Annotated in this window: 205 protein-coding genes and 11 pseudogenes (2 of these 216 cut by a window edge); 112 read left to right on the top strand and 104 right to left on the bottom strand. The window is 74.3% G+C overall.

What is annotated here, in order from left to right; translation table 11 throughout:
* The 6 genes from Phou_RS54690 to Phou_RS51480 all read left to right on the top strand — a co-directional run.
* A protein-coding gene (locus Phou_RS54690; protein WP_173064008.1) for an alpha/beta hydrolase crosses the window boundary here: on the top strand, positions 1-617 show its 3' portion. 310 nt of this gene lie to the left of the window's left edge; only the last 617 of its 927 coding nucleotides appear in the window; its start codon lies beyond the left edge, outside the window; the stop codon is at positions 615-617.
* A 480-nt stretch (positions 618-1,097) separates the two neighbouring features.
* Positions 1,098-2,336 carry a hypothetical protein gene (locus Phou_RS34195; protein WP_173064005.1) on the top strand — a complete coding sequence of 413 codons (1,239 nt, stop codon included), beginning with the start codon at positions 1,098-1,100 and terminating at the stop codon, positions 2,334-2,336.
* A 249-nt stretch (positions 2,337-2,585) separates the two neighbouring features.
* Positions 2,586-3,857, top strand: coding sequence for an extracellular solute-binding protein (locus tag Phou_RS34190; protein ID WP_218579331.1), 1,272 nt, complete (start codon positions 2,586-2,588; stop codon positions 3,855-3,857).
* Complete coding sequence (locus Phou_RS34185; protein ID WP_246274038.1) at positions 3,854-4,813, top strand: carbohydrate ABC transporter permease; 960 nt, start codon at positions 3,854-3,856, stop codon at positions 4,811-4,813. Before Phou_RS34190 ends, Phou_RS34185 begins: the two co-directional genes overlap by 4 nt.
* Positions 4,814-4,815: 2 nt before the next feature.
* Complete coding sequence (locus Phou_RS34180; RefSeq protein ID WP_218579330.1) at positions 4,816-5,553, top strand: carbohydrate ABC transporter permease; 738 nt, start codon at positions 4,816-4,818, stop codon at positions 5,551-5,553.
* Complete coding sequence (locus Phou_RS51480; RefSeq protein WP_218579329.1) at positions 5,547-5,732, top strand: ABC transporter permease family protein; 186 nt, start codon at positions 5,547-5,549, stop codon at positions 5,730-5,732. The genes Phou_RS34180 and Phou_RS51480 overlap by 7 nt, the downstream gene beginning before the upstream one ends.
* A gap of 689 nt (positions 5,733-6,421) precedes the next feature.
* On the opposite strand, the gene Phou_RS34175 is transcribed toward Phou_RS51480, so the two are convergent.
* Positions 6,422-6,886: an MBL fold metallo-hydrolase gene (locus tag Phou_RS34175; protein WP_246274037.1), complete on the bottom strand. Its 465-nt coding sequence runs from the start codon at positions 6,884-6,886 to the stop codon at positions 6,422-6,424.
* A 59-nt stretch (positions 6,887-6,945) separates the two neighbouring features.
* Between Phou_RS34175 and Phou_RS34170 the strand changes: the two genes are divergently transcribed.
* Together Phou_RS34170 and Phou_RS34165 are read left to right on the top strand one after the other, a co-directional pair.
* Positions 6,946-7,677, top strand: coding sequence for a LysR family substrate-binding domain-containing protein (locus Phou_RS34170; RefSeq protein ID WP_246274036.1), 732 nt, complete (start codon positions 6,946-6,948; stop codon positions 7,675-7,677).
* Complete coding sequence (locus tag Phou_RS34165; RefSeq protein WP_173063999.1) at positions 7,674-8,288, top strand: class I SAM-dependent methyltransferase; 615 nt, start codon at positions 7,674-7,676, stop codon at positions 8,286-8,288. The genes Phou_RS34170 and Phou_RS34165 overlap by 4 nt, the downstream gene beginning before the upstream one ends.
* A 61-nt stretch (positions 8,289-8,349) precedes the next feature.
* Here Phou_RS34165 and Phou_RS34160 read toward each other — a convergent pair whose 3' ends face one another.
* Complete coding sequence (locus tag Phou_RS34160) at positions 8,350-8,841, bottom strand: GNAT family N-acetyltransferase (RefSeq protein ID WP_173063996.1); 492 nt, start codon at positions 8,839-8,841, stop codon at positions 8,350-8,352.
* 124 nt (positions 8,842-8,965) lie between these two features.
* Between Phou_RS34160 and Phou_RS34155 the strand changes: the two genes are divergently transcribed.
* Together Phou_RS34155 and Phou_RS34150 are read left to right on the top strand one after the other, a co-directional pair.
* The gene (locus Phou_RS34155) at positions 8,966-9,475 is read left to right on the top strand and encodes a hypothetical protein (protein ID WP_173063993.1); all 510 of its coding nucleotides are present in this window, start codon (positions 8,966-8,968) and stop codon (positions 9,473-9,475) included.
* 103 nt (positions 9,476-9,578) lie between these two features.
* Entirely contained in the window at positions 9,579-9,974 is a 396-nt protein-coding gene (locus Phou_RS34150; RefSeq protein WP_173063990.1) for a VOC family protein, read from the top strand.
* Between the two features lie 75 nt (positions 9,975-10,049).
* On the opposite strand, the gene Phou_RS34145 is transcribed toward Phou_RS34150, so the two are convergent.
* Genes Phou_RS34145 through Phou_RS34135 form a run of 3 tightly spaced genes read right to left on the bottom strand, consistent with a single transcriptional unit; the run spans position 10,050 to position 12,347 of the window.
* Positions 10,050-10,889 (bottom strand): alpha/beta fold hydrolase, encoded by an 840-nt coding sequence (locus Phou_RS34145; protein WP_173063987.1) that lies wholly within the window; start codon positions 10,887-10,889, stop codon positions 10,050-10,052.
* Between the two features lie 19 nt (positions 10,890-10,908).
* Entirely contained in the window at positions 10,909-11,553 is a 645-nt protein-coding gene (locus Phou_RS34140; RefSeq protein WP_173063983.1) for a FadR/GntR family transcriptional regulator, read from the bottom strand.
* Positions 11,554-11,564: 11 nt separating this feature from the next.
* Positions 11,565-12,347, bottom strand: a complete 783-nt coding sequence (locus Phou_RS34135) for a hypothetical protein (RefSeq protein ID WP_173063980.1) — start codon at positions 12,345-12,347, stop codon at positions 11,565-11,567.
* Between Phou_RS34135 and Phou_RS54685 the strand changes: the two genes are divergently transcribed.
* Entirely contained in the window at positions 12,325-12,843 is a 519-nt protein-coding gene (locus tag Phou_RS54685; RefSeq protein WP_173063977.1) for a TetR/AcrR family transcriptional regulator, read from the top strand. The two genes, Phou_RS34135 and Phou_RS54685, sit on opposite strands and share 23 nt — an antisense overlap.
* Here Phou_RS54685 and Phou_RS34125 read toward each other — a convergent pair.
* Positions 12,808-13,044: a hypothetical protein gene (locus Phou_RS34125; protein WP_173063974.1), complete on the bottom strand. Its 237-nt coding sequence runs from the start codon at positions 13,042-13,044 to the stop codon at positions 12,808-12,810. The two genes, Phou_RS54685 and Phou_RS34125, sit on opposite strands and share 36 nt — an antisense overlap.
* The gene (locus tag Phou_RS34120) at positions 13,023-14,195 is read right to left on the bottom strand and encodes a hypothetical protein (RefSeq protein WP_173063971.1); all 1,173 of its coding nucleotides are present in this window, start codon (positions 14,193-14,195) and stop codon (positions 13,023-13,025) included. Before Phou_RS34120 ends, Phou_RS34125 begins: the two co-directional genes overlap by 22 nt.
* Positions 14,196-14,409: 214 nt before the next feature.
* On the opposite strand from Phou_RS34120, the gene Phou_RS34115 reads away from it, so the two are divergent.
* Together Phou_RS34115 and Phou_RS34110 are read left to right on the top strand one after the other, a co-directional pair.
* Entirely contained in the window at positions 14,410-15,600 is a 1,191-nt protein-coding gene (locus tag Phou_RS34115; protein ID WP_173063968.1) for a sensor histidine kinase, read from the top strand.
* Positions 15,601-15,775: 175 nt separating this feature from the next.
* On the top strand, positions 15,776-16,426 hold the full coding sequence (locus Phou_RS34110) for a response regulator (RefSeq protein WP_173063965.1): 651 nt from the start codon (positions 15,776-15,778) through the stop codon (positions 16,424-16,426).
* Positions 16,427-16,529: 103 nt separating this feature from the next.
* Here Phou_RS34110 and rho read toward each other — a convergent pair.
* From rho to Phou_RS34085, 5 genes and pseudogenes are all read right to left on the bottom strand, one after another.
* Positions 16,530-17,693: pseudogene (gene rho, locus Phou_RS34105) on the bottom strand (transcription termination factor Rho); the annotation flags it as partial.
* Between the two features lie 377 nt (positions 17,694-18,070).
* Entirely contained in the window at positions 18,071-18,982 is a 912-nt protein-coding gene (locus Phou_RS34100) for an META domain-containing protein (RefSeq protein WP_173063959.1), read from the bottom strand.
* A gap of 13 nt (positions 18,983-18,995) precedes the next feature.
* A complete protein-coding gene (locus Phou_RS34095; RefSeq protein ID WP_173063956.1) occupies positions 18,996-19,907 on the bottom strand; it encodes a sulfotransferase family protein in 912 nt (303 codons plus the stop codon).
* Positions 19,908-19,911: 4 nt separating this feature from the next.
* Positions 19,912-20,793, bottom strand: a complete 882-nt coding sequence (locus tag Phou_RS34090; protein ID WP_173063953.1) for a sulfotransferase family protein — start codon at positions 20,791-20,793, stop codon at positions 19,912-19,914.
* Positions 20,790-22,031 carry a glycosyltransferase gene (locus Phou_RS34085; RefSeq protein ID WP_173063950.1) on the bottom strand — a complete coding sequence of 414 codons (1,242 nt, stop codon included), beginning with the start codon at positions 22,029-22,031 and terminating at the stop codon, positions 20,790-20,792. Before Phou_RS34085 ends, Phou_RS34090 begins: the two co-directional genes overlap by 4 nt.
* Positions 22,032-22,046: 15 nt before the next feature.
* On the opposite strand from Phou_RS34085, the gene Phou_RS34080 reads away from it, so the two are divergent.
* From Phou_RS34080 to Phou_RS34070, 3 genes are read left to right on the top strand one after another with little or no spacing between them, the layout of a single operon-like run.
* Positions 22,047-22,955 carry a sulfotransferase family protein gene (locus Phou_RS34080; RefSeq protein WP_173063947.1) on the top strand — a complete coding sequence of 303 codons (909 nt, stop codon included), beginning with the start codon at positions 22,047-22,049 and terminating at the stop codon, positions 22,953-22,955.
* The gene (locus tag Phou_RS34075) at positions 22,948-23,712 is read left to right on the top strand and encodes a sulfotransferase family protein (protein ID WP_173063944.1); all 765 of its coding nucleotides are present in this window, start codon (positions 22,948-22,950) and stop codon (positions 23,710-23,712) included. The genes Phou_RS34080 and Phou_RS34075 overlap by 8 nt, the downstream gene beginning before the upstream one ends.
* Complete coding sequence (locus tag Phou_RS34070; protein WP_173063941.1) at positions 23,709-25,142, top strand: hypothetical protein; 1,434 nt, start codon at positions 23,709-23,711, stop codon at positions 25,140-25,142. The genes Phou_RS34075 and Phou_RS34070 overlap by 4 nt, the downstream gene beginning before the upstream one ends.
* Before the next feature lie 170 nt (positions 25,143-25,312).
* Here the strand turns inward: Phou_RS34070 and Phou_RS34065 are convergent, their stop codons facing one another.
* Positions 25,313-26,215: a LysR family transcriptional regulator gene (locus tag Phou_RS34065; RefSeq protein WP_173063938.1), complete on the bottom strand. Its 903-nt coding sequence runs from the start codon at positions 26,213-26,215 to the stop codon at positions 25,313-25,315.
* Between the two features lie 108 nt (positions 26,216-26,323).
* Between Phou_RS34065 and rarD the strand changes: the two genes are divergently transcribed.
* Positions 26,324-27,277, top strand: coding sequence for an EamA family transporter RarD (gene rarD, locus Phou_RS34060; protein ID WP_173063935.1), 954 nt, complete (start codon positions 26,324-26,326; stop codon positions 27,275-27,277).
* A 70-nt stretch (positions 27,278-27,347) separates the two neighbouring features.
* Positions 27,348-27,968, top strand: a complete 621-nt coding sequence (locus Phou_RS34055) for a dihydrofolate reductase family protein (protein ID WP_173063932.1) — start codon at positions 27,348-27,350, stop codon at positions 27,966-27,968.
* Here Phou_RS34055 and Phou_RS34050 read toward each other — a convergent pair.
* From Phou_RS34050 to Phou_RS34030, 5 genes are read right to left on the bottom strand one after another with little or no spacing between them, the layout of a single operon-like run.
* The gene (locus tag Phou_RS34050) at positions 27,950-28,753 is read right to left on the bottom strand and encodes a sulfotransferase family protein (RefSeq protein ID WP_173063929.1); all 804 of its coding nucleotides are present in this window, start codon (positions 28,751-28,753) and stop codon (positions 27,950-27,952) included. The two genes, Phou_RS34055 and Phou_RS34050, sit on opposite strands and share 19 nt — an antisense overlap.
* Entirely contained in the window at positions 28,750-30,276 is a 1,527-nt protein-coding gene (locus tag Phou_RS34045) for a flippase (protein ID WP_173063926.1), read from the bottom strand. Before Phou_RS34045 ends, Phou_RS34050 begins: the two co-directional genes overlap by 4 nt.
* Entirely contained in the window at positions 30,273-31,253 is a 981-nt protein-coding gene (locus Phou_RS34040; protein ID WP_173063923.1) for a Wzz/FepE/Etk N-terminal domain-containing protein, read from the bottom strand. The genes Phou_RS34045 and Phou_RS34040 overlap by 4 nt, the downstream gene beginning before the upstream one ends.
* Before the next feature lies 1 nt (position 31,254).
* Positions 31,255-32,652: an O-antigen ligase family protein gene (locus tag Phou_RS34035; RefSeq protein WP_173063920.1), complete on the bottom strand. Its 1,398-nt coding sequence runs from the start codon at positions 32,650-32,652 to the stop codon at positions 31,255-31,257.
* 25 nt (positions 32,653-32,677) lie between these two features.
* A complete protein-coding gene (locus tag Phou_RS34030) occupies positions 32,678-33,904 on the bottom strand; it encodes a glycosyltransferase family 4 protein (RefSeq protein WP_173063917.1) in 1,227 nt (408 codons plus the stop codon).
* Between the two features lie 425 nt (positions 33,905-34,329).
* Between Phou_RS34030 and Phou_RS34025 the strand changes: the two genes are divergently transcribed.
* A complete protein-coding gene (locus Phou_RS34025) occupies positions 34,330-35,622 on the top strand; it encodes a hypothetical protein (protein WP_173063914.1) in 1,293 nt (430 codons plus the stop codon).
* Positions 35,623-35,800: 178 nt separating this feature from the next.
* On the opposite strand, the gene Phou_RS34020 is transcribed toward Phou_RS34025, so the two are convergent.
* On the bottom strand, positions 35,801-36,673 hold the full coding sequence (locus Phou_RS34020) for a YhjD/YihY/BrkB family envelope integrity protein (RefSeq protein WP_173063911.1): 873 nt from the start codon (positions 36,671-36,673) through the stop codon (positions 35,801-35,803).
* 37 nt (positions 36,674-36,710) lie between these two features.
* Here Phou_RS34020 and Phou_RS34015 point away from each other — a divergent pair.
* Positions 36,711-37,651: pseudogene (locus Phou_RS34015) on the top strand (DUF2332 family protein); the annotation flags it as partial.
* A 153-nt stretch (positions 37,652-37,804) separates the two neighbouring features.
* Positions 37,805-38,626, top strand: a complete 822-nt coding sequence (locus Phou_RS34010) for a YhjD/YihY/BrkB family envelope integrity protein (RefSeq protein WP_173063908.1) — start codon at positions 37,805-37,807, stop codon at positions 38,624-38,626.
* Here the strand turns inward: Phou_RS34010 and Phou_RS34005 are convergent.
* From Phou_RS34005 to Phou_RS33985, 5 genes and pseudogenes are all read right to left on the bottom strand, one after another.
* Complete coding sequence (locus tag Phou_RS34005) at positions 38,610-38,912, bottom strand: STAS domain-containing protein (RefSeq protein ID WP_173063905.1); 303 nt, start codon at positions 38,910-38,912, stop codon at positions 38,610-38,612. The two genes, Phou_RS34010 and Phou_RS34005, sit on opposite strands and share 17 nt — an antisense overlap.
* On the bottom strand, positions 38,912-39,310 hold the full coding sequence (locus tag Phou_RS34000) for an ATP-binding protein (RefSeq protein ID WP_173063902.1): 399 nt from the start codon (positions 39,308-39,310) through the stop codon (positions 38,912-38,914). Before Phou_RS34000 ends, Phou_RS34005 begins: the two co-directional genes overlap by 1 nt.
* A 41-nt stretch (positions 39,311-39,351) precedes the next feature.
* Positions 39,352-41,399, bottom strand: a pseudogene (locus Phou_RS54680) (MMPL family transporter).
* 14 nt (positions 41,400-41,413) lie between these two features.
* Entirely contained in the window at positions 41,414-42,058 is a 645-nt protein-coding gene (locus Phou_RS33990; protein WP_173063899.1) for a class F sortase, read from the bottom strand.
* Entirely contained in the window at positions 42,055-42,894 is an 840-nt protein-coding gene (locus tag Phou_RS33985) for a DUF4397 domain-containing protein (protein WP_173063896.1), read from the bottom strand. Before Phou_RS33985 ends, Phou_RS33990 begins: the two co-directional genes overlap by 4 nt.
* Positions 42,895-43,009: 115 nt before the next feature.
* On the opposite strand from Phou_RS33985, the gene Phou_RS33980 reads away from it, so the two are divergent.
* From Phou_RS33980 to Phou_RS33915, 14 genes are all read left to right on the top strand, one after another.
* Positions 43,010-43,591: a sigma-70 family RNA polymerase sigma factor gene (locus tag Phou_RS33980; RefSeq protein ID WP_246274035.1), complete on the top strand. Its 582-nt coding sequence runs from the start codon at positions 43,010-43,012 to the stop codon at positions 43,589-43,591.
* Complete coding sequence (locus Phou_RS33975) at positions 43,545-44,258, top strand: anti-sigma factor (protein ID WP_173063890.1); 714 nt, start codon at positions 43,545-43,547, stop codon at positions 44,256-44,258. The genes Phou_RS33980 and Phou_RS33975 overlap by 47 nt, the downstream gene beginning before the upstream one ends.
* On the top strand, positions 44,258-45,718 hold the full coding sequence (locus tag Phou_RS33970; protein WP_173063887.1) for an SDR family oxidoreductase: 1,461 nt from the start codon (positions 44,258-44,260) through the stop codon (positions 45,716-45,718). The genes Phou_RS33975 and Phou_RS33970 overlap by 1 nt, the downstream gene beginning before the upstream one ends.
* A 688-nt stretch (positions 45,719-46,406) precedes the next feature.
* The gene (locus Phou_RS33965; RefSeq protein ID WP_173063884.1) at positions 46,407-46,586 is read left to right on the top strand and encodes a hypothetical protein; all 180 of its coding nucleotides are present in this window, start codon (positions 46,407-46,409) and stop codon (positions 46,584-46,586) included.
* 126 nt (positions 46,587-46,712) lie between these two features.
* Positions 46,713-47,246 carry a SigE family RNA polymerase sigma factor gene (locus Phou_RS33960; RefSeq protein WP_173063881.1) on the top strand — a complete coding sequence of 178 codons (534 nt, stop codon included), beginning with the start codon at positions 46,713-46,715 and terminating at the stop codon, positions 47,244-47,246.
* A complete protein-coding gene (locus Phou_RS33955) occupies positions 47,243-48,463 on the top strand; it encodes a sialidase family protein (RefSeq protein WP_173063878.1) in 1,221 nt (406 codons plus the stop codon). The genes Phou_RS33960 and Phou_RS33955 overlap by 4 nt, the downstream gene beginning before the upstream one ends.
* 34 nt (positions 48,464-48,497) lie before the next feature.
* Positions 48,498-49,082, top strand: coding sequence for a hypothetical protein (locus tag Phou_RS33950; RefSeq protein WP_173063875.1), 585 nt, complete (start codon positions 48,498-48,500; stop codon positions 49,080-49,082).
* Positions 49,079-50,128 carry a peptidoglycan-binding protein gene (locus Phou_RS33945; protein ID WP_173063871.1) on the top strand — a complete coding sequence of 350 codons (1,050 nt, stop codon included), beginning with the start codon at positions 49,079-49,081 and terminating at the stop codon, positions 50,126-50,128. Before Phou_RS33950 ends, Phou_RS33945 begins: the two co-directional genes overlap by 4 nt.
* 5 nt (positions 50,129-50,133) lie before the next feature.
* The gene (locus tag Phou_RS33940) at positions 50,134-50,808 is read left to right on the top strand and encodes an ABC transporter ATP-binding protein (RefSeq protein WP_173064995.1); all 675 of its coding nucleotides are present in this window, start codon (positions 50,134-50,136) and stop codon (positions 50,806-50,808) included.
* Positions 50,805-51,989 (top strand): ABC transporter permease, encoded by a 1,185-nt coding sequence (locus Phou_RS33935; protein WP_218579328.1) that lies wholly within the window; start codon positions 50,805-50,807, stop codon positions 51,987-51,989. The genes Phou_RS33940 and Phou_RS33935 overlap by 4 nt, the downstream gene beginning before the upstream one ends.
* A 689-nt stretch (positions 51,990-52,678) precedes the next feature.
* On the top strand, positions 52,679-54,274 hold the full coding sequence (locus Phou_RS33930) for an RICIN domain-containing protein (protein WP_371872223.1): 1,596 nt from the start codon (positions 52,679-52,681) through the stop codon (positions 54,272-54,274).
* A complete protein-coding gene (locus Phou_RS33925; protein WP_173063867.1) occupies positions 54,268-56,163 on the top strand; it encodes an RICIN domain-containing protein in 1,896 nt (631 codons plus the stop codon). Before Phou_RS33930 ends, Phou_RS33925 begins: the two co-directional genes overlap by 7 nt.
* A gap of 198 nt (positions 56,164-56,361) precedes the next feature.
* A complete protein-coding gene (locus Phou_RS33920) occupies positions 56,362-57,267 on the top strand; it encodes an intradiol ring-cleavage dioxygenase (RefSeq protein WP_173063864.1) in 906 nt (301 codons plus the stop codon).
* 87 nt (positions 57,268-57,354) lie between these two features.
* Entirely contained in the window at positions 57,355-58,152 is a 798-nt protein-coding gene (locus Phou_RS33915; RefSeq protein ID WP_173063861.1) for an SAM-dependent methyltransferase, read from the top strand.
* Here Phou_RS33915 and Phou_RS33910 read toward each other — a convergent pair.
* The 3 genes from Phou_RS33910 to Phou_RS33900 form a co-directional block, all read right to left on the bottom strand.
* Entirely contained in the window at positions 58,139-58,801 is a 663-nt protein-coding gene (locus tag Phou_RS33910) for an HAD family hydrolase (RefSeq protein WP_173063858.1), read from the bottom strand. The genes Phou_RS33915 and Phou_RS33910 overlap by 14 nt on opposite strands.
* A 229-nt stretch (positions 58,802-59,030) precedes the next feature.
* The gene (locus tag Phou_RS33905) at positions 59,031-59,465 is read right to left on the bottom strand and encodes a hypothetical protein (protein WP_173063855.1); all 435 of its coding nucleotides are present in this window, start codon (positions 59,463-59,465) and stop codon (positions 59,031-59,033) included.
* Positions 59,466-60,053: 588 nt separating this feature from the next.
* On the bottom strand, positions 60,054-61,025 hold the full coding sequence (locus Phou_RS33900; RefSeq protein WP_173063852.1) for an ArsR/SmtB family transcription factor: 972 nt from the start codon (positions 61,023-61,025) through the stop codon (positions 60,054-60,056).
* Between the two features lie 60 nt (positions 61,026-61,085).
* Here Phou_RS33900 and Phou_RS33895 point away from each other — a divergent pair, with 60 nt between their 5' ends.
* Both Phou_RS33895 and Phou_RS33890 read left to right on the top strand, forming a co-directional pair.
* Positions 61,086-62,177 carry an MFS transporter gene (locus tag Phou_RS33895; protein WP_218579327.1) on the top strand — a complete coding sequence of 364 codons (1,092 nt, stop codon included), beginning with the start codon at positions 61,086-61,088 and terminating at the stop codon, positions 62,175-62,177.
* Between the two features lie 151 nt (positions 62,178-62,328).
* Positions 62,329-63,240 (top strand): XRE family transcriptional regulator, encoded by a 912-nt coding sequence (locus Phou_RS33890; protein WP_173063849.1) that lies wholly within the window; start codon positions 62,329-62,331, stop codon positions 63,238-63,240.
* Here the strand turns inward: Phou_RS33890 and Phou_RS33885 are convergent.
* The 3 genes from Phou_RS33885 to Phou_RS33875 form a co-directional block, all read right to left on the bottom strand.
* On the bottom strand, positions 63,237-64,337 hold the full coding sequence (locus Phou_RS33885) for a CU044_5270 family protein (protein ID WP_173063846.1): 1,101 nt from the start codon (positions 64,335-64,337) through the stop codon (positions 63,237-63,239). The two genes, Phou_RS33890 and Phou_RS33885, sit on opposite strands and share 4 nt — an antisense overlap.
* The gene (locus tag Phou_RS33880; RefSeq protein WP_173063843.1) at positions 64,334-64,870 is read right to left on the bottom strand and encodes an RNA polymerase sigma factor; all 537 of its coding nucleotides are present in this window, start codon (positions 64,868-64,870) and stop codon (positions 64,334-64,336) included. The genes Phou_RS33885 and Phou_RS33880 overlap by 4 nt, the downstream gene beginning before the upstream one ends.
* A gap of 65 nt (positions 64,871-64,935) precedes the next feature.
* On the bottom strand, positions 64,936-65,895 hold the full coding sequence (locus tag Phou_RS33875) for a sulfotransferase family protein (RefSeq protein WP_173063840.1): 960 nt from the start codon (positions 65,893-65,895) through the stop codon (positions 64,936-64,938).
* 41 nt (positions 65,896-65,936) lie between these two features.
* Between Phou_RS33875 and Phou_RS33870 the strand changes: the two genes are divergently transcribed.
* From Phou_RS33870 to Phou_RS33855, 4 genes are all read left to right on the top strand, one after another.
* A complete protein-coding gene (locus tag Phou_RS33870) occupies positions 65,937-67,094 on the top strand; it encodes a glycosyltransferase family 4 protein (protein ID WP_173063836.1) in 1,158 nt (385 codons plus the stop codon).
* Positions 67,087-68,379 (top strand): glycosyltransferase family 9 protein, encoded by a 1,293-nt coding sequence (locus Phou_RS33865; protein ID WP_173063833.1) that lies wholly within the window; start codon positions 67,087-67,089, stop codon positions 68,377-68,379. The genes Phou_RS33870 and Phou_RS33865 overlap by 8 nt, the downstream gene beginning before the upstream one ends.
* 229 nt (positions 68,380-68,608) lie before the next feature.
* Positions 68,609-69,532, top strand: coding sequence for a glycosyltransferase family 9 protein (locus tag Phou_RS33860; protein WP_308784694.1), 924 nt, complete (start codon positions 68,609-68,611; stop codon positions 69,530-69,532).
* A gap of 10 nt (positions 69,533-69,542) precedes the next feature.
* Positions 69,543-69,947: a DUF2267 domain-containing protein gene (locus tag Phou_RS33855; protein ID WP_173063830.1), complete on the top strand. Its 405-nt coding sequence runs from the start codon at positions 69,543-69,545 to the stop codon at positions 69,945-69,947.
* A gap of 7 nt (positions 69,948-69,954) precedes the next feature.
* Here the strand turns inward: Phou_RS33855 and Phou_RS33850 are convergent.
* Together Phou_RS33850 and rfaE2 are read right to left on the bottom strand one after the other, a co-directional pair.
* Positions 69,955-70,763: pseudogene (locus Phou_RS33850) on the bottom strand (glycosyltransferase family 2 protein).
* Positions 70,760-72,349 carry a D-glycero-beta-D-manno-heptose 1-phosphate adenylyltransferase gene (gene rfaE2 / locus Phou_RS33845; protein WP_281365110.1) on the bottom strand — a complete coding sequence of 530 codons (1,590 nt, stop codon included), beginning with the start codon at positions 72,347-72,349 and terminating at the stop codon, positions 70,760-70,762. Before rfaE2 ends, Phou_RS33850 begins: the two are co-directional and overlap by 4 nt.
* Positions 72,350-72,410: 61 nt before the next feature.
* Between rfaE2 and Phou_RS33840 the strand changes: the two genes are divergently transcribed.
* Complete coding sequence (locus tag Phou_RS33840; protein WP_173063826.1) at positions 72,411-73,535, top strand: glycosyltransferase family 9 protein; 1,125 nt, start codon at positions 72,411-72,413, stop codon at positions 73,533-73,535.
* Positions 73,536-73,755: 220 nt separating this feature from the next.
* Here Phou_RS33840 and Phou_RS33835 read toward each other — a convergent pair whose 3' ends face one another.
* The gene (locus tag Phou_RS33835) at positions 73,756-74,772 is read right to left on the bottom strand and encodes an NADPH:quinone reductase (RefSeq protein ID WP_173063823.1); all 1,017 of its coding nucleotides are present in this window, start codon (positions 74,770-74,772) and stop codon (positions 73,756-73,758) included.
* A 70-nt stretch (positions 74,773-74,842) separates the two neighbouring features.
* Between Phou_RS33835 and Phou_RS33830 the strand changes: the two genes are divergently transcribed.
* Positions 74,843-76,051 carry a low temperature requirement protein A gene (locus tag Phou_RS33830; protein WP_173063820.1) on the top strand — a complete coding sequence of 403 codons (1,209 nt, stop codon included), beginning with the start codon at positions 74,843-74,845 and terminating at the stop codon, positions 76,049-76,051.
* Positions 76,052-76,326: 275 nt separating this feature from the next.
* Here the strand turns inward: Phou_RS33830 and Phou_RS33825 are convergent, their stop codons facing one another.
* Positions 76,327-77,367: a TRM11 family SAM-dependent methyltransferase gene (locus tag Phou_RS33825; RefSeq protein WP_173063817.1), complete on the bottom strand. Its 1,041-nt coding sequence runs from the start codon at positions 77,365-77,367 to the stop codon at positions 76,327-76,329.
* 35 nt (positions 77,368-77,402) lie between these two features.
* Between Phou_RS33825 and Phou_RS33820 the strand changes: the two genes are divergently transcribed.
* Positions 77,403-78,230 carry an SAM-dependent methyltransferase gene (locus Phou_RS33820; protein ID WP_173063814.1) on the top strand — a complete coding sequence of 276 codons (828 nt, stop codon included), beginning with the start codon at positions 77,403-77,405 and terminating at the stop codon, positions 78,228-78,230.
* A 56-nt stretch (positions 78,231-78,286) separates the two neighbouring features.
* On the opposite strand, the gene Phou_RS33815 is transcribed toward Phou_RS33820, so the two are convergent.
* A complete protein-coding gene (locus Phou_RS33815) occupies positions 78,287-78,463 on the bottom strand; it encodes a DUF4236 domain-containing protein (RefSeq protein ID WP_173063811.1) in 177 nt (58 codons plus the stop codon).
* A gap of 114 nt (positions 78,464-78,577) precedes the next feature.
* Here Phou_RS33815 and Phou_RS33810 point away from each other — a divergent pair, with 114 nt between their 5' ends.
* Together Phou_RS33810 and Phou_RS33805 are read left to right on the top strand one after the other, a co-directional pair.
* Positions 78,578-78,901 carry a PadR family transcriptional regulator gene (locus Phou_RS33810; RefSeq protein WP_173064987.1) on the top strand — a complete coding sequence of 108 codons (324 nt, stop codon included), beginning with the start codon at positions 78,578-78,580 and terminating at the stop codon, positions 78,899-78,901.
* Between the two features lie 26 nt (positions 78,902-78,927).
* Positions 78,928-80,007 (top strand): hypothetical protein, encoded by a 1,080-nt coding sequence (locus Phou_RS33805; RefSeq protein ID WP_173063808.1) that lies wholly within the window; start codon positions 78,928-78,930, stop codon positions 80,005-80,007.
* A gap of 98 nt (positions 80,008-80,105) precedes the next feature.
* Here Phou_RS33805 and Phou_RS33800 read toward each other — a convergent pair whose 3' ends face one another.
* Positions 80,106-80,522 carry a nitroreductase/quinone reductase family protein gene (locus Phou_RS33800; protein WP_173063805.1) on the bottom strand — a complete coding sequence of 139 codons (417 nt, stop codon included), beginning with the start codon at positions 80,520-80,522 and terminating at the stop codon, positions 80,106-80,108.
* A gap of 78 nt (positions 80,523-80,600) precedes the next feature.
* Here Phou_RS33800 and Phou_RS33795 point away from each other — a divergent pair, with 78 nt between their 5' ends.
* Together Phou_RS33795 and Phou_RS33790 are read left to right on the top strand one after the other, a co-directional pair.
* Positions 80,601-81,353, top strand: coding sequence for a glycoside hydrolase family 16 protein (locus Phou_RS33795; protein WP_173063802.1), 753 nt, complete (start codon positions 80,601-80,603; stop codon positions 81,351-81,353).
* A gap of 91 nt (positions 81,354-81,444) precedes the next feature.
* Positions 81,445-84,021, top strand: a complete 2,577-nt coding sequence (locus tag Phou_RS33790) for an ATP-dependent Clp protease ATP-binding subunit (protein WP_173063799.1) — start codon at positions 81,445-81,447, stop codon at positions 84,019-84,021.
* Between the two features lie 137 nt (positions 84,022-84,158).
* Here the strand turns inward: Phou_RS33790 and Phou_RS33785 are convergent, their stop codons facing one another.
* From Phou_RS33785 to Phou_RS33775, 3 genes are all read right to left on the bottom strand, one after another.
* Complete coding sequence (locus Phou_RS33785) at positions 84,159-84,470, bottom strand: hypothetical protein (RefSeq protein ID WP_173063796.1); 312 nt, start codon at positions 84,468-84,470, stop codon at positions 84,159-84,161.
* Between the two features lie 28 nt (positions 84,471-84,498).
* Positions 84,499-86,172 carry a sodium:solute symporter family protein gene (locus tag Phou_RS33780; protein ID WP_246274034.1) on the bottom strand — a complete coding sequence of 558 codons (1,674 nt, stop codon included), beginning with the start codon at positions 86,170-86,172 and terminating at the stop codon, positions 84,499-84,501.
* 392 nt (positions 86,173-86,564) lie between these two features.
* Positions 86,565-87,569: a LacI family DNA-binding transcriptional regulator gene (locus Phou_RS33775; protein WP_173063789.1), complete on the bottom strand. Its 1,005-nt coding sequence runs from the start codon at positions 87,567-87,569 to the stop codon at positions 86,565-86,567.
* Positions 87,570-87,643: 74 nt separating this feature from the next.
* Between Phou_RS33775 and hisD the strand changes: the two genes are divergently transcribed.
* Positions 87,644-88,960, top strand: coding sequence for a histidinol dehydrogenase (gene hisD / locus Phou_RS33770; protein WP_173063786.1), 1,317 nt, complete (start codon positions 87,644-87,646; stop codon positions 88,958-88,960).
* Positions 88,961-89,020: 60 nt separating this feature from the next.
* Here hisD and Phou_RS33765 read toward each other — a convergent pair whose 3' ends face one another.
* On the bottom strand, positions 89,021-89,953 hold the full coding sequence (locus tag Phou_RS33765; protein WP_173063783.1) for an AraC family transcriptional regulator: 933 nt from the start codon (positions 89,951-89,953) through the stop codon (positions 89,021-89,023).
* Between the two features lie 101 nt (positions 89,954-90,054).
* On the opposite strand from Phou_RS33765, the gene Phou_RS33760 reads away from it, so the two are divergent.
* On the top strand, positions 90,055-90,933 hold the full coding sequence (locus tag Phou_RS33760) for an NADP-dependent oxidoreductase (RefSeq protein WP_173064984.1): 879 nt from the start codon (positions 90,055-90,057) through the stop codon (positions 90,931-90,933).
* 13 nt (positions 90,934-90,946) lie between these two features.
* On the opposite strand, the gene Phou_RS33755 is transcribed toward Phou_RS33760, so the two are convergent.
* Both Phou_RS33755 and Phou_RS33750 read right to left on the bottom strand, forming a co-directional pair.
* Positions 90,947-92,080 (bottom strand): cellulose binding domain-containing protein, encoded by a 1,134-nt coding sequence (locus Phou_RS33755; RefSeq protein WP_173063780.1) that lies wholly within the window; start codon positions 92,078-92,080, stop codon positions 90,947-90,949.
* A 140-nt stretch (positions 92,081-92,220) separates the two neighbouring features.
* Positions 92,221-93,128, bottom strand: a pseudogene (locus Phou_RS33750) (SDR family oxidoreductase).
* Positions 93,129-93,256: 128 nt separating this feature from the next.
* On the opposite strand from Phou_RS33750, the gene Phou_RS33745 reads away from it, so the two are divergent.
* A complete protein-coding gene (locus Phou_RS33745) occupies positions 93,257-94,222 on the top strand; it encodes an ArsR/SmtB family transcription factor (protein WP_246274033.1) in 966 nt (321 codons plus the stop codon).
* 992 nt (positions 94,223-95,214) lie between these two features.
* Here the strand turns inward: Phou_RS33745 and Phou_RS33740 are convergent.
* The 6 genes from Phou_RS33740 to Phou_RS33715 all read right to left on the bottom strand — a co-directional run bounded on the left by Phou_RS33740 (position 95,215) and on the right by Phou_RS33715 (position 99,390).
* The gene (locus tag Phou_RS33740; RefSeq protein WP_178134988.1) at positions 95,215-95,850 is read right to left on the bottom strand and encodes a hypothetical protein; all 636 of its coding nucleotides are present in this window, start codon (positions 95,848-95,850) and stop codon (positions 95,215-95,217) included.
* Between the two features lie 7 nt (positions 95,851-95,857).
* Positions 95,858-97,630 (bottom strand): glycoside hydrolase domain-containing protein, encoded by a 1,773-nt coding sequence (locus Phou_RS33735; RefSeq protein WP_246274032.1) that lies wholly within the window; start codon positions 97,628-97,630, stop codon positions 95,858-95,860.
* Entirely contained in the window at positions 97,627-98,037 is a 411-nt protein-coding gene (locus Phou_RS33730) for a peptidoglycan recognition protein family protein (RefSeq protein ID WP_173063774.1), read from the bottom strand. Before Phou_RS33730 ends, Phou_RS33735 begins: the two co-directional genes overlap by 4 nt.
* 163 nt (positions 98,038-98,200) lie before the next feature.
* Complete coding sequence (locus Phou_RS33725) at positions 98,201-98,512, bottom strand: VOC family protein (RefSeq protein WP_173064978.1); 312 nt, start codon at positions 98,510-98,512, stop codon at positions 98,201-98,203.
* 39 nt (positions 98,513-98,551) lie between these two features.
* Positions 98,552-98,938, bottom strand: a complete 387-nt coding sequence (locus Phou_RS33720; RefSeq protein WP_173063771.1) for an ArsR/SmtB family transcription factor — start codon at positions 98,936-98,938, stop codon at positions 98,552-98,554.
* Positions 98,939-98,991: 53 nt separating this feature from the next.
* The gene (locus tag Phou_RS33715; RefSeq protein ID WP_173063768.1) at positions 98,992-99,390 is read right to left on the bottom strand and encodes a nitroreductase family deazaflavin-dependent oxidoreductase; all 399 of its coding nucleotides are present in this window, start codon (positions 99,388-99,390) and stop codon (positions 98,992-98,994) included.
* Positions 99,391-99,454: 64 nt separating this feature from the next.
* On the opposite strand from Phou_RS33715, the gene ligD reads away from it, so the two are divergent.
* Positions 99,455-101,062, top strand: a complete 1,608-nt coding sequence (gene ligD, locus Phou_RS33710; protein WP_173063764.1) for a non-homologous end-joining DNA ligase LigD — start codon at positions 99,455-99,457, stop codon at positions 101,060-101,062.
* 23 nt (positions 101,063-101,085) lie between these two features.
* Here the strand turns inward: ligD and Phou_RS33705 are convergent, their stop codons facing one another.
* The 10 genes from Phou_RS33705 to Phou_RS33660 form a co-directional block, all read right to left on the bottom strand.
* Complete coding sequence (locus tag Phou_RS33705; protein WP_173063761.1) at positions 101,086-102,177, bottom strand: DUF5005 domain-containing protein; 1,092 nt, start codon at positions 102,175-102,177, stop codon at positions 101,086-101,088.
* 18 nt (positions 102,178-102,195) lie between these two features.
* Positions 102,196-102,933, bottom strand: a complete 738-nt coding sequence (locus tag Phou_RS33700; protein ID WP_173063758.1) for an SDR family NAD(P)-dependent oxidoreductase — start codon at positions 102,931-102,933, stop codon at positions 102,196-102,198.
* A complete protein-coding gene (locus Phou_RS33695) occupies positions 102,930-103,850 on the bottom strand; it encodes a DUF4432 family protein (RefSeq protein ID WP_173063755.1) in 921 nt (306 codons plus the stop codon). Before Phou_RS33695 ends, Phou_RS33700 begins: the two co-directional genes overlap by 4 nt.
* Complete coding sequence (locus tag Phou_RS33690; protein WP_173063752.1) at positions 103,847-105,061, bottom strand: enolase C-terminal domain-like protein; 1,215 nt, start codon at positions 105,059-105,061, stop codon at positions 103,847-103,849. Before Phou_RS33690 ends, Phou_RS33695 begins: the two co-directional genes overlap by 4 nt.
* Entirely contained in the window at positions 105,058-105,843 is a 786-nt protein-coding gene (locus Phou_RS33685) for a hypothetical protein (RefSeq protein WP_173063749.1), read from the bottom strand. The genes Phou_RS33690 and Phou_RS33685 overlap by 4 nt, the downstream gene beginning before the upstream one ends.
* Positions 105,732-108,083, bottom strand: a complete 2,352-nt coding sequence (locus tag Phou_RS33680; RefSeq protein ID WP_173063746.1) for a glycoside hydrolase family 38 N-terminal domain-containing protein — start codon at positions 108,081-108,083, stop codon at positions 105,732-105,734. Before Phou_RS33680 ends, Phou_RS33685 begins: the two co-directional genes overlap by 112 nt.
* Before the next feature lie 15 nt (positions 108,084-108,098).
* Positions 108,099-108,905 carry a carbohydrate ABC transporter permease gene (locus tag Phou_RS33675; RefSeq protein WP_173063743.1) on the bottom strand — a complete coding sequence of 269 codons (807 nt, stop codon included), beginning with the start codon at positions 108,903-108,905 and terminating at the stop codon, positions 108,099-108,101.
* A complete protein-coding gene (locus Phou_RS33670) occupies positions 108,902-109,726 on the bottom strand; it encodes a carbohydrate ABC transporter permease (protein ID WP_218579325.1) in 825 nt (274 codons plus the stop codon). The genes Phou_RS33675 and Phou_RS33670 overlap by 4 nt, the downstream gene beginning before the upstream one ends.
* 115 nt (positions 109,727-109,841) lie before the next feature.
* Positions 109,842-111,104 (bottom strand): ABC transporter substrate-binding protein, encoded by a 1,263-nt coding sequence (locus Phou_RS33665; protein ID WP_173063740.1) that lies wholly within the window; start codon positions 111,102-111,104, stop codon positions 109,842-109,844.
* Positions 111,105-111,118: 14 nt separating this feature from the next.
* On the bottom strand, positions 111,119-111,826 hold the full coding sequence (locus Phou_RS33660; protein ID WP_173063737.1) for a FadR/GntR family transcriptional regulator: 708 nt from the start codon (positions 111,824-111,826) through the stop codon (positions 111,119-111,121).
* A 120-nt stretch (positions 111,827-111,946) separates the two neighbouring features.
* Between Phou_RS33660 and Phou_RS33655 the strand changes: the two genes are divergently transcribed.
* From Phou_RS33655 to Phou_RS33645, 3 genes are all read left to right on the top strand, one after another.
* Complete coding sequence (locus Phou_RS33655; RefSeq protein WP_173064972.1) at positions 111,947-112,699, top strand: FadR/GntR family transcriptional regulator; 753 nt, start codon at positions 111,947-111,949, stop codon at positions 112,697-112,699.
* A gap of 4 nt (positions 112,700-112,703) precedes the next feature.
* Positions 112,704-113,588, top strand: coding sequence for an AraC family transcriptional regulator (locus tag Phou_RS33650; protein ID WP_173063735.1), 885 nt, complete (start codon positions 112,704-112,706; stop codon positions 113,586-113,588).
* A gap of 65 nt (positions 113,589-113,653) precedes the next feature.
* Positions 113,654-114,388: a phytanoyl-CoA dioxygenase family protein gene (locus Phou_RS33645; RefSeq protein WP_173063732.1), complete on the top strand. Its 735-nt coding sequence runs from the start codon at positions 113,654-113,656 to the stop codon at positions 114,386-114,388.
* Between the two features lie 6 nt (positions 114,389-114,394).
* Here the strand turns inward: Phou_RS33645 and Phou_RS33640 are convergent, their stop codons facing one another.
* A complete protein-coding gene (locus tag Phou_RS33640) occupies positions 114,395-115,360 on the bottom strand; it encodes an LLM class flavin-dependent oxidoreductase (protein WP_173063729.1) in 966 nt (321 codons plus the stop codon).
* A 225-nt stretch (positions 115,361-115,585) separates the two neighbouring features.
* Here Phou_RS33640 and Phou_RS33635 point away from each other — a divergent pair, with 225 nt between their 5' ends.
* From Phou_RS33635 to Phou_RS33575, 14 genes and pseudogenes are all read left to right on the top strand, one after another.
* Positions 115,586-115,957, top strand: coding sequence for a VOC family protein (locus Phou_RS33635; RefSeq protein ID WP_173063726.1), 372 nt, complete (start codon positions 115,586-115,588; stop codon positions 115,955-115,957).
* Between the two features lie 82 nt (positions 115,958-116,039).
* A complete protein-coding gene (locus Phou_RS33630) occupies positions 116,040-116,903 on the top strand; it encodes an alpha/beta fold hydrolase (RefSeq protein ID WP_173063725.1) in 864 nt (287 codons plus the stop codon).
* A 32-nt stretch (positions 116,904-116,935) separates the two neighbouring features.
* Positions 116,936-117,823, top strand: coding sequence for a helix-turn-helix domain-containing protein (locus Phou_RS33625; RefSeq protein ID WP_173063722.1), 888 nt, complete (start codon positions 116,936-116,938; stop codon positions 117,821-117,823).
* A gap of 52 nt (positions 117,824-117,875) precedes the next feature.
* Positions 117,876-118,924: pseudogene (locus tag Phou_RS53435) on the top strand (FAD-dependent monooxygenase); the annotation flags it as partial.
* Positions 118,925-119,068: 144 nt separating this feature from the next.
* Positions 119,069-119,644 (top strand): aromatic-ring hydroxylase C-terminal domain-containing protein, encoded by a 576-nt coding sequence (locus Phou_RS53430; RefSeq protein WP_246274117.1) that lies wholly within the window; start codon positions 119,069-119,071, stop codon positions 119,642-119,644.
* Positions 119,645-120,055: 411 nt separating this feature from the next.
* Positions 120,056-121,891 (top strand): HAD-IIIC family phosphatase, encoded by a 1,836-nt coding sequence (locus tag Phou_RS33615; RefSeq protein WP_173063719.1) that lies wholly within the window; start codon positions 120,056-120,058, stop codon positions 121,889-121,891.
* 3 nt (positions 121,892-121,894) lie between these two features.
* Positions 121,895-124,837 (top strand): condensation domain-containing protein, encoded by a 2,943-nt coding sequence (locus Phou_RS33610; RefSeq protein WP_173063716.1) that lies wholly within the window; start codon positions 121,895-121,897, stop codon positions 124,835-124,837.
* A complete protein-coding gene (locus Phou_RS53425) occupies positions 124,834-126,264 on the top strand; it encodes a condensation domain-containing protein (protein WP_246274030.1) in 1,431 nt (476 codons plus the stop codon). Before Phou_RS33610 ends, Phou_RS53425 begins: the two co-directional genes overlap by 4 nt.
* Positions 126,171-130,082, top strand: a complete 3,912-nt coding sequence (locus tag Phou_RS33605) for an amino acid adenylation domain-containing protein (RefSeq protein ID WP_281365128.1) — start codon at positions 126,171-126,173, stop codon at positions 130,080-130,082. The genes Phou_RS53425 and Phou_RS33605 overlap by 94 nt, the downstream gene beginning before the upstream one ends.
* 46 nt (positions 130,083-130,128) lie before the next feature.
* The gene (locus Phou_RS33600) at positions 130,129-130,911 is read left to right on the top strand and encodes an alpha/beta fold hydrolase (protein WP_173063713.1); all 783 of its coding nucleotides are present in this window, start codon (positions 130,129-130,131) and stop codon (positions 130,909-130,911) included.
* 106 nt (positions 130,912-131,017) lie between these two features.
* Entirely contained in the window at positions 131,018-133,156 is a 2,139-nt protein-coding gene (locus tag Phou_RS33595; protein WP_173063710.1) for a TRAP transporter permease, read from the top strand.
* A complete protein-coding gene (locus tag Phou_RS33590; RefSeq protein WP_173063707.1) occupies positions 133,153-134,163 on the top strand; it encodes a TAXI family TRAP transporter solute-binding subunit in 1,011 nt (336 codons plus the stop codon). The genes Phou_RS33595 and Phou_RS33590 overlap by 4 nt, the downstream gene beginning before the upstream one ends.
* A 100-nt stretch (positions 134,164-134,263) precedes the next feature.
* Positions 134,264-135,565, top strand: coding sequence for a family 43 glycosylhydrolase (locus Phou_RS33585; protein ID WP_173063704.1), 1,302 nt, complete (start codon positions 134,264-134,266; stop codon positions 135,563-135,565).
* A gap of 166 nt (positions 135,566-135,731) precedes the next feature.
* Positions 135,732-136,334: a QsdR family transcriptional regulator gene (locus tag Phou_RS33575; protein ID WP_218579323.1), complete on the top strand. Its 603-nt coding sequence runs from the start codon at positions 135,732-135,734 to the stop codon at positions 136,332-136,334.
* A 44-nt stretch (positions 136,335-136,378) separates the two neighbouring features.
* On the opposite strand, the gene bdeA is transcribed toward Phou_RS33575, so the two are convergent.
* Together bdeA and Phou_RS33565 are read right to left on the bottom strand one after the other, a co-directional pair.
* Positions 136,379-137,251, bottom strand: a complete 873-nt coding sequence (gene bdeA / locus Phou_RS33570; RefSeq protein WP_173063698.1) for a bis(hydroxyethyl) terephthalate hydrolase — start codon at positions 137,249-137,251, stop codon at positions 136,379-136,381.
* 725 nt (positions 137,252-137,976) lie between these two features.
* On the bottom strand, positions 137,977-138,468 hold the full coding sequence (locus Phou_RS33565) for a hypothetical protein (protein WP_173063695.1): 492 nt from the start codon (positions 138,466-138,468) through the stop codon (positions 137,977-137,979).
* 240 nt (positions 138,469-138,708) lie between these two features.
* Between Phou_RS33565 and Phou_RS33560 the strand changes: the two genes are divergently transcribed.
* On the top strand, positions 138,709-139,545 hold the full coding sequence (locus Phou_RS33560) for an amidohydrolase family protein (RefSeq protein WP_173063692.1): 837 nt from the start codon (positions 138,709-138,711) through the stop codon (positions 139,543-139,545).
* Here Phou_RS33560 and Phou_RS33555 read toward each other — a convergent pair.
* A complete protein-coding gene (locus tag Phou_RS33555; RefSeq protein WP_173063689.1) occupies positions 139,466-139,951 on the bottom strand; it encodes a MarR family transcriptional regulator in 486 nt (161 codons plus the stop codon). The two genes, Phou_RS33560 and Phou_RS33555, sit on opposite strands and share 80 nt — an antisense overlap.
* A 66-nt stretch (positions 139,952-140,017) precedes the next feature.
* On the opposite strand from Phou_RS33555, the gene Phou_RS33550 reads away from it, so the two are divergent.
* From Phou_RS33550 to Phou_RS33535, 4 genes and pseudogenes are all read left to right on the top strand, one after another.
* Positions 140,018-140,686, top strand: coding sequence for an NAD(P)-dependent oxidoreductase (locus Phou_RS33550; RefSeq protein ID WP_173063686.1), 669 nt, complete (start codon positions 140,018-140,020; stop codon positions 140,684-140,686).
* Between the two features lie 84 nt (positions 140,687-140,770).
* A pseudogene (mgrA, locus tag Phou_RS33545) lies at positions 140,771-141,819 on the top strand (L-glyceraldehyde 3-phosphate reductase).
* A gap of 198 nt (positions 141,820-142,017) precedes the next feature.
* Complete coding sequence (locus Phou_RS33540) at positions 142,018-143,370, top strand: M20 family metallopeptidase (protein ID WP_173063683.1); 1,353 nt, start codon at positions 142,018-142,020, stop codon at positions 143,368-143,370.
* 4 nt (positions 143,371-143,374) lie between these two features.
* Positions 143,375-144,421, top strand: a complete 1,047-nt coding sequence (locus tag Phou_RS33535; RefSeq protein WP_173063680.1) for a DUF5937 family protein — start codon at positions 143,375-143,377, stop codon at positions 144,419-144,421.
* Positions 144,422-144,506: 85 nt separating this feature from the next.
* On the opposite strand, the gene Phou_RS51475 is transcribed toward Phou_RS33535, so the two are convergent.
* The 5 genes from Phou_RS51475 to Phou_RS33510 form a co-directional block, all read right to left on the bottom strand.
* A complete protein-coding gene (locus Phou_RS51475) occupies positions 144,507-146,123 on the bottom strand; it encodes an OmpL47-type beta-barrel domain-containing protein (protein ID WP_281365127.1) in 1,617 nt (538 codons plus the stop codon).
* Positions 146,078-149,995, bottom strand: coding sequence for a ThuA domain-containing protein (locus Phou_RS50695; protein ID WP_281365108.1), 3,918 nt, complete (start codon positions 149,993-149,995; stop codon positions 146,078-146,080). The genes Phou_RS51475 and Phou_RS50695 overlap by 46 nt, the downstream gene beginning before the upstream one ends.
* A 184-nt stretch (positions 149,996-150,179) precedes the next feature.
* Positions 150,180-150,740 (bottom strand): GerMN domain-containing protein, encoded by a 561-nt coding sequence (locus Phou_RS33520; RefSeq protein WP_173063677.1) that lies wholly within the window; start codon positions 150,738-150,740, stop codon positions 150,180-150,182.
* Positions 150,737-152,077 carry a HAMP domain-containing sensor histidine kinase gene (locus tag Phou_RS33515; RefSeq protein ID WP_173063674.1) on the bottom strand — a complete coding sequence of 447 codons (1,341 nt, stop codon included), beginning with the start codon at positions 152,075-152,077 and terminating at the stop codon, positions 150,737-150,739. Before Phou_RS33515 ends, Phou_RS33520 begins: the two co-directional genes overlap by 4 nt.
* A gap of 121 nt (positions 152,078-152,198) precedes the next feature.
* Positions 152,199-152,876, bottom strand: coding sequence for a response regulator transcription factor (locus tag Phou_RS33510; protein ID WP_173063671.1), 678 nt, complete (start codon positions 152,874-152,876; stop codon positions 152,199-152,201).
* 334 nt (positions 152,877-153,210) lie between these two features.
* On the opposite strand from Phou_RS33510, the gene Phou_RS33505 reads away from it, so the two are divergent.
* The gene (locus Phou_RS33505; protein WP_246274029.1) at positions 153,211-153,924 is read left to right on the top strand and encodes a DUF4142 domain-containing protein; all 714 of its coding nucleotides are present in this window, start codon (positions 153,211-153,213) and stop codon (positions 153,922-153,924) included.
* Here the strand turns inward: Phou_RS33505 and Phou_RS33500 are convergent.
* The 3 genes from Phou_RS33500 to Phou_RS33490 all read right to left on the bottom strand — a co-directional run bounded on the left by Phou_RS33500 (position 153,921) and on the right by Phou_RS33490 (position 155,802).
* A complete protein-coding gene (locus tag Phou_RS33500; protein WP_173063665.1) occupies positions 153,921-154,265 on the bottom strand; it encodes an STAS domain-containing protein in 345 nt (114 codons plus the stop codon). The genes Phou_RS33505 and Phou_RS33500 overlap by 4 nt on opposite strands.
* 87 nt (positions 154,266-154,352) lie before the next feature.
* Positions 154,353-154,886 carry a DUF6817 domain-containing protein gene (locus Phou_RS33495; RefSeq protein ID WP_173063662.1) on the bottom strand — a complete coding sequence of 178 codons (534 nt, stop codon included), beginning with the start codon at positions 154,884-154,886 and terminating at the stop codon, positions 154,353-154,355.
* Positions 154,887-154,902: 16 nt separating this feature from the next.
* Positions 154,903-155,802, bottom strand: coding sequence for a DUF5995 family protein (locus Phou_RS33490; protein ID WP_173063659.1), 900 nt, complete (start codon positions 155,800-155,802; stop codon positions 154,903-154,905).
* A gap of 152 nt (positions 155,803-155,954) precedes the next feature.
* Here Phou_RS33490 and Phou_RS33485 point away from each other — a divergent pair, with 152 nt between their 5' ends.
* The 4 genes from Phou_RS33485 (at position 155,955) to Phou_RS54675 (ending at position 158,121) form a co-directional block, all read left to right on the top strand.
* On the top strand, positions 155,955-156,944 hold the full coding sequence (locus tag Phou_RS33485; protein WP_173063656.1) for an alpha/beta hydrolase: 990 nt from the start codon (positions 155,955-155,957) through the stop codon (positions 156,942-156,944).
* A gap of 76 nt (positions 156,945-157,020) precedes the next feature.
* Entirely contained in the window at positions 157,021-157,488 is a 468-nt protein-coding gene (locus tag Phou_RS51470; protein ID WP_218579321.1) for a hypothetical protein, read from the top strand.
* Positions 157,485-157,949, top strand: coding sequence for a helix-turn-helix domain-containing protein (locus tag Phou_RS51465; RefSeq protein WP_218579320.1), 465 nt, complete (start codon positions 157,485-157,487; stop codon positions 157,947-157,949). Before Phou_RS51470 ends, Phou_RS51465 begins: the two co-directional genes overlap by 4 nt.
* Positions 157,950-157,998: 49 nt before the next feature.
* Complete coding sequence (locus Phou_RS54675) at positions 157,999-158,121, top strand: hypothetical protein (RefSeq protein ID WP_281365107.1); 123 nt, start codon at positions 157,999-158,001, stop codon at positions 158,119-158,121.
* Between the two features lie 91 nt (positions 158,122-158,212).
* Here the strand turns inward: Phou_RS54675 and Phou_RS33475 are convergent, their stop codons facing one another.
* From Phou_RS33475 to Phou_RS33465, 3 genes are all read right to left on the bottom strand, one after another.
* Positions 158,213-158,857, bottom strand: coding sequence for a response regulator (locus Phou_RS33475; RefSeq protein WP_218579401.1), 645 nt, complete (start codon positions 158,855-158,857; stop codon positions 158,213-158,215).
* A gap of 36 nt (positions 158,858-158,893) precedes the next feature.
* Positions 158,894-159,853 carry a PrsW family intramembrane metalloprotease gene (locus Phou_RS33470; RefSeq protein WP_246274028.1) on the bottom strand — a complete coding sequence of 320 codons (960 nt, stop codon included), beginning with the start codon at positions 159,851-159,853 and terminating at the stop codon, positions 158,894-158,896.
* An 84-nt stretch (positions 159,854-159,937) separates the two neighbouring features.
* Positions 159,938-160,795: an aldo/keto reductase gene (locus Phou_RS33465; protein ID WP_173063650.1), complete on the bottom strand. Its 858-nt coding sequence runs from the start codon at positions 160,793-160,795 to the stop codon at positions 159,938-159,940.
* A gap of 193 nt (positions 160,796-160,988) precedes the next feature.
* Here Phou_RS33465 and Phou_RS33460 point away from each other — a divergent pair, with 193 nt between their 5' ends.
* Complete coding sequence (locus tag Phou_RS33460) at positions 160,989-161,357, top strand: response regulator transcription factor (RefSeq protein WP_173063647.1); 369 nt, start codon at positions 160,989-160,991, stop codon at positions 161,355-161,357.
* Positions 161,354-162,670, top strand: coding sequence for a DUF4118 domain-containing protein (locus Phou_RS33455; RefSeq protein WP_218579319.1), 1,317 nt, complete (start codon positions 161,354-161,356; stop codon positions 162,668-162,670). Before Phou_RS33460 ends, Phou_RS33455 begins: the two co-directional genes overlap by 4 nt.
* 15 nt (positions 162,671-162,685) lie before the next feature.
* On the opposite strand, the gene Phou_RS33450 is transcribed toward Phou_RS33455, so the two are convergent.
* Together Phou_RS33450 and Phou_RS33445 are read right to left on the bottom strand one after the other, a co-directional pair.
* Positions 162,686-163,315: a response regulator transcription factor gene (locus Phou_RS33450; protein ID WP_173063641.1), complete on the bottom strand. Its 630-nt coding sequence runs from the start codon at positions 163,313-163,315 to the stop codon at positions 162,686-162,688.
* Between the two features lie 99 nt (positions 163,316-163,414).
* Positions 163,415-164,008 carry a copper resistance CopC family protein gene (locus Phou_RS33445; RefSeq protein ID WP_173063638.1) on the bottom strand — a complete coding sequence of 198 codons (594 nt, stop codon included), beginning with the start codon at positions 164,006-164,008 and terminating at the stop codon, positions 163,415-163,417.
* Positions 164,009-164,080: 72 nt separating this feature from the next.
* On the opposite strand from Phou_RS33445, the gene Phou_RS33440 reads away from it, so the two are divergent.
* Positions 164,081-164,611, top strand: coding sequence for a hypothetical protein (locus Phou_RS33440; RefSeq protein WP_173063635.1), 531 nt, complete (start codon positions 164,081-164,083; stop codon positions 164,609-164,611).
* Positions 164,612-164,618: 7 nt separating this feature from the next.
* Here Phou_RS33440 and Phou_RS33435 read toward each other — a convergent pair whose 3' ends face one another.
* The 8 genes from Phou_RS33435 to Phou_RS33405 all read right to left on the bottom strand — a co-directional run bounded on the left by Phou_RS33435 (position 164,619) and on the right by Phou_RS33405 (position 174,289).
* Positions 164,619-165,380 carry an ABC transporter ATP-binding protein gene (locus tag Phou_RS33435; protein WP_218579318.1) on the bottom strand — a complete coding sequence of 254 codons (762 nt, stop codon included), beginning with the start codon at positions 165,378-165,380 and terminating at the stop codon, positions 164,619-164,621.
* Positions 165,377-166,342 (bottom strand): ABC transporter ATP-binding protein, encoded by a 966-nt coding sequence (locus Phou_RS33430; RefSeq protein WP_173063632.1) that lies wholly within the window; start codon positions 166,340-166,342, stop codon positions 165,377-165,379. The genes Phou_RS33435 and Phou_RS33430 overlap by 4 nt, the downstream gene beginning before the upstream one ends.
* The gene (locus Phou_RS33425; RefSeq protein WP_246274027.1) at positions 166,342-167,943 is read right to left on the bottom strand and encodes an FAD-dependent oxidoreductase; all 1,602 of its coding nucleotides are present in this window, start codon (positions 167,941-167,943) and stop codon (positions 166,342-166,344) included. Before Phou_RS33425 ends, Phou_RS33430 begins: the two co-directional genes overlap by 1 nt.
* Positions 167,940-169,781 (bottom strand): MGH1-like glycoside hydrolase domain-containing protein, encoded by a 1,842-nt coding sequence (locus Phou_RS53415; protein WP_246274026.1) that lies wholly within the window; start codon positions 169,779-169,781, stop codon positions 167,940-167,942. The genes Phou_RS33425 and Phou_RS53415 overlap by 4 nt, the downstream gene beginning before the upstream one ends.
* On the bottom strand, positions 169,778-171,274 hold the full coding sequence (locus tag Phou_RS33420) for an ABC transporter substrate-binding protein (protein WP_173063626.1): 1,497 nt from the start codon (positions 171,272-171,274) through the stop codon (positions 169,778-169,780). Before Phou_RS33420 ends, Phou_RS53415 begins: the two co-directional genes overlap by 4 nt.
* A 14-nt stretch (positions 171,275-171,288) precedes the next feature.
* Positions 171,289-172,164 (bottom strand): ABC transporter permease, encoded by an 876-nt coding sequence (locus Phou_RS33415; RefSeq protein ID WP_173063623.1) that lies wholly within the window; start codon positions 172,162-172,164, stop codon positions 171,289-171,291.
* Positions 172,165-172,240: 76 nt separating this feature from the next.
* On the bottom strand, positions 172,241-173,167 hold the full coding sequence (locus tag Phou_RS33410; protein ID WP_173063620.1) for an ABC transporter permease: 927 nt from the start codon (positions 173,165-173,167) through the stop codon (positions 172,241-172,243).
* 75 nt (positions 173,168-173,242) lie between these two features.
* Positions 173,243-174,289 (bottom strand): LacI family DNA-binding transcriptional regulator, encoded by a 1,047-nt coding sequence (locus Phou_RS33405; RefSeq protein ID WP_173063617.1) that lies wholly within the window; start codon positions 174,287-174,289, stop codon positions 173,243-173,245.
* A gap of 100 nt (positions 174,290-174,389) precedes the next feature.
* On the opposite strand from Phou_RS33405, the gene Phou_RS33400 reads away from it, so the two are divergent.
* From Phou_RS33400 to Phou_RS33385, 4 genes are all read left to right on the top strand, one after another.
* On the top strand, positions 174,390-175,307 hold the full coding sequence (locus Phou_RS33400; RefSeq protein ID WP_246274025.1) for an aldo/keto reductase: 918 nt from the start codon (positions 174,390-174,392) through the stop codon (positions 175,305-175,307).
* 28 nt (positions 175,308-175,335) lie between these two features.
* Positions 175,336-176,214 (top strand): LysR family transcriptional regulator, encoded by an 879-nt coding sequence (locus Phou_RS33395; protein ID WP_173063614.1) that lies wholly within the window; start codon positions 175,336-175,338, stop codon positions 176,212-176,214.
* A gap of 69 nt (positions 176,215-176,283) precedes the next feature.
* A complete protein-coding gene (locus Phou_RS33390) occupies positions 176,284-177,210 on the top strand; it encodes a dihydrodipicolinate synthase family protein (protein ID WP_173063611.1) in 927 nt (308 codons plus the stop codon).
* A gap of 8 nt (positions 177,211-177,218) precedes the next feature.
* Entirely contained in the window at positions 177,219-179,300 is a 2,082-nt protein-coding gene (locus Phou_RS33385) for a golvesin C-terminal-like domain-containing protein (protein ID WP_173063608.1), read from the top strand.
* 57 nt (positions 179,301-179,357) lie between these two features.
* Here Phou_RS33385 and Phou_RS33380 read toward each other — a convergent pair whose 3' ends face one another.
* Positions 179,358-180,224 carry a phytanoyl-CoA dioxygenase family protein gene (locus Phou_RS33380; protein ID WP_173063605.1) on the bottom strand — a complete coding sequence of 289 codons (867 nt, stop codon included), beginning with the start codon at positions 180,222-180,224 and terminating at the stop codon, positions 179,358-179,360.
* Between the two features lie 90 nt (positions 180,225-180,314).
* Between Phou_RS33380 and Phou_RS33375 the strand changes: the two genes are divergently transcribed.
* Positions 180,315-181,190, top strand: coding sequence for a helix-turn-helix transcriptional regulator (locus Phou_RS33375; RefSeq protein ID WP_173063602.1), 876 nt, complete (start codon positions 180,315-180,317; stop codon positions 181,188-181,190).
* Here the strand turns inward: Phou_RS33375 and Phou_RS33370 are convergent.
* From Phou_RS33370 to Phou_RS33360, 3 genes are all read right to left on the bottom strand, one after another.
* Positions 181,181-182,296, bottom strand: a complete 1,116-nt coding sequence (locus Phou_RS33370) for an SGNH/GDSL hydrolase family protein (protein WP_173063599.1) — start codon at positions 182,294-182,296, stop codon at positions 181,181-181,183. The two genes, Phou_RS33375 and Phou_RS33370, sit on opposite strands and share 10 nt — an antisense overlap.
* 77 nt (positions 182,297-182,373) lie before the next feature.
* Positions 182,374-183,012 carry a response regulator gene (locus Phou_RS33365; RefSeq protein WP_218579316.1) on the bottom strand — a complete coding sequence of 213 codons (639 nt, stop codon included), beginning with the start codon at positions 183,010-183,012 and terminating at the stop codon, positions 182,374-182,376.
* Complete coding sequence (locus tag Phou_RS33360; RefSeq protein WP_173063596.1) at positions 183,000-184,217, bottom strand: sensor histidine kinase; 1,218 nt, start codon at positions 184,215-184,217, stop codon at positions 183,000-183,002. The genes Phou_RS33365 and Phou_RS33360 overlap by 13 nt, the downstream gene beginning before the upstream one ends.
* A gap of 111 nt (positions 184,218-184,328) precedes the next feature.
* Here Phou_RS33360 and Phou_RS33355 point away from each other — a divergent pair, with 111 nt between their 5' ends.
* On the top strand, positions 184,329-185,072 hold the full coding sequence (locus tag Phou_RS33355) for an ABC transporter ATP-binding protein (RefSeq protein WP_218579315.1): 744 nt from the start codon (positions 184,329-184,331) through the stop codon (positions 185,070-185,072).
* A complete protein-coding gene (locus Phou_RS33350) occupies positions 185,069-187,495 on the top strand; it encodes an ABC transporter permease (protein ID WP_173063593.1) in 2,427 nt (808 codons plus the stop codon). Before Phou_RS33355 ends, Phou_RS33350 begins: the two co-directional genes overlap by 4 nt.
* A 25-nt stretch (positions 187,496-187,520) precedes the next feature.
* On the opposite strand, the gene Phou_RS33345 is transcribed toward Phou_RS33350, so the two are convergent.
* From Phou_RS33345 to Phou_RS33335, 3 genes are all read right to left on the bottom strand, one after another.
* Positions 187,521-188,561: a DUF695 domain-containing protein gene (locus Phou_RS33345; protein ID WP_173063590.1), complete on the bottom strand. Its 1,041-nt coding sequence runs from the start codon at positions 188,559-188,561 to the stop codon at positions 187,521-187,523.
* A 49-nt stretch (positions 188,562-188,610) separates the two neighbouring features.
* Positions 188,611-189,498, bottom strand: coding sequence for a cobalamin B12-binding domain-containing protein (locus Phou_RS33340; RefSeq protein WP_246274024.1), 888 nt, complete (start codon positions 189,496-189,498; stop codon positions 188,611-188,613).
* A gap of 133 nt (positions 189,499-189,631) precedes the next feature.
* Positions 189,632-191,290, bottom strand: a complete 1,659-nt coding sequence (locus tag Phou_RS33335; protein WP_173063587.1) for a PP2C family protein-serine/threonine phosphatase — start codon at positions 191,288-191,290, stop codon at positions 189,632-189,634.
* 77 nt (positions 191,291-191,367) lie between these two features.
* On the opposite strand from Phou_RS33335, the gene Phou_RS33330 reads away from it, so the two are divergent.
* The gene (locus Phou_RS33330) at positions 191,368-191,721 is read left to right on the top strand and encodes an STAS domain-containing protein (RefSeq protein WP_246274023.1); all 354 of its coding nucleotides are present in this window, start codon (positions 191,368-191,370) and stop codon (positions 191,719-191,721) included.
* An 8-nt stretch (positions 191,722-191,729) separates the two neighbouring features.
* On the opposite strand, the gene Phou_RS33325 is transcribed toward Phou_RS33330, so the two are convergent.
* Complete coding sequence (locus tag Phou_RS33325) at positions 191,730-192,623, bottom strand: helix-turn-helix domain-containing protein (protein WP_246274102.1); 894 nt, start codon at positions 192,621-192,623, stop codon at positions 191,730-191,732.
* Positions 192,624-192,803: 180 nt separating this feature from the next.
* Here Phou_RS33325 and Phou_RS53410 point away from each other — a divergent pair.
* The 6 genes and pseudogenes from Phou_RS53410 to Phou_RS33300 all read left to right on the top strand — a co-directional run.
* Positions 192,804-192,971, top strand: a pseudogene (locus Phou_RS53410) (AAA family ATPase); the annotation flags it as partial.
* Positions 192,972-193,093: 122 nt separating this feature from the next.
* Positions 193,094-195,550, top strand: coding sequence for a LuxR C-terminal-related transcriptional regulator (locus Phou_RS33320; protein WP_246274022.1), 2,457 nt, complete (start codon positions 193,094-193,096; stop codon positions 195,548-195,550).
* A 45-nt stretch (positions 195,551-195,595) separates the two neighbouring features.
* A complete protein-coding gene (locus Phou_RS33315; protein WP_173063581.1) occupies positions 195,596-196,423 on the top strand; it encodes an alpha/beta fold hydrolase in 828 nt (275 codons plus the stop codon).
* A gap of 10 nt (positions 196,424-196,433) precedes the next feature.
* Positions 196,434-197,231 (top strand): alpha/beta hydrolase, encoded by a 798-nt coding sequence (locus tag Phou_RS33310; protein WP_173063578.1) that lies wholly within the window; start codon positions 196,434-196,436, stop codon positions 197,229-197,231.
* Positions 197,221-198,015, top strand: coding sequence for an MBL fold metallo-hydrolase (locus tag Phou_RS33305; RefSeq protein WP_173063574.1), 795 nt, complete (start codon positions 197,221-197,223; stop codon positions 198,013-198,015). The genes Phou_RS33310 and Phou_RS33305 overlap by 11 nt, the downstream gene beginning before the upstream one ends.
* A 2-nt stretch (positions 198,016-198,017) precedes the next feature.
* Positions 198,018-198,806: an alpha/beta fold hydrolase gene (locus tag Phou_RS33300; protein ID WP_173063571.1), complete on the top strand. Its 789-nt coding sequence runs from the start codon at positions 198,018-198,020 to the stop codon at positions 198,804-198,806.
* A 54-nt stretch (positions 198,807-198,860) separates the two neighbouring features.
* Here the strand turns inward: Phou_RS33300 and Phou_RS33295 are convergent, their stop codons facing one another.
* Entirely contained in the window at positions 198,861-200,036 is a 1,176-nt protein-coding gene (locus Phou_RS33295) for a ThuA domain-containing protein (protein ID WP_173063568.1), read from the bottom strand.
* Between the two features lie 258 nt (positions 200,037-200,294).
* On the opposite strand from Phou_RS33295, the gene Phou_RS33290 reads away from it, so the two are divergent.
* From Phou_RS33290 to Phou_RS33270, 6 genes are all read left to right on the top strand, one after another.
* Positions 200,295-201,179, top strand: a complete 885-nt coding sequence (locus Phou_RS33290; protein WP_173063566.1) for a hypothetical protein — start codon at positions 200,295-200,297, stop codon at positions 201,177-201,179.
* 66 nt (positions 201,180-201,245) lie between these two features.
* The gene (locus Phou_RS33285) at positions 201,246-202,538 is read left to right on the top strand and encodes a glycosyltransferase 87 family protein (RefSeq protein WP_173063564.1); all 1,293 of its coding nucleotides are present in this window, start codon (positions 201,246-201,248) and stop codon (positions 202,536-202,538) included.
* Between the two features lie 9 nt (positions 202,539-202,547).
* Complete coding sequence (locus Phou_RS33280) at positions 202,548-203,348, top strand: inositol monophosphatase family protein (RefSeq protein ID WP_173063562.1); 801 nt, start codon at positions 202,548-202,550, stop codon at positions 203,346-203,348.
* Complete coding sequence (locus tag Phou_RS55110; protein ID WP_308784685.1) at positions 203,345-203,524, top strand: hypothetical protein; 180 nt, start codon at positions 203,345-203,347, stop codon at positions 203,522-203,524. The genes Phou_RS33280 and Phou_RS55110 overlap by 4 nt, the downstream gene beginning before the upstream one ends.
* Positions 203,470-204,051 carry a ThuA domain-containing protein gene (locus tag Phou_RS33275; protein WP_308784684.1) on the top strand — a complete coding sequence of 194 codons (582 nt, stop codon included), beginning with the start codon at positions 203,470-203,472 and terminating at the stop codon, positions 204,049-204,051. Before Phou_RS55110 ends, Phou_RS33275 begins: the two co-directional genes overlap by 55 nt.
* Positions 204,021-205,091 (top strand): Gfo/Idh/MocA family protein, encoded by a 1,071-nt coding sequence (locus Phou_RS33270; RefSeq protein WP_173063560.1) that lies wholly within the window; start codon positions 204,021-204,023, stop codon positions 205,089-205,091. The genes Phou_RS33275 and Phou_RS33270 overlap by 31 nt, the downstream gene beginning before the upstream one ends.
* Here the strand turns inward: Phou_RS33270 and Phou_RS33265 are convergent.
* The gene (locus Phou_RS33265; RefSeq protein WP_218579313.1) at positions 205,081-206,238 is read right to left on the bottom strand and encodes an alpha/beta hydrolase fold domain-containing protein; all 1,158 of its coding nucleotides are present in this window, start codon (positions 206,236-206,238) and stop codon (positions 205,081-205,083) included. The two genes, Phou_RS33270 and Phou_RS33265, sit on opposite strands and share 11 nt — an antisense overlap.
* Positions 206,239-206,598: 360 nt before the next feature.
* Here Phou_RS33265 and Phou_RS33260 point away from each other — a divergent pair, with 360 nt between their 5' ends.
* On the top strand, positions 206,599-206,811 hold the full coding sequence (locus Phou_RS33260) for a hypothetical protein (protein WP_173063558.1): 213 nt from the start codon (positions 206,599-206,601) through the stop codon (positions 206,809-206,811).
* An 11-nt stretch (positions 206,812-206,822) separates the two neighbouring features.
* Positions 206,823-208,390, top strand: a pseudogene (locus Phou_RS33255) (MFS transporter).
* Positions 208,391-208,440: 50 nt separating this feature from the next.
* Here Phou_RS33255 and Phou_RS33250 read toward each other — a convergent pair.
* Together Phou_RS33250 and Phou_RS33245 are read right to left on the bottom strand one after the other, a co-directional pair.
* Positions 208,441-208,611, bottom strand: a complete 171-nt coding sequence (locus Phou_RS33250; protein ID WP_173063555.1) for a hypothetical protein — start codon at positions 208,609-208,611, stop codon at positions 208,441-208,443.
* The gene (locus Phou_RS33245) at positions 208,608-209,225 is read right to left on the bottom strand and encodes an RNA polymerase sigma factor (protein ID WP_218579312.1); all 618 of its coding nucleotides are present in this window, start codon (positions 209,223-209,225) and stop codon (positions 208,608-208,610) included. Before Phou_RS33245 ends, Phou_RS33250 begins: the two co-directional genes overlap by 4 nt.
* A 29-nt stretch (positions 209,226-209,254) precedes the next feature.
* On the opposite strand from Phou_RS33245, the gene Phou_RS33240 reads away from it, so the two are divergent.
* A complete protein-coding gene (locus Phou_RS33240) occupies positions 209,255-209,485 on the top strand; it encodes a hypothetical protein (protein WP_173063552.1) in 231 nt (76 codons plus the stop codon).
* Positions 209,486-209,529: 44 nt separating this feature from the next.
* On the opposite strand, the gene Phou_RS33235 is transcribed toward Phou_RS33240, so the two are convergent.
* From Phou_RS33235 to Phou_RS33220, 4 genes are all read right to left on the bottom strand, one after another.
* Positions 209,530-212,808, bottom strand: coding sequence for a carbohydrate-binding protein (locus tag Phou_RS33235; protein WP_371872241.1), 3,279 nt, complete (start codon positions 212,806-212,808; stop codon positions 209,530-209,532).
* Positions 212,809-214,472: 1,664 nt separating this feature from the next.
* A complete protein-coding gene (locus tag Phou_RS33230) occupies positions 214,473-215,186 on the bottom strand; it encodes a cobalt transporter (RefSeq protein ID WP_173063546.1) in 714 nt (237 codons plus the stop codon).
* A gap of 40 nt (positions 215,187-215,226) precedes the next feature.
* Positions 215,227-215,667 carry a hypothetical protein gene (locus tag Phou_RS33225; RefSeq protein ID WP_173063543.1) on the bottom strand — a complete coding sequence of 147 codons (441 nt, stop codon included), beginning with the start codon at positions 215,665-215,667 and terminating at the stop codon, positions 215,227-215,229.
* A 390-nt stretch (positions 215,668-216,057) separates the two neighbouring features.
* Positions 216,058-217,050 carry a TRAP transporter substrate-binding protein gene (locus Phou_RS33220; RefSeq protein ID WP_173063540.1) on the bottom strand — a complete coding sequence of 331 codons (993 nt, stop codon included), beginning with the start codon at positions 217,048-217,050 and terminating at the stop codon, positions 216,058-216,060.
* 118 nt (positions 217,051-217,168) lie between these two features.
* Between Phou_RS33220 and Phou_RS53395 the strand changes: the two genes are divergently transcribed.
* Genes Phou_RS53395 through Phou_RS33190 form a run of 6 tightly spaced genes read left to right on the top strand, consistent with a single transcriptional unit; the run spans position 217,169 to position 221,988 of the window.
* Positions 217,169-218,659 carry a hypothetical protein gene (locus Phou_RS53395; RefSeq protein WP_246274021.1) on the top strand — a complete coding sequence of 497 codons (1,491 nt, stop codon included), beginning with the start codon at positions 217,169-217,171 and terminating at the stop codon, positions 218,657-218,659.
* Positions 218,659-219,102 carry a hypothetical protein gene (locus Phou_RS33210; RefSeq protein WP_173063536.1) on the top strand — a complete coding sequence of 148 codons (444 nt, stop codon included), beginning with the start codon at positions 218,659-218,661 and terminating at the stop codon, positions 219,100-219,102. Before Phou_RS53395 ends, Phou_RS33210 begins: the two co-directional genes overlap by 1 nt.
* Before the next feature lie 9 nt (positions 219,103-219,111).
* A complete protein-coding gene (locus Phou_RS33205; RefSeq protein WP_173063533.1) occupies positions 219,112-219,963 on the top strand; it encodes a DUF72 domain-containing protein in 852 nt (283 codons plus the stop codon).
* Positions 219,964-219,973: 10 nt separating this feature from the next.
* Positions 219,974-220,747, top strand: a complete 774-nt coding sequence (locus tag Phou_RS33200; protein WP_218579311.1) for a dienelactone hydrolase family protein — start codon at positions 219,974-219,976, stop codon at positions 220,745-220,747.
* A gap of 2 nt (positions 220,748-220,749) precedes the next feature.
* A complete protein-coding gene (locus Phou_RS33195; protein ID WP_218579310.1) occupies positions 220,750-221,025 on the top strand; it encodes a DUF6295 family protein in 276 nt (91 codons plus the stop codon).
* A gap of 6 nt (positions 221,026-221,031) precedes the next feature.
* Positions 221,032-221,988: a M28 family peptidase gene (locus tag Phou_RS33190; protein ID WP_218579309.1), complete on the top strand. Its 957-nt coding sequence runs from the start codon at positions 221,032-221,034 to the stop codon at positions 221,986-221,988.
* Between the two features lie 835 nt (positions 221,989-222,823).
* On the opposite strand, the gene lexA is transcribed toward Phou_RS33190, so the two are convergent.
* The 5 genes and pseudogenes from lexA to Phou_RS33175 all read right to left on the bottom strand — a co-directional run bounded on the left by lexA (position 222,824) and on the right by Phou_RS33175 (position 226,618).
* Positions 222,824-223,468, bottom strand: a complete 645-nt coding sequence (gene lexA / locus Phou_RS33185) for a transcriptional repressor LexA (RefSeq protein ID WP_173063530.1) — start codon at positions 223,466-223,468, stop codon at positions 222,824-222,826.
* A gap of 98 nt (positions 223,469-223,566) precedes the next feature.
* Positions 223,567-223,731 (bottom strand): hypothetical protein, encoded by a 165-nt coding sequence (locus Phou_RS53390; RefSeq protein WP_246274020.1) that lies wholly within the window; start codon positions 223,729-223,731, stop codon positions 223,567-223,569.
* Between the two features lie 257 nt (positions 223,732-223,988).
* Positions 223,989-224,930: pseudogene (locus Phou_RS54670) on the bottom strand (PQQ-dependent sugar dehydrogenase); the annotation flags it as partial.
* Between the two features lie 173 nt (positions 224,931-225,103).
* Positions 225,104-225,649 (bottom strand): annotated as a pseudogene (locus Phou_RS54665) (PQQ-dependent sugar dehydrogenase); the annotation flags it as partial.
* Between the two features lie 9 nt (positions 225,650-225,658).
* Complete coding sequence (locus Phou_RS33175; protein WP_173063527.1) at positions 225,659-226,618, bottom strand: sugar phosphate isomerase/epimerase family protein; 960 nt, start codon at positions 226,616-226,618, stop codon at positions 225,659-225,661.
* A 472-nt stretch (positions 226,619-227,090) separates the two neighbouring features.
* Here Phou_RS33175 and Phou_RS33170 point away from each other — a divergent pair, with 472 nt between their 5' ends.
* Positions 227,091-228,721 carry the beginning of a S8 family serine peptidase gene (locus tag Phou_RS33170; protein ID WP_173063524.1) on the top strand. It continues 2,764 nt past the right edge of the window, so only the first 1,631 of its 4,395 coding nucleotides appear in the window; it begins with the start codon at positions 227,091-227,093; its stop codon lies beyond the right edge, outside the window.

Below are 228,721 nucleotides of genomic sequence, written 5' to 3'. Positions count from 1 at the left end.
ACGCCCGCGCCACCGCACCCGCCGCCGCGGGGCGCCCGCCGCTGGTGCACCGGCCCACGGGCCCGGCCCGCGGCGTGCTCGTCGCCCTGCACGGCGCCGGCGAGGACGCCGACGACGCGGTGGCCGCCTGGGGCGCCGCGGTCGACGCCGGCTTCGTGCTGCTCGCGCCGGACTCCTCGCAGCGCAACACCCCCGCGTACCGCTCCTGGCCCGACCCCACCGTCGGCCTCGCCGACATCGCCGCCGCCCTCGCCGCCCTCCCCCACGCCGACCGCGACCTGCCGCAGGTCGCGGCCGGCTTCTCCGCCGGCGCCCGCCAGGCCATCCTGTGGGCGCTGGCCGCACACCCGGGCCGCCCGCGCGCGTTCGTCGCCGTGGCACCCGCCATCACCACCGACCACCTCGACCAGGACCAGGTCACGGCCGCGGCCGCCCGCGGCCTGTCCGGCACCGCGATCGTCGGCGCGGCCGACGACGACGTCCGGGACGGCGCCCTGCCCGCACTGGAGGAGCTGCGCCGCGCCGGCGTGCGGTGCGCGATCGACGTTCCGGCCGGCCTGGGCCACACCTTCCCGCCCGACTTCCCCGCCCGCCTGTCGCGCACCCTCGCCGGGTAGCGCGGCCCCCGACGACCAAACCCAACCCGGATGCGGGCTACCGCGACGTCCGCGCCGGTCCAGACCGTCGCTCCCGCGGCCTCACCCTCCGCACCCCACCAGCTCACCCCCAACCTCCGGGGTGGGCCGCCGTCAACCGGTGAGCCCCGCCCCAGGCAGCGAGCCACGACAGCACCGGTCCGCCGGCCCTCACGCGGCCCACTCTCCGCGGCCCACCAGCTCACCCCGCGCAAGGCCGCGCCGGCGTCAGCCGCGGACGGCGCCCACCCTGGGGTCAAGGTCCTGAGCCCGCCCACCGCGAAGGGTGAGGCCGCGGGAGCAACGGTCCGGACCACGACGGGCATCGCGGTAGCTCACATCTGCCATGAATCCCGCCCACGAGCCCACCGCCGTCGCACGAAGCCCGCCCACCGCGAGCGTCCACAGCGAGCGTCCACAGCATGGCCCACCACCGCGCCGCCGGGCCGGCACAATGCGGGGATGCGGGTGAGGACGCGGACCGAGCGGGCCGTGGTCGGCGCGTTCCGGGAGGGTGCGCGGCTCGACCTGCGCGGGCGGCGCGATGCCGGCGTGCGCGGGGAGCTTCTCCGGTTTCTGCTGCTGGGCGGCGTGCCCGCCGAGGCCGGCCGGCTTCAGGTGCTCTGGCTGGTCGGCGCGCGGGTGGCCGGGCCGCTGGAGGTCGAGTACGCGGACGTCGCCGCGCCGGTCGAGCTCGAACAGTGCGTTTTTGACCGGCCGCTCAGCTTCTTCGGCTCGCACCTGCGCCGGCTCGGGCTCGAAGGGTCGCGGATGCCGGGCCTGACGATCTCCAACGCCAGGTTCGACGCGAGCGTGCGGCTCGTCGGCTGCCGTGCCGGTGAGGTGGGCGCGGGGCTCGCGGAGATCAACGGGTCGCTGCTCATGGACGGCGCGCGCGTCGCCGCGCTGGATGCCATCTCCCTGCGGGTCGGCAGCGACGTGCTCGCCGGCTCCGGGTTCGCGTGCGGGGGTGAGCTGCGGCTGGACGGCGCGGCGGTCGGTGGCGTGGTGCGCTGCGAGGGGGCCGCGATCCACGCGTTCTCGGCCCGCCACCTCATCGCGCGCGAGCTGGTCCTGCGGCCCGTGGCGCGGCCTGCCGGCGGGGTGGACCTGCGGCACGCGCGGGTCGGGGTGTTCCGCGACGATCCGGACACCTGGCCCGAGGTGCTGCGGCTGGACGGGTTCGGCTACGAGACGCTCGCCGGCGACACCGCCGACCGGCGGGAGTGGTTGCGCCGCGACGAGGGGCGGTTCCGGCCGCAGGCCTACGCGCGGCTGGCCCGGGCCTACCGCGACGCGGGCCGCGACGACGACGCACGCGCCGTGCTGCTCGCGGGCGAGCGCCACCGCCGCGAGGGGTTGCGGTGGCCGGGGCGGTGGTGGGGCCGCCTCCAGGACATCACCATCGGGTACGGGTACCGCCCGCTGCGTGCCGCCGCCTGGCTGGCCGCCCTTCTCGCGGCGGGCACGGCGGTCTTCGGCGCGCAGCGGCCGAGGGCGGCGGATCCCGCCGGCGGTCCTGAGTTCGTCGCGCCGGTGTACACACTGGACCTGATCGTGCCGGTGATCGACTTCGGTCAGCAGGCGGCGTTTCACCCGCGCGGTGCCACGGCCTGGCTCGCCTACGCGCTGATCGTCGCCGGTCTGCTGCTGGTCACGACCGTCACGGCGGCGGGTGCGCGGCGGCTGCGCCGGGAGTGAGAAACAAACCGGTTCAGCACACGCGCGGCCGCATTCCGCCTTCCGTCCACGCGGGACACCTAGGGCACCAGCCGTTATGGATCAGCAACCTTTTCCCGGGTTGACGGGGCTGTGACGCGCGCCATACGTTTCCCTTCGCGCAAATAGCTCGCAACTTTACCGAAACATCTGCATTAGTCGATTGATCCCCTGGGCACGGGAAAGGGTCGACCCTCGATGCACCGTCGCGCGAGGCTGTTCAACATAGGCATGTCACTGCTGGTCACGACGTCGCTCGTCGCTGCCGGCGGCTGCGGCACAGCGGGGCCCGGCGGGTCCCGCGACAAGATCCAGGTCTGGGCGCTGCAGGACCCGCAGAACGAGCCGGTCATCGAGGCCGGGCTCGGCCTCTTCAACCAGAGCTCGCCGGTCACGGCCGAGCTCGTCACGTACGTCAACGACGCGTACAAGCAGAAACTGCACGTGTCGATGGGGTCACCCAACGCACCCGACGTCTTCTTCAACTGGGGCGGCGGCAACCTCGCCGAGTTCGTGAATGCCAACCAGGTGGTTGACCTTTCACACGCGCTGGCCGCGCGGCCGGACGTGCGGGACGCGTTCCTGCCGAGCGTGCTCGCGGTGGGCCGGATCTCCAACGGGCAGTACGGCCTGCCGATGAACGGCATCCAGCCGGTCGTGCTCTTCTACCACAAGGGAGTCTTCGACAAGGCCGGCCTCCAGCCGCCGAAGACGTGGGCCGACCTGCTGTCCCTTGTGGAGGAGTTCAAGTCACGCAAGATCACGCCGATCGCGCTGCCCGGCTCGCAGGGCTGGACCGAGCTGATGTACCTGGAGTACCTGCTCGACCGCATCGGCGGCCCGGACCGCTTCTCCGCGATCGCCGCGCAGCGCTCCGGCGCGTGGCGCGACCCGTCCGTGCTGCGCGCGCTGCAGATGTGCCAGGAACTCGCCGAGCGAGGCGCGTTCGGCACCAACTTCGCCTCCATCAACTACGACAACACCGGCGCGTCGAAGCTGTTCGCCACCGGCAAGGCGGCGATGTTCCTGATGGGCAGCTGGGAGTACACCAGCCAGCTGAGCAACAACCCCGAGTTCGTCAAGCGGGGCGACCTGGCGTGGACCACGTTCCCCACGGTGGACGGCGGTCTCGGCGACGCCGCCAACGTGGTCGGCAACCCGGCCAACTACTTCTCCATCTCGGCGAGCAGCCCGCACGTGCGCGACGCGACCACGCTCCTGATCGAGACGCTCTCCTCCGAGGAGTACGTCGAGGACCTCGTCAACTCCGGCCAGGTGCCCGCCGTCGCGGGCGTCGAGGCGAAGCTGGCCGGCACACCGAACGCCGAGTTCGCCACGTTCACCTACGAGATGGTGGCCAAGGCGCCCAGCTTCACCCAGTCGTGGGACCAGGCGCTGAGCCCGGCGGTCGGCACCGAGATGCTCACCAACCTGCAGAAGCTCTTCCTGTCCAAGATCACGCCGGAGGAGTTCGTGACGGCCATGGAAAAGGTGTCGTCGTGAGCGACCGCGGTGTCCTGGTACCGCGCCGCCGCGAGGTGCGCACCGTCGTGCTCATCCCGGCCGCCGACCTCCGGCCGGCCCGCCGCGAGCGTCCCGGCTTCCTGTGGGCCGCGCCCGCCGCCGTCTTCTTCACCATCTTCGGCATCGTGCCGATCGCCGTCGTGCTCTACCTGAGCTTCACCACGTGGAACGGGCTGGGCACGCCCGAATGGGCCGGCTTGACCAACTGGCGGGCGCTGCCGGACGACGCGGACGCCCTCCACTCGATCCGGGTCACCGCGCAGCTCACCCTCTTCTGCTGGCTCATCCAGACGCCGCTGTCGCTGCTGCTCGGCGTGTGGGCGGCCGGCCCGCAGCGCAACCGCGCGATACTGTCCACATTGTTCTTCCTGCCGCTGCTGCTGTCCACGGCGGCGATCGCGCTGACCTGGCTGTCCCTTCTGGACCCCAACTTCGGCCTGGCCGCCAGCCTCGGCTCGTACGTGGGCGTGGCCGACGGAAACTTCCTCGGCGACGACAGCCGCGCGCTCTACGCGGTGGCCGCCGTGATCTCCTGGCAGTTCGTACCCTTCCACACGCTGCTCTACCAGGCCGCCGCCCGCCAGATCCCGGCCTCGATGTACGAGGTGGCCGAGATCGACGGCGCCCGCACCATCCGGCAGTTCATCTCCATCACGCTGCCCCAGCTGCGCAACACCATCATCGCCTCGTCGGTGCTGGTCGTGGTCGGCTCGCTCACCTACTTCGAGTCGATCCTGCTGCTCACCAACGGCGGTCCGGGCACGGCGACCCGGGTGCTGCCGCTGCACATGTACGTCAAGGGCTTCGTGGGCTTCGACATGGGGTACGCCAGCGTGCTCGCCGTCCTGCTCGTCGCGGTGGGCACCACGCTCTCCGTGCTGATCGTCCGGTCGACCGGCTACCACCGCATGAACAGCGACCGGGAAGGGATGTAGGGGTGACCATCTACACGGCCGCGCGGCACCGCGCGGCGGAGGCCCGCCCCCGCGTCAGCTACGTCCGGCCGCGACCGCCGCGCGGCGTCGGCACGGTGGGACGGCGCCGCCCGGTTAACGTGGCCGCCGGCATCGCGGCGAGCTTCTGGCTGGTCATCGTGGCCGTGCCGCTGTACTACATCGCGCTGACGAGCCTGCGCACCTCGGACTCGTACCTGACCGACGGCGCGCTGCGCCCGCCCTCCGGGCTGACGCTGGAAAACTACCGCCAGGTGATCGACCTGGGCTTCGACACCTTCATCCTGAACAGCACGATCGTCACCGCCATCACGATGGCGCTGGTGCTGGTGATGGCGCTGCCCGCCTCGTACGCGATCGTGTTCGGCGGCACCCGGGCGGTGCGGGCCACGTTCAACACGTTCCTCCTAGGACTGGCGATCCCCGCCCAGGCCGTGATCATCCCGATCTACCTGCTGATCACCCGCCTGCACCTCTACGACTCGCTCACCGCGATCATCCTGCCCACCGCGGCCTTCTCCCTGCCGATGGCGATCGTGGTACTCACCAGCACGCTGCGGGACATCCCCCGCGACCTCTTCGACGCGATGACCGTCGACGGCGCCGGCACGGTCGAGGTCTTCCGCCGCCTGGTGCTGCCCCTGTCCCGCCCGGGCCTGGTCAGCGTCGGCATCTTCAGCGGCCTGAACGCCTGGAACGGCTTCATCTTCCCCTCGTGCTGACCCAGAGCGAGGCCCGCCGGGTCATCCCGCTCGGCCTGTGGAACTTTCAAAGCCGTTTCGGAACCGACGTCCCGGGACTCCTCGCCGCGGTCGTGCTCTCGACCGTGCCGGTGCTCGCGCTGTACCTGTTCGGCCGCCGCCAGCTGCTGCGCAGCCTGTCCGCCGGCTACAGCCGCTAGGCCGCGGTCGTTGCCCGGCGCGCGTGACCGCGACCGAAGGCTCACCCCGAGGGCCCGCTCCTGATTGACGCTCACGCACCGCGGCGCCGTCGTGGAGGGCTCTACTACGTCGGTGACCATCCGTCGGACACAAGCGGCACCGCAGTCGAGATCTTGGTGAGTTAGCGCGAGATGTCGACGCTAACTCACCAAGATCTGCCGGTGCGGGCTCCTGGGTTGAGCAGGCGGCCACGGAAGGTGAGGGGGCAACCCCGGGCAACGTGGCACCTCACATCCAACTCGGGTCGGACTCCAAGAAGGCTCACCCCGACCGCGAAAGGACTCCAGGCCTTTAGGTCGAGGTGGGCGAATCCGTCTACAACCGAGCGACCCCTCTCACGGGAGTCTGTACAGATCCGCCGGAGTCGGCCGCCCGGGGAGCGACTGGGGCACCGCAGCGGCTGAACGACGGCCTATCGGTGTCAACAAAGGCCCATAGAGCAGATCGTGGTCGTTTACCGCCGGTACAGGGGCAACAAACGAGCACGAGCTCAACAGCACCCGGGGTTGAGGTGGGCGACCGCGGAGGGTGAGGCCGCGGGAGCAACGGTCCGGACCACTACGGGCATCGCGGTAGCCCGGATCTGTCTCGAATTGGCACTTCTGAAACGGCTACCACGGTCGCACGCCACCCGGACGCCGAAAGGTCTCTAAAAGCGGTACGGCGTCAGATACTCGGGCAGCAGGATCCGCGTACGCGGCGCGAAGCGGCGCACCGCGTCCACGAAGAGGTCCAGCCGCGCGCGGTCGTTCGGCGTCGTGACCGGAGGGTTGGTCAGCGCGGTCTCGAAGTTGTCCCAGTGCACCGGCACCACCGTGGCCGGCTTGTCCAATGCGGACAGCAGGCGCGGCACGTAGTCGTGCGTGACGTCGGTGGACGGCACGGCGAGCATCGCGACGTCCGGGGCGAGGCCGCCGAGGTCGCGCTCGCCGAAGTCGCTGGCGCCCATGAAGAACACGGACGGTCCACCCTGGACGGTCGGCTGGTAGGCGAGCGTGTCCCCCTCCGGCAGGTCCGCGATCGTCGCCGGCCGCGGCGGGAGCGCGGTCCGCACGCCGGGAAACGCCATCGAGTACGACGCGTTGCGGCTGTGCAGCGACGCGACGACCGCCACGGTGTACCCGCCAGCCGGGCGCGGGCTATCGTCGTGCGGGTGGATCTGGCGAGCAGCGGGTGCGGGCGCTGATGCGGATGCTCCGCGAGGGCGCGCTGGGCGTGCTGCGCGCTGGGGTACCGCCGGAGACGCCGGCCGTCACCCTCCAGACGCTGCTGCGCCGCCTCGCCGACGAGCTGCCGGGCCTCGACGTCGACCTGCAGGAGCTGACCACGGGCGAGCAGCTGCGCCTGCTCGTCGAGGCGCGCCTCGACGTCGGCCTCGTCCACCACCCGGTCGACGCCCCCGACCTGCGCTTCGGCCCGCCGGTGCGGGTACCGCTCGGCGTGCTCCTGCCCCGCGCGTCGCCGCTCGCCCGGCGCACCGGGCTGGCCTTCGCCGACCTGGCCGGCCACGACCTCGTACTGCCGCCGCGCGCCACCGCGCCCGGCTGGCACGACCACGTCCTCGACCCCTGCCGGCGGCACGGCTTCGCGCCGGCCCGGACGCGGCACGCCCGCAACGCCGAGTTCCTGCTCGGCCTGGTGCTCGCCGGCAAGGGCGTGGCGTTCGAGCCGGAGAGCGCCACCCGCCGCGAGCCGCGCGCGGTGTGGCGCCCGCTGGCCGACCCGCCGCTGGCCCGGACCACCTCGGGCGCGTGGCCGGCGCAGTCGCCGCACCCGGCCGCCGAGCGGTTCGCCGGGATCGCCGCCGGGACGATCGACCAACCCGGCCCGGCCACGGCCGTCACCGCGCCCGACTCGCCGCGACCGTGGAGCATCGTCTACGAGCCGCGGGCGGCCGCGTCGTGACCGACCCGGTGGAGATCGTCCGGCGCGGCTACGACGCCGTCTCGCACCTGTACCGGCAGGACGACGACACGCCCGCCGAGTACCGGGACTGGCTGGCCGCGCTGCGGGCCCGGCTGCCGGACCGGGCCCGCGTGCTCGACCTCGGCTGCGGCAACGGGGTCCCGGTCGCGAAGGCGCTGGCCGCCGCGGGACACGACGTCACCGGCGTCGACCTCAGCGAGGTGCAGGTCGAGCGGGCCCGCCGCCTCGTGCCAGACGCCACCTTCCGGCGGGCCGACGCCACGGAGGTCGACTTCCCGGACGGCGGCTTCGACGCGGTCGTGTGCCTGTACGCCCTCATCCACATGCCGCTGGACCGCCAACCCCCGCTGCTCGCCCGCATCGCCCGGTGGCTGCGCCCCGGCGGCTGGCTCCTCGCCACCACCGGGGCGTCCGCGTGGACCGGCGCCGAGCAGGGCTGGCTGGGCGGCGACGCGGAGATGTGGTGGAGCCACGCGGACGCCGCCACGTACCGCGCCTGGATCGCCGGCGCCGGCCTGCGCGTGGAGGCCGAGGCGTTCGTGCCCGAGGGCGGCAGCGGCCACCAGCTCTTCTGGGCCCGCCGCCCCTGACGCTCCCGCACCGACCCCGGCCCTGGCGCGGCGCCGGCCTGCGCGCCGCGACGCTCCCGCGCTACCTGGCGCCCACCCCGGCCAGGGCCGGGGTGCCGGACAGCTCGAGCACCAGGTGCGGGCGGTGCCAGGTGGCCCGGCCGGAGGGCGCGAGCATGCCGATCCGCTGCGCGCCGTTGGCGAGGTAGAACGGCTCCGCCGGCGGATGCGAGACGATGTGCACCCGGCTCGCCCCGCGCTCCTCGGCGACGGCGCGCATGTCCGCGAAGAGCACCGTGCCGATCCCCTGTCCCTGCCGGTCGTTCGCCACGAACATGAAGTCGAGCTCGGCCTCGCCGGGCCCGCCGTGGCCGGGAAAGAGCAGGCTGTAGAAGCCCCACACCCGGCCGTCGGCGCCGCGGACCACCCGCACCACGTTCGCGTGGAGGTAGGCGGCGTCGAGGCGCTGGCCCGCCACCATGACCCGGTACTCACCCGGGTAGGCCGCGGAGCCGCGGACCAGCGCGGTCAGGGCGTCAGCCTCGTCGGCCAGTGCGGGCGCGACCCGAAACATGAGAGCCTCCTCGTATACCGGTAGGGGGTATCTCGACCCATCGGGAACATTACCCCTAGGGGTATACGACACAAGACCGGAACGGCAATGGACCAGAGCGCCAGGCATCGATACATTGCCATGCATGGACCGCTTCCCCACACTCGCGCGCGCCGCCACCGTCGTGGCGGCCGCTGCCACCGCGCTCATCGCCGTCGCCGCCCCGGCGACCGCCGCCGGGCCGACCGCCGCGCAGAAGTTCTACGCGGACTCCGGCGACCGCTGCACGTACGGGCACACCGAGGGCCTGCTCACCTGGCAGGTCCTGACCCCGAGCATCTACCCCACCGTCGCCGTCGAGGGCACGCTCACCGACGAGCCGGCCCGCAACTCGCCGGTCGCCTGCACCACCGACCAGATGTACTCGGTCGCCAGCTACGTCGCCTACGCCGGCCGCACGATCGTCGACTTCGCCCAGTCGCGCGCCGACAACGGTGTCACCGCCGTGCGTGACGTGCTCGGCGAGCGAAACGCCGGCCCGGCGCCGATCGACCGGGTGGTGGTACAGGTCTGCCGCTTCCCGAGCGCGCCGGTCGGCATCTCGTACTGCGGCTCGCCGCAGACCTACACGCCACCGCGCATCGGCACCGCCTGACGGTTGACCGACGTCCCGGCTGCCCGGCCAGCGGAGAGCCGGGACGTCACCCGCGCGCGAAAGCCGGCTGCGACGACCGCGCGGACCGGCCATCATGTACGCCATGAGCAGGCTCTCCTCGATCGTCATCCACTGCCGCGACCCCTACGTGGCGGCGCCGTTCTGGTCGCTGGCGTTCGGGCTGCCGCCGGTGGCCGAAGACCGTGCCGCGCTCGCCGCCCGCACGCTCGAGCCCGGCGAGTCGGTGCTGCTGCGCGACCCGGACGGCCGCTCGCCCGACGTGTGGGTCAGCCCGACCGACGACGACATCGAGGCGCGCGGGCGCGGCCTGGTCCACATCGACCTGCGCCTGGACGACCTGGCCGAGCTGGACGCGCTCGTCGCCGCCGGCGCGCAGCGGCGGTGGGAGGTCACCGAGCCGCACCGCTGGACCGTGCTGGCCGCACCCGACGGCGTCCTCTTCTGCGCGATCCATCCCAGCCCGCCGGCCGCCTCCTAGTGCGGTGACCACTGTGGTTCGCCGGGTTCCCCGGCGAACCAGGCCCTGCCAGGCGCAGGGTTGGTGGTCACCGCACTACCGGGCGAAAGCCGCCAGCGCCGCCACCAGCCACTGTGGATCGTCCAGCCACGGGAAGTGTCCGCCGCCCGGTGCCACGACAAGCTCCGCGCGGGGCATCAGGCCGGCGAACTCGGCGGCGCGCGCGGGCGGCAGCCCCACGTCGTACTCGCCCGCCACCAGCAGCACCGGCGCGTCCAGGTCGGCGAGCGCGGCCCGCACCGTGGCCGGGTCGAACGCGCCGGCGGCGTAGTAGGCGGCCGCCGCGTCGCCGTTCGTCTGGCTGGGCCCTCGCTCGTACGCGGCCCGGCTCGCCCCGTCCCACCGTCCGTAGTGGAACGGCGCTATCGCGCCCCACTCCGCGGCCGTCGCGTGGCCGGCCCAGATCCGCTCGAAGGCGGCGAACGCCTCGGGAAACCAGTCCTCCCCGCGGCGCAGCTCGGCCACCTCGCGGCGGTCGGCATCCGTTATCACGAGGCCGGCGGGGCGGGGGCTGGGGTTCAGCAGCGCGAGGCGGCGCACCCGCCGCGGGTAGCGGGTCGCGTACAGGATCGCGAGCGTGGCGCCGGCCGAGTGTCCCAAGAGGTCGATCGACTCCAGCCCGAGGTGGGCGCGGAGCGCCTCGACGTCGCCGACCTGCCGGTCGCACCGGTATGTCGCCTGGTCGGCGGGCGCCGCGGACTCACCGGTGCCGCGCAGGTCGAGGCGGACCAGCGCGCGGTGCGCGGAGAGCCCGCCGAGGTCGTCGAGGTAGACCGAGGCCTGCATGGGGCCGCCCGGCAGGCAGACCAGCGGGTCCCCGTCCGCGGAGCGGTGGTAGGCGAGCTGCGTGCCGTCGGGCGCGGCGAAGGTGTACACCGCGAAATCCTACCCGCCGTCACCGCGCCAGGTGGACGGTCGCCCACGCCTGGGCCAGCTCGGGCCGGCGGGCCGCGATCGCCTCGGCGATCGAACGGTGGTCCTGCCGGGTGGCGGCGACCGCCTGCGGCAGCCCCGCCTCCCGCCGCAGGCGGGCCCGGGTGGTCGGGCCGGACAGCCCGTCGACGAGCGCGCGGAGCACGTCGTTTCCGGCGGCGGCCGCGACCAAACCGTGGAACTCCTGTTCGTGCGCGACCAGCTCATCCACTGTGGATCCGTCGGCCAGCGCGTCGGCCAGCGCGCGCAGCTTCGCGGTGTCGCCGTCGGTCATCCGGCCGGCGGCCAGCGCCACCGCGGTCGGCTCCAGCGCCCGCCGCAGCTCGAGCACCTGCGGCGCGGCGCCGTCCCGGTAGAAGTCGGTGACGAAGCCGAGCGTGTCGAACAGCTGCCGGGGCTGGAGGCTGCCGACGTAGATGCCGTCGCCGTGCCGCACCTCCAGCACCCGGATGAGCGCGAGGGCGCGCAGCGCCTCGCGCAGCGTGTTGCGGGACAGGCCGAGCGCCGCGGCGAGGTCGGCCGCGTTGGGCAGCCGTTCGCCGGGGCGCAGGCGCCCCGACAGGATCATCGCCTTGATCCGGTCGATCGCGTCGTCGGTCAGCGCCATCCGGACCTCCGTCACCGCGGCAACGCCGCCGGCGGCGGCGCACCGACCACACCGGACGGCGCGAGGTTGAGGCCGGTCAGCCTCCCGATATCCGGTACGTCCACTGTGGTGGACCGGACGGCGGACAGCGACTCGAAGCCGGGCTCCACGCCGAAGAGCCCGGCCAGCACGGCTTCCGCCGTCGCCGCGCCGGCGATCGAGTCCCGGTTGGCGGTGCCCCGCTCGGCGACCCGCGCCCGCCGCCCACCGTCGAAAAGCTCCATCGCCTGCCCCCACAGCGCGCCCGAGGCGGCCCGCGGGGTCGCCCGGAGCACGCCGAGCGCGAGGTCCCGGCGCCCGAGCTTGGCCAGCCCGTACGCGGTCACGCCCGGCCACGCACCGAACGCGCCGGCCGCGCCGTGGTCCGGCCGGTCGGAGTGCGGGGCGATCGGGTCGTCCGCGGCCAGCGCCCGCATCCAGTCACCGCTGAGCAGCCGCTCGGTCACAAAGGACACCATCTCGCCGCGGACCCGCTCGTCGAGGTCGGCGTGGAGCGCGGCCGAGACGAGCCCGAAGTCCAGGCAGTGCCCGATGGTCTCGGTACGGTCGGTGTGGCGCACCTTCCACCGCCCGTCGCCGGCGTACAGGCCGCCCACCGCCGCGGCGAGCGTCTCCGCGTCGGCCAGCGCGCGGTCCGCCTCGGCGGTGGAGCCCCGGTGCCGCAGCAGAGCGGCGTAGGAGCGGAGCATCCCGGCGTACGCGGCGTTGAACGAGGCGACCGCGTTCGTGTAGGTGGGTACGCACTCCAGCAGCACCCACGGCCTGTCCCAGATCGTCGCCGCGGCCGGCGTGACCAAGGGCGCGCTGTACCACCACTTCGACAGCAAGGCCGCCGTCTTCCGCGCGGTGCTGGAGCAGGTGCAGCAGGAGGTGGCCGAGCAGGTCGTCGCGGCCGCCGAGGCGGAGGCGGGATCGTGGGCGCGGCTGACCGCGGGGTGCCGCGCGTTCCTGACCGCGAGCACCGCGCCCGAGGTCCAGCGCATCATGCTCGTCGACGGGCCGGCCGTGCTCGGCTGGGCCCAGTGGCGCGCGCTGGACGAGGCCGCGTCGGCGCGCCACCTGGCCGAGGCGCTCACCGACCTCGTCGCCGACGGGACGATCGCCGCCCAGCCGGTAGCGCCCCTCGCCCACCTGCTGTCGGGCGCGATGAACGAGGCGGCGCTCTGGCTCGCGACGGCGACCGGCCCGTACGCGCTGGAGCAGACCTGGGCGGCGCTAGCCCGCCTGCTGGACGGCCTCCGCACCGCCTGACCGTCCACTGTCAAGCGTCGGCGCCGGCTCCGCGCCGCCTGACCGTCCACTGTCGAGCGCCGGCTCGGCGCCGCTGCCGGCCGCGGGCGTGCGCGCGCCGGTCGCCAGGGCGCGGGCCAGCAGCCCGTACGCGGCGAGCAGCAGCAGCGGCGCGACGAGCCCGGGCACCCGCCCGACGGTCAGCGCGAGGAACGCCGCCACCCCACGCCGGCCAGCACCGGCACCGGCCACCGCACGAGCCCGGCGCGGGCCGCCGCCACCGGCACGAGGATGAGGCCGAGCAGCGCGCCGGCCATGCCGGGCAGCGCGACGCCGAGCGACAGCGACGCGTACTCCCCCAGCCGCGCCGTCACCGCCTCCGCCCGCACCGGGTCGAGCACCTGCTCGGTGGCCAGGCCCGCGTAGTCGCCGATCATCAGGCCGTTGAAGTGCAGCAGCCCGATCAGCGCCAGCGCGCCGGCGGCCTGCCCCAGCCGCCAGCCGCGGCCGGTGAGACGGCCGGTCACCTCGACGACCGCGGGGATGAACAGCAGCCACGCCAGGTGCAGGAAGAACGCGCTGGCCTGGGCCGCACCCGGGTCCGCGGCGAAGCCGCCGGCGATGTGGAAGGCGCCGCCGGGGAGCGTGGCCATGCCCGCGGCCAGCGCGAGCGGCGCGCCGATCAGGCAGACCACGCCGACGGTACGGCGGAACGCGGCGAACCCCTCCTCGCCAGCCTCGGCCTGCGGCCGCGACCACAGGCGGGCGGCGAGCACCGCGTTGGCGGCCGTGAGCAGCACCGGCCCGGCCAGCGACAGCGGCGGCTCCTCGATCGCGAACAGCAGGTACAGCGCGAAGCCGGGCACCGCGGTCGCCGGGTACCACCAGCCGACCTGCCCGGCGCGGGCGGCGGCCAGCGGTGTGAGCAGCAGGGCGGCCGCCCAGCCGAGCAGCCCGGGCACCTGCCAGCCGGCTGCCAGCCAGCCGTACTGGGCGACCTGTTCCTCGACCCGCTCGAAGGCGGCCACGTCCGCGACGTCGAGCACGGCCAGTCCGAAGTAGTCGGAGAGGGTGAGCCCCGCGAACGTGGCGAGTCCCAGCGCCGCCGCGGGCCACGCGATCGTCGCGAGCACGCGGCCGCGGCGGCGGATCGGAGCGAGCAGCGCCAGCAGGCCGGGCACGAACAGCACCCAGCACCAGTGCAGCAGCAGCGTGTGCAGGCGGGCCGCGCTTGGGTCGGCGGCGATCGCCTCGGCGAAGTCGACGTCGCCGAGCGCCGGGTCCACGGCGGTGGCGGCGGTCAGCAGGATCGGCGCGGCGACCAGGCAGGCGAGTCCGGCGCGGCGGCGTGCCAGGCGGGCGGGTGACAGCATCACATCGTTCCTTTCGACGGCCCGGCACGGCGGTCCGGAGTCCGCGGCGGCGGCCCGGGCCCGGCGTGCGAGGGCGGGGTACGGGTGGCGACGCTAGGCCCGGCACCACCCCAAGATCGCCCGCACGGGGAGTTATCGCGGGTCCCCGTGGGGCGGACCCGAGATCCCCCGCGGGTGGGCGAAATCGCCGCGACCAGGCCCGTACGCTCGGCAAATGCGGCTGTGGCGGATCAAGCGGGTCGACCTGGTGGTCGCTGTCGTGTTCCTGACCGTCGCCCTGTTCGAGGAGCTGACGGCGCCGCACCGCCTGCCGTTCTGGTGGCTGCGCCTCGGCTTCGCGGTCGCGCTCGTGGTGGTGCGCCGCGCCGCGCCGCTGGCCACCCTCCTGCTCGACGTCGCCGTGGTGCAGGTGCTGTGGCTGCCGACCGAGGTCGACGACTACCGGGTGTGGCAGGCGTTCTGCCTGTTCATCGGGCTGCACACGGTCGGCCGCGAGATCATCCTGCGCGGGCCGGACCGCGACCCGCTGTGGCGCCGCCTCCTGGCGGCCGCGATGCTCGCCGCGACCATCGCGGTGCTGGTCGGGCAGCGCACGACGATGACCTCCGACGTGTTCGCCTCGGCCGGCTACACGGTCGCCGCCTGGCTGTCGGGGCTGCTGCTGCAGGTCCAGGCCCGGCGCGACGCCGAGCGGTCCGCGGCGCTCGCCGCCGCCCAGTCCCTGCGCGCCGACCAGGCACTCGCCGACGAGCGCGCCCGCATCGCCCGCGAGCTGCACGACATGGTGGCCCACAGCGTCACCGTCATGGTGCTGCAGGCCGCCGCCGTCCGCCGCCGCCTCGGCACGGCCCAGGAGGCCGAGCGCGACCTGCTGGCCGGCGTCGAGCAGGCCGGCCGCGACGCGGTGACCGAGCTGCGGCGCACGCTGGGCCTGCTGCGCGGCGCCGAGGCGGCCGGCACCGTCCCGCAGCGGGGGCTCGCCGACCTCGACGAGCTGCTCGACCAGATCCGCGAGGCCGGCGTCGCGGTCCACCTGTCGACCGAGGGCGCGCCACGGCCGCTGCCGGCCAGCCTCGACCTGTCGGCATACCGGATCGTCCAGGAGGCCCTGACCAACGTGCTCAAGCACTCCGCCGCCCGGCGCGCCACCGTCACGATCGCCTACGGGACCGACGACCTGCGCCTCACCGTCGCCGACACCGGTGGCGGCCGCCCCCACCCCGGCGTGAGCCGCACGCCCGCGGACGCGACGGCGGCCGGTGGGCACGGCCTGGTGGGGATGCGGGAGCGGGCGGCCATGTTCGGCGGCCGCCTGGCCGCGGGGCCCGAGCCGGGTGGCGGCTACCGGGTCGGCGCGGTGCTTCCGCTGGCCCGCCCGCACACCTACGCGGAGGCGTCCTCATGACCCGGCCGCACCCTCCGGCGGACGCCATCACGACCGCGGACCGCCCGACGACTCCACCGCCGGCCGCAACCAGCCACCCCACCGACGGGAACGCCCGGAAGACACCGCCCACCCGCGGAGGCCCCGCCGTGGGCCGGGACGCTCGTATGGCGCCGCTCGCGCGCGGAGGCGTGCGATGATCCGCGTCGCGCTCGCCGACGACCAGGCGATGATCCGCGCCGGCCTGCGCATGGTGCTGGAGACGGAGCCCGACCTCCAGGTCGTGGCGGAGGCCGCCGACGGCGCGGACGCCCTCGCGGTGACCCGGCGTTTGCAGCCCGACGTGGTGCTGCTGGACATCGCGATGCCCCGGCTCGACGGGCTGGCCGCCGCGCGGCGGATCGCGGCGCTGCCGGCACCGCCGCGGATCATCATGCTGACCACGTTCGACAGCGACGAAAACCTCTACGCGGCACTGCGCGCCGGCGCGAGCGGCTTCCTGCTCAAGGTCTCGCCGCCCGAGCAGCTGGTCGCCGCGATCAGGGTCGTCGCCGGCGGCGCCGCGCTGCTCGATCCGGCGGTCACCACGCGGGTCATCGCGGCGTTCGCGCACCAGCCCGCCCCGCAGCCGCCGCCCGAGCTGGGCCAGCTCACGCCGCGCGAGCTTGACGTGCTGCGGCTGCTGGCCCGTGGACTGTCCAATTCGGAGATAGCCGACCGGCTGACGCTCGGCGAGGCGACCGTCAAGACGCACGTGGCGCGGGTGCTGATGAAGCTCGCCCTGCGCGACCGGGTCCAGGCCGTGGTGTATGCCTACGAGAACGGCGTCGTCCGGGTCGGCGCGTGAGCGGGACGGCGCGCCCTACGGGCCGAGGCGGCAGGGGCGGTCACGGCCGGAGGGAAAGGCCGAGCAGATCAGCGCGACGACCGCGACGACGCGGCGGCGGCGGTCAGGACCGGCGGGAGAGGTTTAGCAGAAACTCGGCGTTGCTGCCCGTGGCGGCGAGCCGTTCCAGGAGGTGTTGCAGGGCCTGCTGCGGGCTCTGGCCGTGCAGCGCCCGGCGCAGGGCGCCCACGATGGCGGCCTCGTCGGCGCCGAGCAGGCGCTCGTCCTTGCGGGTGCCGGAGCTGAGCACGTCGACGGCCGGGTAGAGGCGGCGTTCGGCGCTGGCGCGGTCGAGGCGCAGCTCGGCGTTGCCCGTGCCCTTGTACTCCTCGTAGATGAGCGTGTCCCCGGCCGACCCGGTCTCGACAAGCGTGCTCGCCACGATGGTCAGCGACCCGCCGCCCTCGATGTTGCGGGCGGCGCCGAGCAGCCGCTTGGGCGGCTGCAGGGCGGTGGTGCTGATGCCGCCGGAGAGGATCCGCGCGGACGAGGGTGCGATGTGGTTGTAGGCGCGGCCGAGCCGGGTCAGCGAGTCGAGCAGCAGCACCACGTCGTGGCCGAGCTCGACGAGGCGCTTGGCCCGCTCGACGGCGAGCTCGGCGGTCGCGGTGTGCTCGTGCGGCGGCCGGTCGAACGGCGACGCGATCACCTCACCCTTCACCTCGCGCCGCATGTCGGTGACCTCCTCCGGCCGCTCGTCGACGAGCAGCACCATGAGGTGGCACTCCGGATGGTTGCGGGTGACGGCCGCCGCTATCGCCTGCAGCACCATCGTCTTGCCGGCCTTGGGCGGGGAGACGACGAGGGCCCGCTGTCCTTTGCCGATCGGCATCATCAGGTCGATGACGCGATTCGTGAGGACGTGCGGGTCGGTCTCCAGCCGCAGCCGCTCGTCCGGGTGCACAGGGGTGAGGTCGTAGAAGTCGGGCCGCTCCCGGGCCTCGTCGGGCGGCAGGCCGTTGACGGTGTCGAGTCGCACCAACGGCGCCGACTTGGCGGGCCGGCGCCCGGTGCCGGCCGCGCCGAGGTCTCCGCCGCGCAGCGGGAGACGGCGCTCGGGGCCGTCGGTGGCGGCCGCGCCGGCCGCGCCGGTGACGAGGTCGCCGGGGCGCAGCCCGTGCCGCCGCACCATGCCGGCGGGCAGGTAGGCGTCGCCGGGGCCGGCCGTGTAGCCGGCGGTACGGACGAACCCGTGCTCCCCGGCTATGTCGACGATGCCGGTGACCGGCGTCGCGCCGGTCGCGTTGTCGTTCAATGGTTCTCCTCGGGATGTGAGAGAGCGCAGCCGGACACGGTGGGCGACCGGCGCGTCAGGGAAGGCGGTCGCACAAGAGCGGGCACGGGCTGCACCGGGCGGGAAACGCCCTGGTTTTGTGCCCCTTGGACCGTCACGTCCTGAATCGGGGTGAGACACCCGGGGCGGGCGGCGAGAGCCGGCATCCGCGGCGGGCGGTTCCCATCCACGGTAGGTCGTCGCCGACCCGAAAGCAACGGGGCGGGCTGAGCCGAAACAACGGGGCCGTGTCAGCCGAAACAACGGGCAGAAGCCACACAACGGCGCGGGTGACGCCCGGCACCACCGCTAAAGCATCCTAGGAGGCTGGGTTAGCGGGCGAGGCGGCCCACCTCCTTGGCGTCCACGTCGAGCAGGACGAGCTGGTCGCCGTCGATCGCGGCCCGCCGTGCCTCGTACAGCCAGCCCATCGCGGGGTGGTTGTCGCAGCCGATCTCGGTGACCGGCCCGGACGTGGCGAGCAGCGTGCCGCCGCTGCCGGCGGTCCACCGGCCGCCGCCGGTGTTGCAGCCGTCCGACCCGGTCCACGTGCGGTCGGCCCTCAGCTCGACGTACGGCTCCTGCGGCCGGCGCACGCCGTCCCGGGCCACCCAGCGGCCGGCCACCGTGCCCGCGGTGATCGGCGTGAGGCCTGCGGGCAGCGGCGCGGCGGGCCGCAGCGCCTGCCGCACCTCGTCCGTGACGGCCGGCGGCTCGGCGAGCTTGGACCACACCTGGGTCGTGTCCACCGGTGCCGGCTCGTGGCTGGCCACCAGGCGGGCCACCACCCGCCCGCCGGCGTCGAGCAGCTCGCGGTCGGCGCCCACCAGCCGGTACCCGGTGGCATCCAGGAGCCAGTCGGGCGGCGGTGACGGGGCGGAGCCACCGCAGGGCACCTCGCCCGGCACGGCCGCGAGAAATATGCCCGAGCCGTCCGCGCGCCAGCCGCCGGTGAGCATCCCGCACGGCCGGAACAGCGACAGGTCCGCGCCCTCGGCGGCGAGCCGCAGGACCGTGCCCTCCTCCTCGCCGGTGCCCTTCACCAGCCAGTTGCCGACCAGCGCGACAGGGTCCGGGTCCTGCGGGGCGGCGGTGCCGTCCGGGCCGGCGGCGGGGTCGGCGCAACCCGCCAGGACAGCGACGAGGAGTACGGCAACGGCGGCGATTCGCATTCCGGTTGGACGCGCGTCCCCGGTGTGGCGTTCCCCGGCCACCGCGACGCCGGGGAAAAGGCGTGTCTCCACTGTGGAAGAAGGGCTAGCTCTCGTAGCCCCACTGGGGCAGCGCCTTGTCCAGCGCGCGCTCCATCGCGGCCACCTGGGCGGCGGTGAGCTCCTGGCGGTACGCCGCGTCGCGCTCGGTGTGGAAGTGGTGCCGCGCGAACCCGGCCTCGAAGTCGGTGGTCCACTGCAACCCGAGGAAGCTCAGCATCCGCGCGGTCTGCTCGTTGGGCGCGCGGACCAGGTCCTCGTAGCGCACGTCGAGCCACTGCGCGGCCGGGTGCACGGCGCGGGCCTGCGCGTACGCGTCCATCAGCATGCGCCAGCCGAGCGCGGCGAGCACCGGAAACGAGCGCCCCGAGTCCTCCCACTCCTGGCGCAGCGGGGCCGGCAGCGGACCGTACAGCCAGTTGTCCGGGCCGCGCCACCCGTCCCACCAGCCCATCTGCAGCCACGAGTTGGCCACCGCGCGGCCGTCGCGGACCACGTGGATGACCCGCAGGTCGCTGAACGCGGCGTGCAGGAACCCGGTGCGCGGCCAGCCGGTCAGGTGCTGCAGCAGCACGTCGCAGCGCTGCCGCTCGACCCGCCGCTGGAAGAACGCCCGCAGCCGGGCCGCCATCCGCGGCGTCAGGTCGTCGGCGAGCAGGTCGCGGCAGGGGCGGGAGAAGCCGGCGAAGACGTGGCGGTCGATCAGCCGGTACGCCTCCGAGGGTGCGACCCGCAGGCGGCCCCGCTCCAGCAGCCTGGTGCTGTGCTTGAGCGAGGTCATGCCCGCCGGGCGGGGGCCCATCCGCCGGTAGATGCGGCCGTTGAAGCGGCCGTCGAGGTTGAGCCGGGACAGCCTGTCGTCGACGCCGGAGATGAAGCCGACCGCCGGATGGCGCGTGAGCAGCTCCTGCACCAGCGTCGACCCGCACCGCCCGGTGCCCACGACGACGGCTATCACGGCCTCAGCCTCCCTTGGCGGCGGGACGGCGCAGGGGGTAGCGCCAGCGCCACAATAAGGGCGCGGTGATGGCCGTGACCAGAGCGAAGGCGGGTCGGGAAAGCCCGCGCACCCATTCGTCGTCGGCGACCACGGCCACGTCGCCGGTGCGGTGGCGGGACGGGTTGCCGGCCACCGCGTGGGTCGGTGCCAAGTGGACGGTGCCGTGCGGGACGTCGACGCCGCGCACTCCGGCGAAGTCGGCGATGCGGGCGGTGACCCCGGCGGGGTCGGCGACGAAGTCCTCGTAGCGCACCCGCAGGTAGCGGCCCGAGCGGCGCCACAGCAGCGCGGCGGTCGCGTTCCACACCAGCCAGAGCAGCGCGGCCTTGGCCACCGGCGGGCGGCTCATGAGGGCCGGGTCGTCCGGGCCGTCGAGGCCGCGGCGGCGCCGCCACGAGAAGGCGGTGGCCCGCGGGTCGCGCACGAGGTGCAGCACGCGCGTCTCGACGCCGGGCAGGCCGTCGACGAGCAGGCCGTACGGCGGGAGCTTGGAGGAGTCGACGACCAGGTCGGACCCGAGCGCGGCGTAGAGCGCGGCCACCGCCGGATGGGCCTCGACGCGGCGCCGCCACAGCATCGCCGGCAGCCGCCGCATCCGCAGCCGGCCGCCGAGGTCGGCCACCACGGCCGCCGGGTCGGCGTCGAGCCGCTTCATCACCCGGGTCCATACCGGACACTCCGCGAAGGACTGTCCACACCCGCACGGCCGGTCCTCGACCGCGCCGCGTTGCCACAGGTAGCGCAGCTCGCCGGCCGCGAAGACGCCCTCGGCCTGCCCGAGCACGTTGGTGACCAGCGTGGAGCCGCTGCGGCCGCTGCCGGCCACGAAGAGCACGCGCGTCACGCCGGCGCTCCACTGTAGACCTCGCGGAGGCGGGCGAGGTGGACGTCGGGCGCGAAGTCGCGCTCCACCTTGGCCCGGCCGGCCTTGCCCATGGCGGCCGCCAGCGACGGGTCGGCGAGGATGCCGGTCAGGGCGGCGGCGAGCGCCGCGGGATCGCCGGCCGGCACGATCGCCCCGTCGACGCCCGGCTCGACGAGCTCGGGCAGGCCGCCCAGCCCGGTGGTCACCACCGGCAGCCCGCACGCGAACGCCTCCAGCACCGCCATCGGCTGGTTTTCGTGCCACCGCGACGGCACCGCGGCCACCCGGGCCCGCCGCATCAGCGCGTGCAGGTCGTCCTTGGCGAGCCGGCCGTGAAACGTCACCAGCCCCGGCGCCGCCCGCGCCGCCAGCCGCTCCAGCTCCGGCCGGGCCGGCCCCTCCCCCGCGACCTCGACCCGGAACCCGCCGAGCCCGGCCGCCGCGACGAGCGTGTCCACGCCCTTTTCCGGCACCAGCCGCCCGGCGAAGACCACACCCTCACCCGGACCCGGCGACGGCGCGATGACCGAGCCGTCGACGAAGTGGCTGACCACCCGCAGCCGGTCCGGGTAGACGCCCGCCCGGGCCATCACGTCCGCCAGGAAGCGGCTCGGGCTGACGAACGCGCGCACCGGCCCGTACGCCCCGGTGACCCGGTGCAGCCACGTCTCGGCGGCCAGCACCGCGCTGCGCCCGAGCGAGCCGTCCTTGCACCGCGTGCGCACCGCCTGCCATGGACCGCCGGTGACGCAGGCGTCACAGACCGCACCGCCGGCCAGCAGCTGGTAGCTCGGGCAGGCGAGCTTGTAGTCGTGCATCGTCAGCACGCACGGCACGCCCGCGTCGGCCGCCGCGCGCAGCACCGACGGCGACAGCTGGTGGTACACGTTGTGCGCGTGCACCACGTCCGGCCGGAAGTCGGCGATCACCTTCGCCAGCCCGCGCCGGCTGGCCGGCGAGTGCAGCATCCGGCCCACCGCGGCGGCGCGCCCGGCGAGGCCCGGCGGCGGCGGCTCCAGCTCGACGTGCGGCGGGAAGAAGTGGCCGTACCGCTGGGGCGAGTCGTTGTCCGGATGGGCCATGCCGAAGTACGCCACCTCGTCGCCGCGGGCACGCTGCAGCGCGGCGAGGTCGAAGAGGTAACCCTCGGCACCGCCCCGCCGGTAGAGGAACTTGTTGACGTGCAACACGCGCATCGACCGTGAGGCTACATCCATGCGAGGATGCTGTGCGTGCCCGCAGCCGACCAGTCGCACGCCGTCGCCTACACGGCCCGGCGGATCGCGCGGCACGTGCGGTGGGCACGCACCGAGGGGCTGCGCCGGCTCGTCGAGGAAGACCGGCTCAACCCGGTCGAGCGCGCCGCCACCGCGTGGGCCAAGCGCCGCTGGCGGCGGGCGCACGGCGTCGCTCCCGGCCAGGCCACCCCGGTGTACGTGGTGGGGTTGCAACGCTCCGGCACCAACATGCTGATGCGCGGCCTCGACGCGGCGCCGCAGTTCGCGGTGCACAACGAAAACGACCGCCGCGTCTTCCACCGCTTCCAGCTGCGGTCCGACGCGGTGCTCAGCGCGGCGATCCGGTCCAGCCGCCATGCGTTCGTCATCGTCAAGCCGCTCTGCGAGACCCACCGCGTCGACGAGCTGCTCGCCCTGCCCGGCCTGCCGCCCGGCCGCGCGCTGTGGGTGTGGCGCGACGTCGACGACCGGGCCCGTTCCGAGGTGGCCAAGTTCGGCACGTCCAACCTCGACGCCCTGCGCGCCATCGCCGGCGGCACGATCGGCGACCGGTGGCAGGGCCAGCGGCTCGACGCGGAAAGCCGCGCGCTGATCGGCGGTTTCGACTACGCGCGGATGAGCCCGCACACCGCGGCCGCCCTTTTCTGGTACATCCGCAACGGTCTTTTCTTCCGCCTCGGCCTGGACCGCCGCGACGACGTGCTGCTGTGCTCGTACGACGCGCTGGTCGCCGACCCGCACGCCGCCACCGGGCGGCTCTGCGCGTTCCTCGGCCTGGCGTACGACCCGCGCCTGTGCGCACACGTCGAGCGGCGCGCACCGTCCCGCCGCCCCCTCGACATCGACCCGCGCGTGCGGGCGCTCTGCGACGAGCTGACCGAGCGGTTGGTGACCCATGGCTGACGCGCCCGTCTTCCTGCTCGGCTGCCAGCGCTCCGGCACCACCATGCTCCGCCTCGTGCTCGACTCGCACTCGCGGATCAGCTGCGGCCCGGAGACCCGCTTCCTGACCGACCTGGAGCGGATCGTCGGGCGCGACTGGGAGCGCCTGGCCCGCTTCGGCTTCCCGCGCGAAGACTGGCTGCGCCGCATCCGCGAGTTCTTCGGCGGCGTGCACGCCGACTACGCGGCCGGGCGCGGCAAGGCCCGCTGGGCGGACAAGACCCCGCTCTACGCGCTCGCCATCCCGTTCGTCACCGAGGTCTTCCCGGACGCGCAGATCGTGCACGTCATCCGCGACGGCCGCGACGTGGTCGTGTCCCACCGCAAGCGGTTCGGCTACTGGTCCGCGGTCAAGTGCGTGGTGAAGTGGCCGCGCTACATCCGGGTCGCCCGCGCCGCCGGCCGCGCGCTGCCGCCGGAGCGCTACCACGAGCTGCGGTACGAGGAAGCGGTGCGCGAGCCGGAAAAGACGCTGCGGGCGCTGTTCGAGTTCCTCGGCGAGGCGTGGGAGCCGGGCGTGCTCGACTACGGCGACAAGGACCACGACGTGGCCGACAAGTACACCGTCGAGGCCGACAAGCGCCGCGCCGCCGCCCGCACCGACGCGCAGATCTACGGTTCCCGCGTCGGCACCCACCGGCGCGAGCTCGACCCGTTCCTGCGCCTGCTGGTCTGGGTCTTCTCCCGCCGCACGCTGCGCGAGCTGGGCTACGCATGAGGCGGTGGCTCGCCGCGGGCTTGGCGCTGCTGGCGCTGGCCGGCTGCACCTCGGACCCCGAGCCGGCCCCGCCCGCTCCCTCGCCGCAGGTCACGGCCTCGCCGCCGCCCGCACCGCCGCAGGGCGGCCGGACGGTGTTCGGCGCGCACTGGGACTGGAACAGGTACGAGCAGTTCACCCCGTTCCTGCGCAAGATCTCCGGCTCGGCCACCTACCACGAGCTGAGCTGGTGCGACATCGAGCGCGAGCAGGGCAGGCCGGACTGGAGCGCGGTCGACCGGGTCGCCGAGCGCAGCCGCTCGCTGGGCATCACGCTGCACCTGAAGATCCGCACCGGCGTCTGCTGGGCCACCGGCGGCACCGCCCAGCACGTGCGCGGCACGGCAAACAAGACCGAGTCGGCGATGCCCCGCGACCTCGACGCGTACAAGTCCTTTGTGGACAGCGTGGTGCGCCGCTACGCGCCGTACGGCGTGCGCGAGTACGCGGTGGAAAACGAGGTGAACGCGCCGCAGTACTGGGCCGGCAGCCCCGCCGACTACACCACGCTCGTCACCGCGGCCGCCGCGGCGATCCGCGCCGCCGACCCGGATGCCCGGGTGGTCGACTCGGGCATCAGCAGCGTGGCGTACGGCTGGGGCGTCGCCGACCGGCTGCTCCAGGCGGGCCGGCAGGACGAGGCGGTCCGCGCGTACAACGCCTACTTCCAGCGGCGGATCGGCACCCGGGGCAAGCAGATCCCGCCGGTCTCCACGCCGGCCGACCTGCGCGCCGCGCTCGCCGTCGCGCAGAACGCGCGCAACCTCGAGTACCTCGCGGCGACCGAGCGGCTGCTCGACGGCAAGGTGGTCGACGTGCGGCAGGTGCACTTCTACGAGCACTGGAGCGCGGTGCCCGACCTGCTCGGCTACCTGTCCGCGCAGACCCCGGCCGGCACGCCGGTGGAGGCGTGGGAGGTCGGCCAGTTCTGGCGCGACGGCGACGGCGACGCGGCGTCCCGCTCGGCCGAGATGGTCAAGGCGGTCGCCCTGCTCGCGGCGGGCGGGGTGCGTGAGGTCATCTGGCTGCCGCTGGCCTACAACCCGGCCAACCGCCAGAGCAGCGAGGTCCGCTACGGCCTGCTGGACCCGGACGGCAAGGAGCGCACGGCCGGTCAGATGCTGGCCGCCCTGGCCGCGCTCGCCCAGGGCGCGACCGCCGAGCCGGTGCGCGACAAGGGCCTCGCGGGCACCGCCTTCCGGCGCGGCGGCGAGACCGCGCTCGTCGTGTGGGCCGCCGCGGGCCCGGTGACGGTGCCGGCCTCGGCCGCGCTGAAGAGCGGACCGGTCGGTGCGGCCGCCACCCGCGACGGCGCCGTCGAGGTGGCCGCCGACCCGGTGGTGCTGCGCGGTAAGGGCACCCCCGCCGACCTGCTCAAGACCGTCGGATAGGCCGGTTCACAAGCGAAAGAGGCGGGCTGCCGCGATGTCCGCCGTGGTCCGGACCGTTGCCCGGGGCCCCGGGGAAACGTGGAGCGCAGCGGAGCGTCCTCTTGGGGTGCGTCCCCGCGGCCTCACTTCGCGCGGGCGGGCAGGCTCAGACCGGGGCCCGCGGCCGGCTCCTACGCTGACGCGGTCGCGGGTGGGCCGGCGGCGGGGGCCGGTGCGGTGGCCTCGGCGAGCGCCGCCAGGACGGCGGCGACGGCGGGCGGGTCGGGCGGCTCGCCGTAGGTGGCGGCGTAGATGTGGCGCTGGAAGCCGGCCAGCTCGGTGGCGTGGATGTCGGGCCGGCGGTGGGCCCGCAGCGCGAGGCCCGGCAGGGTGGCCACGCCGACGCCGGCGGCGACCAGGGACTGCACGACCACCATGTCGTCGCTGAGCGAGCCGATCCGCGGGGTGAAGCCTTCCCGCGCGCAGACGGCCAGCAGCTCGGCCTGGCACCGCGCGCAGCCGCCGATCCAGGCGGAGTGCCGGTGGTTGGCGAGGCTGTCGTCGGGTCGCCGGCTGACCAGGTAGATCGGGTCGTCGCCGAGGCGGGTGAGGCGAAACTCCTCGTCGCCGGCCGGGGCGTCGGCGTGCCGGAAGACCAGGGCGACGTCGATGTCGCCGTGCCGCAGCAGCTGCAGCCCTTCGACCGGGTGCTGCTCGACGAGGCTCAGCTCGATGCCCGGGTAATCCCGCGCCAGCGCGGCGACCGCCTGGGGCACGATCGTGCTGAGCGCCGACGCGTTCGCCGACAGCCGCACCCGGCCCGAGCGCAGGCCGACCTGCGCCGCCAGCTCGTTGGTCGCCGCGTCGACCCGCCCGACGATCTCGGCGGCCCGGTTGGCCAGCAGCCGCCCCTCCGGCGTCAGCCGGATCCCCCGGCCGACCCGCTGGACCAGCTTGACGCCGGTGGCCGCTTCCAGGCGGGACAGGTGGTGGCTCACCGACGGCTGCGAGTAGTGCAGCTCGACCGCCGCTTCGGTCACCGACCCGTGCCGCGCCACGGCGGCCAGCACTTTCAGGTGGACCAGGTTCAGCATTCATTCAAGATACCAATGTGTTCCGTGCTCTATTGGCATTAGACGTCATACGGCATCCGTCCCATGCTGAACGTGACCGGACGACGGAACGAACCCACGGGGGATGTCATGAGCCAGCCACGCGTCGGCTACCTGTACGGGATCGGTGCCTACGCCTTGTGGGGCTTCATGCCCCTCTACATCAAGCTTCTCGTTCCCGCGGGACCCGTCGAGGTGCTGGCGCACCGGGTGGTCTGGTCCGTCGCGGTCGTCGCCGTGGTGCTGTTCGCGGTGCGGGGCTGGCGCGTGCTGTGGCGCCTCGCCCGCCGCCCGGCCTCGCTCGGCGCCGTCGCGCTGGCCGCCGGAATCCTCGCGGTGAACTGGGGTACCTACATCTACGGCGTACAGACCGACCGCGTCGTGGAGACCGCCCTGGGCTACTTCGTCAACCCGCTCGTCGTCGTGCTGCTGGGCGTCGGCGTGTTCAGCGAGCGGCTGCGCGCGGTCCAGTGGCTCGCCGTCGGGATCGGCGGTACGGCGGTCGCCGTCCTCACGGTCAACTACGGGCGGGTCCCGTACATCGCGTTGACGCTGGCGGTGAGCTTCGCCGCGTACGGGCTGCTCAAGAAGCGGCTGGGGCTGCCCGCGGCACAGGGGCTCTTCGTGGAGTCGGCCGTGCTGGCCCTGCCCGCGCTGGGCTACCTCGGCTGGCTCGCCTGGCGGGCGGAGTCGACGTTCACGGCCGTCTCGCCCGCGCACACGGCCCTGCTGGTGGCGGCCGGCGTGGTCACCGCCGTCCCGCTGCTGTGCTTCGCCGGCGCGGCGAACCGCATCCCGCTGACCGGGCTGGGCATGCTGCAGTACATCGCGCCGATCATCCAGCTGGCCTGTGGTGTGCTGGTCTTCCGCGAGCCGATGCCGCCGGCCCGCCTGGCCGGGTTCGCGCTCGTGTGGCTGGCCCTCACGGTGTTCACCGTCGACGGCGTCCGCCACGCCCGCGGAAAGCGTCGCACGCTCCCGGTCACCCTCGCGCCGGCCCGCCGGGTGGCAGCGGTGCCGGAGCCGCTGACCGCCCGCTCCTGACCCACCGAAACGGCAAGGCCACGACAACACCCATCAGACACGACAACACCCATCAGAAAGGACACGAACGATGACGACACACACCGGCAAGGTGATCTCCAGCCTCACGATCTCGGCCGACGGCTACTCGGCCGGGCTCAACCAGACCGAGGAGCGCCCGTTCGGCGAGGACGGCGGCGACGGGTGGGGCGACAAGCTGCACGCGTGGTTCACCGAGACCGCCGAGGAGAACAAGGCCGAGATCGACGAGATCATCGCCGCGAAGGCGTTCATCATGGGGCGCAACATGTTCGGCCCGGTGCGCGGCGAGTGGGACCGGGAGTGGAACGGCTGGTGGGGGCAGGACCCGCCCTACCACGCGCCGGTGTTCGTGCTCACCCACCACGCGCGCGAGCCGCAGCCGATGGACGGCGGCACCACGTTCCACTTCGTCACCGACGGGATCGAGTCGGCGCTGGCACAGGCCCGCGCGGCGGCCGGCGACGGCGACGTCGCCGTCATGGGCGGCGCGACCACGATCAACCAGTACCTGGCCGCCGGCCTGATCGACGAGCTGCGGCTGCACATCTCGCCGCTCACGCTGGGCGCCGGCACGCGGCTGTTCGAGGGCGTGCCGCCGCTGACCCTGGAGCAGGTGAGCGCGCGGGCGGCGAGACTCGTCACCCACGTGACCTACCGCGTGGTGTCCTGAGCGGGCCAGGGGTCCTTCCAGCCGAGCAGGTCGGCGAGGCCCGCGTTGTGCGGGGCGAAGTACGCGCGCAGCCGGCTCGCCGCCTCCGGCGGCGGGCCGGTCCGGTCGGCCCGCCTGGTGTGCACCGCGAACTCCGGCGGGGTGAACGGCTCCAGCTCCAGAAACTCCAGCACGCCGGCGTAGGCGGCGGCCGGTTCCGCGTAGAGGTCCTCGCTGCGGATGACGTGGACCCGCTCGCGCGGCACGTGGTCGAACCACCGCGTCAGCTGCTCAGCGTAGCGGCCGCGCGCCGCGTAGGAGTGGCGGCGCCAGCCCTCCGGCGTCGCCAGGCGGGACTCCTCGGCGTCCAGCGCCGCGGCGAAGTCGAGAGGCTCCTGCCCGTACGAGCGGGTGTGCAGGTAGTGCGACCAGGCCCGCTCGACGGGGTCGCGCAGCAGCGCGACGAAGCGGCGGCCGGGCAGCGACCGCGCCGCGCGGGCGGGGGCCTCGGGGTGGAAGAGGTAGAGCGGGCTCGCCTCGAAGCAGACCAGGCCCGGTGACGCGGGCGGGAAGTGGCCGCGGTACCACCGCTCGCCTCGTCCATAGTGGAGGCTGAGGTACTGCAGCTCCTTGCCGGTCGCGGCGCGGACCCGCGGATGGGCTGCCAGGTAGCTGTGTAGCGACGTGGTGCCGCACCGCTGCCCGCCGATGATGAGGAAGTCGGGCAGCGCGCCGGGTGTGGAGGCCCACGCGCGGGCGCCGCGGACGGCGCGGCGGAGGGCGTCGACGGCGGGGCGGCGGCTCATCCGCGGGCCCGCCGCCGCGCGAGCGCCCGCAGCACCATCGTGTCCTCTTTGGACAGTCGCAGGGCGAGGACCGCGGCGACGTACACGAGCGCGATCGTGGCCAGGCCGACCGCGAGCCGGGCCGCGCCGTCGGGCACCACCGCGCGCACGGCGAGCGCCGCGGCGAACGCCGCCGCACCGGCCACCAGCCCCTTCACCAGTCCGGCGGTCAGCGGGACGGCGCGCACCAGCCACCACACCTGCGCGACGCGGGCGAGGTTGACCGCGACCAGCGAGGCGCTCCAGGCGACCGCCGCGCCGACGATGCCGTGGGCGGGGATGAGCCACAGGTTGAGGCCGACGTTCAGGACGAGGGCGCCGACGTTGTCGAGCATGTTCAACGACACCCGGCCGGACATGTTCAGCAGGGTGCCGCACGGCCCGGTGGCGGCGTTGACGAGCTGCCCGACCGCCAGCACGAGCGTGACCGTCACGCCGTCGGCGAAGCCCGGCCCGAACAGCGGCAGCAGCGACGACGGGAAGACCAGCAGCGCGACGAACGCGGGCAGCGACAGCCGCACCACCCAGCCGGTGGCGGCCTTGTAGACGCGGCGCACCTCGGCGTGCTCGTCGCGGTGGTAGAGGTAGGCGATGTACGGGCCGAAGGCGGCGTTGATCGGTGCCAGCACGAAGATGGCGACCGTGACCAGGCGGGTGGCGACCGTGTAGACGCCGATGTCCTCGTTGGCGAACGCGCCGAGCAGCAGCGTGTCGATCCAGATGAGCCCGGTGGAGGCCAGGGACGAGGCCCAGCTGACCGTGGAGAAGCTGAACAGCTGGCGGGGGCGGTACGCGGCCGGCGCCGGCGCGACCGTGCGCATCAGCCGGAACAGGGCGGCCAGTGCCAGCGCGGCGGCGCTCCACGCGGCGACCACGACCGCCCACAGCGCGCCGGTGACGCCGAACCCGGCCAGCACCAGCAGGGCCGTCAGCAGCAGCCGCGTGAACGGCTCGTAGATCTGGCCCACGAGCGTGAACGGCCGCTGCGTGCGCCAGCCCCGGGTCGCGGCCAGCGCTGCCTCGCAGACGACCGCGGCCGGCAGGGCCAGCGCGACGAGGCGGAAGCCGCCGGCCAGCTCGGGGTCGTGCAGGGCGCCGGCGAGCGCCCCGGAGAAGGCGAAGAGGACGAGTCCGATCAGCACCGCGCCCGCGCCGGAGATGGCGAGCCCCAGCCGCACGGTGCCGCGGATGCTCGCCGGGTCGTCGTCGGCCAGGTGCACGGCGACGAAGCGGGTGAGGCCGGCGCGGAAGCCGGACAGGGAAAGCAGCCCCAGCAGGGCGAGGAGGGCGAAGCACTGCGCGTACCGCCCGACCTCGGCGGTGCCCAGCTGGCGGGCGAGCAGCAGCATCACCAGGAAGAGCGCGCCCTGGCTGCACAGCGCGCCGAGCAGGTTGAGGCCGCCGCCGCGGGCCATGCCGCGCACCTGCCGGTCGCCGTAGTCCGAAGTGGACTGCGGTGCCTCGGCGGCGGCCTGCGCCGTCATGCCGCGCGGGACAGGACCGGCGGGGACCCGGCTGTCGCGGCGGGCTGGGCCCGCCGCGACAGCAACTCAAGCACCACGACGAGCAGGACCGCCAACAGGAGTCCCGCGGCGGCCGCCGGAGGAACGGTGGTGGCCAACGCCCGTACCCGCGAAACGGCGCGGACCTCGCCCACGCTCGCCACCTGGGCCGGATCCGCGGCCTGTGCCTGCGCCCTTGCCCCCTGCAGGCCCTGCCGCGCCTGGGAGAGCGCGCTGGTGGCGGCGTCGCGCTGGGCCAGCAGCGACTGGTAGTCGGGCAGCTTGGGGCCGAGCGCGTCGAGGCGCTTCTGGGCGGCGGCGAGCGCGGTCGTGGCGGCGGCGACCGCCCGGCTGTTGCCGACCGCCTCCATCGAGAGCTTCTGCTGCCGCAGGTCGGCGATCTCGGTCAGCGTGGCCTGGTAGAGCTTGTCCGGCTGGGAGACCTTGTTGGTCTTTTCCCAGTCGGCGATCGCGGCGGTGGCCGAGGTGACGTCGGCGCTGGCCGCCTGCACCTGCTCGGTGGCGATGTTGACCTGCGAGGAGAAGAGGAAGGCGAGCGCCCGGGTGGCGGTCGCGGTGAGCACCGGCTCGACGGTGGGCCGCTTCGCCGACTCGTACGTGAGGGTGAGCTGGCTGCTCGCGCCCACCTGCGCCACCGCGAGCCCGTCGCGGAGGGTGCCGGCGGCGACGCCGGTGTCGGCGGACACCTGGTCGAGCACGCGCGGCGAGGTGGCCGCCGCCTTGAACGCGGCCACGAACTGGCTCGCCGCCTGGGTGCCCGTGTACTGCTGGGCGGCGGCGCCTCCCACCAGGGCGGGCGCGGCGACGTAGCAGGTGGCGGTGTAGCGCTGCGGCGAGAGGCCGATGAACAGCCCGACCGCGAGCGCCGCCGCCAGCGGCAAGCCCAGCAGCACCCAGAGTCGCCGCCGGGCGACCCGCAGGTAGTCGACGATCTCCACGCTAGTGCTCCTCCGGGAGGGGGCGGGCGGCAACCAGGCCGGCCATCGCCGCGAAGGCGGCGAAGTACCACAGCGTAACGACATTGGATATCACGTTGGAGGCCGCGCTCACCGCCACGAACGCGACCGCGCAGCCGGCGAAACCGACCGCGATCCCCCGGTCCAGCGTGCCGGGCGGGGCCCGCCGCAGGGCCAGCGCCGCCGTGTGCAGGCAGAGCAGGACCATGCCGAGGTACGCCAGGAGGCCGAGCACGCCGGTCTCCACGTACGCGCGGAGGAAGTCGTTGTGCGGCTTCTTGGCCTCGTCGGTCTCGCGCTGGGTCATGTTGGGGCCGATGCCGGTGACCGGGTTGCGGTTGGCCAGCGTGACCACCTCGGACCAGTACGCGGTGCGCCACGCGAGCGTGTTGCCGGTCGGGTCGCCGCCGACCTCGCGGGCGTCGCCGAGCTGGGCGAAGCGGTCCGCCACCCCGGGCGCGACGGCGACGGCCGCGACCGCGGCGAGGCAGAGCGCGACGGCGAGGCGGGCGCTGCGGTGCAACACGGCCACGACGACGAGGCCGATGGCGGCGCCGAGGATCGCGCTGCGGGTGTTGGTGAGGGCCAGGAAGCCGAAGGAGAGGGCGAGCAGCACGCCGAGTCCGAGCCGCGCGCGGCGGCCGAGGAAGCGGTGGATGGCGCACCCGAAGATCACCATGAACATCAGGTAGCGGCCGAACGTCGTGGACTGGCTGAACGGCCCGCTGATCCGCGTGAAGCTCCCCTTGACCTCCGACGGCGGCGCGCCGAGCAGCGACATCAGCACCGTGTAGGCGAGGGCGAAGGCGAGGGAGAGGTACACGGCGAGCAGCACGCGGCGCACCATGCCCCGCCGCGGCAGCAGCTGCTCCAGCACGAGGAACATCGCCACGACCGTGAGGATCCGCAGCACCTCGAGGGCGCTGCTGCCCGGCCGGGCCGAGCCGAGGGTGGAGACCGCGCCGGTGGCGGCGACGAGCACCAGCGCGACGCCGAGGGGCGAGGTGCCGACGCGGCGGCCGGCGCGGGCCTGCGCGGCCAGCCACAGGCCGGCGGCGAGCAGGAAGAGCACGCCGGCGAGCGTGGACGGGTCGAGCGCGCGGGCGGCGCCGCCGTCCGCGCCGGTGCCGGCGGTGGGCCCGCTGAGCTTGAACAGGTCCAGGCAGGAGCGGACGGCGAGCATGAGCAGCACGTACGCCGCGAAGCGGGTCAGCGCGAGCACCGCCACGAGCACGCCGGCGACCAGCGCGAGCGGGAGGACGGCGAGCGTGCGGCTCCCGCCGTCGATGGCGAAGGCGGACACCACGGCGGTCGCCGCGGCCGCCAACGCCGCGGCGGCGGTCAGTGCCGTCTGTGCCGGCTTGAGTACGAGTGCTGTCACGCCGTCCTTCGCTCCCGCGTGGACCCTACTGCCTGGTGGCCAGGTCCAGGTAGAGCCGTTCGAGCTGGCGTGCGGCGGCGTCCCAGCTGTAGTGCGCGACGACCCGCTCGTGCAGCCCTGCCGCACCGGCCCGCTCGGCGCGGGGGCCGGCCAGCGCCGCGGTGAGGGCGCGCACGAGGTCGTCCTCGTCGCCGTCGCGGAACAGCCGGTGGCCGGGGCCGTCCCGCTCCAGCACCTCCACGTGCGGGGAGATGTCGCTGGCGACGACCGGCAGCCCGTACGACGCGGCCTCCAGCAGCGTCAGCGGCAGGCCCTCCACATGGGACGGCTGGACGAAGACGGCCGCGTGCGAGTAGAGCTCCGCGAGCAGGTCGCCGTAGGCGAATCCGGTGAAAACCACCCGGGGGTCGTCCTCCGCGGTCGCCTTCAGGTGCGCGACGAAGTCGTCGGTGAACGAGGAGCCGCCCACCACGGCCAGCTTGACGTCGCCGGGCACCTTCCGGAAAGCGCGGACCAGCAGGTCGGCGCGCTTTTCCGGGACGAGGCGCCCGACGAGCAGCACGTACCGCCCCGGGGTGAGGCGGAAGCGGCCGGTGATCTGGTCCGGCGCGACGCGGCGGGCCGGGTTGACGCCGTTGGGCTGGTACCGGGTGAGCCGCCCGAACCTCGCGTCGTAGTGCGCGGCGAGCCCGCGGGACACCGCGATCCGCGCGTCCGGCACGTGGCCGCTGAACCAGTACGCCGTGTTGAGCACGCTGCGCGCCGCACGCCCCCATTTGGCGCGGGTGTGGTCGAGGCCGTGCACGGTGAGTACCACCTTGGCGCCGGACAGGTAGCGCGGCAGCGGCGCCACGAGTCCCGGACCGAGCCCGTGGTAGTGCACGACGTCCGGCTTCTGCCGCATCGCCGCCATCGTCGAGGCGGCACTGTGGACGATCGCGTCGAGGTGCTTGCTGGCCACGGTGCGCACCCGGTGCAGCCGGACGCCGCGATGTGTTTCCGTCGTGAGGTCGCCGTAACTGTCCCGACAGAAGACCGTCACCGTGTGGCCGAACGACGCCAGGCGGCTGCCGAGCTCCTCGACGTGACGCTCCACGCCCCCGTACGTGGCGGGCATCCCCTTCTGCCCGATCATCGCGACGGACAGCGGACGCCAGGCGGCTTCGGGCGCGGTGCGCGGCCGGGGGATGGAATGTGCGGTTTCTCGGCCGAGCTGCTGCAGATTTACCGCGGACTGCTCGCTGGTCGTCATCAGTCCTCCTCATCGGGTCGGCGGTGCAACCGCCGCGCCGACGACGGTGTGGAGGTGAAGATCGTGCCGCTGGGTGGGACGCTAGGCCATCGAACGGCGTCGCGCCACCCCCTCGGGACACGCCGGTGTCCACAGTGGTGCTGTCGCGCGTCGGCACGCCGGGCCGACGCCGAGCGGTCCGGTGAGCCTGAGATAGCGGGAAACCCCTCCGGCGTCACGCGTGCCACAGCGCCCGCCGGTGGAAGTTGTTGACATTAAACGCCGTAGATCACGAGGAAGGCAACACCCTGGCCGGCCCCGGCCGACGCGATTTCTCACACCGCTTCGCTCTGTCCACAAAGGACCGCGTGGCCAGTTTGGGCAAATCACCACATAAGGAGTATCGGAGGCGTTACGGTCAGATACTGCGGGAGCGGAGGTGCGCGATGACCGTGCCGGAGAACGTGGAGGTCGAGCGCCTGCGGGCCGAGGTGGCGCGCCTGGAGGCGGCGCGTCGCGGGCGCGCGGGCCGGGCCGGCCGCTGGGTGGGCGCGGTCGCGATCCTCGTGGTCGCGCTGTTGCTGGGGGTGGCGTCGATCGCCGCGGTGTTCGCCCGCAACCAGCTCCTGGACACCAACCGGTACGTGGCGACGGTCGCGCCGCTGGCCCGCGACCCGGTGGTCCAGGACGCGATCGCCAACCGCCTCACCCAGGAAGTGGTCACCCGTGTCGACTTGGAGGGCCTGGCCAAGCAGGCCACCGCCTGGCTCCAGCAGCAGGGCGCGCCGCCGGCCGTCAACCAGCTCGTCCCGCCGGCCGTCAACGGTGTCGAGTCCTTTGTGCACAGTCAGGTGCGGCGGCTGGTCGGCTCGGAGCAGTTCGCGGGGGCGTGGGACGCGGCGAACAGGGTGGCTCACGACGATTTGCGGGCGGTGCTGACCGGAGGCTCCAGCGGAGCGGTCTCCAGCAGCGGTACGGACATCACCATCGACCTCGGCGTGGTGCTGGAGACGGTGAAGCAGCGACTCGTCGCGGCGGGCTTCGCGCTGGCCGGGCGGATACCGCAGGTGTCGGTGCCGTTCACCGTGTACTCCTCGCCCGACCTGCCGAAGATCCGCACGTACGTGACCTGGCTGGACCGCGTCGCCACCTGGCTGCCGTGGGTGGTGCTCGCGCTGCTGGCCGCCGCCGTCGCGGTCGCGCCGAACCGCCGCCGCGGGCTGCTGCTCACCGGCCTGTTCGTCGCGCTGGGCCTGCTGCTGATGCGCGGCGGGATCGCCATCGCCCGCGACTACTACCTGGACCGCCTCCCGCCGACCGTCCAGTCGCCCGAGGCCGTGGCACACGTGCTGGACACGGTCACCAGGCGGGTGCGCGAGTTCGTCACGCTGCTGATCACGCTCGGCTTCCTGCTCGCCCTGGGCGCCTATCTCGCCGGCACCGGCCGGCTGCCGGTGGCGCTGCGCCGCCTGGTCAGCCGCGCCCTGGACGCGACCGCGCGGGCGCTCGGCCGGGCCGGGCTGCCGCTGGGACGCACCCACGACGTGGCCCAGCGGTACCGGTTGTTCGCCGAGCTGGCGGTGATCTTCCTGGCCGCGCTGATCCTGATCCTCAACCCGAGCGTCACGGCCGCACTCTGGCTGGCGGCGGCCGTGCTGGTGGTGCTCGCGGTGGTCGAGATCCTCGCCCGCCTCCCAGCCCCCGCCCCGAAGAGCCCCACCCCTGTCCTCCCCGGCTGACCAGGGCCCTCGCGCGCGGCCACGCCCGCCGCCCGTGCCCTCGCGGTTGATCAGGGACTTCGTGGGTGGACACGCCGCCCGACACGCCCACCAACTCCCTGATCAACCACGACGGGGCGGGTCGACCGCGAGGGGGCGGGTCAGCCGCGAGAGGGCGGGTCAGCCGCGAGAGGGCGGGTCAGCCGCGAGAGGGCGGGCTGGGCGGGTCAGCCGCGACCGGCGGGGCGGCAGCGGTGGGCGGGGGGCGGGTGCGGCGCCAGCCGTCGGGGTCGGGGGTGCCGCGGAAGGCGCGGCCGACCGGGCCGTCCACCCGGACCAGCGCGGCCGTCACCGCCGTGCTGACCACCACGGCGCCGCAGACGACGATGAGCCAGGACTCGACGGCGAAGACCACGCCGATCGGACCGAACTGGGACTCGCTGGAACGCACCGTGCGGGGCAGCACCGTCGCGCCCACCAGGCTCAGCGCCAGCTGCGCGATAGCGGTCAGGATCGCGCCGGGGACCAGGGCGCGCCCGCGCACCCGGCCGCCGAGCAGCAGGTACGGGGTCCACCACCACAGGAAGACGGCCGCGACCGCGCCCAGTGAGCCGCCGATGTGCAGGCTGTGGCTGATCCGCACGGCGAGCGTGAGCAGTCCGAGGTAGACGATGAGGCCGGCCACCCAGGCGGCGCCCCGCCACGCGCCGCGCAGGCCGAGCTTGGGCAGGTCCCACGCGCGTTCGTAGACCTTCTGCAGCGCGCGGGTGAACGACGTGGCCGAGCCCAGCACGAGCAGCACGCCGACGAACGAGAGGCTGCCGCGCACGTCGTCGCGGTCGACGATGAGCTGGCGCACCGCGGTCGCGCTCGTGCCGCCCAGGCCGAACCGGTCGCGCAACGCGTCGAGCAGCTCGGACGACACGCCGGTGGGCGCCAGTGCGGCGAACACGATGACCACCGGGAAGAGCGCGAGGAACGCCTGCGCGGCGAGCACCAGCGAGCTCTCCACCACCAGCGTCGCGCGCATCCGGGAGAGCACGGCCAGGACGAGCCGCCCGCGCAGCTGCACAATTCAGTACAATACCGACAAGCTCGCGCGCGGCATGATGGAACGCGTGACGATTGCGGAGACGTACGTCGATTTCGGTGTCCGGGAGGCGCGCGGCGTGTCGCCGGCGTACGAGCGGCTGGCACTGGCCGTCGCGCGGGACGAGCAGCTCCTCGCGCTGGTGGCCGGCCTGCCGGAGGGCAAGCGCCAGCCCAACCTGCTCTTCGGGGTGGTCCGGCTGCTGGGCGGTCCCGTGGACGACCCGGCGGCCTTCCGCGCCTACGTGCTGGCGCACTGGCCGGAGATCGCCGCCGAGGCGGGCGCACGCATCACGCAGACCAACGAGGCCGGCCGCTGCGCGCTCCTGCTGCCGGTGCTGGCCGCGCTCCCCCAGCCGCTCGCCCTCCTCGAGGTGGGGGCGTCTGCGGGGCTGTGCCTCTATCCCGACCGGTACGGCTACCGCTACGGCGACCATGGCGTGGGCGGCGGTGAGCCGGTGCTCGAATGCGCGGTCAACGGGTTGGCACCGCCGTCGTCGGTACCACATGTCGTCTGGCGTGCCGGTCTGGACCTGAACCCGCTCGACGTGGCCTCCCCGCGGACGTCGTGTGGCTCGATGCCCTGATCTGGCCGGAGCACGCGCACCGGCGGGCCCGGCTGCGGGCCGCGGCGGCCGTCGCGGCGGCGGACCCGCCCCTGCTCCTGCGCGGTGACCTGCTGGACGACCTGCCGGCGCTGGCCGCGCGGGCGCCGGCCGGCGCGACGCTGGTGGTCTTCCACTCCTCGGTGCTGTACCACGTGCCCGCGGCGCGGCGGGCGGCGTTCGTCGCGCTGGTGCGCGGGCTGCCCGGCCACTGGGTGTCGGTCGAGGCGCCCGGGGTGGTGCCGCTGCCCGGCCTGCCGGAGCCGCCGGACGGCGCGCACCACAACGTGCTCGCGCTGGACGGCGAGCCGCTGGCCTGGACGCGGGGGCACGGCCAGGCGATGAGCTGGTTCGGCCGCGACCCGTCCGCGGCCGTGCCGGCGACCCGGTCGACCGCGACCCGGCCAGGACCGCCCAGATGATGTCCGTGAAGCCGCAGTGGCGGGCGGGCTGAGCCCGCCGGGCCGGCGGATGGCGTGCGCGGGCGTCGCACGGGGCACTGTTGGCGCATGTGGGGGCGGTTGCGCGCGGTCGCCGCGGCGGCCGCGCGGCGCCTGCGGGGGCGGGACGTCGCGCTGCACGCGGCGGCGGTGACGTTCTACGGCGCGGTCGCGGTGGTGCCGGTGGTGCTGCTGGCGACGTGGCTGGCGGGCCTGGTCGGCGGCGCCGAGCGGGTCCGGCGCCTCGGCGGGTACGCGGTGGACGCGCTGCCCACCGCCATCGGAGCCGACCGGGTGGTGGCGGCGCTGCTGCGCGCCGGCCTCGACCTCACGCCGATGCTCGCGCTCGCCGCGCTGCTCCCGGCCACCTTCTACGGCGAGGGCCTGCGGCGGGCGTTCGCGTCGATCGCCGGCAGCGGCGGGGCGCAGCGGCTGATCGGCTGGCGCGGCCGGCTGCGGCTGGTACCCCTGCTCGCCCTCACCCCCGCGCTGCTGCTCGCCGTCCTCGCGACGCTGCCGCTGACCACCCGCCTCGTCGGCCGCGGCGGGTGGTCGGGTGTGCTCGGCGTGGTGCTCTCGTTCCTGGCGTGCTGGCTCGCGCTGACCCCGGTGCTGTTCTGGGTGTACCGGGTGGTCGCGCCGGGCGACACGGGCTGGCCGGCGACCGCGCTGGTCGGGTCGTTCACCGCCGCGAACATCTCCGGCTTCCTGCACGGCCTGGTGCTGTTCGCGGCGCTGCCGCTGGACCTCGGGCTGCCGTTCGGCGGCCTCGACGCCGTCGGCGCGGCGGTGGCGCTGCTGCTGTGGCTGTACCTCTTCCACGTGATCGTGCTGGTCGGCTACGCGACGACGCTCGCCGCCGCCTCGCCCGACGTCACGCGGGACCGGTGAGGAGGGCGATCACGTCACAGATGGTCAGCACGCGCCGGGGAAGGCCGTGGAGGTTGACCAGTGTCAGGGTGACGCCGTCCGCGAGCGCCCGCTCCCGCGCCTCCAGCAGCGCCGACACGCCGGTCGCGTCGCAGAAGCGCAGCTCCGCACAGTCGAGGTGGATGGCCGTCACGTCGCGTACCTTCTCGACCGCGGCGAGCAGGTCGGGCCTGGTGGTCAGGTCGAGATCGCCGGCCAGCGCCAGCCGCGCCGTGCCGTTCCGCGCGGCCTCGGTGATCGTCAACATCAGCCACCCAGCCCCGCGGACGGGCACGCCCGCAGGCGGACCCACACCCGCTTGCCTCCGTGGAAGTCGTCCACTCCCCACGCGTCGCTGCACGACTCGATGACGCGGATGCCGTACCCTCCGCCGTCGTGCGGGCCCCGGTCCCGGGGCACCACCGACGAGCCGTCGGCGGCCCGCAGGATCACCCGGCCCTCGTGCGACTCCAAACTCAGTTCGATGCAACCACCGCCGTGGCGAACCGCGTTCGTCACCAGCTCGCTCACCACGAGCTCCGCGTCGTCCAACCAGTCGGCGTCGCTCAGCTGCCACGCGATGAGCATGTGCCGCACGGCCCTTCGTGCGGCGGTCGGAGCCGCGTTTCCCAACGGCAGGTCCAGGGTCGCGTTCAGCTCGCTCACGGTATTCACCTCCTCGCTCCTGCGGCATCGGTTCTACCCAGTCACGCGCGCGAGGAAACGGTCGGGGTAACCGACGCAACATCGCTCCGAACCCGCGCCGGCCACCAGAAACGGTCGCCGAGCAGCATCGCGATCGCCGGCACGACGAGGGTGCGGACGAGCAGCGTGTCGAGCAGCACGCCGATGCCGACGATCACGCCGATCTGGGTGAGCACGATGACCGGCAGCACGCCGAGCACCGCGAAGACCGCGGCCAGCAGCACGCCCGCCGACGTGATCACACCACCGGTCGCGACCAGCGCGCGGACGAACGCCGCGCGGGTGTCCACGCCGCCGGTGACCTCCTCGCGGGCCCGGGTGACCAGGAAGATGTTGTAGTCCACGCCGAGCGCGACGAGGAAGAGGAAGCTGAGCAGCGGCACGCTCGCGTCCAGCCCCGGGATGCCGAGCAGCCACCGCAGCACGACAGCGCCGGCGCCGAGCGCGGCGGCGAAGCTGGCGATGACGGTGGCCAGCAGCAGCAGCGGGGCGAGCAGCGAGCGGAGCAGCACCACGAGGACGAGCAGCACGACGCCGAGCACGAGCGGCACGATCAGCCGCGCGTCGCGGAGGTTGGCCTCGCGCGTGTCGAGGTCCGCGGCCGGCTGGCCGCCGACGAGCCCGCCGTCCCGCGCGACGGCCGCGCGCAGGTCGCGTACCGCCCGGTCGGCGGCCGGCGTGCCGGCCGCGTCGACCAGGTCGACGCGCACCTGGACCAGGCGGCCGTCCGCCGAGCGCTCCGGCCGGCCCACGGAGGAGACGCCGGGGACGGCTTCGATCCGGTCCACGGCAAGGGTTTCCGCGATGACCGTGACCGGCTGCGAGGCGCCGGCGGGGAAGTGCCGGGCCAAAGCCTCCTGCCCCCGCACGGACTCGGCCTCGGTGCGGAACTGCTCGGTGCGCGGCAGACCGATGTCCACGGTGGACAGTCCGGCGGCGAGGGCGCCGAGGCCCAGGACCGCGGCGGCGAGGACGGCGGCCGGCCGGTGGGAGACGCCGCGGCCGACGCGGGACCACAGGCCGCGTTCCGGCCGCTGCGCACCGGACTGCTCGACCCGCGGCACGAACGGCCAGAACACGCCGCGCGGCAGGCACACCAGCGCGGCCGGCAGCACGACGAGGCCGAACACGAGCGCCACCACGACGCCGATGGCGGCGCAGATGCCGAGCGTCCGGTTGCTGGTCAGCACCGCCGTGAGCAGCGTGAGCAGCGCCAGCACGACGGTGACCGCGCTGGCCAGGACGGCCGGCGCCGCCCCGGTCACCGCCCGCGCCATCGCCTCGCGCCGGGACGGGGTGCGGCGCAGTTCCTCGCGGTACCGGGAGATGAGCAGCAGCGCGTAGTCGGTGCCGGCGCCGAAGACGAGCACCGAGACGATGCCGGCGACCGCGGCGTCGGTGCGCTCCCCACCAGCCGGGCCACCCACGGCAGCGTCTTGGCCACCAGCTGGTCGGCCACGCCGATGACGGCGAGCGGCACGATCCAGAGCACCGGGCTGCGGTACGTGATGAGCAGCAGCAGCGCGACCACGCCGGCGGTGGCCAGCAGCAGCCGCACGTCCGCGCCCTCGAAGGCGGCCGAGATGTCCCGGGCGAACGCCGGCCCGCCGGTCACCGCCACGCTCAGCCCGTCGGGCAGGTCGGCGCCGGCGTCCGCGCGCAGGGCGTCCACCCGCCGGTCGCGCTCGTCGTCCGGGACGTCCTCCGGCAGGGGTACCGGCAGCAGGATTGCCCGCCCGTCCTGCGCCGGCACCGCGCCGACCGCGCCGAGCCGCTCCTGCGCGGCGGTGACCGCGTCCCGGTCGGCGCCGGTCAGCGGCGCGCCGGCCCGCTCGTACACGACCACGGCGACACCGGTCCGTCCACTGGGGAACCGGTCGGCGAGCGCGGTGACCTCGGTGGACTGGGCCCCGGCCGGCAGGCCGTCGGTCGGCTCCGCGGCCGGCTGCTCGGGCGAGGTGGTGAACACCAGCGCGGCGAGCGCGGCGGCGAGGACGAGGACCAGGACCGCTCCGGTCCGGCTCGTGATGCGGGCGGCCCAGCGCCCCATGGCGGCTCCCTTCGTCATGCGGGTGTCGCGGTGACCACGACGTTGTCGCGGTAGTGCCCGGTCTCGCGGTCGAACGCACCTCCGCACGTGATGAGCGTCAGCCGCGGCGGCCCGTCCCGGGCGAAGAGGCGGTCCAGCGGGGCGGAGGACTTGGCGTAGACGCGCCGCGAGTCCACTGTGTACACACGCTCGGCCCCGCCCGCGCCGCGGACCATGACGGTGTCGCCGGCGCGCAGCTCGCGCAGCCGGAAGAACGCCCCCTCGCCCTCCTCGGCGCTGTCCACGTGGCCGGCGATCACGATCGAGCCGGCGCCGGAGGCCAGGTCGGGGCCGAAGCGGTACCAGCCGACGGTGTCGACGCTGGGCGGCACGTCGAGCTCGCCGGTGGCCCGGTCCACGCCGGTCGCGCGGACGGTGGCGTCCACGCCGATCGCGGGGATGGCCAACCGCTCGGGCGGCAACCGGCGTGGCGGCACCCGCTCGGCGCTCGGCGCGGGCGCCGCGGCCGCGCCGGCCGTGGCGGTCGTGGCCACCGGGACGGGCGGGGGCGCCGGGCCGAACTCCCGCACCTGCCCGCCCGGACGCCACGCGACGAGCGCCGCCGCGGCCAGCAGCAGCGTGCCGGCCACGACGGCGATCAGGGGCCAGCGGCGGCTCAACCGCGGCCCCGGACGGTGGCCCGGCGCACCGTGGTGGCGGCACCGCCGAGCAGGAGCAGCAGGCCCGCGCCGGCGAGCGGGTAGAGCCACCCGGGGCGCTCTCCGCCGGCCAGCCCGCCCGAGCCGGCCGGAACGCCGCCCGGCGCGCTGTGCAGGCCGGTCAGCACCTGTGAGGTGACCGCGAGTGTCTTGTCCTGTGCGGACCCGATCGCGTAGACGATCGTCGAGGTGCCCTCGGCGAGCTCCAGGTCGGTCGGGCCGAGCACCACGTCGTCGGTCCCGGCCAGGACCACGTCGGCCTCGACCGTGCCGGCGTCGACGTCACCCTTGGCCTCGTTGGGGTTGGTGAGGTTGTCGAAGACCGGTGTGCCGCCGGCCCGCACGTCCACGGCCGGAGCCGCCGCGGTGTGCCGCACGACCAGGCGGGCCTTGCCGGCCGCCACCTTCGCGGTGTCGTTGACGAACGGGGTGAGCGCGGGCTTGCCGTCCGCCGACAGGTGCGCGACGAGGCTCAGGTTCGCCCCGTCCGGCACCTGCGCGTCGTCCACCTTCAGCAGCGGGCTGGCCGGGTCGCCGCCCGGCGTGGTGAGCGCGATGTCGTAGGCGCCGGCGGGCAGGTCGAGCGGGCCGGCGACCTTCGCCGGCTGGAAGTCCGGCAGCGTCTTCTCGCCGTTGACGTACACGTCCACGGGCTGGCCCGGGATGCCGTGCACCACGTACACCGTCGCGTTCTGCGCCGCGGACGCGTTCTGCGCCGCCGTCGCGGGCGCCGCCGCCAGGACCACCGCACCGGTCGCCAGAGCCGCGAGCGCGGTACCGATCACTCGGGGTTGCATCGTTTCCTCCTCGATAGCGTTTCGGCTTATGCTCGGTACTTCGCGGGTAAGGTGCCTCACGGATGCAGGTTGCATCGATTTGGATTTTGTGAAGTGGTTCACAAGGGGTGAAAGCTTGAGCGGCGACGAGGCGCTGGCGCAGCGCTTCCAGGCCGGCGGGGGGCAGGCCCTGCGCGAGGCGTACGACAGGTACGGCCGCGCGGTCCACCACCTCGCCGTCTCGCTGCTGGCCAGCACGGCGGACGCGGAGGACGTGACGCAGTCCGTGTTCGTGGCGGCCTGGCAGGGGCGCCAGGCGTTCGACCCCGCGCGGGGCACGCTGCTGGGCTGGCTGATGGGCATCGCCCGTCGCAAGGTGGTCGACCAGCTGCGCGAGCGCGGGCGGCAGGAGCAGGCCGTCGAGGCGGTCCGGACGGTCATGGTGGCCGACCCGGTCGAGACGCGCACGGTCGAGGAGGTGGTCGACCGGCTGCTCGTGGCCGACGAGATGGGCCGCCTCCCCGACGAGCAGCGCCGCGTGCTCGCGCTGGCGTTCTACGACGACCTGACCCACCAGCAGATCTCCTCGGTGACCGGCCTGCCGCTCGGCACGGTGAAAAGTCACCTTCGCCGCGGTTTGCTCCGCCTGCGCGCCCGATGGGAGGTGGACAATGCGACACGTGGACCCCGACCGGCTGGTGCTCCTCGCGCTCGGTGAGGTGGCTGCCGACGTGGCCGAGAGCGGCCACGTCGCGCACTGCGTCGCCTGCCGCCACGACCTCGACACGACCCGGGAGGTCGCCGAGGCCGGCCGGCGCGCCCAGGACCTGGCCGACCTGCCGCCCCCGCCGCCGCGGGTGTGGCAGCGGATCGCGGCCGCCACCGGCGTGGCGGACCAGCCGGAGCCGGTACCGGCGGTGACGCGCCCCGCCCGACCGCCGCGCCGCTCGCGGCTGCGCGTCCTGGCCCTCGTGGCCGCGACGGCCGCCGCCGCGGTCGCGGTGACCCTGGCCCTGCCCCGCCTCCTGGACCGGCCGCCGGCGCAGGCGGTCGCGGCCACCGCCGACCTCGCCGCCGTCCCGGCCGCGCGGACCGGCGCGAGCGGCGTCGCCCGGGTGCTCGGCGGCGACGGGGGCGAGCGCCTGCACCTGCACGTGACCGGGTTGCCGCCGGACGCCGGCTACTACGAGGTGTGGCTCATCGACCCGGACACCTCCCAGATGGTGTCGGTCGGCGTGCTCCGCGCCGGAGGCGACGAGCTGCTGCCGCTGCCGCCCACCATCGACCTGCGGCGGTACCGGCTCGTCGACGTCTCGGCCGAGCAGTACGACGGGGACGTCGCGCACTCCGGGCGGAGCCTGCTGCGCGGGACGCTGGCGAGCTGATGCGGATCCTGGTCACCGGCGCGACCGGCTACGTGGGCGGGCGGCTCGCACCCCGCCTGGCCGCCCGGGGCCACGAGGTGCGCTGCCTCACCCGTGCGCCGGAGCGGCTCGCCGACGTGCCGTGGGCGTCCACTGTGGAGGTCGTGCGCGGCGACGTCGGCGAGGCGGACACGCTGACGGCCGCGCTGTCCGGCGTCGACGTGGCGTACTACCTCGTGCACTCCCTCGGCCAGACCGGCTTCGAGGCGGAGGAGCGGCGCGGCGCGGAAAACTTCGCCGCCGCCGCCCGCGCGGCGGGTGTGCGGCGGATCGTCTACCTCGGCGGCCCGGCGCCGGACGGCGCGGCCAGCGGCTCGGCGCACCTGCGCTCCCGGGAGACCGTCGCCCGCACGCTGCTCGGTTCGGGCGTGCCCACCGTCGTGCTGCGCGCCGCGGTGATCCTCGGCTCCGGCTCGGCGTCGTTCGAGATGCTCCGCTACCTGACCGAGCGCCTGCCGGTGATGGTGGCGCCCCGCTGGGTGCGCAACCGCGTGCAGCCGATCGCCGTCCGCGACGTCCTGCACTACCTCGTCGCCGCCGCCGACCTGCCGGACACCGTGGAGGGTGACTTCGCGATCGGCGGGCCGGACGTGCTCACGTTCGCCGACATGATGCGCCGCTACGCGCGGGTGGCCGGCCTGTCCCGCCGGGTCGTCGTGCCGGTGCGGCCGCTCACGCCGCGGCTGTCGGCGTACTGGGTCGGCCTGGTCACGCCGGTGCCGGGGCGGCTGGCCCGTCCCCTGGTGCAGAGCCTGGTGCACGAGGCGATCGTGCGGGACCGGGCGATCGCCGCGCACATCCCCGACCCGCCGGGCGGGCTGACCGGCTTCGAGGCGGCGGTACGCCTCGCGCTGGCCAGCGTCGCCGGCGGCGAGGTGGAGACCCGCTGGTCCACCGCCGCCGCACCCTCCGACCCGCTCCCGACCGATCCCGGCTGGGCCGGCGGCACCGTCTACACCGACGAGCGCGGCACCGCCGTCGCCGCGTCGCCCGCGCGGCTGTGGGCGGTCATCGAGTCGATCGGCGGCGAGACCGGCTGGTACTCGTTCCCGCTCGCCTGGGCCGTGCGTGGCTGGCTCGACAAGCTCGCCGGCGGTGCCGGGCTGCGCCGGGGCCGCCGCCACCCCACGCGCCTGTACGCCGGCGAGGCGCTGGACTTCTGGCGGGTCGAGGCCCTCGACCGCGGCCGGCTGCTGCGCCTGCGCGCGGAGATGCGCCTGCCCGGCCGGGCGTGGCTGGAGATGCGGGTCGCCGAGCGCGACGGCGAGGTGCGCTACGAGCAGCGCGCCGTCTTCCTGCCCCGCGGCCTGCCCGGCCACCTCTACTGGTGGGCGGTGGCACCGTTTCACGCCGCCGTCTTCGGCGGGATGGTGGCGAACATCGCGCGCACCGCGGAGAAAGCGCCGGCGCGCGACGGGTGAGCGGGGCACCGCGCCCGAGCGCGGTGCCCCGAAGGTGTCACCACCACCACCAAGGACCGACCCACCAACCCCACGATCCAATGTGGACAGCCAAGGCAACCATTGCCAACACCCCCGTTTCGCTCTCGCCTGCGTGGATCACGCTAGCGGGCGGACAGCCCTGTCCGGAGGGTGATGCGAAATCTATTGCTACCGGCGGGTTTCGCTGCGCGGAGCGGCCGACCGGGCCACGCGCCGGCGCCGTTGTCCGGTGCCGCGCCGACGACCGTCCAATGTGGGCGTCCCGCCCGGCGGGTGTCCGGTCGGTCAGCCCCTGGCGAGCGCGTCGCGGCCCTTACACCCCGGGGGCGGCTCCGCCGCTGATCACGTCGACCGGGATGTCCCGGCCGGGGTTCCGCCAGGCTCCAAGCTGATTGATACTTTTCAATACTTCCGGGGCCGGCGTTGAGGCCTGGGGCATGCCTCGACGACCCAGCGCGCGGCGTTTCGAAGGACTTCGCGGAAAAGTCGCCGTCGGCCCGGCTCCGCGCCCACCGTCCTTCGTCAGCAGGCCCCACCAGATGCACTTCCATCGTTACCGGTCCCGGCTGTGGACCGTCGCCGCGGTCGGAGCCGGGCTGCATCCAGGCGATCCGCGAGGGGCGCACGCACCAGGACCCGCTCTACCCCAACCCCGGGCAGCTTCACCGTGCAGAACAGGGGCCCGACCACGGTCTACACCGACGTGTACGGCCGCAACGCCTCCAGCACGCCGTTCACCGGCTCGATCCGGCAGTACTTCGCCGGGAAGCAGCAGCACCGCGCTGTACGTCCGCGGCTCGATCAAGGACTACAGCGGGAGCACGGCGGACGCCATCCACGCACCTAACTAGCCCAAAAGGGCTCAAACGAGGCCCGCGGCGGTCATCCGCCGCGGGCCTCCGCGTGTTTTTCTGTGTGGACCCATGCAACCCATCCGGTACATCGGGTGCACCTACCCGGTGAAGGGAGCGGGATGCGAAGCGACAGGGAGCAGGACCGGCGCCAGTTCAGCGAGTACTTCGCTGCCCGGCACGAGGTCGTGCGCCGCACGGCGTACCTCATGTGCGGCGACTGGCACTGGGCCGACGACCTGACGCAGGCCGCGTTCATCCGGCTGGCCGCCGGGTGGCACCGCATCCGCGACCCCCTGGCCGTCGACGCGTTCGTGCGCACCTGCCTCGTCCGGGCGTACCTGTCGGAGACCCGCCGCATGTGGCGGCGCCGCGAGCGGCCGATGGCCGAGCCGCCCGACGTGGCCGGCGCCGACGACGACGCCGAGGCCGCCACCCGCCGGGTGGTCTTCGCCCGCGCGCTGCGCCAGGTGCCGCCGCGGCAGCGGGTGACCCTGATCTGCCGGTTCTACCAGGGGATGGACGTGGCCGAGACGGCCGCCGCGCTGGGCTGCTCGGAGGGCACCGTCAAGAGCCAGACCGCGCGGGGCCTCGCCACCCTGCGCGAGGTGCTCGGCGACGCCGTGCCGGCCTGGGCCACGGAGGGAAGGCCGTGAACGATCTGCGAGAGCTCTTCGACGAGGCCGTCGGCACGCCGCCGCCGAGCCACCTGTCGGCCGGTGAGGTGTACGCGGCCGGACGCCGCCGCCACCGCCTGCGCACCGCCTCGGCCACCGCGGCCACCGTCCTGGCGGCCGTGCTCGTGGTCGGCGGCGGGCTGCTGCTGCCCGGCCGGCTGAGCCAGAGCCTGCCGCCGGCCGACGACCCGCCGACCGCCGCGACCCCGGCGCGGGAGCCGATCCAGTGGGCGGGCGCCTGGGACGCCGACCACCTGTACCTGACGCACCTGGCCTGCCCGGACCACTCGTGCCCGAAGACCACCGTGCGGGTGCGCGGCTCCGGCGACGGCGGCCGGACGTGGACCGACCGCGGCGAGCCGGTCGACGCCTACGGGTTCGCCGTCGCCGGGCCGGACACGCTCGTGGCCATCCGGCCGTCGGGGGCCACCGGCGGACGGAGGCTCGCGGTCAGCACCGACGGCGGCCGCGGCTGGCGGGTGGTCCGCGACGCGCCGGCGGTCGACGCGGTACCGGCCGGCGGCGCCGTCGCCTGCTGGGCCGACGCGGGTGAGCCGTGCACGCTGTGGGCGCTCGACCCGGACGGCGGCACCCGGGCGCCGCTGCGCCACCAGCCGGCACTGCTCGCCAGCGGCGACGACCTGCTCCCTCAGCGGTCGGGCGGGCGGATCTGGGTCCGCGGCCTCGATCCCGCCACCGGCCGGCCAGCCGTCGCGGTCAGCGGGGACGGCGGCCGCACCTGGTCCGCGCACACGTTCGCGGACGCCCCGGCCTGCCACTCCGAGGGCTGCCGCCAGCCGGAGCTGGCCACCGGCGGCCCCCACGCGTACGCGCTCGCCGTCGGCGCCTCCGCCCGCGCCGTCTACCGGTACGCGGACGGCGATGGCTGGGCGCGGGTCACCGGCGTCGACCGCGTCCCCACCGAGCGCCTCGACACGCACGCGCCGTCGTTCGTGGCCGGGGACGGCACGCACGTGCTCTGCGAAACGGCGTCCCTACCGGACGGTCGGGACGGCTGCCGCTTCTGGGCGGCGCGCGGCGGCACGTACGCGACGGTCGCGCTCACCGGCCTGCCCGCCACCGTCTACCCGATCCGCCGCACGGCGGGCGGGTGGTTCTACACGTACAGCTACACCGACCGGCGGCTCTTCGGCTCCCCGGACGGCTGGACCTGGTCCGCCATCTCCGCCCGCTAGACCGCCCCATCCGCACGTCCACAAAGGAGAGACGATGACGCGTGCCCTGAGACTGGGTGCGGCCCTCGCGCTGGCCCTCGCCGCCACCGCCGCGTGCGGCGGCACGGCGGAGGCGCCGCCGGTGGCGACCGCCGGTGGATCGTCCACATCGGCTTCGCCGGGTGGCGACGCGGTCGCCGCCTACGTGGAGAACCAGCGCAACCTCGTCAAGTGTTTCCGGGAGCAGGGTTTCGACGTGCCCGACCCGGACGCGCAGGGCCGCATCGACCTGGGCCCCGCGATGGGCGGCCGGAAGAAGACCGACCCCAAGGTGCGGGCGGCGTGGGAGGCGTGCAAGGAGTTCAGCGTGCCGGTGCCGGCCGAGCTGCAGGAGAAGCCCGAACCGGTGACGGCGGAGCAGCTGGCCAACCGACGCGAGTACGCCAAGTGCATGCGCGCCAACGGCATGCCGCGCTGGCCCGACCCGCGCCCGGACGGCTCGTGGCCGGAGGACATGCTCGGCGGCGAGCTGACCCCGCAGGAGCAGGCGGCGAACATCGCGGCGCTGCAGATCTGCGACCCGGTGCTGGACGGCCGCCCGCCGACCACGCCCAACCCGAACGACGTGCCCAAGGGATGACCGGCCGGGGTATCGCGCTGGGCGGCGGCGCGCTGGCGCTGGTCGCCGTGGCCGCCGCCGCCACGCTCGGCCTCGGCGGGCGCGGGGCGACCGGACCCGCGCCGGAGCGCACCGGGCCCGCGGCCACCGCGGTCGTCACCCGCCAGACGCTGGTGCGGTCCGTGACCCTCACCGGGGAGCTCGGGTACGGCCCCGCCGTGCCGCTCGCCTCGACCGCCGCCGGCACCGTGACGTGGCTGCCCGAGGTGGGTGCCACGGTCCGGCGCGGCGAGGCGGTGCTGCGCGCCGACGAGCTGCCGGTCCTGCTGCTGTACGGCTTCCTGCCCATGTACCGCCCGCTCGCCGTGGGCGTCAAGGGCTCGGACGTGCGGCAGTTCGAGCGCAACCTCGCCGCGCTCGGGTACGACGGTTTCACCGTGGACGAGGAGTTCTCGGCGGCGACGGCGGCCGCGGTGAAGCGGTGGCAGAAGCAGCTGGAGCTGCCGGAGACCGGCGCCGTCGAACGCGAGCGCGTGACGTACGCGCCGGGTGCGATCCGGGTCGCCGAGCACCTGGTGCGTCCGGGCGCGGCGGCCGCGGCGGAGGTGCTCGCCTTCACCGGTACCACGCGGGTGGCGACCGTCTCGGCCGGCGCGGGCGAGGCGGCCTGGGCGTCGAAGGGCGTGGCGGTGACGGTGTCGCTCCCGACCGGCGGCTCGGTCGCCGGCACCGTCTCGTCGGTCGGCCCGGTGAGCACGGCGCAGGACGGTGCCGGCGACGCGGCGGCCGCCGTGGAGGTGACCATCGCGATCGCCGACCAGAAGGGGCTCGGCGCGCTGGCCGGCGCCCCGGTCGAGGTGCGCTACGAGGCGGAGCGCGCCGACGACGTGCTGACCGTGCCGGTGGACGCGTTGTTGGCCCTGGCCGAGGGCGGCTACGGCGTGGAGCTGGACGGCGCCGCCGGCACCCGGGTCGTGGCGGTGCGGGTGGGGCTGTTCGCGGACGGGCGGGTCGCGGTGACCGGCGACGGCCTGGCCGAGGGCGCCCGCGTGGGGGTGCCGGAGTGAGCGCCGTGGTCGAGCTGGCCGGCGTCTCCCGCGCGTACCCCGGCGGCGTCACCGCCCTGCGCGACGTGTCGCTCACCGTCCACCATGGAGAGCTGGCGGCCGTGGTCGGCCCGTCCGGCTCGGGCAAGTCGACGCTGCTGCACCTCGTCGGCACGCTGGACCGCCCGTCGTCCGGCACGGTGCGCGTCGACGGCCACGACATCTCCGCCCTCTCCGACCGCGCGCTGTCCGCGCTGCGCGCGCAGCGGATCGGCTTCGTGTTCCAGCAGTTCCACCTCGCGGCCGGGGTGCCGGTGCTGGACAACGTCGCGGACGGGCTGCTCTACGCGGGCGTACCCCTGAAGCAGCGGCGCCGCCGTGCCGCGCAGGCCCTGGCCCGGGTGGGCCTCGACCACCGCCTCGGCCACCGCCCGCACCAAATCTCCGGCGGTGAGCGGCAGCGGGCCGCCATCGCCCGCGCGGTGGTCGGCGACCCCGCGCTGCTGCTGGCCGACGAGCCGACCGGCAACCTCGACTCCGCGTCCGGCGCGGCGGTGCTGGACCTGCTGCGCGACCTGAACGCCCGCGGTACCACCGTGCTCGTCATCACCCATGACCGCGAGATCGCCGCCGGCCTGCCCCGGCGGATCGTGCTCCGCGACGGCCTCGTCGTGGCCGACGAGACGGCGGTGCCGCGGTGATCCGGCCGGCGCGGCTGGGCCCGGCCGACGTGGCCCGGCTCGGCGCGGCCGGCCTGCGCGCCCGCCCGCTGCGCGTCTTCCTGTCCGCGCTCGGCGTGGCGATCGGCATCGCGGCGATGCTCGCGGTCGTCGGCATCTCCACGTCGAGCCGCGCCGAGCTCGACCGCACGCTCGACCGCCTCGGCACCAACCTGCTCACCGTCGCGCCCGGCGAGGGCCACGGCGGCGAGCGGGCCACATTGCCCATCGAGTCGACCGCGATGGTGGGCCGGATAGGACCGGTCGAGTCGGTCAGCGCGACCGGCGCGGTAGAGAAGGCGGTGTACCGCAACGACCGCGTCCCCACCGGCCAGACCGGCAGCATCGCCGTGCTCGCGGCCGGCCCCGACCTGCTCGCCACCGTCCGCGCCACGACCCGGCACGGCACGTGGCTGACCCCGGCGACGGCCGCGTACCCGACGGTCGTCCTCGGCGCGACCGCCGCCCGCCGGCTCGACCTGCCCGGCGTCGGCACCCGCGTGTGGCTGGGCGGCGAGTGGTTCGCGGTGGTCGGCATCCTCGCGCCGGTGCCGCTCGCCGATGAGCTGGACAGCGCCGCCCTGGTCGGCTGGGAGGCGGCACGGCGTTTCCTGTCCTTCGACGGCCACCCCACCCGCCTCTACGTGCGCACGGCGCAGAGCGAGGTCGCGGCCGTACAGGCGGTGCTGGGCCGGACCGCCAACCCCGAGTCGCCGGACGAGGTGGCGGTGTCCCGCCCGTCCGACGCGCTCGCCGCCCGCCAGGCCGCCGACCGCACGCTCAACGGCCTGCTGCTCGGCCTCGGCGCGGTGGCCCTGGTCGTGGGCGGCATCGGCATCGCCAACACGGTGGTCATCTCGGTGCTCGAACGCCGCGCCGAGGTCGGCCTGCGCCGCGCCCTGGGCGCCACCCGCCGCCAGATCCGCACCCAGTTCCTCACCGAGTCGCTGCTGCTGTCCGCACTGGGCTGGGCCGGCGGCGCGGTGCTGGGCATCGCCGCGACGGCCCTTTACGCCCAGACCCAGCGGTGGCCGCTCGTGGTGCCGGCCTGGGCCACCGCGGGCGGCCTCGCCGCGACACTGCTGATCGGCGCGGTCGCCGGGCTGCTGCCGGCGATCCGCGCGAGCCGCCTCTCTCCGACGGAGGCGCTGACCAGCCCTTGAACTAGGGCTGCCGCGGTGGTCCGGACCGTCGCGCGCGGTCTCACCGTCCGCGGTGGCGAAGCGGTGCCGGCTGAGGCCGCCGCGCCGGCGCGGCGGATGACCTTCGGCAAGCGGGGTCACCGTCATCCGGTCCGTCGCGGGCACGAGCCCGCCGCCCATCGGATCGTGGTACCGATTCGCCCTCATAGGCGCAGTTGAGTACCACGATCTGCGGCGAGCCACCTCGTGACCGGCGCCGTCCCGAGCATGTCCGGCCCGAACCACGCCTGCACCGCCTGCGCGACGTCTCCACGATCTGCGGGAGCGGGGTGAGCTGGGCGACCGCGGAGGGTGAGGCCGCGGGAGCAACGGTCCGGACCACCGCGGGCGTCGCGGTAGCTCGCGTCTCGTTCGGGTTGGACCTATTGAGGGCCGCGGAGATCCAACCATCCCGACCCCGCGGTTGCCAGGCACCCCACCAGGCTGGCCGGGCACCCTCCGCCAGGCTTCGCCTGCGACGCCGGGCCGGCGGCACTTGCCGGATGAGCGCGCCCTCTGCCACCAGGCGCAACCACGCCACAGGCATTGACGTCTCTGAATTGAATCGTTACGATCCGGCCGGAAAGCGCTTTCCGTCGCTGGCGGGCGGACGCCGGGCGGTTAGACCCCCAGCGGCGCGGGCACCCGCGCCGTCGACCCAGGAGGGCATCGTGAGAAAGCGACACTGGCGGCTGGCGCTGGCTGGCCTCGGCGCGGCGGCGCTCGCCGTCACCGGCAGCGTGGTGGTGACCCGCGCGGCCGATGCGGCCACAGTGGACACCAACGCGACGTACGTCTTCGTCAACCGCAACAGTGGCAAGGCGATGGACCTGTACAACTGGTCGACGGCGGACGGCGCGCCGATCAACCAGTTCACCCGCAACGACCTCGCCGTGCAGCAGTGGCGCTTCGTGGACGCCGGCAGCGGGTGGTACCAGGTCCGCTCCGTCCACAGTGGCAAGGTGCTCGAGGTGCCCAACGCGCTGGACGGCGCGCAACTTGTTCAGATGCCGAGTGTTAACGGTAACACCAGGCAGCACTTCCGCCTCGCGGACTCGGCCGGCGGGTACGTGCGCTTCATCAACCGGCACAGCAGCAAGGCCCTCGACGTGTGGGAGTGGTCCACGGCGGACGGTGCGATGGTCGCGCAGTACACCGACTTCGACGGCGCAAACCAGCAGTGGCAGCTGGTCACGCTCGGAAGCGGCGGCGGTACCGGGTGCGGCAGCGGCTCGTTCAACGCCGAGGCGGTCAACAACGGCGGCACCTGGACCGCGCGCAACGGCGGCACCACCGCGTACACCGGCACCGACATGCGCGCGGCGGTACAGGCGGCGATCGGCACCCTCACCGCCGGCCGCACCTCGAAGCAGCGCGTCGTGGTCCGCGGCTCCGGCTCGATGAGCGCCGGCTCGCGCATCTCGCTGCCCAGCTACACGACGATCGACGTGTGCGGCACGATCAACGTGACCGGCTCGGGCTCGGGCGACCAGGCGCCGATCTACTCGCGCGGCACCACGCATGTCGAGGTCCAGCACCTCAACGTGACCGGCGCCCCGCTGTACGGCATCTTCATGCGCAACGTCACCAACGTGATCCTCGGCCAGATCGACATGCGCCTGTCCGGCGGTCTCGGCGTGCGGATCGACAACCGCGGCGACACGTCGCAGTGGACCCGCAACGTGCGGATCGACAACGTGTTCGTCTCCGGCGCCGGCTCGCACGCGGTCGAGACGTACGGCGTGGACGGCATCACCATCGGCACCGTGACCGCCCGCAACGTCGGCGAGTCCGGCCTGCTGCTCAACGAGACCATCAACGCCACAGTGACCATAGTGGACGCCGAGAACGCGGGCGCCGGCACCGGGTACGCCGCGTTCCGGATGGCCAACCGCAACGGGCGGATCGGCTCCAGCTACGGCACCAACATCCGGGTCGGCACCGTGCGGGCGCGCGGCGGCGGCCGGGGCATCTTCTGCGTCTCGGAGAGCGGCGGCGCGCAGATCGACCGGGTGGACATCGCGAACACCGGCAACAACGCCATCCTGATCGAAAACTGCTACAACGTGAACATCGCCGCGAACGGCGGGACGATCAGCGGCGGGGGCGAGGTGCGGCTGGCCGAGCGCACCGAGTTCGCCGGCAACGCCGACATCACGCTGCGCAACTTCACGCTGGTCAACAACCGGATCGTGGAGAACCCGTGCGCCGACCGGCTCACCATCTCCAACGTCACGCTCAACAACTCGTCGATCGTCCGATGCTGAGACGAGCCCGTACGCGCCTGGTGGCCGCCCTCGCGGCGGCCACCCTGGCCGCGCTCGCCCTCACCGGCGTCGTCACCCCATCGGCGAACGCGGTCGGCGAGACCACCTTCCGCAACCCGCTGCTGGCCAACGGCGCCGACCCGTGGCTGCAGTACTTCGAGGGCAACTACTACCTCGCCACCACCACCTGGACCTCGCAGCTGGTGATGCGCAAGTCGCCCACGCTCGCCGGCCTGGCCACCGCCCCGCCGGTGTACGTGTGGTCGGAGACGGCGGCGGACTCCTGCTGCAACTTCTGGGCGTTCGAGTTCCACCGCCTGAACGGGCCGAGCGGCACCCGGTGGTACCTGATGTTCACCTCGGGGCACGCCGCCAACCTCGACCGGCAGCACCTGACCGTGCTAGAGAGCGCCGGCGACGACCCGATGGGGCCGTACATCTACCGCGGCTCGCCGATGCCGACGACGTGGAACATCGACGGCAGCTACGTCACGATCGGCGGCCAGCTCTACCTGCTGTGGTCGGAGTGGCAGGGCGCCGACCAGAGCATCTGGATCGCGCGGATGACCAACCCGTGGACCATCACCGGCAGCAAGGTGCTCATCTCCCGCCCCACCCACTCCTGGGAGACCGTGGGCGGCCGCACCAACGAGGGCGCGGAGCCGTTGCAACGCAACGGAAAGACCATGCTCGTGTACTCCGCGTCGTCGTGCAACACGCCGGACTACAAGCTCGGCCTGCTCACGCTCACCGGCAGCAACCCGCTCAGCGCCTCGTCCTGGACGAAGTCACCGAACCCGGTCTTCCAGCGCGGCAACGGCGTGTACGGGCCGGGGCACAACGGCTTCTTCACGTCGCCGAACGGCGCCGAGGACTGGATCGTCTACCACGGCAACGCCTCGACCAGCGAGGGCTGTGGCAGCAGCCGGTCGACGCGGGCGCAGCGCTTCACCTGGAACTCCGACAACACGCCGAACTTCGGCGCGCCCGCCTCGACCAGCACGTCGCTGGCCGTGCCGGCGGGTGAGCTGGGGCCGATCACCGCGAATGTCCAGGGTGGAGCGTACACAGTCGTCAACCGCAACAGCGGCCTGTGCCTGACCGCGGCCGGCACCGCCGACGGCGCCAATGTCACGCAGGGCGACTGCGCGGCGGCGGCCAGCCGGTGGGTCCTGGACCAGACCGCGGACGGGTATCACCGCCTGGTCAACCGGAGCACCCGCAAGGCGCTCGACCTGGCGGACTGCGCGTCGGCGGACGGCGCGGACATCCGGCAGTGGGCGTGGCTGGACAACGCGTGCCAGCAGTTCCAGCCGGTCACCACCGCGGACGGGTGGCTGCGCCTGCAGAACCGGGCCAGCGGCAAGGTCCTCGACGTCGCCGACTGCTCGACGGCGGGCGGCGCGGACGTGCGGCAGTGGGCGTGGCTGGGCAACAGCTGCCAGCAGTGGCGGCTCGCCCCGGCCGGCAACGTCACGGTCACCAGCGTCCAGAGCGGGAAGGTGCTGGACGTCGCGGACTGCTCCACCGGCAGCGGCGCCAACGTGCGCGCCTGGGTCTACAACGGCGCCGACTGCCAGCGCTGGTCCTTCACGCACACCGACAGCGGCTTCTACCGGATCCGCCCGGCGCACAACGCCTCCGGTTGCCTCGCCGTCGCTGGAAGCTCCACATCGGACGGTGCCAACATCGAGCAGAGCACCGCCTGCTCGGGTACCAACTCGCAGTTCCGCCTGGAGGTCCTGACCGACGGCGCGGTCCGCCTCCTGGCGCGGCACAGCGGCAAGGCGGTCGACCTGGCCAACTGCGACCTCGCGATGGGCGCGAACATCGCACAGTGGTCGTGGCTGGACAACATCTGCCAGCGGTTCCACCTGCGCGCGGCCTGACCGGACCCCGGGGGTGGGCGCGGCGTACCGGTACGCCGCGTCCGCCCTTCGTGGCAAGATGGCCGATATGCTCGCCTTTGCCCCAGAGAGGTCGGCGTCGGGCACAGCTGGCTCACAGCCGGACCACAACGGGCCCACCGAAACCGCGGCGACTGTTGTCGTGGCGCCGGGTGGTGCCACGATGTGATCGGAGGAGTCATGCCGCACGAGCAGTACCAGGGACGCCCGCTGCCACGGCCCGGCGAGGAGCTCGTCGACCAGGGCCTCGGCTTCGACCTCGGCACCCTGATGGGCCGCCGCCGGGTGCTGAAGGCGCTCGGGCTCGGCATCACCGGCCTCGGCCTCGCGGCGTGCGGCAGCTCGCCGTCCACGTCCTCCCCGGCGTCCTCGCCCACCTCCTCCTCCGCCGCCGCGGCGGCCACGCCCGCCGCCACTACCGGCGAGATACCGGACGAGACGGCCGGGCCGTACCCCGGCGACGGCTCCAACGGCCCCAACGTGCTGGACGACAGCGGCATCGTGCGCGGCGACATCCGCTCCAGCTTCGGCGGGTCGAGCGGGACGGCCGGGGGCGTACCCATGACGCTGGAGCTTGTCGTCAAGGACCTCGCCGGCGGCGGCAAGCCGTTCGCGGGCGTGGCGGTGTACGTCTGGCATTGCGACCGCGAGGGCCGCTACTCGCTCTACTCCGAGGGTGCCGAGGACCAGAACTACCTGCGCGGCGTGCAGATCGCCGACGCCGACGGCACAGTGCGCTTCACGAGCATCTTCCCGGCCTGCTACTCGGGCCGGTGGCCGCACGTCCACTTCGAGGTCTACCCCGACCAGGCCAGCATCACCGACGCGGGCAACGCCATCTCCACCTCGCAGGTCGCCCTCCCGCAGGACGCGAGCGAGCAGGTGTACGCCCAGCCCGGCTACGAGTCGTCCGTGGGCAACCTCTCCCGCGTCACCCTCCAGGGTGACAACGTCTTCGGCGACGACGGCGGCGCGAGCCAGCTGGGCACGGTCACCGGCGATGTCGCCTCGGGGTACGCGGTCTCGCTCACGGTCGGCGTGGACACCACCACGACCCCCACCGGCGGCGGGCGTCCGGGACGCTAGCGTGAGCGAGCCGGCACGCACGGTGCCGGCCCGATCGGTCGAACGGGCCGGTGCCGCCGCGCCGTCCGTCCAAGTAGGATCCTCGCCATGGTGGACCCGGACGGCGAGCTCGCCGACAAGCTCCAGGCCGACGTGCCGCACGCGGCCCGGATCTGGAACTACTGGATGGGCGGCAAGGACAACTTCCAGGCCGACCGCGCCGCCGGTGACGCCGTGGCCGGCGTCTACCCCGAGATCGTCGTGATGGCCCGGGAGTCGCGCAAGTTTCTGATCCGGGTGGTGCGCCACCTGGCGGCCGAGGCGGGCGTGCGGCAGTTCATCGACGTGGGCACCGGACTGCCCACCATGCAGAACACGCACCAGGTCGCGCAGGCGGCGGCGCCGCAGGCCCGCATCGTGTACGTCGACAACGACCCCATGGTGCTCGTGCACGCCCGCGCGCTGCTGGCCGACACGACGTCCGAGGGCCTGACGACGTACGTGCCGGCCGACTACCACGACCCCGACCTCATCGTGGCCGAGGCGCGGAAGTCGCTCGACTTCGACCAGCCGATCGCGGTGATGTTCATGGGCGTGATGGGTTACGAGCCGGACATGGACACGGTCCGCTCCATCGTCGGCCGGGTCAGCGACGCCACCCCGTCCGGCAGCTACCTCGTGCTGTGGGACGGCACCGACACGAGCCCGGCCGTCGTCGCGGGGGCGAACAAGCTGGCGCAGAGCGGCGGCGTGCCGTACATCCTGCGGCCACCGGCGGAGCTGGCCACCTGCTTCGCCGGCCTGGAGCTCGTCGAGCCCGGCCTCGTGCCGATCCCGCTGTGGCGCCCGGACGAGCCGGACGCGCAGGCCATCGACGCGTACGGCGCGGTGGCTAGAAAGCCCTGAGCACCGCCGCCAGCCCGCCGAGGTCCGCGATCTCGTAGGAGGCCTTGGCGAGCGGCGGCCGCCCGCGCCGGTTGACCCACACCGCCCGGATGCCGGCCGCGTGCGCGCCGCCCACGTCGTTGCGCGCCGAGTCGCCGACGTGCAGCACGTCGGCGGCGTCCAGCGACAGGGCGGCCAGCCCGCGCGCGAACATGGCGGCCGCCGGCTTGTAGGCACCGACCTCCTGGCTGGTCACGACCGCGGTGAACGACAGCCCGTGGTGGGCGATGGCCGCGTCGAGGTCGTCACGGTCCACATCGGACACCACGCACACGGGCAGGTCGAGGCCGGCGAGAAACTCCAGCGTGCCGGGACGCACCGGCGGCGCCCGCCAGTACGCGAACTGCGGCGCGCACAGCCGCGCCGCGTCGCCCGGGCACCCGACCCGCTCCATCACCGTGGCGAGGCTGCGGGTCGCGCACTCCCGCAACGTCCGGAACGGCGTGCCGTCCGCGACCGCCGCGAACTCCCGCGTCCACTCCTCGACCACCCGATCGGCGCCGACCGGCCGGCTGGCCCCGGCCGCGACCCGCGCCCCGACCGCCTCGATGATGGCGTCGTCGTCCTCCACCACCGTGCCGTAGAAGTCCAGCAACAACCCGCGCACCACGCCCGCAGTCTACGGAACCCTCCGCGCGGGGCCGTCCACAATGGGCTACCGCGACGTCCGCGATGGTCCGGACCGTTGCTCCCGCGGCCTCACCCTCCGCGGTCGCACGACCAACCCCGCCGCCGGCGGTGGCGGCGGCCGGTCCGGCGGCGGCCAGGGGTCCAGGTCGGTGGTTGCCGGCGGTGTGGCCCGACACCCGCATCGTTGGTACGAGACTCGGTGCGGACGGTCAGTAGGTGGTACAGACGCGGCCGGTAGGGCTGGTGTAGCAGTAAGGGCCGGCGGGCTCACCGCCGTTGTCCGGCGCGGCCGGCAGGTCGGGATCGGGCGGTGGGACGCAGCCGGCCGGATAGCAGTTGGGGCTCTCCTCGTCGGCCGGTGCCTGGTTCCTTGGCTGGGCCGGCTCGGCGGCCGCCTTTTCGGCCGCGACGCGTTTCGCCTCGGCCTCCGCTCGCGCCCGCTGGACCGCGCGCGCCTGGTCCGCGAGCCGGTCGCGGTACGCGGCGCGTTCGAGCCGAAGCTCATCGGCGGGCGCGAGCGCCGGCACGGACACGGGCACTGGCGCCGGCGGCGGCTCCCGGCCGTCCGGTGTCATCTCCACCACGCCCCAGCCGGCCATCCCGAGCAGGGCGGCCAACGCGGGCGCGACCCAGGGCGTCCTCATGATCGTTGCCTCTCGGCCCACGATACGCCCGGTCCGGTTGCGGGGGTGCCGCTGTGCCCGCGGTTGCCGCCTCACCCTCCGCGGTCGCCCAGCTCAACCCAGGAGCCCGCTGCGGCAGATCTTGGCAAGTTGGCGTCGAAATGGCGCGCTAACTCACCAAGATTTCGACGGTCACACCGACCCCGACTGGTCGACAGTCACCGACCGCTACGGCGGGGCCGAACTGCGGGCGGACTCGCGCACTCCCGCCTCGAAGATCTGCAGAAGCGCGGGCAGGGGAAGCGCTGGCCGCTACGGCGCGGGCACGATCTGCGGGAGGGGGGTGAGCTGGGCGACCGCGGAGGGTGAGGCCGCGGGAGCAACGGTCCGGACCACCGCGGGCGTCGCGGTAGCTCGCGTCTGGTTTGGGTTGGATTTACTGAAGGCCGCGGAGACCCACCCGCCCGGCCCCGAAGGTCTCTAGCCCACCAGTTCCGCGACGAAGTCCTCGGGGTGACCGCGACGTCGCGCGGCGGGCTACGCCAACACATTCGCGTTGAGCCTGGCGCTCAAGCGGCAGGCCCGTCACCGGCGGGCACCGCGCCGGCCTCACGATGCGCTCCGGGTGAGGGCGTCGCCGGTCGGCGTGCGGCGGTAGTAGACCTCCTTGCCGACCCGCTTGCCGACCGCGAGGCCGCCGCCGCGCAGTACCGACAGGTGCTGGCTGACCGCGCCCGTGGTCAGCGACAGCCGGCGGGCGAGCGCGGTCGTCGTCGAGGGCTCGGCGAGGGCGACGAGCATGCGGGCGCGGCTGCGGCCGATCAGCGCGGCGAGGCCGTCCGGCGCGGGTGGTGGCGTGTCGTCCCAGAGGGTGCCGACGCCGGCGACCGGGTAGGCGAGCATCGCCTGGTACGGCGCGGACATCACCGCGACCGCCGGCCAGTGGAACGCGCTCGGCACCAGCACCAGGCCCTCGCCGTGCGGGCCCTCGACGAGGCAGTGCGGGCGGTCGATGTGCAGGCGGTCGCCGGTCCAGGTGACGGCCGGGTTGAGCGAGTCGAAGAGCGCGCGGGCGCCACCGGCGGCGAGCGTGCGGGTGCGGCGGATGACGTCCGCCTCCAGCAGGCCGTGCACCCGCGGCCAGTGCTCGCGCAGGCAGGCGTCCCAGTAGCGGGCCAGGGTGCCGGCGACCCGCTCGATGCCCCCGGCCGGGTCGGCCAGGAACGCGGCGATGGCCGGCGAACGCGCCGGGTCGAGGCGGCTGACCTCGGTGTGCGCGGTCTGCGGGACGGTGCGCCGGATGCGCTCCAGCTCGGAGGCGAACGTCGGTGCCGGCGCCTCGGGCGGCGGGGTGAGGAAGTCCGGCATGTACCCGTCCGGGGGCACGAGCGCGAACAGCTCGGCCAGGTCGGCGCCGAACGTGGCGAGGCGGGGGCGGACGGCCGCGACCCAGGGGCGGTGGATGGCCTGCCGCGCGGGGTCGCTGAGCGTGCGGAGGCTGGCCATCAGCTCCCACATCGGCGAGTACGCGAAGCGGATGCGGGCCACGTCGTCCGGCCCGAGCAGCCAGGTGACCGTCATTCGTCTTAGCTTACGCTAAGACGTTCGCGCCAGGCGTCCCGCGAGATCCACCCTGTCTGCGTGACGACGACCGCGGCGGCTCCCGCGCAGGAACAGCGAAAGCTCCCCCGCCCCTTCTGGGCGCTGTGGGCGGGCACGCTCGTCAACCGCCTCGGCACGATGGTCATGCCGTTCACCGGCGTGTACCTCACCCAGGCGCGCGGCTTCTCGGTCGCGGTCGCCGGCCTCGCGATGACGCTCTTCGGCGTCGGCTCGCTGATCTCCCAACTCGTCGCCGGCCTGCTCACCGACCGCATCGGCCGCCGCGTCACGCTCTCCGGCAGCATGGTGGCGACCGCGGCGGTGATGCTCGCGCTCGGGTACAGCTCCGGTCTCGCCACGATCCTCGCCGGCATGTTCGTGCTCGGCCTGCTGATCGACGCGTACCGTCCCGCGTCCAGCGCGCTGGTCGCCGACCTTGTCGCGCCCAGCCTGCGGCCGAAGGCGTTCGGCCTGCTCTTCTGGGCCATCAACCTGGGGTACGCGGTCGCGATGGTCGCCGGCGGCTGGCTTGCCCACCTCGGCTTCTCCTGGCTCTTCTTCGCCGACGCGGTGACGTGCGTGGTGTTCGCGGCGCTGGTGTGGCGGGCCGTGCCGGAGACGCGGCCGCTGCACGACGAGACCGCGACCGGCGGCTTCGGCGCGGTGCTGCGGGACCGCACGATGGTGGCCTTCACGGTGATCACGTTCGGGCAGGCCCTCGTGTACCTGCAGACGGTCACCATGCTGCCGGTGGCGATGACCGACGTGGCCGGCCTGGACACGCGCGAGTTCGGCATGGCGATGGCGCTCAACGGCATCCTGATCGTCGCGTTCCAGCCGCTCGTCTCCGGCTGGCTGGGCCGCTACGACCTGCCCCGCGTGATGGCGCTCGGCCTGGCGGTGATGGCGGCGGGCTTCGCCGCGACGGCGTACGCGACGACCGCCGCGCACCTCGCGCTGACGGTGGCGCTGTGGACCACCGGCGAGATCATCACCGCCGGCATCGGCGGGACGATCGTGGCGGCGCTGGCGCCCGCGCACCTGCGGGGCGGTACTCGGGGCTGTTCGGCTTCGCGTGGGCGGTCGCGTCCGTGGTCGCGCCGCTGGCCGGCAGCCGGCTGCTCACGGTAAGCATGGGCGCGCTCTGGTTCACGGTCGGCGCGGTCGGCCTGCTCACCGCGGCCGGCATGCTCGCGCTCGGCCCGGCCGTGCGCCGCCGCACCGCCCTGTAGTCCATAGTGGAGCGGGCCGGCGTGCGGGGCCGCCGGTAGGATCGACAGCCGTGGTTGGTGTCAACGGGGGACTCGCGCCGGACCACCCGGCGACCGCGCCCGAGTTCGTGGCGCAGCTCAAGCGCCTCAAGGAACGGTCGGGCCTGACGTTCCGCCAGCTCGAGGAGCGCGCCGCCGCCAACGGCGACCTGCTGCCCCGCAGCACCGTCGCGGACGTGCTGCGCCGCACCGGCCTGCCCCGCCCGGACCTTGTCGCCGCGCTCGTCAGGGCCTGCGGCGGCACGCCGGGCGACGTCGCGGCCTGGCTGGCCGCCCGCGAGCGGCTGGCCGCCCACGGCGACCCGCCGCCCGCTCCCGCGCCACCCGCCCCGCCGCGGTCGCGCCGGACCGCCGTGCTGGTCGTCGTCGTCGCGGCCGTCGCGGTGACGCTCGCGGCCAGCACCTGGCTGGTGGTACGCGGCGCGCGGCAACCGGCCGCCCCGCCCGCCCCGTCCCCGCCCGCGGCGGCGCTGGCGGCAGGTCCGGTGCGCATCCACCCGGCGCGGGCGCCCGAGCTGTGCCTGACCGAGGGCGTCGACCGCAGCGGCCGCTACGGCAGTCCGGTCGCCGCCCAGCGCCCGTGCGCGGAGGCGGAGCCGCCGGTCACCCGGGTCGAGCCGGTGCGCGACGGCCTGTACTTCATCACGTGGGCCCACCCGCAGCTGGGCGTCGGCTGCCTCACCGTGCTGCTGTCCGGCCCGGGCCGGGGCCTGCTGGAGCCGTGGGACGACTGCCAGCCCAGCCGGCCGATCCAGCTGTTCCACATCGAGCCGTCCGCGCCCGACCGGTACCGGATCCGCTCCGCGCAGGGCGACCTCTGCCTCGGCATCCGCGAGGGCGCCCGCGACCCGGGCGCCGAGGTGGTGCACGCCGCCTGCACCGGGGCCGCCGACCAGGAGTACCTGATCGAACCCCGCTCCTAAGCTTGCGGCGGCGCCTCGTCGCTGTGGCCGGCACTGTCCACAATGGTGTACCGGGTCAGCTCGCCGGCCGCGTTCCGCTCCTCCTCGGCGCTCGCCCGTCCGGTGGCGGGGTCGATGACGAGCCGGGTCTCCGAGCGGCCGCCGTCGCCCTCCCGCGTGTACGCCACGGCCATGCCCGCGCGCCCCCGCGCGTCGGTGACCTCGCCGAGCAGCCTGACGCCGTCGAGGCCGGCCATCATCCGGTACGCGGCCGCGCGCACCGCCGCCGGCACCGGCAGGTCCGTGACGAGCGCCTCGCCGCTCCAGAAGAGCGCGTAGGCCCGCCCCTCCGGGCTGCCGGCCTGCCGCAGCCGCCGCACCAGCCACGCCTCGAGGGAGGCCGGCTCGGTCGGCAGCGCGGCCAGCTGCTTCGCCGTGACCGGGCCGCCGGCGAGCAGGAAGTTGTTGTCCGCGGTGTGGCCGCGCATCGGCCGGACGGTGCGCGGGCCGGGCGCGGTCGTGTACACCGCCGCGGGCTTGCCGCCGCCGTCCAGCCCCGGGACCACCCACCGGGTGGGCGAGCCGTCCGCGCGCCACGCCGCCTCGTCGAGGGGCTCGGCGCCCAGGAAGCGCTGTACCGCCACGCTCGGGTCACCCGGGCGGCGGGCGAGCCACATCTCCTCGCTGATCCGCAGCATGATGTGGTAGCGCCGGGCCGCCGGCCCGACCTCCATCCGGCTGCCCAGCTCGCGGCGCAGCACCCAGTACCGCCCGTCACCGTCCACCGTGGACGTGGTGGTGCGCTCGGCGGCCACGAGCAGGAGCTCCCGCGCGGTCTTCGGCGGGACGGGCGCGGACGGCGCGGCGGCGTCCGCCTCGACGACCGGCGCCACCCGCCGATCGGTGTCCACATCGGACAGGACCACCGCGGTGAGGGCGGCGGCGACGGCGGCGGCCGTGGCGAGGCCGGCGACGGCGAACCGGCGGGCCGGGCGCCGTCCGCGGACGGGCCGCGGGTGCGCCATCAGCACGGCCGGATCGGGGCGCCGGCGCGGGTCGGGGTCGAGCCGGCGGGGCCGGGCGTCGGCGAGCAGCTCCATCAGCTTCTTGTCACTCATGTGCTGTACTCCTCGGAGGAGAGCGGGATCGGGGCGCGACGGGCGTCCTGCTCGGCGGCGGTCATCGCCTCGCGCAGCCGTCTGCGGGCCCGGTGGAGGCGGACGAAGAACGTGGCGGTGGAGCAGCCGACGACCCGCGCGGCATCGCGGGCCGAGAGGTCGTGCCACGCCATCAGCGTGAGCAGCTCGCGGTCGTCGTCGCCGAGCCGGGCGAGCGCGGCGAGCACCGCGGCTCGCTCGGCCACACCCTCGGCCACGTCATCCGTCTCCTCCTGCACCCAGGCGGCCAGCTCGGCGGCGAGGGCGGCCTGCCGCACCTCGTCGCGGTACCGCTCGCGCACCACGTTGCGGGCCACGGCCAGCAGCCACGGCAGCGGCACCGCCGGTACCGCGTCGAGCTTGCGCCACGCCACGAGGAACGTGTCGCCGACCACGTCGTCGGCGAGCTGCCGGCCGACGCGGCTCACCGCGTACGCGTACACCGTGGGGTGGTGCTCGCCGTAGATGGCGGTGAACCGCCCGGCTTCTGTCACTGGCCCTCGCTCCTTCGCACCGGAAGGTACGCCGTCACCAGGTAATGCGCATGGGCCGCGGATTCTTACCGGCCATTCGCCGCCCGGTTCACCCGCGTCGTCAGGGTGGGGCCGAACGCCAGCGGGGCCAGGCGGCGCACGCGGCGCATGCGGGCGCTGAGCCGTCCGCGCACCTCGGCACCGGCGGTGCGGCGGCGCGCGGGCGGGTGGTCGAGGTAGCCGAACGCGACCATCTCGGGCCCGGCGACCTCGGCGACCACGCCCGCGTCCCGCTCCGGCAGCACCTCCCGCCACGCGGCGGTGCGCTCGGTGGTGACGGCCCGCAGCGCGCCGGACTTCCACCACTCCCAGTCGTGCACGATGCCGTCCGGCGGTGCGGCCGCCGCCTGACCGCCCGCCGGTACCGCCAGCAGGCCGCCGAGCCGCCGGCGAGCGGCGCCCGGGTCGGCCACCACGTCCTCGTATCGCAGCACCAGGCAGCGCCCCGGCCCGAGCTGCCGGGCGGCGGCGAGCAGCTGGCGCTGGTCCAGGGCCCACTCCTCGGCCAGTACCGCGGGATCCTCGATGCCCCACGGCACCGCGCGGTGCGAGGCGGCGACCGCACGCGGGTCGCGGACCACGCCGATCACGCGCAGCCCCGGGTCCGCCCTGGTGAGCGGGCGCCACCACAGCAGGTGCTCGGGTGTCTTCTCGCCGTACCGCGCGGCCGGCGGGCAGAGCGCGACCACCACCGCGGCGAAGAGGTCGAGGAGCGTGTCGCAGCGCCGGCCCACCTGGTCCAGCACCCGCCGCGGGTCCAGCCGCAGGCCGTCGCTCGTGGGCAGGTCGCGGAAGTCCTCCAGCTCCCGCGCCACCTCGCGCCGGGTCAGCGGGAAGCGGCGGCGGGCGAGCAGGCGCGGCGCGTACCGGTGCAGGAAGTGGGTCTCCGGCGGCATTGCCACGCCGGGCAGCTCGCAGCAGAGCCGCTGGGTGAGCGTGGTCCCCGAGCGGGGCGTGCCGACGACGAGGAACGAGAGCGCACCCACCGCGCGGGCATACCCGGGCAATTCAGGGGCAAACGTCGCCGGTGACGATCCGCACCGCGATGATCACGGGCCCGGCGCCGGCCCGGCAGGACGGGGTGAGCGACTACGCCGACCGGCTGGCCGCGGCGCTCGGCCACGCCGGCGTGGACGTGGAGGCGGTGCCGCTGCGGCCGCCCGCACCGGGCCGCTGGCTGGCCGCCACGGTCGCCGCCGCGGAGGCGGTGCGGCGGATGCGGCCCGACGTGGTGCACGTCCAGTTCGCCCCGTCGGCGTACCGCTTCTCCGCCCTGCCCGGCCTGCTGCCCCGGCTGCTGCCGGCGGGCACTCCGCTGGTCACCACCCTGCACGAGTACGGCTGGTGGACGGCGCCAGCCTGGATACCCGGCCCCGCCTGGCGCCCGCTCGAGCGGCTGCGCCTCTGGGACCGCGAGACCGCCCTGCTGGTACCGGCGAGCAGTGCGGTCGTGGTGACCAACCCGGACCACGGCGCCGAGGTGCGGCGGCGCACCGGACGGCGCCCGGTGCTCATCCCCATCGCCCCGAACGTGGACCGCGCCCCCTCCCCGCCCGCCCGCGCCGAGACCCGCCGGCGGCTCGGCGTCGCGGACGACGGGTTCCTGCTGGTGTTCTTCGGCTTCGTCCACCCGGTCAAGGGCGTGCGGCACCTCCTGCAGGCTCTGCCCGCCGTCCGCCGCGTGCGGCCCGGCCTGCGGCTGGTGGTGGCCGGCGGGTTCACCTCGCAGGCGCTGCCCGAGGGTGAGGCGCGCACGTTCCGCCGCGAGCTGGAGGCGCTCGCCGCGCGGCGCGGGATCGCCGGCATGGTCACGTTCACCGGCTATCTGCCCGCCCCCGAGGTGTCGGCGCTGCTGGCGGCGGCGGACGCGGCGGTGCTGCCCTTCACGGCGGGCGTGTCGCTCAAGAGCGGCGCGCTGCTCGCCGCCCTCGCGCACGGCGTGCCGACGGCGGTCACCGTCCCCGACGAGCCGGACCCCCGGCTGCGCGACGGCGCGAACGTCGCCGCCATCCGCGCCCGCCGCGACGCCGCCGCCATCGCGGTGACCCTCCGCCGGCTGATCGTCGACCCCGCCCTCCGCGAGCGGCTGGCCGCCGGTGGGCGGTCGCTCGCCGCCGGCCACACCTGGCCCGACGTGGCACGGGCGCATGCCGCACTGTACGAGCGGGTGCTGGCCGATGCCTGACCGGTTTTCGGACATCCTCGTCGTCGACCTGCTGGGCGGCATCGGCGACCTGGTGATCGTGCTGCCGGTCATCCACGCGCTGGCCGCCGCCCATCCCGCCGCGACGCTGCGGGTGGTCACCCACGAGCCCGGCGCCGACCTGCTCCGCGGCGATCCCGCCGTCGCCGGGGTACGCGTGCCCGCCCACTCCCGCGACGGCGCCGCGCGCGCGGCCGTGGCGGCGGCCCTGGCGGAGCGGCGGCCGGACCTGGCGGTGACGACGACGCGGTACGGCGGCATCCCGGACCTGCTGCGCGACTCGGGCGCGCGCTGCGTCACCGACCTGTGGCGCGGCCCGCCGCCGGACGAGCTGGTCGGCGACCGCTACCTGCGCATCCTCCGCGACGAGGGCCTGCTCCCCCCGTCCACTGTGGACCCCCTCCCCCGCCTGCGGCTCCACCCGCGCGAACGCGCGGAGGGCGCCCGCCTGCTCGCCACGCTCCTCGGCCCCACCCGCAGGCGCCCGGTCCTGCTGGTCCCCGAGGCGGGCATGGCGGTCAAGCTCTGGCCGGAGCGGCGCTGGAAGGAGCTCGCCGCGATCCTCGCCGGCCTGGGCATCCCGGTCGCCACGGTGCCGCCCGCGCCGCACGCCTTCGCCGCTTCGCCGCAGGACCGGACCCTGGCGCCCGCGCACGCCATTACGCACGGCAGGGGTTCAGCGGCGCCGGGCGCCGCCGCCGCGGACGCCGGTGCCGCGGCGGTGCTGCCGCGGGTGGGACTGCGCGTGCTCGCCGCCGTGTTCGCCGAGGTGGCGCGGCGGGGCGGGGTCGTCGTGGGCGGCGACACCGGGCCGCTGCGGATCGCGGCGGCGGCCGGCGCCCGGACGGTGGCGCTCTTCGGCCCGACGCTGGCCAGCCGCTACGGCCTCGGCGGCCCGGGCGCCACGCACCTGCAGGGCCTGCCCGGATGCCCGCACCGCCGGCCGGCCGCCATCACCACCCAGGTCTGCTGGTGGCACGCCGACTGCCCGCTCACCCGCCCGCCGCCCGCCGGCACCCTCTTGCCGGCCGCCGCACCCACCGGCAGCGCCGCGCCCCGAACGGACACCGCCAGCGCCAGGCCCGCCGGAAACGCGGCGCCCACCGGCAGCGCTGGGCTCTCGGGAGGCGCCGCGCCGGCCAGGGCTACGGGCCGGAGCGCCGCGCCGGGCGGGACCACCGAGCCGGCGTGCATGGTCGACATCTCGGCGGAGGCCGTCGCCGAAGCGGTGGTCCGGAGCCTCGCCGCACCTGGACGGCCGGCGTGATGGAGCACCCCGCCGCCCTCGCCGGCCCGCCGGTCGACTGGGCAGCGCTGCGCCGCGTCCTCGTCGTACGGCCGGACAACCTCGGCGACGTGGTCATGGCCGGCCCGGCGGTGCGCGCGCTGCACCGGGCCGCGCCGAACGCGCGGCTGGACCTGCTCGCGGCGCCCGCGGGTGCGGCGGTCGCGGCGCTGGTTCCGCACGTCGACGGGGTGCTCACCGCCCCCGTCTCGTGGCAGCAGCTCGACCCGGCCGAGGTACCCCCGGACGCCGACCGCGCGCTGGTCCGCCGCCTCGCCCGGGGCCGGTACGACGCCGCGGTGGTCCTCACGTCGTTCTCCCAGTCGCCGTGGCCGGCCGCCTACCTGTGCCGCCTCGCCGGGGTGCCGGTGCGGGTCGGCGAGTCGAAGGAGTTCGGGGCGCGGGGCTCACCCACTGGGTGCCAGCCCCTCCCGACGCGAGCCACCAGGTGGACCGGATGCTGCACGTGCTGGAGCGGGTCGGCGTGCCGTCCGCCGGGGCGGAGCTGCGGCTGGACCTGCCGCCGCCGGCGCGCGTCGAGGCTCGGGAAGCCCTCGCCCGGCGGGGCATCGGGGCCGGCGAGCCCTACGCCGTGCTGCTGCCCGGCGCCTCCTGCCCGGCCCGCCGCTACCCGCCCGAACGCTTCGCCCGCGTCGCCGCCGACCTCAGCGCCGCCGGCCTCGCCGTCGTGGTCGCCGGCTCCGCCCGGGAGGCCGCGCTCGTCGCCCAGGTGACCGGCGCCGGGCGGGCCACGACAACCGGCCCGGTCCCGCCGGCCAGGCACGCCACGACCACCGCCCCGACCCCGCGCACCCGGCGGGCCACGGTGACCGGCGAGACGGGGCTGGGCGTGCCGGGCCTGGCCGCGCTCATCGCCGGCAGCGCGGTGGTCGTGAGCAACAACAGCGGCGGGGCGCACCTCGCGAGCGCGTCCGGCCGCCCGGTGGTGGTCCTGTTCGCCGGCACGGAAGAGCCGGCGCAGTACGCCCCGCGTGGCACGCCCGCCGCCGTCCTCACCGTGCCCACCTCGTGCGCACCGTGCCGGCAGCTGCGGTGCCCGTACGGCCTGGAGTGCCTCGACATCCCGCCGCCGGACGTCGCGCGGCACGCGTTACGACTCGCCGGCGGTGGGTAACCGGCGTTGGATGACGGACCAGCTCACCGCGCACGTGCGCCCGCACCTCGACCCCGGGGACGAGCGCGCCGGCGCGGACCACATCGTGCACGCCGTACTCCGCGCGCTCGGCGACCGGTTGCCGGCCGGCGAAGCCGCGTACCTGGCCGACGGGCTGCCCGCGGCGTTGCGGCCGTATGTGCGGCACCCCGGCGAACCGTCCACATGGGACGATGGCCCGCGCAACCGCGAGGATCCGGTCGCGCGGATCGCGCTGGCGTGCGACACCGACGAGGCGCACGCGCGCCGCTACGCGCGCGCCGTGCTGTCCGAGCTCGCGGCGGCCGTGCCGCCGTCGGCCATGTACGACGCCCAGGTGCAGCTCCCCGACGACGTGCGCGACCTGTTTCCCGACCCCGTGCACGCCGTGCCCTGAGCACAAGCTAGTCGCGGAGGGTGACCTCCCACGCCTCGACGCGGCGGTCCACCACCGTCGTGGGGACCTCCAGGTGGTAGGCGCCGCTGGGCACGATGCCGGCGCCGCCGTGGCGTTCGAGCACCGCGAGCTGCGCGGCCGCGTCCTCGCCCTGGTGGTCGGGGGCAGGCGGCGCCAGAAGTCGAAGCCGCCCGCGGCGACGAGCTTGGCGCGGTCGAAGAGTACGCAGCCGCCGATCCAGGAGACCTTGTACGCCCGCCACTCTCCCGGCGCGAGCCGCAGCCGCTCGGTGACGTGCAGCAGGTTGGCGGCGGCGTGCAGGCCGGCGCGCCACCACTCGGGGCTGCCCGGGCGCACGCGTTCGGGCTCGGGGCGCCGGTCCCACTGCTGGTACTGGCGGTGCGACTCGGGGCGCACGTCGTCGCGGTAGGACAGGCCGTGCACGGCGTTTCCCACGAAGCCGCACCGCAGCTCGCCGATCGCGGTGACCAGGCGGGCCAGCGCGGCCGGTTCCAGCCAGACGTCGTCGTCCAGGCAGAGCACGTAGCGGGCGGTGGCGCCGGCGAGCAGGTGTGCGCGGTGCTCGGCCAGCCCGCGCCGCGGCAGGTGGCGGCCGAGCAGCACCGGGTGGCCGCGGTGGCGCAGGATGCGCGCCAGCCCCTCGACCGCCGGGTCGGCCCAGCTCGGCGGGCCGTCCGACTGGTCGCTCACGGTCACGCGGAAGGTGACCCCCTCCTGCGCGGCGAGGCCGGCGAGGGTGGTGGCGAGCGCCGCCGGGCGGTCCCGGGTGGGGATGAGCACGTCGACGCCGTTCACGGTGCCGGCTCCCGCTGGTGGGCGCGGATCCGGTCGATGATGGCGGAGGTGGAGCGGTCCGGCACGTACCCGAGGGTCCGCACCTCGCCGCCCAGCCGCCGCACCAGCGCCGCCTCGGGCACCAGCTCGGGCGGGTAGTCGCCGCCTTTCACGTACAGGTCGGGGCGGACCCGCTCGATGAGGCCGGCGGGCGAGTCCTCCTCGAAGACCACGACGTGGTCCACACAGGACAGTGCGGCGAGCACGGCGACCCGGTCCTCGACCGGTACGACCGGGCGGCCGGGGCCTTTGAGGCGGCGTACGCCGGCGTCCGAGTTGACCGCGACGACCAGCAGGTCGCCGAGGTCGCGGGCCTGCCGCAGGTAGCTCACGTGGCCGCGGTGCAGCACGTCGAAGCACCCGTTGGTGAACACGACGCGCGCGCCCCCGGCCCGGTGCCGCCGCACGACCCGATCCAGCCCGTCCGCCCCGACGACCGCCGCCTGGCCGGTGAGCGCGGCGCGCAGCGGTTCGGCGTCGCAGACGCAGGTGCCCTCGCACGCCACGCCGACGCCGGCGGCCGCCTGTGCGATCCCGGCGGCCGCCTCGACGGGCGCGCCGGCGGCGAGGGCGAGGGTCAACGCGGCCAGGTAGGCGTCGCCCGCGCCGACCGTGTGCGCCTCCGGCGCCGCGGCGGCGCTGGTCTCGTGCGCGCTGTGCGGGCCGGCCACCACGGCGCCGTCCGCGCCGAGGGTCACGGCGACGACCCCGGCCCGGAAGCCGTCCCGCAGCGCGGCGGCGAGAGCGGCCGGCGACGACGACGGGTCCGCGGCAACAGCGGACGGCAGCGAAAGGCGAGCCGACCCACCGGACGACGGCGAGAGGCGAGCCGACCCACCGGACGACGGCGAGAGGCCAGCCAACCCACCGGACAGCGGCGAAAGGCGAACCAACCCGGCGGAGCGCGGCAACGACAGGCCGGCGGCGAGGCGTGCCTCGGGCAGGCTCGGCGCCATCACGCTGGGCGCCACGCCGCGCCACGGGCGCAGGTCGTGCGCGTCCAGCGCGACGAGGCCGAAGCGGTCGCGGTGGCGCACCAGCCACTCCCGCACCGGCGCGGGCAGCCCGCCCAGCCCGTAGTCGGCGATGACCAGCACCGACTCGGTGGCGCGTTCCAGCGTCCGGATCAGCGCGTCGACGGCGGCGGGTGGCAGCGGGCCGCCGCCGTCCTCGTCCTCGCGCGCCACGATCTGCCCGGCGGCGTGCAGGCGCCGTTTGACCGGGGTGCTCCGCGCCGGTACCCGGATCATGCGGTCCTCGACGCCGTCGGAGGCGAGCCGCGACGCGAGCCGTTCCGCCGCGGGGTCGTCGCCCACCACGGCGGCGAGTGCCGCGCGGGCGCCCAGCGCGGCCAGGTTGGCGGCCGCGTTGCCGGCGCCGCCGGCGCAGACCTGGCGGCGGCGGAGGGTGAGCACCGGCGCGGGCGCCTCCCGGGAGATCCGGTCGGCGTCCGCGAACCGCCATTCGTCGACCATCACGTCGCCCACCACGAGCACCGGAAGGCCGCGCCAGGCGTCGACGGCGGCCGCGGGGTTGTCCTCGTCCACGCGCGCCGGTTTCCACTCCTACGCCCGGATAAACGCGGAAATGATCGGGTAGCCGGAGAGGATGGGCGGCCTCATCGACGGCGTCGGACGCATCGCGGTCCTGCGCGCCAACGCGCTCGGCGACCTGGTGTTCGCGCTGCCGGCGCTCGACGCGCTGCGGGCGGCGTACCCCGCCGCCGAGATCGTCCTGCTCGGCGGCCCGCTGCACGCGGAGCTGCTCACCGGCCGCCCCGGCCCGGTCGACGGCGTGGCGATCCTGCCGCCGGTCGAGGGGCTGCGGCCGCCGGGGCCGGGCGAGGCGTCCGTGCCGGTCGGGGACTTCCTGGCGAACGCCCGCACCGCCCCCTTCGACCTCGCCGTGCAGCTGCACGGCGGCGGCCGCACGAGCAACCGGATCGTCGCCGCGCTCGGCGCCCGCGTCACCGCCGGCCTGCGCGCGCCGGGCAGCCCGCCGCTGGACCGCTGGGTCCCGTACGCCTACTACCAGTCCGAGGTCGCCCGCTACCTGGAGGTGGTCGGGCTCGTCGGCGCCGCGCCGGTCACCGTCGAGCCCGCGCTCGCGGTCACCGCCGCCGACGTGGCCGAGGCCCGCCGGGTCGCGGGGGCGCCGTCGCGGCGCCGGGTGGTCATCCACCCGGGGGCGACAGATCCGCGGCGGCGCTGGTCCGCCGGCCGCTTCGGGCTCGTCGCGCGCGCGCTCATTTCACGGGGGTACGAGCCTGTGGTGACCGGCACCGCGGACGAAGGGGATGTCGTGGCGCGGGTCGGCGCGGTGGACCGGCGCGTCCGCACGCTCGCCGGCGAGCTGTCCCTCGGCGGGCTGGTGGGCCTGCTGGCCGGCTCGGCCGCGATCGTCGCCAACGACACCGGCCCGCTGCATCTGGCCACCGCCGTGGGCACGCCGAGCGTGGGTGTCTACTGGGCCGGCAACCTCGTCAACAGCGCGCCGCCCTTCCGCGGCCGCCACCGCCCGATCCCGTCCTGGCGCGTGCACTGCCCGGTGTGCGGGGCGGACTGCACGCGCGACATCTACCCGGCGCGCGACGGCGGCGGCTGCGTCCACAGTGACTCCTTTGTGGACGACGTGCCGGTCGAGGAGGTCCTGCAGGCCGTCTACGACCTGACCGATCCGCGCCGCGCCGCCGCCGGCCCGCTGGCCGGCCGCCGCTCGGGCATCGGCTACTGAGCGTGGCGGACCCGGCCGCGCGGGTCGGGTCCGCCGGGGCGGCGACTCAGCCGCTGCCCTGGATGCCGGCCTGCGCCGCCGTCGCCAGCAGCACCGCGGTGCCGGTGGTGGCGGCGGTGAGGACGGCGAGCAGCCAGGTGCGTGCGCGTCGGCTCATCCGGACCTCCCTCTTCTCGGAGGCCGCCAGTATGGGCGGGGACCGGCCACCGCGCCAGAGCACTCACGCGTCGCTCGTCAGGATCAGCACCTTTCCCACCGCACCGCCCTCGACCGCGGCGTGCGCGGCGGCCGCCTCGTCCAGCGGGTAGTGGTGCAGCGGCAGCCCGGCCTCCGGACCGACCCGCAGCACGCCCTCCGCCGCCGCGGCCGCCACGTCGTAGACCGCCTTGGCCTTGGCCGCCTCCGGCAGCGTGTAGACCAGCACGAACTGCCAGCGCGCGTTCGGGACCATGAGCGGGCGCACCGGCAGCGTCAGCGATCCGGTGCCGTCGTCGGCGTACACCGCGACGCACGCGTCCGCCGCGACCACCTGGGCGTCGACCTCGGCGTTGGCGGCCGGCGCGACCTCGACCACCGCGTCCACCCCGCGCGGGGAGATCCGCCGGACCTCGGCCACCACGTCCTGCCGCCGGTAGTCGATCACGTGGTCGGCGCCCGCCGCGGCGGCGAGCTGGGCCTTCTCCGGGCCGCTGACCGTGGCGATGACCGTGGCGTCGGCCCACCGGGCGAGCTGGATGGCGGCGTTGCCGACCGCGCCGGCGCCGCCCTGCACCAGCACGAACCGCCCGTCCATGGCGCCGGCGTTGATCCGGTCGGGCATCGACTCGCCGGCGGTCAGGCAGCGGTGCGCGGTCAGGAACGGGATGCCGAGGCTCGCGCCGAGGTCGAAGGAGGCGGGGCCGAGCCGCACGGCCTGGCGGGCGGGCACCAGCGTGTACTCGGCGGCGGTGCCCCACGGGCGCTGCCACGCCGCCTCCCAGAGCCACACGCGCTCGCCGGTCAGTGCGGCGTCGACGCCCTCGCCGACCGCCTCGACCACGCCCGCGCCGTCCTGGTTGGGGATCTGCCAGCCGCCGGGCGGCGCGGAGCCGGCGCGGCGCGACTTCCAGTCGGTCGGGTTGACACCGGACACCGCGACCCGCACCAGCACCTCGCCGGGACCGGGCTCGGGCACCGGCCGGTCGGCGACCTCCAGGACGGACGGGTCTCCGGTACGGGTGTACACCACCGCTCTCATCGGCGCTCCTCCTGACTGTCTGCTCGGTCAGTTAACCGAACTTCCCCGCCGCGCGGTGCACAATCTGCGGGTGGGCGAGTCGGAAGTTCGCGGCAAAAGGGTCAGCTGGGTGGAGCTGTACTTCGACCTGATCTTTGTGTTCGCGATGCGCGAGGTGGCGCACGGGATCGTCGAGGAGCCCGACTGGGCCCGCGTCTTCGGCGCGCTGGGACTGTTCGCCACGCTGTGGTGGACCTGGATCGGCTTCGCGGTCCTCTACAACCGGCAGGGTGACGACCGCCTCGCCACGTACCGGCTGCTCGTGCTCGCCGGCACCATCCCGTGCGCCATCGCGGCCACCCAGGCGCACCACGCGTTCGAGCGGCACCCGGCCGGGTTCGCGCTGGCGCTGGCCGGCGCGCGGCTCGTGCTGGCCGTGGCGTTCCTGCTCGGCGGGCGGTCCGGGCCGGAGGCGCGGCGCACCGGCTGGAGCTACCTGGCGTCCGCGGCGATCTTCGCGCTGTCGGCCGCGCTCGACGGGCCGTGGTGCTACGTGCTGTGGGCGGTCGCGCTCGTGCAGGAGGCCGGCTTCCTGCTGCTCGGCGACCGCCGCGACCAGCCGCGCGAGCGGAGCCGGACGGCGCGGCTGCGGGCGCTGTTCAAGCCGCCGGCGAACGCCCGCCTCGCGGTCGACGCCGGGCACCTGGCCGAACGCTTCGGCCTCTTCATGATCATCCTGCTCGGCGAGCTGGTGATCGCCGTGGGTGTCGCCGCGGTCGGCCGCCAACACCAGGACACCGGCTACTGGCTGAGCGTCTCCGGCGGGTTCGTGCTGGCCGCGGCGCTGTGGTGGGTGTACTTCGACTCCGCCGCCGACGTCAACGAGCGGCTGCTGCGCCTCTCCGGCGGCAACCCGGCGCTGGCCTACTCGCTCTACGCGGGCGGCCACCTGCTGCCGGCGTTCTCGCTGCTGCTGATCGCGGCCAGCGTCGACCTGTCGCTGCACGAGGACCCGCCGGGCACGGCGCCCTGGTTCGTCACGGTGGGCATGGCGGTCTACTTCGGCGGCACCCGCGCCTTCTCCTCGCCGGCGCGCAGCGCCTGGGTCCGGCTCCTGCGGCTGCTGGCCACCGCCGCGACCGTCTGCCTCGCGCTGCTGGGCCTGGTGCTGCCCGCACCCGGCGTCGTCGTGGCCGCCGCGGCCTGGGCGGTCGGCGCGGCGGTGCTCGTCACGGTGCTGCGCCGCGACCGGCTCGGCCGCGTCGACGCCGACCCGATGGCCTTTCTCCGCGACCGCTGACCGGCTCCCGCCTTTGACCGGCTTCCGGCTGCTGACCGGCTTAGGCCGCTGACCGGCTTGGGCCGCTGACCGACCCCGCCGCTGACTGGCTTTGGCCGCGGACCGGCTCGTGCCCGGACCGGCTCCTACCGCTGACCGGCTTTGGCCGCGGAGCGGCTTTTGGCCGCAGGCCGGCTCGCGCCGTTGGCCGGCTTTGGCGCGGCGCGGGCGGACTGGCGCCGGGCGACGTGGTGGCTCAGGCAGGTGAGCGGCGACTCAGGCGGGTGAGCGGCCGCTCAGGCCGGCTTCGTCGCGACCAGCACGTCGCGGACGATGGCCTGGTCGACCCGGTGCCGCAGCCGCGACCAGGGTCCCTCCTCGCGCACGTCCAGCCCGGCCTTGGCGAGCGCCTCGGCGGCGTCCTCCCGCCGCGCCACGTACGTGTTCCACGAGACGCCCAGCGCCCCACCCGGGCGCAGCAGCCCGGCCCAGACCGGCGCGGCCGCCGCGAGCAGCGCGAGGGGGTCGCGGGCCAGGCCCTTCGCGGGGGTGCGGCTGCCGTGCTGCACCCCGTACGGCGCGTCGGCCACGACCACGTCCACTGTGGCCGGCCGGAAGAACTCGCCGGCGCGCGTGGTGTCCGCGTTGACCACGTCGAGCAGCTGGACCGCGCCCGCCTTCTGCTCCTCTTTGGACGGCGCGAACTCGATCCGCAGCCGCCGCCCCACCACCTGCCGCTCGCGCCGCACCGGGCCGGACTCCAGCACCCGGTGCTTGACCCGCTTGCGCTTGAGCCAGGTGGTGATGAACGCCTGGTACGCCTCGAAGTCCTTCTGGTCGAGGTCCACGCCGGCCGCGTCGTAGCCGTACATCAGCGCCTGGTTGAGCGTGGTGCCCCGGCCGCACAGCGGGTCGAGCACCCGGAAGCGCCGCTCCAGCAGCTCGCCGGCCCACGCGGAGGCGAGCAGCGTCGCGTTGAGCAGCAGCTTGGTGAACTGCTCGTTGGTCTTGCCGGCGTACTTCTGGATGGTGATCAGGTCGTCGTCGTAGCGGTCGAGGCGGCGCAGCTCGACCGGGCGCAGCAGGTCACCGACCCGCTCGAAGAGCGCGAAGGCCGAGGACATGTTGCTGAGCAGGGCGAGGTCACGCTCGGTCAGCGCGTCGGCCTCGAAGGTCACGTACCGCACGCCGCCGACCGTCGCCACCTCCGCCTCGCCGATGCGACCGCCGAGCACCGTGTCGCTGAACAGGGCCAGCTCGGTGCGGGTCAGGTCGACGGCGGAGTCGGCGTAGACGCGGTTGGTGCCGGGCGAGATGAGCAGGGCGTACATGGTCATAATCGGGCGAGTATCGCACAGGGGGTGGAGGGCACATGGAGAGCGACTGGGCACGCGGTGTCGACATCGACACGCCGAGCGCCGCCCGCATGTACGACTACTACCTCGGCGGCGGCCACAACTTCGCCGCCGACCGCCAGGCCGCCGACGCGGTGATCGCGGCGATCCCGGACCTGCCGCGGATCGCGCAGGCCAACCGCGCGTTCCTGCGCCGGGCGGTGCGCTTCCTGGTCGCGTCGGGTGTACGGCAGTTCGTCGACGTCGGCTCCGGCATCCCGACCGTCGGCAACGTGCACGAGATCGCCCAGCAGCTCGACCCCGCGGCCGCGACCGTCTACATCGACCTCGACCCGATCGCGGTGACGCACAGCCGGCAGCTGCTGGCCGGCGACCCGCGCGCCACCGTGCTCCGCGCCGACCTGCGCGAGCCGGACGAGCTGCTGGCCCGGCTGCGTGAGGAGCCGGCCGCCGGCGTCGTCGACCTGGACCAGCCGGTGGCGGTACTGCTCGTCTCGGTGCTCCACTTCGTGCCCGGCGAGGAGGCGTACCCGCACGTCGCCGCCCTGCTGGACGCCGTCGCGCCGGGCAGCTGGCTGGCCGTCTCGCACTCCTCTGTGGAGGGCTTCGCCGGGCTGGGCAAGGACGACTTCGACAGCGCCGAGGAGGCGTACAAGAAGACGACCACGCCGGTCGGCCTGCGCACCCGCGCCGAGATCGAGCGGTTCTTCGCCGGCTTGGCGGTCGCCGACCCGGGGCTGGTGTGGGTGCCCGAGTGGCGGCCGGACGAGACGGTCGGCCCGTTCGCCGGCGAGCCGTGGCGCTCCGGCATGCTCGCCGCGGTCGGGCAGAAGCCGGCGACCTGAGCGGGGCCGAAAAACGGCCCTGGCCGCGGCCGCGGCCAGGGCCATTCCGCCGAGAATCAGCGGGACTTGTCCTGCTTCCACGAGAGCGGGCCGGGCAGGTCGACACGGTGCGCGCGGGCCCGCGAGTTCCACGACCAGCGTCCGATCTTGATGCTCCACGAGGAGTAGCCGTTCTCCGTGAAGTTCAGGATCAGCGGGCCGATCTTCTTGCGCTTGCGAAACATCAGGCCCATCGTGCGGGCTCCTTTCCGGGGGTCGGGTGTGTAGAGGATGCCCGATCGTGTGGATCGACAAACGCGCCTTGACGATAGATTGATCAATTAGCTATCGTCCGGGGCGTGACCGCGATGCGCGAGCCGACGTTCCTCATCCTCACGGCGCTGGCCGAGGGGCCGCGCCACGGCTACGGCATCCTGCAGGAGGTCGAGACCGTCTCCAAAGGACGGGTGCGGCTGCTGCCCGGCACGCTCTACACGGCGCTGGACCGGCTGGCCGCCGAAGGGCTCGTGGCGCACGAGCGCGACGAGCGGGTCGACGGCCGGCTGCGGCGTTACTACCGGCTCACCGCCGAGGGCCTGACCGCGCTGGACGCGGAGGCCACGCGGCTGCAGCAGCTGGCCACCGCCGCGCGCACGCGGCTGCGCGCCGCCCACCGCCCGGCGACGAGCTGACCACTCTCCAGAAGGGACGCCCGGCAGTGAGCCACCTCGAGCGCCGCTACCAGCGCCTGCTTTTCACCTACCCCCGCGCGTACCGCCGGTCCCGCGGCGAGGAGATGGTCGGCCTGTTGATGGACGCCGCGCCGCCCGGCCGCACCCGGCCCACGCTCCGCGAGGCGGCCAACCTCGTGCGCCACGGCCTGCGGGCCCGCCTCGGCCGGCCGGCCAGCCGCACCGTGGTGGTGTGGGCGGCGCTCACCGCCACGATCTGCGGCCTGTTCGGCGCGGCTGTCGCCACGCGCCTGGCCTGGGAGACCGCCCGCCCGATGCCCGACCGGGCCGAGACGGCCGCGATCCTCGCCGAGGTGGCGCCGGAGCACCGGTTCACCGACATCCAGGTCGCGCCGGCGCTGTTCACCTTCTACAGCCAGCGGGTCCGGCTGGAAAACCTCAACCACATCGTGTTTCCCGACGGCGGGGAGTACAGCCAGGCCACCGGCACCGCCAACGCGACCGGTGCGCCGCCGATGCCGGCCGCGGCGGCGGTCACCCGCGCGGAGGCGCGCCTGCGGCACGCCGGCTGGCGGATCCATCCGCGGTCCGCCGACGCCTACGAGAGCTGCACCGACAAGATGTGCGCCGCGATGGCCAGGATCACGATGACCACGGTGACCGCGGGGCGTGGCGACACGGTCCTGACCGCCACGTTCACCGAGCCGCGGGTCGACGCGGCCGCGCCGTACCTGTCGGTGGGCCTGCAGCGGACCCCGCCGCCGGCCGTGCTCCCGGCGGGCGTCGCGGGCGGCCTGCTCGGCGCCGCGCTGGCCTGGCTGCTGTTCGGCTGGGCCAGCCGCCGCACCGAGGGCCGGGTGGGGCCGGTCCTGTGCCTGGCCGCCACGCTCTTCTTCTGGTGGGCGCCGTCGGCGGTCGCGCTGCCGTCGATGGTCGACCACCACCTCGACGAGCCGCACCCGATCCCGCACCCGTTCTGGGAGTGGCTCGCCCTCCCGGCCCTGTCCGTCTTCTTCCTCGCCGGCGTGGCCACCGCCCTGCTCGGGCTGGCACTGGCGGCCGCCCGGTCCGGCGCGGGCGCGCCCGCGATCCGCCGGGTCGGCTGACCGGGGCCCGGCGCGGCGCAAGCGCGGGCGCCACGCGCGGCGTCGGCTGGCCGGGCACCGTGCGGCGCGGGTCGGACAAGGGGGCCCGACGCGGCGGGTCAGCGGGGCGCCGACCCCACCCGGAACGTCGGGTGGTCGGCCGGGTCGGGCAGGGTGCGAAACGCGGCGCCGACGTGCGGCATCTTGGCGAAGCGCGCGAGGTAGGCGTCGAGGATCGGCCGCCGCTCGCCGACCGGCACCTCCACCGCGCCGATCTCCTCGACCCGCTGCCGCTGCGAAAGCCGGCCGCGGCCGGAGGCGCGCAGGTCCAGCGCCCAGTCGGTGGTGCCGAAGACGGAGACGAGGTAGCGCTCGCCGGCGTGCTCCAGCACGGCGACCGGCGTGGTGCGCCACCGGCCGCTGCGCCGCCCGGGCACCGAGAGCTTGCCGACGACCGAGGGCTTGAAGACCGGCGCCAGCCGGTTGCCCACCGCGCGCTGCATCCACGGCGGCTTGAGATGGTTGCGCCCGCTCATGGCGACTCCCCCGATCACAATCTTGTGGTCACCCCAATATTGGAGTCACTGTAGCATTCACGGCGGTACCCTGCGCGTATGGAGAGCGGGCGGCACAGCCTCGACGAGCGCTTCGAGGGCGAGGCGCTGGACCCGAGCGTGTGGCTCCCCCACTACCTGCCGCACTGGAGCTCCCGCGCGGCGAGCCGGGCGACACACGCCGTTCGCGGCGGCGAGCTGCGCCTGTCCATCCCGCCGCACCAGCCGCTGTGGTGCCCCGACCGGCATCCCGAGCCGCTGCGCGTCTCGTGCGTGCAGAGCGGCGGCCGCACCGGGCAGCAGCCCTTCGCGGAGGGGCTGACCGTGCGCGAGGAGCAGCCGGACTTCCGGGGCTACACCCCGCGGTACGGGCACATCGGGATCCGCATGCGCGGCCACGTGACGAAGCGCTCGATGTTCGCGTTCTGGCTCTCCGGCATCGAGGACCGCCCGGAGCACTCCGGCGAGATCTGCGTGGCCGAGATCTTCGGCGACGCGGTCGGCGACGGCACGGCGGCGGTCGGCATGGGCCTGCACGCCTTCCGTGACCCGTCGCTGACCGAGGAGTTCGCGGCCGACCCGCTCCCGCTCGACGTGTCCGACTTCCACACGTACGCGGTCGACTGGCGCCCCGGCTCGCTCGTGTTCACAGTGGACGGTGAGGTCGTGCGCACGGTCGCCCAGGCCCCCGACTACCCGGTGCAGCTGATGGTCGGCGTGTTCGACTTCCCGGCGAAGGGTGACCCGTCACACGAGCGGCCCCCGGTGCCAGAGATGGTCGTCTCCCGCATCGTCGGCCACCCACTGGACTGACCATATCGCACGGGTGCGCCACGTTTTGTCCCGATACTGTCGGGGTAGCCCGAGCCGGTAGGGGAAGGCACGGGACCGGAGGTGGGGGCGCATGACGAGCGGGTACTGGGACGGGGGCCAGTTCGGCCAGGACCCGTTCGAGGAGTTCCTGGCACAGTTCTTCGGCGCGCAGCAGGGCCGGCGCATCGACCTGGCCAGGCTGATGAGCCAGGACGCGCGCGAGCTGATCCAGAGCGCGGCGCAGAAGGCCGGCGAGTGGGGCAGCCCCGACCTGGACACCCAGCACCTGCTGTGGGCGGTCTGCCAGCGCGAGCCGCTGCGCCAGCTGCTGGCCCGCGCCGGCGACGACCCGAGCTCGCTGGCCTCGGACATCGAGCGGCGGGCGCGGCGCGGCGAGCCGCGGGAGGAGCCTCCCACGCTCACGCCGGCGGCCAAGCGGGCGCTGCTGCAGGCGCACCAGATCTCGCGTACCCTCGGCGCCTCCTACCTCGGCCCCGAGCACATCCTGCTGGCGCTGGTGGTCAACCGGGACTCCGAGGCCGGCCGCATGCTCGCCGCGCACGGAGTGACCCCGGACTCGCTGCGCCAGGCCGCGCTGGGCCAGGGCCAGGGCCCTGGGCAGCCCGGTGCGCCCGCGCCGACCCCGACGCCCACGCTCGACCGGTACGGGCGGGACCTCACCGGCCTCGCCCGCGACGGGAAGGTGGACCCGGTCGTCGGCCGCGCGCAGGAGATCGAGCAGTGCGTGGAGGTGCTCGCCCGGCGTACCAAGAACAACCCGGTCCTGATCGGCGAGGCCGGCGTCGGCAAGACGGCGATCGTCGAGGGTTTGGCGCAGCGCATGGTCGACGGCGAGGTGCCGCACACGCTCACCGGCAAGCGCCTCGTGCAGCTCGACCTGACCGGGCTCGTCGCCGGCACCCGCTACCGCGGCGACTTCGAGGAGCGCCTCAAGAACCTCATCGACGAGATCCGCGCCAACACCGACGACCTCATCGTCTTCATCGACGAGATACACACGGTGGTCGGCGCCGGCTCGGCGGAGGGCGCGACCGACGCGGCCAACATGCTCAAGCCCGCCCTGTCCCGCGGCGAGCTGCACGTGGTGGGTGCGACCACATTGGACGAGTACCGCCGCTACGTCGAGCGGGACGCCGCACTCGAACGCCGCTTCCAGCCCATCCTCGTGCCCGAGCCGAGCGTCGAGGACACGGTGGAGATCCTGCGCGGGCTGCGCGACCGGTACGAGGCGCACCACGGCGTGCGCTTCTCCGACGAGGCGCTGGTCTCCGCGGCCGAGCTGTCCGACCGGTACCTCACCGACCGCTTCCTGCCGGACAAGGCGATCGACCTGATCGACCAGGCCGGCGCGCGGGTGCAGCTGCGCAGCCGGGCACCGGCCACCGACGTGCGCGACCTGGAGCGCCGCATCGAACACCTGTGCCGCGACAAGGACCAGGCGGTGTCCGACGAGCAGTACGAGCGGGCCAGCCAGCTCCGCGACGAGCTCAGCGACCTGCGGCGGCAGGTGTCCGAGGCGGCGGGCGGGCCCAACGGCGTGTCGGAGGTGACGCCCGACGACATCGCCGAGGTGGTCTCGCGGGCCACCGGCATCCCGGCGCGGCAGCTCAGCGAGGAGGAGCGGCACCGCCTCGCCAACCTCGAACAGCGGCTGCACGAGCGCCTCGTCGGCCAGCAGGACGCGGTACGCGTGGTGGCGCAGGCCATCCGCCGCTCCCGCACCGGCCTCGGCGACCCGAACCGGCCGATCGGCAGCTTCCTCTTCCTCGGCCCGACCGGCGTGGGCAAGACCGAGCTGGCGCGGGCCCTGGCCGAGTCGATGTTCGGCGACCAGGACCGCATGGTGCGGCTGGACATGAGCGAGTTCCAGGAGCGGCACACGGTCAGCCGCCTGGTCGGCGCGCCGCCCGGCTACGTCGGCTACGAGGAGGCGGGGCAGCTGACCGAGGCGGTGCGGCGGCGCCCGTACTCGGTGGTGCTGCTCGACGAGATCGAGAAGGCCCACCCGGACGTCTTCAACCTGCTGCTCCAGGTGCTCGACGACGGCCGCCTGACGGACAGCCAGGGCCGCACGGTCAGCTTCAAGAACACCGTGCTCATCATGACCAGCAACCTTGGCTCCGAGCTCATCAACCAGGACCAGGCGCTCGGCTTCGCCACCGCGGGCAGCGACGGCGACCAGGACGTGCGCGACCGCGTGATGCGCCGGCTGCGCGAGGAGCTGCGGCCGGAGTTCATCAACCGGATCGACGAGATCGTGGTTTTCCAGCGCCTGTCAGCGGAGCAGCTCGCCGAGATCACCGACCTGATGCTGGAGCAGACCCGCCGCCGCATGCACGCGCAGAACATCACCGTGCACTTCACCCGCGGCGCGATCGGCCGGCTCGTCGACGAGGGCTACGAGCCGCAGTACGGCGCGCGCCCGATGCGCCGCACCATCCAGCGCGAGGTCGACAACCACCTCTCCGAGATGATGCTCGACGGCCGCCTCTCGGCCGGCCAGGAGGTGCGGGTCGACGCCGGCGACGAGGGCACCCTCACCTTCGAGGTCACTCCCCGCCTGCAGACGGCCTCCGCCCCGCCCCTCCCCGTTGATCAGGGACCTCGTGGACGGACACGCCGACCGACACGCCCACCAACTCCCTGATCAACCGCGCGAGGTCGGCCGCGCGAGGCGGGCCGCGCGAGGCGGGGCCGCGCGAGGCGGGGCCGCGCGAGGCGGGGCCGCGCGAGGCGGGGCCGCGCGAGGTCGGCCGCGCTGGCGGGACGCGCTAGCGCGGGCCGCTAGCTGGCGCCGCCTACCGGTGGGGGGTTGTCCGGCGGGGGTTCGGTTTCTGTGGGGTCGACGATGATGGGGCGGAGGAAGGCCCACAGGACGAAAATCGCGCCGAAGACCAGCATGGCCAGGCCGGCCCACAGGTTGGCGTTGACGTCTCCGGTCTTGGCGCGGTCCTCGGCGGACTCGGCGAAGATGCCCATGAGCACGAGCACGATGCCGTAGAAGCCGACCAGCAGGCCGATCACGCTGCGTACGTCGGAGAAGCCGGCGCGGCGCGGTGCCGCGGGGCGGCCGATGCTCTGTTGACGGTCGGTCATTGTGGGACCCCTCCTCGGGCGGCGGCGGTCAGCGGAAGACGACGTTCAGGGCGATGACGAGCACGAGCGAGATGCCGGCGAGCTTGGTCGGCGACCGGTACCAGGGCAGGCGGCTCGCGGCCGGGTCCGTGCGCTGCTCCTTCGGCGTCTCGGAGTAGACGAGGCCGGCCAGTTCGGACACCGGCTTCGGCGCGGTGGCCTTGCTGACCACGACGCTGACCACGATGTCCACCACGAAGGCCGCGCCGGCCGCGACGAACGCCGCGCCCTGGCCGGGCAGGTTGTAGACGCCGGCCTCGTTGAGCGCCCACACGATGACCGCCGCCGCCGTGCCGGAGACGAGGCCGACCCAGCCGGCGGTCGCGGTCATCCGCTTCCAGAACATGCCCAGGATGAACGTGGCGAACAGCGGCGCGTTGAAGAACCCGAAGAGCGTCTGCAGGTAGTTCATCAGGTTCTCGTAGCCGGAGGCGATGAACGCGGTGCCGATCGCCAGGACCGTGGCGCCGACCGTGGCGAGGCGCCCGATCCGCAGGTAGTACTCGTCGGGGCGGTCCTTGCGCACGTACCGCTGCCACAGGTCGTAGCTGAACACCGTGTTGAAGGCCGAGATGTTGGCGGCCATACCGGCCATGAACGCGGCGAGCAGGCCGGCCAGCGCCACGCCGAGCAGGCCGTTGGGCAGGGTGTCGCGGATGAGCAGCAGGATCGCGTCGTTGTACGTGGTGCCGCTGGCGTCCCCGCCGGCCTTGAGCGCCGCGGTCTCGGCGACCAGCACGCCGGCGATCATGCCGGGGATGACCACGATGAACGGGATGAACATCTTCGGGAACGACCCGATGATCGGCGTGGCCCGCGCGGCGGACATGTTGTGGGTGGCCATCGCGCGCTGCACCTCGACGAAGTTGGTGGTCCAGTAGCCGAAGGAGAGCACGAAGCCGAGGCCGAACACGATGCCGAGCACCGACAGGAACGAGTTGCTGAACCCGGACAGCTCGTTTGCCGGCCACGAGCTGAGCTGTTCGGCGCCGCCACCCGGCGCGTTGGTGATCTTGTCGATCAGGCCGTCGACGCCGCCGACGCGGTGCAGGCCGATGAGCGTGAGCGGCAGCAGGGCGGCGACGATCACGAAGAACTGGAGCACCTCGTTGTAGATCGCCGCAGACAGGCCGCCCAGCGTGATGTAGCTCAGGACGATCGCGGCGGCCAGGATCAGCGCCACCCACAGCGGCCAGCCGAGCAGGCTGTTGACGACGCTGGCCAGCAGGAAGAGGTTGATGCCCGCGATCAGCACCTGGGCCAGCGCGAAGCTGAGCGCGTTGACGAGGTGGGCGCCGGGGCCGAAGCGGCGCAGCATGAACTCGGGCACGCTGCGTACCTTCGAGCCGTAGTAGAAGGGCATCATCACGATGCCCAGGAAGAGCATCGCCGGTACGGCGCCGATCCAGTAGTAGTGCATGGTGGGCATGCCGTACTGCGCGCCGTTCGCGGACATGCCGATGATCTCGACCGCGCCGAGGTTGGCGGAGATGAACGCGAGGCCGGTGATCCAGGCCGGTAGCGAGCGGCCGGCGAGGAAGAAGTCGAGGCTGTCCGAGATCCGCCGGCGCGCCGCGAGGCCGATCATCAGCACGACCGCGAAGTACACGGCCACCAGCACGTAGTCGATGAAGTTGGCGCCGATCCTCAACGGGTCTTCCACGACACGTCTCCTCCGCTCGTGGCCGGTGACAAACGACTGGCCGGTGAGGACTACCGGCCGGTGACAACGACCGCCACGTACCCACGAAACAGGTAAAAAAATCATCGCGGGCGGAGTTGGACTTTTCTCCCCATCCCCCGAATACGGCGCGGGCGCACGGGATCCGTTCCCGAATCCGGCTTGGACCGTCCGGATTTGGCGGGCGGTGCCACGGGAAGCCCCGGCGAGAGCGTGCCAGGCCCGGCGCACGAGGCACGGCGCAGCGCCGCCTGGCGCCGGACCACCGCGAACGGTGCGGCGGCCGGACAGCGACCACTGCGGAGGGTGCGGCCGCGGGAGCGACGGTCCGGACCGCGACGGACGTCGCGGTAGCCCGGATCTGAATGGGTGGGCTACGGCGGTGGCGCGTGCGTCTCGCGCAGCACCACGTCGGCGTGCAGGACCACCGACTCGGGCCCGGCCTCCTCCGCCGCCGGCCTGAGCTGCGACAGCAGCAGCCGCACCGCCTCGGCGGCCATGCGGGCGGCGTCGTGGCGGACGGTGGTCAGCGCGTACGGCTCCCAGCCCGCCATCGGGATGTCGTCGAACCCGGTCACGGTCAGCTCGCCGGGCACGTCGACGCCGTGCCGCCGCGCCTCGTGCAACACGCCCAGCGCGATCGTGTCGCTGGCGCACAGGATCGCGGTCGGGCGGTGGGCCGCGTTGAAGAGCGACTGGGCGGCGGCGACCCCGGTGGCGTGGTCGTAGCCGCCGCGCAGCACCCGGGTGCGGACCGTGCGGCCGGCGGCGAGCACGCTGCGGAAGCCGGACTCGCGGTCCACGCTCGTGCTGAGCCGGCGCGAGCCGAGCACGAGCGCCACCTCCGTGTGGCCGAGGCCGGCCACGAGGGCGGCGATGTCCGCGGCTCCCTGGCGGTTGTCGGCCACGCAGCTCGGGTGCCCCGCCTCGGGTACCAGGCGGTTGACCAGCACGTGCGGCACGCCGCTGGCGGCCAGCTGGCGCGGGACCGCCGAGCCGGTGTGCGTCGCGGTCAGCACCACGCCGTCGACCGAGCCGTCGGTGACCTGGGCCAGCACGGCCGCGTCGCCGGTCTCGGCGAGCAGGGTCGTGCGGTAGCCGGCCGCCGCGAGCGCCTGGTGCAGCGGCACGATCAGCTGGGGGTGGAAGGGGTTGAGCAGGTCGTCCGGGCTGGAGACCACCGCGATCCGGCGGGTGCGGCGGCTGCGCAGCACGCGGCCGGACTCCTGCGGCACGTACCCGAGCTGCTCCGCCGCCTTGCGCACCCGCTCGCGGGTGGCCGCCGAGACGTGCGGGTGGCCGGCCAGCGCCCGGGACACCGTGGGCTGGGAGACGCCGGCCGCTTTGGCGACGTCCTTGCTCGTCGGTACCCGGGTCATCGGCGGCCCCTTGACATGCATACGTATGCGGATCACCGTCGCCCGTCAGCCGAGCAAGCGGAGGGCTGGCAAACATGCGCTTTCTGAAAAGCAGCCTAGACGCCGGGACGGTGGCGGCGGGTGATGCCGCCGTACAGGAGACGGTGCGCCAGTTGGTCGAGGCGGTCCGCGAGCGCGGCGACGCGGCCGTGCGGGAGCTGTCCGAGCGGTTCGACGGGTGGGCGCCGCCGTCGTTCCGGCTCTCCGCCGGCGAGATCGAAAAGCTCGTCCGCACGGTGCCGCAGACCATCCTCGACGACATCCGGTACGTGCAGGAGCAGGTGCGCGGCTTCGCGGAGGCACAGCGGGCGTCGATGGGCGAGTTCGAGATCGAGACGCTGCCCGGCGTGCGGCTGGGCCAGCGGCACATCCCGGTCGCGGCCGCGGGCGCGTACGTGCCGGGCGGGCGCTACCCGCTCGTCGCCTCCGCGCACATGACGATCGTCACCGCGAAGGCCGCGGGCGTGGCGCGGGTCGCCGCCTGCACGCCGCCGATCCGCGGCGAGATCCCGGCGACCACTGTCGCCGCGATGCACCTGGCCGGTGCGGACGAGATCTACGTGCTCGGCGGCGTGCAGGCGGTCGCCGCGCTCGCGCTCGGCACCGGCGAGATCGCGCCGGTCGCGCTGCTGGCCGGGCCGGGCAACGCGTACGTGGCGGAGGCCAAGCGCCAGCTCTTCGGCGAGGTCGGCATCGACCTGCCCGCCGGCCCCACCGAGATCCTGGTGGTCGCCGACGGCACCGCCGACCCGCTCACCGTGGCCGTCGACCTGCTCAGCCAGGCCGAGCACGGCCCCGACTCCCCCGCCGTGCTGGTCACCACGTCCGAGGCGCTGGGCCGCGAGGTCATCGCGCTCGTCGAGCGGATCCTGCCGGGCATGCCGACCCGCGACTACGCCGCCCCGGCCTGGCGGGACCGGGGTGAGGTGGTGGTCGTCGACGACCTGGAGCAGGCGTGGGCGGTGGCGGACGGGTACGCGTTCGAGCACGTCGAGGTGCTCACCGCCGAGCCCCGGCGCGCGCTGGACCGCCTGTCGAACTACGGCGCCCTCTTCCTCGGCGACGGCACGTGCGTCTCGTACGGCGACAAGGTGATCGGCACGAACCACGTCCTGCCCACCCGGAAGGCGGCCCGGTACACCGGTGGCCTGTGGGTGGGCAAGTACCTGCGGACCGTGACGTACCAGGAGGTCACCGACCCGGCGACCAGTGCCGCGCTGGGCCGGCTGTGCGGGCGGGCCGCGCGGGTCGAGACGTTCGAGGGGCACGCCCGCTCGGGCGACCTGCGCGCGGTGCGGGCCGGCGACCCGGCACCCGCCTGGCTCGCGGAGGTCACCGCGCCGCGGACGTAGGCGCTGGTGCGGTGGCCACTCTGCGCCCGGCGCAGCCCGGCAAGGATTTCCAAACAGGGCCTAGGCGGCGGGCTGCCGCGCGCGGCGGTAGCGGCCGGGGGCGACGCCGTAGCGGCGCTTGAACGCGGCGGCGAACGCGAACTCCGACCCGTACCCCACCTCGGCCGCCACCGCGCGCAGCGGTGCGTCCGAGCCGGTCAGCAGGAGGGCGGCGGTGGTCATCCGCCACCAGGTCAGGTACGCCAGGGGCGGCTGCCCCACCAGCGCGGCGAAGCGCCGGGCGAACGGCGCCCGCGACAGCCCCGCCTCCGCGGCCAGCGACGCGACCGTCCACGGCCGGGCGGGGTCGCGGTGCATGGCCTGCAGCGCGGCGGTCGTCGGCGGGTCGGTGAGGGCGGCCGCCCAGCCGGTGCGCGCGGCGCGGGCCGAGCGCCCGTCGAGCCAGGCGCGCAGGATGTGCAGCAGCAGCGTGTCGAGCAGCGCGGGCACGATGGCGTCGGTGCCCAGCCCCGGCCGCGCCAGCTCGGCGGCGAGCAGGTCCACTGTGGAGCGCAGGGCGGGGTGGCGGCCGAGGTGGGCGGGGAGGTGGATGAGGTCGGGCAGGTCGTGCAGCAGCGGGTGGGCGCGGGCCGCGTCGAGCTGGTAGCCGCCGCAGAGCGTCACCGTCGTGGGGTCGTCGACGGGGTCGTCCGCGTACCGGCGCTCCGCGCGCGGGTCGGACGGGTCGCAGGCGGGCGCGGCCGGCGCGGTGGTGGGGCTGTCGGCGAGCGTGTGCCCGCCGCCGTGCGGGCGGAAGACGACGTCGCCCGGCGCGAGCGCGAGCGGCGCGGCGCCCGGCCGCACGAGCCAGCAGGCGCCCTGCAGGACCACCTGGAAGCCGGCGGCGCCGGGCACCGCCGCGAACTCCTGCGCCCACGGCGCCCGCCACCCCACCCGCGCCGAGCGCGGCTGCCCGGTGCGCATCACGGTGATCACGTCGCTGAGCACGTCCACGCGGCAGAGCGTATCGCCGCGAGGACGATCGCGTATGAACGCGGGACCTGAAAGCATGGTCCGTCTCCGCCGGGCGGCCATAGGTTCGTCGGGTGCGAGCCATGCGAATCCACGGGTACGGCGAGGCCTCCGCCATCCGCGCCGACGAGGTGCCCCGCCCCGCGCCCGGCCCCGGCGAGGTCCTGCTCAAGGTCGCCGCGACCTCGTTCAACCCCTCCGACGTCGGGTGGCGGCGCGGCCTGCTGCGCCACGTGGCCGAGCTGGACCTGCCGTGGACGCTCGGCGGCGAGGTCGCCGGCACGGTGGTGGCGGCCGGCCCCGGCCGTGTCGCGTTCGCGCCCGGTGACCGGGTGGTCGGGCGGGTGGACGCCGGCGGCGCCGCGGCCGAGTACATGACCGCCCCGGCCGCGGACCTCGTCGCCGCGCCCGCAGCGATACCGCTGGCCCACGCGGCGGCGCTGCCCATCGCCGGCCTCACCGCGTGGCAGGCCGTCTTCGCGCACGCCCGCGTCGCGCCGGGCCAGCGCGTGCTGGTCAACGGCGCGGGCGGCGGCGTCGGCCGGTTCGCGGTACAGCTCGCCAAGCACGCCGGCGCGTACGTGGTCGCCACCGCCGGCCCGCGCAGCGCCGCCGCCGTCCGCCAGCTCGGCGCCGACCGCGTCCTCGACTACACGAGCGGCCCGCTCACCCTCGACGAGCCGGTCGACACGCTGCTGCACCTGGTGCCCGGTCCGGCCTCCGGCGCGGCAGCGCTGGTCCGGCCGGGTGGCGCGGCGGTGTCGGTGACCGGGCCGGCCGGGGTCGGCGCGCGGCACTTCGTCGTCCGCAACGACACCGCCGACCTGGCCGCGCTGGTCGCGCTTGTCGACGCGGGCGCCGTGCGGGTGGACGTCACGGTCCGCCCGCTCGCCGACCTCGCCGACGTGCACCGCGAGGCCGAGGCGGGCACGCTGCGGGGCAAGACGGTCCTCGTGCCGTGACGCGGCGGTCGCGTCAGGCGGCGACGACGCAGCCCGTCCCGTTCAGCGCGAACGCCGCCGGCGCCACGTTGCTCGCGCTCCACGCGCCGTAGATGCCGAACGTGACGCTGCCGCCGACCGGGATGACCCTGTTCCAGTCCGCGTGCTGCGCGGTCACGACCGCGTTGCTCTGCGTGACCCGCGCGCTCCACGCGGAGACGACCCGCTGGTCACCCGGGTACGCGAACGTCAGCGTCCACCCCTCCACCGGCGTCGAAGGGCTCGTGTTGCGGATCGTCACCGAGGCCACGAAACCGGTCTGCCACTGCGACGTGTTGGTGTACGTGACCTGGCACAGCCCCGGCGTCACCGGCGGGTTCGTCGCGCCGTTCACGTTGAGGGCGGCGGTGGCGATCGAAAGGTTGCCCGCCGCGTCGCGCGCCCGCACGTAGAACTGGTTGCGGCCCGCGCCCAGCGGAACCCCGGCGGTGGTGCCGCTGACGGTGGCGAGCAGCGTCGAGATGAAGACGCCGTCGAACTTGTAGACCTCGTACCCCGTCACGCCCACGTCGTCGGTGGCCGGCGTCCACGCCAGCTGCGCGGTCGTCGCGGTCTGGCTGGCCAGCGCGAAGCCCGGCGGGGTGCCCGGCGGCGTGGTGTCCGGCCCGGTGTCGGTGTTGGGCGTGACGACCACGACCTCGTTGGACACGCCCGAGCGGCGGCCCATCGAGTCGCGGGCGGTGACCGTGAAGGTGTACTGCTTCGTGCGGGCGATGTTCGCCGTGACGGTCACCGTCGTGACGTTGCCGACCTGCTGGCTGAAGGCGACGTCGTAGTACGCCTGCATGTAGAAGACGTCGTACCCGACGATCTCGCAGCAGCCCCGCGTCGACGCGGTCCAGCTCAGCGTCACCGAGCCGGAGGTGACGGCGGTGGCGACCAGGTTGGTGGGTGCGCTCGGCGGAAACGGCGACGTGCCCGGTGTCGTGCCCGACGTGGGGGACCGTGTCGGCGGCGACGTGTCGAGCACCACGGCCGAGGCCGGCGACGCGCCGACGCCCGGCACGGCGGCGAGGAGCGCGCCGAACACCGCCGCCGGCAGGACGGTGGCGGCCAGCAGGCCCGGCAGCAGGCGACGAGTGGCCACAGTGGAGCGCACGCCAGACATCCCTCGACAATGCGGCAGCCATCGACGTCCGTCAAGGTCTCCGCACTCGAGCCGCGGTCGAGCCCCGCTCGAACGACGTTTCCGGGTCCGGCAGGGCCTGGTTCGCCCGGGGAACCCGGCGAACCACAGTGGTCACCGCGCTAGATCGCGGTCCAGGCGTCCGGCTGGGTGCCGTCGACATCGGTGAAGCCGTACTCCCGGGCCAGCTCGGCCGCGCTCACCGAGCGCTGCTGCCACCGCGAGCGCCCCGGGTCCGCGGCGAGGGCGGCTACCGCGCGACCCACGTACCGCGGTGACTCCGAGGCGGCGAACCCCGGCGGCGCACCGGCCGCGAGGGCGTCGCGCCACGTCTGCTCGGTCACGCCGAACGCGTCGAGCATCATCTCCGACCGCAGCCACCCGGGGGTGATCGCGACCGCGGTGGCGCCGTGCGGCGCGAGCTCGTGCCCCTGCGCGAACGCCAGCCGGTTGACCGACGCCTTGGCCAGGTCGTAGAAGACCGAGATCCGGTACGTGCCCGCGTTGTACTCGGCCGTGCCGTCGGTGACCTCCACGAGCAGCCCGCCGGGCCGGTCGATGAGCAGCGGCAGCAGGTGGTGCGACGTGATGAGGTGGGTGTCGACGGCGAGGCGCAGGATGCGCAGCCCCTTGTCGAGGTCGTGCTCCCACACCGGGGTGTTCCACTCGCTGGGGCCGCCCTTGAGCTGCTCGGCGCCCCAGATGTTGTTGACCAGCACGTCGATGTGCCCGTACTCCCCGCGCAGCCACGCCGCCAGGCCCCCACCCGCTCGGCGTCGAGGTGGTCCACCGCGTACGGCACGCCGGTCCCGCCCAGCGCCGTCACCAGCTCGGCGGTCTGCTCGATCGTCTCCGGCCGGTCGTAGTCGGACCGGAGCCGGTGGCGGCTGCTGCTGCGCCCGGTGCACACGACGGTCGCGCCCGCCTCGCCGAGGGCCGCGGCGATTCCCCGCCCGGCGCCGCGGGTGGCTCCGGCCACCACGGCGACCCGCCCGCGCAGCGCGTCCTTGTCCGGCGACCACGATGTCATCCGGCCAGTCTCGCAGCCGGGGATCCGACAGCCAGCATCGACTCGCGCTGATGGCGGTGCGGCTCCGCGCGCCCATACACTCACCGGAGCGCCCCGAACCGCCTCGGGGCGCCGACCGGGGGGCCGACGTGATACGCGTCTACTTCACGCCGGAGGACATCGGCCGGGTGCGGCTCGCCAGCAGCCCCGACCCGCTGTGGGAGACGATCTTCAGCCTCTTCCGCCTGCGCCGGCCGGGGCCCGCCCCGGTGTTCGGGCGGTGGCGCCGCGACGCGCTGCGGGCCAGCCGCCGGGCCGACCTCGAGGTGCTCGACCCGCTGGTGCAGGGTCGCTACTACCCCGACTTCCTCACCCCGGCCGAGGGCCTGCGCGGCCTGCCGACCGGGCTGGACGCGCTGCTGGCCACGCCGGTGTCCCGCCTGCGCACCGACATGACCCGGCTCGCCCGCCTCGGCCGCCCGCTGCCGGCCTGGACCCGCCGCCTGGCCGAGGGCGACCGGCCGACACTCACCCGGGTGGCCGCCGCGCTGCGCTCACACCACGAGGCGGTGGTGGCCCCGATCTGGCCCGACGCCCTGGCCGCCGTCGAGGCCGACCGCGCGCGGCGCGCGCGGGTGCTGCTGGAGCAGGGCTGCGAGGGCCTGCTGGACAGCTTCCGGCCGATGATGCGCTGGGCCCCGCCGGTCCTGGAGATCGACGTGGCCTTCGAGCAGTCGCTGCACCTGCGGGGACGCGGGCTGCTGCTCGTGCCGTCCTACCTGTCGTGGGGCTCGGCCGACCTCCTGCGCGACCCGGCCCTGCCGCCGGTCCTCGTCTACCCGGTCGAGCACGACATCACCCTCCCGGCCGGCACGCACCTCGCCGCCCTGATCGGACAGACCCGCACCGCCGTGCTGGAGTCCATAGGGGACGGTCGCACCACCACCGAGCTGGCCCGCCGGGTCGGCGTGAGCATCGCCTCGGCGAGCCAGCACGCCGCGGTGCTGCGCGAGGCCCGCCTGATCCACACCACCCGGACCGGCCGCGCCGTCCTCCACACCCTCACCCCGCTGGGCGCCGCCCTCCTGCGGACCGCCGCACCGCCCGAAGCCTGACCGCCGCCGCCCACCCTGGCAGGCTTTCCACCGCATACGCCCCGGTCCCCGCCACCGCTGCCGGCGGGGCGCGCCAAGCCCTCCGGTCGCCCTCAAGCCAACCCGAACCAGATCCGGGCTACCGCGACGTCCGTCGTGGTCCGGACCGTTGCTCCCGCGGCCTCACCCTCCGCGGTCGCCCAGCTCACCCCAGCAGCCCGCTCCAGCAGATCTTGGCAAGTTAGCGTCGAAATATCGCGCCAACTCACCAAGATCTCGAAGCTCACACCGCTGTGCCTGATCGACAGTCACCGACCGCGACGACGGCGCCGAACCGCGGGCGGACTCGCGCACTCCCACCGCGAAGGAGACTTCGGGGTGGGGGTTGTCGCGGTCGCCGGCTTCCCAGATCGCCGCCACTGTTTCTGACCGGCGGCCACGCGCCAGGCCCCTTCTTGACCGGCATCGACAACGGCGACCACCCCGCCCTGTTGCGGACGGAATCGCCCACCTCAACCCCAAGCTCCCTAGTCACTCACGCCAAACCAACCGGTCGCCCGCCGCCGAGCCCACCGGCCTGTCGCTCAGGCCAAGCCACCGGTTGCCGGCCGCGCGCCAAGCCCACCGGTCGCACGCCGTCCGCCAAGCCACGAACGGTGGTCGCCGCGCGGAGCCGGCCGTGCGGCGGGCTTGTCCACCACCGACAGTGCGGTCGGGCGCTGGGCGCATCCGTGCGCCCAGCTTGAGACGCCGTTCGCGACAGCCCGCCGACGGCCTGACACCCGCACCGGCACCGGCCACGCAGGCTCGACCACCGCGGACGGCGCCCGGCCGGCCGGACCACCACGAGCCGCGCCAACCCCGCCCGGCCCCACCACGGACCGCGCACGGCCGGCCCGACCACGGACCGCGCACGGCCGGCCCGACCACCACGGACGGTGAGGCCGCGGGAGCAACGGTCCGGGCCACGGCGGGCGTCGCGGTAGCCCGCCGTCTTCGCCTTTGAAGGGGCCTCAGCGGGGTCGCGGCAGGCGGCGGGCCCTGTCGCGGCGTTCGGGTGTGCCCGGGTCGCCGACGGCGCCGGCGGCCGGGCCGCGGAGGGCGGCGTGGCGGCTGGTGTCGAGGCGGGCGGCGACGTGCGCGAGCGTGCGGTCGCCCGGGGCGGCCGCGATGTGGAAGTGGGAGGCCTTCGCCGGGGTCAGGTCGCCGCCCCAGGCCACGATCCCGTCGCAGTCGACGAGGATGTCGCGGACGATCAGCTCGTGGTGCGGCCACAGCGGCTCGCTGCCGCCGACCGGGTAGGCGGCCGGGTGGAGGGCGATGGCGGTGCCGGACAGGTAGTTGGTCTCGTAGGGTGCGCGGACCGCGCGCCGTGCGGTGTGGCCGGTCACGCCGCCGCCCTCGCCGGTGTCCAGCGGGGCGATCTCGTAGTGCCAGCGGCGCGCGACGTGCAGCAGGACCGCGGCGGCGGCACCGCGGCGCAGTGCCACGGAGGCGGCGGAGCCCTCGATGCGGTGGACGGCGATGGCGGCCGGGTCGATCGGCCAGCCGTTCTGGGAGGTGTCCCGGGCGAGCGCCGGGGCGGCGGGGACGAGTGTGAGCGCGCCGGCGCCGGCCGCGGCGCCGAGGAGGGTGCGTCGGCTGATCATGGTGTCCTCACTGGTCGAGGGTGTGGACGCCGGGGTCCGCGCCCTGCCGCCACACGTCGTGGTCCAGGCCCCAGCCTGGCTGGAACTCGTACTCCCGGATCTGGTTGAACGACCAGTTCGCCGGCAGCGGGAAGCCCAGGTTGCCGGAGTAGCCCCACGACATGCCGGAGACCAGCGACCAGGTGGCGCCGACCTCGCGGGAGACGCGGTCGCACACGTTGCGGGAGCCGTAGACGCCGAACGTGTACCGGTTGCCGAGCGCGCCGAGGGCCGCCTTGACGCCCTCGAAGTACGGCTTGACGTTGCTGTCGATGTCGACGTCCAGCGCGTCGTAGTCGACGGCGAAGTACACGCAGGTGCCGGCGGGTATGCCGAAGCCGGCGGCCTTGTGGTGCGCCTTCTGCCCCTGGTCGTACCCCTTGTCGTAGGTGAAGTTGGCCAGCTGCGTGCCGTTGTACTGGAACAGCGGGAAGAACCGCAGCCCGGCGTCGAGGATGGCCCGCGGCTCCCCCGGCTTGAGCGCCTTGCCCAGGTAGGCCGGGTCGGTCGGCGGCAGGTGCTCGTCGAGGTAGCGGCCCACGATCTGGTACCCGGCGGCGCGCAGCTGCGCGGCCCGCGCCGCGGTGATCTCGGTGATGCAGTCGCAGCCGGCGGCCGGGCGGCCCACGTCGCCGGAGGAGACGAGCAGCTGCGCCCACGTGGTGTAGTCGTTGGTGCCGTTGACCGGGATCTGCGAGAACTCCTGGAAGGCGCGCAGCCACGCCACGTGCGAGGCGGTCGCGGCGTCGGTGGTGATGTCGCCGGCCAGGTAGCGCAGCGGGGTCTGGCCGCCGCCCGCGCGCACGTACGTGGGCGAGTTGAAGTAGCACGCCGCCCGGAACATGTAGCGCAGGTCGCCGGCCAGCGCGCCGGAGCCGCGCCCCCGCAGCGCGGCCTGCGTGCCGGGGCCGAAGTAGCCGTTGATGGCGTTGATGTCGATGCCCAGCTCGTACTGCAGGCCCATCATGAAGCCCTGCTGCACGTCGCGCGAGTAGTAGCCGTCGCAGGGCACCAGGCTCATCGCGGGGATGCCGATGCCGGCGACGTAGCGGGCGTTGAGCCGCCGCTGGATCACCTGGGTGTCGGCGTCGCCGCCGGGTACGAGGCGGAACTGGTCCATCCGCATCATCGCCTTGACGACGTGCGGCCACATCCGCTGCCGCGCGGCGGCGTCGGAGTAGGAGAGTCCGGCGTGGGCGTACAGCTGCTCCAGCGCCTGCTGCGAGTCGCCGCTCCACTGGCCCTGGTCGGTGGCGGTCCAGTAGCCCTTGCACCACAGCGCGCCGTTGTACAGCCGGACGATGTTGCCGTTGGTCTCCTGGCCGGGCAGCTTGTTGCGGGTCCTGACCGCGTTGAACGTGCCGGGGCCGAAGTTGCGCACCGTCGGCGAGATGCCGAGCTCGTGCTGCAGCCCCTGGGTCAGCGAGAGCACGGTGGACCAGCCGGTGCGGCCGTCCTCCGGGCAGCGCTCGTAGCCGGGCGCGGCGGCGTAGGTGGCGTTGCACCAGCGCTGGGCCGCGAAGACGTGGATGTCGGCGAGCCCGGTCCAGGGTGCGGCGGGGTCGATCGTGGAGCCCTCGCGGGCGTACATGGTGAGGTTGCCCGGGCACTGCGTGTCGTACCCGTACGAGTGCGGGACGATCCGCGTGCCGGCCGGCTTCGGCGCCTCGGTGCGCAGGTGGCGGATGAGGTCACGGACCGCGCGCAGCAGTGGCTCGCCGGCCGTGTGGTCGAGGTTCATGAGGGCGCAGATGGAGTAGAAGCCGCCGTTGCGCCCGATCTCGCCCGGTGCGCACGGCGCCGGGCCGCCGGAGGGGAAGCAGCGGCCCCAGTTGGCCTCGCCGCGCTCGTACCCCGGCCCTCGTAGATGTTGCCGTGCTGGCAGACCAGCCAGTTGTACTGGATGTCCCCGTTGCCCTCGCCGGAGCGCACGTCCTCGGTGTAGACGCCGGCGATGTCCTCCAGGCAGTCGTCCTCGGTGACGTAGCCGCCGCCCAGCGACCCCGGGCCGCGGTGGTGGATGAACACGCCGCCGACCGGGTTCCAGTCCGGGTTGGGGCTCGGCGCGGGCGGGTTCTCGGCGTGCACCCGCATCATCGGGTCGACGAACTGGGCCCAGGTCGCGCGCCTCTTGATCGTGATGGGCATGGCTTCTCTTCCACTCGGCGTCGGGTGGTCCCGCGCCCCCGGCGCCAGAGGCGGCCGGCGGTGGCGGACGCGCCGAGCATCCGGTCCGCCGCGGCGGCCGGGCAACACCTTTCAGCCAGGCCCGAAAGGCGGGGACGCGCCCCGCCCCGGTGTGGAAGAGCGTCTAGCGGGGGTCGGCGCGCATCGCGGGTGACGCCTGCACGAACGTCCAGCGGTGCCCGTCGAGGTCCTCGGCCACGTACGAACGGAAGCCCTGCTGCGAGAGGCCCTCCACCACCCGGGCGCCGGCGGCGACGGCGTGCGCGTGGTGCGCGTCGAGGTCGTCGACGTACACCCACAGGGCGTGCGACACCGGCTCCTGCGCCGGCTTGCCGTCGGCCGGGAAGAGGAGCACCGCGCCGTCGCCGACGTGCAGCGCCGGGCAGGACGGACCTGTCGATCTCCGCGCTGAACGCCTCGAACGCCGTCGCCGGATCCACGTCCACCCGCACCGACGCGCTCGCCGACCGTGCCGTCATGGCCGCTCCTCCCCCTCGTCTGCGGCACGCGAGGCGGCGGGCTCGCCGCGCCGCGCCGCGCCCGCCTCGACGTGCCGCTTGAACGCGCCGAGCTGCTCCGTCCACTGCGCCTGCACCTGGTCGAGCCACGCCTGCAGGGCCACCAGCGACTCGTGCCGCAGCCGGAACACCCGCAGCCGCGCGTCGCCGGCCACCCGCTCGTCGGTGACCACGCCCGCCGCGAGGAGGATCCGCAGGTGGCGGCTGACGACCGGGGCCGAGACGCCCGCGGCCCGCGCCAGCTCGCCCGCCCGCCGCGGCTGCTCGCCGAGCAGCTGCACGACCCGCCGCCGGGTCGGATCGGCCAGCGCCGCGAACAGCTCGTCCACCTCCCGCGCGGTCACCCTCTAACAGTTAGAGGTACCGCTAACATTTGTCAACCGGTGGCGGCCGGAGCTCACGCCTCGCCGGGCCGGCTCCGGCGCGGGTCGCGGAGGTGGAGGAACTCGGTCACGCCGATCGCCGCGAGGATCGGGCGCACCGGCAGTGGGACGGCCTTGCGCGCCGGGTCGCGCACCACGCGCGGGTCGGTCAGGCGGACCGGCCGGCGGCGCAGCTCGACCTCGCAACCGCCCGCCGCGAGCACGTTTCTGGTCCAGTCGCCGACGCCGTAGGTCAGCGCCACCACGTACCCGTCGGGGGTCTTGAAGATGTTGACCGGCGTGCGGAACTCGCGGCCGCTGCGCCGGCCGCGGTGCACGACGATGCCGAAGGCGGGCAGCACCTGGGCGACCGGGCCGAGGACCCGGTTGCTCACCACCCGGTTGATCCTGGCCAGACGCCGGGGAAGCACCACGCGCCCACCATACGCGCGCCCACGCGGGCGGGGTAAGGCCGCCGTGGGTGGGTAAGAAGGAGGGATGGCGCCGACGAAGGCCGGGGCACGGCGGAAGGACAACCTCAAGGAGTACCGCCGTAAGCGCGACTTCGCGCGGACGCCCGAGCCGTCCGGCGACAGCGCTCCACCTCAGGGTGAGGCGCGGCGTTTCGTGGTGCAGCGGCACCGGGCGCGGCGCCTGCACTACGACTTCCGCCTCGAGGTCGACGGCGTGCTGGCGAGCTGGGCGGTCCCGAAGGGCCCCACGCTCGACCCCAAGGCCCGGCGCGCCGCCTTCCACGTCGAGGACCACCCGATCGAGTACATCGACTTCGAGGGCATCATCCCCTCGGGCGAGTACGGCGGCGGCGACGTCATCGTGTGGGACGCCGGGACCTGGCGCCCCGCCGAGGACGTCGACGACGCGGGGCGCGCGCTGGCCGGCGGCGAGCTGCACCTGGACATGTACGGCGAGAAGCTGCGCGGCCGCTTCGTGCTGGTCCGCACCGGCAAGGACGGCGACCGCGAGCGGTGGCTGCTGCTGCACAAGAAGGACGAGTTCGCCGAGGGTGGCTGGGATCCGGAGGACCATCCCCGCTCGGTCCTGAGTGGCCGGACCAACGACGAGGTCAAGGCCGACCCGGACCGGATGTGGCGCTCCGACCAGCCGGCCGCGCGCGCCGCGGTGCCGCTGAAGGCGACCGCGGACCCGGCCGGCGACGCCGCGCTGCGGGAGCTGGAGGGGATGCGGGCCGCGGGCGGGGTGTGGCACGTCTTCGGACGCGACCTCAAGGTGACCAACCTCGACAAGGTGCTCTTTCCCGGCGACCCGCCGGTCACCAAGCGGGAGCTTCTCGCGTACACGGCGCGGATCGCGCCCACCGTGCTGCCGTACGTGCGGCGGCGGGCGCTCAACATGCACCGCTACCCCAACGGCGCCGGCACCAAGGGCTTCTGGCACAAGGAGCTGCCGCACCACGCGCCGGACTGGCTGCCGCGCTGGGACAACCCGGACGCCGACCCGGGCGAGACGCGCACGTACCTCGTGGTCGACGAGCCGGCCGCGCTCGTGTGGGCGGCCAACTTCGGCGCGCTGGAGTGGCACGCCTGGACGTCCATGGTGGACCATCCGGACCGCCCGACGTGGGCGCTGATCGACCTCGACCCGGGCGAGCGGACGAGCTGGGAGGACCTGCTCACCCTCGCCCGCCTGCACCGCACCGCCCTGGAGCACGTCGGCGTCGTCGCCCGGCCGAAGGTGACCGGGCGGCGCGGCATCCAGATCTGGGTACCGGTCGCGCGCGGCCCGGACTTCGCCGCCACCCGCGCCTGGGTGGAGAAGCTGTCCCGCACCGTCGGCGCGGTCGTTCCCGACCTGGTCAGCTGGAAGTGGGAGGTCAAGGAGCGCGAGGGCAGGGCGCGGCTGGACTACACGCAGAACGCGGTCAACAAGACGCTCGTCACGCCGTACAGCCCGCGGCCGGCGCCGGGCGCACCGGTGTCGGCGCCCGTCGACTGGGACGAGCTCGACGACCCCGGCCTGCGCCCGGACGCCTTCACGATCCGCTCGGTCGTGGACCGGGTCGCGGAGCGCGGCGACCTCTTCCGCGACCTGCTGGACCACCCGCAGAAGCTGCCGCGCCTCGACTGACCGCCCAGGCGGCGGCACGCGACTCAGGCGAGCGTCACGTCCACGAACCGTCCACGGTAGATGGTGACGTCCTCGTACAGGTCGTCGCTGTCGAAGCTGTTCACGTTGTACGACACCAGCAGCCGCCGGTCGGTGCTCAGCTCCGGGTGCACGTGCGGGTTGTACGTGTACACGTTGGCGTTGCCGTACGTGCCGGTCGCACCCGTCTCCGGCGTCGTGTAGAGCAGTGTCTTGCCGGTGAACGGGCCGGTCGGGCTGTCGCCCACGTACGCCACGATCTTCGCGCTGAACAGCTCGGTCGTGTCCTGGGTGACCAGCAGCCACCTGCCCCGCCACGGGGTGACGCTGTGCTCGTTGCTGACCCCCTCCATGACCCGCGCCGAGTCCGTCTCCACCGTGGACCATCCGGAGCCGGTCCAGAACTCCCACCGCCCGCGCAGGTCCCGCCCGGCGACCCGGGCCACGTGCAGGTACTTGCTCACGCCCCGGTCCTCGACGCCGTACACGTACACGTGGCGGCCGACCGGCTGGAGCCACGCCGCCCAGGTGACCTCGGCGCCGGAGGGCAGCGGCCGGATGTCGATCACCCGGTTGAGCCGCCCCACCGACATGCGCGCGAGGTGGGTGCCCATCCAGGCGAAGTCCCACGGGCCGGTGCCGGTGCGGCCGAACTCGACGACCGTCTGGTTGAGCACCCCGCCTACGGCGATGCCCGCGCCGATCCAGTACCAGTTGTCGCCGCTGGCCGGGGCGAGCAGCGTGGTCGGCTCGGCCGCGGTGCCGCCGTGCACGGTGGTGAGCCGCTGTCCATCCTGGACGATCATCGAGTTGCGCAGGAACGGGGTGTCGAGGGGCCGGCTCAGGTCCGGGTTGACCGGGCCGAGGAACGTGTCCGAGTACATCCACAGTCGACGGCCGTCCGGCAGCGGCGTGGAGTACGTGCTGTCGGCGCCGGTCCAGCCGGCGCCGGTGTTGCCGTAGGTGTTGAAGAGCGTGTTGAGCGGGGCGTTCGGGGAGCCGGTGGGGGTGCGGGGCGCGGCGGCGGCGGGGCGGGCGGACAGCACGGTGAGCGCGGTCGCGCCCGCCGCACCACCGAGGATGGTGCGACGGCGCATGGTTCTCCTATCCGAACCTCATGAAGGGGGGAGCGACGCCGGGTTGACGGCGAGGAGGCCGCCGTCCACCCGGTATTCGGCGCCGGTGACGAACGACGCCCGGTCGCTGGCGAGGAAGGCGACGACCTCGGCGACCTCTTCCGGCCGCGCCACCCGGCCGAGCGGGTGGCTGCGACCCCACTGCGCGACGGTCTCCTCCACGGTGGACTCCCCGCGGAAGAGGTCGGCGGCCCAGCGCAGCATGGGCGTGTCCACCGAGCCGGGACACACGGCGTTGACCCGGATCCGGTCGGCGGCGTGGTCGAGGGCCATCGACCGGACCAGCGCGTTGATGCCGGCCTTGCTGGCGGCGTACGCGGCGACGTTGCGCTGGGAGACGGACGCCTGCACGGAGGAGACCGCGACGATCGCGCCGCCGCCCCGGGCGCGCAGGTGCGGGATCGCGGCGCGGCAGGCGAGGTAGACGCCCTTGAGGTTGACGTCGAGCACCTCGTCCCACAGCGCCTCGGTGGTCTCCTCGACGGTGCCGTACCGCTGGATGCCCGCGCTGGTCACCAGGATGTCGAGGCCGCCGAAGCGCTCGACGGCGGTGGCGACGAGCCGTTCCATGTCGGCCGCGACCGTCACGTCGGCGCGGACTCCGTCACCGTCGACGTCGCCGTATACGACGCTCGCCCCGTCTCGCGACAGGCGCGCGACGACGGCCGCGCCGATGCCCTTGGCGCCGCCGGTGACGACCGCTACCTTGCCTTTCACGGCAGTACCTCCACGGACCAGTCGAGCGACAGTGACGAGCGCGGCGGCAGGGTGAGCGCCGAGCCGTTCGCGACGGCGGTCGGCAGCCCGTCCGTCGGGTAGCTGGAGAAGGGCTCGACGCCGACCACGTACGCCTGGCCCCACCAGGGGTAGTCGGTGGTGTCGCCGGCCTCGTGCCACAGCCACAGGTAGGGCAGGACGGCGGCGTCCCACTCGACGCGCACGCCGGGCCCGCCGGGCCGGCGCAGCGTGTACCAGCCGTCGGTGAAGCCGGTCAGGTAGACGATCTCGCTGGGCGCGCCAGGCTCCGGCACCACCGAGAGGTCGACCGACCCACCGGTCGGTGTGGGTACGACCGGCCACGGGTACGGCCCGCCGGGGGCTACCGCGCGGCGCGGCGGGTTGATGGTCGACCCGTGCGGGATCACCCGGACGCCGTCGGGCAGGGTGAGGCGGGCGCCGGGCACGAGGAAGGGCCGGCCGAAGGCGAGGTGCTGGCCCCACATGGCGTGCACCTCGACGGGTGCCTCGTTCTCCACGATCTCGGCGACCCGCAGGCGCGCGCCGTCGAGGCGCAGCACCTTGGACACGCGCAGCGGGGTGCGCCGGGCCGCCACGGTGAGGCGCACGCCGCCGTCGACGGGTACGCACTCCCACGGCAGCCCGGCCACCTCGCCGTGCTGGTCGAGCGCGGCTCCCCGGTACGTGGCCGGCGCGCCCCCGTTGGGCAGGACCTCCTGCCAGCCGCCCGGATACGTGTCGAAGAAGTCGCCCGACCCCGGCCAGCCGCGGCGCGGCGAGCGCCAGGTGAAGTCGAGGTCCAGTCCCTTGTGCCGGAACTCCACGATGTGCCCGCCGTGCGGCAGCACGGTCATCCGCAGCGCGTCGTTCTCCAGCACGACCTCGGGCACCGTCATGACGGGTCCGCCCACCGGTCGTTCGGCACCAGCGGGTACCAGCCTGGCCGCGCCGGGTCCCGGTCGTAGGGGTAGCCGCCCAGCTCCCGGTACAGCTCGGCGTAGCGGGCCACCCGCTCCCGGTCCAGCCGCACACCCAGTCCCGGCCCGTCCGGCACCGCGATCGCGCCGTCCACATAGGGCAGCTTGCCGCCCTCGATGACGTCGTCGCGCAGGTGGTGGTAGTGCGCGTCGGCGGCGTGGGTGAGGTTGGGCAGCACGGCGCCGAGGTGCAGCATGGTGGCCAGCTGGATGCCCAGCTCTCCGGATGAGTGCACGGCCACGCCGAGCTGGAAGGTCTCGCACACCGCGGCCGCCTTGACGCACGGCCGGATGCCGCCCCAGAACGTGGTGTCCAGCAGGACCACGTCCACGGCCGGGTCCCGGACGTTCGTCGCGAGCTGCTCGAAGTTGACGACGACGGTGTTGGTGGCCAGCGGGATGCCGAGGTCGCGCAGCTGCCGCATCCCGTTCAGGCCCCAGGTCGGGTCCTCGAAGTACTCGTTGGGCAGGTCCCGGATCGCCTCGCCGAAGCGCCTCGCCTCGGCCACGGACAGCGAGCCGTTGGGGTCGTACCGCAGGCGGTCGCCGGGCGGCAGCGCGGCGGCGAGCGCCCGGTAGCACTCCAGCTCGTACTCCGGCGGGAAGACCCCGCCCTTGAGCTTGTGGACGGTGAACCCGTGCCCCCGCCTCAGCTCGCGGGCGTGCGCCACCAGCTGGTCGGGGGTGCGCACCTCACCGCCGCCGCCGGCGGCCGGCAGCCGGAAGAACAGGTACGCGGCGAACGGGACGCGGTCGCGCAGCTTGCCGCCGAGCAGGTCGTACACGGGCACGTCCAGGTGCTGGCCGATCAGGTCCAGGCAGGCGAACTCGACGGCGGCCAGCAGCTGGGTGCGGTTGTTGTACAGGCTGGCGGTCGGGTTGGCGATCGCGAACCGCAGCGCCTCCAGCGCGAACGGGTCGTGGCCGACCAGGTAGTCGCGCAGGCCGCGGACGGCCTGCTCGGCGCTCTCTCCCCCGCCGCCCAGCTCGCCGAGCCCGACGAGGCCGTTGTCGGCCTCGACCTCCACGATGGTCCGCACGAAGCGGCCCCAGTGCGCCCCGTTGGAGTGCCGCAGCGGCGCTTCGAGGGGGACCGTCACCGTGGTGGCCCGGATGTCGACTATCTTCACGGCTGTCCTTTGTCGACCGTGACCGCCACGAAACCGCCCGCGGGGACCGTGACCGCCGCGGCGCCGTCCGCCGCGGCGACCGGCGTGAGGTCGCGCTCCAGGCTGGTGCCCACCGCGGCCCGCGCGAGGCCGGGCACCCGCAGCGAGACGGTGACCGGCGCCGGAGCCGCCGACGACAGGTACACCACCAGGTCGTGTCCCCGCCGGGAGGGGCCGATCGCCGCGACCCGCACCAGTGGATGGTCCACCGTCGCGTAGCGGTCCTCGGGTGGCGCGACCGCGCCCTCCCCGGTCAGCGGCACGGCGACGAACGCGTCCGTGAAGCCCGCGGCGACCGCCTGCCCCAGCTCGCGCGGCTCGGCACCGGCCGCCGAGCCGACCGCGTACCGGAACGTCGTCTCGCCCTGCTGCTGCGCCGGGAAGTTCGTGTCCCAGATGTTGTTCATCGCCCACGAGTAGACGGTGCCGGGCTCGGCCGGGTCGGGCGAGATCGTCGGCGGGAACGGCGCGTACGGCAGGAAGATGTCGCCGAACATGACCAGCGGCGCCTGCAGGGTGGCCCACGCCGCGGTCACCTCGCCGTCCGCGAACGCCACCCAGTGCCGGATCGGCGCCAGGTGACGCGCGGCGCCGGGCACGGTCGGAGCGTCGCCACCGCCCACGCCGCCGGTCAGCTCCCAGGCGACCGGTGCCGGCATCGCGAAGGGGAACGCGAAGAAGACGCTCTCCTTGGCCGGCGCGCCGTCCTTGTACAGGCGGTTGGTGATGTCGACCCGGGCCACGCCCGCGGTGAGCGTGACGGTGGTGCGCAGCCAGCGCGCGCCGTCGGCGTCCAGCTCGATCTCGAGGGTCTCCCCCACGGCCGTGCGGACCGCGCGCAGCAGCGAGGCGCGGCGGCCGATCGAGCGGCCGGCCAGCAGGGCAAGGTCCCCCGCGGGGCCTCGATGTGGCCGGAGAGGTGGTTGACGTGCGGCGCGGTGGAGTACCGCTCGTGCACGTACTGGTTCATGCCCGCGTAGCCGGCGGCGTTGACCAGCTCGCGCCCGGCCCGCTTGTCGAAGATGGACGTGAGCGTGCCCTCGCGCGGGTCGACGTTCACCCGGTAGTACTCGTTCTCGATCTGCCAGGTGTCCAGCTCCTCGGCGACCGCCGGCCCGGTCCCGGCGACGACGTCGATGCGGGCGTGGCCGACCGCCGGCACGTCGGCGAGCACGAAGGACAGCCGCCGCCCGGCCGGCCGGGTCGGCCAGTCCTCCGGCCGCACGGCCTCCTCGTGGTGCGGCACCGCCGAGCCGGTGCGGGCGTCCACGATGGACACCAGGTCGTCGAGCGGCACGACGCTGGCGGGGAGGAAGACCTCCGCGAGGTCGGTGCGGTCCGCGGGGCCGAGGTTGGCGATGAGGTACGAGGCGAGCGCGCCACCCGCCGGCGCGAGGCGGGCGCCGAGCCGGTGGGCGCCGGCGTGCCGCAGGTCCTCGGCGTCGTCCGCGCCCGAGTAGGCCATCTCGCACTTGCGCGCCCACTGCAGGCCGCCGGAGTCGAAGCCGTCCTCGTGGTCGTGCCACGGGTTGGCCGCGCCCCAGGTGTGCTCGTCGAAGAGGCCGAGCTTGTCGTAGACGGCGTCCACCTCGGCCGTGGCCGGCGAGCCGGCCAGCGCGTGGAGGGTCTCGGCGTGCCGGACGGCGTGCTGGGCGCGGCGGGCGTACCCGAGCGGCCGCGCGCCGGAGCCGAGCCCGTCGGCCCACCAGTCGGTCCAGTCGCCGCTGTGCTCGGGGATGGCCTCCCCGAGCCGCCGCTCGGCGTCCTCGAAGAACGCGCTGTTCGTCGACATGCGCAGCTTCGGCCAGGCGTACGTGGCGTTCCACTCCCGCACCACGGACGGCGGGACGATCGACGGGCCGGCGTTGTCCGCGTTGCCGCCCTGCACGCGCAGGTGCAGCACGTCGTGCGGGTACGGCGGCTTGTGCAGCTCGACCCCGTCCAGGCCGCTCCAGCCGAACGCCTCCTTGCGGTACGGCACCGGACGGTTGGCCAGGGACCACAGGTAGCCGGGCAGCAGGGAGCTCGCCGCGGCGAAGCTCTCCGCGATGCCGACGACGTTGCCCTCCATGTACGCCATGCCGTGCGCGGTGTCGGTGAACCAGACGAGGATCCGCTCGCCGGCCGGCGACCGCCACCAGAACGGCCGCCCCAGGTCCTGCCCGCCGGTGAGGAACGGCACCGAGCGGCCGGCCCAGTTGTGCGCCGCGGACAGGTACCGCACGCCGCCCGCGGCGAGGGCGTCGACGAAGCCGACGACGGCGCCGGGCACGTCGGTGTGCATCGCCGAGGTGATGGGGATGCCGTGCCGCTCGCGCAGGTCGTCGGTGAAGCGGAGCATCCGGTGCAGCTCCTCGACCGAGCACGCCTCGGTGTGCAGCTGGAACGGCATCGCGGTGACCTCGATGCGCCCGTCCCGGGCCAGCGCCACGAAGCGGTCGACCGCCGCGCGGTCCCGCGAGTCGAGCCACCGCCGCACCGGCAGGGCGGACTCGACGGTCCAGCGGAAGCGCGCCTCGTCCGGCCACCGCTCGGTGGCGGCGGCGAGGTCGAGCGCGGAGTCCAGGTACTCCAGGTGGTTGCGGAGCACCACGCCCTGCCGGTCGGTGTAGCCGATGTCCAGGTGCGAGTGGTGTACGACGTGGACCGTCCACTTGCGCTGCGGGGTGATGACGAAGGCGGCCTCCCCCACCCCTTCCACCGCGATCCCGACCGTGCGCGGGGTGTCCACTTCGGGCACCCACACGTCGGCGCCGGCCCGGCCCTCGCCGACGAGCGTGTCGCCGTCGCGGACCGTCACCCGTGCCTGTTCGGGGGCGCCGGTCACGCGGATCGCCTGGCGCAGCGGGTCGCCCTGGAAGAGCGGGAGGCAGGCGACCCGCACGTCGCCGGCGACGGTCGTCGCTCCGGCGCTTCGCAGGGTGGCGCGCATGTCGTCGTAGCCCGGCGAGCCGAGGCTCGCCCGCAGCAGCCGACTTGTCACGGTGGGACTCCTTCGTCAGTACTGGCCCAGGGTCAGGCCCCGGGCGAAGATGCGCTGGGCGCCGAGGAACACCAGCACGGTCGGCAGCGACATGACCAGGCCGGCGGCGAGCACGACCGGCACCGTCGAGCCGGAGTAGGCGCTGGAGAGGGAGGAGAGGGCGGTCATCACCGGCCGGACGGTCTCGTCCTGGGACAGGGTGAGGCCGAAGAGCAGGTCGTTCCAGACGAACGCGAACTCCAGGATCAGCACCGCCCCGAGCGCCGGGACGGCCAGCGGCAGGTACACCCGCCAGAAGATGCGCCACACGGACGCGCCGTCGACCCGGGCCGCCTCGTAGATGGTGTACGCGATGCCGGTGAAGAAGCTGCGCATGACGAGCGCAGCCAGCGGCACGCAGATCGCGGTGTAGACGAGCACCAGACCGGTGCGCCGGTCGTACAGGTCGGCGCTGCTGTAGCTGATGAACAGCGGGATGATCAGCATCTGGATCGGGAAGATGGTGCCGCCGAACAGCAGCATGAACCACCAGAACCCGGCCTTCAGCCGCAGGACCACGATGGCGAACCCGGCCATCGCGCCGACCACCACCGCGGCGGCCGGCGAGAGCACGCTGTACAGCAGGGTGCTGAGGATGCTGGGGCCGAGGCCCGCGGCGTCCCAGGCCAGCTTGACGTTGTCGAAGAAGCCGAAGTCGCTGTCCGGTACCCAGATGCGGTCGGCGTCGTACCGCGTGCTCGGCCGGAACGCGTTTACCAGCAGCAGGTAGACGGGGATCAGCCACACGAGGCCCATCGCGCCCAGCACGATCCGGCGGGTCATCCCAGTGCCTCCCGACTCTTGACCTGGCGGCGCAGGTAGGCCAGCGTGATGGCGCCGGTGGTGAGCGTGAGCACGAGCGCGACGGACGAGCCGTAGCCGTACTCGCCGGCGACGAACGCGTCCCGGTACATCGTCACGGCGAGCGTCTCCGAGTTGCGTCCCGGGCCGCCCTGGGTCATCACCCACACGATGTCGAACGTCTTCAGGCTGGCCACCAGCGCGAGGCCCACCACGACGGTGGTGAGCGGAGCGAGCAGCGGCCACGTGACGTGCCGGAAGAGCGACCAGCCGCCGGCGCCGTCGAGCCGGGCCGCCTCCAGGGGCTCCTTCGGGATCGACTGGAGGCCGACGAGGAAGAGCAGCGCGTTGACGCCGGTCTGCTGCCAGGTCCACGCCACGATCATGGCGAGCGTGTTCCACGGCTCCTCCTGCAGGAACGAGGTCTCCGCGCCCGGCAGGTGCAGGAAGCCGAGCACGTCGTTTGCCGCTCCTCCGCTCTGGAGGATGAAGCTCCAGATGACCGCGAGGCCGGCGCCGGACAGCGCGTACGGCAGCATGAACGGCAGCCGCAGCAGCGTGCCGCCCTTGATCCCGAAGCTCAGCACCGCGACCAGCAGGCCGAGCCCCACCGGCACGACGGTGGTGCCGACCACCCACATCAGCGTGTTGCGCAGCGAGGTGGTCAGCGCCGGGTCGTCGAAGAACCGGGTGAAGTTTTCCACCCCGACCCACTGCGGCGAGTTGAGCCCGTCGTACTCGGTGAAGCTCAGCACCATCGTGTAGAGAAAGGGCGCGTAGAGCAGCGCGGCGACGAGCAGCACGGCCGGCGAGATGAAGCCCAGCGCGCCCCACCGGGCCCCGCGGTCGCCGCGCCTGGCCTTCCCCCGACGGCCGGAGCCGCCGGGGAGTCGACCGGGGTCGCCGTGGCGACCGACATCAGCGGCCCTTCCAGTAGTCGTCGGCCGCCTTCTGGATGTTCTCCAGCTGCTTGCGGTAGCTGCCCGGGTCGACCATGAACGCGCCGAACGCGTCCAGGGCGGCGGTCAGCACCGGTGCCGGCGCCGCCTCGAAGTACCGGTTGGCGAGCGTGTACTCGCCCCCGCCGGCGGACTTCGCGATCGCGCTCAGCCCGGGGTCGGGAATGGCCACCTTCGGGTTCGCGGAGACGTCCCCGCGGCTGTTGGCCCACTTGTCCTGCGCCGGCTGCTGCACCCACCACTTCATGTAGTCGGTGCTCGCCTTGGTGTCCGGCGCCTTGGCCAGCGAGCACAGTGGACCGCTCTCGAACGCCATCGTCACCTTGCTCTGCGCCGGGTCGACGTTCGGGATCGCGAACATGCCGTAGTCGGTGCCCGGCTTGAGGCCCTGCTGGGTCATGCTCGTGTTGAACCAGGTACCGAAGATGCCCATCGCGGTCTTGCCGCTCTTGAGCTGGACGGCCGGATCCTCCTTGCTTCCGGCGTCGGAGAAGTAGCCGCCGTCGATCATCTGCTTCCACCGCTCCATGACGGCCACGACGCCCGGGTCGGTGTACTTGGCCTCGCCGGTGGCGAGCTTGTTGTACAGGTCCGGGTCGGTGCCGATGAGCAGCTGCTGGAACCACACGAAGCTGAAGAGCACGGAGGTCTGGTAGAACGGCGTGACGCCCTTGGCCTTGAGCGCGTCCGCGTTGGACATCAGCTCGGCCCAGGTCGACGGCGGCTTGAGGCCGGCCTCGTCGTAGACCTTCTTGTTGTAGAACATGACCCAGTACGAGATGTTCAGCGGCACGCAGTACTGCTTGCCGTCGTACGTGTACGTCTCCTCCAGCTCCTTGGACAGGTCGCCGGCCGCGACCGCCTCCTTCCAGAGGTCGGTCGTCTCGGCCACCTGACCCGCCTCGACGATCTCCTGCAGCCGCCCGCCGGTCGACCAGGTGAACAGGTCGGGCTTGTCGTTGGTGCGGAAGGACGCCTTGATGAAGGCCGAGTACGTCGGCTCGTCGGTGTAGCCGACCGGGGTCATGCCGATGCCGATCTGCTCCTTGCTCAGCTTGCCGAGGTCCTCGAAGAACGGGCTCCAGGCGCCCTTGTCGTTGTAGAGCTTCAGTTCCGTCTTGCCGCCACTGCCGCCATCGTCGCCGGAGTCGCCGCCACAGGCGGCCAGCGCCAGCGACGCGGCCGCGACCAGAGCGGTGAGTACGCGTGCCCGCACGGACATCACCTTTCTTGAAATCATTCCGATGTGGACATCCGGCGGGCGACCACGTCCGCCACGTCCTCGAGGTGTCGCCGCATCAGTCGACGTGCCTGCTCCTCGGAGCCGGCTTCGACGGCGGCCAGGACGGCCCGGTGCTCCTCGTGGTCGCGGGACCGGTCGTCGAATATCTGCAGGATCTCGCGCTGCTCGCCGGCGTGCACCGCCAGCAGCGAGTCGAGCACTTCGTGCAGGATGCGGTGGCCGCTGGCGATCGCGACCGCGCGGTGGAAGGCCATGTTGGCCTCGTGCAGCCGCGTGTCGTCGCCGGCGAGGTGCCGCTCCGCCGCATCGAGTGAGCGCCGCAGCGCCGCCGTGGTGGCCGGGCTGCGGTGCCGCGCCGCCAGGCCGGCCAGGTACGGCTCGACCAGCAGCCGGGCGTCCAGCAGCTCGGCGAGCTGCTCGACGTCCAGGGTCGGGGGGTTGGGGTTGGCGATGACGACCCGTTGGAGCGCGGCGTTCACGTACATGCCGGAGCCGTGCCGGATGTCGATCGCGCCGGTCGCCTGCAGCTGCCGCAGCGCCTCCCGGATGGTCGGCGTCGCGACGGCGAAGCGCTCGGCCAGCACCCGTGCCGACGGGAGCCGGTCGCCGGGCCCGAGCCCTTCCGTGCGGATGAGGTCGACGACGCGGCCGATGAGCGCGTCGGACAGGCTCCGGCGCAGCTCGTCATCCGCTACCGTCACGACCCCTCCTCGCGGTATGTTTCCTGCCTGTAAAGTGACCAAGAGATTAGATGACTTGTTCACTAGGTGTCTAGCCCTTGATCTCGATTGGACGGGAGAATGACCGCCGTGTCCTCCCCGATGTCCGTTTCCCGTGGCGCCGGCGCGCCCGTGGCCAGGCGCAAGCTCCTCGACGAGCTGACCGAGCGGATCCTGGCCCACATCCGTGACGAGGGCCTGCGCCCCGGCGACCGCCTGCCCTCCAACCGGGCGCTCTCCGAGCGCTTCCTGGTCGCCACCCCGACGCTGCGCGAGGCCCTGCGCCGGCTCGAGGCCACCGGCGCGGTCGAGCTTCGGCACGGCTCCGGCGTGTACGTGCGGGCCGACCTCGCCCGGCTGATCATGGTGAACCCCAACCGGCTGCGGCTGGACGCCACCGCGATCCTCGACCTGCTGGAGGCCCGCGAGCTGATCGAGCCGCACCTGGCCGAGTCGGCCGCCCGGCACGCGACGGACGCCCAGCTCGACGAGCTCGCCGCGAGCCTGGACCGGGCCGGTTCCGCCCTCGGGGTCGGTGGCGGCCCCGGCGAGCGGAGCGGGCCCGGCGCCGGGCCGGACGGCGCGCTGCACGCCGCCAACATGGCCTTCCACCGCACGCTCGCCCGGCTCGCCGGCAACCGCGCGCTCGCCCAGGTGCTCGACTCGCTCATCGACCTGCACGACGAGGAGCAGCGGTACATCCAGGCGCTGTACGGCGACCGCGACCACGACCACCACGTGCACCTGGCGATCCTGGCCGCGGTCCGCGGGCGGGCGCCGGTCAAGGCCCGCCGGCTCATGGTCGAGCACCTGCGCGACGTGCGTCAGGTGGTCACCCGCGCCCTGGAGGGGTGAGCGCGTGGCGTGGACCGACCTGCTGAACGCCGAGCCCGGCGCCATCCGCCTCGGCCCGGTGGACGTCGACGTCTACCACTGGGCGGAGATGGCCGACACGGTGGTCAACCCGCCGCACCGCCACACGTACTACGAGGTGTGCTGGGTCGAGGCCGGCACCGGCGAGTTCACAGTGGACGGCCGCACGCACCCGATCGGCCCGGGATCGCTGCTGTTCGCCCGGCCGGGCGTACCCCACCGGATCGTCAGCCGGCGCGCACCCGGCATCCGGCTGGCGTGGGTGGCGTTCCACCTGCGGCTGCCGCCGGGCGGGGATGAGCTGGCCGCGCTGTTCGACGCGTTCGCAGGGTCGGCGCGCCCGCTGGCCCACGACGGGCACAGCCGGGTGGCGGCCCTCTGGGCGGCCCTGCGCGCGACCGGCGACGGCCCGGCGCTGCCCGGCCGGGGTGCGGCGATCACGTCGGTCGCGCGGGCGCTGCTCGTGGCGCTCGCCCAGGCCGGGACGGAGGGCCTGCGCCCCACCCCGGCCGCCGCGCCCGAGGCCGGCACCGCCGCGGTCCGGCTCGTGCTGCGGTACGTGCAGGACAACCTCGACCGCCCGCTGCCGGTGGAGGAGCTGGCCCGCCACGCGCACCTCTCCCGCCGCCAGCTGTCCCGCCTCTTCGCCGTCCATGTCGGACAGTCGCCGGCCGGGTACGTCGAGCGGACCCGCCTCGACCACGCGGCCGCGCTGCTGGTCCGCACCGACCTGCCCATCAAGCGGATCGCCGCCGCGGTCGGGTACGGCGACGTGGCCGGCTTCACCCGGGCGTTCACGCGCCGCCTCGGCAGCCCGCCGGGCCGATTCCGGCACGCCGCGGACCTGCGGCCGGTGCTGTCCGTGTCCTGATCTGCCAATCAGGTGGCAGGGTCGCCCAAAGACCTGGGAGCAGGCCACGCCGCAGACTTTCCGGCATGAACCGACTGACCGCTCAGCAAGCCGAACAGTTCCGCACCGACGGGTACGTCCTGTATCGCCAACCGGTCCTGCCGCCCGGCGACTTCGCCCGCCTCAAGGCCGTCTTCGAGGAGCACCTGGCCGGCGCCTCCCGCGGCGACAGCGGCGAGCTGGACATGCCGCACCAGCGCGACCCGCGCCTGCTCGACCTGCTGCTGTCCGACCCGCTGCTGGACCTTGTCGAGCCGGTGATCGGCCCGGACATCGGGCTGTTCGCCAGCGCGTTCCTGTCCAAGGAGGCGTACAGCGGGCGGGCCACCCCGTGGCACGAGGACTCGTACTTCTGGCAGGACCGCTTCGACCGCATGGACCGCATCGCCACGGTGTGGCTGGCGCTGGACCCGGTCGACCGCGACAACGGCTGCATGCGCGTCCTGCCCGGCAGCCACCTGGAGGCCGGCGGCGAGTACGAGTTCGCCGACCCGGACACGAACTCGTTCGACCGCGTGGTCAAAGGCGAGGTCGACGAGACGAAGGCCGTCGACTTCGCGCTGGACGCCAACCAGTGCTCGCTGCACGACGCCCGCATCGTCCACGGGGCCGGCGCCAACCGCAGCCCGCGCCGCCGGGCCGGCTACACGATCCGGTACTTCTCCCAGTCGTTGCGCTTCGACCCGGCACACCCCCGCAACGAGGGCCACCTGCTCTGGCACGCGCGGGGCCGCAACCTCGCCGGCAACCCCGTCCAGTGAGGACGGTCAGCCCAGGCGCGGGAGGACGTCGCGGGCGGTGAGCTCGGCGACGCGGACCGCCTGGTCGGTGGGGAACAGCCACAGCGACACCGAGTCGGCGCCGGCGTCGAAGAGGGCGCGGAGGCGGGCGGCGCACTCGTCGGGCGTTCCGGCCACCGCCAGCTCGTCGAGCCAGGCGTCCGGGATCCGCTCGGCGAGGGGCGCGCCCGCGCCGCCGGCCAGCAGGTCCGCCAGCTCGGCGGCGTAGCCGGGCACGCGCACGAGCGCGCTGGTCGCCTCGGCGGCCAGGAACATCGCGACCGCGTCCCGGACGGCGCGGCGGGCGCGGGTGCGGTCGGTGTCCACCGAGTACAGCGCGAACGCCGTCACGCGGTGGTCGGGACGGCGGGCGGCGATGGTCTCGCGGGCCCACCGCACGTACGTCGGGCCGGACAGGACGGACAGGATCGTGCCGTCGGCGATCTGGCCGGACAGGCGCAGGGCCTTCTCGTTGACGGCGGCCACGTGGACCGGCAGCGGCTCCGGCGGCGGGAAGTCCAGCCGCACGCGGTCGAGGCGGTGCGCGCCCCCGTCGACGGACACCGTCTCGCCCGCGAAGAGGCCGCGCAGCACGCCGACGGTCTCGCGGAGCGCGGCCAGCGGCGCCGCCGGCAGCACGCCCAGCTGGTCCAGCCAGGACCGCACGCCGAGCGCGACGCCGGGCACGACGCGGCCCGGGTAGGTGCGGGCCAGGCCGGCGAGCTCCATCGCCGCGACCGCGGGATGCCGGGTCGCGACCGAGATCGCGCCGGTGCCGACCGGCGCGGTGCGGGTGGCGGCCAGGATCTGCGCGGCACCCGACATCGCGCCGGAGAAGAAGCAGTCCTCGGAGAACCAGAACTCGCCGAAACCCAGCTCCTCGGCCCGCCGGGCCACGGTCGCGATCTGCTCCGGCGGCGTGATGCTGCCGAAGACGACGCCCACACGCTTCATACCGCCGAGGCTAGATCTAAGCGGACACAGCGTCCACATATCGCCGGCAACCTGTGCGCGGCGTCACGCGTGCCCGCCGCGGGCCGCCTGTGCGCCGCCTCCGCCACCGGCTGCTGACCGGGCGCCGGCACCGGCACCGCCGTGGCGCGGCGGGCTGCCCCGGACCGGAAGCCGGCCCGGTGTCGAATCGGGCCCGCCCCGATCGTCATCGGGTAGGAGGTAACCATGTTCGACGAGCTCTTCCCGATCCTGACCACCCCCGACCTGGGACGGTCCCTGCGCTTCTACCGCGATCTGCTGGGCGGCACCGTGACCTACCAGTTTCCGCCCGAGGGCGAGCCCGGCTACGTGTCGGTCCAGCTCGGCGGCTCGCACCTGGGCATCGGCCAGCAGGACCGGCCGGGTGACCTGACGAACGACCGGGTCACCCTCTGGGCGTACACGGACGACTGCGACGCCGCCGTCGACGCGCTGCGCGCCGCCGGCGTGCCGGTGCTCCAGCAGCCGGCCGACCAGCCGTGGGGCGAGCGCATGGCCACGGTGACCGACCCGGACGGCAACCGGGTGATCGTGGCGACCCGCGCACCCGGGAGCTAGCCCGCGCGATCCGCGCCCGGCGGGCCGATGAGTTTGCGGCGGGCGGGCCGTCTTACCCGGCATGAACACCGAGGGAGAGACCATGACCACCGTCCAGACGCACACCATCGACGCGCCGGGCGCGGTCGTGACCTATGACGTACACCCGGCCGAGGGCGGCGCGCCGGCCCTGCTGCTGTTCGGCTCGCCGATGGACGCGAGCGGGTTCGCGGCGCTGGCCGAGCAGTTCCCGGACCGGACGGTCGTGCGGTACGACCCGCGCGGCACCGGCCGCAGCCCGCGGTCCACGAGCGGCGAAGTCACGCCGGAGCAGCACGCCGACGACGTCCAGCGGGTGATCGCCGCGCTCGGCGGCGGGCCGGTGGACGTCTTCGCCAGCAGCGGCGGCGCGATCAACGCGCTGGCCCTCGTGGCCCGCCACCCGGAGCGGGTGCGGACGCTCGTGGCCCACGAGCCGCCGGCCGCCGCGCTGCTGCCGGACCGCGACGCGGCGCTGGCCGCGATCCGGGACATCCGCGACACGTACGAGCGGGACGGCTTCGGGCCGGCGATGGCGAAGTTCATCTCGATCAGCATGGTCAAGGGGCCGGTACCGGCGGACCAGGCCGAGCGGCCCGGGCCCGGCGCGGCCGACTTCGGCCTGCCCACCGAGGACGACGGCACGCGCGAGGACCCGCTGCTCGCGCAGAACATCATCACCTGCACGCACTACGAGCCCGACTTCGACGCGCTCGCGCAGGCACCGACCCGGATCGTCGTCGCGGTGGGCGCGGAGTCGGAGGGTGAGCTCGCGTACCGCGGCGGCCTCGCCGTCGCCGAAGGGCTCGGCACCGAGGCGGTCGTCGTGCCGGGCAACCACGGCGCCTACCTGCCCGCCGAGTACGGCATGGGTGGCGACGCGGCCGGCTTCGCGGTCGCGCTCCGCAAAATCCTCGACGAGGGTTGACCGGCACGCTGTTCCGGGGTTATGACGTGGCAATGGCGGAGCTTGGCGTTCACGACACGAACGGCATCCTCCGCCAGCCCTGGGTCCGGCCCGAGCGCACCAGCGGCGGGATGGGCTGGGAGCACCTCTACGTCTCCACCCAGTGCGAGGAGCCGTACCAGGCGTCCTTCGAGGGCGCCCGCAGCCACCTCGTCATCCTGCACCTCAACGGGCCGGTGACCGTGCGCCGCGGCCACCTCGGCCTGACCCGCTCGCGCACGGTCCCGCCCGGCGGGCTCTTCGTGCACCCGGCCGGCAAGGACCTGACCGTCGAGCTCGGCGGCCGCCTCGACACGGTGCACGCGTACCTCACGGACGAGTCGCTCCAGGAGGTGCACGAGGGCGCGGCCCCGGTCGAGCTGGCCGAGGAGCTGGGCAGCCTGGACCCGCTGCTGGAGCAGCTGCTGCTGACGCTCGACGGGGTGCTGCGGCACTGGGAGCCGTCGGCGCGCACGTACGTCGACCACCTCGGGCACGCGCTCGCCGCCCAGCTGGCCCGGGCGCACAGCGTGACGCACCGGCCGGCGGCCGTGCCGGCACCCCGCTCCGGGCTGGGCGACCGGCAGTGGGCCGCCGTGCGCGACCTGGTGGCGGCGCGTCTGGGCGAGCCGGTGCCGCTGCGCGCGATGGCCGGGGCGGCCGGGTTGAGCGTCAGCCAGTTCGCCCGGCAGTTCAAGACCCGCACCGGGCTGACGCCGCACAAGTTCCTCGTGCAGCTGCGCGTCGACGCGGCCTGCGCGCTGCTGCGCGACACCTCCGCGCCGATCGCCGACGTGGCCGTGCGCTGCGGCTTCTCGCACCAGGAGCACCTGACCCGGGTCCTGAAGGCGCACCTGCGCACGACGCCGGCGGCGATCCGCCGCGCGCGTTCCGTGCAGTGAGGACAGCGGAAACGTGCAGGACCGGGGAGCCGCGCCCGGCGCACACTGAGCCATGCTGTCGTTCGATGTCGAGACCGACGTCCTCGTGGTCGGCAGCGGACCGGCCGGCGGCGCGGCCGCGCTGCTGCTGAGCACCTACGGGGTCGCCAACATCGTGGTGACCAAGTACGGCCGGCTCGCCGACACGCCCCGCGCGCACATCACCAACCAGCGCACGATGGAGGTGCTGCGCGACGCCGGCGTCGAGGACCAGGTCGTCGCGCGGGCCACGCCGCAGCACCTGATGGGCGACACCACGTTCTGCTCCAGCCTCGCCGGCGAGGAGCTGGGTCGGCTGCGCACCTGGTACACGCACCCGCTGCGGCAGGCCGAGCACGACCTCGCCTCCCCCTCGCGGATCTGCGACATGCCGCAGCACCTGATGGAGCCCGTGCTGGTCGAGAACGCGGTCGCCCGCGGCACGTCGTTGCGCTACCAGACCGAGTACCTGTCGCTGGAGCAGGACGCGGCCGGGGTGACCGCGACCGTGCGGGACCGGCTGCGCGGCGACGAGTACCGCATCCGCGCGAAGTACCTCATCGGCGCCGACGGCGGGCGCAGCAAGGTGGCCGAGGACATCGGGCTGCCGATGGTGGGGCGGATGGGCGTCGCGGGCAGCATCAACATCGTCTTCGAGGCGGACCTCACCCGGTACACGGCGCACCGCCCCAGCACGCTCTACTGGGTGCTGCAGACCGGCTCGGACGTCGGCGGCATCGGCATGGGGCTGGTCCGCTGCGTACGGCCGTGGCACGAGTGGCTCATCGTGTGGGGCTACGACATCGACGGCCCGCCGCCGGACCTCACCGAGGAGTACGCCCGCCGGATCGCGCACCACCTCATCGGCGACGACTCGGTGCCGGTCACGATCCGCTCGTCGTCGGCGTGGACGGTCAACCACCAGTACGCGCGGGTGTACCACCGGGCCGGGTCTTCTGCGCCGGCGACGCCGTGCACCGGCACCCGCCGTCGAACGGGCTCGGCTCCAACACGTCCATACAGGACGCGTACAACCTGGCGTGGAAGCTCAAGCTCGTGCTCGACGGCACGGCCGACCCGCGGCTGCTCGACACGTACACGAGCGAGCGCGCGCCGGTGGGCCGGCAGATCGTCGAGCGGGCCAACCGCAGCATCGGCGAGACCGCGCGCGTCTTCGAGGCGCTCGGGCTGCTCTCCACCGGCGACCACGCGCAGCTGCGCCGCAACATGGACGCCCGCAAGCTGCCCACGGCGGAGGCGGAGCGGCAGCGGCAGCAGCTGCGCGAGGCGATAGCGCTCAAGAACTACGAGTTCAACACGCTCGGCGTGGAGCTCAACCAGCGGTACGACTCCGCGGCCGTGGTCCCGGACGGGTCGCCGCGGCCGCGCAACCCGCGCGACGACGAGCTGCACCACCACGCCACCACCTGGCCGGGCGCCAAGGTCCCGCACGCCTGGGTCTGCCGCGGCCGGGCCCGGGTGTCCACACTGGACCTGGGCGGGCAGGGGCGCTTCACGGTGCTGACCGGCGTCGGCGGCACCGGCTGGGTGGCCGCCGCGGCGGCGGTGGGCGCCGAGCTCGGTGTGCCCGTCGCGGCGGTCACGATCGGGCCCGGCGCCGACTACGAGGACCTGTACGGCGACTGGGCCCGGCTCCGCGAGGTCGAGGACGGCGGCTGCCTGCTGCTGCGCCCCGACAACCACGTGTGCTTCCGGGCCGGCACCGCCACCGCGGACGCGGCCGGCGATCTCCGGGACGCGCTGCGCCGCGTGCTCGGCCTGTCCACCGGCGCGGTCGGATAGCCCGAACGGATCAAAGTGGGTGGGCCATTGGGCCAGGTTCGGGCGGCCATCACGGACCTCCCACCGCCACATTGACCTCGGCAGATGCGTCGATACCACGGTTTCTCGCGCGGCGCCGGGAGGCGTTGACAGCCCCCGCCCCATGGCTAGACTCCTGTCTACCGTCGTCAATGGGAGCGCTCCCACGCCCGTGCCTCCCTCGACGCACCACACGAGGGGACCATCTACTGTGGACGCACTGTGCGTGGCCGTCGCCGCGAGCTTCACGGCGGATCCGATCGACGAGTCGCTGCGCCACTGGTGGGACGAGCTGGGCATGCCCGCGCGGACCACGTTCGCGCCGTACAACCAGGTGTTCCAGGCGCTGCTGGAGGCCGAGGGCCGCTCGCGGCCAACCGGCACGGGGTCAACGTGGTGCTGGTCCGCCTCGACCGCTGGCGGGAGGCGGAGGCCGACGACCTCGCCGCCGCGGTGCGGCACAGCGCCGGGCGCGCACCGGTCCCGCACCTGGTGGTCTGCTGTCCCGGCCCGCCCGGCACGGAGGACAAGGCCGAGCTCCGCCTCGCCGAGGCGCTGGCCGGCGACGCCCGTGTACGCGTGGTGACCTCCGCCGACCTTGCCGCGCTCTACCCGGTGGACGGCTACTTCGACGAGTACGGCGAGCGCTCCGCGGACGTGCCGTACACGCGGGCGATGTTCGCCGCGCTGGGCACCGCCGTGGCCCGCGCGACGCACGCGTGGGTCACGCCGCGACCCAAGGTGGTCGCGGTCGACGCCGACAACACGCTGTGGGACGGCGTGGTCGGCGAGGACGGCCCGCTCGGCGTGCGCGTCCCGCCGGCCCGGCGCGCGTTCCAGGAGCTGCTCCTGGCCCAGCGGGCCGCCGGCCGCCTGATCGCGGTCTGCAGCAAGAACGCGGAGGCCGACGTGCTCGCCGTGCTCGCCGGGCATCCGGACATGGTGCTGCGCCCCGAGCACGTGAGCGCCCACCGGATCGACTGGGCGCCGAAGTCGGCCAACCTCGCCGCGCTCGCCGCCGAGCTCGACCTGGGCCTGGACAGCTTCGTCTTCCTCGACGACAACCCGGTCGAGGTCGCCGAGGTGCGCGCCGCACACCCGGAGGTGCTCGCGCTGGCGCTCCCCGCCGAGGCGGAGGCGGTGCCGGGATATCTGCGGCACTGCTGGCCGCTGGACCTCACGTCGGTCACCGACGACGACCGCGAGCGGGCCGAACGCTACGCCGTGGAGGCGCGGCGCCGCGCGGCCGGCACGGCCGCGCCGTCGATGGCGAGCTTCCTGGAAGGGCTCGACCTCGTCGTGCAGGTGCGGCCGATGGCGCCCGCCGACCTCGCCCGCACCGCGCAGCTCACCCAGCGGACCAACCAGTTCAACCTCACGACGGTACGCCGCGGCGCCGCCGAGCTGTCCGCTGTGGACGGTGAGGTGCTGGTGGTCGACGTGCGCGACAGGTTCGGCTCGTACGGCCAGGTCGGCGTCGTCGTCCACAGTGTCGACCCGGTCCACCGCCGGCTCTGCGTGGAGACCTTCCTGCTGAGCTGCCGGGTGCTCGGGCGGGGCGTGGAGCACCGGGTGCTCGCCGCGCTCGGCACGCTCGCCGCGGAGCGCGGCCTGGCCGGCATCGCCCTGGCGTACGCGCCCACCGGCCGCAACCGCCCGGCGTACGACTTCCTGACCGGCCTGCCGGGCGTGCGGCGCGAGGGTGACACCTTCGCACTGTCCACGCAGGACGCCCGCGCCGCGCGGTACGAGCCGCCGGCCGGCGCACCCCCGCCGGTGGCCGGCACGGTCGCCGCCCGCCCCGCCGCGCCCGCCGACGCCGAGCGGGTACACCGGGTCGCGAGCGGTCTCACGTCCGCCGCGCGGGTGCTCGCCGCGATCGACGCGCGCCGCGACGGACCGGCCACGACCGTGCGCACCGACGACCCGACCGAGGCGCGGGTCGCGGCGATCTGGGCCGAGCTGCTCGACTTCCCGCCCGGGTCGGTGCACGACAACTTCCACGAGCTGGGCGGCCACTCGCTCGCGCTGGTGCGGTTCGCCGTCCGGGTGCGCGACGAGTTCGGCGTGGAGCTGCCGGTCGACGCCCTCTTCACCGACGCGTTCACCGTCGCCGGCATCGCCCGGACGATCCGGGAGCACGCCACGGACGGCCTCGACAGCCTGCTCGCCGAGCTGGAACAGCTCTCCGACGACGAGGTCCGCGCGCTGCTCGATGCCGACCGCTGAGCCATGGGAACGTTCCTGGTCAGCACTTACGGCACCAACGGCGACGTGCTGCCGTTCATCCGGATCGGGCAGGCGCTGCGCCGCCGGGGCCACGAGGTCGTGCTGCACACGCACGCGTACTACGGCGACACCGCCCGCGCGGCCGGCCTCGACTTCGTGCCGGTCGACACCGAGGAGGCGTACGCCCGCACGCTCCACGACGCCCAGCACCTGCTGCTGAACGTCCTCGCCGACGTCAACCACCTGGCCGACTACTACGAGCGCAACGGCCTGTGGGAGCAGATCCGCCAGGAGTACGAGTCGATGGCCGCGCTGGTCCGGGAGCGCGACCCGGCCCAGGTGGTGGCGGTGAGCCGGCACACCTCCGGCCTGTCGGTGCTGATGCTGCGCGAGACCCACCGGGTACCGGCGGCCTGGCTCGCCCTCTCCCCCACCCTCTTCATGGCCGTGCCGCTGACCGAACGGCTCTTCCCGCGCACGCTGGCCGGACCCGCCAACCGGGTGCGCGCCGCGGCCGGGCTGTCCCCTGTGGACGACTGGGCGCCGTGGCTCTCCTCCGCCGACCTCCAGCTCGGGCTGTGGCCGCGGTGGTTCGACGCGGCCGGCGACCGCGCGCCGGACGGCGCCGCGCTGCCCGGCTTCGTGCTGCACGACGACGCCGAGACCGGCGCCCTGCCCGCCGAGGTGCGGGCCCTGGTCGCCGACGGCGTGCCGGCCGAGCGCCGGCCGGTGCTGCTGACCGGCGGCTCAGGGCAGCTGCTGCACCGCGAGTGGTACCGGGTGGCCGCGGAGGCCTGCGCCCGCGCCGGCCGGCCGGGCATCCTCGTCTGCCGCCACCGCGACCTGCTCCCCGAGTCGCTGCCGGAGGGCGTGCTCTGGCAGCCGGCGCTGCCGTTCCGCACGCTCATGCCGCGGGTGGCCGCGGTGGTGCACCACGGCGGCGTGCTCACCTGCGCGCGGGCGATCGCGTCCGGGGTGCCGCAGGTGATCCTCGCGCACGGCACCGACCGGCCGGACAACGCCGCCCGGCTGCGGCGGCTGGGCCTCGCCGAGTGGCTGCCCGCGGCCCGCTGGACGGCATCGGCGGCCGCCGACCTGCTCACGCGGGTGCTGGACGACCCCGGCTACCCGGCCCGGGCCCGGGAACGGGCACCCCTTGTCGACTCCGCGGCGGCGGTCGAGGCCGCCTGCGACCGGCTGGAAGGGCTGCTGGGCACCCGTGCCGCGGCGGTGCCACCGACGACGGCCAAGGAGGCGTCCGTGCGCGACCGGATCCAGCACCTCTCGCCGGAGCAGCGGGCGCATCTGCTCAAGCGCCTGCGGCCGGTGCCCCGTCCACCGAGGACGGAGGGCGAAGAGGAGCGCGACTGCTCGTACCACCAGCGCCGGGCCTGGCTCGCGGCCCAGGTGGACCCGGCCGCGGCGAGCGCGCACGTGGCCACCGCGATCCGGCTGCGCGGCCCGTTGGACGTGGCCGCGCTGGCGGCCGCCGTCGACGAGGTGGTCGCCCGCCACGACGGGCTGCGCACGGTGCCGGTGCCGGGCCCGGAGGAGCCGCGGCAGCGGGTCGTCGGCGCGCTCCGCTCGCCGCTGCGCGTGGAGTCCTCCGTGGACGCCGCGCGGTGGGTGGCCCGGGTGCGGGCCGACCCGTTCGACCTCGACCGGGGTCCGCTGGTCCGGACGGCGCTGCTGCAGGCGGGGCCGGAAGAGAGCGTCTTTCTGCTGATCGGCCACCACTTCGTCATGGACGCGGCGTCGCTCGGTGTCGTCGTCGGCGAGGTGGCGGCGGCCTACTCGGCGCGCGTCACCGGTGGCGGCCCGGCGTTCGACGGCCCGCCGGTGCAGTACCCGGACGTCGCCACCCACCAGCGGCGCACCCTCGCCGGCGGCGGCCTGGAGCGCGCGCTCGCGCACTGGCGCTCCACACTGGACGGCCTGGCGCCCCCGCCGGCGCTGCCGCTCCCGCCACCCGCCACGCCCGGCGACGTCCCCGGCGAGGCGGTCCGGATGCTCGCGCCGGAGCTCGCGGAGCGGCTGTCCGCGGCGGCCGGCGGGTCCGGCCGGATCAGCCTCGCACCGGCGCTGCTGACCGCGTACCAGCTGCTGCTGCGCCGCTACACCGCGCGCGACGACGTGCCGGTCGGCGTCTTCGCCGGCGGCCGCACCGAGCCGGGCACCGAGCGGGTGGTCGGCGACTTCACGAACATCGTCGCCGTCCGCGCCGACCTCGGCGGCGAGCCGCCGTTCCCCGTGGCGGTGCGGCGGGTCGGCGCGGCCCTCGCCGACGCGCTGGCGCACCAGGACGCGCCGTTCGAGGCCGTGGTCGCCGCGCTCGCGCCGCCCCGGGCGCCCGGGCGGCCGGCGCTGGTCGGGTTCGGCTTCAGCATGCAGGACCACCGGCTGCACGAGATCGCCTGGGCCGGCCTCTGCGCCGACGTGCTGCCGGTGCCGGCCGGACACTCCCATGTGGACCTCACGCTGATCGCGGTGCCGACGGCGACCGGGGAGGTCAAGCTCGTCTTCGAGTACCCGCCCGGCCGGTTCGACGCCGCCGCCGTGGAGGCGCTCGCCACCCGCTACCACGACCTGCTGCGCCTGCTCGCCGCCGCGCCGGACCGCCCGGTCGACGAGGCCGTGCTGGCCGGCATCCCCGAACCGGCCCCGCTTCGGGCCGCCGCCGCACCGCCGCCGCCACCGCCGGTCGGGTACACGGCTCCCCGCACCGAGGGCGAGGACCTCGTCGCCGGCGTCGTCGCCGAGGTCCTCGGGCTGGACAAGGTCGGCGTGCACCACGACTTCTTCGGGCTCGGCGGCCACTCGCTGCACGCCATGCGGGTGATCGGGCGGATCAACGCGGCCACCGGCCTGGACGTGCCCGTCCGGCTGTTGTTCGTCCACCCCACCGTGGCCGGGCTGACCGAGGCGCTCGAGGAGCTGGCGCGATGACGTCCGCGCTGGCGCGGCGGTGGCAGGCGGCCGCCGCGCCGGCCATCACCCCCGCCACCGACGGGAGCCCGCCCCCGCTGTCGTACGCGCAGGAGCGGATGTGGTTCCTGGAGCAGTACGCGCCGGGCACCGCGACGTACCACATGTGGCTGCCGCTGCGCGTCGCCGGAGCGGTCGACGTGCCGGCGCTGCGCGCGGCGCTGGACGCGCTCGCGGCCCGGCACGACAGCCTCCGCATGCGGTTTCCGGCCACAGTGGACGGCAAGCCGGTGCTCGACGTGGCCGCACCCGGGGCGGTCCCCCTCGACCTGCTCCGCGCCGAGGGCGAGGCGGAGGCGCGCGACGCGCTCGCGCGGGCGGTCGCCGTGCCGTTCGACCTGGCGGCCGGGCCGCTCTTCCGCGCCGCGCTCGTCGCGCTCGGCCCGGACGATCACGTGCTCTGCCTCACCATGCACCACATCGTCAGCGACGGCTGGTCCACCGAGGTGATCCTGGCCGAGCTCGGCGCGCTCTACGACGCGGCGCTCGCCGGGCGCCCGGCCGGGCTCCCCGCGCTGCCGATCGGGTACGGCGACTGGGCCCGCTGGCAGCGCGCGCTCGGGTCGACCGGGCGCGACCTCGACTACTGGCGCGAGCGGCTGGCCGGCCTGCCCGCCCTGCAGCTGCCCACCGACCGGCCCCACCCGCCGGAGCAGACCTCGTCCGGCGCGGTGCACACGTTCCGGCTCGACGCCGGGCTGTGCGGCGCGCTCGCCGCCGTCGGGCGGGCCGGTGGGGCCACGCCGTTCATGGTGCTCCTGGCCGGGTTCCAGGCGCTGCTCGGGTGGCACGCCGGCCAGGACGACTTCGGCGTCGGCGTGCCGGTCTCCGGGCGCGGCCAGCCGCAGGCCGAAGGGCTGGTCGGGCTCTTCGTCAACACCGTCGTGCTCCGCGCCGACCTGGCCGGCGACCCGTCCTTCGCCGACCTCGTCGGCCGGGTGCGCGAGGCGGCGATCGACGCGTTCGCACACCAGGAGCTGCCGTTCGAGCGGCTGGTCGGCGAGCTGAAGGTGACCCGGGACGTGCGGCGGCCACCGGTCTTCCAGGTCAGCTTCGCCGTGCAGAACTACGCGAAGGCACCGGCGAGCCGCCTCGGCGCGCTGACCGTGGCGCCGTTCGACGTGGCGCCGGCGACGACCCGGCACGAGCTGGCGCTGTACCTGCACCACGAGGGGACGGGCTGGTCGGCACCGTCACGTACAACACCGACCTCCTCGACGCGTCCACGGTGGAGCGGCTGTTCCGCCGGTACCGCGCGCTGCTGCGCCAGGTCAGCGCCGCACCGGCCGCGCCGCTGTCCACTCTGGACCTCCTCGAGCCCGGCGAACGGGCTGTCCTGTCCGCCTACGCCGACGGCGGCGGATCCGGCACGCGGGCCGGGCTGCTGACCGACGGCTTCGGCGGCTGGGTCGCCCGCACCCCGGACGCGCCCGCCGTCGTGCACGGCGGCGACACACTCTCCTACGCCCGCCTGGACCGCCTCGCGAACGGGCTCGCCGCACGGCTGCGCGACCTCGGCGTGCGGCCGGACTCGCGGGTGGGCATCTGCCTCGCCCAGTCCACCGCCGCGGCGGTCGCCGTGCTCGGCGTGCTGCGCTCCGGCGGGGCGTACGTGCCACTCGACCCCGAGCAGCCGCCGGCCCGGCTGGCGTACCTGCTCGCCGACGCGGGCGCCGACGTGCTGCTCACGTCGCCCGACCTGGCCGGCCTCTTCGCGGGGTACGCCGGCCGGGTCGTCACCGACGTGACCGGCGGCGAGTCCGGGCCGCTCCCGCCGGTCACCGCCGCGGACGACCTCGCGTACGTCATCTACACCTCCGGCTCGACCGGGCGCCCCAAGGGCGTGGCGGTGCGGCACGCCCAGCTCGTCCGCTACCTCGACGGCGTACGCGAGCGCCTGGGCGTCGTCGACGGCGCCGCCTACGGGCTGATGCAGTCGCTGTCGTACGACTTCGCGGTCACGATGTTCTTCCTGGCGCTGCACACCGGCGGGCGGGTGCACCTGATCCCGCGGCGGGCCACCGCCCAGGAGGTCGCCGCGCACCTCGCCGCGGCGCGGATCGACTACCTCAAGCTGACGCCGACCCACCTCGCCGCGCTCGCCGCCGAGGTGCCGGCCGGCGACCTGCTGCCGCGGCGGGCGCTGCTGCTGGGCGGCGAGGCGTCCCGCGCCGACTGGACCCGCGAGCTGGCGGGCCTGTCCGCCGCCAAAATCGTCAACCACTACGGGCCGACCGAGGCCACGGTGGGCGTCACCACGTACGAGGTGCGGCCCGAGGTCGACCCCGGCTCGGTCACCACGCCGATCGGCCGGCCGCTGCCGCACGCCCGCGTGCACGTCCTCGACCGGCTGCTGCGGCCGGTGCCGGCGGGCGCGGTTGGCGAGATCTTCATCGGCGGCGACCGGCTGGCCCGCGGCTACCTGGACCGGCCGGAGCTGACCGCCGAGCGCTTCGTGCACAGCTCGGCGTACGGGCGCCTGTACCGCACCGGCGACCTGGCCCGCTGGCTGCCCGGCGGCGACCTGGAGTTCCTCGGCCGCCGCGACCACCAGGTGAAGGTGCGCGGCTACCGGATCGAGCTGGGCGAGGTCGAGGCGGCCGCCGCCGCGCTGCCCGAGGTGACCGGCGCGGCCGTGGTCGTGCACGGCGAGCGGCTCGTCGCGTACCTGGAGCGGGCCGGCGCGGCCGACCTGACCGTCGGCGAGCTGCGCGAGCGGCTGGGCGGGACGCTGCCGGAGTACATGCTGCCGGCGGCCGCCGTGTGGCTCGACGCGCTGCCGCGGATGGCGCACGGCAAGGTGGACCGGGCCGCGCTGCCCGCACCCACGGCGGACCCGGCCGCCGGCTTCGTCGCGCCGGACGGGCCGGTCGAGGAGGCGGTCGCCGAGGTCTGGCGGGACCTGCTCGGCGTCGAGCGGGTCGGCGTCGACGACGACTTCTTCGCACTGGGCGGGCACTCGCTGCTCGCCATCCAGGCGGTCAGCCGGCTGCGCGGCCGGCTGCCGTTCCCGGTCACCGCGATGGACCTGTTCAAGCACCCGACCGTGCGCGGCCTGTCCCGGCTCGGCGCGCCGGGCGGCCCGCGACCGCTGCTGCACGAGCTGACCCGGGCACCGGCCGCCGCGACCCGGTCGCTGGTCTGCGTGCCGTACGGCGGGGCGAGCGCGGTCGTGTACCAGCCGCTGGCCGACGCGCTCCCGGACGGGGTGCGCCTCTACGCGGTCGCGGTGCCCGGACACGACCTCGGCCTCGCGGAGGAGGCGCGGCCGCTCGACGAGGTGGCCGCCCGGGTGGTGGACGAGGTGCTGTCCGGCGTGCCCGGCCCGCTCGTCCTCTATGGACACTGCGGTCCCGGCGCGGCGCTGACCGTCGAGGTGGCGCGCCGCCTCGAAGCGGCCGGCCGTGCCGTCGACGCGGTCTACCTGGGCGGGGTCTTCCCGTTCGCGCGGCCGCGGCTCGCCTCGCTGCTGCGCTTCGAGCGGCTGCGCTCGGACACCGTGTACGCGAACTGGCTCCAGTCGATGGGCGCGGACGTCGGCGCGCTGGAGCCCGCGCAGCGCCGGCACCTGATCCGCGCGATGCGGCGCGACGCCGAGGAGGCCGAGGCGTACTTCACCCGGCTGCTCGGCGAGCGGGTCACGCCGCTGCGCGCGCCGATCGTCTCGGTGGTCGGCGAGAAGGACCCGGGCACCGACTACCACCAGGAGCGGTTCCGCGAGTGGGGCTTCCTGTCCCCGCGCACCGGGCTCGTCGTGCTGGACGAGGCCGGGCACTACTTCCTCAAGTACCGGGCGGCCGAGCTGGCCGGCATCGTCACCGGCCCGGTGCCGCCCCCGCCCGACGGCCCGCCCGAGCCGCCCCGCGGGCCGCGGCCGAGCATGGGGCGCTTCCTCGCGGTCGCGGCCGGCCAGCTCGTGTCCATGACGGGCACCGCGCTGACCGAGTTCGCGCTGCCCCTGTGGGCGTACCTGGAGACCGGCTCGCTGCTGCGCTTCGCGCTCTTCGCGGTGGCCGGCGTGCTGCCCGGCATCCTCGTCGCGCCGGTCGCCGGGGCACTGGTGGACCGCAGCGACCGCCGCCGCGCGCTGATCGGCGCGAGCGTCCTCGCCGGGCTCATCCAGGCGGCGCTCGCGGTGCTGCTGGCCACCGGCGCGCTCGGCCCGGCCGTCCTCTATGGACTGCTGGCCGCGCTGTCGGTCGCGCTCACCCTGCAGCGCCTCGCGTACACCTCCGCCGTGCCGCAGCTCGTCCCCAAGCACTACCTCGGCCACGCCAACGGGGTGGTGCAGCTGGCGACCGGCGCGGCGCAGTTCCTCGTACCGCTTGTCGCGGTGGCGCTGCTGCACTCGCTGGGCATGCTCGGCATCCTGCTGCTCGACGTGGCCAGCTACGCGGTCTGCGTGGCCGTGCTGCTCGCCGTCCGCTTCCCGCGCACGATGGCGTGGCGGCGGCGGGAGAGCGTGCTCGCCGAGATCCGGGGCGGGTTCCACTACTTCTTCCGCCGCCCCGGCCTGCGCGCGATGCTGCTGTTCTTCGTCGGGCTCAACGCGCCGCTCGCCGCGGTACTCGTGCTGGTGTCCCCGCTCGTGCTGGCGGTGGGCTCGCTGGCCGACGCGGGCCGCGTGGCGATGGTGTCGGCGGCCGGCGCGGTCGCCGGCGGCCTGGTGATGGCGCTGTGGGGCGGGCCCAAGCGGCACCGGATGCGCGGGCTGCTCTGGGCGGCCGCCGGGATCGCGGCGGGTGCCGCGGTGACCGGCCTGCGGCCGTCGGTCGCGCTGATCGCGGCCGGCACGTTCGGCCTGTCGTTCGCGCTCGTGCTGGTGAACGGCGCGTGGATCACGATCATCCACACCAAGGTGCCGCAGCGCTTCCACGCGCGGGTGATCGCGCTCAACCAGATGGTCGCGCTCTCGGTGCTGTCCCTCGGGTACCTGCTCGCACCCCTGGCCAGCGCGGCGTTGCAGCCGCTGGTCGACGCGGACGGTCCGCTCGCCGGCTCGCTCGGCGCGGTGATCGGCACGGGCGCCGGCCGCGGCACCGGGCTGCTGTACCTGCTCTGCGGCCTGGCGATCGCCGCGCTCGTCGCGGTCTCGCTGCGGGTGCCGGTGCTGGCCCGCTTCGACGACGACGTGCCCGACGCCGAGCCGGACGACCTGGTGGGCCTCGCCGCGCTGGGCCGCCGGACGCCGGGCGGCGCGGGCTGAGGCGGTAGTCTGGCGCCGCTTGGACGGATCGGGCCGAGGGGCGGCGATGAGGGTGGTGTCGCGGGACGGTACGCCGATCGCGTACACGCGCGAGGGCAGCGGGCCGGCACTCGTCCTGGTGGGTGGCGCGCTCGACGACGGCTCCGAGAACGCGCCGCTCGTGCCCGCCCTGGCCGCGCACTTCACCGTCTACAACTACGCCCGGCGCGGGCGGGGCGGCAGCGGCGACACGCCGCCGTACGCGGTCGAGCGCGAGGTCGAGGACCTGGCGGCGCTCGCCGCCGAGGCCGGGGAGCCCGTCCACCTGTACGGGGTCTCGTCCGGCGGGATGTTCGCGCTCGAGGCGGCCGCCGCCGGGGTGCCGGTCGCGCGGCTGGCGCTCTACGAGGTGCCCTACGACCCGTCGCCGGACGCGGGCGGCCGCTACGACGAGTACCGGGAGCGGCTCGCCGAGGCCCTCGCGGCGGGGCGGCGGGACGGTGCGCTGGAGCTGTTCATGCGGCTGGCCGGTTCGTCCGACACGGAGATCGAGGGGGCGCGCCAATCGCCCTACTGGGCGGGGCTGGAGGAGCTGGCGCCCACGCTCGCGTACGACGCCGCGCTCTACGGGCCGCCGCCGGCCGCCCGCCTCGCCGCCGTCACCCGGCCGGCGCTGGTGGCCACCGGCGGCGGCAACGAGTTCTTCGAGTACGCGGCCGACGCCCTCGCCGGCCTGCTGCCGGACGCGGTGCGCGCGACGTTCGCCCGGCAGGGGCACGTCGCCGACCCGTCGGTGGTGGCACCGGCGCTGCGCCGCTTCCTGCTTGCCGAGGGTCCCACCTCCGGGTGAACCGGGTCGCCGGGGACACCCCCGGAAGGCGCGCCGGAGCGACCGCTCGGCGCGTAATCGATCTAGAAAGCGCGATACCTCGATGTATCCGTAGTATGGTCCGGCTATGTCCGAAAGGCGGGACGGGGCACCCCGCTCAGGCGAGCCGCCGGTGTCCACTGTGGAAGACGAGCCGGGCCGCGGACCGGGCGCCGCGCCCGACCCGCCGCGGGACGCGCCGGGGCCTCCGCCCGGCGAGCCGCTCGTGGTCTACGACGACGAGGAGCGCCCCGCGCGGCGGCTCACCGGGCCGGTGGAGCGGGGCGTGGCGGTCGTCGCGTTCGCGGTGGCGGTGCTCGTGCTGTGGCAGGTGTTCCGGCCGCTCGCCCAGGGCAGCCAGTACTACCTGATCATCTTCCTGGCCGGCGTGCTCCCGCTGGTCTTCCTCGGCTACCGGGCCGGACTCCCGGTCCCCGCCCGGCTGCGCCGCGCGCCGGCCGCCGCGCGCGAGCGCGACCTGCCCGGGCCGCTGGACTGGGTGCTGGCGGCGGTCACGCTCGCCGTCTGCCTGTACCCCCTCCTGCCGTTCGCGGTGGGCGAGGCGGGCGGCGGGTACAACGCCTTCCTGGACCGCCAGGGCCTGCTCGCCCCCGCGGACGTCGCGATGGGCGGCGTCCTTCTCCTGCTGGTGCTGGAGGCCTGCCGGCGGACCACCGGGTGGGTGCTGCCCGCGGTCTGCCTGATCTTCCTCGGGTACGGCTACTACGGCGGCCTGCTGCCGCAGAGCTGGTCGATCGCGCACGCCGGCCTCGACTTCAGCCAGATCGTCGACGCGCTCTACAACTCCGGCAGCGGCTTCTACGGCACCCCGCTGGACGTCGCCGCCTCGTACGTCGTGCTGTTCACCGTCTACGGCGCCGTGCTCGACCTCTCCGGCGCCGGCCGCTTCTTCGTGGACCTCTCGGTCGCGGCGTTCCGCCGCTCCCGCAGCGCCGCCGGGCGCACGGCGGTCGCGTCCGGCTTCCTGCTCGGCACGGTCTCCGGATCCGGCACCGCCACCGCGGTCAGCGTCGGCGCGGTCACCTGGCCGATCCTGCGCCGGGCCGGCTACCCCGCCGAGCAGGCCGGCGGCATGCTCGCGGCGGCCGGGGTGGGTGCGATCCTGTCGCCGCCGACGCTGGGCGCGGCCGCGTTCATCGTCGCGGAGTACCTGAGGGTCTCCTACCTGACCGTGCTCGGGTGGGCGATGATCCCCACGGTCCTGTACTACCTCGGCATCCTGCTCGCCGTCGAGATCGACGCCCGCCGCTTCCGGGTCAAGCCGGTGGAGCTGCACGTCGGCTCGCCGTGGCGGCTGCTGGCCCGGTTCGGGTACCACTTCTCCTCGCTGGTCGCGATCGTCGTGCTGCTCGCCCTCGGCGTGAGCGCGACGAAGGCCGTCGTGTACGCGACCGCCCTCGCCTTCCTGCTGTCCTTCCTGGACCGGCGCGGCCGCCTCACCCCGCGCCGCCTCTTCGAGGCGCTCTCCGCCGGGGTGCGCGGCGTCCTGCCGGTGGCGGCCGTGTGCGCGGCGGCCGGCATCATCACCGCGATCACGACGAAGACCGGCCTCGGCGCCCAGGTCGCGTCGCTGCTGGTGCGCACCGCCGAGTCGCTGGCCGACGGCCGCACCGCCGTGCTCGCGCTGACCGTGGTGTTCGCCGCGGTCGCGCTCTCGCTGCTCGGCCTCGCGGTGCCGGTCACGGCCTCGTTCATCATCGGCTGGGTGATCATCGGCCCGGCGCTGCTCACGCTCGGCGTGCCCGGCCCCGCCGCCGCGATGTTCGTCTTCTACTACTCGGTGCTCTCTGAGGTGACGCCGCCGACGGCGCTGGCCGCGGTCGGCGCCTCCGCGGTCACCGGCGGCCGGCCGGTGCCGACGATGTGGCAGGCGCTGAAGTACGCGCTGCCCGCGTTCCTGGTGCCGGTCACGTTCGTGCTCACCGGCCCCGGCGAGTACCTGCTCGGCCGCGGCCCGGTCTGGGGAGTGGTCTGGACGTCGGCGGTGGCCTGCCTGGCGGTCGCCGCGCTCGCGGTGGCCACCGGCGGGTGGGTGCTCGGCCTCGGCGCGGCCGGTACACCCGAACGGATCGTCACCGCGGCCGCCGGCCTGCTGTTGCTCTACCTGCACCCGGTCACCATCACGGCGGGCTGCGTGCTGCTCGCAGCGGCACTGGCCGCGGTGGCCGTGCGCCGCCGAACACCCCTGGGGAAGGAGTCCACATGAGAACTCGCACTTTCGCCGCCGTCCTCGCGCTCGGGCTGAGCGCGGCCGGGCTGGCCGGTTGCGGCGGGCGGCAGGACGCCGCCGGTACCGACGCGGGTGGCGACGTCACCTGCGAGGTGGCCGGCGACGTGCGGGTCGGCATCGCGACCGGCAACGCCACCGGCGTGTACTTCGCGCTCGGCAACGCCTACGCGGAGCAGATCTCCGAGGCCACCGGCGGCAAGGTCAAGGCCACCGCGGCCGAGACCGGCGCCTCGGTACAGAACATCCAGCAGCTGGTGGCCGGCACGTACCAGGTCGCCTTCTCGCTCGCGGACACCGCGGCCGACGCGGTGCAGGGCAAGGGGAGCTTCGAGGCGCCCCAGCCGGTGCAGGCGCTGTCCCGCATCTACACCAACTACACCCAGGTCGTCGTCCGCACGGACGCCGGCATCACCACCGTGGAGCAGATGAAGGGCAAGCGGGTCTCGACCGGCTCGCCCCGGTCGGGCACCGAGGTGATCGCCAACCGCCTGCTCACCGCCGCCGGCCTCGACCCGGCCAAGGACGTGTCCGCCCAGCGCCTGGACCTCACCAAGACCGTCGACGGCATGAAGGACGGCTCGATCGACGCGATGTTCTGGTCCGGCGGCCTGCCCACGCCCGGCATCACCGACCTCTTCACCACCGCGAAGGACCAGGTGCGGTTCATCGACATCACGCCGCTGCTGCCGAAGATGAAGGAGGTCAACCCGGTCTACGAGGAGAACGTGATCCCGGCCGCCACCTACGGGATGACCGCGGACGCCAAGACCATCGTGGTGCCGAACCTGCTGCTGGTGAAGCAGGACACCGACCCGAACGTGGTGTGCGCCCTCACCAAGGCCCTCTTCGAGCGCCAGCCGCAGCTGGCACAGGCCAACGCGGCCGCGAAGGAGATCGGCCTCGACAAGGCCCGCCAGACCACGCCGGTGACGCTGCACCGCGGCGCGGCCAAGGCCCTGGACGACCTCGGGGCACCCGCCTGAGCTGATCCGGCCTGATCCGGCCCGCCGGACCGGGCCGGGACAATTCTGGAAAGAAGGTTTAGAGTATCGGCATCAGTCGATGCTCTGGAGGCGGTGTGCGATGCGGCGCCTGATCGCGGTGGCTTCAGCGCTCCTGCTCGTCGCGGTGCTTCCGGCGGCGCCCGCGCACGCCGTCACCACCCGGCCGGCGCTCGTCGTCAACCGGGACTTCCCCGACCCGGACGTGTCGCGGTTCGGCAGCACCTGGTACGCCTACGCGACGAACAGCGGCGGCAACGTGCCGGTCGCGACGGCGGCCGCGGCCGGCGGGCCCTGGACCGTGCGGGGTGACGCGCTGCCCGCGCTCGGCGCGTGGGCCAGCGGCGGGCTCACCTGGGCGCCCGACGTATCGCGGCGGGCGGACGGGCAGTACCTGCTCTACTACACCGCGCGCAGCCGGTCGGCCGGGCGGCAGTGCATCGGCGCGGCGCTGTCCGGCAGCCCGCTCGGGCCGTTCTCGCCGGTGGGCACCGGACCGCTGGTCTGCAACACCGGCGAGGCGGGCGACATCGACGCGTCCAGCTTCGTCGACACCGACGGGCGGCGGTACCTGCTCTACAAGGACGACCGCAACGCGATCGGGCAGCCGCCGTCGATCTGGCTGCAGCCGGTCGCGGCCGACGGCCTGACGTTCCAAGGTGGACGGACCGAGCTGCTCCGCAACGACCGCGCCGAGGAGGCCGGCGTGATCGAGGCGCCGGTGCTGGTGCGGCGCGCCTCGCGGTACGTGCTGTTGTACTCGGCCGGGCCGTACGGCAACGCCAGCTACCACACCGGCTACGCCACCTCGGCGGGCATCACCGGGCCGTACGCGAAGGCCTTCCGGCCACTGATCACCTCCGCCTCGCTCGACGGCGCGGTCAGCGGTCCGGGCGGGGCGGACGTCGACGCGGCCGGCGGCAACATCTTCCTGCACGGGTGGCTGCCCGGCGGCGGGCGCGGCATGTACCGGGCCGACCTCGGCTGGGCCAACGACCTGCCGGTGGTGCGCGGCAGCCGGGTGCGCACCGAGGCCGAGCGGGGCGTGCTCAACCGCGCCTCGGTGCGCACCGGCGCGGCCAACGCCTCGCAGGGCGCGGTCGCGGGGTACATCGACTACGCGGACAGCTGGGTCGACCTCACGGTGTTCGCGCCGACGGCCGGCGGCTACACCGTGTACGTCTGCTACGCGGCCGGCTTCGGCGACGCCCAGCACCGGCTGACCGTCAACGGCGGCGCGCAGGTCGTGGTCAACTACCCGCAGACCGGGTGGGACACGTACCGCCAGGTGCCGGTCGACGTCACCCTCAACGCCGGGTGGAACACGCTGCGCCTGCAGTACCTGTCGCGCTGGGCCGAGCTCGACTACGTCGAGGTCGCGTAGTACGAGTGGACGGCCGGCTGGTTCGTGTAGTTCGACCCGGCGCGGTCGTCCGCGCCCAGGTAGGTGTACGGCAGCGACACCTCCGCCGGTCCACGGGTACAGCCTGCCAGAGATCTTGGATCGACCCTCCTGCATCCGGCGTCCGAGTCGTACCGTATTGAGGTACATGAGGATGGAGGGGGTGGCGGCCTCGGGACCGGAACGCGCACGGCGGGTGGTGAGCTACGACGTGGTCGTGCACGGCGGCGCGCGGCACTTCCTCGCGCGCGGCGGCCTCGCTATGGACGACCTCGCCGTCGAGCTCGCGGTGAGCCGCGCGACGCTCTACCGGGTGGCCGGCACCCGCGACCGCGTGCTCGGCGACGTGCTGTGGTACCTGGGCTCGCGCACGCTCGCCGACGCCTTCCGCGGCCGCTCGGCGACCGGGGTGACCGGCGTGGTGGAGGTGACCGGCCGCTTCTGCGACTCGCTGGCCCGCTCGCGCCCGTTCCGGCGGTTCATCGCCCAGGAGCCGGAGACCGCCGCGCGGGTGCTGCTGACGCCGGCGGGGCGCGTGCACGAGCGGTTCATCGTCGCGCAGACCCGCATCTTCCGCGACTGCCTCGAGCTGCCGGCCGCGCCCGCCGACACCGAGCTGCGCGGCCGCGCGTACCTGTACGTGCGGATCGTCGAGTCGGTCATCTACGGCGAGATGCTGCACGGCGGCAACCCCACGCCCGCGGTCACCAACCGCATGCTGCGCGCGGTGCTCACCGACCTGACGGCGTGAGAGGGTGCCGGCCACGCGGGCCGGCACCCTCTCCGCTCACCGGGTCATGAGTGGGGGCAGCTGTCGCGGTACTCGGAGATCGCGGTGCTCACCGAGGGCCGCGGGCAGAGGAACTGCTCGTAGCGGGTGTCGTTGTCGACGAAACGCTTGAGCCAGGAGATGCTGAACTTCGCGATCGTCGTGTTGTCGCTGTTCGGCGCGAAATGCGAGGCGTTGTTGAGCTCCAGATAGGCCTTGTCCAACCCGGACGGGAGGCTTTCGTAGAACGGTTCGGAATGCGTCCGGACGGACGCGATCGAGTCGCTCTCGGCGCCGATGATGAGCGTCGGCACCTGCATCCGGGAGAAGGACTTGACGAGGTTCCACGGCGTCAGCGGTATCGCGGCCTGCAGCGCGGGCCGGTCGATCGCCGCTTCGAGCGTGCCGCCGCCGCCCATCGAGTGGCCCATGACGCCGAGGCGGCTGGCGTCGATGCGGGAGCGTACCGAGCTGGACTGGGTGAGGTAGTCCAGCGCCGCGAGCAGCTGACGGGCCCGGCTCGACGGCTGGTCGGACGTGGTGATGGTGTCGATCGTGAAGATGACGAAGCCCTGCGACGCGAGCCGCGGGCCCAGCCAGGCCATGCTGGACTGGGTGGCGGTGAAGCCCGGTGCGACCGCCACCGCGCCGAAGGTGCCCTCCGACGTGCTGGTCGGGTAGTAGATCGTGCCGCCGCCGAAGCCGCTGACCGCGAGCCGCGACACCGTCGTCTGCGACGTGGCGAACGGCCCGCGCCGCGCCTCGACGCTCGCGTTCGACGGAGCGGGTCCACGCTCGAACGGATTGTCGGCGGCCAATGCCCGCGGTGCCAACCCGACCGTGCCGGCGAGCACGAGCCCGAGGGCTCCGGCCGCCCATGCCGTCGTTCTCCAACGCATGTGAAGTCTCCTTAACGGTTGCCCCTTCACCCCCGTAATACATGTCAATACGTCGACGCTTGACGTAACGAACATTAAACATGATCTTGGAGGGTGGCCAGCTTCGCCGAGCAACCTGAGACGGCCGTCGCAGCGGCTGGAGACCCTTCGCGGTCAGGGCGCTCTTCGGGTGGATGCCCAACCCAAAACGAGATGTGAGCTGCCGCGATGTCCGTCGTGGTCCGGACCGTTGCTCCCGCGGCCTCACCCTCCGCGGTCGCCCGGCTCAGCCCCGAAAAGCCAGCTCCCGCAGATCTGGGGAAGTTGGTGCCGAAATGACGCGCCTCGACTCTCGGAGTGGGGATTGCTTCCGTGCGACAGCTTCCAGCTCACGCTGTCCGCGCCGCAGCAGCCAGCTTTACGGGGTCTGCAGACCTTTCGAGCCGGGGCCGCGCGAGTCCACCCGCGGTTCGGCGCCGTCGTCGCGGTCGGTGACTGTCGATCAGGTGCGGGCGGTGTGCGCTTCGAGATCTTGGTGAGTTGGCGCGCCATTTCGACGCTAACTTGCCAAGATCTGCCGGAGCAGGCTCCTGGGTTGAGCTGGACGACCGCGGAGGGTGAGGCCGCGGGAGCGACGACGCCAGAAGGTCGCTAGAGCGTCAGCCCTTCGACGGTCCCGATGTTGTACCAGGTCAGCGAGAAGACCGTCCCGGCCGGCGGAGCCGTGGGAAACTCGCCCCAGCTGTTCAGCTTCTCCCCGGCCGCAGCGCGAACGTCTCCCCGGGGCGCTCCGCGCTGCAGAAGGTGCTCACCGGGTAGATCCGCTGTCCATCGTGGAGCTTCAGGTGGGACGACTGCAGGTCCGGCCCGGGTGCCGGGCAGGTCAGCGTCCAGGGACCGGTGGAGTGGCTCTGGTACACCAGATGCGCCTTCAGCCTCCCCGAGCGGGTCACCTCCAGCCGCGCGAGGGTCACGGTGTTCACGCCGTCGTCCATGACCAGGCGGTTGACGGGGCGGCTGCCCGGACCCGGCGTGCGCCGCGTGGCCGGCCGCTCGCCTGCCGCGCCTTCCCCCGCCGCGTCCACGGGCGGCGCTCCCTGACCGGTCGACGCCCCCTGACCGGTCGATGCGTCCTGGCCGGACGCGGGCGGGCCGTTGAGACCCAGCCAGCCCACCACCATCGCGCCCAGGACCGCCACGATGACACCGACCACGATCTCGATCAGACGTTTCCGCAACGGACTTCCAGCCTTTTCCACGACTCACGCAGGTCCGGCCACACGTTACTGAGGACGGTGACGCCACGGCGTGCGAATCACCCGTTCACGCACTGTCCGGTCCTGGACAGTGACACCCCGACCGCGAACGCGCTACAGCGGGTCGTGGTGGGTGGGCCGGTGCGGGCGGACGAAGTCGGTCGACGGCAGGTACTCGGCGGCGAGGCGGCTTCCGCGGGCGGGCGCGGCCGCGGTGGGCGGGTGGACACGCACCACCACGCGGTGCCCGAGTGGATGCGGCGGTGGGCGGTCGACAACGGGCTCCTGCCCGAGGTGGGCGGGCCGACCTGGGCGTACTGGCGGGTCGAGGACGCGCTCGCGGTCATGCGGGACAACGACATCGCGGCGGCGGTCGTGTCGGCGCCGGTGCCGTCCGTCGCGTTCGAGGACCGGGAACTGGCGGAGGAGGGAGTGCGGGTGTGCAACGAGTCGTACGCCCAGCTCGTCGCCGACCACCCGGACCGCTTCGGCTTTTTCGCCAACGTGGCGCCCTTGCACACGGACCTCGCGTTCGCAGGTCGCGTACGCCTTCGACGAGCTCGGCGCGGACGGCGTGATCCTCATGGCCAGCGTCGGCGGCCGCTACCTCGGCGACCCCGTCTTCGACCCGCTCAACCGGCGGCGGGCGGTGGTCTTCGTCCACCCGACGGCCTGCCGGACGGGGACGTGCAGATCCCCGGCGTCGACGAGTTCATCGCCGACTTCCTGCTGGACACGACGCGGGCGGCGCTCAGCCTGATCGCGTCCGGCACGCTCGATCGGTACCGCGACCTGTCGATCATCCTGGCGCACGCCGGTGGCTTCCTGCCCTACGCCGCCGGCCGGGTCGAGTCCGCCGGCCGGCAGGGCGAAGGCCCCGACCCCGCGGCGGTACGGGCGGCGCAGCCTGGCCGCGGTCAACCGCGGAAACGCGCTGCGCCTCTTCCCGCGACTCGCCGGACGCATGCCGCGCTAGCGCTCAGCCTCGCGCGGCGAGCTTGTCCGTGGCATCGGCGCCCGCGTCGGTGCTCCGGCGCAGGAAGTCCGCGAGGAGCTTGAGCTGCTCCTCGTCGTACCCGGCGCAGAGGTCGTCCATCGCGCCGTTCATGCCGGCGTAGAGCCCGAACACCTCGCGCCCCCGGTCGGGCAGCGCGCGCAGCGTGACCGCGCGGCGGTCGGCCGGGTCGCGCTCGCGGGCGATCCAGCCGGCCCGCTCCAGGCGGTCGAGGATGCCGGTCATCGTCGCCGGGTGCAGCCCCGCCCGGCGGGCCAGCGCGGTGGGGCTGAGCGGCCCGTGGCGGCTGATCAGGTCGAGGCAGTCGAGGTCGACCTCTTTGAGGTCGAGGTGGGCGCCGACCTGGCGGTTCAGCATCGAGAGCTGGTTGCGCAGGTCGCGGAGCGAGTCCTTGATCTGGTTCGTGAGCTGCCGCCGGGTGGGCCGGTCGCGAGATGTTACGGGAGTCATATTGTCTGGCCCTCAAACTCAAATACTATGGTTCTCATATCGTACGCCATAGAGAGGATCGGGCCCATGAAGCTCACCGTCGTGGCCGCCACGGGCGGCATCGGAAAGCACCTGGTCGAGCAGGCCGTCGCCGCCGGACACGAGGTCACCGCGGTCGCCCGCCGGCCGCGCGGCCTGCCGCCGGGCGTACACACCGTCGCCGTCGACCTCGCCGCCCCCGACATGGCCGCGCTCGCCACGGCCGTGCGCGGCGCGGACGCCGTCCTGTCCGGCCTCGGGCCGCGCGACCCGCGCGCCGACGCGGGCGTCACCTCCCGCGGCACCCGGGCGATCGTCGCCGCGATGCAGGCCGAGCACGTCCGGCGGATCATCGTGGTGAGCGCCGCGCCGGTCGGCCCGGTGCCCGTGCCGGGCGAGCCCGCGCCGCCGAAGCACGACCCCGGCGACGGCTTCTTCATGCGGCACCTGGGAGCGCGGTTCGCCCGTACGATGTTCGGCGCCCACTACGCGGACCTCGCGCTGACCGAGCAGCTGCTACGCGAGAGCGGCCTGGAGTGGACCGTCTCACGCCCGCCGAAGCTCACCGACAAGCCGTTGACCGGCCGCTACCGGGTCGCGTTCAACCGCAACATCCGGGGCGGCTTCTCGGTGCCGCGCGCGGACGTCGCCCACCACATGCTCCGCATGGTCGACCAGCCGGAGACGGTCAAGCAGGTGGTCGGCATCGCCACGTGACCCGTCGATTTAGCAAAACGCCTGCTGAATCGAATCTTGTTCTTCTGTTGGACGGCCACGGGAGCGGGTCGCGATAGTGAGATCATGAGTTTCATCGCCGCCTCGGACCGCTACAGCAGCGGGATGCAGTACCGCCGGACCGGCCGCTCGGGCCTCGACCTGCCAGTGCTGTCGCTGGGCTACTGGCACAACTTCGGCGATGACAAGCCGTTCGAGGAGCAGCGCGCGATCGGCCGGCGCGCCTTCGACCTCGGCATCACCCATTTCGACCTGGCCAACAACTACGGCCCGCCGTACGGCGCGTCCGAGATCAACTTCGGCCGGCTGATGCGCGAGGACCTGCGGCCGTACCGGGACGAGATCGTCGTCTCGACAAAGGCCGGCTGGGACATGTGGCCGGGCCCGTACGGTCAGGGCGGCGGCGGACGCAAGTACATGCTGGCCAGCCTCGACCAGTCGCTGGCCCGCATGGGCCTCGCGTACGTCGACATCTTCTACTCGCACCGCTACGACCCGGACACCCCGCTGGAGGAGACCGCCGCGGCGCTGGACGCGGCGGTCCGCGCGGGCAAGGCGCTCTACGTGGGCATATCGTCGTACGACGCCGAGCACACCCGCCGCATGGCCGCGCTCCTGCGCGACCTCGGCACGCCGCTGCTGATCCACCAGCCGTCGTACTCGATGCTCAACCGCTGGGTCGAGACCGAGGGCCTGCTGGACGCGGCGGCCGAGGTGGGCGCGGGGTCATCGGGTTCACGGCGCTCGCGCAGGGGCTGCTGACCGGCAAGTACCTGAACGGGATCCCGGAAGGCTCCCGCGCCACGCAGGGCAAGTCGCTCGACCCGCACTCGATCGACGACACCCGGCTCGCGCAGCTCAACGCGCTCAACGACGTGGCCGGCGGACGCGGGCAGAGCCTCGCCCAGCTCGCGCTCGCCTGGGCCCTGCGCGACCCGCGGGTGACCTCGCTGGTGATCGGCGCCAGCAGCGTCACGCAGCTCGAGCAGAACGTCGGGGCGCTGGACAACCTCACGTTCACCGACGACGATCTGTCCACAATAGACAAGATCCTGTCGGCGGGCACCGCGTCGGTCGACCTGTGGCGCGACGCCCGCGAGGGGACGCTCGCCTAGCGGTCTGCCCGCCGGGCTTGCCCCGCGGGCCCGGCAGCGGAGGCCGGGGTTTCGGCGAGCGCCGAGCGAGCCGCCGGCCGCAGCGGTGCCCGCGGGAGCAAACGGTCCGCAGCTGACGCGGACGCGGGTAATCCGAGGGTTACCTGGCGCGCGGCAACCGCGCGGGCGGCGACCACCGCGGGCCGCACGCTGTGGGGCATGTCACTCACGCTTGATGACCTCGTCGCCGCGCTCGACGCCCTGCGCCCCCGGATGGACGAGGTGAGCCTCGCCATCCACGCGCGGCCGGAGCTGAAGTTCGCCGAGTTTCACGCCCACGAGCTGCTCACCGGCTGGTTGGGCGAGGAGGGGTTCACGGTGCGGTCGCCGGCCGGCGGGCTGGCGACCGCGTTCGTGGCCGTGCACGAGGGGCGGTCGCCCGGGCCGTGCGTGGCGGTGCTCGCCGAGTACGACGCGCTGCCCGGCGTCGGCCACGGCTGCGGCCACAACCTCATCGCCGCCGGCGGCGCGGCGGCCGCGATCGCCGTGGTCCGCGCGCTGCCCGGGCACGCGGGCACGGTCGCCGTGATCGGCACGCCCGGCGAGGAGATGGGCGGCGCCGGCAAGATCCGGCTCGCCGAGGCGGGCATCTTCGACGCGGTGGACGCGGCCGTGATGGTGCACCCCGGCGACCGCTCGCTGACCGCGCGGCCCGGCCTCGCCGCCGCGCACCTGCGGGTCGACTTCACCGGGGTGAGCGCGCACGCCTCCGTCTCGCCGTGGCTGGGCCGCAGCGCACTCTCCGGCGCCCAGCTCTTCCTGCAGGCGCTCGACGCGATGCGCCAGTTCGTGCCGCCGACCGCGCGGCTGCACGGCATCGTCACCGACGGCGGCCAGGCACCGAACGTGGTGCCCGCGCACGCCACGGTCGACCTCTACGCGCGGGACACGACGGCGGTGTCGGTCGAGTCGCTGGTGCGGCGGATCACCGACGCGGCCGACGGCGCGGCGCTCGCGACCGGCACGCGGGCGCGGGTGCGGGAGACCGGCCCCCGCTACGCCGAGCGGCGCAACAACATGGCGCTCGCCGAACGGTTCGGCGCGGCGGTGCGCGCGCTCGGCGTGCCGATCACCGCCGACGGGCCGGGCAGCCCCGCGGGCTCCTCGGACATCGGCAACCTGTCGCACCTGATGCCGGTGATCCACCCGTACATCCAGATCGCCGACGCCGGCACGCCCAGCCACTCCGAGCCGATGCGGGACGCGGCGGCGACGCCGTTCGCGCACGACCGCACCCAGGTCGCCGCGGCCGGGCTGGCGCGCGTGGTCGCCGACCTGCTCACCGAGCCGGAGCTGCTCGCGGCGGCGCGGGCCGAGTTCGCGGCATCCGCGGGCGCGTCGCTCGCGGGCACCTCGCCTGCTGGTGGCGTGAGTGCCTCGCTTGCGGGCGGCTCGCTCGCTGGTGGCGTGGGCGCGGACGGTGAAGGGGCGGGCGGCGAGCGCGCGGGCGGCCTTCGGGCGGGGATGGGCGCGCCCGCGGGCGGCGAACGGGCCGGGTCCGGCCGAGAATAGAGCCATGTCGGTCGTGATCGTGCTGGGCGGGGTGGGACCCGACCGGTTCGCCGTGACCGTGTCGCCGCTGGCCGAGCTCGCGGCGTGCCTGCACGTGCTCACCGGGCCGGACCACCACGCCGAGCACGCCCCCTGGGTCGGCGAGGTGACCGCGAACGCCCCGCCCGCCTTCCGCACCGGCCTGCGGCGCCTCGCTCCACTGTGGAACGCGCTGCGATGGCGCGGCTTCTACCCCGGCTCGGACGGCATGGGGCTGGACACGTTCGCGGAGCTGACCGCGTACACCTGCGCGAGCGGCTACACCGGCTTCGACTTCAGCCGCGTGCGGCACGACCCCGAACAGGCGGCGCTGCTGCGCCAGACCGCCTCCCGCCTCCCCGACCCGCACCTGCGCCTGGCCGAGGACCTGCTCCACGACGCCGAGGCGGTACGGGCCGACGTGCACGCCTTCGTCGACCTGTGCCGCCACGTCTTCTTCGCCGACGTCTGGGCGCGCACCGAGCCGCTGCTCACCGCGGCCGGCCACCTGCTGCGCCAGCGCCTCGCCGACCAGGGCCCGGCGGCCGCGCTGCTGTCGCTCAGCCCGGGAAGCGCCCGCCTGGTCACGCCGGCGAGCGGGCCCGCGCGGGTGGTCTTCGACAAGGTCCACCACGCGGTGGTCAGCCCGGCCCGCACGCCGGTCACGCTGATACCCACCCGCTACGGCGCGCCGCACCTGCTGGTCAAGAACGAGCCGGGCCTGGCGCCGGTCGTACACTTCCCGGTCGACGCGCCCGACGTCGGCGTGACCCTCGCCCGCAGCCGCCTGCTGGGCCTGACCGACCCGCGCCGCGTGCGCCTGTGCCGCCTGATCGCCCGCCAGGCGATGACCACCGCCGACCTCGCCGACCGCCTCTCGATGACCCGGCCCCAGGTCTCCCGCCACCTGCGGGTGCTGCGCGACCTCGGCCTGGTGCGGGTCGAGCGCAACGGACGGTTCGTGCACTACGGCCTCGACCTGGCCGCCGTCGAACGCATCGGCCAGGACGTGGCCACCGCGCTCCAACACTAGATCCGGGCTACCGCGACGCCCGTCGTGGTCCGGACCGTTGCTCCCGCGGCCTCACCCCAGGCCGCCGGGTGCGTCACCACCGCTGCTAGGTGAGCGTGGCGGTCAATGCGTCGATGTCGCGGGTCAGCACCGCCCGCACGTCCGCGTCCGGTACCAGCGCGGGATCGGTGACCAGCGTGCGGAGGGCGGCCAGCTGCTGCAGCGCGCGCCGGTCGTTGCCGGCCGCCTCCGAGGCGCGGGCCGCGTCCACCTTGTTCGACAGCTTCTGGTGCGCGGCTTTGGAGAGCTGGCCGGTCGCGCGGAAGCGGTCGACCAGGCTGGCCAGGTCGCGGAACGACGTCGTGACGTAGAAGCGCACCGTCGTGGTCGTGCGGTTGCCGGCCCTGTCGGTGGCGGTCACGGTCAGCTCGTGCAGGCCCAACCCGAGGTCGTAGAGGGGTTGGAGGCGGTTGCTCGGGTACCCGGCGCCGTCCATCGTGCCGGCCGTCGTGGCGATGCCGGACGCCGGGTCGACCGCCTGGTACGTGATCCGCACGTCCTGGCTGTCGCCGTAGAGCCCGCCGTCCGCGACACCGGCCACGATGGTGGTCGGGTTCGTGCCGTCCACCTTGACCACCGCCGACTTGAGGGCCTCGGCGTTGCCGGCCGTGTCGGTGGCCCGGTAGCGCAGCTCGTGCTCGCCGTCGCCGATGATGTCGACCGGCCCGGTGTAGGCGGTCCACGGGCCGCCGTCGAGCGACCACTGGGTGGTGGCCACGCCGGCGCCGCCGTCGGTCGCGGCCAGCGTCACGGGTACCGCTCCCGCGTGCCAGCCGCCGTCGCCCGGCGGCGCGAACGTCGCGGTGGTCAGCGGCGCCGTCGCGTCGGTGCGCAGCGCCACCCGGCCGGCCTGCTCGACGTTGCCCGCCCTGTCGGTGGAGCGGAAGCGCACCTCGTGCGCCCCGTCGCCGGTCACCTCGAACGGTCCGCCGTAGACGGTCCATGCCGTCGCACCGTCCACCTGGTACTGCGTGTACGCCACGCCGCTGCCGCCCGGCTCGTCGGAGGCGGCCAGCGTGACCGCCGCCGCGCCCGTGTACCAGCCGCCGGTCCGCGGCCCGGCCACCGCGGCCTGTGTGGACGGCGCGGTGGTGTCGGTGCCGCCGGTGGGCGCGCCGTAGACGTTCAGCTCCCACAGCGAGTAACCCCACTGCGTCCCCCGCTGCGCGCAGTAGATCCGCACATAGCGTGCCTCGCCGGCCACCTCGACGTCGTCGATGCCGCCGTCGCCGGCCGTGGTGCTGTACACGGGCGCCCAGTCGATGCCGTCGGTCGACGCCTGGATCTCGTACGACCTCGCGAACGCCGCCTCCCAGTTGAGGCGTACGCGGCGGAGGTCGTACACCGCGCCGAGATCCACGCTGATCCACTGTGGATCGCTGTGCTCGCTGCCCCACCGGGTCGCGGAGTTGCCGTCCACCGCGTTGCCGCTGGCGTGGGTCGAGCCAGCCTCCACCGTGGACGCCTGCGTCGGCTTGCCGCGAGCCAGGTCTTCACCGGTGACGCCACCGGCGCGGACGCGGATGTTCCGGTAGCTGATGTCGAGGCCGGCGCCGTCGTTCTGTACCCCGATGTAGCCGTCCGCGACGGCCCGGTCGCTGGTGTACTCGGTGATCTTCACGCCGTTGAGGTGGACCTCGACGTGCTGGCCGCTGACCCGGATGTCGTATGAGTTCCACTCCCCGGTCCGTTGAGGTTGGCCTCGCGCAGGGCGGTGTCCGGCGCCTTGAAGCTGTACACGCTGCCGGTCGTGCGGGTCGGGTCGTTGTCGGTGGCGTCGATCTGGATCTCGTGGCCGGCCGAGACCGGCGCCCACGGGTCGTCGCCGGGGTTGGGGAAGCCGATGAACACGCCGCCGTTGTCGTCGCCCGGCATCATCCAGTCGACCTTGAGCGAGTAGTCGCTGAACGTGCGGACCGGGAACCACAGCAGGCCCATGCCGCCGAACGAGCTGATCGTGCCGTCTTCCAGCGTGAACCCGCCCGGGCCGGCCTGCCGCCACTGGTCGAGGCTGGCCCGCGTGCCGTCGAACAGCGGCGTGTAGCCGCTCTCCGGCCGGCAGTCGCCCGCCGCGTCCCCGGCCGCCAGCCGGATGCCGCCCAGCAGCATCGCGAGGTAGTTCTCGTCGGCGTACGACTCGGCGGTGTGGCCCATCCCGGTGTACCAGGAGCGGCCGCCGTCGTACCGCTGGCACCAGGTGATCGGGTGGTCGGCGCCCATGCCGCCGCCGCTGTAGCTGGACTCGTCGAGGCTGGCGAGCACCTTCACGTCGGCGCGCGGGTTGGTGCGGTAGTCGTACCACTCGTCGGTGCGGGTCCAGGTCGGCGGGAGGTGCGCGGTGGACGGGTTGGCGCGGTCCTCGAGGCGCACGGTCGCCTCCTGGGTCGCCGGGTGCGACTGGAAGTAGGCGCCGACGAGGCCGCCGTACCAGGGCCAGTCGTACTCGGTGTCGGCCGCCGCGTGGATGCCGGCGAAGCCGCCGCCGCCCCGGATGTACCCCTCGAAGGCCGCCTGCTGGCTCGCGTCGAGCACGTCGCCGGTCGTGGAGAGGAAGACGACGGCCTTGTACCGGGCGAGGTTTTCGGCGGTGAACGCGGCCGCGTCCTCGGTGGCGTCGACGGCGAACCCGTGCTCCTCGCCGAGCCGCTCGATCGCCGCGACGCCGGCCGGGATCGAGTCGTGCCGGAAGCCGGTCGTCTTGGAGAACAGCAGCACCCGGTAGCCGGGCGGCTCGCCCTGGGACTCGCCGTACACGTTGACGTCGTACAGGGAGTAGCCCCAGCCGGTGGCCCGCTGGGTGCCGTACACGCGCACGTAGCGGCCGGATCCCTCGAACCGGATCTCGTCGATGCCGCCGTCACCCGCGGTCGTGCCGTGTACGGTCGTCCACTGCTGGCCGTCGGCCGAGGTCTGCAGCTGGTACGCCCGCGCGAAGGCGGTCTCCCAGTTCAGCCGCACGCGGCGCAGCTCGTGCACCGCGCCGAGGTCGACGGTTATCCACTGTGGATCGGAGTACTCGCTGGACCAGCGGGTGGTGCTGTCGCCGTCGGTGACGAGCTCGGGCACCCGGTACGCCTCGTAGGTGGAGGAGGCGGTGACCGGGCGGCCGCGGGCGAGGTCGCCGTCGCCGGTGCCGCCGCCGAGGAACGTGAAGCTGTCCACGTTGAACAGGTCGCGGCCATCGGCGCCGCTGAACGTGAGGTACACGCTTCCGGTGCCGGCCGGTGCCGAGATCGCGCCGGTCACGGTCGTGAACGTCTCCCAGCCGCCGGTGCCGGGCACCGTGAGGGTGCCGGCGACCGGGCCGTCCGGCGCGCCGGTGCGCACCTGGATCTGGCCGCCGTCCCCGCCGGACGCGACGACCGCGGTGATCCCGGTGACGCGGTCGAGGTCGTACGGGCTGAAGCCGATCCAGTCTCCACTGTGGATGGCACCGACGAAGCTGCCTTCGGCGCGCGGGCTCGGCGTGACGGCGAGGCCGCCGCTGGAGGTGGCGAAGTGCTCGGCCTGCCGGTGCCGCGGCTGGATGACGACCTGCGCGTTCGCGGCGAGCCCGCCGGCGTCCGTGTACGACGCGTCGATCACGCCGAAGAGGTTGTCGCTCGGGCTGTGCTCGCTGTTGGCCGTCGTGTGCAGCACGCCGGTGCAGCCGGTCTCGCTGGTGATCGGGTGGCCGTGTTGGTCGTGGCCGAGCACGAAGCTGACCGTCACCTTCGCACAGTCCACGGTGGAGTCTTCCGGATCCGAGACCGTGACGGTGTACGGGATCGCGTCGCCGAAGCCGAACACCGCGCCCTCGGCCGGACCGGTGATGGTGACGGTCGGCGCGGTGTTGCCGACGGTGACCGTGACGGTGGCGTTGCCGACGTTGCCGGCCGGGTCGGTGACGGTCACCCTCGCCGTGTACGTGCCGTCGGCCTGGTAGGTGTGGGTCGGAGCCGGCTGGGTCGAGGTGCCGCCGTCGCCGAACGCCCAGGCGTACGTGAGCGGGTCACCCTCCGGGTCGGTGGAGCCGGTCGCGTCGAACGCCACGGTGAGCGGGCCGGCGCCGGAGGTCTTGTCCGCGTCGACGACCGCGGTCGGCGCGCGGTTGCCGCCGGGTGCGGTCTCGATGCGGTACAGGGCGGAGTGCTCGTCGCCGTTGAACCAGCCGGCGCCGTAGTCGAGCACGTAGAGCGCGCCCTCCGGCCCCATGGCCAGGTCCATGATGTGCTTGTGCGTCCACGGGAAGTCGGCGATCGTGCCCGCGCTCCCGTCGCCGTCCGCGGTGATCGTCTTGATCCAGTCCTGGGTGAACTCGCCGGCGAAGAACCTGCCGTCGAAGCTCTGCGGCAGCTTGGTGGGCGAGTCCAGGTCGGGGTCGAAGCGGTACACCGGTCCGGCCATCGGGCCGCCGCCGTTGCCCAGCGGCGAGGAGATGCCGCCGTCGTACGCGATCCAGGCCGGCTGCGCGGGCGGCAGCTCACGCAGGCCGGTGTTGTGCGGCGACTCGTTCACCGGCGCGGCGCAGTCGAACGTCGGCCCGGACGTGCCGGTGGCGAAGTCGTAGTCGTTGTAGGGCGTGTTGTAACCCTGGCAGTACGGCCAGCCGTAGTTGCCCGGACCGGTGATCCGCTCGAACTCCTGGTGGCCGCCGTCGCCGCGGTCCGGGTGCGCGCTCTCGGCGTCGGCGGCGTAGTTGCCGACGTACACCGTGCCGGTGGCCTTGTCGACGGAGAGCCGGAACGGGTTTCGGAAGCCCATCGCGTAGATCTCGGGACGGGTCCGCGCCGTGCCGGGTGGGAAGAGGTTGCCGGCCGGGACGCTGTAGGTACCGTCGGGCTCCGGCTTGATCCGCAGCACCTTGCCGCGCAGGTCGTCGGTGTTGCCGGCGGTGCGCTGCGCGTCGAACGCCCAGCTGTACCCGTCGCGCTCGTCGATCGGCGTGTACCCGCTGGACGACCAGGGCTGGGTGTCGTCGCCGGTGCTCAGGTAGAGGTTGCCCCGCGCGTCGAAGTCGAGGTCGCCGCCGACGTGGCAGCACATGCCCCGGTCGGCGGTCACCTGGAGCAGCTTCTTCTCGGTGGCGAGGTCGACGGTGTTGTCCGGCCGCACGGTGAAGCGGGACAGCTGGTTGTACCCCTGCCAGCGGGCGAAGTCGGCGTCGGTGCCGTTGGCGGGCGCGTCGCCGGCGGGGGTCCCGGCGAGCACCGGCGCGTAGTACACGTAGATCCACCGGTTGGTCGCGAACCCGGGGTCGGCCGCGATGCCCTGCAGCCCTTCCTCGTCGTGCGTGTAAACCGGGATCGTCGCGGCGAGCGTGGTGCCGCCCAGCGGGTCGGTGGCGAAGATGCGCCCGTCGCGGGAGGTGTGCAGCGCGGTGCGGTCGGGCAGCACCGCCAGGGACATCGGCTCGCCCATCGCCGCCGGGCCCTTGGCGAGCGTGACCTCCTGCAGGACCGGGTCGGCGGCCTCGGCCCGCGCCGGGGCGGCCGGGACGACCAGCGCGGTGAGGACGAGTGCGGCAGCGGCCAGCGGCGCCATCTGTCGGCGCATCACGCGCTCCTTCCCGCTGAGTGGTGGCTCAGCGGATCGAAGGGGACAGGGCGCGCCGCCGCACCTGGGCATGACCCTCGGGCCATTGTGGACAGTCCGGCCCGGCCGCCGTGCCACCGCGCGGTCAAAGGTCGGATGTGTACTGACGCGAATGTACCGGCGGGCCACGCGGGCAGTCAACGCGTCAGCGGTCGAGCAGGCCCGCGTAGTCGGCGGCGGTGGCCGGCGCCTGCGAGAGCGAGCCGTCCGCGCGCGGCACCCCCACGGGCTGCCCGGCGTGGGTGAACATGACCGACGTGACGGTGGGCGTCGCGGTGAGCGTGCAGACGAGCTGGGCGAAGGCGAGCACCTGGTCGGTGCGGCCGCTGCCGTCGAGCATCTCGGTCAGCTCCACGGTCGCGCGGCCGCCGCTCACCTGGACGCCGGCGACGTCGGTGGGGCGCAGCGCGCTGGTCAACCCGCCCTCCCGCTCCCGCGGCGTGGGGCCGGCGAGCAGGTCGCCGACAAGCTGCGTCACGGCGGGCTCGGCGGCGACGTGCCGGGTGATCGCGACCAGCTCGCCGCCCCGGACGAGGTAGAGCCGCTCGGGTACCGCCCCGGTGCCGGCGTCCGGCGGCGTCGGCGTGGCCCAGGCGTGCGCGACGCCGCTGGGCGGGTTGACCCGGCGGGCGCGCCCCTCGGTCTCGACGCCGCAGCCGGCGAGCGCGACGGCGAGCGCGAGCGCCGCGAGGCCCGGGCGCCTCACGCCGGTATCTCGATCCGGAACCGCGCCCCGCCGCCCGGCCGGTCGGTGACCTCGGCGCACCCGCCGTGCGCGGCGGCGTGCCGGGCGACCAGCGCGAGGCCCAGCCCTGTCCCGTCGCTGTCGCCGCGCGCGCCGGCGGCCGGTCCGCGCACGAACCGGTCGAAGATGGCGGTGCGGTCCTCCGGGCGCACGCCGGGGCCCTCGTCGTCGACCTCCAGCACGAGGCGCTCGGCGCCGGCCCGCACGCGCACGGCGGTCGCGCCGCCGCCGTGGCGGTCGGCGTTGTCGAGCAGGTTGCCGAGGATCTGCGCGAACCGGCGGCGGTCCACCGCCCAGGTCCTGGCCGGGCCCTCGACGGACACGACCTCCGGCGCCAGCCCGCGGCTGCGGCACACCTGGCGGCACAGGTCGGCGACGTCGACGGGTGTCCGCTGCGGCTGGTCGTCGCGGGCCAGCTCGAGCAGGTCGGTGACCAGGTGCTGGAAGCGCGCGACCTCGCCGGACAGCAGCGTGACCGCGGTCGCGGTGCGGTCGTCGAGCCGGGTCCGGTTGCGGTCCAGCACGCTCGTCGCGGCGGCCAGCGTCTGCAGCGGTGAGCGCAGCTCGTGGCTGACGTCCGCGGCGAACCGGCGGTCCCGTTCCAGGCGGGCGGAGAGCTGGTCCACCATCTGGTTGAAGGCCGCCGTCAACCGTTCCAGATCGGGCTCCGCGGCCGGGTCGAGGCGGGCGTCGAGGTCGCCCGCGGTGATCTCGCGCGCGGCGGCCGCGACGGTGTCCAGGGGCCGCAGCGCACGGCGGGCGAGGTACCAGCCGAGGCCGGCCCCCGCGGCGGTCGTGCCGGCCGCGACGAGCGTGAGCACGAGCGCGAGCACGCGCAGGGTGTGGTCCAGCTCGTGCAGCGAGTCGATGACGTAGAACCCGGTCGAGGAGGGCAGCGGCACGCCGACGACGACCGCGGGGCCGGTCTCGGTCTGCACCCGCTGCATGCCCAGCTGCCCCTGCTCGACGAGTCGCCGCACGCCGGCGGGGATCGAGTCGGTGACGCCGGCGTCGACGTCCCGGGCGTACCAGCGGCCGTCACGGTGCAGCAGCGCGCGCCGGGTCGTGCCGGTGTTGAGCGAGCGGAGCACGCCGACGATGTCCGGGTCGGGCGTGGCCAGCCCGTTCTGCGCGACGCCCGCGTCCAGGTACGCCGAGCGCAGCGCGTTGCGCTCGCGGCCAGCCATCAGCGCCTGGGTGGTGAACTGGTACGAAAGCACGGCCATCGAGGCGGAGAGGGCGAACGCGCCGGCCGCGAACGCCGCCGCCACCCGCGTGCGCAGCCCGGGCCGCCTCACTCCGCCACCGGATTCGCTCGCTCACGCGGCGCTGAAGGCGACGTCTTCCCTCGCCGGCCCGAAACCGCGAGTTCGTCGGCTGGCCGGCTCAGTCCAGACGCCGCCGCGCCAGTTCGCTCGCTCATCGGGTCAGCTTGTAGCCCATGCCGCGGACCGTCACCAGGTGCCGCGGCGCGGCCGGGTCGGCCTCGACCTTCTGCCGGATCCGGCCGACGTGGACGTCGACGAGGCGCTCGTCCCCGTACGCGTACTCCCAGACGCGCTCGAGCAGCTGGCTGCGGGACAGCACCCGCCCGGGGTGCTGGGCCAGCTCGCACAGCAGGCGGAACTCGGTGCGGGTCAGCGCCACCGGACGGCCGCCGACGGCCACCTCGCCGGCCTCCGGGCGGATCTCCAGGTCGCCGAAGACCAGCGCCGGCACAGCCGCGACCGCGCTGGCCCGGGCCCGCCGCCGCAGCGCGCGCAGGCGCGCCGACAGCTCCTTCACCGCGACCGGCTTGACGAGGTAGTCGTCGGCGCCGGCCTCCAGCGCGGCCACGATGTCGTGGGTGTCGTCGCGGGCGCTGACGACCACGATGGGTACGTCGTCGCGGCTGCGCAGCTGGCGGATGCACTCGAAGCCGTCGGCGCCGGGCAGCATCAGGTCGACGAGCACGGTGTCGGCGGGCTCCCGCCGCTGCGCGACAAGGCCCTCCTCGGCGGTGGCGGCGCCGCGCACCGCGTAGCCCTCGTCCTCCAACCCGAGCGTCAACGACAGCCGGATCCGGTCGTCGTCTTCGATCAGCAGCACCTGTTCCATCCACGCATCATGGACCACGCGCGCGGATCACGCTTGTGCCGGCGGCTGTCACACGACTGTCATACAACCGCGGAAGGATCGCCATATCCGGGGTCGAGGATCTGTTTCGAGGTGTTTCGCAGCCGCCCCGGGGAAATTGCCGGTGGCGGCCATTTGGCGTACCCTGGCTATTGCATTCCAACGCCTTCGTATCAGCCGTGCGGTCGAGCCGTCCGGATCAATCACGAAACACAATTCTTCCTTAAGAAATCGCTGTTTGACTTTATCGTTCGAGCCGCTTTAACGTGCCCTCGGAAACAGTTTCGATTGCTTTATCGCGGAGGTGATGGTTGCCGTGATCGCCCCACGCATCGCGGCCCTGTTCGTCGGCCTGGCGCTCGCACTCGCCGCGCCGGCGGCGGCGGCGAGCGCACAGCCCGCCGGGCCGGCGCAGCTGGGCGCTACGGACCTGGCCCTGCTCAACGGGGTGCGGCTGGCCGGCCTGTGGGAGATGCCGGCCGGGCAGATGGCCTCGGAGCGGGGCAGCTCGCAGCGGGTCCGCGAGGTCGGTGCGGAGATCGCCGCCCAGCACGCCGAGCTCGACCAGCTCGTGGTGGACGCGGCCAACAAGCTCGGTGTCCAGCTGCCCACCGAGCCGAACGAGCAGCAGCAGAAATGGCTCAACGAAATGCGCGGCGCGGCGTCCGACCGCGAGTTCGACCGAATCTTCGTCGAACGGCTGCGGGCCGCGCACGGCAAGATTTTCCCAGTGATCGGCGCGGTCCGCTCGGGCACCCGAAACGAGATCGTGCGCCAGCTCGCCCAGGACTCCAACCGTTTCGTGCTCACCCACATGACGCTGCTGGAGAGCACCGGACTGGTCCGTTACGCCGAGCTGCCGCCGGCCGCCCTCCCGGCCGACCAGCCCAAGGTCGACTCGCTGCAGGAGGCGGCACTGGCACGCACGGCGGCGGGCAGTGGGTTCAACCCGATGGTCATCTGGGTCGTCGTGCTCGTGGCCGGCGTGCTCGGCATCGGCGGCACGTGGCGCCTCTTCAAGCCCCGCTAGGGTCGACCTCTATCGCGTTGCAGACGTCCGGTCTCCTCCGGAACGATGTTCAGCACCTGCTCCACCCGTGCGATGCGCAGCACGCGGCGCAGCCGGGGCGTCGGCCCCCTCAGCATCAGCCGGGCGCCGGACCGCCACAGGTCGCGGTGCACGTCCAGCAGCAACCCGATGCCGGCCGCGTCGATGGTCGCGCACCCCGCCACGTCGAGCACGAGGCGGTCCGGGCGCAGCCGGAGCGCGGCGTCCAGGACCGGGCGGACGGCCGGCAGGCAGGCCACGTCGAGCCGCTGCGTCACGTAGACCTCCACCACCGGAACGTGGCACGCCGCCGCCTGCGTCATCCGGACAGTCTCGGCCCGCTATGTGGAGACGCCTCCGCGGCCTCATGACGATCCCGTGACAGGGATGCCGGGGTCGCGCTTCTAGGCCTAGAACGACAGCACGTGGCGCGCGTCGGCGGTGACGGCCGGGGAGGCGATCGCGGCCCAGCTGGCGAAAAGCCGGCGGAAGTGGTCGCCGTGCTCCTCGACGAAACCCGGGGCCTGCTCGGCGACGTCCAGCTCGTTGACGACGGTCAGGTCGACGAACGCGGTCAGCACCGGCGGCTCCAGACGCCGCGCGCCGCCGGCGAACCGGTCCCACACCTCGCCGGTCTCGGCCAGGCGCGGCCAGGTGCGGTCGCGGTCGCAGCCGCCGTACAGGTACACGAGGTGCTCGGCCGGCTCGCCGACCAGGGCGCGCAGGGTGGGGCGTTCGGCGGGGTCGAGCAGGGCGAGGTCGAAGCCGTCCGTGCCGTACGCCGCGTGGGCCAGGCCCGCCAGCCGGACGTCCTCGCCCAGCCCGAGCCGGCCGAGGCGGCCGTGGACGCGGGACAGGTGGGCGTAGAGGGTGCCGCCGGGATGCGCGACACCTTCCGCACCGCGCTCGCGCAGCCAGGCGCGCGTGTCGCTTTCGGCGCTCATGCGCGGAAGCCTACGTTCAGTACGGCGGCGGGGTGCCGAAGGGATACGCGGGCGGCTGGTCGCCGTTGTGTACGGCGCAGTGGGCGTCGCGGGCCGCGGGCGTGGACAGCGGCGGCACGTACGCGGCGAGGCCGGCGTAGAGCACGGCCTGCGCGGTCGCGTGCGCCTCGATCTCGGCGGCGACCAGCGCGCGGGCCACCGGGTTCGGCGCGGAGACCAGCCGCTCGGCGTACCGCCAGGCCTGCTCGCGCCAGCCGAGGATGAGCTGGAAGGCGCTGTCCGGCGGCAGCCCCGTGGCCAGCCCGGTCGGGTCGAGGCGGGCGGTGAGCTCGACCTGCAGCGGCGCCAGGACGGCCGCGAGGAAGTCGTTGACCTTGTCGTGGTCCGGCTTGCGGCTCGACCCGTCCGGCCGGGTGAGGCCGACGGCGGCGAGGGCGTGCGGCAGGTCGCGGTTGATGTGCGCGTTCATGCCGAGCAGCAGGTTGCCGGCGGCGGTGACCTTCCGCCCCCGGGCGGCGTCGAAGGCCACCAGCCAGGCGCCGGGCGTGCGCAGGCGGGCGCCGGCCGCCCAGCTGTCGTACGCGTCGAAGTAGAGCCGGGCGAAGACCGCGTCCTCGTGGTTGACCCACGCGGGGTCGGTGAAGAACCCGGGCTGGTCGCGCGCCCACTCGTAGGTCTGCGTGGTGCGCAGGTAGGTGAGCGCGAAGACCGCGTTGTGCGCGCAGGACCGGCCGAGCGGCGCGAAGCGGGCCCGCATCGTGGCGATCGTGGCCGCGACGCAGGACGGGCTGCCGTCGGCGCAGTCGCCGGGCGCCGCGGCCCGTGCCGGGCTCGGTGCGGCGACGATGGCGACGGACACCACCACGACGGCCAGCGCGGCGCGCAGCGTGCGACGGCGGGGCATCGACAGGTTCACGAACGTAGATGATGCGACGCCCGCCCGCGGTCCGCCGTGCCCCCGGCGGGCGAAGCGGCGCCACGGACGCAAAGCGACAACCCGCCAGATGGCGGGAAGCCTCCGCCGCCTGGCGCTCGATCGCCGCGGCCCGAGTGGATCATGATGGGCCTATGACACGTACCGCCGCCGGCGTACCGGTCGGCCCGCCGCCGCCGTTCGACCCCGAACTGGCCGCCGCGCTCGCCGCGCTGCCGGAGATGCCGGTCTCGCTGACGCCGGACATGGTCCCGGCGCTGCGCGAGCGCATGCTGCTCCAGTCGGCGACGCACGAGGACCTGCGCCGCGGCGGCGCGTTCGAGGTGGTGGAGCGCGGCGTCCCGGGCCCTCCCGGCGACCCGGACATCACACTGCTCATCTGCCGCCCGACGGGTGTCGCGGGGCCCGTGGCCGCGCTGTACCACATCCACGGCGGCGGCATGGTCGTCGGCGACAACCGCGCCGGCCTGCCCGACATGCTGGAGACGGCACACGAGCTGGGGCTGGCGGTCGTCTCGGTCGAGTACCGGCTGGCGCCCGAGCACCCGCATCCCGCGCCGGTGGACGACTGCTACGCCGGCCTGGTGTGGACGGCGGCGCACGCGGCCGAGCTGGGCATCGACCCGGACCGCGTCGTCGTCGTGGGCGGCAGCGCGGGCGGTGGCCTCGCCGCGGCGGTCGCGCTGATGGCCCGCGACCGGGGCGGCCCGGCGCTGCTCGGCCAGCTGCTGATGTGCCCGATGCTCGACGACCGCAACGACACGCCCTCGGCGGTCCAGATGGCCGGCTCCGGCCTGTGGGACCGCACGTCGAACGCCACCGGCTGGAGTGCCCTGCTCGGCGAGCGGCGCGGCGGGCCGGACGTGTCGCCGTACGCGGCGCCGGCACGCGCCACCGACCTGTCCGGGCTGCCGCCGGCGTACATCGACGTGGGGTCGGCGGAGACGTTCCGGGACGAGGACGTCGACTACGCCACCCGCATCTGGCTGGCCGGCGGGCAGGCGGAGCTGCACGTGTGGCCGGGCGGCTTCCACGGGTTCGAGGGGCTGGCCCCGCAGGCGGCGATCTCGCAGGACGCGCGGGCGCCCCGGCAGCGCTGGCTGCACCGGCTGCTGGGAGCCTGAGCTGGCAGGATGGGCCCATGAGGGAGCTGGCCGGGCGGCTCGCGGCCGTGGATCCGGACGCGGGGCGGCGCTGCGCGTGATCGGGTACTTCGACCGGCTCGCCGAGGCGCACGCCGGCCTGGAGGCGATCGTCCGCGGCGCGGCCGTGCTCGCCGGCTGCCCGGCGGGGCTGGCCGACCCCGGACGGCGGGTGCGGGTCCGGGTCACCGGGGACGGGCACCGGGACGACCGCGGCGGGACTCCGCACCCGGACTGGGTCACCACACCGCTCGTACCGGATGGGTCGTCGGTTTTGTGGCTCGAACGCGGCGGTGACCGCGGGGCGCTCGACGCGATGATCCTGGAACGGGCCGCCGTGGCGGCCCGCGCGGCCCTGGACCGCACCCGGGGCGGGCGCCGGCACCCGCGGACCCGGCCCTCGTCGAGCTCGTCCTCGACGCCGCGGCGCCGGAGCCCGCGCGCCTGGGCGCCGCCCGCCGGCTGGGCCTGTCCCCCACCGCGACGGCCCGCGCGGTCGCGCTGGCCGACGGCACCGCGCTGGTGACGGCCGCCGCCCCGGACGGCGGGGCGGGCCGGCGGGCCGGCGTGGGCCCCGCGGTGCCCGTGGCCGACCTGCCCCGCTCCTGGGCCGCGGCGCGCGTCGCACTGCGGCTCACCGCGGAGGGCACGGAGCGCGATCCCGGCCAACCGGTCGTGTACGCGGACGAGCTCGGCGGCCTGGCGGTGCTGGCCGAGGCGGTGGGGCCGGGCACGCCCCCCTCGCCGGACGTGGCGGCGCTGGAGCGGGCGGCCGCGGCGGCGCCGTGGACGCTGGCGACGCTGCACGCGGTCGCGGTCACCCCGAGCCTGCGCACGGCGGCGGCCATGCTGACGCTGCACCACTCGACGCTGCAGGACCGCCTCGCGCACGCCGAGCGCCAGCTGGGCTGGGCCGTGCGCGACGCGCACGGCAAGCTTCGCCTCCAGCTCGCGCTGGCGCTGCGCAGGCTGCACCGGCCGGCGTGATCTGCGTCGCTACGGGACTGACCACCGGCGGCGCGGGGTAACCGGCGGCGTGCGCATCGGTGACGCGGAGATCAGGCCGCTGGGCGGCGGGCTCGGCTGCCTGCTGATGATCCTGGCGTCACTGGCGCTGTCGGTGCTGGCGACGGTCTTCTTCAACCTCGTGCTGCGCTGAGCCGCCGCTCAACAAGCTGAGCCGCCGCTCAACAAGCTGAGCCGCCGCTCAACAAGCTGACTCACGACTCAGCGAGCGTCGGGAGAACGAATCAGCGGGCGTCGAGGAACGTGAGCACGGCGAGCACGCGGCGGTGGTCCTCGCCCGCCTCGGGCAGCTCGAGCTTGGCCAGGATGTGCCGCACGTGCTTTTCCACCGTGCCCTCGGTCAGCCACAGCCGCTTGGCGATGCCCGCGTTGGAGCGCCCCTCGGCCATCAGCGACAGCACCTCCCGCTCCCGCGAGCTCAACGCCGCGAGCGGGTCGTTGCGGCGGCGCGCGGAGACGAGCTCCTGGATCAGCGCCGGGTCGACCACCGAGCCGCCGCGACCGACCCGGGCGAGCGTGTCGATGAACTCGGCGACGTCGCTGACCCGGCTCTTCAGCAGGTAGCCGACCGCGCGCCCGCTGGCCAGCAGCTCCATGGCGTGGTCGAACTCGGCGTGCGCGGACAGCACGAGGATCGCCGTGTCCGGGTGCTCCTGCCGGATGGCGCGGGCCGCGTCGAGCCCCTCGGTGGTGTGGGTCGGCGGCATCCGGATGTCGATGACGGCCAGGTCGGGCCGGGTCCGCCGGACCTCCGCGAGGAGCGCGGACCCGTCGCCGGCCTGTGCCACCACGTCGAGGCCGGAGCGCTCCATCAGGCTCGCCAGGCCCTCGCGGAGCAGGACGTCGTCATCGGCGACGACGACCCGCAACGGGGTCGTCTCGCCGGTCTCGGTCATGGTTCAGCATTATCGGGTACCGGCGGGCGCCCGCCGCCCCTGCCTCCGCCACCGCAGCCAGAGCAGCAGCACGCCCACCGCCGCGTCGGCGGCGAGCAGGCCCCAGTTGAGCACCGTGTACACGTGCACCTGGGCCTGCGTCACGCCGGGCGCCTGGCCGAGCTCGACCATCCGCAGCTGGCTCGCGGTGCCGGTCAGCAGCAGCGTCAGCCACACCGCGACGATGCCGGCCGCGTCCCACATCGCGTGCAGCGCGGAGACCACGAGGAACCAGCCGAGCACCGAGCCGCGCGGGCGGGGCCGGCCGCTGCGGGTACGGGCCGCGGTGGCGAACAGCGCGCCGCCCAGGATCGCGGTCCACAGGCCGTGCCCGACCGGGGCGAGGGCGCCGCGCAGGGCCTCGGTCTCCACGACGTTCAGCAGGGACAGGCCGCCGGGCGTGAAGAGAGACGTGAACGCGTAGCCGGCGCTCTCCAGCGCGGCGAACCCGAAGCCGACCGCGGCGCCGAGCACCATGCCGTCCCGGACGGTGTACCGGGGCAGGCGGCGGGCCAGCAGCCACAGCGCGCCGAGCTTCACCGCCTCCTCGATGAGGCCGACGCCCACGAAGCCGAGGCCGGACGGCTGCCGCAGCAGGGCGGACTCCAGCACCGAGGCGCCCAGCACGCCCAGCACGCCGCCGACCACGAACGCGGTGAAGATGCGCTGGGCGGTCAGCACGCCGTCGGCGCGGGCGAACGCGAAGGCCACGAACGTGACCGGCACCAGGAAGCTGCCGAGCAGGATCACGGTCGGTACGAGGTTGACGTTGCCCGTGGCGAACGTGATCACCACGGTCGCCGCCCACAGCGCGGCGCCGGACAGGAAGAGCTTGAGCCAGCTCGGGACGCGGCGGCGGGGGCGGATCGCCGCGGGGGTGTGGACGGCCGGGTACGGTGCCGGCGGGGCGTAGGAGGTCATCGCGCTCATGGATAGAAGGCTGGCAGCGAGGGCGCCCTCCGCGCTTCGCCGCCAGCCTCCGTCATGGGTACCGGCTAGCAGGTATCCGGTGCTTCACGCCCGCCGGAGGGTGGCCACCTCGGCCGGCGTCAGGTCGATGGCGGCGGCCGCCACGTTTTCCTCCAGGTGGGCCACCGAGCCGGTGCCGGGGATCGGCAGGATCGACGGCGAGCGGGCCAGCAGCCAGGCCAGTGCGACCTGGCGGGCGGTCGCGCCGTGGCGGGCGGCGATCTCGCGGATCGCCGGGTTGCCCTCCGGGTCGTGGATCGGTGCCCAGGGCAGAAATGCTATCGACTCCTGCTCACAAAGGTCCACAATGGACTCCGAGCGCCGGTCGTCCACATTGTACCTGTTCTGGACGGACACCACGGGCGTGAGCCGCTGGGCGACCCGCACCTGCTGCTCGTCCGCGTTGGAGATGCCGATGTGCCGGATCTTGCCCTGCCGCTTGAGCGTGACCAGCGCGCCGATCGACTCCTCGTACGGCACGCGCGGGTCGGGGCGGTGGAACTGGTACAGCGGGATCTGCTCCAGCCCGAGGCGGCGCAGGCTCCCCTCGCAGGCGGCGACGAGGTGCTCCGGCCGGCCGTCCTCCGGCCACGGACCGGGCCCGCGCCGGGTCAGGCCGCCCTTGGTGGCGATGACCAGGTCGTCCGGGTACGGGTACAGCGCCTCGCGGATGATCTCCTCGCTGACGTGCGGGCCGTACGAGTCGGCGGTGTCGATGAAGTTGACGCCGAGCTCGACCGCCCGCCGCAGCGTGGCCTTCGCGGCCTCGCGGTCGGCCGGCTCGCCGAGGATGTCGGGACCGGTGATCCGCATGGCGCCGTAGCCGAGGCGGTTGACCGTGAGGTCACCGCCGAGGTCGATCGTGCCGGCCATCGAGGCGTGCATCGTGTTCCGCGCTGGCATGGGTGTTGACCCCCTTTAGCGGGTGAAGGACGGGCGCGGGTTGGCGAGGTGCCGCAGGACGTCGACCGGCCGCTCGGCCAGGGTCGGCTCACTCACCGCTCCGATCGTAGTCACGGATCGTGACGCCCACCGGCGAACCGATTACCTGCTACCGGGAATGCGGCGACCGCGGGCCGGCTGCCATGCTCGGTGCATGGTGAGCCGCTGCCTGATCGTCGACGACAACGCGCGGTTCCTGGCCGTCGCGAGGACGAGCCTGGAGCGCGACGGCCTCGAGGTCGTGGGCACCGCGTCGACCGTGGCGGACGCCCTGGCGCAGGCCGACCGCCTCCACCCGGACGTGGTGCTGGTGGACATCGCCCTCGGCGCGGAGAGCGGCTTCGACCTCACCCGCCGGCTCGTGGAGCGTCACCCCGACCTGCGCGCGCGGGTCGTCCTCATCTCCACCCGCCGGGAGGAGGACTACGCCGACCTGATCGCGCTCAGCCCGGCCGCCGGCTTCGTGTGGAAGGCGCAGCTGTCCGGGGGCGCGGTGCGCGAGCTGGTACCGGAGAGGTCTTGACGGGCGCCGCCCGCTGGCTGCGCGGGCTGCCGGCCGGCGCGGTGGCGGTCGCGGCGGTGACCGGGGCGGTCGCCCTGCTGGAGCCGCACCTTCCGGCGCTCGGCCTGCTCCCGCTGTACCTGCTGGCGGTCCTGCCCGTCGCGGTCCGCTGGGGTGCCGGCCCGGCGGCGGTGGTGTCGGTGGCGAGCACGGCGCTGTTCGGGCACCTGTTCCTGCCCTCCAGCCGGCGCTGGTGGTTTACCGAGGTCGACAACGCCGCGGCGACCGGCGTCTTCCTCGTCACCGCCGTCGTCGTGGGCAACCTGGCGGCCCGGCTGCGGCGGGCGGCGGAGCACTCGGCACGCCTGTCCGCCGAGCAGGCGGCGCTGCGGCGGGTGGCGACCGAGGTGGCGCGCGAGGCGCCGCCGGCGGAGGTGTTCGCGACGGTGGTGCAGGAGCTGCGGCGGCTGCTGGGCGCCGACCGCGCGGCGGTCACCCGCCTCGAACCGGACGGCACCAGCACGGTGGTCGCCGCGAGCGGCGGCGCGCCGGGGCCGGGGGCCGACGAGCTGGTGGTGCCGGTCGTCGTCGGCGGCCAGGCGTGGGGCGCGCTCACCGCCCGCCGCGACGGCGAGCGGTTTCCGGCCGGGGCGCCGCGGCGGATCGCCGAGTTCACCGAGATCGTCGCGATCGCGGTGGCGAACGCGGAGAGCCGCGCCCAGCTGGCCGCCTCGCGGGCCCGGGTCATCGCCGCGACCGACGCCACGCGCCGCCGGCTGGAGCGCGACCTGCACGACGGCGCGCAGCAGCGTCTCGTCTCGCTCGCGCTGGAGCTGCGGCAGGTGGAGAGCGCGGTGCCGGCCGGACTCCCCCAGGTGCGCGCCGACCTCGACCGGATGGCCGGCGACCTGACCGAGGCACTGGACGAGCTGCGCGAGCTGTCCCGCGGCATCCACCCGGTGATCCTGTCCGAGGGCGGGCTGGGCCCGGCGCTACGCACGCTCGCCCGCCGCGCCGGGGTGCCGGTCGAGCTGGACGTCCGCTCCGCGCGGCGGTTTCCCGAGCCGGTGGAGGTGGCCGCGTACTACGTGGTCTCGGAGGCGGTCACGAACACCGCCAAGCACGCCGCGGCCACGCACGTGGCGGTCACGCTCGAGGCCGGCGCGGGCGCGCTGACGCTGCGGGTGCGCGACGACGGGGCGGGCGGCGCCGACCCGGGCCGCGGCTCCGGCATCACCGGCCTGCGCGACCGGGTGGAGGCGCTGGGCGGCTCGATCCGGGTCACCAGCCCGCCGGGTGAGGGCACCACCGTGGACGTGTCGCTGCCCCTGTGAGGACTGCCGGCCTGGTCAGCCGGCCTCGCCGCGGGCGACACGGCGCCGCCCGGCGGGCTCGGCGAGCGCGCGCTGGTCGGGCACGTAGAGGCCGGTGCGGTCGGCCCGGACGGCGGCGGCGGTACGGGTCGGCGCGTCCAGCTTGTCCAGGATGTGCTCCACGTGGGCGGCGACGGTGCGCTCGGCGACGACGAGCGTGCGGGAGATCTGCCAGTTCGAGCGGCCGTCGACCACGAGCCCGAGCACCTCCAGCTCGCGCGGCGTCAGCCTGCGCAGGTCGCCCGGCGGCGAGAGCAGCACAAGGCCGCACACCCAGGTCGGCGCGTCGGCGGGGCTGGCCAGCACCGTGACCCGCAGGTACCCGTCCGGCGCGTGGGGACCGCCCAGCGGCCACAGGAAGGTGCGGTGCACGTACCCCGCGGCGACCTCGCTGCGCGCGACGTCCAGGACCGGCGAGGTGGCCGTGAGCAGGTCGTGGTCCGCCAGGCCGGGCAGCACCTCGACCTCACCGTCCACATTGAGCAGCACGCCGGCGCTCGCCCCGTCGACCAGGCCGGCCAGCGCGGTCACCGAGCCGAGCACGCCGCCGCACCGGGTCTGTCCGGCCGCGACCGGCAGCGGACCCGCCTTCACATCCTCCGGCATGGTTTCCCCCGGAGGCTCACGCTAGTGCCCGCCGACGGCTCCGTCCAGTTTGGACCCCAACCTTCCAGTTTGGAGGATCAGGCGACGGCCCACCACCTGCTACGGAGCTCCTCCGGCCTTCCGGCGCCGCCACAGCAGGCCCCCGGTGCCGGCGACGAGCAGCACGGCCGCGGCGCCCACGACCCACCACACGGCGCCGGACGAGGAGTCCTCGTCCGCGACCGGGCTGGCCGCGGCCGTGGTGGCGGCCGGCGGCGGCGCGGCGGTCGTCGGCGCGACGCTGGGGCTGGGGCTCGGCTCGGCGCTGGGCGTGGGTGGCGCCGCCCGGTTGGTGAAGGTGAAGGTGCCCTTCATCTCGTGCCCGTCCGACGCGGCGGTGGTCCACGCGACCGTGATGACACCGACCGCGAGCGGGTCGACCTTCTGCGTGATCGTCCGGTCGAGCACCTCGGGGTCCCCGACGCTGTACGACGTCTTGTCCGGCCCGGTCACCGCGACCGTGGTGCCCGGCTTCCTGACCAGGCCGGTGAACGTCAGCGTGACCTCGGTGACCGGCTTCGTCGTGGTGCTCTTCGCCGCCGGTGACGTGCTCTTCAGCTCGGTGTGCGCGGCGGCCGGCGCGGCCGGCACGACGACCGCCAGGGCGGCGGCGAGCAGGGCGGTGAGGACGGCCGGCAGTCGGTAACGGTTCACGGCGCCCACGGTAGCGCCTCGTCCGTCCGGAGGGTCCAACCAACCTGCCGGTCGCCGGTACCATGCGGTCGCGTGAGCGAACCCGCGCCTCAGGTCGTCCGTCCCAACCGGGTCCTCGGCTGGAGCGCCGTGGTCGTCGCCGTCGGCGCGACCGGCGCCGCGGGCGCGCTCGCCGACCGGCTGTGGGCGCGGCTGCTGTGGGTGGCCGTGATGCTGCTGATCGTCGAGGAGCTGTGGCGCTACGACCTGCGCCCCCGCCTGCTGTGGAACGACGGCGGCCTGGTGCTCGTGGACGGCAAGGGCGTGCACCGCCACCCCTGGACGGAGGTCACGTCCGTCGGCGTGCGCGACAACCGCGTCTCCGTCCGGACCGCGGCCGGCGTGCTGGAGGCCCGCTTCGACCGGCCGTGGTGGCTGGCACGGGTGCATCCGTCCACACGCGACCTGCCGGTCAGGATCGAGTCCCGGCTGCGCGCCGCGCGGGAGGCCGGGCTGGCCGGCAGCGTGCCGGAGCCGCCGCCGGAGCCGCGGGTGCGCCGGCCGGCCGCGCTCTACCTGCTGGCGGCCGCCGGCATCCTGCTGGTCGCGCTCGCCGGTGCCTGAGCGGCGGTCAGTCCAGCTCCAGCGCGGAGTCGAGCAGCGTCCGGGTGTACGCGTCCCGCGGCGACTCGTAGACCTGCTCGGCGGGGCCTTCCTCGACGATCCGGCCGCGGTGCATCACCGCCACCCGGTCGGCGAGCTGCCGCACCACGCCGAGGTCGTGCGAGATGAAGAGCATCGCGAGGCCGAGGTCGGCGCGCAGCCGGGCCAGCAGCGCGAGGATCTGCGCCTGCACCGACACGTCCAATGCGGACACCGCCTCGTCGCAGACCAGCAGCCGCGGGCGCAGCGCGAGGGCGCGGGCGATCGCGACCCGCTGGCACTGGCCGCCGGAGAGCTGTGCCGGGCGGCGCGTGGCGAGGGCGGGGTCGACGCCGACCTGTTCGAGCAGCTGGGCCACCTGCGCGCCGGCGTCGCGCGACCCGACCAGGCCGGGGTGGGCGCGCCACCCCTCGGCGACGATCGCGCCGACGCTCATCCGGGGGTTGAGGGACGAGCGCGGGTCCTGGAACACCATCTGCACGTCCCGCCGCATCCGCCGCGGCCAGCCCCTGGTGACGTCCGTACCGGCGAACGTGACGCGGCCGCGCCCCGCGCGTTCCAGCCCGACCACGGAACGGGCCAATGTGGACTTGCCCGACCCGGACTCGCCGACCAGGCCGACCGTCTCGCCCTCGGCCACGGCGATGTCGACGCCGGCGACCGCCTGGATCACGCCGCGGCCCGGCGCCTTGAACGTGGTCCACAGCCCTTCGACCGACAGCAGGCTCACGCGCCGTTCACCTCCTCGGCCCGGTGGCAGGCGGAGAGCCGGTCCGGACCGACCTCCCGCAGCGCGGGCTGCTCGACCCGGCAGCGCGGGGCGGCGAGCGGGCACCGGGGGTGGAAGCGGCACCCGGACGGCAGCGCGGCCAGGCTCGGCGGGTTGCCGGGGATCGGCGCCACCAGGGCTGAGCGCGTGTGCACGGCGGGCACCGACCGGACCAGCGCCGCCGTGTACGGGTGGCGCGGCGCCCGCAGCAGCTCCCGGGTGGCGCCCTGCTCGACGACCCGGCCCGCGTACATGACCGCCACCCGCTGGGCGGCGTGTGCCATGACCCGCAGGTCGTGGCTGATCAGCAGCACGGACACCCCGTCCTCGGCCTGCACCTTCGCGAGCAGGCCGAGGATGCGCCCCTGCACGGAGACGTCCAGGGCGGTCGTCGGCTCGTCGGCGAGGATGAGCCTCGGCCGGCCGGCGAGGGCCATCGCGATCACCGCGCGCTGGCGCAGGCCGCCGGAGAGCTGGTGCGGGTAGGCACGGGCGCGCTGTGCCGGGTCGGGCACGCCGACCCGGTCGAGCAGCTCGACCGCGAGCCGCCCTGCCGCACCGCGCGAGAGCCCTTCCCGCCGGCGGGCCACCTCGCTGACCTGCCGCCCCACCGGCTGCACCGGGTTGAGCGCGGCGAGCGGGTCCTGGAAGACCATCGCCACGTCGGAGCCGCGGACCGCCCGGCGGCGGGACTCGGGGAGCCCGACGAGCTCGGTACCGCCGAACGCGATGCTGCCGGAGGTGACCGAGACGCCGGCGGGCAGCAGGCCGAGCACGGCGTTCGCGGTCATCGTCTTGCCGCTGCCCGACTCGCCGACCACGCCGAGCGTCTGCCCGGCCGGCACGTCGAAGCCCACGCCGTCGAGGATGCGCAGCGGCCCGGCCTCGACGACGAGGTCGCGCACCCGCAGCAGCGTGTCCATCAGTAGCCGCCGATCCTGGGCCAGGCCGGCTCCACGCCGTCGCGCACCAGCGTGTCGCGGAAGTCCGCGAACCGGCGCGGGTCGGCGCGCACCTGCCGCGGCGCCAGTCCGCTGTCTAGGCAGTGCGCGGCGAGCGCGCCGGCCACCTCGCCGATGTTCCACTCGGTCGGGTGCATGCGGTAGCAGCCGTTCGTGATGTGGGTGGTGCCGATGTTCTTGCCGGCCGGCAGCAGGTTGTCCAGCCGCACCGGCAGCAGCGCGCCCAGCGGCAGGTGGTAGGGCGTCGCGCCCACGTCGATGTAGGTGTCCGAGCCGGTCGAGGGGTGCAGGTCGATGCGGTACGCGCCGACGCCGACGCTGTCCGGGTACACCACCGAGCCGTGCTCGCCGCGCACGTCGAGCGACAGGTCCTGCTCGACCACCGTGTACTCGGCGCGGATGCGGCGGGACTCCCGGATGTACGGCGCCTTGGCGAAGCCGTCGGCGGTGCCGAGCACGTCGCCGCGCGGGCGCAGGCCGGGCCAGCCGGTGCCGCCGTCGGGGCGGGGCGCCTCGGTCTGCAGCCAGTAGAGCATGCTGAGGCTGAGCTGCCGGGACGAGGCGAGGTGCTTGGCCTTCTCCTCCTCCCCCACGCCGATCAGCGGCCCGAGGAAGTAGTCGATCATCGGCCAGTTGACGAGCGTGACGTCGCTGTCCACCATCCCCGGCGCGAACATCCGCCGGGAGACGATCCGCCGGAAGACCCACAGCTCGCTGTCGCCGGCGCTGAGGCTCTGGTCCGCGACGACCTCGCCGTCCGGCGCCGGGTTGGGCACGAACGAGCGGGGGTACCGCTCCAGCGTCCGCGGGTCCGGCGCGGTCAGCGACACCAGCTCGCCGCCCCAGAAGTCGGGCTTGAAGCCGTGCCAGAAGTCGTACTCGGCGGGCTTGTCGATCGTGTGGTCCTCGCCGGCCCGGTGTTCGAGCGCGAAGCACCACGAGAACGCCTGCATGTTGTCCGGCTGCGCCGCCTGCGGCGCGTGCGGCTCGCCGGTCTGCTCCCGCGACTCGAAGCCGGTGACGTGCTCGGCGCCGGTCAGCGGCAGCAGGTCGCCCAGCTCGGTGGCGTCCAGCACGTACCTGCCGGTCAGCTCGACCCGGTTGCCCTCCGGGTCCTCGACGACCACGCCGCGCACCCGGTCGCCGTCCACCTGGGCCGCGACCGGCCGGTGGCGCAGCAGCACCCGCAGGCGGCCGGCGGCGGTCCACGGGGCGAGCATCGCGTCGATGACCGCGGCGGCCACCCGCGGCTCGTGACACAGTGGACTGACCGTGCCCTCGCCGGGGTTGAGGTAGCGGGCCGCGCGGGCGGCGTCGCTGAGCGGGTACCAGCGCCGGTAGTAGGCCCGGATGCCGTCGCGCAGCGCCCGGTAGCTGGCGGTGCAGCCGAAGCGCTCGATCCACGGGTGCTCGTCCGGCGGCACCGCCTGGGTGGTCAGCTGGCCGCCCAGCCAGTCGGTCTCCTCGGTGAGCAGCACGGTGCGGCCGCGCCGCAGCGCCGCGAGGGCCGCCGCCACACCGCCGAGGCCGCCGCCGACGACCAGGACGTCCGCGCTGCTCACGCGCCCTCCCGGAAGTAGTCCACGGCGCCGCTCTCGATCAGCGGGACCAGGCTCAGCAGCGCGCCCCACGAGTGGAACGGCTCGCTGTTGGCCTTGTCGCAGCCCTCGCCGGTGTTCGCCGAATAGTTCTCGTGCACGTGACGCGCCTCGTTCCATTCCTTCATCGCCAGCTCGGCGCTGCGCTCGGCCAGCCAGCGCCGCTCCTCCGCCAGCCCGGCCCGCCGCAGTCCGATGTAGACCAGGAAGTTCATCGGCGGCCAGACCCGGCCGTGCCAGTAGTAGCTGCGGGAGGCCGACTCGGCGTCGGTGCGGGGCGTGGACGGCACCGCCCAGCGCCCGCCGAAGTAGCGCTCGTCGCGCAGGTACCGCTCGACCATCCGCCGGTCCCGGCCGCCGGCGCCGACGCCGGCCAGCAGCGGGTAGAGGCTCATCGGCGAGATGTCGGCGGTGAAGTCGCCGGTGTCGGTGCGGCGGCTGCGGTACGACTCCGTCTCCCGCGACCACAGCAGCCGCTCCATCGCGTCCGCCACCGCCGCACCGCGCTCGCGCAGCTCGTCCCGCTCGGCGTCGTGGCCCAACTCGGCCGCGATGTCGGCGAGGGCGGCGCAGTCCATCGCGTACTCGCTGTTGAGGCTCACGTCGTGGGCCAGCATCAGTCCGGTCGACTTCTCGTACGGGATGTCCGCGAAGATCGGATGGTCGTCGCAGCCGCTCTCGCAGGTCGCCCCGAAGTGCTGGTCGATGCGCGGGATGTCCTGCGGTGACGGCCACTGCGGCTCGAAGGCGGTGGAGCCGAGGCAGAGCAGCTCGCCGTCCCGGCGGGTGCGCCACCACCACCGGTTCCAGCGCAGCAGGCCCGGGAAGACCTCCTCCAGAAACCAGCGGTCGCCGAAGCGCCGGTACAGCTCCCGGGCGGCGAGCGCGCCGACCGGCGGCTGCGAGCCGTCGTACGTGCGCCGGCCGGTGCCCTGCGCCACGTTCGGCACGAAGCCGGCCGGGGTGAGCTCGCGGGTCATCTCGACCGCGTTCGCGTACGCGAGGTCGGCGCTGAAGAGCCCGGCGAGCAGCGCGTTGAAGTAGTTGTCCCAGCAGAACAGCGCGTAGCCGCCGCGCTTGCCGACGTTCCACAGTCGACTGACGGTGGTCACGACGCGCTGGCCGGCCGGCTCGTACACCGTGTTCCAGGCGATCGCGTCGCGGACCAGCTCCTCGTGCGGGCTCGCCGCGGCCGCCGGCCGCGCCGCCGCCACGATCTCGCGGATCCGCGCCAGGTCGCGCCGCTCCCCCGTCGACACCCCGACCGGCCCGTCGAGCCGCAGCGCCAGGTACGGGCCGGTGATGTCGACGTAGGGGTCGTCGTAGTGCGGCGCCGTCCCGAAGACCGCGACCTTCCGGCCGGGCAGCTCGGCGACGAGGCTCTCGCCGGCCCGGCGCACGGCGCCGGGACGGTTCCAGAGCAGGCCCGCCGACACGGTGAGGGTCGCCGGCTGCGCCTGGTTGGCCAGCGGCGTCACCAGCACGACGAGGTCGTCGCCGGCGTGCGCGGTCTCGACCGACAGCTCCACGCCCCGCCACCGCACGGTCACCTGGGTGTACGCGCCGTCGATCGCGTGCGGGCCGAGCGTCACCTCCTCGGCGCCCTCCTCGCGCCGCCCGATCTGGATCTGGTTGAGGGCGTTGCCCCGGTAGTACTCCTTGACGCCGAGCGCGACGGCCAGCCCGTCGGGCAGCAGCACCTGGGTCAGCAGGCTGCGGGTGTCCCAGGTGTTCCAGCCCCGCGCCAGGCGCTGCTGCGCCTGGCGGTAGGCCTCGGACGTCAAGGGAAGTGCGATGCTCACGGTTGCGCCACCGTCGCGTTGGTGAAGTCGGGATAGCCGCTGGCGTCGAGGGTGAAGCCGTCGAGCCGCTTGTTCCAGACGTACGCGATCTGCACGGACATCGGGTACATGCCGACCGCGTCATCCCAGATGATCTTGCTCGCGGCGGCGTACGCCTCCTGGCGCTTGGCCGCGTCGCTCGTCGTGCCCGCCTCGGCCAGCAGCCTGTCCAGCTCCGGGTTGCAGTAGCCGTTGCGCTTGGCGGCGCAGGTGTAGAGGCGGCCGAGGTTGGTGGCCGCGTCGAAGCCGGCCGTGCCGAGCTGCTGGAAGTTGACGTCCCAGTTGAGCGCGATCAGGTCCTTGATGAAGACCGCCTGCTCCTTCTCCAGCAGCTCCACCTTGACCCCGATCTTCGACAGGTCCGAGACGACCGCCTGGTTGAAGGGGCGGAACTCGGAGTTGGCGAACTGCAGCCGCAGCGGCTTGCCGAAGTCGAAGCCGGCCGCGGTCAGCTCCGCCTTGGCGGCCGCCGGGTCGTACGCCTTCGGCTGCTGCTCGCTGTACCCGAACACGGTCGGCGCGAGCGGCGAGACGGCGAGCTTGCCGGTCTGCGGGTAGAGGTTCTCGACGATGGTCTTGAAGTCGACCGCCTTCCACAGCGCGTTGCGCACGGCGGCGGACTTCAGCGACGGCACCGACGAGTTGAACCACATCGTGAAGACCTGGTGGCTGGAGACCGACTCGGTCTTGAGGTTGCCGTCCGACTTCAGGCTCTCCAGCTGGTCGTCCGGCACGCCCCAGACCAGGTCCACCTCGCCGGTGCGCAGCGCGGTCAGCCGGGCGGAGATCTCCGGGATTGTGCGGATCGTCACCTGGTCGACCTTGGGCTTGCCGGCGTAGTACGTGTCGTTGGCGGTCAGCACGAGGTCCTCCCCCGGCGTGAACGACTTGACCGTGAACGGCCCGGAGCCGACCGGCTTCTTGAAGAAGTCGGCGCCGACGTTCTTCGGCAGCACGAAGAGCGTGGCCGCCTTGCTGGCGAGGGCGGCGTCGGGCTTGGCCGCGGTGACGACCACCTTGTCCGGCGCGGGCGCCTCGACCTTCGCGTCGGTGAAGTTGGTCTTGATGGGGCTGTCGCCGGCCATCAGCCGCTGGAAGGAGGCGACCACGTCGTCGGCCGTCAGCGGCGTACCGTCGGAGAACGTCACTCCACTTCGGAGCGTGAAGGTCCACGTGGTGGCCGTCGGGTCGGCCGACCACTCGGTCGCCAGGTCACCGATGATCTTGCCCTGCGCGTCGGGGCGGGTGAGCCGGCTGTAGATCGCCTGACCGGCGAACTCCTTGCCGGCCGAGCCGCCCTCGGCCGAGTGCGGGTCGATCGACTCCATCGGGTACGTGCCACTGACCACAATGGAGCTCGGGTCGGCGGAGTCGCCGCCGCTGGTGCTCGAGCAGGCGGCCAGGGTGGCGGCGACCGCGACGGCCGCGATGAACGGTCTGAAGAGGACTCTCATGGGGGAAACTCCTGTCAGAGCGGGGAGCGTCGGTTGCGGCCCAGCCGCGCCGAGAGCTGGTCGCCGAGCAAGCCGACGCTGACGACCAGCACGAAGAGCGCGATACCGGGGAATGCGGAGATCCACCAGGCGGTGGCGAGATATTCCTTGCCGTTCGCGACCGTCTGCCCCCACGAGGGCGTGCCCGAGGGCAGGCCGATGCCGAGGAAGCTGAGGCCGGCCTCGGCGAGCACGACGAGCGCGAACTCCAGCGTCGCCATGGCCACCATCGGCGGCACGACGAACGGCAGGACGTGCCGGACGAGCAGGGACGGGCGGCGCACACCCATGAGGCGCGCGGCGCTGACCCACTCCCGTTCCTTGATGCTGAGGGTGACGTTGCGCGCCACCCGCGCGAACGGGGTCCAGGCGGTGATGGACAGCGAGAGGATGACGGTGGGCAGCCCCCGCGCGAAGAGGCCGGCCACGACGATGGCCAGCAGCACGCCGGGGAACGTCAGGAGCACGTCGATGACGCGGGACAGCACCACGTCGACCCAGCCGCCGACCAGGCCGGCGAGGGCGCCGACGGTCATGCCGACCAGGGCGGAGACGGTCACCGCGACGGTGGCGATGGTGAGCGAGGTGCGGGCGCCGTACACGATCTGCGAGGCCACGTCCCGCCCGAGCCCGTCGGTGCCGAGCCAGGCGGTGCCGCCGTCCGAGGTCGCCGAGCCGGGAGACAGCAGCCGGTCGCCGACCTCGGTCGTGACGTGGTCGTACCCGAGCAGCAGCGGCCCGACCGCCGCGACCAGCACGTACCCGATCACGACGCCCAGCGGGATCCACAGCGCGGCACCATGCCGGCGCACGGCGCGCAGCCGCGTCATCACCCCGATCTGCTCGCTCATGCCCGTCCTCGCTTCGCTGCGGGCGGGCACGAGGCTCCAAGCGCGCTGCGCCCAATGATTCGCTCGCTCCGCTCGCTCATCCGGCACCCACCCGGATGCGCGGGTCGAGCCGGGCCGTGGCGAGGTCGGCGAGGAGGTTGAGCAGCACGATGATGCCGGCGATCGTCAGCGCGGCCGCCTGTACCACCGCGTAGTCGCGGTTGCTGACCGCCGAGACGATCAGCGAGCCGAGGCCGGGCCAGGCGAAGACGTTCTCCACCACGACCGCGCCGCCGATCAGCGCGCCGAGCTGCAGCGCGACGACGGTCAGCACGGGGGTCAGGGAGTTGCGCAGCACGTGGCCGATCAGCACCTGGCGGTCGTTGAGGCCCTTGGCCCGGGCCGTCGCCGCGTACGGCTCCTCCATCTCCTCCACGACGCTGCTGCGGGTCAGCCGCGCGACGATCGCCGTGAACGGCAGCGACAGCGTGACCGCCGGGAGGATGATGTGCTGCGGCGTGCCCGCGCCGGAGCTGGGCAGCGCCCGCAGCACCAGCGCGAAGAGCAGGATCAGCATGATGCCCACCCAGAAGGTGGGAAACGCCTGCAGCCCGATCGTGAGCGCGCTGGTGACCCGGTCGACGACACCGCCGCGGCGGTAGCCGGCGACGAGGCCGAGCACCAGCCCGGCGCAGACCGCGATGACCGCGGCGGTGGCGGCCAGCTCCAGGCTCGCCGGCAGGCGGCTCAGCACGGCCTCCATGGCGGGCATGTCGAGCCGGTAGGAGTCGCCGAAGTCCAGCCGGCACACGTCGAGCAGGTAGTGCAGGTACTGCTCGGGCAGGGACCGGTCCAGTCCCAACCGGGTGGTCAGCGCGTCGACCTCCTCCTGCGAGGCGTCCGGGCCGAGCAGGACCAGCGCCGGCCCGCCGGGCGCCAGCCGGATCACGACGAAGATCAGGCTGGCGGCACCCCACATCACGACGAGCGCGCTGGCGAGGCGCCGCAGCACCATCCGGCCCATGTCCACCTCCTCAGTGATCCATTTATGCGCATTAGTCTTCTCGCGCGGTACGGCTTAGGGGGTATGTGCGGTTGTTCAGCGTGGCGGTCCGACGGTGTCACCCGGGACGGGTACACAAGGGACGGTCGTGCGGCTGACCGTGGCCGGGTCGGCCGCCTCGAGCTTTTCGATGAGCAGGCGGACCGAGGCGCGGCCCATCTCCTCGCGCTGGACGGCGAAGCGGGTGCACCGCCGGGCCGCCGTCTCGTCGCCCACGTCGCCGAGCACGACGAGCGAGGCGTCGCCAGGCACGCTCAGGCCGGCCTCCGCGGCGGCGGCAAGGAACGCGGCGACCAGCCGGTCGTCGGCGACGCCCTCGACCGCGTAGGCCGTGACGCCCCGCTCCCGCCGCGCGCGCAGCTGCGCCGCGGTGATCCCGTCCGGCTCCACCGCCCACACCGACAGCGGGTCGAGCGCCCGGCCGGCCGCCCGGTGCGCGGAGGCGAAGCCGCTGGTGCGGTCGACGGTGGGCTCCAGCTCGGTGGTGCCGGTGACCAGGCAGACCCGCTCGTGGCCGCGCGCGAACAGCTCGCCGACGAGCGCGGCCGTGGCGCCGGCGTAGTCGGCGGCCACATAGGACAGCTCGGCGCCGGGCACGTCACGGCGCCCGATGAAGACGAAGGGGAACTGCTCCTTGACGAGCCGGGCCAGCTCCTCCCGGTCCGGCTCCAGACCGAGCAGCAGGCCGCCGTCGGCAAGGCGCAGCCGGTTGGCCCCGGAACGGTAGATGGAGCGGCGCCCGGCGCCGTCGGTGGCGCTGGTGAAGAGCACCAGGTCGTACCGCTGGGCCTCGGCCTCCTGCTCCACGCCCACGAGGAACGGGTGGTAGAAGTCGCGCTGGCCGACCGGGAAGACCGGCTCGAACGTGAAGACGCCGAGCAGCCTGTTGCGCCCGCCGGCGAGGCTGCGCGCCACCGGGTCGGCCTGGTAGTCGAGGTCGCGCGCGGTGCGCAGCACGAGCTCGCGCAGCTCGGGGCTGATCGCGATGTCCCGGCCGGCCCGCCCGGACAGCACCAGCGATACCGTCGCCTGGGAAATCCCCAGCTGACGGGCGATGTCTGCCTGCCGGACCCTGCGCGCCACGGTACCCTTCTCTCGTTGACTAATGCGTATGAGTTGCGTGGACGTTACAACGGTGGAACGGGGCCGTCAAGATCTCGTTCACGGGTCGAGGGGGCGTGCGGTGCTGCTGGGGTGCATGCGGCTGGGTGGGGAAGGTGACAGGGTCGGCAGCGCCGACATCGCCGCCGCCGAGGCCGCGGTGGGTGCGGCGCTGGAGGCCGGCATCACGGTCTTCGACCTGGCCGACATCTACCGGGGTGGCCGGTCCGAGACGGTGTTCGGCGAGGTGCTGCGGCGCGCGCCCGGCCTGCGCGAGCGGATCGTGATCCAGACCAAGTGCGGGATCCGGCTCGCCGACGCCGACATGCCCGGCCACTACGACCTGCGCGGCGCCTCGATCCGGCGCCGGGTCGAGCAGAGCCTGCGGCGCCTGGGCGTCGACGCGATCGACATCCTGCTGCTGCACCGGCCGGACCCGCTCGCCGACCCCGCCGACGTCGGCGAGACGCTCGACGCGCTGCGCACCGAGGGGCTGGTCCGCCGCTTCGGCGTGTCCAACATGAGCGCCCCGCAGATCGCCCTGCTCCAGGCCCACCTCAGCGTGCCGTTCACGGTCAACCAGCTCCAGATGAGCCTGCGCCACCGCGACTGGCTCGAGGCCGGCGTGCTGGTCAACACCGCCGAGGCCGCCGCCAACGGCTTCCCGCTCGGCACCGTCGAGCACTGCGTCGCCAACGGGATCGCGCTGCAGGCGTGGGAGCCGCTCGCCCAGGGCCGGTACACCGGGCGGCAGGAGACGCCGGCCGAGGTCGCGACCGCGCGGCTGGTCGCCGACCTCGCGCGGGACAAGGGCACCACGCCGGAGACGGTGGTGCTGTGGTGGCTGCGCCGCCACCCCGCCGGCATCACGCCGGTCATCGGGAGCACGCGGCCTTCCCGGATCGCGGCCTGCGCGGACGCGGTGCGGCGCCCGCCGGAGCTCACCCACGAGGAGTGGTACCGGCTGTGGGTGACCGCCCGCGGCGCCAAGCTGCCCTGATCGTTAACTCAGGCTGTACGGTTCGATCATGGAGATGCGCGAGATCGAGGCATTCCTCGCGGTCGCCACCGAGCTGCACTTCGGGCGGGCCGCGCAGCGGCTGCGGGTGACCACGTCACACGTCAGCCAGACGATCCGCACCCTCGAGCGGCGGATCGGCGGCCAGCTGCTCGAGCGCACCAGCCGCCGGGTGTCGCTGACCCCGCTCGGCGCGCACCTGCACGAGTCGCTCGCCCCCGCGTACGCGCAGCTGCTGGCCGTCCTCGCCGGCGCCCGCCGGCAGGCCGCCGCGGTCCGGGGCGAGCTGCGCATCGGGTACCACACGATGACCGCGGGCGGCGCGTTCACCGCGCTCGCGGCCCGGTTCGAGGACGAGTACCCGGAGTGCGAGCTCAGCCTCATCGAGGTGCCGCTCAAGGACCCGTACGGGCCGCTGGCCCGCGGCGAGATCGACCTGCTGGTCACCTGGCGGCCGGCGCGGGAGCTGCCCGAGCTGCAGGTCGGCGCGACCGTGGACAGCCAGCCGCACGTGCTCGCGGTCGCCGGCGACCACCCCCTCGCGGTGCGGGACGCGATCTCCATCGAGGAGGTGCCGGACTGGCCGATCACGCACACCGGCGAGGCCATCCACCCGGCGCTGCTGCGCGCGGTCGCGCCGGAGACCACGCCCGGCGGCCGGCCGCTGCGGCGCAGCGTCACCTCGCACAGCCTGCACGACACGGTGCGGCTGGTGGCGACCGGGCGGACCGTGCACCTGACCGTGGCGCCGTTCCGCGCGTACGGCGCCGACGGGCTCGTCACCACCATCCCGATCGCCGACCTGCCGCCGGTCGACCGCGTGCTGGTGTGCCGGGCCGGCGAGGAGAACGCGCCGGTGCGCCACTTCGTGACGCTCGTCGATCGTTAACCGGCGCTACACGATCGTGTAGCGAACCGCCGTTGATCCCCGTAGGCGCCCGCGCACAGAGTGTGTGGCGTGAAAGACCTGCTCGGCGGCCTCGTGGTGCCGCTCGTGACGCCCATGGACCTGCCCGGCGTGCCGTCCGCGGCCGCCGGCACCCCGCTGCTGCGGGCGATGGCGGACGCCGGGGTGCGGCGCCTCATGCTCCTCGGCAGCAACGGCGAAGGGCCGCTGGTCCGGGCCGACCGGGTGCCCGGGTACGTCGCCGGGACGGTAAAGCGCTGGCGTGACCTCGTCGACGGCGGCGTCGTGCTGGTCAACGTCACCGCCCCCGGCACCGACGAGGTGCGCGAGCGCGCCGAGCGGGTCGTGGACAGCGGCGCGGACGCGCTCGTGCTGAGCCCGCCGACGTACTTCCGCCACCGCCCGGACGAGGTGGTGGCGCACTACGCGGCGCTGGCCGGCGTCGGGCTGCCGGTGGTGGCCTACAACGCGCCGAAGTACGCCACGCCGCTCACCGAGTCCAGTGTGGACGGCCTGGTCGCGCTGCCGCACGTGGTCGGCGTCAAGGACTCCTCCACCGACCCGGCGGTGCTGGCCCACCTGGTCGAGGCGGCGCGCCGCCGTACGGACTTCACGGTCAGCCAGGGCGACGAGCGCGGGCTCGCCGCCGGGCTGCGCGCCGGTGCCGGCGGCATCGTCCCGGGTACGGCCAACCTCGCGCCCCGGCTCGCCGCCGACCTGCTCGCCGCGCACGAGGCCGGCGACGGCGCCGAGGTCGACCGCCTCCAGGACCTGCACACCCGCCTCACCGCGCTGCACGCCGTCCGCCCGGGGGTACCGGCGGTCAAGGCGCTGCTGGCCCGCTGGGGCCTCTGCCCGCCGCACGCCGCGCCGCCGCTGGCGCCGTGCACCCCTTCCGAAGCCGACGAGCTGGCCCGCGTGGTCGGCCCGCTCGGTGCGTACCTTCTCGCCCCCCACGACCTCGTCACCCACGACTAGGAGCGTTCATGACGACGATCGGCAGACGCACGTTCACCATCGGTCTGGCCGCCGGCGCCGCGACCATCGTGGCCGCGCCCCGGGCCCTCGCCGGCGCGCGCCACGACAGCACCGCACCGTTCTTCGCCGAGTCGACGCTGTGGGACTCCACAGTGGACCCGCTGGAGAACTACCACGTGCACGGCCTCGTCGTGCTCGCCGACGACACGATCCTCGTCGCCACCGAGGGCCGGTACGAGGTCTGCGACGCCGGCCCCCGCGACCTGCTGGTGCGGCGCAGCACCGACCGCGGCGAGACGTGGAGCCCCACCCAGACCGTCGTGTCCTCGGTGGACGGACAGTCGTGGGGCAACCCGACGTTCGTCGCCGACCGGGCCACCGGCGAGGTGTTCCTGTTCTACATGCTCTCCGAGCGGCTGCCGGAGAACACGACCTGCTCCGGGGACAGCGGCGAGCTGTACGTCGTCTCCAGCACCGACGGCGGCCTCACGTGGGGTACGCCACGCCCGCTGGCCGGGCTGTTCGACCACTTCCCCTACGACTGGGCGCTGCACGGCCCCGGGCCCGGCCACGGCATCCAGCTCGACAACGGCCGGCTGCTGGTCAACGTCGCGCACCGCCGGGTCATCGTCGGCAACACGGTCGCGCAGCGCTTCTACGGCATGGCCGCGCTCTACAGCGACGACCACGGCCGCACCTGGCGGGCGACCGGCGAGGTGCCGGTCTCGACCGACTACCCGATCAACGAGGCGCGGCTGGTGCAGCGCGAGGACGGCTCGGTCCTCGTCAACGGCCGCGCGGCCTCCGGCGGCAACCGCCAGCGCATCGTGGCGATCAGCCAGGACCGCGGCCTCACCTGGTCACCGCCCAAACTGGACGGTGCCACCGGCGTCTTCAACGCGGTGGACGCGAGCGTCGTCCGGTACACCGGCGGCCCCCGCTCCCGGGACGTCAACCGGGTGCTCTTCAGCCGGCCGGACGCGCCGATGCGGTGGAACATGACGGTGTCGGTCAGCTACGACGAGGGGCACTCGTTCCGGTACAGCCGGGTCGTCAACCCTAACCGCTCCTACTACTCGGACCTGGCCAGCCTCTCCGACGGCACGATCGTGCTCGTGTACGGCTGCGAGGGCGACATCGCCAGCTTCCCCCGCCGGATCGCGGTCGCCCGGTTCAACCTGGAGTGGCTCACGCAGGGCCGGGACAGCCTCGCCCGCGGCCCCCGCCTCGCCGAGCACCGGCACGACCTCGGCCGCACCGCCATGGGCGCCCGGCGGCCCGGCGGAACGGTGTCGGTGGTCCGCGAGCCCACCGCCCGCGACGGCGCCCGCGCGGTCTACACGCCGCGGGCGGCCGGTGACTGGATCGAGTACCCGTTCGAGACCGGCCGCGGCGGCGAGTTCGAGGTGTGGCTGCGCTACTACCGGCCGGTGGCCGGCGGGCTCGTCGCCGTCACGATCGACGGCCAGGCGCCGCGGGTGTCCGCGATCGACACGACGGCGGAGAGCTCCGACGGGTACGACGTGGTGCGGCTGGACCGGCTGCGGCTCGGCCCCGGCCGGCACCGGATCCGCTTCACGCTGGCCGGTCCGGGCCGCGGCGGCGGCCAGCTGATCTCGCTCGACGAGCTGAGCCTGGTCGAGGCGCCGAGCCCGGCCGACGTACGCGCGGACATCACGATCGACAACGGCGAGCAGGGCTTCACGGTCGTCGCCGGCACCTGGCCGGGCGGCACCGGCGTGGCCGGGTACTACGGCAGCAACTACCTTTCGCACGCGGCCGGCGACGGCGCCTCGGCGGTGCGCTGGCGGCCGGCCATCCCGGGCGACGACCGGTACGAGGTGCGCGTCTCGTACTCGGCGGCCTCCAACCGGGCCACGAACGCCACGTACGTGGTCCACCACGCCGAGGGCAGCACGCCGGTCGCGGTCAACCAGCGGATCCGCGGCGCCACCGGCCCGCGCGGCGGGGAGTGGGTGTCGCTCGGCACGTTCCCGTTCCGCGCCGGCATCGAGGGCCGGGTGGAGCTCAGCGACGCCGCGGACGGCGTGGTCATCGCGGACGCCGTCCAGTGGGTGCGGGTGGGTTAGCCCAGCCGGGTCGGGTGGGTCGCCGCGCGCCGGGGCGACCCACCCCCCGCCGGGCCGTCAGCGGTCGCAGCCGCCGCTCTTGTCCGGCCGCACGTACGCCACGGTCTCGTCGGACGTGCCCTTGTACGCGTACGGGTCCTCGCCGGCCACGAGCACCACGTCCCGGTAGTCCCAGTTGGCCGGCGACCGGCCCGCCGGCACCTTCCAGCTCAGCGGGGACTCGGCGCTCATGTAGTGGTTGGCGAGCGCCCGCCGGTACCCGTGCCGGCCGGTGTTGGGCAGCGAGCGGTGCAGCAGGTACCCGTTGAAGATGACCGCCGAGCCGGCGGGCACCTCGACCGGCACCGCGTCCTCGTCCCGGTACGGGAAGTCGTACGCCTCGATCGAGCAGTCGAAGCGCGGGTCGTCCTGGTCGCGGTCGGGGTAGAGCACGCCGCGGCGGTGCGAGCCCGGCAGCACCCACAGGCAGCCGTTCTCCACGGTCGCGTCGTCCAGGGCGATCCAGACCGCGGTCAGCGACCGGTCCCGGGTCGGGATGAAGAACTCGTCCTGGTGCCACGGCTGGCCGGGCCGGCCTTCGGCCTTGATGAACAGCATCGACTGCACGGCCTTGACGTTCGGCCCGATCACCCCGGTCAGCGCCTCGACGACCCGCTCGTGCGCCAGCGCCCGCCGGACCAGCGGGGAGAGCTTGTGCGGGTGGTGGACGCACAGGTACCGCCGCAGCACGTCGGCGTCGCTGTCACCGGCCGCGACCGCCGGCCCGTTGCCGATCGCGCCCAGGTCGCCGCGGCAGAGGCGGACGGCCTCGGCGTTGACGCCGGCCACCTCCTCGGGCGTCAACGCGTCCCGCAGCACGCCGAACCCGTCCCGATGAACCTGCTCGATCAGCGCATCCGACACCGTGTCGTACAGCACCCGCATTCCCCTTCCTCGCCACCGGTCTTCCTGGTTCAGCCTGCCCGCGAAGGCCGGCGCGGGCCATGTCCCGCGCGGCCAATAACATGTCTGTTCATGACATCGGGACCGGTCCGGGTGCGGGTCCGCAACGGCCCTGCGGTCGCTCACTACCCGCCCGGCGCCACCCTCGGCCCGCGGGTGCTGCCCTGCTTCGAGTTCGTGTGGATGCTCGACGGGCAGGCGACCTGGCACCACAGCGGGCGCGCCCCGGGCGCGACGCCGGCGACCGTGCCGCTGCGGCCGGGCCTGCTGCTGCTGTCCCGCCCCGACCTGCGGGAGAGCTACACCTGGGACCCCGAGCGCCCGTGCGCGCACGGGTACGTGTCCTTCTACGCCGACGGCGCCGGCGACCACCGCGACTGGCCCACGACCCGCGAGCAGTCCGAGCCGCTCGCCGCGCTCTGCCGGTACCTGTTGTGGCTCAGCAGCGCCGGCTCACCCGGCGCGGCCGAGCGGACCGCCGACGTGCTGTCCTGGCTGCTCGACGTCTTCGTCCGCGGCCCGCTCGGCGCCGACGCGGAGGAGCTGCCCGAGCACGTCCGGCGGCTCGGCGACCACCTGCACGCGGCGTGGCGGGCCGGGCCGGCGCGGCCGATGAGCCTTTCCGAGCTGGCGGCGGCCGCCCAGGTCTCGCCCGGCCATCTGGCGCGCCTGTTCCGCCAGCGGTTCGGCACCGGCCCGGTCGCCGCCGTGGAGCTGATCCGCCTCGCCCGCGCGGCCACGCTGTTGCAGCGCAGCAGCCTCACCGTCGGCGCCGTCGCGGAGGTCTGCGGCTTCGCCAACCCGTTCCACCTGTCCCGGCGGTTCCGCGTGACGTACGGGCTGCCGCCGCGCGCCTACCGGGCCGCGCCGCACCTGGACCCGCTGGAGCCGGTGCGGCGGGCCGGCCTGCTGCCGCTCGCGCGCCAGCTGCTCGCCGACTACCCCTGAGCGCCGGCCTCCCGCCAGCCCAGCGGCAGCGCCGCGACGTAGTCGAGGAAGCGCTCGGCGATGATCCGGTGGTCGTGCAGCGACGGGTGCCAGTGGCAGCCCAGGTAGTCCAGGTCCTCGTTGCTGTAGTACCAGTACCGGACGCGCGGGTCGCCCGCGGCGTTGCGCTCCTGGACGATCCGCTGCGCCGCCTCCGCGTTGACGGTCGTGTTGGACATGTAGGTGGCGCTGACCACGATCGTCGCCGCCGGCCCGTAGCGGGCGCGCAGCTTGTCCAGGAAGCCGTGGTACGCCGCGCGGTAGGCGGCGACCAGCGACTGCGGCGTCCACGGCTCGCCGGGGTTGATGGCGGTGCTGAAGTCGTTGATGCCGAGCCCGACGACGATCAGCTGCGGGCGCCACGAGCGGGGCCGGGACCAGACGTCGCCGTCGACGGCGAGCAGCGCGCGGTCGTAGTAGGTGCGGTAGTCGGTGCCCGGCTCGCCGCCGTTGTAGTTGCGCACCATGCCGCGCCCGGAGAACGCGTTGATCTGGTAGTCGGCGCCGAGCCGCCGGGCCGCGGTCGCGGCGAAGCCCTGGTCGGCGTTGGTGGTGCGGTTGACCTCGTCGCCGGTGCAGTCGCGGGTGGTGGACAGCAGGCCGTAGCCGGCGGTGTACGAGTCGCCGATGAACTCGATCTGCCGGTGCCGGGCGGCGGGGCGGCCCAGGACGGCCCCTCCCGGCGCGGCGACGAACCCGCCGAACGTGCTGGTCGCCCACGGGCTCTCGCTGCGCTTGACCAGCCGCACCGCGTGCCGCCCGGCGGGCAGCCCGGTCACCCAGTGCGTACCGGCGGCGGGCGTGACCAGCGTGGCGACGGTCGCCCCGTCGACCTGGATCTCGTAGTCGGCCGCGGGGTCGTCGAGGACCACGCCGACGCCGGTGCCGCGGAAGCGACCCTCGAAGTACACGCCGGGCCAGCTGAACCGCAGCGCTCCCCCGTCGGCTTCGACCCGGCCGGCGGTGTGCGCCCGGCAGGCGGCCTCCCGGCAGCCGGCGGAGGCGGGCGCCGCCACCAGTCCCGCCGCGAGCACACCGGCCACGAGCGTCGCGAGAGCACGCCTCATCCCGCCTCCAAGTATCGAAGATTGGCGATGCCATACCTTCCCGACCCGGGGCGCGCGTTGTCAAGCGGCGGCGCGGGTCAGGAGCGCAGGTAGGCGAGGACGGCCAGCACCCGGCGGTGGTCGTCGGCGTCGGGCGGCAGGTCGAGCTTGGTCAGGATGCTGTTGACGTGCTTGGCGATCGCGGCCTCCGAGACCTCCAGGCGCCGCGCGACCGCGCTGTTGGAGCGCCCCTCGGCGATCAGCGACAGCACCTGGCGCTCGCGGTCGGTGAGCCGGCCCAGCGGCGTCTGTACGCGGCGCCGGGCGAGCAGCTTGCGGATCACGTCCGGGTCGATGACCGTGCCGCCGCCGCGGACCCGGTCGAGCGCGTCGAGGAACTCGGTGACGTCGCCGACCCGCTCCTTGAGCAGGTAGCCCACGGCGGTGCCGGACTCGACGAGCTCCGCCGCGTACGTGTGCTCGACGTACTGCGAGAGCACCAGGATCGGCAGCCCTGGATGCCGCTCGCGCAGCTGGAGGGCGGCGCGCAGCCCCTCGTCGCGGAAGCCGGGCGGCATGCGGACGTCGGTGATCACCGCGTCCGGCGGCTCGGCGTCGACCGCGGCGAGCAGGGCCGGCGCGTCCCCCACCTCGGTGACCCGGTGGCCGAAGTGGGTGAGGATGTGGGTCAGGCCGGCGCGGATCAGGGCCGCGTCCTCGGCGATCACGACGCGCACGGCAGCTCCACGCGCAGGACGGTCGGGCCGCCCGGCGGGCTGGACAGCGCGATCCGTCCGGTGTGGACGGCGACGCGGTCGGCGAGGCCGAGCAGCCCGGTGCCGCGCGCCGCGTCGGCGCCGCCCACGCCGTCGTCGTGTACGTCGATCACCAGCAGGCCACCGCGCCGGACCAGCTCGATGCGGGCCCGGCTCGCGCCGCTGTGCCGGGCGATGTTGGTGAGCGCCTCGTTGAGGATGAACCACGCGGCCGCCTCGACCGGCTCGGGCGGCCGCTCCGGCAGGTCTATCCGCAGCTCGACCGGTACCGGGCAGCGCTCGGCGATCTCGGTGACGGCGGGGGCGAGCCCGCGGTCGGTGAGCACCTGCGGGTGGATGCCGTGCACCAGGTCGCGCAGTTCGGTGAGGGTCGCCCTGGCCTGCTCGTACGCCGTCTCGACAAGGTCGCGTCCGGCCGGCGGCGCACCGGCCAGCTGGAGCCGGGCCATGCCCAGCGTCATGATCAGGCCGGTCAGCCGCTGCTGCGCGCCGTCGTGCAGGTCGCGCTCGATCCGGCGGCGCTGGGCGTCCATGGCGCTCATGATCCTGGCCCGCGACCGGGTGAGCTCGACGAGCTGCGCCGACGGCGCGCGACGCGGGCGGCCGAGCAGCAGGGCGCGGGTCCAGCGGGCGCGGACCGTCGCGTACGCCGTGACCGCGTAGCCGATCACGGGCAGCGCGGCCAGGCCGATCGCCGTGGCCAGGAACGCGTCCGGCAGCCGCGCCGGCACGAAGCCGAGCAGCGGCTCGGGCTGGTACGCCGGCAGGAAATGCACCAGTGCCGGGAACACGACGAGGAAGAGCGCGGAGCCGACCAGCAGGCCCACGGCGGCGTCGAGCCAGGCCAGCACCAGCGTGAAGAGCACCGCGTAGCCCAGCTCGCGCCAGGTCGCGCCCTCCCGGAACCGCGTGGCCAGCCAACCCCACAGGCCCGGGCGTACCAGCCGCTGGTGCCCGGACGGCAGCGGCACCGGGTCGATCAGGCGCTGCCGCCACCGCTCGACCGCGGCGAGGGGGATGCCGGCCAGCGGGATCGCGAGGGCCAGCGCCGGCATCAGCACCAGCGCCGTGACGGCCGTCGCCCACACCGTGGCCACCAGCCAACCCGTCAGCAGGTACGCCGTCGCGCGCCACGGGCGCGTCGAGGTGAGCAAGCGCGCGGTCATGATGCTCCGACGGTACGGCCCCGGCCGGGTTTTCGCGGTAACGCCAGCACTACCCGCGGGCTCCACCCCGCACCAGTGACGGCGGGTGCGGCGGGCCCGATCCTCGTCGGTGTGAGCATCGACGAGGTACCCGCGGTACGGCTGCGGGAGGTACGCAAGGTGTTCGGCGCGGGCGCGGACCGGGTCGCCGCGCTGGACGGGCTGAGCGTGGACATCCCGAAGGGCGGCTTCACCGCCGTGATGGGCCCGTCCGGCTCCGGCAAGTCGACGCTGTTGCAGTGCGCGGCCGGGCTCGAGCGCCCCAGCGGCGGTGCGGTGTACCTCGGTGACACCCCGCTGGCCGGCCTGAGCGAGACCCAGCTGACGCGGCTGCGCCGGGACCGGATCGGGTTCGTCTTCCAGTCGTTCAACCTGCTGCCCTACCTGGACGCCGCGCGCAACGTGGCGCTGCCGCTGCTGCTGGCCGGCCGCCCGCCGCGGCGCCGGGAGACCGTCGCGGCGCTGGCCGAGGTCGGCCTGGCCGAGCGCGCCGGACACCGCCCCGCGCAGCTGTCCGGCGGGCAGCAGCAACGGGTCGCGATGGCCCGGGCACTGATCGCGCGCCCCGAGGTGCTCTTCGCGGACGAGCCGACCGGCAACCTCGACTCGGCCGCCGGGCGCGGGGTGCTCGACCTGCTCCGCGCCATGGTGGACAGTCACCGGCGCACGGTGGTGATGGTCACGCACGACCCGCTCGCCGCCTCGTACGCCGACCGCGTGCTCTTCCTGCGCGACGGCGCCCTGGCCGGTGAGCTGGCCGGCCCGACGCCGCGGGGCGTGGCCGGGCGGATGGCGGCGCTGGAGGCCGGGCAGTGATCGGCCTGGCCGCCCGCAGCCTCGCGGCCCGCTGGACCGGGTTCGCCGGCTCGACCGCGGCGATCGCGCTCGGCGTCGCGGTCTGCGCCGTCGCCGGCCTGTCCCTCGCCGCCGCGCACACCGGACCCGGCGAGCCGCCGCGCTGGTACCAGAACCCCGACGTGGTGGTGGCGGGCCCGGGCGGTCCGGCTCCCGGGATCGCGCTGCCGGCCGGCGACCGCGGGTACCTGCCGCCCCGGATCGCCGACCGGCTGGCCACAGTGGACGGTGTGCGCCACGTGGTGGTGGACCGGGCGGCGTACGCGCGGCTGGACGGGGCGGCCGAGGCGCATCCGTGGTCGGCCGCGCGGGTCCACCCGTACACCCTCGCCGCCGGCCGCCCACCCGCCGTGGACGGCGAGGTCGCCGTCGCCGCGCCGACCCGCCACCGCCCGGGCGACCGGGTGACCGTGGACACGGCCGGCGGACCGCTGAGCCTGACGGTCAGCGGCGTGCTCGCCTCCGGCGCACCGCCCGCGCTGTACCTGACCGACGCCGCCGCCGCGCGGCTCGCCGGCGGCCGGGTCGCTGCGGTCGCGCTGTGGGGCTCCGGCGACGCCGCCGCCCTCGCCGCGCGGGTGCGGGCGGCGCTGGCCGGCGAGCCGCGCCTGCGGGTGCTGACCGGCGACGGCCGGCGCGCGGCCGAGCCGGATCCCGACGCGGGCCTGCTGACCGCCGCCACCGCGCTGCTCGGCGAGGCCGCGGCGGTCGCGGCGGTGGTGTCGGCGTTCACGGTCGGCGGCGCGTTCGCCGTGACGGCGCAGCGGCGGCGCCGGGAGTTCGCGCTGCTTCGCACGGCCGGCGCCACGCCGCGGCAGGTACGCCGCCTCGTGCTCGGCGAGGCGCTCGGCGCGGCCGTCGCCGGCGGGTTGATCGGCTGCGCGCTCGGCGTCGTGGCCGCGCCGCCGTTCGCGCACTGGCTGGGCCGGTCCGGGCTCGCGCCGAGCGGCTTCACGGCCCGGTTCGCGGTGTGGCCGCTGGCCGCGGCGTTCGCGCTCGGGCTCGTCGCGGCGCTCGCCGGTGCCTGGGCGGCGGCCCGGCGGGCGGCGCGCACCCGCCCGGTCGAGGCGCTGCGGGAGGCGGCGCTGGACCGGCGGGCGATGACCCCGGTGCGGTGGGTGGCCGGCGCGGTGTGCCTGGCCGGCGTGGTGCCGCTCGCGCCGCTGCTGCGCGCGCCCGAGGGTGCGGCGTACCTGCTGCTCGTCGTGCTGCTGCTGGTGAGCGCCGCCGCCCTGCTCGCACCGGCACTGGCGCCGCCGCTGGTCCGGCTGCCCGGCGCCGCCGCCCGCGGCCCGGCCCTCGTGCTCGCCCGGTGGTCCGCCGGCGGGCGCCGCACCGCGCCGGCGGCGACGCCGGTGCTGATGACCGTCGCGCTCGCCGGCGCCACGCTCGCCGGTACCGCCACGCTCTCCGCGTCCCAGGCGGCGACCGTGCGGGACCACGTGACCGCGCCGGTGGTGGTCACCCCGGCCGGTCCGGCGCCGCTGTCCCCCGCGGTCACCGCGGCCGCGCGGGGCACGCCGGGGGTGGCGGGCGCGCTGCCGGTGAAGCAGGCGTTCGCGTTCGACCGCGACGGCGGGACCGTGCGGCAGCGACCGGCGTGGTACCTCGACGGCCCGGCCGCCGCCGGCACGCTGCGCCTGCCCGTCGCGACCGGCTCCCTCGACGGCCTGACCGGTGACACTGTCGCGGTGACGCGCTCGGTGGCGGGCGCGCACGGCTGGACGGTGGGCTCGCACGCCGCGCTGTGGCTGGGCGACGGCGCCGCCGTGCGGCTGCGCGTCGTGGCGACGCTGCACGACCGCCTCGGCCTGCCCACCGTGCTGCTGCCCTGGCGGCTCGCCGCCGCGCACTCGGCGCTCCCGGTGCCCGACGCCGTCTACATCGGACTGTCCGGCGGCGGCACCCGGGACGCGCTGCGGGCGGCGGTGGCTCCGCTGGGCGGGACGGTGGTGCCGACCGGCACGTACCTGTCCACCGTGGACGCCGAGTTCGACCGGCTGGCCCGGCTCGCGCTGCTCGCCATCGTCGGCATGGCCGTGCTCTACACCGGTGTCTCGATCGCCAACAGCCAGGTGATGGCCGTCGCGGCCCGGGCCGGCGAGCTCGCGGCGCTGCGCCTGGCCGGTGCGACACCCGGTCAGGTGCGCCGCATCGTCGCCGCCGAGGCGGTGCTGGCCGGCGCCGCCGGTGTGCTGCTCGCCGCCGCCGTCACCGCCGCCACGCTCGCCGTGGTCGCCGCCGGTCTCGGCCCGGTCGCCACGCGGGTCAGCGTCGCCGTCCCGTGGCCACCGCTGGCCGTCACGTGCGCCGCCTGCGTGGCGATCGCGGCCCTGGCCGGCCTCGCTACGGCACACCGCCCGGCGGCGGGGGTCCGGCCGTGACCCGCCCCGGCTCGGAGTGGCACCGCTACGCGGTGTTGAGGTGGGCGATGTGCTCCAGCGACGGGTCGTACGCGGTCTCGACCCGGGCACGCCCCTCGCGCCAGCCGCCGAGCCGCCCCTCGACCAGGGCCGCGGCGCCGGTGGAGCCGTCCACGTAGAAGTGCAGGACCCGGGTGCTGCGGCTGGTCTCGTGGGCGAGCAGGTCGCCGTCACCGGCGAGCGCGTCGGTCAGCTCGTCCTCGAACTCGCGCAGCGCGGTCAGCGAACCGTCCAGCGGCAGGCCGCCGTCGTTGGCCTCGCGGAACGGCAGCGTCACCGCCACGTGCGTGTCGAAGCGCGGGAAGCGGACCGGCAGCAGCGGCTGCTGCGCGGTCGCCAGGATCGGCCAGCCCTTCTTGTCCTGCGCGGAGAGCATCACCCACGCGGGCTCCTTGAACTCGACCGCCTGCCGCTCGACGGCGGCCCGCAGCTCGGCCGGCGGGTACGCCTCCGCGGGCGGGGCACCGCCGAACTCGACCGCGCCGACCCAGCGCTCCACGCCCTCCTCGCCGAGCAGCCAGTCCAGCGACAGGAAGGAGATCTGGCCGCGCACGTCGTCCGGCAGGTCGGCGAACATCGGGTGGTACACGGTCACGTCGAGCAGCTGGCGGCCCGCCTCGACCGCGAAGCCGTAGCGCAGGTCCTCCATCGCCAGCTCGGCGCCGGCGATCTGCAGCCGCGCGCCGAACGCGGCCGGGTCGGGCTGGCGGGACGAGTGGTACTCCCAGGTCTCGTCCGCGGGTGGCGCGGCGGCCAGCCACCGGGCGGCGACCGCGCGCAGCGGCGGCGCGCCGGCGGGCGAGACGACCAGCGCGTGGGTCGCCCGCACGCCGCGCGAGAACTCCCAGTGCAGGTCGGCGTGGATGGCCTCGACCAGCGCGTTGATCCGGTCGCTCAGGTCGCCCCACTCGCCGGACGCGACGGCCGCCTCCACAGCGCTCCGGGCACCGGGCCACCACCGCCAGAACGCGTCGATCGCGGCATCGGGCGAGGGCGTGGACTCGGCGCGGCGGCGGGAGAAGATCACGAACGGTGACTGTACGCCCTCGCGCCGGACGCGGCTGCCCCCCGCGCGCCTACTTTCCTTCGCGATCGCGCAAGATGCGGTGCGCCACCGGAAAGTCGCGCAGCCGCTCGGCGAGCGCGCGGAACGCTATGTCCACTGTGTACAGCGGAACGCCGCGGCTGGTGAGCACCTCGCCGAGCCACTCGTGGAAGTCGCCGAAGAGCGCGGCGTCGTCGACGAACACCGCGGCCGCGAGGGTGTCGACGATGTGGCCGAGGTCGGTGAGGGTGGCGTCGCGCTGGGCCGTGGTGTACCCGGCCATCTGCGGCACCGCCGCCTCCAGCTGGGCGAAGCAGTGCGCGACGAGGTCGGCGCGGTCGGCGGCCAGCGCCGTGTACTCGCCGCTGACCGGCGCCTGTGGACGGTCGGCCACCAGCAGCCGGTCCAGGGCGCGGTCGTCGGCGAGCAGCGCGGCCGCCGCGTTCGCGTCGGCGGCCCAGGGCACGCCGAGCCTGGCCGCCCACCGGCCGTCCGGGCCGAAACCGCGGCCACCCACGATGATGGGTACCTCCGTGCGCCGGCAGGCGTCCACCATCCGCGCGGCCTGCGGCAGCCGCATCGGCAGGGCGCAGGCCAGCGCGACCGCGCGGGGATCGTGGCGGTGCAGGTACGAGACGAGGTGCGCGGCCGGCACGCTCGCGCCGAGGAACGTGACCTCCCACCCGTCGAGCCGCAGCACCTCGGCGACGATGCGCGGCGGCAGCGCGTGCCACTCGCCGTCCATGCAGGCGACCACCACCCGCCCGTGGCGTGGCCGCACCCGCGCGGCGGCGGAGACCGCGGCGACCACGCGCTCGCTGACGTGGGTCGCGGCGTGCTCCTGCGCGACCGACCACTCGTTGCGCTGCCACCAGGTGCCGACCTGCGCCTGCGCCGGCGCGACGAGGCCGAGCAGCACGTCCCGGGGGACATCCCGGCCTCGATCAGTCCCAGCGCCACGTCGACCGCGCCGTACTCGTCGGCGTCGTCCAGGCACCGCAGGTACCGGTCGTACGCGTCGGCCAGCGGCGTCGCGACGACTCCGGCCGCGGTCATCGGGCCTTCCCCGGTACCGCGTGCAGGTGGCGGGGCGTGCCGCCGGCCGGCGCCGCGCGGAGGGCGAGCACCGCGATGTCGTCGTGGTCCCGCCCGGCCAGCCAGTCGCCGGTGAGCTGCGCGACCCGCTCGGCCAGCGCGGCGGCTGGCATGCGGTGGCAGCTGTCGAGCGCGTCGATGAGGCGGCCGGTGCCGAACTGCTCGCCGCGCGGCCCGCCGCGGGCCTCGGTGACGCCGTCGCTGAACAGCAGGCAGGTCTCCCCCGGCTGGAGGTGGATGGCTGCGGCGCCGACGCGCGGGTCGGGCACGACCCCGATGAGCATGCCGCTGAGCGCGACGTTCTCCACCGCGCCGCCGGCGCGCAGCACGAGCGGCGGCAGGTGCCCTCCGCTGGCGAGCGTGAGCGCGAGGCCGCCGCCGCGGGCGGGGTGGGCGGCGCCGAGCACCATCGTCGCGAACCGGCCGTGCCCGCCGGCCCGCGCGGTCTCCAGCACCGAGCCGTTGAGCAGGCGCAGCAACCGGCCGGGGTCGCTCTCGACGCCGCGCAGCGCCTGGATCCCCTGCCGGATCTGGCCGGTGAAGATGGCCGCGTCGACACCCTTGCCGGAGACGTCGCCGAGGTAGAACAGGGCGCCGCCGTCGGCGAGCCGGTGCGCGCCGTAGAAGTCGCCGCCGATGCACAGCGAGGTCTGCGCCGGGCGGTACGCCGCGCCCCACTGCACGCCGGCGACCTCGGGCGGCTCGGTCGGCGCGAGGCTGCCCTGCAGCGTCTCGGCGACCTCGGCCTGCTCCCGGTACAGCACGGCGGCGTCCAGCGCCGCGCCGGCCCGCGCGCCGAACCCGCGCAGCGCCTGCATGTCGTCCTCGTCGAAGCCGCGCCCGTCCGTGCGGACCACGACCAGCGCGCCGGTCGGCGCCGCGCTGCCCGGCAGCGGGACAACCCGCACGGACACGGCCCGCCGCGGGTGGCCGGCCAGCCAACCGGCCTCGGCGACCTGGTCGGCGAGCCAGTCGACTTCGGACGGTTCGCCGCCGGCGAGCGCCTCGCCGACCGCGGGCGGCAGGTCGTCGACGTCCAGCGTGCCGCTGTCGACCGCCGGCGGCTGCGCCGGACCCACTGCCCGCCACCACCGCGAACGCGTGCGGCGCGCGGCGAGCACGACGACCGCCACGTCACCGAGCGCGGGTACCGCGAGGCGTGCGGCCGCCCGCGCCGCCCGGTCCTCGTGCAGCGGGTTGCCGAGGCGCTGGCTGGCGCCGGCCAGGAAAGACGCGCGGGCGTGGTCGGCGAGCAGCGCGTCCTCGCGGGCGACCGCGTCGGTCACGTCGTCGAGGTACCAGGCGGTGCGGCCGCCGCCGAGCGGCACGCAGCGGGCGCGCAGCCGCCGGTCGCCGCGGGTCAGCTCGCCCTCGGCCAGGTCGGGTGCCGCGCCGCCGACCGCCACGCCGGGCAGCAGGCGCGCGGCGACCTCGTTGAGCTGCCGCACCACGCCGCCCTCGCAGACGACGACGCCCTCGCGGAAGTGGTCGAGCAGCTGCGACGCCTCGGGCCGGGCGGCGGCCACGCTTCGCCTGCCGGGCGGCACCGGAGTGGTCCCCGCACCGGGGACCACGCGACCGCCCGACTCCCATCCCGTCACGTCAGCGCTGTTCACGTCCTCCCCACCCTAACGAGTGCTCCGCGCGTGGGCATGACGAGCGGGTCGGCGGTGTGTGGCGTATGGTGACCTGCGTGGCGGCACACCTTCGCATCGCCGTCGACGCGTCCGGGCCATCCGCCGTGGTCACCGTCGGCGGCGATCTCGACTACCCCATGGCCGACACACTGGGCAGGACCATCGACGAGCTGCTCGGGACGGGACCGGCGGCGGTCGTCGTCGACCTCGCGGGGCTGACGTTCATCGACAGCACCGGCCTGTCGGTCCTGGTCCACGCGTGGCGCAAGGGCATCGAGTCCGGCACACCCGTGCGCCTGCGCGGCCAGCCCCCGTTCGTCGCGGCGATTCTGGACATCACGGGCATCAGCGAGCTTTTCGCCCGGCAGGTCTCCCGCGCCACCGCCGACCCCGGCTCCGCCACCGCCTGACCAGCCGCTCAGTCCTGCTGCTCGGCCGCGACGCGGCGCCACTCGCCCGGCGTCAGGCCGTACGTACTGCGGAAGCGGCGGGTGAAGTGGGTCGGGTCGCTGAAGCCCCACTCTCGGGCCACCATCGCGATCGTGCGGCCGCGACCGTCCCGGCGCGCCAGCTCCTCGCGGGCGCCGTGCAGGCGCTCCCCGATGATCCACTGCTCGAGGCTGAAGTCCGCCTGCGCGCAGATCTTGTAGAGGTAGCGCAGGGAGATGTTGTGCGCGGCCGCGATCGTGGCCGGGCGCAGGTCGGGCTCGGCGAGGTGCTGCCGCACGTACGCGCGGACCTGCGTCAACAGCGTCTCGGCCAGCACCGCGCGGCTGTGCGGCTCGGCGTGCGCGGCGGAGGCGAGCAGCGCCCGGACCAGGTCGATGCTGGCCCGGCCGAGCGCGTCCGCGGCGGGGTCGGCGCTGAGGCGCGCGGCGTCCCGGGCGAGGTGGGCGACGTGGCCGGCGACAAGGTCGTACAGCGCGCTCGTGCGCAGGTTGGCAGCCGCGCGGCGGATCACGTCGAGCGGGAGGCCGATCTGGTCGAGCGGGACCTGGACGCAGCCGGCCGCGCCGGTGCCGGACCAGGAGAAGTCGTACGGCGCCGAGAGGTCGACCATCAGCAGCTCCCCCGGCGCCACGACCTGCCGCAGGCCGCGCTGCTCGTGGCGGCCGTCGCCGAGCCGCTGCACGGACAGCGCGATGACCGGCGCCGCGTCCTGCCGGGCCTGCCGGGGTGTGCGCAGCAGCCGGATGCCCGAGGAGTGGGCGGTGAAGACGTTCGCCGGGCCGAGGTCCCACACCTCCAGCCGGGAGTGGACCTCGGCGTCCGGACGCTCGTGGATGACGTAGCAGGGCACCGAGGCGTACATCATCGCGGCGAACACCGCGTCCACCCGCTCGCGTGGCGGAATGTCCGCCGTGTCCAGTACGAAACCCATGTGCGCCCGCCCGATGTGCACGCTCAGCCGAAAACGGTGCACGCACAGCCCCGCTGCCGGCCTGCTCCGCTCACTAGGTTCGCACGCAGCGGTGGATGAGAGGGGCGCGCCGTGCTCAGGGGGCGGGTCGAGGAACGCGAGCGCCTGGACGCGCTCGTCGCGTCGGTGCGCGAGGGGCGCAGCGGCGTACTGGTGCTGCGGGGCGACGCCGGCATCGGCAAGACGGCGCTGCTCGACCACGCCGCGGCGGCCGCCGGCGACCTGCGGGTGCTCCGGGTCGCCGGCGTGCAGAGCGAGGCGGGCTTCCCGTTCGCCGCACTGCACCGCTTGCTGATCCCGTACCTGAAGGCGCCGCACGGCCTGCCCCGGCGCAGGACCGGGCGCTGCGCGTGGCGTGCGGCGTGGCCGACGGGCCGCCGGCCGACCGGTTCCTGGTCGGGCTGGCCGCGCTCACCCTGCTGGCCGAGGTGGCCGCGCGGGGCCCGGTGCTGTGCTGCGTCGACGACGCGCAGTGGCTCGACGCCGAGTCGCTGGCCGTCCTGGCGTTCGTCGCGCGGCGGCTGCACGCCGACGGCATCGGCCTGGTCTTCGCCGCGCGCGACGGCTTCGACGGCCTCGCCGGGCTGCCGCTCATGGAGGTCGGCGGCCTGGACGAGCCGGCCGCGCTCGACCTGCTCCGCGCGGCGGTGACCGGGCCGCTGGACGCGCGGGTGGGCGCGCGCATCGTGGCCGCCACCGGCGGCAACCCGCTCGCCCTCACCGACCTCGGCCAGGAGCTGTCCGCCGACCAGCTGGCCGGCGGCCTGTCGCTGCCCGACCCGCTGCCGGTCGGCGGCCGGCTCGAGGAGCACTACCTGCGGCAGGTCCGCACGCTTCCGCAGGACACGCGCACCTGGCTGCTGCTGGCCTCGGCCGAGCCGGGTGGCGACCTCGGGTACGTGCGGGACGCCGCCACGCGCCTGGGTGTCGGGCCGGACGCGACCGGGCCGGCCGAGGCCGCCCGGCTGCTGTCGGTGCGCGCCGCGGCCGAGTTCCGCCACCCGCTCGTGCGTTCCGCGGTGTACGGCGGCGCGACCAGCGTCGACCGGCGGCGGGCGCACGCGGCGCTCGCGGCCGCGACGACCCGCGCCGCCGACGCCGACCGGCGGGCGTGGCACCTGGCCGCGGCGAGCGTCGGGCCGGACACCGGCGTCGCGGACGAGCTGGAACGCTCGGCGGACCGGGCCGGCGCCCGCGGCGGGTACGCGGCCCGCGCCTCGTTCCTCACCCGCGCGGCCGAGCTGACGCCCGAGGGCCCGGCCCGCACCGGACGGCTGCTCGCCGCGGCCGAGTCGGCGTACCTCGCGGGCGCGCCGCTGCAGGCGCAGGCGCTGCTGGACGCGGTCGGCGAGGCCGGACCGGACGGCGCCGCCCGGGGCCGGGCGCTGCTGGTGCGGGCCGGCTCGCAGATCACGCTGGGTGTCGAGGGGGCGTTCGCGGCCTCGCCGTCGCTGGCCCTTTCCGCGGCCCGGGCGTTCGGCGCCGCCGAGCCGGAACGGGCCCGGGACGCGCTGCTGAAGGCCGTCGAGTACGCGCTGACCGCCGAGTGGCTCGCCACCACACCGCCCGCCGAGATCGCCCAGGTGATCAAGGAGGTGCTCGGCGAGGGCGCGGCGGTGACGGGGCGTGACCTGCTGCTGCGCGCGTACGGCGCGCTGAGCCTGGAAGGCTACGAGCGGGCGGTGCCGCACATGCGCCACGCGTGCGCGACGCTCGTCGAGGGCGCCACCGACGAGGAGTACCTGCGCAACTACATCCCGGCGGTCTGGCTGAGCATGGTGCTCTGGGACGAGCCGCTGCACACCGCGGTGATCCGGCGGGGCGCCGAGGCCGCGCGCCGCGCGGGTGCGCTCTGGCAGCTGGACGCGGCCCTGTACTGCGCGGTGATGCACGAGACGATCCTCGGCAACCTGGCCGCGGCGGACGAGGCACTCGTCGACGGCCACCAGATCCGCGCGGCGATGGGCGCCAGCGACGAGGTGTGGGCGATCTACCGCCATCCGGAGCTGCTCGCCTGGCGGGCCGACCTGGACGGCATCGAGCCCGCGCTGGACGGCGCGGGGCGGGCGGCGACCTGGCTGGGCAACGGCGCGGTCGAGTCGATCTCGCGGATCGGGTACGTGGTCCTCGCCCTCGGCCGCGGCGACTACGCGCTGGCCCGCACGCACGCGCACCACCTCGTCGCCAACGACACGCTCGGCGTGCACGCGCGGGTCCTGCCGAGCCTCGTCGAGGCGGCGGTGCGCAGCGGCGACCGGGTGCTCGCCGACGCCACCCTGCGCACGCTCACCTCCCGCGCGAGCGCCGCCGGCGGCCCGTGGGCGCTCGGCCTGCTGGCCCGCAGCCAGGCGCTGCTCGCCCCGGCCGGGCGGGCCGAGCCGCTGTACCGCCAGGCGGTCGCGCTGCTGTCCGGGACGCGGGCGCGCGCCGACCTGGCCCGCGCGCACCTGCTCTACGGCGAGTGGCTGCGCCGGCAGAAACGCCGCCGGGACGCCCGCGACCAGCTGCGGGCCGCGTTGGCGGCCTTCGAGCAGATGGGTACCGCCGGGTTCGCCGCCCGCGCGGCACAGGAGCTCGCGGCCACCGGGGAGAGCGCCCGCCGCCGGTCCGCCGGGACGGCCACCGGGCTCACCCCCCAGGAGCTCGCGGTCGCCCGCCTCGCCGGCGCCGGCGCCACGAACGCGGAGATCGCCGCCCAGCTGTTCATCAGCGCGAGCACCGTCGACTACCACCTGCGCAAGGTCTTCCGCAAGCTCGGGGTCACCTCGCGGCGCCAGCTGCGCACGACTACGCGCGACACGGGATTCGAGGAGGGCTAGGCGCGACCGACGATCGTGACACCCCTCGTGGACGGGAGCGTCGCCATGCCGTTCGTCACCACCGCCGATGGCACCGAGATCTTCTACAAGGACTGGGGCGAAGGGCGCCCGGTCGTGCTGAGCCACGGCTGGCCGCTCAGCTCCGACAGCTGGGAGGCGCAGCAGCTGTTCCTCGCCGAGAACGGGTACCGGGCGATCGCGCACGACCGCCGCGGCCACGGCCGCTCCACGCAGTCGTGGGGCGGCAACGAGATGGACACGTACGCGGACGACCTCGCGGCGCTGATCGAGGCCCTCGACCTGCGCGACGTCACGCTCGTCGGCTTCTCCACCGGCGGCGGCGAGGTCGCCCGCTACATCGGCCGGCACGGCACCGCACGCGTCGCGCAGGCGGTGCTCGTCGCGGCGGTACCCCCGCTGATGCTCCAGGCCGAGGACAACCCCGGCGGCGTGCCGCTGGAGGTCTTCGACGCGATCCGGGCCGGCTCGCTCGCCGACCGCTCGCAGCTGTACCGCGACCTCGCCGACGGGCCGTTCTTCGGCCTCAACCGCCCCGGGGCGAGCGTGTCACAGGGCGTGCGGGACGCGTTCTGGCGGCAGGGCCTGCAGTCCGGGCACCGCAACGCGTACGAGTCGATCGCCGCCTTCTCGGCCACCGACTTCCGCGCCGACCTGGACGCCTTCGACGTGCCCACGCTCGTCATCCACGGCGACGACGACCAGGTCGTCCCCTTCGAGGTCGGTGGAAACGCCTCCGCGGCCCGGATCCGGGATGCGACGCTCACCGTGTACGCGGGCGCGCCGCACGGCATCACCGACACCCACAAGCAGCAGCTGTCCGAGGACCTGCTCTCGTTCCTTCGCACCTTCTAGGGAGATCGCCATGACCACGCCCGACACGATCGTCCTCGTCCACGGATTCTGGGTGACGCCACGCAGCTGGGAGCAGTGGGTCACGCACTACGAGTCGAAGGGCTTCCGGGTGATCGCGCCCGGCTACCCCGGCTTCGAGGTGGAGGTCGAGGCGCTGCGGGAGAACCCGCAGATCATCGTCGACGTCACCGTGCCCGCGATCATCGAGAAGATCGAGGGGGTCCTGCGGGAGCTGGACAAGCCGCCGATCATCATGGGCCACTCGGCCGGCGGCGCGTTCACCCAGATCCTGCTCGACCACGGCTTCGGCGCCGCCGGCGTCGCGCTCAACTCGGCGCCCACCGAGGGAGTCCGGGTCGTGCCGCTGTCCCAGGTGAAGTCCACCTTCCCGGTGCTGAAGAGCCCGGCCAACCGGCACAAGGCGGTCGGGCTGTCCCTGGAGGAGTGGTCGTACGCGTTCACCAACACGTTCACCGAGGACGAGTCGCGCGCCCTCTACGAGCGCTACCACATCCCGGCGAACGGCGGCATCCTCTGGGGCAGCGTGCTGGCCAACTTCCAGCCCGGCCACCAGGACACCTGGGTCGACTACCACAACGACAACCGGGCGCCGCTGCTGTTCATCTCCGGCAGCGAGGACCACATCATGCCGCCGGCGATCCAGAAGTCGAACGCCAAGCACTACAAGTCCAACACGATCACCGAGGTCAAGGAGTACGAGGGGTACGCGCACCTGCTGCCCGCGCAGAAGGGCTGGGAGGAGATCGCCGACTACGCGCTCGACTGGGCGCTGTCCCATGCACGCTGACGTACGGCTCACCCACGTCGGCGGCCCCACCGTCCTGATCGAGGTGGCCGGGTGGCGGCTGCTGACCGACCCGACGTTCGACCCGGCCGGACGCACGTACGCGTTCGGCTGGGGCACCTCCTCCCGCAAGCTGGCCGGCCCGGCGGTCGCCGCGGACGCGCTCGGGCCGGTCGACGCGGTGCTGCTGACCCACGACCACCACGGCGACAACCTCGACGAGGCCGGGCGGCGGCTCCTGCCCGCCGCCGGCGCCGTCGTCACCACCGTGCCCGGCGCCCGCCGGCTCGGCGGCGGCGCCACCGGGCTCGCCCCGTGGGCGTCGACCACATTGGAGGGTCGGGGGCGGCCGTCCATCGAGGTCACCGCGACGCCCTGCCGGCACGGGCCGCCGCTGAGCAGGCCGATCGTCGGCGACGTGGTCGGCTTCGCCCTGCGCTGGGAGGGGCAGCGGCACGGTGCGCTGTGGATATCCGGCGACACCGTGCTCTACGGCGGTGTCCGGCAGGTCGCCGGCCGGGTGAAGGTCGGCCTGGCGGTGCTGCACCTCGGCGGCGTGCGCTTCCCGGTCACCGGCCCGGTCCGCTACACGATGACCGCCCGCGACGCCGTCACCCTGCTCGGCGAGGTACGCCCGCACACCGTCGTGCCCGTGCACTACGAGGGCTGGAAGCACTTCCAGCAACCCCGACCCGTCATCGAGCGCGAGTTCGCCGCCGCACCGCGCGACGTGCGCGACCGCATCCGCTGGCTGCCGATCGGCACCCCCACCGACCTGGAGACCTGACTGTGAGAAGACTCTTCACCGCGCTCGTGCTCGTGCTCGCCGCGGCCGGCCTGCTCGCCACCCCGGCGGCGTCCTCGGCTTCCGGCTCGCACGGGCCCAAGCCGACGGTCGTGCTGGTGCACGGCGCGTTCGCCGACGCGTCCGGCTGGAACGACGTCATCAAGCGCCTGCACCGCAAGGGCTACCCGGTGATCGCGCCGGCCAACCCGCTGCGCGGCGTGCCGTCCGACTCCGCGTACATCGCGACGGTGCTGGCCAGCATCACCGGTCCGATCGTCCTGGTTGGACACTCGTACGGCGGCATCGTCATCACAAACGCCGCGACCGGAAACCCCAACGTGAAGGCGCTTGTCTACATCGCGGCCTTCGCACCGGACCAGGGCGAGCCGCTCGTCGCGCTGCAGACGAAGTTTCCCGGCAGCCGGCTGGGACTCGAAGCTCTCGACATCCGCCCGACCGGCCCGCAGACGGCGGACGGCTACATCAAGGCGAGCCTGTTCCGGGAGATCTTCGCGGCCGACCTGCCGGCGAGCACCACCGCGCTGATGGCCGCCACCCAGCGCCCCGGCGACCTGGGCACGCTCGAGCAGGTGTCCGGGCCGCCGGCCTGGAAGGCGGTCCCGTCCTGGTACCTGGTCGCCAAGCAGGACCAGGTGATCCCGGCCGCCGCCCAGCGCTTCATGGCCGAGCGCGCCGGCGCCCGTACCAGGGAGGTCAACGCCTCGCACGTGGCGATGATGTCCCGGCCGGACACCGCCGCGGACCTCATCCTCGCGGCCGCCCGTTCCTAATCCGGTAAGGCGGGAGGGGGCCGGCGTTCGCCGGCCCCCTCCCGCACGCACGCGCTAGTTGACCAGGTCGAACTTCTCCCAGGCGCCGATCGTGGTGCGGTTGGCGATCAGCGCCGCCGCGCCGCCGTTCTCGGCGACGACGTAGCGGCCGTTGGCCTGAGCCCGGAAGCTCACGGTGCCGTCGGAGTTGTTCACCCGCGCGAAGGTCTCCCACGCGCCGACCGACGCCCGGTTGGCCACGAGCGGCGCGGCGCCCGCGTTGTCCGCGCAGACGTACTGGCCGTTGGCCTTGGAGCGGAACGCCACGTTGCCGCCGCCGAGGTCCACGATGTCGAACCGCTCGCTGTTTGTCGACGCCGCCGTGGCGCTGGCGATCAGGTTGCCGGCGGCGGTGGTGACGAACCGGTTGTTCGCCCGCGCCCGCCACGAGGTGCCGCTGACCGGGTTGGTCGCCGGCGTGCAGGTCGCGGTCGTCGCGCCGCCGGCCCACTGGATCGCGCCGAGCAGCATGCGGGTGAAGTTGCTCTCCGTGTACGACGCCTCGGTGTGCCCGAGCCCGGTGTAGAACGAGCGGCCGCCGCCGTACTGCTGGCACCAGGAGATCGGGTGGTCGCCCATCGAGCCGCCGCTGTACGTCGCCTCGTCGAGCCGCATCAGCACGCGCACGTTGGGGCGCGGGTTGGTGCGGTAGTTGTACCACTCGTCGGAGCGGGTCCAGTTGGCCGGCAGGTGCGAGGTCATCCCGTTCGAGCTGTCCTCGACGCGGATGGTCGCCTGCTGGATCGCCGGGTGTGAGGCGAAGTAGGCGCCGACCAGCCCGCCGTACCAGGCCCAGTCGTACTCGGTGTCGGCCGCCGCGTGGACGCCGACGTAGCCCTTGCCGCTCGCGATGTACGACTGGAACGCGCTCTGCTGGCTCGCGTTGAGCACGTCGCCGGTCGTGGACAGGAAGATCACGGCCTGGAACTGCGCCAGGTTGGCGGTGGTGAACTGTGCCGCGTCCTCGGTGGCCGTGACCGAGAAGCCGTTGGCGGCGCCCAGCTGCTGGATCGCCGCGATGCCGTTGGGGATCGACGAGTGCCGGAACCCGGCCGTCTTGGAGAACACCATGACCTTGGTGACGGGTGCGGCCGCGGCGGGCGACGCCGGTGCCACGAACACCGCCACCACGAGTACGGCCAGCCCGACCAGGCCGGCCGCCAGACGTCTCAACACTGCTCCTCCGCTCATGGGGTAGCGCGGAGCCGGGCCGCCGATGCTCGGCTGATCGCTCGGGGACCGCCCACGCCGAAGAGGGCGGCCACTGTAGACCGTAGTCAACATGGGATGTCTAGGGGCGTCAATCCCCAACCGTCGATGTCCGGTTTGGTCTTTGTTCCAGCCGCCATCGACAGTCATCGGATGTATGGCGAGCCCACCTCGTGTCACCCCACGGTTACGCGGTGGGACTACAATCGACCACCTATCACCAGAGGGAGTGCGTCGGCGGTGACGGCCCTGCATCCACCAGCGCTCTACATCGGCCACGACCGCGCGGTGACCGTCGTCTCCGCGCAGCCGTTGAAGGTCGAAAACGGCGGTGCCCGCACCTACCGGTGGGGAAGCGTCGTCGAGATCGTCCCCGGCGGATCGCCGGACGGCCTCAAGCCCCGCCCTCTGCTGATCCTCAGCATCCTGCTCTTCGTGGCCTCCGCCGGCATCGCCGCCCTCGGCAGCATGTGGGCCTGGTTTCCGGCGCTGGCCGGCGCGGTGCTGCTCGTCGCCTCCGGCCAGCTGGAGGGAGAGCGGCGGCGGCCGGGCGCGATCCTCGCGCCCAACTTCGACCGCGAGGCGGAGCAGACCTGCCTGCTGTCCGAGCACCGCGAGCGCAACGACTTCTGGGCGGGGCTGACCCTCGGCAAGCGGGTCTGCCAGACGCTGCCCGAGCTCGCCGGGATGGTCGACACCGACGCCGCCGAGCGGCTCCTGGCCTCCGCGCTGTTCGACCTCGCCAAGGTGCTGCAGCGGCGGCAGGAGGTGCGCGGCCTGGTGACGGAGCTCGACCAGCACGGGCGCCACGGCCTGCCGGCGAGCAACCCGGCGGTGCGCAAGCTGCTGGCCCAGCGGCAGCGGCTGACCGAGGCGCTGTCGAGCCTCGACGCCGACGTCGCGCGCCGCCTGGCGGGGCTGGAGGCCACGGCGGTGGCCAGCGAAAACTTCCTGCGGGAGCGGGAGATCCACCGGATGGCCACGCGGGTCGACCTGACCCTCGCCAGCCTGGCGCCGACCGACCTTCCGGGCGCGCCGGACTCCGGCCTGGAGCTGGCCGACGAGGTCGAGGCCGTCCTCACCGTTTATCGCGAGCTGAACGAGCGGTACGGCGCCGGCATCTGATCCCTTGTCCGGTGCGGGTTTGCGCAACCGGTGCAACGCCGGGCGCGCCCAAGGTGTCTAGGTTTCGTGGAGCAGGAGCGCACCGGCCTGCCGCCGTGGCTGGGGCCGGCGGGCCTGGCCGCCATGCTGCTGTGCGCGGGGTCGTACTGGCTGTTCGCGCGGCACAGCGGCGGCGGCCTGTGGAACGGCCTGGACCTCGGCGTCTACCAGGCCGGCGGCGCGGCGGCGCGGCACGGCCACGCGGTGTACGACATCGCCGTCGGGCGGGCCCGGCTGCCGTTCACGTACCCGCCGGCCACGCTCGTGGTCTTCGAGCCGCTCTCCCGGATCGGCCGGGAGAACGCGCTGCTGCTCGTGAACGCCGCCGGCTTCGCGGCGCTGGCGGCCACCGTCTGGCTCACCCTCGGCATGCTGGGGTACCGCCGTGACGCCGGCCGGGCCGGTGTGACGTTCGCCGTGTGCGGGCTGGCCGTGTGGCTGGAGCCGTTCGTGCAGCACTTCGCGCTCGGCCAGGTCAACATCTTCCTCATGCTGCTGGTCGTCGCCGACCTGAGCCTGCGCGACGACCGGTGGTACAAGGGCGCCGGCATCGGGCTCGCCGCGGCGGCCAAGCTCGTGCCGGGCCTGTTCGTCCTCTTCCTGCTGCTGACCGGCCGGCGCCGCGCGGCGGGTGTCGCGGCCGGCGCGTTCGTGGCCGTCACGCTGCTCGGCGCCGTGCTGTACCCGGACGAGTCGCGCACCTACTGGGGCGGAGCGTTCCTGGACTCGAGCCGGGTCACCACGGCCACGTCCGGTCCGGGGTACGTGTTCAACCAGTCGCTGCGCGGCCTGGCCGTGCGCACCTTCGGCGGCACCCACTGGGGTGACCGGATCTGGCTGCCGCTGGCCGCCGCCGCGCTGCTGGCCGGGCTGTGGCTCGCGGTCCTGGCCCACCGGCGGGGCGAGGAGGCCCTCGCCATGGTGCTGTGCGCGTTCACCGCGATCCTCGTCTCGCCGGTCTCCTGGACCCACCACTGGGTCTGGGCGGCGCCCGCGCTGGTGGTGCTCGCCGACGCCGTCCGGCGCACCCGCGACCGCGCCCAGCCGCTCGCCGCGAGCCTGCTGTGCGGCTTCGTGCTGGTGCTGTTCGCGTGGCCGCTGTCCGGCCCGCGCCGGCCGCCGCTGCCCCGCGGCATCCTCGGCGTCCTGCCCCGCAACTCCGGCAACGAGCTGGAGTGGACACTCGGCGAGCACCTGCGCGGCGAGCTGTACACCGCCGCGGTCCTGCTCCTGTTCGCCGTGGCGGCGGCCTGGCTGGTCCGCGGCGCGGTGTCCGGCCCGCGGGAAACGCCGGCGACCGCCCCGCCGATCCGCCGATAAGATCAAGGAATGTCAGACGCGGAACTCGCCATTGCCGCGGCGGAGGCGGGTGCCGCCGTCGTGCGGGCCCGGTTCGGCCAGCCGGTCGAGCTGCACGCCAAGTCCGGCCGGGACTTCGCCACCGCCGCCGACCTGGAGGCGGAGAAGGTGATCCTCGACGTGCTGCGGTCCGCCCGGCCGGGCGACGCGGTGCTGGCCGAGGAGTCCGGGGGCGGCGGCGAGGCCGGCGCGGACCGGGTGTGGCTTGTCGACCCGCTCTGCGGCACCCACAACTTCGCCGCGCGCACCCCGCTCGTCGCCGTCAACGTCGCGCTGCGCGCCGGCGGCGAGGTGACCGCGGCGGCCTCGGCCGACCCGTTCAGCGGCGAGACGTACTGGACCGGCGGCGGCGTGGCGCGGGTGCGCGTCGACGGCACCGACCGGCCGCTCACCCCCGACGCCACGGTGCCGCTCGTCGAGGTCAACCTCGAGCCGCCGTTCGCCAACGGGCCGGGCTTCCGGGCCACCCGGCTGCTCAGCGACGTGGCGTTCAACCAGCGGTTCGGCCCGCGGGTCACCTCGACGACGCTGGCGCTGCTGTGGGTGGCGGACGGGCGGCGGGCCGCGTTCCTGAGCGACAGCGACCTGCGCGACAACGTGCACTACGCCGGCCCGGTCGCGATCTGCCGGGCCGCCGGCTGCGTGGTGACCGGGCTGCGCGGGCAGCCGCCGTACGAGGGCGCCGCGGGCATCGTCGCCTCCGCCGACCAGCAGACCCACGACGCGCTGCTCGCGCTCGTCGCCAAGCAGTTTCCGGGAGGCCGGCAGTGACACTGAACGCCCTGGTGGTCCGCGGCGGGTGGGAGGGCCACCGGCCGGTCGAGGCCACCGACATGTTCATCCCGTTCCTGGAGCGGGCCGGCTACCAGGTGCGCGTCGAGGCCTCCCCGACGTGTACGCGGACGCGGACGCGATGGCCGCCACCGACCTCGTGCTGCAGTGCGTGACGATGTCGCAGATCAGCGGCGAGCAGGTGGCCGGGCTGCGCGCGGCGGTCGAGGCGGGCACCGGCCTGACCGGCTGGCACGGCGGGATCGTCGACTCGTACCGCGCCTCGTCCGACTACCTCCAGCTCGTCGGCGGCCAGTTCGCCACCCACCCGGGCAAGGAGCCCTGCGAGCGTCAGGGCGGGCAGGAGGACAACTACCTGCCGCACACCGTGAACCTGACCGCGCTCGGCCGCGAGCACCCGGTCACCGCCGGGATCGAGGACTTCGACCTGGTCACCGAGCAGTACTGGGTGCTGCACGACGACCTGGTCGACGTGCTGGCCACGACCACGCACCCGACCCGGCCGTGGCACCCGTGGCACCGGCCGATCACCTCGCCGGCGGTCTGGACGCGCCGGTGGGGTGCCGGGCGGATCGTCGTGACCACGCCGGGGCACAGCCTGGACGTGCTGGAGCACCCGAGCGTCCGTACCGTGATCGAGAGGGGCATGCTGTGGGCGAGCCGCACCGCGTCGGCATCGTAGGGCTCGGCGTCATCTCCCGGGCGTACCTCAAGACGCTCGCCGCGCGCTCCGAGGTCAGGGTCGCCGCGGTGGCCGACCTCGACCACTCGCGGGCCGCGGCGGTCGCCGTCGAGATGCCGGGCGTCGAGGCGGTGAGCGTCGAGCGGCTGCTCGGCGGCGGCGACGTCGACACGGTGCTCAACCTGACGATCCCCGCCGCGCACGCCGAGATCGCGCTCGGTGCCATCGCGGGCGGCAAGCACGTGTACGCCGAGAAGCCGCTCGCCGTCACGTTCGCCGACGGGCGGTCGGTCGTCGACGCGGCCGCCGCCGCGGGCGTGCGCGTGGGATGCGCGCCGGACACGGTCCTCGGCACGGGGATACAGACCGCGCGCGCCGCCATCGACGACGGCCTGATCGGGCGCCCGCTCGCCGCCTCGGCGGTCATGGTCACTCCCGGACACGAGCGATGGCATCCCAACCCCGACTTCTACTACGTCGCCGGCGGCGGCCCGCTGCTGGACATGGGGCCGTACTACATCACCGCCCTGGTACACCTGCTCGGCCCGGTGCGTTCGGTGACCGGCGCGGGGAGCCGGCTGCGCGGCGAGCGGGTGATCGGTTCCGGACCGCGCGCGGGCGAGCGGATCCCCGTCGAGGTGGACAGCCACGTCAGCGGGGTGCTCGAACACGCCGGCGGCGCGCTCACCACGATCACGACCAGCTTCGACAGCGTGGAGACCCATGCCGCGCCGATCGAGGTGCACGGCGAGGCGGGCACGCTCGCCGTGCCCGACCCGAACCAGTTCGACGGCGAGACCCGGCTCTTCGCGCTCGGCGGCACCGAGTGGCGCCCGCTGGAGACCTCGGCCGGCTACGCGGGGGCGGGGCGCGGGATCGGCCTCGTCGACCTGGTGACGTCGGAGGGGCGGGCCAGCGGCGACCTGGCGCTGCACGTGCTGGAGGTGATGACCGCGCTGCTCGACTCCGCGGCCGCGGGGCGGCGGATCGACCTCACCACGACCGTGGCCCGGCCGTCGCCGGTACCGCTCACGCGTTGATGAAGTCGCCGGCCCGCTGCAGGGCGCGGCCGGCCTCGGGCAGGAACGACCAGTAGTGGTGGAACACGTGCGTGACCACCGGGTACAGCTCCAGCTGCGCGTCGACACCGTGCTCGCGCGCCCGGGCCACCAGCTCGCGCGCGTCGTGCAGGCAGAAGTCCTGCGCGCCGACCTGTACCAGCATCGCCGGCAGGCCGGTCAGGTCGTCGTGGAGCGGGTTGACCGCGGGGTCGGTGGCCGGGTGCCCGTCCAGGTACATGGGCAGCGACCGCTCCACCATCTCCCGCAGCACCGCGGCGTGCGGGTCGCCGGCGTCGAGCTGGTCGAGGTAGCGCGCCTCCAGGTCGACCGAGGGGCTGAGCAGCACGATCCGGCCGGGCAGCGGGTCGCCGGCGTGCCGGACGCGGCGCAGCGCGGCGAGCAGCAGCCCGCAGCCGGAGGACTCGGCCACGACCACCAGGCGGTCCGGCCGCGTGCGGGTGGCCAGCCAGGTGTACGCGGCCGCGACGTCCTCGGGCGCCGCCGGGTAGGGGTGCTCGGGAGCCAGCCGGTAGTCCGGCACCAGGAAGGCGCGCCCGGTCAGTGAGGTGAGCACGCCCGCGAGCGGGCGGCTGCCGAAGGCGGAACCGGCGAAGTAGCCGCCGCCGTGCACGAACAGCACCGTCGGCGCGGTGCCGGCCTCCGTCTCGTACACCAGGCCCGGCACCCCGCCGGAGCGCACCGGCCGGGCGTTGACGTCCTCGGGCGTGGGCAGCTGGGCGTTCATCGCCTCGTACGCCTCGCGGAACTCGTCCAGCCCCTTGTCCATCGTGTCGACGACCGGCTGGGTGAGGCTGGCCAGCCGCTGCCGCTGCTCGTCGCCGAGCGAGCGGGTGGTGGCGACGGCCTGGTCGAGGTCGCCGAGCATCGGCCGGGTGCGGTGCAGCAGCGCCTCGCCGGCCAGCGTCAGCTCGACCTGGCGGGTGGAGCGGCGCAGCAGCTCCACGCCGATCAGCCGCTCCAGGGACTGGATCTGCCGGCTCAGCGCGGGCTGGGTCATGAAGAGCCGCTTCGCGGCCCGGCTGAAGTTGAGCTCCTCGGCGACGGCGACGAAGGCGCGCAGGTGCCGGAGCTCGATCGCGTCCGGTGCCTTGGGCAGCTCGATCATCCTCGTAGCGTATGCGCGGCCGGTGACGGGCACGAATGCCGTCGCGGCATAGGACCTATGCCGAGCGGGCCTTTCCCTCCGCCGCACGCCGCGTGACACGGTCGGCGGCATGGAACGACGGACGGCGGTGCTGCTGCTGCGGCCGCGGACCGGCGAGGTGTCGGCCGGGGTGACCTGGCCGGCCGCCGGGGCCGGGCCCGGGCGGCGGCGCTGCTGCTGGCCCCGGACCGCTTCGGGGGTACCAGCCGGGCGGAGTACGCGGCCGCCCTCGCCAACGGCTCGGGATACGTCGTCGTCGACCTGCGCTGCGGGGGCACGGGGCCGCACAGCGCCGGCGACGTCGACGCGGGCGAGCTGGGCGTGGCCGCGTACACCCTCGGCTGGCTTGCCGACCACGCGGCCGAGCTGGGCGCGGAGGCCGCGGAGGTCGTCGTGGTCAGCGTCCCGCCGGCGGTGGAGACGGCGCGTGCCGTCACCGCCCGCGCGCGGGCCGAGGGCTGGCCGAGGGTCGCGCGGCACATCCGGATCGATGAGTTCGCGGCGGCCGGGCCGTCTAACGGGGAAAGAGACTGAAGGAGACCGAGATGTACGCATCCGCCACGAAGGCGACGCGCCGGGCCTGGATCGGGCTCGCGATACTCGCACTGCCGACCCTGCTGCTGTCCCTGGACGTCAGCGTCCTCTACCTGGCCCTCCCCAGCTCAGCGCCGACCTGGGCGCCTCCAGCACCGAGCAGCTGTGGATCCTGGACATCTACTCGTTCCTGCTCGCCGGCTTCCTGGTCACGATGGGTACCCTCGGCGACCGCATCGGCCGCCGCCGGCTGCTGCTGATCGGCGGGGCGGCGTTCGGCGTGGCGTCGGTGGTGGCCGCGTACTCGACGAGCGCCGAGATGCTCATCGCGAGCCGCGCGCTGCTCGGCGTCGCCGGCGCGACGCTGATGCCGTCGACCATGGCCCTGATCCGGAACATGTTTCCGGACCCGAAGCAGATGGGCCAGGCGATCGCGATCTGGTTCGCCTGCTTCATGAGCGGCATGACGATCGGCCCGCTGGTCGGCGGCGCGCTGCTGGAGCACTTCTGGTGGGGCTCGGCGTTCCTGCTCGGCATCCCGGTCATGGTGCTGCTGCTCGTGCTCGGCCCGGTGGTCCTGCCCGAGTACCGCGACGCCGCCGCCGGCCGCCTCGACCTGGCCAGCGTGGGCCTGTCGCTGGCCGCGATCCTGCCGGTGATCTACGGCCTGAAGGGCATCGCCCGCGACGGCCTGGGCACCGCGGCGGTGGCGGCGGTCGTGGCCGGCCTCGTGTTCGGCGCGCTGTTCGTGCGGCGGCAGCGCACGCTGGAACACCCGCTGCTCGACCTGCGCCTGTTCGCGAACGGCACGTTCAGCACCGCGCTGTCGACGATGTGGTTCGGCGGCCTGGTGATGGCCGGCGTCAGCCTCGTCTCCGCGATGTACCTGCAGCTCGTCGAGGGCTTCTCACCCCTGACGGCGGGACTGTGGCTGATCCCCCAGAACCTCGCGATGATCGCCGGCTTCCAGATCGCGCCGCGCCTGGCCCAGCGCTTCCGCACCTCCCGCGTGATCGCCTCCGGCCTGACGGTCTCGGCGGCCGGCTTCGCGCTGATGGCCGCGGTGCCCGCCGAGAACGGCCTGCGCTGGCTGGTCGCCGGCCTGGTGCTCGCGGCCGCTGGCATGAGCCTGCCGATGGCCCTCACCGCGAACATCGTCATGGGCGCCACCCCGCCCGAGAAGGCCGGCTCGGGCGCCGCGGTGATGGAGACCAGCGGCGAGTTCGGCATCGCGGTGGGCATCGCCACGCTGGGCAGCCTGGCCACCTTCGTGTACCGCGACCGGCTCGAGGACGGCCTGCCGGCCGACCTGCCGGGCAACATCGCCGCGGCGATGCACGAGAGCCTGGCGGTGGCGGTGACCGCCACCGGCCGCGCCGACCTGCTGGACGTGGCACGCTCGGCCTTCACCTCGGGCCTGAACACGGTCAGCGCCGTGGGCGCCGCCATCTTCCTCACGCTGGCCGCGCTCTGCCTGGTCGTCCTCCGCCGCGCCGACCAGCCCGCACCCACGCCGGCCGGCGCCACCGCCGCCGAGGCCGAGGCCGCCGACCGCGTACCGGTGACCGCCGACCACTGAGGACGGTGCCGGCCGGGGCCCCACTTCCCCTCCACGGGCCTCGGCCGGCATCACGGTCCCTGCCGGTCCTCGCCCTCGTAGGTCGCCGTTGTCCGCTTGGCCTCCGCGAGCCTGGCATCGAGGTCGAGCAGGTCGCGTAGCGTCGCCTCCGCGCGCGCGCTGGTGTCGAGCAGGTGGGCGTCGAGCCCGGCAAACTCGTCTGTCAGTTCCTGCAGCTTCAATGCATCCCTTCCCCGGCCCCCACGGCGTCCGGCGTGACGGCGTCTTTGATGTCCAACTCGCGCTTGAGGCGCTGGCGTGCGTGGCGAAGGTGTGATCGGACAGTCGCCTCCGGCCTGCCGATGATCGCCGCGATCTCGGTGATCGTGAACCCGTCGTAGTACCAGGCCATGACTCGACGTTGTTCGTGTGGGAGCCGGCGCAGCAGATCGAGCACTCGCCGTTGCTCATCGCCGAAGACAGCGAGGTCGGGATCGGGCCGGACGAGGTCGCCAGCCCATCCACCGGCGGCCGCCCGGGCCGGTGCGGCCCGGGCGCGAGCTGTGGACGCGAGGTGGATCCGCTCGGCGACCACTCTCACCCACGCCTCCGGATGCTCGACCGCGTGCCAGTTCTCGTACGCCTTCGCCATCGCTTCCTGCGCGCTGTCCTCCGCCTCTTCCCTGCTCGCGCCAATCTTGATCAGGAACAGGACCAGACGGGCCAGGGCCCTTCGGAAGAACTCGTCAAACCCCTCCGGGCTTAAGACCATAGGTTCGAAACCCCTTTCGCTGTCCTGTAGTGAGACGGGGGTCCCTTCGCGTGCAAAGCCATGGTCCTTCACCGCCGCTTGCACGGCCGGCCGCGCCGGGCGCACATCAGGGCATGAGCAGACGCGCTTCGGTTCGGCCCCGCTTCGAGCGGCGGTCATGGGGTGGGGTACGCGGCGTGCCCCTGGTCGTCAACGCCGCCCTCAGCGGCGTCGGCGGCCTCTACGCGGTGACCCGGTCCGTCCCGGTGGTGCTGCTCGGGTGCTGCCTGGCCGCCCTCCTTGCCGTGGCCACCGCCGTATCGGCGCCCGGCGGCCACCCGTCCGATCCGGACGGGCCGGCGTGAGGTGGGGCGACACGCGCCGCCCTACTCCCGGATCGACGGTGCCGTCAGCTGACCAGCTTCCAGGGGCCGTTGCGGTCGCCCGGGGGCTGGTTGCGGTTGTACCACTTGGCCTCGTAGACCTTGCTCTGGTACGTCACGCGGTCGCCGGCCTGGTACACCGTCGTCGGGGTCCAGGTGGCCGGGCTGCCGTCCGGCGGTGGTGGGGCGATCTGCTCCCACGGGCCGTTCGGGTCGCCGGGGCGCTGGTTGCGCGTGTACCAGCGGGCCCGCCACCGCTTGCCGTCGTGGGTGGCCACGTCGCCGCCGGTGAAGATGCGCGACGGCGTCCAGATCGCCACGCCCTCCTCGGTCATGGCGAGCTCCTGCCACGGCCCGTTCACCTCGCCCGGCTTGTTGTTCTTCGCGTACCAGGACGCGGCGTAGACCTTGCCCTGGTACGTGACCCGGTCGCCGGTGTTGTACACCGTCGTCGCGCTCCACGCCGCCGGCAGGTTGACCGTCACGGTGAAGGTCGCCTGGGCGGGGTCGAGGTGGTCGCTGCCGGAGTAGGAGGCGGTGAGGGTGTGCGCGCCGCCCGCGAGCCCGACCGGCAGGGTGAAGGTCGCGGTGCCGCCGGACAACGCCGCCGACCCGCGGACCGTCGTGCCCTCGTGGAGCGTGACCGTCCCGGTGACCGGCGCGGGTGCGGCGTCGACCCTCACCGTCACCGTCGCGGCGGTGCCCCACGCGACCGGTGCCGAGGTGGCGGTGACGGCCGGTACGCCCTTGGCGGTGCGGAACACCGCCGGCTGGGCCACCGCCACGCCGCCGTCCGCGCTCGTGGCGGTGACGACCCAGGCGTACGAGGTGGCCGGCAGCAGGCCGGTCCAGGTGACCGAGGCGGTGCCGTTCGCGGTCACCTGGTCGGTGCCGATCTCGCCGCCCGGCACGTACGCGGCCAGCGAGTCGGTGCTGAACGACGTCTTCCGCGTGGTGATGTCGACCGGGAGCGTGAGGTTGTCCTCCGCGCCGTTGTACCGCGGCCTGGTCTGGCTGCCGTCCGCGCGGATGTCGTACTCGGTGGCGCCGAAGTTCTGCAGCAGCGGCGAGTACGTGTCGATGTGCATCTCGGCACGGTCCACGTCGAACTGCAGCAGCCGCAGGAAGCTCGCCCCGAACTGGAGGCGGTCGGTGGCCTTGTGGTCCGCGGTGCCGTCGCCGTTGAGGTCGACGTTGCCGGACGTGTCGACGAGGTCGGGCCAGAGCTCGCCCGCGGACACCGTGTAGAACTGGTAGTCCGCCAGCAGCTCGACCACGTCGTGGGCGACCGTGACGCCGACGTTCGACTTCACGTTGGTGCCGACGCCGTGCTCGTGGCCGGCGAGCACCAGGAAGACGTTCGGGTTGGCCTCCACGACGAGCTTGTACAGCGGCGAGCCGTCCGGCGCGGAGAAGGCCGCGCCGCGGCCGTCGGGGCTGGTCGACGGGCGCAGGTAGTCGTGGGAGAGCAGGATGCCGTTGCGGTCCTTGTACCGCTTGAAGACCGAGTCCGCCCACTTGGCCTCGGCCGGTGTCACGCCGTACGAGAGGCCCACCGCGACGAAGTCCAGCCCGCCGGCGGAGAAGAGCACGTAGTTGTTCTGGTTGTCCCGGCCGAGCGTGACCGTGCCGTCGACGTTTGTCACCTCGTCCCACGCGTGGTACTCGGAGCCGGCGGGCCAGGCGCCGGCCACCTGGTAGTAGCGGTCCGCGCCGAAGACCTTGCTGAACCGGGAGTCCGGCCCGGTCTCGGCGCCGAGCTGGTTGTCGTGGTTGCCGGCGATGACCTGGTTGACCACGCCCTTGTCGTCGAGCACCCTCTGGTACGCGGAGGCGCGCTGGAACTCCCGGTCGACCTGCTCGTTGAGGCCGGGGCGCAGCAGCGAGCCGTCCGCGTTCCGGGCGAGCGGGTCGTAGTAGTCGTTCTCGATGATGTCGCCCGTGTGCGCGGTGTAGGCGATCTTCCGCCCGGCCGCGTTGTCGGCGATCCACTGTGTCGTCTCGCGGTACGCGGCCGCGAAGATGGCCTGCTCCTCGGCGACCTGGATGTCGGTGGGCTCCGGCCGCCCGTCGAAGTCGTCGTACGTGCCGCCGGCCGCGCCCTCGCTCAGGTACTGGGTGTCGGTGAAGTGGGCGAGCGCGAAGTCGTACGTGGCCGGGTCCTCGAAGCGGTCCTTGTCGTCCTGCGCCGAGGAGTCGCGCGGTGACAGGTCGTCGGCGAACGGGTCCTCGCCGGTGACCAGCACGTGCACGGTGCCGCCGTCCCGGTACGCGTCGGTGAGCGGCGCGGTGAGCACGGTGGACCTGCCGGCCTTGCCGCGGGCGCTGGTGAGCACGTCCCAGGTGCGGCCGGCCGGGTCCCACACGCGCAGCGCGACGACGCGGGCCGGGTCGATGGTGCCCTCCCAGCGCAGCGTCGGCGCCGCCTGGGTGGCGGCGAGCGGCACGTCGTACCGCTGGAAGACCACGTCGCGGCTGGACGCCGTGTCGACCGTGCGGCCGTCGAGCGGGCGCAGCGAGCCGACGTCGACGCCGCCTTCGTGCTGGACGTCCAATGTGGTCGGCACCGCCGCGGCGACACCCTGGTACCCGCCCGACGGCGCGACCACATCCGCCTTGGTGAAGGTCGCCGTGAGCGGTACCCCGTCCTCGCCCGGGATCGTCGCGGAGAGCGTGGCGGACGGCGCGTTCGTGCCGCTGACGGCCGTGTCCAGCGCGGTCGGCACGTCCGGGATGCTGGCGCTGGTGAAGCGCACCTCGCGGGTGGCGGTGTTGCCGAGCGTGTCGGTGGCGGTGACGGCGAGGACGTGCGCGCCGGCCGGCAGGCCGTGCCCGATCTCGTCGCCCTGCCTGACCGGCCGGCCGTCGAGCGTGAGCGTCGGCGTACCCGCCACGCCCGTCGCGTCCTCCACCGTCACGTGGAGCGCGACCGTCGCGGTGAGCCGCTGCCCCTCGGCGGGCACGCTGCCGCTCACCACCGGTGCCGCGTTGTCCACGGTGAACGTGCGTGTGGCGGTCTTGTCGCCGCTCGTGGCCGTCACGCTGTGCCGGCCGTCGGCGAGCGTCGCGGTGTCCACGTCGGCCCGCAGGCCCCGCGCGGCGAGGCCGGCGCCGACCTCGAAGAGGATCTGCTTGCGCAGCGTGTTGTTGTGCGTGCTGCCGCAGGTGCCGTCGCCGACGAACGTGGTGACCTGCGCCCCGGCCGGGTACGACGACGAGCCGATCGTGACGGTCGTCTGCGCCACCTGCCGGGTCAGCTGGACGGCCTGCGGGCCGCCGGCCGGGAAGAGCTGGAAGTCGCGCATGGTGAAGTCGTCGAAGTTGCCGGCCGGGCAGTCCGGCGCGACCGTGATGGGGTTGATGCCGGCGGCGAAGTCGAGCACGTTGACCCCGGGCACGAGCCACTCGTTCGGGAAGGCGAGGTCGGCGACCTCCTTCTCCCAGATGCCGAGGGGCAGCGGGATGCCGTTGACGAGCACCTGGTTGCGATAGCCGCCGTCGGTGCCGTTGCCGCCGACGAACAGGCGCAGGTGCGCGTCCCCGCCGCTGCCCAGCGTGTCGATCGTGCGGGTGGTCCGGGCTCCGGAGATCGTGAAGGCGAACTCGGCGTCCTTGTTGGCGCCGCAGGTCCCGTCGCCGAGGGCGAGCGTGGCGTCCGCCGTGGCGGTCCGGTCCCCGCCGGTCAGGTAGTACACGTCGGACAGAGCCGCGGCGCCGGTGCTGACCGACAGGCCCACGCTGTCGCGGGCGATCCGGAAGTCGTCGTGGTTGGCGCAGAGCGTGGCGCCGCTGCCGGAGTTGTAGTCGCCGGTGACGACCTGGATGGAGTTCTCACCCGGGCGCAGGTACCGGTTGGGCAGCCGGACCGCGACCGCCTCGGCCCCGCCGGCGCCGTAGTCGCCGCCGAGGTCCACGCGGTTGCCGTTCACCATCAGGTAGTTGTGGTAGCGCGCCTCGATGGAGTTGCCCGCCGCGACCGTGAAGGTGAACGTCGAGGTGCCGGCGGCGAGCGTCTCGGCGTTCTCGACCGGCCCGCCGTCCAGCGCGATCGAGTCCACTGTGGTCTCACCCTCGCGCGGCGCGGCCGCGATGACCGGCTGGGCGCCGCGGACGAGCGCGCCCTCGGCCGGCGTCACCTTCGCCGAGCCGGCGGGCGCGTTGTTCACGCCGACCGTGACGCTGGTCGTGGCGCCGGAGGCGGTGACCGCCTTGACGGTGTGCGCGCCGTTCGGCAGCGAGCGCGTGTCCAGGTCGAGGCGCAGGCCCGACGTGGTGCCGCCCGGCTCGCCGGCGAGCACGAACGTCAGCTGCTGCTTCAGCCGCGGCGTCGAGCTGCCGCAGGTGCCGTCGCCGAAGCTGTAGCTGAACAGGTTCTGCTCGCCGTCGATGACCACGCCGAGCAGGCTGAGGCTGATGCTGCTGAGCGGAAAGTCGTCGAAGTTGGGGCAGCGGCCGCCCTCGCCGTTCGGCAGCTGCTCGTAGCCGACCGCGGCGGTGTTTGTGGAGTCGACCCAGTTGGCGCCGGCGTTGACGGTGATGGTGTTGATGCCGGAGCGCAGCCACTCGCCGGGAAAGTCGAGCACACCCGCGCTGCCGCCGGGGATGTCCGGGAAATGGACGCGCTCGGACTCGGCCGTGTGTCCGTTCACGGTGATGTAGTTGTGGTAGCGCGCCTCGGTGCCGTTGCCGCCCATGTCGAACGCGAAGTGCGCGGTGCCCGCCGTCCGCGTCGCGTCGACCGCCCGGTCGTCGACGAGGATGTCGGTGACCGGGTCGTTCTCGGCGGTGGGCTCGGCCGTGACGGTGACGGTGCCGTCGAGCGCCTGCCCGTCCCGGAGGTTGAGCGTCGGCGCGCCGCCGACGACCGGCGGCGCCTCCTCGGCCCCGGCGGTGGCCGGGACGACCGCGACCGCGGCGAGCGCGACGGCGACCAGTGTCCACAGCGCACGGGTGCGCTTCATGGTTCTCCTTAGGCGACGGTGGTGAGGTGGATCGCGGCGACGGCGGTGAGGCCGGCACCGAAGAGCGTGATGCCGGCGGCGGCCAGCACCGGGGCCGCGCGCGCGGCCAGGCGGAGGGTGGCGTGCGCGTGCGCGCCGCGGGTGACCGCCGTGCCGCCGCCGATCGCGAGCAGGCCGACGCCGAAGAGCACGACGGCCATGCCGATCCCGAACGCCAGCACCAGCAGCAGCGCGAAGCCCGCCCGCCCGAGGAACAGCCCGGTCACCAGCACGAGGAACGCGGCCGGCGACGGGGTAAGCCCGCCCGAGGCGCCGAGCAGCAGCAGCCCCGGCCGCGTGCCGCGGTGGTGGTCGTGGTCGTGGTGGTGGTGGTGACGGTTTCGCCGCCGCAGCAGCCAGAGCCCGGTGCCGAGCACGAGCACGCCGGCGACGAGCTGGAGCCAGCCGGTGAGCTCCTCCATGCGGACACTGTCCGAAAGGGACAGAAACGTCCACGCCAGACCGATCACCAGCACCGAGAGCGTGTGCATCGCCGCCACCGCGCCGCCGAGCCACGCCGCGTCCCGCACCCGCCCGCGCGCGCCCACGAGGTACGCGGCCGCCAGGCTCTTGCCGTGCCCCGGCGTCACCGCGTGCCCGGCACCCGCCGCGAACGCCAGCGCGAACGCCGCCGGCCCCACCCCGGGCGACTCGATCGCGCTCTGCAGCTGCTCCGCGATCATGCCGCCACCCGCCGGCGCAGCGCGAGCGCGGCGGCCGCGATCAGGAGCAGGCCGCCCGCCACGGCCCCGATCTGAAGAGCGGCACCGCGCCCGCGCCGGTCACCCCGCCGGCCGCCGCCGGCACGTCGCCGAGCGTCCATTCACGGGTGTACGCGTCAGAGGTGTAGACCGCGCGGACACCACCGGGTCCGGTGGCCAGCGTCCGGTAGGCCGGGTCGAGGTCGGTGAGCGTCCGCACCCCGACGGACGCCACGCCGACCGCCCCGGCGCAGGTGAAGTCGATCGTGGCGCCGGCGCGCGCCAGGTCGGCCGGCGGCGCCACGGCACCCGGGCAGGCCCGCCCGTCGCTGGTGACGGTGACCCGCTTGAGCAGGTAGTCCGCGAGCTGCCGGGACGGGCCGACGACCGCCGCGTCCGAGTCCCGGTAGGACACGGCGCCGTCGAGCATGACCCGGTCGCGCGGGAGCAGCCCGAGCGCCACCCCAGCACCGTGAGGTCGTCGAGGCCGCCGACCCTCCACCGCACCCGCACGACCTCGGGCCGGCCCGGGTCGGCCTCGATCGCCACCGTCTGCGGGTCGCCGAACGGATGGGCGCCGGCCGGCGCCGGTACCGCGCACACGGCGGCGGCCGCGCACGCCAGAACGCCGGCGAGGCGGGCCGAGCCGCGAAGGCCGCGGGTGGGCACGAGGCAGCACTCCTGGTGGAGAGGGGGTTCGGGGCAGCCCCGAGTCTGTGCCGGCCTCGTGAAACTCACGGGCTCGCCCCAGTGATCAGCAGGCGATGCCGACGTGAACAGTTAGTTGATCAATCCGTACGCGAGGACCGCGGCCGCCGCCGGCGCGGCGGGAGCGGTCACGACCGGCGTGCGGTCAGATGGCGAGCACCTCGTCCCAGGTCGTGACGTTCCAGGTCGTGGCGAACAGCTGCTCGATCGCGGGCCGGGCCGCCGCCTCGATGGCCGCCGCGTCCGGGGTGACCACGGTCATGCCGGCCGTCTCCAGCTCGCCCAGCAGCGCCGCCTCGCGGTCGGCCATGAAGGCGGAGCCCCACTCGGTGGCCTTGCGCATCGCGCGGCGGACCTTGTCGGGCCAGGGCACGTCGCGCAGGAAGCACGCGTTGGCCGCGACGAGCCCGAAGCCGACCAGGTGGCCGGTCAGCGCCAGGTGCGACTGCACCTCGAAGAGGCGCAGCGAGGAGATCTGGGTCAGGTCGCCCTCGGAGGCCTCGGCGACGCCGGTGCGCAGCGCCTCGTAGATGCCGGTGAGCGGGACCTGCACCGGCACCGCGCCCAGCGCGGACCAGACGGCCACCCAGTCGGGCACCGGCGGCAGGCGCAGCCTGATGCCGGCGAGGTCGGCCGGCGTGACGATCGCGCGGTTGGCGGTGAACTGGCGAAATCCCCTGTAGACGGTGCCGAGGGAGACGAGGTTGCCGCCGGTGCGGACCAGGGCGCGGGCCTCGTCGCCGAGGTGGCTGCGCCAGACGCGCTGGAAGTGCGCGTAGTCACGGATCACGTATGGCCCGTTGAAGAAGAAGTACGCCGGGGCGTAGTCCTGGATCGGCTGGCCGCCGGTCAGGACGATGTCCGCGACCCGCTCGGCCGGCTCGCAGGGTGCCATCGCGGGGTTGATCGTCTGCTCGTTGAGCACCGAGGTGGCCACCTCGACGACCAGCCGGCCGCGGGTCTCCGCCTCCAGCAGCTCCTTGAACCTCAGCGCCGTGTCGGCCAGGATGTGGCCCGCCGCGAAGGGGGTGGCCACGCGCACGGTGACGGGCGGTCGCGGCCGGCCGTGCGCCGGGAGGGCGAGTCCGAGCGGCGCCGCCCCGGCGGCCTTGATCAACGTACGTCGATTCACGCTCATGCCGAGAGCGTACCGGCACGCGCGGTCTTGACATTGATGACCGTTGCTGCTTGTCTATGACAAATCTCCCCCGCGCCTCCGGGCGGCGCGCCGTTTCTCTCCGGAAGGGAAACCGCGAATGCCCGACCATCCCCGCCGCCGCCTGCGCTTGTCGCTGCTCGCCGGCACGTCCGCACTCACCGTCCTCATCGGACTTCTCGCCGGCAGCGCGTTCGCCGGCGAGCCCAGCGGCGTACCGGCCGACGACGCCGCGCGCGGCATGATCTACAGTGGACTCACCGCGGCCAAGGACGGGCCGTGCGCCGGCGTGTTCCAGGTCAAGGGCGTGTCACCGGTCATGTGCACGCACGGGCCGGACCCCGCTCCGGCAGGCCTGTCGGTCAAGCGCCGCATCCAGCCCTTCGCCGCGCCCGCGGCCGGCACCAACGCCAGCGCGCTGGCCGTCTGCGAGGGCGACGGCACGTCCGGCCGCCGCGTGGAGGTGCTCTACATCCACGGCTCGACCAGCCGGTACCAGCAGTACCTGGAGACCTTCCGCACGCTGGCCGAGGGCGTCGACGTCATCTTCAACGAGAGCGCCCGCGAGACCGGCGGCGAGCGCCACGTGCGGTACGTGACGGAGAACGTCAACGGCGCCTGCCGGCCGGTCGTCCGCGACGTACAGATCGCCGACTCGGCGCTCAACGCCAACGACTGGGCGCCACTGCTCAACGCGGTGCGCGCCGCCGGGTACACGCGCACCGACCGCAAGTACCTCCAGTTCGTCGACGCCGATGTCTACTGTGGAATCGGCGGCTTCGCGGGCGACACCCGCAAGACCGACGCCAACCGCTCCAACTCCGGCCCCGAGTACGCGCGGGCCGACAACGGCTGCTGGAGCGCGGGCGTGGCCGCGCACGAGCTGGGCCACACGCTCGGCGCCGTCAACAACAACGCGCCCAACGGATCCGGCGCGGCGCACTGCGTGGACGAGTGGGATGTCATGTGCTACAAGGACGGACCGAACGTGGTCATCCGGACCAGCTGCCCGGACCGCGCGCACGACCAGCGGCTGGACTGCAACCACGACGACTACTACCACACCAACCCGGCCGCCGGCTCGTACCTGGCGAACAACTTCAACGTCGCCGACAACCTCTTCCTCATCCGCGGCGGCGGCTCCGGACCGGGACCGCAGCCCGGCCAGAACCGCGCGCTGAGCGCGACCGCGTCCGCCTCGTACACCTCGTCGTGGGAGAGCGTGGCCGCCATCAACGACGGCGCCGAGCCCGGCTCGTCGAACGACACCGTCAACCCCCGCTGGGGCACCTGGCCGAACACCGGTGAGCAGTGGGCGCTGCTGACCTGGGCCTCGGCGCAGACGCTCACCTCGGCCGAGGTGTACTTCTTCGACGACAACGGCGGCGTCCGCGTACCCGCGTCGTGGCGGCTCCAGTCCTGGAACGGCAGCGCGTACGTCGACGTGGCCGGCGCCAGCGGCTACCCGGTCGCGGTCAACCAGTACAACCGGGTGACGTTCAGCAGCGTGAGCACCACGCGGCTGCGGGTGGTGCTGCAGAGCGGGGCAGGTTCGGTCGGGCTGCTGGAAGTCAAGGCGTTCGGTCCCTGATGGTTCGTGCGCACGCCGGCGCCGTCCTGACTGTCCACTCGGACGGCGCCGGCTCGGTCTGGATCACCGCGAAGTGGACGGACGGGCACCCGGTCACCGGGCCGGCCACCGCGATCCTCACCGGGTCGGCGGCCGGCCAGCGGGTCGGGCCGGCGCCGCTGCGCCCGATCGGCGACGGCGCCGGCACGCTCACGTACACCGGACAGCTGCCGCCCGGCCAATGGGCGGTGACCGCCGAGATGGCCATGCCGGCGGTGGCCCGCTGCGACGCCCGCTTCGAGGTGGGCGCCGCGGCGGCACCGGCGGCGGTGACCTGCGAGCTGCCGCCGGAGGCACCGGCTCCGGCGGCTTCCCCGGGCTTGCCGTGGCTGCCGGTCGCCGGTGCCGTGCTGGCCGTTCTCGTGGTGGTGGCGCTGGTCGTCGCCCGCCGCCGGCTGTGGTGAGATGGGGGCATGCGCCTTCACGTGGGCTGCGCGATGTGGACGCTCAGGTCCTGGCAGGGGCGCTTCATGCCGCACCCGCTGCCGCCGCACGAGCGGCTGCGGCACTACGCCAGCTGGTGCGACGCGGTCGAGGGCAACACCACGTTCTACGCCACCCCCACGCGGGAGACGGTGGCGTCGTGGGCGCAGCAGACCGGCCCCGACTTCCGCTTCGTCGTCAAGCTGCCCAAGACCGTCACGCATGAACGGCGGCTCGCCGACGCCGGCGAGCCGCTGCGCGCGTTCCTCGACGCGGTCGAGCCGCTCGGGCCGAGGGCGCACGCGCTCTGGGTCCAGCTGCCCGGCTCGTTCGGCCCCGGCGACGTCCCCGTGCTGGCCCGCTTCCTGCGCCGGCTCCCGGCCGACCACCGGTACGCGGTCGAGGTCCGCCACCCCGACTTCTTCGCGGAGCCGCGCGCCGCGGCGCAGCTCGAGGAGGTGCTCACCGCCGCCGGTGCCGAGTGGATTCCCTTCGACACCACCGCCTTCTTCGCGCGGCCGCCCACCAGCGACGCCGAGCGGGACGCCTGGATGAAGAAGCCGCGGATGCCGCTGCGCACCCGCGCGCTGACCACCCGCCCGATCGTGCGCTACCTCGGCCGCGACGACACCGCCCGCACCGTCGAGGGCTGGCGGCGGTGGGTCGAGGTCACCGCCGGCTGGCTGCGCGAGGGGCGCACGCCCACCGTCTTCGTCCACACGCCCGACAACGCCGAGGCGCCGGCGCTCGCCCGCCGCTTCCACGAGGAGGTCCGCGTCCTGGTGCCGGGCCTGGCGCCGCTGCCGGACCCGATACCGGCCGCGCCCCTGACCCTCTTCTAAGTTGTTCCCTGTGTGGAACTCACTGCGCACCGACGCCCCGGCCGGCCTCGCCGCCGGCGTCACCGCCTACCGTGCCGGCAACGGCGACCTCGTCCACGCCTACGTCGCCCGTCCCGAGGGCCCCGGGCCGTACCCCGGCGTGGTGCTCGTCCACCACCTGCCCGGGTGGGACGAGCTGTACCGCGAGTTCGCCCGCCGCTTCGCCGACCACGGGTACACGGCCATCTGCCCGGACCTGTACTGCCGCACGGGCCACGGCGAGCCCGACGACGTGGCCGCGGCGGCCCGCGCGGCCGGCGGCGCCTCCGACGACCTGGTGGTGGAGGACCTGGTCGCCGCCCGCGACTGGCTGCGCGCCCTGCCCACGGCCAACGGCCGGGTCGGCGTCTTCGGCACCTGCTCCGGCGGCCGGCACGCGCTGCTCGCGGCGAGCAAGGCCGGCGGCTTCGACGCGGTCGCCGACCTGTGGGGCGGCGGCGTGGTGGCCGCGCCCGACGAGCTGAGCCCGCAGCGCCCGGTCTCCGTGCTCGACTACACCGCCGGGCTGGACGCGCCGCTGCTCGGCCTCTTCGGCGACCAGGACAAGTCCCCGACGCCGGAGCTCGTCGACCGGCACGAGGAGGAGCTGCGCAAGCACGGCAAGGAGTACGAGTTCCACCGGTACCCAGACGCCGGGCACGGCTTCTTCTACTACCACCGCGCCGCCTACCGCGCCGAGTCCGCCATGGACGGTTGGCAGAAGGTGTTCGACTTCTTCGGCCGCCACCTCTCCACCGGGAGCTGACCATGTGTACCAACATCTCCGAGACCCTGCCCGCCGAGGGAGCCGCGAAGGGCGGCGCCGGCTGGTTCGCGGTGACCGCGGCCAACGTCGGCTTCGACCACGCCGTCGGCTCCCGCTTCGACCACGCGCTGCTGCTCGACTTCGTCGACCCGGCCCGCGGCCCCTCCGCCCGCGTCGCGGTGGAGCTGGACCTGGAGACCGGTCGCGCGCTGGTGGCCGCCCTCCAGTCGGTCATCGAGGCGGCGGAGCGCAGCGGCGCACCGGTCCGCGCTTCGTAGCCCGCCTTGTTCGGAGCGGCCGAGCCACGCCTGGTCCCGCCGTCCGCCGCCCACCTGGACGCCCTGCGCCGCCGGGTCGACGTGGCGCGGATCCGCACGGACGTGGAGCGCCTCGACGAGCCGCGCGGCCGCCTGCACGCGCCGGAGGCGATGGCGCGCGCCGAACGGTACGTGACCGGCCAGCTGGAGGATGCCGGCTGGTCGGTCCGGCGGCGGCCGTTCAACGAGGGCTACCCGGGGGTCAACCTGGTGGCGACCACCGCACCCGGCCCGGCCCGCTTCGTCGTGGGCGCGCACCTGGACACCGTGCCCGGCAGCCCCGGCGCCGACGACAACGCCTCCGGGGTGGCCGGCCTGCTGGAGCTGGCCCGGATCGTGCCGCCCACGCCGGACCTGACGCTGGCCGTCTTCGACGAGGAGGAGTCCGGCCTGCACGGCTCCCGCGCCCTCGCCACGGAGCTCGTCGCGGCCGGCCGCGCTCCCGCCGGCGTCATCGTCTTCGAGTGCGTCGGCTACACCGCCACGGACGAGCACACCCAGCGCCTGCCGCCGGGTCTGTCCACCCTCTACCGCGGCCAGGCCCGCCGCATGCGCGCCCGCCGCTTCCGCGGCGAATGGACCATCATCCTGTACCGCGCGGACGCCCGCCGCCTGGCCGCCACGCTCGGCGGCGCGCTCGCACACGCCGCCGGCCGCCAGGCGGTCATGCTGGCCCGCGACCCGACCGACCTGCCGCTGCTGGGGCGGCTGCTGGGCCGGGTGGCGCCGTTCGTGCGCGACTTCGCGCGCAGCGACCACAAGCCCTTCTGGGACCTGGGCGTGCCGGCCGTCCAAGTCACGGACACGGCCAACTTCCGCAACCCGCACTACCACCGGCCGACCGACACCCCGGAAACCCTCGACTACGACCGCATCGCCGCCATCACCGCCGCCACCGCCGCCGTGGTGACCGCACCCCCTTGAAGCGACCCGACCGCGGTTCCGCCCATCTGATCTCTAGGAGAGCCCGTCGTGGAGAGCTCTACTACGGCCAGCGACCTCCGTCGGGCTTAAGCGGCACCGCGTCGAGATCTAGCCGAGTCGGTGCGCCATATCGACACCTCGACCCTCGGAGCGGGGCTAACCGCAGTGGCCGGCTTACGGGGTAAGGCATTGGCCAGGAAAGATGCAAGATCCACCTGACCTCCCCTACCTGTGCTTCCGCAGATCCTTCGAGGCGGGAGTGCGCGAGCCCGCCGGCACCGTCGTCGCGGTCTGTGACTGCCGATCAGGTGCAATCGGCGTGCGCTTCGAGATCTTGGTGAGTTAGCGCGTTATTTCGACGCCAACTTGCCAAGATCTGCCGGAGCAGGCTCTTGGGTCGAGCCGGGCGACCACAGAGGGTGAGGCGGCAACCGCGGGCACAGCGGCAGCTCACATCAAATCGGCGTCGGACTCCAAGAAGGCTCACCCTGACCGCGAAAGGATCCAGACGACGAAATTCCGAAAGTCGATCGACGCTAACTCACCAAGATCTGCCGCAGCGGGCTCCTGGTTGAGCCGGGCGACCATGGAACGTGCGGCGGCAACCCGCGGGCGTAGCGACGAAACTCCGCACGTCGAGGACGCCAACCTGCCACGATCTGCGGGAGCGGGGTGAGCTGAACCGGACGCGGAGGGTGAGGCCGCGGGAGCAACGGTCCGGACCACGACGGGGATCGCGGTAGCTCGCATCTGGTTCGGGTTGGTCCTACTCCAGGCCGCAGAGACCCCTTGATCGGCGTCACGGCGGCCCCGACCGAGCGGGACGAGGAGTTCGCTAGACCTGGCGGAGGACGGAGACGACCTTGCCGAGGATGACGGCGCGGTCGCCGTCGATGACGTCGTAGGCGGGGTTGCGGGGTTCGAGCAGGACGTGGCCGCCGCGGCGGCTGTACACCTTGACGGTGGCCTCGTCGTCGATCATCGCGGCGACGATGTCGCCGTTGTACGCCTCGTTCTGCTGCCGGACCACGACGATGTCTCCGTCGCAGATGGCGGCGTCGACCATCGAGTCGCCGCGGACCCGCAGGCAGAAGAGGGTGCCCCGGCCGACCAGGTCGCGCGGCAGCGTGAGCGTCTCCTCCGGCGCCTCCTCGGCGAGGATCGGCGTGCCGGCAGCGATCGAGCCGACGATCGGCACCCCGACGGTCGGCGAGTCGCGCCGTTCGCCGGACTCGACGCCGAGGAAGAGGCGCACGTCCATCGGGCGGGTGACCGCCCGGCCGCGGCGCAGGAACCCCAGATCCTCCAGCGCCTGCAGGTGGCGGCTGACCGACGACGTCGACGACAGGCCGACCGCGTCGCCGATCTCGCGGGTCGAGGGCGCGTAGCCGTGCCGGACCACCCAGTCCCGGATGGCGGTGAGGATGCCGCGCTGCCGCTCGGTCAGCGTGGAGGTGTCGAGATCTTCTGCCAGTACCACGCCCAGATCTTGGCCCAACGTCGCGCCACATGCGACCAGGCACGCCGATGGGCGGCTGGCCGGGCCGAAAGGCCCGGCCAGCACCCAGGTGACCCGCGCTATCCGGCCGTGGCCGCGGCCGGGTAGAGGATGACCTCGGCGGTGCCCGTCTGGGCGGGCGTGCCGGGGTCGCTCGGGGCGTCGGTGTACTCGGCGATGAACACCGCGAACAGGTTGTCGCCCTCCCGTGGCCGGGGATGGTGGTCGTGATGGTCCCCGAGCACCCCGTCGCCGTGGTGATGGGGTGGCCGTGCTCGTCGTGGCCGAGGATGTACCGCACGACGACGCGCGAGCAGTCGATCGGCTCGTCGTCGAGGACGCTGACCTCGAACGCGACGGTCTGCCCGAACTCGAACGGCTGCCCCTCCACCGGCGAGGCGAACGTGACGACCGGCGCGATCGGGCCCACCACGAACGGCAGCTCCGCCGAGGCCGAGCGGCCGGTGCTGTCGGTGACCTTCAGCGTCGGGCGGTACGAGCCGTTCTCCGGGTACGTGTACGTGGGGTTCGGCGCGGTGGAGTCCACGGTGCCGTTCGCGTCGAAGTCCCACGCGTACCGCAGGGGGTCGCCGTCCGGGTCGGTGGTGCCCGCGCTGGAGAACGTGACCGTCAGCGGGGCGAGCCCGGCCAGCGGGGTGGCGCTGACCTTCGGGATCGGCGTGCGGTTGCCGCGCACGAAGTCGATCCGGGCGAGCTGGGCGTCCGGGTTCTCGGAGAAGAAGCCGTCGCCGTACTCCAGGACGTAGAGCGCGCCGTCCGGGCCGAACTCCATGTCCATCGGGTTGTCGAAGACGAACGACGGCAGTACCGGCTCGATCCGGCTCACCTCGCCGCGACGGTCCAATGTGAACGCCTTGACGTAGTCGCGGGTCCACTCGTAGAACAGCGGCTTGCCCTCGTAGTACTCCGGCCACTTGACGCGCGAGCGGTTGTGCGCGGAGTAGTCGTACGCCGGGCCGGCCATCGGTCCGATGCCGCCCTCGCCCAGCTCGGGAAACTCGGCGGACGCGTCGTAGGAGTACGCGACCTCGGGCTCGGCGACCGGTGGCAGGCGGGTGAGGCCGGTGTTGTGCGGCGACTCGTTGACGGGGCGATCGCAGTCGAACGGCGCGCCTGACCGCCCGGTGGCGAAGTCGTAGTCCACATAGGGCAGGTCGGGGGTGGCGCAGTACGGCCACCCGTAGTTGGCCGGCCGGTCGATGACCATCCAGCGCCCGTGGCCGGCCGGGCCGCGCGCGGGGTCGGGATCGCCCGCGTCCGGCGAGTAGTCCGCCATGTACACCCGGTTGGTCCTGGGGTCCACGTCGAAGCGGAACGGGTTTCGCAGGCCCATCGCGTAGATCTCCGGGCGGGTCTTCGGGATACCCGGCCGGAAGAGGTTGCCGGACGGGATGGTGTACCCGCCGGACTGCTTGACCCGGATGCGCAGCAGCTTGCCGCGCAGGTCGTTGGTGTTGGCGGAGGTGCGCTGCGCGTCGAACGCCGGGTTGCGGCCCGGCCGTTCGTCGATCGGCGCGTACCCGTCGGACTCGAAGGGGTTAGTGTCGTCCCTGTGGACAGGTACAGGTTTCCCCTGCCGTCGAAGCCGATCTGGCCGCCGACGTGGCAGCAGATGCCCCGGTCCACGGGTACGTCGATGATGCGCTGCTCGGTGTCCAGCCGCAGCGTGTTGCCGGACAGCTTGAAGCGGGACAGCCGCAGCGCGCCCTTGAACGGCGCCCAGTCCGCCGCGGTGCCCTCGAACGGCGCGTCGCCCTCGTTGACGTCCGGTGTGGCCGGGTCGTCGACGGGTGTGTCCAGCGGCGGCGAGTAGTACAGGTACACCCACTTGTTGCGCGCGAAGTCGGGGTCGAGCGCGATGCCCTGCAGCCCTTCCTCGTCGTGCTCGTACACGGGCACGTCCGCGGCGAGCACGTTCAGGCCGGTCTTCGGGTCGTGGATGCGGACCTCGCCGGCCCGCGCGGTGTGCAGGACCCGGTTGTCGGGCAGCACGGCGAGGCTGATCGGCTCGCCCGGGAAGTCGTTGAGCGTGACCTTCTGGAAGCCGCTGTCGGGCGGGGGCGGAGCACCGCCGGCCGCCGCGGGGGTCGCCACGGCGGCGGCGACGAGCGCCGTCCCGGCCACGATCGCCAGCGATCTCATGTCATCACCTCAGAACCGAAGGGCGGCCAGATAGTCGTAGCCGACCTCGGCGGTGCTGATGGCGTCCGCCGGAGCGCGGGGCGGGGTGCCGGCGTCGTCGCGTTCGACGATGAACTCGTCGATGCCGGCCTCCCGGCCGTACCGGAAGATGCGGGCGAAGTCGATGAGGCCCTTGCCGGCGTCCTCGAAGCTGCCGTCCGCGTTCATGTCCTTGACGTGGAACTGGCGGATGCGGCCGCGGTTTTGCTGGATGACGTCGACCGGGTCGTGCGCGCCGCGGGTCACCCAGAACAGGTCCAGCTCGAGGTGCACCAGGTCGGGGTCGGTCTCGTCGGCGAGCACCTCGAAGCCGGTGCGGGAGCCGCCGTCCTGGCGGAAGAACTCGAAGTGGTGGTTGTGGTAGCCGAACTTCAGGCCGGCCCGCCGCGCCATCGCACCGGCCCGGTTGAGGTCGCGGGCGAACGCCTTGTAGACGGCCGAGCTGCGGATCGGCCCGTTGGCGTCCACGCCGAAGAACGGGTGCACGATGTACCGCTGGCCGACCGTGCGGGCGTCGTCCAGGGTGGCCTGCCACGCCGCCGCGTCGAACGGCTGCGGTATGCCGGAGTGGCCGGAGGTCGCGCGCAGCCCGGCCCGGTCGAGGGCGGCCTTGAACTGCGCGGCGGTGCGGCCGACGAAGCCGGCGTGCTCGACCCGCGTGTACCCGATCCGCCGCAGCGCGGCGAGCGTGCCGTCGAGGTCGATCGCGAGCTGGTCGCGCAGCGTGTAGAGCTGGACGCTGATGTGGTCGAGCGGCACCCGGCGGGATCCGCCGTGCTTGCCGCCCGCGGCCTCGGCGGGCCCGGCGACGGCCAGGACCCCGGCCGCGCCGACCGTGGCGGCGGTCGCCGCCTTCAGCACGCCCCGGCGGCTGAGCGCGGGGACGTCGGGGGCGGGTTCTGCGCCGAGGTGGTCGTGGGAAGTGCACATGGAGACGCCTCCTGATGGGAGTGGACATGAGCCACCCCGACCGGACAGCGCCACAAGCTCGAATCGCCGACTTCGGAGCACGACGCGAAACGGCCGGTCAAGGGTGACCGGGCGTTCGTCGAGCGGTGCCACACGCCGACGACCGATGACGCGCGAGGACACTCGACGCGCCGGGACAGGCTGCCGAACCCTTGCCATCGGGTCCCCACCGCGGCGGCGGAGTCGTCGCGCCCAGCTCTTGATGCGAGCATCGGTAGCTGGTACGAACATCAACTGATCTGAACGTTTGGATCATATGCACGTCACGCCACCCCTAGCAAGGCGAATCGGACGGGCTTGCGGGCCTGCTCACGTTTTGGTGACAGGTTGCTGACGTAGCGTCCTTGATCGATCTCTTGCGTGATCTTTAGTGTCCAACCGGGCCCACCGGCGTGATCCGCGCGACGGCCCTTCACTAGGGGAGGCAACATCGATGTTGAGACCGACACGCCGACTACGCCTGGCCAGGTCACTGCTGGCGGCCGGCGCGGCACTGGTGGTCGTCGCGACGAGCGTGGCCGCGACCGGCTCGGCGGCGCAGGCCGCACCCGGGGGCTCGGCCGCCGACAAGATCCGGCCGGAGCTGGCCAAGCGGTTCCAGGCCAAGAGCGAGTCTGACTTCTGGATCCGCTTCGCCCCCAAGGCGGACCTGAGCAAGGCCAGCGCCATCAAGGACTGGAACGAGCGTGGCACAGCGGTCGCGACCGCCCTGCAGGAGACCGCGGACGAGAGCCAGGCGAAGGTACGGGCCGACCTCGACGCGGCCGGCGTGAAATACCAGGCGTTCTGGGCGACCAACGCGATCAAGGTCAGCAGCGCCTCGCAGAGCATGGCGCAGGACATCGCGGCCCGCGGCGAGGTCGAGGGCCTCTACGCCCCGATGACGTACTCGGTACCCAAGATCACGAAGGAAACCGACCAGAAGACGATCAACGCGGTCGAGTGGGGTATCGCGAACATCAACGCCGACGACGTGTGGGCGCAGTACGGCGTGAAGGGCGCCGGCATCACCATCGCCAACATCGACACGGGTGTGCAGTTCAGCCACCCGGCCCTGGTGGGCTCCTACCGCGGCAACAACGGCGACGGCACGTTCAACCACAACTACAACTGGTTCAACGCCGCCGGCACCTGCGCCACGCCGTGCGACAACAACGGCCACGGCACGCACACCATGGGCACGATGGCCGGCCTCGACGGCGCCAACCAGGTCGGCGTCGCGCCCGAGGTGAAGTGGATCGCGGCGAACGGCTGCTGCCCCACCGACAACGCGCTGATCACCTCGGGGCAGTGGATGCTGCAGCCGCGCGACTCGGCCGGTCAGAACCCCGACGCGAGCAAGCGGCCGAACATCATCAACAACTCCTGGGGCTCGGAGCTGCCCTCCAACGACCCGTTCATGGAGGACGTCACGCTGGCGTGGGAGGCCTCCGGCATCTTCGGCACCTGGTCCAACGGCAACGAGGGTGACGACTGCGAGACCTCCGGCTCCCCCGGCAGCCGCATCGTCAACTACTCCGTCGGCGCGTACGACGTGAACAACAACATCGCCGGCTTCTCCAGCCGCGGTGCCGGGCAGGACGGCGAGATCAAGCCGAACATCTCCGCCCCCGGCGTGGCCGTGCGCTCGAGCCTGCCGAACAACACGTACGGGAGCATCAGCGGCACGTCGATGGCCGCGCCGCACCTCGCCGGCGCCATCGCGCTGCTCTGGTCCGCCGCGCCGAGCCTGGTCGGCCAGATCACGGCGACGCGCCAGCTGCTGAACGACACCGCCGTGGACAAGCTCGACGCCCAGTGCGGCGGTACGGCGGACGACAACAACGTGTTCGGCGAAGGCCGGCTCGACGCGCTCGCGCTGCTCAACGCCGCCCCGATCGGCGAGACCGGCACGCTGGCCGGCACCGTGACGGACGCGGCCACGGGCAGCCCGATCGCCGGCGCGACGGTCACGCTCAGCGGCGCCGCCGACCGCGAGGTCACCACCGGCGCCGACGGGAAGTTCTCCACGACGGTACCCAGCGGCGACTACCAGGTCGCGGTGAGCGAGTTCGGGTACCAGAC

It is taken from the genome of Phytohabitans houttuyneae (genome assembly GCF_011764425.1).
GTDB lineage: Bacteria > Actinomycetota > Actinomycetes > Mycobacteriales > Micromonosporaceae > Phytohabitans > Phytohabitans houttuyneae.
Note: the sequence above shows the minus strand (reverse complement) of the source record. Positions and strands in the feature narration are given on the sequence as shown.

Excerpts from the sequence above, each read along its gene's own strand:
- Phou_RS34195 (WP_173064005.1), top strand. The coding sequence starts at position 1,098 with ATGCGGGTGAGGACGCGGACCGAGCGGGCCGTGGTCGGCGCGTTCCGG.
- Phou_RS34190 (WP_218579331.1), top strand. The coding sequence starts at position 2,586 with ATGTCACTGCTGGTCACGACGTCGCTCGTCGCTGCCGGCGGCTGCGGC.
- Phou_RS34160 (WP_173063996.1), bottom strand. The coding sequence starts at position 8,841 with ATGTTTCGGGTCGCGCCCGCACTGGCCGACGAGGCTGACGCCCTGACC.
- Phou_RS34155 (WP_173063993.1), top strand. The coding sequence starts at position 8,966 with ATGGACCGCTTCCCCACACTCGCGCGCGCCGCCACCGTCGTGGCGGCC.
- Phou_RS34150 (WP_173063990.1), top strand. The coding sequence starts at position 9,579 with ATGAGCAGGCTCTCCTCGATCGTCATCCACTGCCGCGACCCCTACGTG.
- Phou_RS34140 (WP_173063983.1), bottom strand. The coding sequence starts at position 11,553 with ATGGCGCTGACCGACGACGCGATCGACCGGATCAAGGCGATGATCCTG.
- Phou_RS34120 (WP_173063971.1), bottom strand. The coding sequence starts at position 14,195 with ATGCTGTCACCCGCCCGCCTGGCACGCCGCCGCGCCGGACTCGCCTGC.
- Phou_RS34115 (WP_173063968.1), top strand. The coding sequence starts at position 14,410 with ATGCGGCTGTGGCGGATCAAGCGGGTCGACCTGGTGGTCGCTGTCGTG.
- Phou_RS34110 (WP_173063965.1), top strand. The coding sequence starts at position 15,776 with ATGATCCGCGTCGCGCTCGCCGACGACCAGGCGATGATCCGCGCCGGC.
- Phou_RS34085 (WP_173063950.1), bottom strand. The coding sequence starts at position 22,031 with ATGGATGTAGCCTCACGGTCGATGCGCGTGTTGCACGTCAACAAGTTC.
- Phou_RS34075 (WP_173063944.1), top strand. The coding sequence starts at position 22,948 with ATGGCTGACGCGCCCGTCTTCCTGCTCGGCTGCCAGCGCTCCGGCACC.
- Phou_RS34070 (WP_173063941.1), top strand. The coding sequence starts at position 23,709 with ATGAGGCGGTGGCTCGCCGCGGGCTTGGCGCTGCTGGCGCTGGCCGGC.
- Phou_RS34065 (WP_173063938.1), bottom strand. The coding sequence starts at position 26,215 with ATGCTGAACCTGGTCCACCTGAAAGTGCTGGCCGCCGTGGCGCGGCAC.
- rarD (WP_173063935.1), top strand. The coding sequence starts at position 26,324 with ATGAGCCAGCCACGCGTCGGCTACCTGTACGGGATCGGTGCCTACGCC.
- Phou_RS34055 (WP_173063932.1), top strand. The coding sequence starts at position 27,348 with ATGACGACACACACCGGCAAGGTGATCTCCAGCCTCACGATCTCGGCC.
- Phou_RS34050 (WP_173063929.1), bottom strand. The coding sequence starts at position 28,753 with ATGAGCCGCCGCCCCGCCGTCGACGCCCTCCGCCGCGCCGTCCGCGGC.
- Phou_RS34045 (WP_173063926.1), bottom strand. The coding sequence starts at position 30,276 with ATGACGGCGCAGGCCGCCGCCGAGGCACCGCAGTCCACTTCGGACTAC.
- Phou_RS34030 (WP_173063917.1), bottom strand. The coding sequence starts at position 33,904 with ATGACGACCAGCGAGCAGTCCGCGGTAAATCTGCAGCAGCTCGGCCGA.
- Phou_RS34025 (WP_173063914.1), top strand. The coding sequence starts at position 34,330 with ATGACCGTGCCGGAGAACGTGGAGGTCGAGCGCCTGCGGGCCGAGGTG.
- Phou_RS34010 (WP_173063908.1), top strand. The coding sequence starts at position 37,805 with ATGTGGGGGCGGTTGCGCGCGGTCGCCGCGGCGGCCGCGCGGCGCCTG.
- Phou_RS34005 (WP_173063905.1), bottom strand. The coding sequence starts at position 38,912 with ATGTTGACGATCACCGAGGCCGCGCGGAACGGCACGGCGCGGCTGGCG.
- Phou_RS33985 (WP_173063896.1), bottom strand. The coding sequence starts at position 42,894 with ATGCAACCCCGAGTGATCGGTACCGCGCTCGCGGCTCTGGCGACCGGT.
- Phou_RS33975 (WP_173063890.1), top strand. The coding sequence starts at position 43,545 with ATGCGACACGTGGACCCCGACCGGCTGGTGCTCCTCGCGCTCGGTGAG.
- Phou_RS33970 (WP_173063887.1), top strand. The coding sequence starts at position 44,258 with ATGCGGATCCTGGTCACCGGCGCGACCGGCTACGTGGGCGGGCGGCTC.
- Phou_RS33960 (WP_173063881.1), top strand. The coding sequence starts at position 46,713 with ATGCGAAGCGACAGGGAGCAGGACCGGCGCCAGTTCAGCGAGTACTTC.
- Phou_RS33950 (WP_173063875.1), top strand. The coding sequence starts at position 48,498 with ATGACGCGTGCCCTGAGACTGGGTGCGGCCCTCGCGCTGGCCCTCGCC.
- Phou_RS33945 (WP_173063871.1), top strand. The coding sequence starts at position 49,079 with ATGACCGGCCGGGGTATCGCGCTGGGCGGCGGCGCGCTGGCGCTGGTC.
- Phou_RS33925 (WP_173063867.1), top strand. The coding sequence starts at position 54,268 with ATGCTGAGACGAGCCCGTACGCGCCTGGTGGCCGCCCTCGCGGCGGCC.
- Phou_RS33920 (WP_173063864.1), top strand. The coding sequence starts at position 56,362 with ATGCCGCACGAGCAGTACCAGGGACGCCCGCTGCCACGGCCCGGCGAG.
- Phou_RS33915 (WP_173063861.1), top strand. The coding sequence starts at position 57,355 with ATGGTGGACCCGGACGGCGAGCTCGCCGACAAGCTCCAGGCCGACGTG.
- Phou_RS33905 (WP_173063855.1), bottom strand. The coding sequence starts at position 59,465 with ATGAGGACGCCCTGGGTCGCGCCCGCGTTGGCCGCCCTGCTCGGGATG.
- Phou_RS33900 (WP_173063852.1), bottom strand. The coding sequence starts at position 61,025 with ATGACGGTCACCTGGCTGCTCGGGCCGGACGACGTGGCCCGCATCCGC.
- Phou_RS33885 (WP_173063846.1), bottom strand. The coding sequence starts at position 64,337 with ATGAGTGACAAGAAGCTGATGGAGCTGCTCGCCGACGCCCGGCCCCGC.
- Phou_RS33865 (WP_173063833.1), top strand. The coding sequence starts at position 67,087 with ATGCCTGACCGGTTTTCGGACATCCTCGTCGTCGACCTGCTGGGCGGC.
- Phou_RS33855 (WP_173063830.1), top strand. The coding sequence starts at position 69,543 with ATGACGGACCAGCTCACCGCGCACGTGCGCCCGCACCTCGACCCCGGG.
- Phou_RS33840 (WP_173063826.1), top strand. The coding sequence starts at position 72,411 with ATGGGCGGCCTCATCGACGGCGTCGGACGCATCGCGGTCCTGCGCGCC.
- Phou_RS33835 (WP_173063823.1), bottom strand. The coding sequence starts at position 74,772 with ATGAGAGCGGTGGTGTACACCCGTACCGGAGACCCGTCCGTCCTGGAG.
- Phou_RS33825 (WP_173063817.1), bottom strand. The coding sequence starts at position 77,367 with ATGACCATGTACGCCCTGCTCATCTCGCCCGGCACCAACCGCGTCTAC.
- Phou_RS33820 (WP_173063814.1), top strand. The coding sequence starts at position 77,403 with ATGGAGAGCGACTGGGCACGCGGTGTCGACATCGACACGCCGAGCGCC.
- Phou_RS33815 (WP_173063811.1), bottom strand. The coding sequence starts at position 78,463 with ATGGGCCTGATGTTTCGCAAGCGCAAGAAGATCGGCCCGCTGATCCTG.
- Phou_RS33810 (WP_173064987.1), top strand. The coding sequence starts at position 78,578 with ATGCGCGAGCCGACGTTCCTCATCCTCACGGCGCTGGCCGAGGGGCCG.
- Phou_RS33800 (WP_173063805.1), bottom strand. The coding sequence starts at position 80,522 with ATGAGCGGGCGCAACCATCTCAAGCCGCCGTGGATGCAGCGCGCGGTG.
- Phou_RS33795 (WP_173063802.1), top strand. The coding sequence starts at position 80,601 with ATGGAGAGCGGGCGGCACAGCCTCGACGAGCGCTTCGAGGGCGAGGCG.
- Phou_RS33790 (WP_173063799.1), top strand. The coding sequence starts at position 81,445 with ATGACGAGCGGGTACTGGGACGGGGGCCAGTTCGGCCAGGACCCGTTC.
- Phou_RS33785 (WP_173063796.1), bottom strand. The coding sequence starts at position 84,470 with ATGACCGACCGTCAACAGAGCATCGGCCGCCCCGCGGCACCGCGCCGC.
- Phou_RS33775 (WP_173063789.1), bottom strand. The coding sequence starts at position 87,569 with ATGACCCGGGTACCGACGAGCAAGGACGTCGCCAAAGCGGCCGGCGTC.
- hisD (WP_173063786.1), top strand. The coding sequence starts at position 87,644 with ATGCGCTTTCTGAAAAGCAGCCTAGACGCCGGGACGGTGGCGGCGGGT.
- Phou_RS33760 (WP_173064984.1), top strand. The coding sequence starts at position 90,055 with ATGCGAATCCACGGGTACGGCGAGGCCTCCGCCATCCGCGCCGACGAG.
- Phou_RS33755 (WP_173063780.1), bottom strand. The coding sequence starts at position 92,080 with ATGTCTGGCGTGCGCTCCACTGTGGCCACTCGTCGCCTGCTGCCGGGC.
- Phou_RS33740 (WP_178134988.1), bottom strand. The coding sequence starts at position 95,850 with ATGATCAGCCGACGCACCCTCCTCGGCGCCGCGGCCGGCGCCGGCGCG.
- Phou_RS33735 (WP_246274032.1), bottom strand. The coding sequence starts at position 97,630 with ATGAACCTCGACCACACGGCCGGCGAGCCACTGCTGCGCGCGGTCCGT.
- Phou_RS33730 (WP_173063774.1), bottom strand. The coding sequence starts at position 98,037 with ATGCCCATCACGATCAAGAGGCGCGCGACCTGGGCCCAGTTCGTCGAC.
- ligD (WP_173063764.1), top strand. The coding sequence starts at position 99,455 with ATGGCGCCGACGAAGGCCGGGGCACGGCGGAAGGACAACCTCAAGGAG.
- Phou_RS33705 (WP_173063761.1), bottom strand. The coding sequence starts at position 102,177 with ATGCGCCGTCGCACCATCCTCGGTGGTGCGGCGGGCGCGACCGCGCTC.
- Phou_RS33695 (WP_173063755.1), bottom strand. The coding sequence starts at position 103,850 with ATGACGGTGCCCGAGGTCGTGCTGGAGAACGACGCGCTGCGGATGACC.
- Phou_RS33675 (WP_173063743.1), bottom strand. The coding sequence starts at position 108,905 with ATGACCCGCCGGATCGTGCTGGGCGCGATGGGCCTCGTGTGGCTGATC.
- Phou_RS33665 (WP_173063740.1), bottom strand. The coding sequence starts at position 111,104 with ATGTCCGTGCGGGCACGCGTACTCACCGCTCTGGTCGCGGCCGCGTCG.
- Phou_RS33655 (WP_173064972.1), top strand. The coding sequence starts at position 111,947 with ATGTCCGTTTCCCGTGGCGCCGGCGCGCCCGTGGCCAGGCGCAAGCTC.
- Phou_RS33645 (WP_173063732.1), top strand. The coding sequence starts at position 113,654 with ATGAACCGACTGACCGCTCAGCAAGCCGAACAGTTCCGCACCGACGGG.
- Phou_RS33640 (WP_173063729.1), bottom strand. The coding sequence starts at position 115,360 with ATGAAGCGTGTGGGCGTCGTCTTCGGCAGCATCACGCCGCCGGAGCAG.
- Phou_RS33635 (WP_173063726.1), top strand. The coding sequence starts at position 115,586 with ATGTTCGACGAGCTCTTCCCGATCCTGACCACCCCCGACCTGGGACGG.
- Phou_RS33630 (WP_173063725.1), top strand. The coding sequence starts at position 116,040 with ATGACCACCGTCCAGACGCACACCATCGACGCGCCGGGCGCGGTCGTG.
- Phou_RS33625 (WP_173063722.1), top strand. The coding sequence starts at position 116,936 with ATGGCGGAGCTTGGCGTTCACGACACGAACGGCATCCTCCGCCAGCCC.
- Phou_RS53430 (WP_246274117.1), top strand. The coding sequence starts at position 119,069 with ATGGACGCCCGCAAGCTGCCCACGGCGGAGGCGGAGCGGCAGCGGCAG.
- Phou_RS33610 (WP_173063716.1), top strand. The coding sequence starts at position 121,895 with ATGGGAACGTTCCTGGTCAGCACTTACGGCACCAACGGCGACGTGCTG.
- Phou_RS53425 (WP_246274030.1), top strand. The coding sequence starts at position 124,834 with ATGACGTCCGCGCTGGCGCGGCGGTGGCAGGCGGCCGCCGCGCCGGCC.
- Phou_RS33600 (WP_173063713.1), top strand. The coding sequence starts at position 130,129 with ATGAGGGTGGTGTCGCGGGACGGTACGCCGATCGCGTACACGCGCGAG.
- Phou_RS33595 (WP_173063710.1), top strand. The coding sequence starts at position 131,018 with ATGTCCGAAAGGCGGGACGGGGCACCCCGCTCAGGCGAGCCGCCGGTG.
- Phou_RS33590 (WP_173063707.1), top strand. The coding sequence starts at position 133,153 with ATGAGAACTCGCACTTTCGCCGCCGTCCTCGCGCTCGGGCTGAGCGCG.
- Phou_RS33585 (WP_173063704.1), top strand. The coding sequence starts at position 134,264 with ATGCGGCGCCTGATCGCGGTGGCTTCAGCGCTCCTGCTCGTCGCGGTG.
- Phou_RS33575 (WP_218579323.1), top strand. The coding sequence starts at position 135,732 with ATGAGGATGGAGGGGGTGGCGGCCTCGGGACCGGAACGCGCACGGCGG.
- bdeA (WP_173063698.1), bottom strand. The coding sequence starts at position 137,251 with ATGCGTTGGAGAACGACGGCATGGGCGGCCGGAGCCCTCGGGCTCGTG.
- Phou_RS33555 (WP_173063689.1), bottom strand. The coding sequence starts at position 139,951 with ATGACTCCCGTAACATCTCGCGACCGGCCCACCCGGCGGCAGCTCACG.
- Phou_RS33550 (WP_173063686.1), top strand. The coding sequence starts at position 140,018 with ATGAAGCTCACCGTCGTGGCCGCCACGGGCGGCATCGGAAAGCACCTG.
- Phou_RS33540 (WP_173063683.1), top strand. The coding sequence starts at position 142,018 with ATGTCACTCACGCTTGATGACCTCGTCGCCGCGCTCGACGCCCTGCGC.
- Phou_RS33535 (WP_173063680.1), top strand. The coding sequence starts at position 143,375 with ATGTCGGTCGTGATCGTGCTGGGCGGGGTGGGACCCGACCGGTTCGCC.
- Phou_RS50695 (WP_281365108.1), bottom strand. The coding sequence starts at position 149,995 with ATGCGCCGACAGATGGCGCCGCTGGCCGCTGCCGCACTCGTCCTCACC.
- Phou_RS33510 (WP_173063671.1), bottom strand. The coding sequence starts at position 152,876 with ATGGAACAGGTGCTGCTGATCGAAGACGACGACCGGATCCGGCTGTCG.
- Phou_RS33500 (WP_173063665.1), bottom strand. The coding sequence starts at position 154,265 with ATGACGCAGGCGGCGGCGTGCCACGTTCCGGTGGTGGAGGTCTACGTG.
- Phou_RS33495 (WP_173063662.1), bottom strand. The coding sequence starts at position 154,886 with ATGAGCGCCGAAAGCGACACGCGCGCCTGGCTGCGCGAGCGCGGTGCG.
- Phou_RS33485 (WP_173063656.1), top strand. The coding sequence starts at position 155,955 with ATGACACGTACCGCCGCCGGCGTACCGGTCGGCCCGCCGCCGCCGTTC.
- Phou_RS33470 (WP_246274028.1), bottom strand. The coding sequence starts at position 159,853 with ATGAGCGCGATGACCTCCTACGCCCCGCCGGCACCGTACCCGGCCGTC.
- Phou_RS33465 (WP_173063650.1), bottom strand. The coding sequence starts at position 160,795 with ATGCCAGCGCGGAACACGATGCACGCCTCGATGGCCGGCACGATCGAC.
- Phou_RS33460 (WP_173063647.1), top strand. The coding sequence starts at position 160,989 with ATGGTGAGCCGCTGCCTGATCGTCGACGACAACGCGCGGTTCCTGGCC.
- Phou_RS33450 (WP_173063641.1), bottom strand. The coding sequence starts at position 163,315 with ATGCCGGAGGATGTGAAGGCGGGTCCGCTGCCGGTCGCGGCCGGACAG.
- Phou_RS33430 (WP_173063632.1), bottom strand. The coding sequence starts at position 166,342 with ATGGACACGCTGCTGCGGGTGCGCGACCTCGTCGTCGAGGCCGGGCCG.
- Phou_RS33420 (WP_173063626.1), bottom strand. The coding sequence starts at position 171,274 with ATGAGAGTCCTCTTCAGACCGTTCATCGCGGCCGTCGCGGTCGCCGCC.
- Phou_RS33415 (WP_173063623.1), bottom strand. The coding sequence starts at position 172,164 with ATGAGCGAGCAGATCGGGGTGATGACGCGGCTGCGCGCCGTGCGCCGG.
- Phou_RS33410 (WP_173063620.1), bottom strand. The coding sequence starts at position 173,167 with ATGGGCCGGATGGTGCTGCGGCGCCTCGCCAGCGCGCTCGTCGTGATG.
- Phou_RS33395 (WP_173063614.1), top strand. The coding sequence starts at position 175,336 with ATGGAGATGCGCGAGATCGAGGCATTCCTCGCGGTCGCCACCGAGCTG.
- Phou_RS33385 (WP_173063608.1), top strand. The coding sequence starts at position 177,219 with ATGACGACGATCGGCAGACGCACGTTCACCATCGGTCTGGCCGCCGGC.
- Phou_RS33380 (WP_173063605.1), bottom strand. The coding sequence starts at position 180,224 with ATGCGGGTGCTGTACGACACGGTGTCGGATGCGCTGATCGAGCAGGTT.
- Phou_RS33375 (WP_173063602.1), top strand. The coding sequence starts at position 180,315 with ATGACATCGGGACCGGTCCGGGTGCGGGTCCGCAACGGCCCTGCGGTC.
- Phou_RS33370 (WP_173063599.1), bottom strand. The coding sequence starts at position 182,296 with ATGAGGCGTGCTCTCGCGACGCTCGTGGCCGGTGTGCTCGCGGCGGGA.
- Phou_RS33360 (WP_173063596.1), bottom strand. The coding sequence starts at position 184,217 with ATGACCGCGCGCTTGCTCACCTCGACGCGCCCGTGGCGCGCGACGGCG.
- Phou_RS33325 (WP_246274102.1), bottom strand. The coding sequence starts at position 192,623 with ATGTACGCCTCGGTGCCCTGCTACGTCATCCACGAGCGTCCGGACGCC.
- Phou_RS33315 (WP_173063581.1), top strand. The coding sequence starts at position 195,596 with ATGCCGTTCGTCACCACCGCCGATGGCACCGAGATCTTCTACAAGGAC.
- Phou_RS33310 (WP_173063578.1), top strand. The coding sequence starts at position 196,434 with ATGACCACGCCCGACACGATCGTCCTCGTCCACGGATTCTGGGTGACG.
- Phou_RS33305 (WP_173063574.1), top strand. The coding sequence starts at position 197,221 with ATGCACGCTGACGTACGGCTCACCCACGTCGGCGGCCCCACCGTCCTG.
- Phou_RS33295 (WP_173063568.1), bottom strand. The coding sequence starts at position 200,036 with ATGAGCGGAGGAGCAGTGTTGAGACGTCTGGCGGCCGGCCTGGTCGGG.
- Phou_RS33280 (WP_173063562.1), top strand. The coding sequence starts at position 202,548 with ATGTCAGACGCGGAACTCGCCATTGCCGCGGCGGAGGCGGGTGCCGCC.
- Phou_RS33265 (WP_218579313.1), bottom strand. The coding sequence starts at position 206,238 with ATGATCGAGCTGCCCAAGGCACCGGACGCGATCGAGCTCCGGCACCTG.
- Phou_RS33240 (WP_173063552.1), top strand. The coding sequence starts at position 209,255 with ATGAGCAGACGCGCTTCGGTTCGGCCCCGCTTCGAGCGGCGGTCATGG.
- Phou_RS33235 (WP_371872241.1), bottom strand. The coding sequence starts at position 212,808 with ATGCGCGACTTCCAGCTCTTCCCGGCCGGCGGCCCGCAGGCCGTCCAG.
- Phou_RS33230 (WP_173063546.1), bottom strand. The coding sequence starts at position 215,186 with ATGATCGCGGAGCAGCTGCAGAGCGCGATCGAGTCGCCCGGGGTGGGG.
- Phou_RS33220 (WP_173063540.1), bottom strand. The coding sequence starts at position 217,050 with ATGAGCGTGAATCGACGTACGTTGATCAAGGCCGCCGGGGCGGCGCCG.
- Phou_RS53395 (WP_246274021.1), top strand. The coding sequence starts at position 217,169 with ATGCCCGACCATCCCCGCCGCCGCCTGCGCTTGTCGCTGCTCGCCGGC.
- Phou_RS33210 (WP_173063536.1), top strand. The coding sequence starts at position 218,659 with ATGGTTCGTGCGCACGCCGGCGCCGTCCTGACTGTCCACTCGGACGGC.
- Phou_RS33205 (WP_173063533.1), top strand. The coding sequence starts at position 219,112 with ATGCGCCTTCACGTGGGCTGCGCGATGTGGACGCTCAGGTCCTGGCAG.
- Phou_RS33195 (WP_218579310.1), top strand. The coding sequence starts at position 220,750 with ATGTGTACCAACATCTCCGAGACCCTGCCCGCCGAGGGAGCCGCGAAG.
- Phou_RS33175 (WP_173063527.1), bottom strand. The coding sequence starts at position 226,618 with ATGTGCACTTCCCACGACCACCTCGGCGCAGAACCCGCCCCCGACGTC.